This is a genomic window from Cupriavidus sp. HY129, from assembly GCF_059492215.1.
On the sequence record NZ_CP083255.1, the window covers coordinates 1,609,208 to 1,839,893 of the forward strand.

General features: G+C 64.1%; 197 protein-coding genes and 1 pseudogene (2 of these 198 cut by a window edge). 89 read left to right on the forward strand and 109 right to left on the reverse strand.

From position 1 onward, the window contains the following. Together K6G35_RS23560 and K6G35_RS23565 are read right to left on the reverse strand one after the other, a co-directional pair. Positions 1-2,535, reverse strand: partial view of an autotransporter outer membrane beta-barrel domain-containing protein gene (locus tag K6G35_RS23560; protein WP_234707060.1) — the 5' portion only. Its footprint begins 627 nt before the window's first position; the window shows 2,535 of its 3,162 coding nt (coding positions 1-2,535); the start codon lies at positions 2,533-2,535; the stop codon falls past the left edge of the window. Between the two features lie 563 nt (positions 2,536-3,098). Next, positions 3,099-3,989, reverse strand: coding sequence for a LysR family transcriptional regulator (locus K6G35_RS23565; protein ID WP_008645272.1), 891 nt, complete (start codon positions 3,987-3,989; stop codon positions 3,099-3,101). A 108-nt stretch (positions 3,990-4,097) separates the two neighbouring features. On the opposite strand from K6G35_RS23565, the gene K6G35_RS23570 reads away from it, so the two are divergent. The 7 genes from K6G35_RS23570 (at position 4,098) to exaC (ending at position 12,384) form a co-directional block, all read left to right on the forward strand. Further along, entirely contained in the window at positions 4,098-5,651 is a 1,554-nt protein-coding gene (locus K6G35_RS23570) for an AMP-binding protein (RefSeq protein WP_495676410.1), read from the forward strand. A 10-nt stretch (positions 5,652-5,661) separates the two neighbouring features. Next, on the forward strand, positions 5,662-6,837 hold the full coding sequence (locus tag K6G35_RS23575; RefSeq protein ID WP_495676411.1) for an acyl-CoA dehydrogenase family protein: 1,176 nt from the start codon (positions 5,662-5,664) through the stop codon (positions 6,835-6,837). A gap of 100 nt (positions 6,838-6,937) precedes the next feature. Then, positions 6,938-7,936, forward strand: a complete 999-nt coding sequence (locus tag K6G35_RS23580) for a tripartite tricarboxylate transporter substrate-binding protein (RefSeq protein WP_035883977.1) — start codon at positions 6,938-6,940, stop codon at positions 7,934-7,936. Between the two features lie 314 nt (positions 7,937-8,250). Continuing rightward, entirely contained in the window at positions 8,251-8,604 is a 354-nt protein-coding gene (locus K6G35_RS23585) for a PepSY domain-containing protein (protein WP_008645267.1), read from the forward strand. Between the two features lie 5 nt (positions 8,605-8,609). Continuing rightward, positions 8,610-9,281 carry a response regulator transcription factor gene (locus tag K6G35_RS23590; protein ID WP_035883974.1) on the forward strand — a complete coding sequence of 224 codons (672 nt, stop codon included), beginning with the start codon at positions 8,610-8,612 and terminating at the stop codon, positions 9,279-9,281. Then, on the forward strand, positions 9,278-10,624 hold the full coding sequence (locus tag K6G35_RS23595; RefSeq protein WP_495676412.1) for a sensor histidine kinase: 1,347 nt from the start codon (positions 9,278-9,280) through the stop codon (positions 10,622-10,624). Before K6G35_RS23590 ends, K6G35_RS23595 begins: the two co-directional genes overlap by 4 nt. Positions 10,625-10,863: 239 nt before the next feature. Continuing rightward, entirely contained in the window at positions 10,864-12,384 is a 1,521-nt protein-coding gene (gene exaC, locus K6G35_RS23600; RefSeq protein ID WP_008642488.1) for an acetaldehyde dehydrogenase ExaC, read from the forward strand. A 58-nt stretch (positions 12,385-12,442) separates the two neighbouring features. Here exaC and K6G35_RS23605 read toward each other — a convergent pair whose 3' ends face one another. Beyond that, a complete protein-coding gene (locus K6G35_RS23605; protein ID WP_495676413.1) occupies positions 12,443-14,407 on the reverse strand; it encodes a sigma-54-dependent Fis family transcriptional regulator in 1,965 nt (654 codons plus the stop codon). 287 nt (positions 14,408-14,694) lie between these two features. Here K6G35_RS23605 and K6G35_RS23610 point away from each other — a divergent pair, with 287 nt between their 5' ends. Further along, a complete protein-coding gene (locus K6G35_RS23610; RefSeq protein WP_234707059.1) occupies positions 14,695-15,570 on the forward strand; it encodes a lysozyme inhibitor LprI family protein in 876 nt (291 codons plus the stop codon). Positions 15,571-15,601: 31 nt separating this feature from the next. On the opposite strand, the gene K6G35_RS23615 is transcribed toward K6G35_RS23610, so the two are convergent. Then, positions 15,602-17,095 (reverse strand): bifunctional aminoglycoside phosphotransferase/ATP-binding protein, encoded by a 1,494-nt coding sequence (locus K6G35_RS23615; protein ID WP_495676414.1) that lies wholly within the window; start codon positions 17,093-17,095, stop codon positions 15,602-15,604. A 457-nt stretch (positions 17,096-17,552) separates the two neighbouring features. On the opposite strand from K6G35_RS23615, the gene K6G35_RS23620 reads away from it, so the two are divergent. From K6G35_RS23620 to K6G35_RS23630, 3 genes are read left to right on the forward strand one after another with little or no spacing between them, the layout of a single operon-like run. After that, positions 17,553-18,107: a hypothetical protein gene (locus K6G35_RS23620; protein WP_008642494.1), complete on the forward strand. Its 555-nt coding sequence runs from the start codon at positions 17,553-17,555 to the stop codon at positions 18,105-18,107. Further along, positions 18,104-18,850: an acetoacetyl-CoA reductase gene (gene phbB / locus K6G35_RS23625; protein WP_008642495.1), complete on the forward strand. Its 747-nt coding sequence runs from the start codon at positions 18,104-18,106 to the stop codon at positions 18,848-18,850. The genes K6G35_RS23620 and phbB overlap by 4 nt, the downstream gene beginning before the upstream one ends. Positions 18,851-18,853: 3 nt before the next feature. Continuing rightward, a complete protein-coding gene (locus K6G35_RS23630; protein WP_008642497.1) occupies positions 18,854-20,764 on the forward strand; it encodes a PHA/PHB synthase family protein in 1,911 nt (636 codons plus the stop codon). A 121-nt stretch (positions 20,765-20,885) separates the two neighbouring features. Here the strand turns inward: K6G35_RS23630 and K6G35_RS23635 are convergent, their stop codons facing one another. From K6G35_RS23635 to K6G35_RS23655, 5 genes are all read right to left on the reverse strand, one after another. Further along, complete coding sequence (locus K6G35_RS23635) at positions 20,886-21,314, reverse strand: TOBE domain-containing protein (RefSeq protein ID WP_008642498.1); 429 nt, start codon at positions 21,312-21,314, stop codon at positions 20,886-20,888. A 212-nt stretch (positions 21,315-21,526) separates the two neighbouring features. Next, entirely contained in the window at positions 21,527-22,588 is a 1,062-nt protein-coding gene (locus K6G35_RS23640; protein ID WP_008642499.1) for a beta-keto acid cleavage family enzyme, read from the reverse strand. A 24-nt stretch (positions 22,589-22,612) separates the two neighbouring features. After that, positions 22,613-23,512: a TauD/TfdA dioxygenase family protein gene (locus tag K6G35_RS23645; protein ID WP_008642500.1), complete on the reverse strand. Its 900-nt coding sequence runs from the start codon at positions 23,510-23,512 to the stop codon at positions 22,613-22,615. A 420-nt stretch (positions 23,513-23,932) separates the two neighbouring features. Next, on the reverse strand, positions 23,933-25,000 hold the full coding sequence (locus tag K6G35_RS23650) for a porin (protein ID WP_495676415.1): 1,068 nt from the start codon (positions 24,998-25,000) through the stop codon (positions 23,933-23,935). A gap of 169 nt (positions 25,001-25,169) precedes the next feature. Then, positions 25,170-25,613 carry a thioesterase family protein gene (locus K6G35_RS23655; RefSeq protein WP_008642504.1) on the reverse strand — a complete coding sequence of 148 codons (444 nt, stop codon included), beginning with the start codon at positions 25,611-25,613 and terminating at the stop codon, positions 25,170-25,172. Between the two features lie 162 nt (positions 25,614-25,775). Between K6G35_RS23655 and K6G35_RS23660 the strand changes: the two genes are divergently transcribed. After that, positions 25,776-26,846: a fimbrial protein gene (locus K6G35_RS23660; protein ID WP_495676416.1), complete on the forward strand. Its 1,071-nt coding sequence runs from the start codon at positions 25,776-25,778 to the stop codon at positions 26,844-26,846. A 93-nt stretch (positions 26,847-26,939) separates the two neighbouring features. Here K6G35_RS23660 and K6G35_RS23665 read toward each other — a convergent pair whose 3' ends face one another. Both K6G35_RS23665 and gdhA read right to left on the reverse strand, forming a co-directional pair. Next, positions 26,940-27,551 carry a LysE family translocator gene (locus K6G35_RS23665; protein WP_035883962.1) on the reverse strand — a complete coding sequence of 204 codons (612 nt, stop codon included), beginning with the start codon at positions 27,549-27,551 and terminating at the stop codon, positions 26,940-26,942. 189 nt (positions 27,552-27,740) lie between these two features. Continuing rightward, positions 27,741-29,084: an NADP-specific glutamate dehydrogenase gene (gene gdhA / locus K6G35_RS23670; protein ID WP_035883960.1), complete on the reverse strand. Its 1,344-nt coding sequence runs from the start codon at positions 29,082-29,084 to the stop codon at positions 27,741-27,743. A gap of 513 nt (positions 29,085-29,597) precedes the next feature. On the opposite strand from gdhA, the gene K6G35_RS23675 reads away from it, so the two are divergent. Genes K6G35_RS23675 through K6G35_RS23705 form a run of 7 tightly spaced genes read left to right on the forward strand, consistent with a single transcriptional unit; the run spans position 29,598 to position 37,407 of the window. Then, positions 29,598-30,590: a tripartite tricarboxylate transporter substrate binding protein gene (locus K6G35_RS23675; RefSeq protein WP_035883959.1), complete on the forward strand. Its 993-nt coding sequence runs from the start codon at positions 29,598-29,600 to the stop codon at positions 30,588-30,590. Between the two features lie 7 nt (positions 30,591-30,597). Beyond that, positions 30,598-30,996: a Zn-ribbon domain-containing OB-fold protein gene (locus K6G35_RS23680; protein WP_008642509.1), complete on the forward strand. Its 399-nt coding sequence runs from the start codon at positions 30,598-30,600 to the stop codon at positions 30,994-30,996. Beyond that, complete coding sequence (locus K6G35_RS23685) at positions 30,993-32,165, forward strand: thiolase family protein (protein WP_008642511.1); 1,173 nt, start codon at positions 30,993-30,995, stop codon at positions 32,163-32,165. The genes K6G35_RS23680 and K6G35_RS23685 overlap by 4 nt, the downstream gene beginning before the upstream one ends. A gap of 44 nt (positions 32,166-32,209) precedes the next feature. Continuing rightward, positions 32,210-34,357, forward strand: coding sequence for a 3-hydroxyacyl-CoA dehydrogenase NAD-binding domain-containing protein (locus tag K6G35_RS23690; RefSeq protein WP_008642514.1), 2,148 nt, complete (start codon positions 32,210-32,212; stop codon positions 34,355-34,357). A 49-nt stretch (positions 34,358-34,406) separates the two neighbouring features. Further along, positions 34,407-35,591, forward strand: a complete 1,185-nt coding sequence (locus K6G35_RS23695; protein ID WP_495676417.1) for a CaiB/BaiF CoA transferase family protein — start codon at positions 34,407-34,409, stop codon at positions 35,589-35,591. A 54-nt stretch (positions 35,592-35,645) separates the two neighbouring features. Next, positions 35,646-36,617, forward strand: a complete 972-nt coding sequence (locus K6G35_RS23700) for a Bug family tripartite tricarboxylate transporter substrate binding protein (protein ID WP_035884140.1) — start codon at positions 35,646-35,648, stop codon at positions 36,615-36,617. Positions 36,618-36,630: 13 nt separating this feature from the next. After that, positions 36,631-37,407, forward strand: coding sequence for an enoyl-CoA hydratase (locus tag K6G35_RS23705; RefSeq protein WP_008642517.1), 777 nt, complete (start codon positions 36,631-36,633; stop codon positions 37,405-37,407). Positions 37,408-37,413: 6 nt separating this feature from the next. Here K6G35_RS23705 and K6G35_RS23710 read toward each other — a convergent pair whose 3' ends face one another. The 4 genes from K6G35_RS23710 to K6G35_RS23725 form a co-directional block, all read right to left on the reverse strand. Then, the gene (locus K6G35_RS23710; RefSeq protein WP_495676418.1) at positions 37,414-38,361 is read right to left on the reverse strand and encodes a LysR family transcriptional regulator; all 948 of its coding nucleotides are present in this window, start codon (positions 38,359-38,361) and stop codon (positions 37,414-37,416) included. Positions 38,362-38,565: 204 nt separating this feature from the next. Continuing rightward, positions 38,566-39,147, reverse strand: a complete 582-nt coding sequence (locus K6G35_RS23715) for an amino acid synthesis family protein (protein WP_035883955.1) — start codon at positions 39,145-39,147, stop codon at positions 38,566-38,568. A gap of 48 nt (positions 39,148-39,195) precedes the next feature. Beyond that, a complete protein-coding gene (locus tag K6G35_RS23720) occupies positions 39,196-40,155 on the reverse strand; it encodes a Bug family tripartite tricarboxylate transporter substrate binding protein (protein WP_035883954.1) in 960 nt (319 codons plus the stop codon). Between the two features lie 79 nt (positions 40,156-40,234). Next, positions 40,235-41,152: an NAD(P)-dependent oxidoreductase gene (locus K6G35_RS23725; RefSeq protein WP_035883953.1), complete on the reverse strand. Its 918-nt coding sequence runs from the start codon at positions 41,150-41,152 to the stop codon at positions 40,235-40,237. A 137-nt stretch (positions 41,153-41,289) separates the two neighbouring features. Between K6G35_RS23725 and K6G35_RS23730 the strand changes: the two genes are divergently transcribed. Continuing rightward, positions 41,290-42,177: a LysR substrate-binding domain-containing protein gene (locus tag K6G35_RS23730; RefSeq protein ID WP_035883952.1), complete on the forward strand. Its 888-nt coding sequence runs from the start codon at positions 41,290-41,292 to the stop codon at positions 42,175-42,177. A 251-nt stretch (positions 42,178-42,428) separates the two neighbouring features. Then, positions 42,429-42,962: a dihydrofolate reductase family protein gene (locus K6G35_RS23735; protein WP_495676419.1), complete on the forward strand. Its 534-nt coding sequence runs from the start codon at positions 42,429-42,431 to the stop codon at positions 42,960-42,962. Between the two features lie 76 nt (positions 42,963-43,038). Here the strand turns inward: K6G35_RS23735 and K6G35_RS23740 are convergent, their stop codons facing one another. Then, a complete protein-coding gene (locus tag K6G35_RS23740; RefSeq protein ID WP_495676420.1) occupies positions 43,039-44,118 on the reverse strand; it encodes a zinc-binding dehydrogenase in 1,080 nt (359 codons plus the stop codon). Positions 44,119-44,195: 77 nt separating this feature from the next. Between K6G35_RS23740 and K6G35_RS23745 the strand changes: the two genes are divergently transcribed. From K6G35_RS23745 to K6G35_RS23755, 3 genes are all read left to right on the forward strand, one after another. Beyond that, positions 44,196-45,143, forward strand: a complete 948-nt coding sequence (locus K6G35_RS23745; protein ID WP_035883949.1) for a LysR family transcriptional regulator — start codon at positions 44,196-44,198, stop codon at positions 45,141-45,143. Between the two features lie 110 nt (positions 45,144-45,253). Then, positions 45,254-45,934: a GntR family transcriptional regulator gene (locus tag K6G35_RS23750; RefSeq protein WP_495676421.1), complete on the forward strand. Its 681-nt coding sequence runs from the start codon at positions 45,254-45,256 to the stop codon at positions 45,932-45,934. Positions 45,935-46,006: 72 nt separating this feature from the next. Then, positions 46,007-46,690, forward strand: coding sequence for a GntR family transcriptional regulator (locus K6G35_RS23755; protein ID WP_495677126.1), 684 nt, complete (start codon positions 46,007-46,009; stop codon positions 46,688-46,690). 84 nt (positions 46,691-46,774) lie between these two features. Here the strand turns inward: K6G35_RS23755 and abaF are convergent, their stop codons facing one another. Beyond that, positions 46,775-48,151, reverse strand: coding sequence for a fosfomycin efflux MFS transporter AbaF (abaF, locus tag K6G35_RS23760; RefSeq protein WP_029306550.1), 1,377 nt, complete (start codon positions 48,149-48,151; stop codon positions 46,775-46,777). A gap of 401 nt (positions 48,152-48,552) precedes the next feature. Between abaF and K6G35_RS23765 the strand changes: the two genes are divergently transcribed. The 3 genes from K6G35_RS23765 (at position 48,553) to K6G35_RS23775 (ending at position 52,120) form a co-directional block, all read left to right on the forward strand. Further along, positions 48,553-49,497 (forward strand): dihydrodipicolinate synthase family protein, encoded by a 945-nt coding sequence (locus K6G35_RS23765; RefSeq protein ID WP_008642530.1) that lies wholly within the window; start codon positions 48,553-48,555, stop codon positions 49,495-49,497. A gap of 150 nt (positions 49,498-49,647) precedes the next feature. Beyond that, positions 49,648-51,072 carry an aldehyde dehydrogenase (NADP(+)) gene (locus K6G35_RS23770; protein WP_008642532.1) on the forward strand — a complete coding sequence of 475 codons (1,425 nt, stop codon included), beginning with the start codon at positions 49,648-49,650 and terminating at the stop codon, positions 51,070-51,072. Positions 51,073-51,109: 37 nt separating this feature from the next. After that, positions 51,110-52,120: an Ldh family oxidoreductase gene (locus K6G35_RS23775; protein WP_495676422.1), complete on the forward strand. Its 1,011-nt coding sequence runs from the start codon at positions 51,110-51,112 to the stop codon at positions 52,118-52,120. 65 nt (positions 52,121-52,185) lie between these two features. On the opposite strand, the gene K6G35_RS23780 is transcribed toward K6G35_RS23775, so the two are convergent. Then, the gene (locus K6G35_RS23780) at positions 52,186-53,058 is read right to left on the reverse strand and encodes a crotonase/enoyl-CoA hydratase family protein (RefSeq protein ID WP_008642536.1); all 873 of its coding nucleotides are present in this window, start codon (positions 53,056-53,058) and stop codon (positions 52,186-52,188) included. A 236-nt stretch (positions 53,059-53,294) separates the two neighbouring features. On the opposite strand from K6G35_RS23780, the gene K6G35_RS23785 reads away from it, so the two are divergent. The 7 genes from K6G35_RS23785 to K6G35_RS23815 all read left to right on the forward strand — a co-directional run bounded on the left by K6G35_RS23785 (position 53,295) and on the right by K6G35_RS23815 (position 61,160). Next, positions 53,295-54,548: a CaiB/BaiF CoA transferase family protein gene (locus K6G35_RS23785; RefSeq protein ID WP_495676423.1), complete on the forward strand. Its 1,254-nt coding sequence runs from the start codon at positions 53,295-53,297 to the stop codon at positions 54,546-54,548. Beyond that, positions 54,541-55,308, forward strand: coding sequence for an enoyl-CoA hydratase/isomerase family protein (locus K6G35_RS23790; RefSeq protein WP_186426170.1), 768 nt, complete (start codon positions 54,541-54,543; stop codon positions 55,306-55,308). The genes K6G35_RS23785 and K6G35_RS23790 overlap by 8 nt, the downstream gene beginning before the upstream one ends. A gap of 10 nt (positions 55,309-55,318) precedes the next feature. Continuing rightward, positions 55,319-57,112, forward strand: a complete 1,794-nt coding sequence (locus K6G35_RS23795; RefSeq protein WP_495676424.1) for an acyclic terpene utilization AtuA family protein — start codon at positions 55,319-55,321, stop codon at positions 57,110-57,112. Beyond that, entirely contained in the window at positions 57,109-57,924 is an 816-nt protein-coding gene (locus tag K6G35_RS23800; RefSeq protein WP_008642541.1) for a GntR family transcriptional regulator, read from the forward strand. The genes K6G35_RS23795 and K6G35_RS23800 overlap by 4 nt, the downstream gene beginning before the upstream one ends. A gap of 32 nt (positions 57,925-57,956) precedes the next feature. Further along, entirely contained in the window at positions 57,957-58,718 is a 762-nt protein-coding gene (locus tag K6G35_RS23805) for a cupin domain-containing protein (RefSeq protein WP_008642542.1), read from the forward strand. Between the two features lie 49 nt (positions 58,719-58,767). Continuing rightward, complete coding sequence (locus tag K6G35_RS23810) at positions 58,768-59,760, forward strand: Bug family tripartite tricarboxylate transporter substrate binding protein (protein ID WP_186426168.1); 993 nt, start codon at positions 58,768-58,770, stop codon at positions 59,758-59,760. Positions 59,761-60,050: 290 nt separating this feature from the next. Beyond that, entirely contained in the window at positions 60,051-61,160 is a 1,110-nt protein-coding gene (locus K6G35_RS23815) for a porin (RefSeq protein WP_008642545.1), read from the forward strand. A gap of 66 nt (positions 61,161-61,226) precedes the next feature. Here the strand turns inward: K6G35_RS23815 and K6G35_RS23820 are convergent, their stop codons facing one another. The 8 genes from K6G35_RS23820 to K6G35_RS23855 form a co-directional block, all read right to left on the reverse strand. Further along, positions 61,227-62,687, reverse strand: a complete 1,461-nt coding sequence (locus tag K6G35_RS23820) for an N-acyl-D-amino-acid deacylase family protein (RefSeq protein WP_495676425.1) — start codon at positions 62,685-62,687, stop codon at positions 61,227-61,229. 35 nt (positions 62,688-62,722) lie between these two features. Beyond that, the gene (locus K6G35_RS23825; protein ID WP_495676426.1) at positions 62,723-63,736 is read right to left on the reverse strand and encodes an ABC transporter ATP-binding protein; all 1,014 of its coding nucleotides are present in this window, start codon (positions 63,734-63,736) and stop codon (positions 62,723-62,725) included. Continuing rightward, complete coding sequence (locus K6G35_RS23830; protein ID WP_495676427.1) at positions 63,733-64,791, reverse strand: ABC transporter ATP-binding protein; 1,059 nt, start codon at positions 64,789-64,791, stop codon at positions 63,733-63,735. The genes K6G35_RS23825 and K6G35_RS23830 overlap by 4 nt, the downstream gene beginning before the upstream one ends. A 1-nt stretch (position 64,792) precedes the next feature. Next, positions 64,793-65,692: an ABC transporter permease gene (locus K6G35_RS23835; RefSeq protein ID WP_286881909.1), complete on the reverse strand. Its 900-nt coding sequence runs from the start codon at positions 65,690-65,692 to the stop codon at positions 64,793-64,795. 6 nt (positions 65,693-65,698) lie between these two features. Beyond that, a complete protein-coding gene (locus K6G35_RS23840) occupies positions 65,699-66,634 on the reverse strand; it encodes an ABC transporter permease (RefSeq protein WP_008642556.1) in 936 nt (311 codons plus the stop codon). Positions 66,635-66,645: 11 nt separating this feature from the next. Next, positions 66,646-68,235 carry an ABC transporter substrate-binding protein gene (locus K6G35_RS23845; protein ID WP_495676428.1) on the reverse strand — a complete coding sequence of 530 codons (1,590 nt, stop codon included), beginning with the start codon at positions 68,233-68,235 and terminating at the stop codon, positions 66,646-66,648. A 77-nt stretch (positions 68,236-68,312) separates the two neighbouring features. Next, entirely contained in the window at positions 68,313-69,761 is a 1,449-nt protein-coding gene (locus tag K6G35_RS23850; RefSeq protein ID WP_495676429.1) for a M81 family metallopeptidase, read from the reverse strand. Between the two features lie 82 nt (positions 69,762-69,843). Further along, positions 69,844-71,001, reverse strand: coding sequence for an NAD(P)/FAD-dependent oxidoreductase (locus tag K6G35_RS23855; RefSeq protein WP_035883938.1), 1,158 nt, complete (start codon positions 70,999-71,001; stop codon positions 69,844-69,846). Positions 71,002-71,200: 199 nt separating this feature from the next. Between K6G35_RS23855 and K6G35_RS23860 the strand changes: the two genes are divergently transcribed. Continuing rightward, entirely contained in the window at positions 71,201-71,956 is a 756-nt protein-coding gene (locus K6G35_RS23860; protein WP_035883936.1) for a helix-turn-helix domain-containing protein, read from the forward strand. A gap of 46 nt (positions 71,957-72,002) precedes the next feature. On the opposite strand, the gene K6G35_RS23865 is transcribed toward K6G35_RS23860, so the two are convergent. From K6G35_RS23865 to K6G35_RS23925, 13 genes are all read right to left on the reverse strand, one after another. Beyond that, on the reverse strand, positions 72,003-72,446 hold the full coding sequence (locus K6G35_RS23865; protein WP_286881911.1) for a cupin domain-containing protein: 444 nt from the start codon (positions 72,444-72,446) through the stop codon (positions 72,003-72,005). Between the two features lie 149 nt (positions 72,447-72,595). Then, positions 72,596-73,276 carry a DUF2894 domain-containing protein gene (locus K6G35_RS23870; protein ID WP_495676430.1) on the reverse strand — a complete coding sequence of 227 codons (681 nt, stop codon included), beginning with the start codon at positions 73,274-73,276 and terminating at the stop codon, positions 72,596-72,598. Continuing rightward, positions 73,269-73,934, reverse strand: coding sequence for an OmpA family protein (locus tag K6G35_RS23875; protein WP_017514636.1), 666 nt, complete (start codon positions 73,932-73,934; stop codon positions 73,269-73,271). The genes K6G35_RS23870 and K6G35_RS23875 overlap by 8 nt, the downstream gene beginning before the upstream one ends. After that, positions 73,931-76,786 carry a DUF802 domain-containing protein gene (locus tag K6G35_RS23880; RefSeq protein WP_495676431.1) on the reverse strand — a complete coding sequence of 952 codons (2,856 nt, stop codon included), beginning with the start codon at positions 76,784-76,786 and terminating at the stop codon, positions 73,931-73,933. The genes K6G35_RS23875 and K6G35_RS23880 overlap by 4 nt, the downstream gene beginning before the upstream one ends. A gap of 9 nt (positions 76,787-76,795) precedes the next feature. Next, positions 76,796-77,488: a DUF3348 domain-containing protein gene (locus K6G35_RS23885; protein ID WP_495676432.1), complete on the reverse strand. Its 693-nt coding sequence runs from the start codon at positions 77,486-77,488 to the stop codon at positions 76,796-76,798. Between the two features lie 627 nt (positions 77,489-78,115). After that, a complete protein-coding gene (locus K6G35_RS23890) occupies positions 78,116-79,174 on the reverse strand; it encodes a beta-keto acid cleavage family enzyme (RefSeq protein WP_008652041.1) in 1,059 nt (352 codons plus the stop codon). A gap of 980 nt (positions 79,175-80,154) precedes the next feature. Next, positions 80,155-80,583: a hypothetical protein gene (locus tag K6G35_RS23895; protein ID WP_495676433.1), complete on the reverse strand. Its 429-nt coding sequence runs from the start codon at positions 80,581-80,583 to the stop codon at positions 80,155-80,157. Between the two features lie 358 nt (positions 80,584-80,941). Next, complete coding sequence (locus K6G35_RS23900; RefSeq protein WP_495676434.1) at positions 80,942-81,241, reverse strand: putative quinol monooxygenase; 300 nt, start codon at positions 81,239-81,241, stop codon at positions 80,942-80,944. Between the two features lie 135 nt (positions 81,242-81,376). Further along, positions 81,377-82,903 (reverse strand): argininosuccinate lyase, encoded by a 1,527-nt coding sequence (locus tag K6G35_RS23905; RefSeq protein WP_495676435.1) that lies wholly within the window; start codon positions 82,901-82,903, stop codon positions 81,377-81,379. Between the two features lie 289 nt (positions 82,904-83,192). Continuing rightward, on the reverse strand, positions 83,193-84,893 hold the full coding sequence (locus K6G35_RS23910) for a sensor domain-containing diguanylate cyclase (protein ID WP_081596877.1): 1,701 nt from the start codon (positions 84,891-84,893) through the stop codon (positions 83,193-83,195). 683 nt (positions 84,894-85,576) lie between these two features. After that, the gene (locus K6G35_RS23915; RefSeq protein WP_495676436.1) at positions 85,577-86,413 is read right to left on the reverse strand and encodes an undecaprenyl-diphosphate phosphatase; all 837 of its coding nucleotides are present in this window, start codon (positions 86,411-86,413) and stop codon (positions 85,577-85,579) included. A 163-nt stretch (positions 86,414-86,576) separates the two neighbouring features. Further along, positions 86,577-87,368 (reverse strand): MotA/TolQ/ExbB proton channel family protein, encoded by a 792-nt coding sequence (locus K6G35_RS23920; RefSeq protein WP_008652034.1) that lies wholly within the window; start codon positions 87,366-87,368, stop codon positions 86,577-86,579. Positions 87,369-87,409: 41 nt separating this feature from the next. Further along, the gene (locus K6G35_RS23925) at positions 87,410-89,596 is read right to left on the reverse strand and encodes a TonB-dependent receptor (RefSeq protein WP_008652033.1); all 2,187 of its coding nucleotides are present in this window, start codon (positions 89,594-89,596) and stop codon (positions 87,410-87,412) included. A 755-nt stretch (positions 89,597-90,351) separates the two neighbouring features. Here K6G35_RS23925 and K6G35_RS23930 point away from each other — a divergent pair. Continuing rightward, entirely contained in the window at positions 90,352-90,705 is a 354-nt protein-coding gene (locus K6G35_RS23930; protein ID WP_080709836.1) for a hypothetical protein, read from the forward strand. A 195-nt stretch (positions 90,706-90,900) separates the two neighbouring features. On the opposite strand, the gene K6G35_RS23935 is transcribed toward K6G35_RS23930, so the two are convergent. The 7 genes from K6G35_RS23935 to K6G35_RS23965 form a co-directional block, all read right to left on the reverse strand. After that, positions 90,901-91,104 carry a hypothetical protein gene (locus K6G35_RS23935; RefSeq protein WP_152415105.1) on the reverse strand — a complete coding sequence of 68 codons (204 nt, stop codon included), beginning with the start codon at positions 91,102-91,104 and terminating at the stop codon, positions 90,901-90,903. Between the two features lie 502 nt (positions 91,105-91,606). After that, positions 91,607-92,107 carry a hypothetical protein gene (locus K6G35_RS23940; RefSeq protein WP_008652030.1) on the reverse strand — a complete coding sequence of 167 codons (501 nt, stop codon included), beginning with the start codon at positions 92,105-92,107 and terminating at the stop codon, positions 91,607-91,609. A 703-nt stretch (positions 92,108-92,810) separates the two neighbouring features. Next, entirely contained in the window at positions 92,811-93,839 is a 1,029-nt protein-coding gene (locus tag K6G35_RS23945) for a methionine synthase (protein ID WP_286881933.1), read from the reverse strand. 29 nt (positions 93,840-93,868) lie between these two features. Further along, positions 93,869-94,849, reverse strand: coding sequence for a DUF1852 domain-containing protein (locus K6G35_RS23950; protein WP_008652028.1), 981 nt, complete (start codon positions 94,847-94,849; stop codon positions 93,869-93,871). 66 nt (positions 94,850-94,915) lie between these two features. Beyond that, positions 94,916-95,497 (reverse strand): FMN reductase, encoded by a 582-nt coding sequence (msuE, locus tag K6G35_RS23955; RefSeq protein WP_008652026.1) that lies wholly within the window; start codon positions 95,495-95,497, stop codon positions 94,916-94,918. 8 nt (positions 95,498-95,505) lie between these two features. Beyond that, positions 95,506-95,910 carry a hypothetical protein gene (locus K6G35_RS23960; RefSeq protein ID WP_495676437.1) on the reverse strand — a complete coding sequence of 135 codons (405 nt, stop codon included), beginning with the start codon at positions 95,908-95,910 and terminating at the stop codon, positions 95,506-95,508. A gap of 361 nt (positions 95,911-96,271) precedes the next feature. Next, a complete protein-coding gene (locus K6G35_RS23965; RefSeq protein WP_495676438.1) occupies positions 96,272-97,723 on the reverse strand; it encodes a short-chain fatty acyl-CoA regulator family protein in 1,452 nt (483 codons plus the stop codon). 146 nt (positions 97,724-97,869) lie between these two features. Between K6G35_RS23965 and K6G35_RS23970 the strand changes: the two genes are divergently transcribed. The 4 genes from K6G35_RS23970 to mmsB all read left to right on the forward strand — a co-directional run bounded on the left by K6G35_RS23970 (position 97,870) and on the right by mmsB (position 102,617). After that, positions 97,870-99,375 carry a CoA-acylating methylmalonate-semialdehyde dehydrogenase gene (locus tag K6G35_RS23970; RefSeq protein WP_495676439.1) on the forward strand — a complete coding sequence of 502 codons (1,506 nt, stop codon included), beginning with the start codon at positions 97,870-97,872 and terminating at the stop codon, positions 99,373-99,375. A gap of 14 nt (positions 99,376-99,389) precedes the next feature. Further along, positions 99,390-100,550, forward strand: a complete 1,161-nt coding sequence (locus K6G35_RS23975; RefSeq protein ID WP_495676440.1) for an acyl-CoA dehydrogenase family protein — start codon at positions 99,390-99,392, stop codon at positions 100,548-100,550. A gap of 8 nt (positions 100,551-100,558) precedes the next feature. Beyond that, positions 100,559-101,683: an enoyl-CoA hydratase/isomerase family protein gene (locus K6G35_RS23980; protein WP_495676441.1), complete on the forward strand. Its 1,125-nt coding sequence runs from the start codon at positions 100,559-100,561 to the stop codon at positions 101,681-101,683. Between the two features lie 70 nt (positions 101,684-101,753). After that, positions 101,754-102,617, forward strand: a complete 864-nt coding sequence (gene mmsB, locus K6G35_RS23985) for a 3-hydroxyisobutyrate dehydrogenase (protein WP_495677127.1) — start codon at positions 101,754-101,756, stop codon at positions 102,615-102,617. Between the two features lie 222 nt (positions 102,618-102,839). On the opposite strand, the gene K6G35_RS23990 is transcribed toward mmsB, so the two are convergent. Further along, on the reverse strand, positions 102,840-103,739 hold the full coding sequence (locus K6G35_RS23990; protein ID WP_008652016.1) for a LysR family transcriptional regulator: 900 nt from the start codon (positions 103,737-103,739) through the stop codon (positions 102,840-102,842). Between the two features lie 92 nt (positions 103,740-103,831). Between K6G35_RS23990 and metE the strand changes: the two genes are divergently transcribed. Both metE and K6G35_RS24000 read left to right on the forward strand, forming a co-directional pair. Next, positions 103,832-106,129 (forward strand): 5-methyltetrahydropteroyltriglutamate--homocysteine S-methyltransferase, encoded by a 2,298-nt coding sequence (metE, locus tag K6G35_RS23995; protein ID WP_495676442.1) that lies wholly within the window; start codon positions 103,832-103,834, stop codon positions 106,127-106,129. A gap of 34 nt (positions 106,130-106,163) precedes the next feature. After that, entirely contained in the window at positions 106,164-106,349 is a 186-nt protein-coding gene (locus K6G35_RS24000) for a hypothetical protein (protein WP_160172206.1), read from the forward strand. 50 nt (positions 106,350-106,399) lie between these two features. Here K6G35_RS24000 and K6G35_RS24005 read toward each other — a convergent pair. From K6G35_RS24005 to K6G35_RS24025, 5 genes and pseudogenes are all read right to left on the reverse strand, one after another. Continuing rightward, positions 106,400-106,750: pseudogene (locus tag K6G35_RS24005) on the reverse strand (hypothetical protein); the annotation flags it as partial. 166 nt (positions 106,751-106,916) lie between these two features. Beyond that, entirely contained in the window at positions 106,917-108,272 is a 1,356-nt protein-coding gene (locus K6G35_RS24010) for an MFS transporter (protein WP_495676443.1), read from the reverse strand. A gap of 51 nt (positions 108,273-108,323) precedes the next feature. Further along, positions 108,324-109,064 (reverse strand): carboxymuconolactone decarboxylase family protein, encoded by a 741-nt coding sequence (locus tag K6G35_RS24015; RefSeq protein WP_186426677.1) that lies wholly within the window; start codon positions 109,062-109,064, stop codon positions 108,324-108,326. A gap of 24 nt (positions 109,065-109,088) precedes the next feature. Then, a complete protein-coding gene (locus tag K6G35_RS24020) occupies positions 109,089-109,913 on the reverse strand; it encodes an SDR family NAD(P)-dependent oxidoreductase (protein WP_495676444.1) in 825 nt (274 codons plus the stop codon). Positions 109,914-110,006: 93 nt separating this feature from the next. Next, entirely contained in the window at positions 110,007-111,062 is a 1,056-nt protein-coding gene (locus tag K6G35_RS24025) for a beta-keto acid cleavage family enzyme (RefSeq protein WP_495676445.1), read from the reverse strand. A 116-nt stretch (positions 111,063-111,178) separates the two neighbouring features. On the opposite strand from K6G35_RS24025, the gene K6G35_RS24030 reads away from it, so the two are divergent. Beyond that, on the forward strand, positions 111,179-112,237 hold the full coding sequence (locus tag K6G35_RS24030; RefSeq protein WP_495676446.1) for an AraC family transcriptional regulator: 1,059 nt from the start codon (positions 111,179-111,181) through the stop codon (positions 112,235-112,237). Positions 112,238-112,324: 87 nt separating this feature from the next. On the opposite strand, the gene K6G35_RS24035 is transcribed toward K6G35_RS24030, so the two are convergent. Next, positions 112,325-113,434: a methyltransferase gene (locus K6G35_RS24035; RefSeq protein ID WP_454040392.1), complete on the reverse strand. Its 1,110-nt coding sequence runs from the start codon at positions 113,432-113,434 to the stop codon at positions 112,325-112,327. Next, positions 113,352-113,564 carry a hypothetical protein gene (locus K6G35_RS24040; RefSeq protein WP_286881944.1) on the reverse strand — a complete coding sequence of 71 codons (213 nt, stop codon included), beginning with the start codon at positions 113,562-113,564 and terminating at the stop codon, positions 113,352-113,354. Before K6G35_RS24040 ends, K6G35_RS24035 begins: the two co-directional genes overlap by 83 nt. Positions 113,565-113,864: 300 nt before the next feature. Here K6G35_RS24040 and K6G35_RS24045 point away from each other — a divergent pair, with 300 nt between their 5' ends. The 7 genes from K6G35_RS24045 to K6G35_RS24075 all read left to right on the forward strand — a co-directional run bounded on the left by K6G35_RS24045 (position 113,865) and on the right by K6G35_RS24075 (position 120,192). Next, positions 113,865-114,398 carry a GNAT family N-acetyltransferase gene (locus K6G35_RS24045; protein WP_008652002.1) on the forward strand — a complete coding sequence of 178 codons (534 nt, stop codon included), beginning with the start codon at positions 113,865-113,867 and terminating at the stop codon, positions 114,396-114,398. Positions 114,399-114,425: 27 nt separating this feature from the next. Further along, entirely contained in the window at positions 114,426-115,613 is a 1,188-nt protein-coding gene (locus tag K6G35_RS24050) for an MFS transporter (RefSeq protein ID WP_495676447.1), read from the forward strand. 191 nt (positions 115,614-115,804) lie between these two features. Beyond that, complete coding sequence (locus tag K6G35_RS24055) at positions 115,805-117,109, forward strand: MFS transporter (protein WP_495676448.1); 1,305 nt, start codon at positions 115,805-115,807, stop codon at positions 117,107-117,109. Then, complete coding sequence (locus tag K6G35_RS24060) at positions 117,106-117,510, forward strand: SRPBCC family protein (RefSeq protein WP_008651999.1); 405 nt, start codon at positions 117,106-117,108, stop codon at positions 117,508-117,510. The genes K6G35_RS24055 and K6G35_RS24060 overlap by 4 nt, the downstream gene beginning before the upstream one ends. 198 nt (positions 117,511-117,708) lie before the next feature. Further along, on the forward strand, positions 117,709-118,080 hold the full coding sequence (locus K6G35_RS24065; RefSeq protein ID WP_008651998.1) for an META domain-containing protein: 372 nt from the start codon (positions 117,709-117,711) through the stop codon (positions 118,078-118,080). A gap of 112 nt (positions 118,081-118,192) precedes the next feature. Further along, entirely contained in the window at positions 118,193-119,260 is a 1,068-nt protein-coding gene (locus K6G35_RS24070) for a maleylacetate reductase (protein ID WP_286881946.1), read from the forward strand. Positions 119,261-119,301: 41 nt separating this feature from the next. Then, positions 119,302-120,192 (forward strand): intradiol ring-cleavage dioxygenase, encoded by an 891-nt coding sequence (locus tag K6G35_RS24075; RefSeq protein ID WP_008651996.1) that lies wholly within the window; start codon positions 119,302-119,304, stop codon positions 120,190-120,192. A 46-nt stretch (positions 120,193-120,238) separates the two neighbouring features. On the opposite strand, the gene K6G35_RS24080 is transcribed toward K6G35_RS24075, so the two are convergent. The 4 genes from K6G35_RS24080 to K6G35_RS24095 form a co-directional block, all read right to left on the reverse strand. Continuing rightward, on the reverse strand, positions 120,239-121,237 hold the full coding sequence (locus K6G35_RS24080) for a Bug family tripartite tricarboxylate transporter substrate binding protein (RefSeq protein ID WP_411860112.1): 999 nt from the start codon (positions 121,235-121,237) through the stop codon (positions 120,239-120,241). Between the two features lie 61 nt (positions 121,238-121,298). Continuing rightward, positions 121,299-122,000, reverse strand: coding sequence for a 3-oxoacid CoA-transferase subunit B (locus K6G35_RS24085; RefSeq protein WP_495676449.1), 702 nt, complete (start codon positions 121,998-122,000; stop codon positions 121,299-121,301). Beyond that, positions 121,993-122,673: a 3-oxoacid CoA-transferase subunit A gene (locus tag K6G35_RS24090; protein WP_008651993.1), complete on the reverse strand. Its 681-nt coding sequence runs from the start codon at positions 122,671-122,673 to the stop codon at positions 121,993-121,995. The genes K6G35_RS24085 and K6G35_RS24090 overlap by 8 nt, the downstream gene beginning before the upstream one ends. Before the next feature lie 41 nt (positions 122,674-122,714). Beyond that, positions 122,715-123,701 (reverse strand): Bug family tripartite tricarboxylate transporter substrate binding protein, encoded by a 987-nt coding sequence (locus K6G35_RS24095; RefSeq protein ID WP_051705480.1) that lies wholly within the window; start codon positions 123,699-123,701, stop codon positions 122,715-122,717. A gap of 280 nt (positions 123,702-123,981) precedes the next feature. Between K6G35_RS24095 and K6G35_RS24100 the strand changes: the two genes are divergently transcribed. Then, a complete protein-coding gene (locus K6G35_RS24100) occupies positions 123,982-124,593 on the forward strand; it encodes a TetR/AcrR family transcriptional regulator (RefSeq protein ID WP_008651991.1) in 612 nt (203 codons plus the stop codon). 98 nt (positions 124,594-124,691) lie between these two features. On the opposite strand, the gene K6G35_RS24105 is transcribed toward K6G35_RS24100, so the two are convergent. The 3 genes from K6G35_RS24105 to K6G35_RS24115 are packed head-to-tail and all read right to left on the reverse strand — an operon-like array spanning position 124,692 to position 128,633. After that, positions 124,692-127,025, reverse strand: a complete 2,334-nt coding sequence (locus K6G35_RS24105) for an FAD-dependent oxidoreductase (RefSeq protein WP_495676450.1) — start codon at positions 127,023-127,025, stop codon at positions 124,692-124,694. A 21-nt stretch (positions 127,026-127,046) separates the two neighbouring features. Beyond that, positions 127,047-127,832 carry a 3-hydroxybutyrate dehydrogenase gene (locus K6G35_RS24110; protein WP_008651989.1) on the reverse strand — a complete coding sequence of 262 codons (786 nt, stop codon included), beginning with the start codon at positions 127,830-127,832 and terminating at the stop codon, positions 127,047-127,049. Positions 127,833-127,892: 60 nt separating this feature from the next. Then, positions 127,893-128,633 carry an acetoacetate decarboxylase gene (locus tag K6G35_RS24115; protein WP_008651987.1) on the reverse strand — a complete coding sequence of 247 codons (741 nt, stop codon included), beginning with the start codon at positions 128,631-128,633 and terminating at the stop codon, positions 127,893-127,895. 791 nt (positions 128,634-129,424) lie between these two features. On the opposite strand from K6G35_RS24115, the gene K6G35_RS24120 reads away from it, so the two are divergent. Together K6G35_RS24120 and K6G35_RS24125 are read left to right on the forward strand one after the other, a co-directional pair. After that, positions 129,425-130,393, forward strand: coding sequence for a Bug family tripartite tricarboxylate transporter substrate binding protein (locus K6G35_RS24120; RefSeq protein ID WP_035883896.1), 969 nt, complete (start codon positions 129,425-129,427; stop codon positions 130,391-130,393). Between the two features lie 28 nt (positions 130,394-130,421). Next, positions 130,422-131,615, forward strand: coding sequence for a M24 family metallopeptidase (locus K6G35_RS24125; protein WP_008651983.1), 1,194 nt, complete (start codon positions 130,422-130,424; stop codon positions 131,613-131,615). 50 nt (positions 131,616-131,665) lie between these two features. Here K6G35_RS24125 and K6G35_RS24130 read toward each other — a convergent pair whose 3' ends face one another. After that, positions 131,666-132,718: an alpha/beta fold hydrolase gene (locus tag K6G35_RS24130; RefSeq protein ID WP_008651982.1), complete on the reverse strand. Its 1,053-nt coding sequence runs from the start codon at positions 132,716-132,718 to the stop codon at positions 131,666-131,668. 284 nt (positions 132,719-133,002) lie between these two features. Between K6G35_RS24130 and K6G35_RS24135 the strand changes: the two genes are divergently transcribed. The 8 genes from K6G35_RS24135 to K6G35_RS24170 all read left to right on the forward strand — a co-directional run bounded on the left by K6G35_RS24135 (position 133,003) and on the right by K6G35_RS24170 (position 144,243). Then, positions 133,003-133,851, forward strand: a complete 849-nt coding sequence (locus tag K6G35_RS24135) for a hypothetical protein (protein WP_035883894.1) — start codon at positions 133,003-133,005, stop codon at positions 133,849-133,851. A 48-nt stretch (positions 133,852-133,899) separates the two neighbouring features. Next, complete coding sequence (locus K6G35_RS24140; protein ID WP_495676451.1) at positions 133,900-135,999, forward strand: hypothetical protein; 2,100 nt, start codon at positions 133,900-133,902, stop codon at positions 135,997-135,999. Between the two features lie 304 nt (positions 136,000-136,303). Further along, positions 136,304-137,059 carry a histidine utilization transcriptional repressor HutC gene (hutC, locus tag K6G35_RS24145; RefSeq protein ID WP_008651975.1) on the forward strand — a complete coding sequence of 252 codons (756 nt, stop codon included), beginning with the start codon at positions 136,304-136,306 and terminating at the stop codon, positions 137,057-137,059. A gap of 241 nt (positions 137,060-137,300) precedes the next feature. Further along, the gene (gene hutU, locus K6G35_RS24150) at positions 137,301-138,980 is read left to right on the forward strand and encodes a urocanate hydratase (protein WP_035883892.1); all 1,680 of its coding nucleotides are present in this window, start codon (positions 137,301-137,303) and stop codon (positions 138,978-138,980) included. Between the two features lie 15 nt (positions 138,981-138,995). Beyond that, a complete protein-coding gene (gene hutH, locus K6G35_RS24155) occupies positions 138,996-140,552 on the forward strand; it encodes a histidine ammonia-lyase (RefSeq protein ID WP_035883891.1) in 1,557 nt (518 codons plus the stop codon). Positions 140,553-140,637: 85 nt separating this feature from the next. Then, complete coding sequence (locus K6G35_RS24160) at positions 140,638-142,020, forward strand: amino acid permease (protein ID WP_017514162.1); 1,383 nt, start codon at positions 140,638-140,640, stop codon at positions 142,018-142,020. A 16-nt stretch (positions 142,021-142,036) separates the two neighbouring features. Further along, a complete protein-coding gene (gene hutG / locus K6G35_RS24165) occupies positions 142,037-142,999 on the forward strand; it encodes a formimidoylglutamase (protein WP_286881953.1) in 963 nt (320 codons plus the stop codon). Positions 143,000-143,169: 170 nt separating this feature from the next. Then, positions 143,170-144,243: a mechanosensitive ion channel family protein gene (locus tag K6G35_RS24170; RefSeq protein WP_035883888.1), complete on the forward strand. Its 1,074-nt coding sequence runs from the start codon at positions 143,170-143,172 to the stop codon at positions 144,241-144,243. Positions 144,244-144,356: 113 nt separating this feature from the next. On the opposite strand, the gene K6G35_RS24175 is transcribed toward K6G35_RS24170, so the two are convergent. Next, a complete protein-coding gene (locus tag K6G35_RS24175) occupies positions 144,357-144,782 on the reverse strand; it encodes a phasin family protein (RefSeq protein ID WP_008651961.1) in 426 nt (141 codons plus the stop codon). Between the two features lie 275 nt (positions 144,783-145,057). Here K6G35_RS24175 and K6G35_RS24180 point away from each other — a divergent pair, with 275 nt between their 5' ends. Together K6G35_RS24180 and K6G35_RS24185 are read left to right on the forward strand one after the other, a co-directional pair. Next, a complete protein-coding gene (locus K6G35_RS24180) occupies positions 145,058-145,315 on the forward strand; it encodes a hypothetical protein (protein ID WP_008651960.1) in 258 nt (85 codons plus the stop codon). 142 nt (positions 145,316-145,457) lie between these two features. Continuing rightward, positions 145,458-146,639, forward strand: coding sequence for a GGDEF domain-containing protein (locus K6G35_RS24185; RefSeq protein WP_495676452.1), 1,182 nt, complete (start codon positions 145,458-145,460; stop codon positions 146,637-146,639). Between the two features lie 46 nt (positions 146,640-146,685). Here K6G35_RS24185 and K6G35_RS24190 read toward each other — a convergent pair whose 3' ends face one another. Continuing rightward, a complete protein-coding gene (locus K6G35_RS24190; protein ID WP_035883887.1) occupies positions 146,686-147,375 on the reverse strand; it encodes a GntR family transcriptional regulator in 690 nt (229 codons plus the stop codon). Positions 147,376-147,575: 200 nt separating this feature from the next. Between K6G35_RS24190 and K6G35_RS24195 the strand changes: the two genes are divergently transcribed. The 5 genes from K6G35_RS24195 to K6G35_RS24215 all read left to right on the forward strand — a co-directional run bounded on the left by K6G35_RS24195 (position 147,576) and on the right by K6G35_RS24215 (position 151,583). After that, the gene (locus K6G35_RS24195; protein WP_286881955.1) at positions 147,576-149,270 is read left to right on the forward strand and encodes a thiamine pyrophosphate-binding protein; all 1,695 of its coding nucleotides are present in this window, start codon (positions 147,576-147,578) and stop codon (positions 149,268-149,270) included. Between the two features lie 42 nt (positions 149,271-149,312). After that, the gene (locus tag K6G35_RS24200) at positions 149,313-150,359 is read left to right on the forward strand and encodes a tripartite tricarboxylate transporter substrate binding protein (protein WP_008647370.1); all 1,047 of its coding nucleotides are present in this window, start codon (positions 149,313-149,315) and stop codon (positions 150,357-150,359) included. Positions 150,360-150,513: 154 nt separating this feature from the next. Continuing rightward, positions 150,514-150,891 (forward strand): PaaI family thioesterase, encoded by a 378-nt coding sequence (locus K6G35_RS24205; protein WP_495677128.1) that lies wholly within the window; start codon positions 150,514-150,516, stop codon positions 150,889-150,891. A gap of 212 nt (positions 150,892-151,103) precedes the next feature. Further along, positions 151,104-151,337: a hypothetical protein gene (locus K6G35_RS24210; RefSeq protein ID WP_008647360.1), complete on the forward strand. Its 234-nt coding sequence runs from the start codon at positions 151,104-151,106 to the stop codon at positions 151,335-151,337. 27 nt (positions 151,338-151,364) lie between these two features. Further along, positions 151,365-151,583 (forward strand): DUF2188 domain-containing protein, encoded by a 219-nt coding sequence (locus K6G35_RS24215; protein WP_008647358.1) that lies wholly within the window; start codon positions 151,365-151,367, stop codon positions 151,581-151,583. Between the two features lie 122 nt (positions 151,584-151,705). Here K6G35_RS24215 and K6G35_RS24220 read toward each other — a convergent pair whose 3' ends face one another. The 6 genes from K6G35_RS24220 to K6G35_RS24245 all read right to left on the reverse strand — a co-directional run bounded on the left by K6G35_RS24220 (position 151,706) and on the right by K6G35_RS24245 (position 159,879). After that, positions 151,706-152,086, reverse strand: coding sequence for a copper-binding protein (locus K6G35_RS24220; protein WP_495676453.1), 381 nt, complete (start codon positions 152,084-152,086; stop codon positions 151,706-151,708). After that, entirely contained in the window at positions 152,083-155,250 is a 3,168-nt protein-coding gene (locus K6G35_RS24225; protein WP_495676454.1) for an efflux RND transporter permease subunit, read from the reverse strand. The genes K6G35_RS24220 and K6G35_RS24225 overlap by 4 nt, the downstream gene beginning before the upstream one ends. Continuing rightward, positions 155,247-156,782 carry an efflux RND transporter periplasmic adaptor subunit gene (locus tag K6G35_RS24230; protein ID WP_495676455.1) on the reverse strand — a complete coding sequence of 512 codons (1,536 nt, stop codon included), beginning with the start codon at positions 156,780-156,782 and terminating at the stop codon, positions 155,247-155,249. Before K6G35_RS24230 ends, K6G35_RS24225 begins: the two co-directional genes overlap by 4 nt. After that, positions 156,779-158,080, reverse strand: a complete 1,302-nt coding sequence (locus K6G35_RS24235) for a TolC family protein (protein ID WP_495676456.1) — start codon at positions 158,078-158,080, stop codon at positions 156,779-156,781. The genes K6G35_RS24230 and K6G35_RS24235 overlap by 4 nt, the downstream gene beginning before the upstream one ends. Positions 158,081-158,152: 72 nt before the next feature. Further along, complete coding sequence (locus K6G35_RS24240; protein WP_495676457.1) at positions 158,153-158,554, reverse strand: copper resistance protein; 402 nt, start codon at positions 158,552-158,554, stop codon at positions 158,153-158,155. 320 nt (positions 158,555-158,874) lie between these two features. After that, positions 158,875-159,879, reverse strand: a complete 1,005-nt coding sequence (locus K6G35_RS24245) for a phosphotransferase enzyme family protein (RefSeq protein ID WP_495676458.1) — start codon at positions 159,877-159,879, stop codon at positions 158,875-158,877. A 288-nt stretch (positions 159,880-160,167) separates the two neighbouring features. On the opposite strand from K6G35_RS24245, the gene K6G35_RS24250 reads away from it, so the two are divergent. Continuing rightward, positions 160,168-161,493 carry an SGNH/GDSL hydrolase family protein gene (locus K6G35_RS24250; RefSeq protein ID WP_008647337.1) on the forward strand — a complete coding sequence of 442 codons (1,326 nt, stop codon included), beginning with the start codon at positions 160,168-160,170 and terminating at the stop codon, positions 161,491-161,493. Positions 161,494-161,623: 130 nt separating this feature from the next. Here the strand turns inward: K6G35_RS24250 and K6G35_RS24255 are convergent, their stop codons facing one another. The 7 genes from K6G35_RS24255 to K6G35_RS24285 form a co-directional block, all read right to left on the reverse strand. Continuing rightward, positions 161,624-162,448 carry an SDR family NAD(P)-dependent oxidoreductase gene (locus K6G35_RS24255; RefSeq protein ID WP_008647335.1) on the reverse strand — a complete coding sequence of 275 codons (825 nt, stop codon included), beginning with the start codon at positions 162,446-162,448 and terminating at the stop codon, positions 161,624-161,626. A 42-nt stretch (positions 162,449-162,490) separates the two neighbouring features. Beyond that, positions 162,491-162,907, reverse strand: a complete 417-nt coding sequence (locus K6G35_RS24260) for a MaoC family dehydratase (protein ID WP_008647333.1) — start codon at positions 162,905-162,907, stop codon at positions 162,491-162,493. A gap of 13 nt (positions 162,908-162,920) precedes the next feature. Beyond that, positions 162,921-163,361, reverse strand: a complete 441-nt coding sequence (locus tag K6G35_RS24265) for a MaoC family dehydratase N-terminal domain-containing protein (protein ID WP_186426692.1) — start codon at positions 163,359-163,361, stop codon at positions 162,921-162,923. A gap of 11 nt (positions 163,362-163,372) precedes the next feature. Next, entirely contained in the window at positions 163,373-164,560 is a 1,188-nt protein-coding gene (locus K6G35_RS24270; protein ID WP_008647329.1) for a lipid-transfer protein, read from the reverse strand. 52 nt (positions 164,561-164,612) lie between these two features. Beyond that, complete coding sequence (locus K6G35_RS24275) at positions 164,613-165,752, reverse strand: acyl-CoA dehydrogenase family protein (protein ID WP_008647327.1); 1,140 nt, start codon at positions 165,750-165,752, stop codon at positions 164,613-164,615. Between the two features lie 37 nt (positions 165,753-165,789). Next, positions 165,790-167,685 carry a feruloyl-CoA synthase gene (locus tag K6G35_RS24280; RefSeq protein ID WP_186426693.1) on the reverse strand — a complete coding sequence of 632 codons (1,896 nt, stop codon included), beginning with the start codon at positions 167,683-167,685 and terminating at the stop codon, positions 165,790-165,792. A gap of 188 nt (positions 167,686-167,873) precedes the next feature. Continuing rightward, a complete protein-coding gene (locus K6G35_RS24285; protein WP_495676459.1) occupies positions 167,874-170,705 on the reverse strand; it encodes a winged helix-turn-helix domain-containing protein in 2,832 nt (943 codons plus the stop codon). Between the two features lie 261 nt (positions 170,706-170,966). On the opposite strand from K6G35_RS24285, the gene K6G35_RS24290 reads away from it, so the two are divergent. Continuing rightward, complete coding sequence (locus tag K6G35_RS24290; protein WP_495676460.1) at positions 170,967-173,540, forward strand: winged helix-turn-helix domain-containing protein; 2,574 nt, start codon at positions 170,967-170,969, stop codon at positions 173,538-173,540. Between the two features lie 55 nt (positions 173,541-173,595). Here the strand turns inward: K6G35_RS24290 and K6G35_RS24295 are convergent, their stop codons facing one another. Beyond that, positions 173,596-174,027, reverse strand: a complete 432-nt coding sequence (locus K6G35_RS24295) for a PaaI family thioesterase (RefSeq protein ID WP_495676461.1) — start codon at positions 174,025-174,027, stop codon at positions 173,596-173,598. Then, positions 174,024-175,190: a CaiB/BaiF CoA transferase family protein gene (locus tag K6G35_RS24300; protein WP_495676462.1), complete on the reverse strand. Its 1,167-nt coding sequence runs from the start codon at positions 175,188-175,190 to the stop codon at positions 174,024-174,026. The genes K6G35_RS24295 and K6G35_RS24300 overlap by 4 nt, the downstream gene beginning before the upstream one ends. A 150-nt stretch (positions 175,191-175,340) precedes the next feature. On the opposite strand from K6G35_RS24300, the gene K6G35_RS24305 reads away from it, so the two are divergent. Then, on the forward strand, positions 175,341-175,976 hold the full coding sequence (locus tag K6G35_RS24305) for a hypothetical protein (RefSeq protein WP_035883875.1): 636 nt from the start codon (positions 175,341-175,343) through the stop codon (positions 175,974-175,976). Positions 175,977-176,041: 65 nt separating this feature from the next. On the opposite strand, the gene K6G35_RS24310 is transcribed toward K6G35_RS24305, so the two are convergent. The 6 genes from K6G35_RS24310 to K6G35_RS24335 all read right to left on the reverse strand — a co-directional run bounded on the left by K6G35_RS24310 (position 176,042) and on the right by K6G35_RS24335 (position 184,545). Then, a complete protein-coding gene (locus K6G35_RS24310) occupies positions 176,042-177,463 on the reverse strand; it encodes an aldehyde dehydrogenase family protein (RefSeq protein ID WP_495676463.1) in 1,422 nt (473 codons plus the stop codon). 31 nt (positions 177,464-177,494) lie between these two features. After that, on the reverse strand, positions 177,495-179,261 hold the full coding sequence (locus tag K6G35_RS24315; protein ID WP_495676464.1) for a hypothetical protein: 1,767 nt from the start codon (positions 179,259-179,261) through the stop codon (positions 177,495-177,497). A 32-nt stretch (positions 179,262-179,293) separates the two neighbouring features. Then, a complete protein-coding gene (locus tag K6G35_RS24320; RefSeq protein WP_186426698.1) occupies positions 179,294-180,967 on the reverse strand; it encodes a GMC family oxidoreductase in 1,674 nt (557 codons plus the stop codon). 331 nt (positions 180,968-181,298) lie between these two features. Next, the gene (locus K6G35_RS24325; protein WP_008649216.1) at positions 181,299-182,306 is read right to left on the reverse strand and encodes an aldo/keto reductase; all 1,008 of its coding nucleotides are present in this window, start codon (positions 182,304-182,306) and stop codon (positions 181,299-181,301) included. Positions 182,307-182,364: 58 nt separating this feature from the next. Further along, complete coding sequence (locus K6G35_RS24330) at positions 182,365-183,939, reverse strand: FAD-dependent oxidoreductase (protein WP_495676465.1); 1,575 nt, start codon at positions 183,937-183,939, stop codon at positions 182,365-182,367. Positions 183,940-184,077: 138 nt separating this feature from the next. Continuing rightward, complete coding sequence (locus K6G35_RS24335; RefSeq protein ID WP_008649220.1) at positions 184,078-184,545, reverse strand: cupin domain-containing protein; 468 nt, start codon at positions 184,543-184,545, stop codon at positions 184,078-184,080. A gap of 303 nt (positions 184,546-184,848) precedes the next feature. On the opposite strand from K6G35_RS24335, the gene K6G35_RS24340 reads away from it, so the two are divergent. Continuing rightward, on the forward strand, positions 184,849-186,228 hold the full coding sequence (locus K6G35_RS24340) for an FAD-containing oxidoreductase (RefSeq protein ID WP_008649221.1): 1,380 nt from the start codon (positions 184,849-184,851) through the stop codon (positions 186,226-186,228). Positions 186,229-186,242: 14 nt separating this feature from the next. Here K6G35_RS24340 and K6G35_RS24345 read toward each other — a convergent pair whose 3' ends face one another. Beyond that, on the reverse strand, positions 186,243-186,812 hold the full coding sequence (locus tag K6G35_RS24345; protein WP_008649222.1) for a YdeI/OmpD-associated family protein: 570 nt from the start codon (positions 186,810-186,812) through the stop codon (positions 186,243-186,245). A 137-nt stretch (positions 186,813-186,949) separates the two neighbouring features. Between K6G35_RS24345 and K6G35_RS24350 the strand changes: the two genes are divergently transcribed. Further along, positions 186,950-188,215, forward strand: a complete 1,266-nt coding sequence (locus K6G35_RS24350; protein ID WP_495676466.1) for a TIGR03862 family flavoprotein — start codon at positions 186,950-186,952, stop codon at positions 188,213-188,215. Between the two features lie 166 nt (positions 188,216-188,381). Here the strand turns inward: K6G35_RS24350 and K6G35_RS24355 are convergent, their stop codons facing one another. The 3 genes from K6G35_RS24355 to K6G35_RS24365 form a co-directional block, all read right to left on the reverse strand. After that, positions 188,382-188,528: a DUF3096 domain-containing protein gene (locus K6G35_RS24355; protein WP_008649224.1), complete on the reverse strand. Its 147-nt coding sequence runs from the start codon at positions 188,526-188,528 to the stop codon at positions 188,382-188,384. Positions 188,529-188,588: 60 nt separating this feature from the next. Continuing rightward, a complete protein-coding gene (locus K6G35_RS24360; protein WP_008649225.1) occupies positions 188,589-188,792 on the reverse strand; it encodes a CsbD family protein in 204 nt (67 codons plus the stop codon). 93 nt (positions 188,793-188,885) lie between these two features. After that, positions 188,886-189,464, reverse strand: a complete 579-nt coding sequence (locus K6G35_RS24365) for a V-type ATP synthase subunit E family protein (protein WP_035883865.1) — start codon at positions 189,462-189,464, stop codon at positions 188,886-188,888. A 536-nt stretch (positions 189,465-190,000) separates the two neighbouring features. Between K6G35_RS24365 and K6G35_RS24370 the strand changes: the two genes are divergently transcribed. Then, complete coding sequence (locus tag K6G35_RS24370; protein WP_035884129.1) at positions 190,001-190,600, forward strand: cysteine hydrolase family protein; 600 nt, start codon at positions 190,001-190,003, stop codon at positions 190,598-190,600. Between the two features lie 17 nt (positions 190,601-190,617). Here the strand turns inward: K6G35_RS24370 and K6G35_RS24375 are convergent, their stop codons facing one another. Together K6G35_RS24375 and K6G35_RS24380 are read right to left on the reverse strand one after the other, a co-directional pair. Further along, entirely contained in the window at positions 190,618-190,770 is a 153-nt protein-coding gene (locus K6G35_RS24375; RefSeq protein ID WP_017511327.1) for a hypothetical protein, read from the reverse strand. Positions 190,771-190,897: 127 nt separating this feature from the next. Then, positions 190,898-191,179 (reverse strand): putative quinol monooxygenase, encoded by a 282-nt coding sequence (locus K6G35_RS24380; protein WP_008649234.1) that lies wholly within the window; start codon positions 191,177-191,179, stop codon positions 190,898-190,900. Positions 191,180-191,418: 239 nt separating this feature from the next. Here K6G35_RS24380 and K6G35_RS24385 point away from each other — a divergent pair, with 239 nt between their 5' ends. Beyond that, positions 191,419-191,871 carry a MarR family winged helix-turn-helix transcriptional regulator gene (locus K6G35_RS24385; RefSeq protein ID WP_011519415.1) on the forward strand — a complete coding sequence of 151 codons (453 nt, stop codon included), beginning with the start codon at positions 191,419-191,421 and terminating at the stop codon, positions 191,869-191,871. 33 nt (positions 191,872-191,904) lie between these two features. After that, a complete protein-coding gene (locus K6G35_RS24390) occupies positions 191,905-193,230 on the forward strand; it encodes an MFS transporter (RefSeq protein ID WP_035883864.1) in 1,326 nt (441 codons plus the stop codon). A 791-nt stretch (positions 193,231-194,021) separates the two neighbouring features. On the opposite strand, the gene K6G35_RS24395 is transcribed toward K6G35_RS24390, so the two are convergent. Continuing rightward, positions 194,022-195,419, reverse strand: coding sequence for a hypothetical protein (locus K6G35_RS24395; protein ID WP_008652478.1), 1,398 nt, complete (start codon positions 195,417-195,419; stop codon positions 194,022-194,024). A 126-nt stretch (positions 195,420-195,545) separates the two neighbouring features. Here K6G35_RS24395 and K6G35_RS24400 point away from each other — a divergent pair, with 126 nt between their 5' ends. Further along, a complete protein-coding gene (locus K6G35_RS24400; protein ID WP_495676467.1) occupies positions 195,546-196,316 on the forward strand; it encodes a Crp/Fnr family transcriptional regulator in 771 nt (256 codons plus the stop codon). A 361-nt stretch (positions 196,317-196,677) separates the two neighbouring features. Here the strand turns inward: K6G35_RS24400 and K6G35_RS24405 are convergent, their stop codons facing one another. Further along, a complete protein-coding gene (locus K6G35_RS24405) occupies positions 196,678-198,210 on the reverse strand; it encodes an arylsulfatase (RefSeq protein WP_187192372.1) in 1,533 nt (510 codons plus the stop codon). Between the two features lie 659 nt (positions 198,211-198,869). Continuing rightward, on the reverse strand, positions 198,870-200,252 hold the full coding sequence (locus K6G35_RS24410) for an MATE family efflux transporter (protein WP_495676468.1): 1,383 nt from the start codon (positions 200,250-200,252) through the stop codon (positions 198,870-198,872). Between the two features lie 1,058 nt (positions 200,253-201,310). On the opposite strand from K6G35_RS24410, the gene K6G35_RS24415 reads away from it, so the two are divergent. The 6 genes from K6G35_RS24415 to K6G35_RS24440 all read left to right on the forward strand — a co-directional run bounded on the left by K6G35_RS24415 (position 201,311) and on the right by K6G35_RS24440 (position 206,571). Next, the gene (locus tag K6G35_RS24415) at positions 201,311-202,234 is read left to right on the forward strand and encodes a LysR family transcriptional regulator (protein ID WP_495676469.1); all 924 of its coding nucleotides are present in this window, start codon (positions 201,311-201,313) and stop codon (positions 202,232-202,234) included. A 138-nt stretch (positions 202,235-202,372) separates the two neighbouring features. After that, a complete protein-coding gene (locus K6G35_RS24420) occupies positions 202,373-203,113 on the forward strand; it encodes an SDR family NAD(P)-dependent oxidoreductase (protein ID WP_008649243.1) in 741 nt (246 codons plus the stop codon). Between the two features lie 313 nt (positions 203,114-203,426). Continuing rightward, positions 203,427-203,840, forward strand: a complete 414-nt coding sequence (locus tag K6G35_RS24425; RefSeq protein ID WP_008649245.1) for a VOC family protein — start codon at positions 203,427-203,429, stop codon at positions 203,838-203,840. 60 nt (positions 203,841-203,900) lie between these two features. Then, on the forward strand, positions 203,901-204,392 hold the full coding sequence (locus K6G35_RS24430; protein ID WP_186425852.1) for an alpha/beta hydrolase: 492 nt from the start codon (positions 203,901-203,903) through the stop codon (positions 204,390-204,392). 596 nt (positions 204,393-204,988) lie between these two features. Continuing rightward, entirely contained in the window at positions 204,989-205,969 is a 981-nt protein-coding gene (locus K6G35_RS24435) for a bifunctional helix-turn-helix transcriptional regulator/GNAT family N-acetyltransferase (protein WP_186425853.1), read from the forward strand. 221 nt (positions 205,970-206,190) lie between these two features. Then, the gene (locus K6G35_RS24440; protein WP_035883858.1) at positions 206,191-206,571 is read left to right on the forward strand and encodes a DUF1090 domain-containing protein; all 381 of its coding nucleotides are present in this window, start codon (positions 206,191-206,193) and stop codon (positions 206,569-206,571) included. Positions 206,572-206,782: 211 nt separating this feature from the next. Here the strand turns inward: K6G35_RS24440 and K6G35_RS24445 are convergent, their stop codons facing one another. Together K6G35_RS24445 and K6G35_RS24450 are read right to left on the reverse strand one after the other, a co-directional pair. Next, positions 206,783-207,928: a porin gene (locus K6G35_RS24445; protein ID WP_008649256.1), complete on the reverse strand. Its 1,146-nt coding sequence runs from the start codon at positions 207,926-207,928 to the stop codon at positions 206,783-206,785. Positions 207,929-208,250: 322 nt separating this feature from the next. Next, positions 208,251-209,642 carry an MFS transporter gene (locus K6G35_RS24450; RefSeq protein ID WP_495676470.1) on the reverse strand — a complete coding sequence of 464 codons (1,392 nt, stop codon included), beginning with the start codon at positions 209,640-209,642 and terminating at the stop codon, positions 208,251-208,253. Positions 209,643-209,830: 188 nt separating this feature from the next. Between K6G35_RS24450 and K6G35_RS24455 the strand changes: the two genes are divergently transcribed. Continuing rightward, on the forward strand, positions 209,831-211,345 hold the full coding sequence (locus K6G35_RS24455) for an MFS transporter (protein WP_186425855.1): 1,515 nt from the start codon (positions 209,831-209,833) through the stop codon (positions 211,343-211,345). A gap of 198 nt (positions 211,346-211,543) precedes the next feature. Beyond that, positions 211,544-212,725 carry a porin gene (locus tag K6G35_RS24460; protein ID WP_008649262.1) on the forward strand — a complete coding sequence of 394 codons (1,182 nt, stop codon included), beginning with the start codon at positions 211,544-211,546 and terminating at the stop codon, positions 212,723-212,725. Here the strand turns inward: K6G35_RS24460 and rrtA are convergent. From rrtA to K6G35_RS24485, 5 genes are all read right to left on the reverse strand, one after another. Next, a complete protein-coding gene (rrtA, locus tag K6G35_RS24465) occupies positions 212,684-213,403 on the reverse strand; it encodes a rhombosortase (RefSeq protein WP_234707055.1) in 720 nt (239 codons plus the stop codon). The genes K6G35_RS24460 and rrtA overlap by 42 nt on opposite strands. Then, positions 213,334-215,856, reverse strand: a complete 2,523-nt coding sequence (locus K6G35_RS24470) for an ExeM/NucH family extracellular endonuclease (protein WP_286881981.1) — start codon at positions 215,854-215,856, stop codon at positions 213,334-213,336. The genes rrtA and K6G35_RS24470 overlap by 70 nt, the downstream gene beginning before the upstream one ends. Before the next feature lie 528 nt (positions 215,857-216,384). Further along, positions 216,385-217,197 carry a MetQ/NlpA family ABC transporter substrate-binding protein gene (locus K6G35_RS24475; RefSeq protein ID WP_008642460.1) on the reverse strand — a complete coding sequence of 271 codons (813 nt, stop codon included), beginning with the start codon at positions 217,195-217,197 and terminating at the stop codon, positions 216,385-216,387. A gap of 199 nt (positions 217,198-217,396) precedes the next feature. Then, the gene (locus K6G35_RS24480; RefSeq protein WP_495676471.1) at positions 217,397-219,415 is read right to left on the reverse strand and encodes a sensor histidine kinase; all 2,019 of its coding nucleotides are present in this window, start codon (positions 219,413-219,415) and stop codon (positions 217,397-217,399) included. Beyond that, positions 219,412-220,125 (reverse strand): response regulator transcription factor, encoded by a 714-nt coding sequence (locus tag K6G35_RS24485; protein WP_008642462.1) that lies wholly within the window; start codon positions 220,123-220,125, stop codon positions 219,412-219,414. Before K6G35_RS24485 ends, K6G35_RS24480 begins: the two co-directional genes overlap by 4 nt. Positions 220,126-220,484: 359 nt before the next feature. Here K6G35_RS24485 and K6G35_RS24490 point away from each other — a divergent pair, with 359 nt between their 5' ends. After that, a complete protein-coding gene (locus K6G35_RS24490; protein ID WP_495676472.1) occupies positions 220,485-221,792 on the forward strand; it encodes a cation:proton antiporter in 1,308 nt (435 codons plus the stop codon). A gap of 6 nt (positions 221,793-221,798) precedes the next feature. On the opposite strand, the gene K6G35_RS24495 is transcribed toward K6G35_RS24490, so the two are convergent. Continuing rightward, a complete protein-coding gene (locus K6G35_RS24495; protein WP_017513544.1) occupies positions 221,799-222,704 on the reverse strand; it encodes a DMT family transporter in 906 nt (301 codons plus the stop codon). 142 nt (positions 222,705-222,846) lie between these two features. Between K6G35_RS24495 and K6G35_RS24500 the strand changes: the two genes are divergently transcribed. Both K6G35_RS24500 and K6G35_RS24505 read left to right on the forward strand, forming a co-directional pair. Continuing rightward, complete coding sequence (locus K6G35_RS24500) at positions 222,847-223,284, forward strand: Lrp/AsnC family transcriptional regulator (protein ID WP_008642468.1); 438 nt, start codon at positions 222,847-222,849, stop codon at positions 223,282-223,284. 28 nt (positions 223,285-223,312) lie between these two features. Then, a complete protein-coding gene (locus tag K6G35_RS24505) occupies positions 223,313-223,612 on the forward strand; it encodes a DUF1330 domain-containing protein (RefSeq protein WP_008642472.1) in 300 nt (99 codons plus the stop codon). Positions 223,613-223,924: 312 nt separating this feature from the next. Here the strand turns inward: K6G35_RS24505 and K6G35_RS24510 are convergent, their stop codons facing one another. The 5 genes from K6G35_RS24510 to K6G35_RS24530 all read right to left on the reverse strand — a co-directional run bounded on the left by K6G35_RS24510 (position 223,925) and on the right by K6G35_RS24530 (position 227,669). Beyond that, a complete protein-coding gene (locus K6G35_RS24510; RefSeq protein WP_186425859.1) occupies positions 223,925-224,212 on the reverse strand; it encodes a DUF4148 domain-containing protein in 288 nt (95 codons plus the stop codon). A gap of 160 nt (positions 224,213-224,372) precedes the next feature. Continuing rightward, positions 224,373-225,227: a methionyl-tRNA formyltransferase gene (locus K6G35_RS24515; protein WP_008642476.1), complete on the reverse strand. Its 855-nt coding sequence runs from the start codon at positions 225,225-225,227 to the stop codon at positions 224,373-224,375. A 186-nt stretch (positions 225,228-225,413) separates the two neighbouring features. Continuing rightward, positions 225,414-226,223 carry an ABC transporter permease gene (locus tag K6G35_RS24520; RefSeq protein WP_008642477.1) on the reverse strand — a complete coding sequence of 270 codons (810 nt, stop codon included), beginning with the start codon at positions 226,221-226,223 and terminating at the stop codon, positions 225,414-225,416. Further along, positions 226,220-226,912, reverse strand: a complete 693-nt coding sequence (locus K6G35_RS24525; protein ID WP_008642478.1) for an ABC transporter ATP-binding protein — start codon at positions 226,910-226,912, stop codon at positions 226,220-226,222. Before K6G35_RS24525 ends, K6G35_RS24520 begins: the two co-directional genes overlap by 4 nt. Before the next feature lie 4 nt (positions 226,913-226,916). Continuing rightward, positions 226,917-227,669: an SDR family NAD(P)-dependent oxidoreductase gene (locus K6G35_RS24530; protein WP_008642479.1), complete on the reverse strand. Its 753-nt coding sequence runs from the start codon at positions 227,667-227,669 to the stop codon at positions 226,917-226,919. Between the two features lie 252 nt (positions 227,670-227,921). Here K6G35_RS24530 and K6G35_RS24535 point away from each other — a divergent pair, with 252 nt between their 5' ends. Continuing rightward, positions 227,922-228,827, forward strand: coding sequence for an EamA family transporter (locus tag K6G35_RS24535; protein ID WP_080709861.1), 906 nt, complete (start codon positions 227,922-227,924; stop codon positions 228,825-228,827). Here the strand turns inward: K6G35_RS24535 and K6G35_RS24540 are convergent. Both K6G35_RS24540 and hpaI read right to left on the reverse strand, forming a co-directional pair. Beyond that, positions 228,751-230,202, reverse strand: a complete 1,452-nt coding sequence (locus tag K6G35_RS24540; protein ID WP_495676473.1) for an FAD-binding oxidoreductase — start codon at positions 230,200-230,202, stop codon at positions 228,751-228,753. The two genes, K6G35_RS24535 and K6G35_RS24540, sit on opposite strands and share 77 nt — an antisense overlap. Positions 230,203-230,210: 8 nt before the next feature. Then, a protein-coding gene (hpaI, locus tag K6G35_RS24545) for a 4-hydroxy-2-oxoheptanedioate aldolase (protein ID WP_495676474.1) crosses the window boundary here: on the reverse strand, positions 230,211-230,686 show its 3' portion. 328 nt of this gene lie beyond the right edge of the window; the window shows 476 of its 804 coding nt (coding positions 329-804); the start codon falls outside the window, past its right edge — the gene reads right to left on this strand; it ends in the stop codon at positions 230,211-230,213.

Below are 230,686 nucleotides of genomic sequence, written 5' to 3' on the forward strand. Positions count from 1 at the left end.
GGCGTTCGCATCGGTGCTGGCAAAGCCGTAGCTACCCATCACGCCAAGGTGCCCGCGATCGTTGCCGTCGTCGCGGAACAGCTTCCACTTGGCCAGTTCGGCGCCGCCGTGCAGCAGGAAGGAATCGGTGCTGGTCTTGAAGACGCCGTCGGCGCTATGGCTGCCCTCCCATTTGCCGACCATGCGCAACCAGCCGGAGCGGGGTTTGTCGTCGGCACGGTCGAAGCCTTGTTCCTCGACATACTGCGGCTCGCCCAGGCGGTCGTGCAGGCTGTGGACGAACATCTGGCCGGCCAGGCGCTGATTGGCCAGATAGGCGGCCACTTCGGGGCGGTACAGTGGATCCGGCGTTGGTGGCGCGGGGGGAGAGGGCGGTTCCGGTGGCGCGGGCGGCGTGGGCGTCTGATCGGAACGCAGGTACCACGAATTCGCATCCGTGCCGTCGTTGGCGCCACGGAACAGGCGATACTCGTAGGCACCCGCGACGGCACGGCCATCAAGCGCGAACGCTCCGGCGGCGGTGGTGCCGCCATTGGTCGCGTTCACTACCTGAATGCCGTTCGCCACGGTCAGCGCGCCGGCGCCTCCGGCATTGTTGATGCGCAGTTTCGAACTGCCGGTTGCCGTGCCGCCATCGACAACGAGCTTGTCCGACGGCGCGCCGTCGCTTGCCAGTACCGTGTTGAGCGCGATGGTGCCGTTACCGCTGTAGTTCTGCACCGTCAACGTCTTGAACGTATTGTTGACCGGCGCAGCGAAGATGATCTGGCTCGGGTCATTGACCAGCGTGGACAGATTAGAGTTGTCGGTGAGGTTCCAGGTGCTGTCCTTGAGCGTCAGGTTGAACGTGGATCCGTCCTTGCGCGTGGTGGCTCCGGTGAACACGGAGCCGGGCGTCATTGTGAGGTTGATCTGTGCGTTGTTCTGCGATTGCAGATTGGCGATCACATTGAACAGGCCCGTACCTGAAATGCTGGAGTTCGCGCTGCCCAACACACCGAAGGCACTCTGGTCGGCCAGGCGGATCGTGGCGCCGTTGAGGACAACGGTACCGGCCTGATCGGCGAACACGGCGTGGGCGCCGCTGCCATTAGTCGTGATCGAGGTCGGACCGGAGAGCTGGATAGTGCCGTTGTAGGTAGCGGGCGAGGTCTTGCCAGAGGCATAGACGCCGTACGCATTCGCGCCGCTGGTAGTGATGGTTGCGCCGTTCTGAATGTCAACCAGGCCACCAATGCTGCGGACACCGCCCGAGGTCGCCTGCGTCGTGTTGACAGTCAGCAGCCCCTTGAAGGTGGTGGTCCCGCTCAGCGCGCTGTTGACGCCCCAGGCGCCAACGGTTTCGTTGGAACCGGCGGCGGACCCTGGCCTGTACCACGTCACGCTTCCGCTGCCTCCAGTCGTGTTGACGTTGACCGGCCCTTGAAACGTCATGGTCCCGCTATTGCTGTCGTTGTAGATGCCATGGGCGGCAGGGCCGCTGGTGGTGATCGTGACCGGACCGCCAAAGGTCATTGCAGATCCACCACCGGCGATCCGGCTGGCGCTGGTATTCCAGATGCCGTACGCGGATTCATAGGTGTACGAGAGGAAACTGCTTCCGACCGGCGTGATGCCGCCCACCGTGTTGATCGTAGTGGCGCCCGTGACGTTCAACGTCCCCAGAATCCCGCGAATCCCCGCAGAGCCGACTCCCGAAGCGCCGGCAACCGGATTCACGCCGGTTTCAATCGACAGGTCGCCGTTGAGTTGTACGGTTCCCGCATCGAGTCGTATCCCGAATCCCTGGTCTCCATATGTATGAATGGCGGAGTTCCCGTTCGCGGTAATGGTGCCGCCGCCGACGCCGGTCCACATCCCGTATCCGCGCCCCTGGCTTGCTGCCAGCTGCGAGTTGCCCGTGATGGTGACGGCTCCGGAATCGGCCCGCAGGGCGGCCGCTTCATTGACGTTGTTGATGCCTGAGTTCTGGCCGTTGATCAGTGAAATCTGTATCGGCTGCCCCTGGCTGTTAACGTTTGCAATGGCGTTTGCGGCGGCCGCGTAAATCCCGGAGCCTGCCACGCTATCCACATTGATCGTTAGCGCGTTGTTGGCGTTGAAGGTGCCGCCGCTGTTCACGCGAACGCCGTTGTAGAACGTGTTGGCAGTGCCGCCCGGCAGCGCGTTGATGACCGTGCTGCCATTCGTCGTGACGGTGCCGCCATCGACGAAGATTGCACCCGCGTTGCCGGTGGCGACCGTACTACTGATGTTTGCCGCCCCAACTGTTACCGAGCCGGCCGATGACGTATGAATTCCACCCTGACCGCCGGTCAGGGTGACGGTGTCGGCCGAGATGCTGGAGCCGCTTCCGGAAGCATCGAACACGTACCCACTGCTGCCGTTGATGCCGAAAGTGGACGTGCCTGTGAACGCGACGCTGCCACCGCCGGTAGCCTGTACCGTGGGAGTGCTCGACCCGGCGGGGATCGTGCCGGAGATGCTACTGCCGGTATAGGTCACGCCAGGTCCTGTGGCGCGGATGATCGCCACGCTACTGGCAGAGGTTCCGTAAGCGTGATTCGGCGTATCAACGAAGGTATTTCCCTGGCCAACACCCTGAATAAAAACCTGGGCGATGGCGGGCTCGTATTGCATCAGCAAAAGCACTGCCACCGCCGCAGACGTTGCCTTCAGTCTCGGCCTTCTATGTCGGGAGGAAATTGGGATCGATCTGATCGTCATGCTCTCTCCAGTTAGTCGACTTGCTGATGGTCCGAAAGCGAGCCCGTGCGAGACGGGGAGACTATTGCCGGGGTCTGAAGGCTCCGGAGAGGCGGGTCCCGCGACACGTGGCAAAGATCGTGTTGATGGAGCGCCTCATGCAGATTAGTGTCGTAAAGGAATATTTTTGTGTGAAACTTTTAATATCTTGATATTAATATTTTATTTTAATTTATGATTATTGATCCTGGTGAGGGCGGGGTGTCAAATCCAGCAATCAAGCCGAATCTCTGCCGTGCAATCCGATCGTGGGCGACGGATTAAATGCCGGAATTACGAAAATCTGATTTTTGAGATTTAGTTATTCGACATGGTTTTCGCGTGGCGATCGCTCATTGCATCCGCGCCTCGAAAATGCCGATCATGCGCAGGGCCAGCGGCGAGAGATAGGCACCCGCCCGCGACATCACGCCCACCCGTCGGCCCAGGTCTAGGGCATCAGGCCGCAGTGCGATGGGGCGCAGGCCCGCCTGGGCGCCATTGCTGGTTGATCCCGCGATGCAGAGCATTTCGGTGCCGCGCACCAGATCGAAGAGGGCCGTGCTGCCGAAGTCGGTCTCCACGCGCAGGATCGGCGCGGGCAAGCCCAGTTCCGTAAAGGCGGCGTCGATCTGCTGGCGGATCAGCACGTGCGCGCTAGGCAGCAGCCACTGCTGGTCGGTCAGGTCCGCCAGCGTCAGGTTGCGTCGTCGTAGCAACGGATGATTCTCGTCGGCCACCACCGCCAGGCGATCGGTGAACAGCTCACGCGATACCAGGGCCGGGTTTGCCTGACGCGGCAACGGGGCGATGGCCAGGTCGAGTTCGCCGGCCTGCAGCAGGTCCATCAACTCGCGCGCCACACGCATCGTCAGGCGCAGCCGTGCCACTGGCCGCTCGCGAATCAGTTGCCGGCACGCGCCCAGCACCAGCGCATTGGGCATCGACGGGGAATAGCCGAGGCGCAGCATCCCTTGTTCGCCGGTCTGGATGCCGCGCATTTCCTTGATCGCGTCTTCATATTCCAGCCGGATCCGGCGTGCCCGTTCCAGAAAGACCGCTCCCGCCTGCGTGACGCGCATACCCAGCGTCGTGCGTTCGAATAGCGGTACGCCCAGTTGCGCCTCCACGCGCTGCACGGCCTTGGTAAGTGCCGGCTGGGTCATGTCCAGCGCCTCGGCGGCACGCCCGATGCCACCGTGGGCTTCTACAGCCAGCACGTATTCCAGATCGCGAGTCTCCATCGTACATTCCTGATGTTTATGACTTTATTCCAGTCAATGCATTGTAGTGATGCCCGTCATCTTACAGACTGGGCGCACAAACACCAGACAAGTTGCAAGGAGACATGCATGACGTTCGCCTACTTCCTCAGGCGCGCCGCTCGTTACTGGGGCGATAGTCCGGCCGTGCTGTACCGGGATCGCGTGCTGACCTATCGCCAGCTCGACGAGCGTTCCACGCGGCTGGCGAACGCGCTGCTGGCACTGGGCCTGACCCGTGGCGACCGCGTGGCGATCCAGGCGCGAAACTGTCCGGAGATCGTGGAGATCGAATGCGCGCTGTACAAGGCCGGGCTGGTCAAGGCCGCGCTGAATCCCCGCTTCACTGCCGAAGAGGCGTCGGATGTCGTGGAAAACTGCACGCCACGCGTGATGATCGTCGGCCCCGGCTACACGCGATACCAGCGGGAATCGCGCGGGTTCGGCTGCGTGGAGCATTTCTTTGCGATTGCCGGGGCGGAGGGCCAGTACGGTGCCTATGAAGCACTGATCGATGGCGGCGCCACCACCGCCATCGACTATGTGCCGCAGCCAGACGACATCGCCGTGCTGCATTTCTCGTCGGGCTCCACCGGCAAGATCAAGGCAGCGATGCAGAGCTATGGCAACCGGCTGGCGTCGATGCGCAAGATGATCCTGGGCATGGATCGCCCTGCACGCCCGGGCGATCGCCTGGCGTTGATCGGGCCGATTACCCATGCGTCTGGCATGTTGATGCAGCCGTATCTGTTCCTTGGCGCCACGCTGGTCCTGTTCGAGAAGTTCGAGCCCGCGCACTTCCTAGCCGAGGTGCCGCGTCTGAACCTGACGCACGTGTTCATGGTGCCGGCGATGATCAACCTGCTGCTGGCCGAGCCCACACTGGCCACGGCAGACCTGAGTTGCCTGAAGACGCTGGCCTACGGCGCCGCGCCCATGGCGCCCGCACGCATTCGCGAGGCGTGGGAACGCATCGGTCCAATCCTGTCGCAAGGCTACGGCGCCAGCGAATCGACGTCCGGCGTTACCCGGCTATCCACGGCGGATCATGCCGAGGCACTCGCGCGGCATCCAGAGCGGCTGGCATCGTGCGGTCGCGCCATGGGGGAAACCGAAGTGCGGGTCGTCAACGAACGCGGTGAGGAGGTCAGCGACGACGAGATCGGCGAACTCGTGATTCGTGGCGAGGATGTGTTCCAGGGCTACTGGGGCGAGCCCGGTCTCACCAGCGAAGTACTGATCGACGGCTGGCTGCACACCGGCGACCTGGCGCGTGTGGATGCCGATGGCTACCTGTACCTCGTCGATCGCAAGAAGGACATGATTATCTCCGGCGGCTTCAATGTGTACCCGACCGAGGTGGAGGCGACGCTGTACCAGCATCCGGACGTCATGGAAGCCTGCGTGATCAGTGTGCCCGACGAAACCTGGGGCGAAAGCGTCAAGGCCGTGGTGGCGCTGTGGCCGGGCCGGCAAGCCAGCGCATCGGAGTTGATCCGCCATTGCCGCGCGCGCATTGCCGACTACAAGTCGCCGCGCACGGTCGATTTCGTGGCCGAACTGCCCAAGAACGCAAGCGGAAAGCTGGCGCGCAAAGTCGTGCGGGAACAGTACTGGGTGGGCGCCAGCCGCCGCGTCAATTAAGGGACACATCATGTTCGATCACCTGACCAACCCCGTGCTGCTGGAAACGCGCGCGGCGATCCAGCGCTTCATCGACGAGGAACTGCGGCCGCTGGAGCGCGAGCTGGATCTGGGCGCGGAAGACGCGTGGCCGCGCGAGGTGCTGCGCAACGTCTGGCGCCGTTCCAGCGAACTCGGGCTCTACGCGGCCTGCCTGCCCGTGGAACTGGGCGGCAAGGGTCTCAATATCGCGGAGCAGTGCGCGCTCAAGGCCGATCTGGCTGCCAGCGGGGCGGTGCTGGCGCCGCACGTGCTGGGTGATCTCGGCGGGCCGCCGCGCGTGGGCAACATGCTCAAGTACGCGACGCCCGACCAGATCGAGCGCTACTTCCAGCCGGTAATTCGCGGACAGAAGTCCACGTGCTTCGCGCTGACGGAGACGCATTCTGGTTCGGATGCGCAGAGCATTCGCACCAGTGCCGTCATAGATGGAGAGGATCTCGTCATCAACGGAGAGAAGCACTACATCAGCGGCGCGCCGTTCGCGGACTTTGCCATCGTGATGTGCGTGACCGATGCCGCCACCGCGCCACCGGCGATCACGGCGGTCCTCGTCGACCTTGATCTGCCGGGCGTGACCGTCAGTACCGAGTACGTACCGATGTCGGGTCAGCATATTGACGGCGATATCCGCTTCGAGAACGTGCGTGTGTCGCGTGCGAACATCTTCGGTGGCGAAGGGCGTGGCTTCAAGCTCGGCATGTCGCGTATCAACGTCAACCGGCTGTTGCATTGTCCGTCGATGCTGGGGCTGGCCACGAGTGCCTACAAGGCGTCAGTACAGTACGCGGGCACGCGCCGCCAGTTTGGTGGCCCGATCGCGCGTTTCCAGGCCATCCAGCACATGCTGGCCGATATGGCCGCCGCGCTGTGGGCGTGCGAGAGCATGATCGCGCAGACTGCGATGCTTGCCGATGCCGGCGCTGACCTGCGGATGAAGGCGGCGGCGTGCAAGCTGTTTGTGTCAGAGCGCTGCTTCGAGGTGGCCGACAAGGCGGTGCAGATTCACGGCAACGTGGGCGTGACGCGCGGCCATCCGGTGGAGCAGACCTGGCGCAAGCTGCGCATGTTCCGCATCTTCACGGGCACCAGCGAGATCCAGCGGAATACGGTCGCCAAGGCGATTCTGGATCCCACTGGGGCATGACCAACTGGCCTGATCGGGTCTGACCTGACCGACGGGCCTCAACGCATTTGCGTGGCGACATTGCGATACAAGACAATGCGCCGCATGACAGGAGACAAGCATGAATCGTCGTCAGTGGTTTGCCACAGCAGGCGCCGTGGCCGGTGCCACGGCCTTGAGCGGCATGATGAGCCGCGTGGCCAGCGCAGCCGCGCCCTATCCATCGCGCCCGATCCGGCTGATCGTGCCGTTCATCGCGGGAACCGCGCCCGACTCGATGGCCCGCACGATCTCCGCCGAACTGGCACCCGTGCTGGGCCAGCCGCTGGTGGTGGAAAACATCGGTGGCGCAGGCGGCATCATCGGCGCTCGGGCGCTGAAGCGTGCCGAGCCGGATGGCTACACGCTCGGTGTGCTGGCCAACCAGCACGTGATCAACGTCCACCTGTATCGTGACCAGCCGTATGACGCGACCAGGGACTTCACCGCGATTTCGGCGCTGTCCGGCGGCCCGGTAGTGTTGGCCGTGCCGGCCTCGTCGCCATACAAGACAGCGCGTGACCTGATTGACGCAATGCGCCGGCAGCCAGATGGCTTGAACTATGGATCGGGCGGAAAGGGCAGTGTGTCGCACCTGGCAGTGGAGTCGCTGCTCCACCAGACGCGAACCAAGGCGGTTCACATCCCCTACAAGGGTGCCAGCGAAATTGTCACCGCGATGATGAGTGGGCAGACGCAGTTCGGCATGCCCGTTCTATCGACAGCGGCACCGTTCCTGCGTAACGGACAACTTCGTTCGCTGGCGGTGTCGTCAGCCGCGCGGTCGATCTATTTTCCCGACGTGCCGACGCTGGCGGAATCGTTGCCGCCAGGCTTCGTGCTCGACAACTGGAGCGGCCTGTTTGCCCCGGCTGGCCTGCCAGCGCCGCTGACGAAGAAGTTGTTCGATGCCATGGCCGCGTTGCAGGCCAGTGGGAAACTCGATGCGTCGATGAAGGCAAACGCGGGGGAGATTCGCAGGAGCGCATCGCCCGCCGAATTCGCGCAGATGGTAGCCGCGGATAACGCCCGCTACGACAAGCTCATCGGCGAGATCGGGATGCGGGGGGAGGTGGGCTGAGACATCCGGCAGTCCGCACGGGCGGGCACCGATGGCACGCGACATCATTGCCACGCTCGGCGCTTGAACCGGGGTGACCGGATCTCCGGTCAGCGGGAAAGCGTGCTGTACCAGAAGGGCAGTGCCGCGGCGGCCATCGCCACGGCCAGCGGGGCGAGTTGAGCCAGGCCGGAGAGCACTGCGTGTAGGGCGGATCGTTGTGACATGGCGGCGACGGAGTGAGAATGTCGTGGCATCATGCGCTGTCGAACCTGAACCGCACCTGAGCGCGGCGTTCAGCTTCTGTTCAGGCTTGCCCCCGCAACATGCGCCCCATGAATGCCTTGACACGCTGGCTGCGCCCCGCAGCGCACATCCTGATCCTCGTTGCCGCGCTCGGCCCTTTTGGCACCGCCGGCATCGCCCATGCCGATACCGATGCCGACCGCGCCCGCGAGGCTCTGCGCTCGGGCGAGATCCTGCCCCTGTCCCATATCCTCGAGACCGTTTCGAACCAGTACACGGGCGATGTCATCGACGTCAAGCTGGACCGCGATGACGGGATATGGACCTATGAAGTCAAGCTGCTGCTGCCGAACAGCGCGGTGGCCAAGCTCAAGTACGATGCCCGCAACGCGCGCCTGTTGAAGGCAAAGGGGCATGACCTCGACAAAGCCCGCAAGCCCTGACGACGATGCGCATCCTGCTGATCGAGGACGAAGCCACACTGGCGCGCCAGCTTGCCGATACGCTGTCTCAGGCAGGGTATGTGGTGGACCACGCGTCAGATGGCATCGACGCCGAGCATCTCGGTACCGAGAATCCCTATGATGCGGTCATTCTTGACCTGGGCCTGCCCAAGCTTGATGGCCTGACCGTGCTCAAGCGTTGGCGCCAGGCCGGCAACGGCGTGCCGGTGCTGATTCTGACCGCGCGCGACAGTTGGGTGGAAAAGGTGGAAGGCATCGACGCGGGCGCGGATGACTATCTCACCAAGCCGTTCCGTGCCGAGGAACTGCTGGCCCGTATTCGGGCGCTGATCCGTCGCTCCACCGGGCATACCTCGCCGGTTCTCGCCTGCGGCCCGGTCACGCTGGCGCCCGCCACTGGTCAGGTCAGTGTGGACGGATCGCCCATCGTCCTTACCGCCCACGAGTACAAGGTGCTCGATTACCTGATGCACCACCAGGGTGTGATCGTCAGCAAGACCACGCTGACCGAGCATATCTACGCGCAGGACCATGACCGCGATAGCAATACCATCGAGGTATTCGTCGGTCGCCTGCGACGCAAGCTGGGTGTCGACGTCATCGAAACGGTGCGTGGCCTCGGATACCGGCTGCGTCCGCCGGAACACGGCGCATGAAGCGGCCCACCATCGCGGGCAGGTTGCTGCTGATTGCCACGCTGTGGGTGGTCGGCACGCTATGCGCCACGGGCTGGGTGCTCGATACGCTGTTCGGGCGCCACGTCGACAAGACTTACGTGACCGAGCTGGACCGGGACCTGACCAGCCTTGCCGCCGCGCTCGAATGGAATGGCCATGGTCAGCTGGAACTGACGCGCCAGCCCGCCGATCCGCGCTTTGAACGGCCGTACTCGGGCGCCTACTGGCAGGCCGCGTCGGGCACGCAATCGCTACGGTCGCGGTCGCTGTGGGACATCGATATCCCCACGACGATCGAGCGCAAGATTCCGGCGGGAGACGCCGATATCCGGAACGGCCCAGAAGGCCAGTCGCTGCTGGTGAAGTCCCGCAGGCTCCAATTGACCGGGGATGACGCGTACGTCCAGATCACGGTGGCACTGGATCGCACCGAACTGCGGGACGCCAAACGCTCGTTCCGGCATCTGTTGTGGCTGTCACTCGGCATCCTTGGTGTGGGCATTCTCGGCGCCGTCTGGGCGCAGATCCGCTTTGGGCTGGCGCCGCTGAGCCGCCTGCGTGCGGCGGTGGCAAAGCTGCACGGCGGTGGCGACCCCACGTTGCAGGGAGTATGGCCGGCCGAAGTGAAGCCTCTCGTCGATGAGATCAACGCGCTTCTCAAACGCAATCACGATGCCGTGGAGCGGTCGCGCAGGCAGGCGGCGGATCTGGCCCACGCGGTCAAGACGCCGCTGGCGATCCTGGCCAACAGCGCCACGGCCTTGCCCGGTCCGCTCTCCCAGAGCGTGCTGCAGCAGGTGGACGCGATGCGCCAGCAGGTGGATCGGCATCTGTCCCGGGCCCGCGCGGTGGGTGCCGCCGGCGCGGGCGGGCGGAGCGTTGCGATCCGCCCGGCGGTCGAGGAACTGGCCCGCGCGCTTGTGCGGCTTCATGCGGGCAAGCCGATTGACGTGAGCGTGGAAGGCAATGCCGACTTCTTTGGTGACAGGCAGGATCTTGTCGAGATGCTCGGCAACCTGCTGGACAACGCCTGGAAATGGGCGAACACGCATATCCGCGTGACGCTGGTATCGCAGGAATCGGAGATCGAGATCTGCGTCGACGACGATGGCCCGGGTATGCCCGCAAGCTCCATGCATCAGGCCATGCAACCCTTCTCCCGGCTGGACGAATCCGTCGAGGGCAGTGGGCTGGGCCTGTCTATCGTGCGCGATATCTGCGCGATGTACGACGGGGTGTTCGAACTGAAGCGCTCCTCGCTGGGCGGTCTGGCCGCGCGGATGCGATTCCCGGCCGCAGGTGCGACGCCGTCGCAGCGCTGAGCCGCTAAGCCGCCGAGCCGCTGAGCGGTGAGGGCGGTAGCCACCGACTGTTGATCCCTGGAACAGCCGGTGTTCCATTCTTGAACAGTCTCTCTCGTTGCCACCGCGGTGTATCGACCGGATTCCGGCTTGAGCGGGCCACGACGGAAGGTGGCCCGGGTTTTGCAGATAACGCATGGACGCCACGCAGAATCAGACCAGAACGCTGGCGTCGTCACTCATCCATCAGGAGACAGTCCATGCGTTACGCCCATCCCGGCACCCCCGGCGCCATCGTTTCGTTCAAGCCGCGCTACGGCAACTTCATCGGCGGCGAGTTCGTGCCGCCTGTCAAGGGCCAGTACTTCACCAACACCACGCCGGTGACCGGTGAGGCGATCGCCGAATTTCCGCGCTCGACCGCCGAGGACATCAACCTTGCGCTCGATGCCGCCCACGCCGCGGCGGGCGCCTGGGGTCGCACCGCTGTACAGGACCGCTCGCTGATCCTGCTGAAGATTGCCGACCGCATCGAACAAAACCTCGAACTGCTGGCCGTCACCGAGACGTGGGACAACGGCAAGCCAGTGCGCGAGACGCTCAATGCCGATATTCCGCTGGCCGTGGACCATTTCCGCTACTTCGCCGGCTGCATCCGCGCGCAGGAAGGCTCGGCGGCCGAGCTGAACGAGCACACCGTGGCGTACCACATCCACGAACCGCTGGGCGTGGTGGGCCAGATCATCCCGTGGAACTTTCCCTTGCTGATGGCGGCATGGAAGCTGGCGCCCGCGCTGGCTGCTGGCAACTGCATCGTGCTCAAGCCGGCCGAGCAGACCCCGCTGGGGATCAACGTGCTGATGGAGCTGATTGGCGACCTGCTGCCGCCGGGCGTGCTGAACGTGGTGCACGGCTTTGGCAAGGAGGCCGGAGAGGCACTGGCAACCAGCAAGCGCATTGCCAAGATCGCTTTCACCGGGTCGACCCCCGTCGGTTCGCACATTCTCAAATGCGCGGCCGAGAACATCATCCCTTCGACCGTGGAGCTGGGAGGCAAATCACCCAACATCTACTTCGAGGACATCATGCAGGCGGAGCCGAGCTTCATCGAGAAGGCGGCCGAGGGGCTGGTGCTGGGGTTCTTCAACCAGGGCGAGGTGTGCACGTGCCCGTCGCGCGCGCTGGTGCAGGAATCCATCTACAACCGCTTCATGGATGCCGTGATGACCAAGGTGGCCGCCATCAAACGCGGCGATCCGCTCGACACCGAGACCATGGTCGGCGCGCAGGCGTCCGAGCAGCAGTACAACAAGATTCGCGGCTATCTGGACATCGCCCGGGAAGAGGGCGCCGAATGCCTGGTCGGTGGCGATGTGGAGGTCATGCCCGGCAGCCTTGCCAAGGGCTACTACATCAAGCCGACGCTGCTCAAGGGCCGCAACGACATGCGCGTGTTCCAGGAGGAAATCTTCGGGCCGGTCATCGCCGTGACCACATTCAAGGATGAGGCGGAGGCCGTTCGGATCGCTAACGACACCGAGTACGGATTGGGCGCGGGGCTGTGGACGCGCGACATCAACCGCGCCTACCGTGTGGGCCGCGCCATCCAGGCGGGGCGTGTGTGGACCAACTGCTACCACCTGTATCCCGCTCACGCTGCTTTCGGCGGGTACAAGAAGTCGGGCGTGGGCCGCGAGACCCACAAGATGATGCTCGACCACTACCAGCAGACCAAGAACCTGCTGGTCAGCTACGACACGCAGCCGCTGGGCTTCTTCTGATCTCCTTCCGATGGCTGACGGGGGCGGATGCTTCCGCTCCCGTCATCGGGAAGGGTGGTCAGTCGCTTTGCGGCGGTAGGCCGCCCGCTTCCTCGATTCTGCGGTAGACGGTATTGCGTGAAACGCCGAGCGCCTTGGCCGTCGCCGAGATATTGCCGTCGTGGGCCTTCAGCGCAGTCAGGATGGCCATGCTTTCGATGTCGGCGAGGCGACTGGGGCGGGTATCGTCTCCGTTCGGCTCCGCCGCGTGTCGCGCGCGCCAGTCTTCGAGGAAGTCGTCAGGCAGATGGTCTTCCGTGATTTCAGGCGATCCCTCGGCCATCAGTTGCGCGGTGCGCAGCAGGTTGGCGAGCTGGCGGATATTGCCGGGCCAGTGATAGCCGCGCAGCATCCGTGCCACTGGTTCGCTGAGCGGCAGCGCATTCGCATGGTCCTGTTGCAGCAGCCTCTGCGCCACGGCATCCAGGTCGTCACGCTCGCGCAACGCCGGCAGACGCACCACGAATCCATTCAGGCGGTAGTACAGGTCCTCGCGGAACTGGCCGCTGGCCATCATCTCGCGCATGTTACGGTGCGTGGCGCAAACCACGGCGACGTCGACCTGAACCAGCTTGTTGCTGCCCAGCGGCGACACCGTACGCTCCTGTAGCGCGCGCAGCAGCCGCGCCTGCAGATGCAGTGGCATATCGCCGATCTCGTCGAGGAACAGTGTGCCGCCATTGGCCAGCACCATCTTGCCAATGCCGCCCTTTTTCCTGGCGCCCGTGAATGCCCCCTCTTCGTAGCCAAACAGTTCGGACTCGATCAATGCCTCGGGAATCGACGCGCAGTTGACGGCGACGAATGGCCCGGCGCGACGCGGGCTGTCGGCATGGATGGCACGGGCCAGCAACTCCTTGCCGGTGCCGGTCTCGCCCAGCACCATGATCGGAATGTCCTTGCCGATGACCTTGCGCAGCTTGCCGATGACGCTCTTGATCTGGGTGTCGCCAGTATCGAGGGCATCCAGACCGTCTGGCTGCGACGTCCCGTTGCCCTGTTTGCGTGCCGGCGTCGTGTCGCGCTCGCGGGTCGCGTCGCGGTTTATGGTGGCGCGTGCGATCGGGCTGGCGGGACGTTTCCACTCGACGCGCGCGTACACTTTCACGCCGCTCGGCAGTTGCAATTGGACAGTGCCGGCGGGCGCGCCGCGTTCCGAGTCGATCAACTGGGGCATCGACATGCCGAACAGCGATGAGAAGGTATGCGCCTGCAATGCGCCGATCGACAATTCCAGCTGGAAGACGCCGCTCCGGTTGGCGGAGAGAAAGCGCCCGGCAGGCGTGAAAGCGGCGATGCCTTCGACCAGCGTGCCGATGAACTCTGGCCGCGAGTGGAAGTGCACGCACACCACATCCTGGAAAGCATTGGCGAACAACTGGTTCTCGATCATCTGCGCCGACATGCGCACCAGGGCCATGGTGTGCTTGTGAAAGCCGCGATGATCGCCGGTGACATCGAGCGCGCCGACGGTTCTGCCGTACGGGTCGAGGATCGGCGCGCAGGAGCAGGTGAGGAACCGGTTGGCTTCCAGGTAGTGCTCGGCGGCGTGGACCAGCGTGGGCCGGCCCTCGGCCAGCGCCGTGCCGATGGCGTTGGTGCCCCGGCTTTCCTCGGACCACAGCGCGCCCGGCTGCAAGGCCACCTTGCTGGCCTTGGCCAGGAAGTCATCATCGCCAAGCGAATGCAGGATCAATCCAGCCGAGTCGGTCAGGATCACCATGCTTTGCGTGTTGACGATCTGGTTGTGGAGCGTCTCCATGACAGGCAGCGCGTGGGTGAACAGCGACTGGCTGCGCTCGATCTGCGTTTTCAGCTCGCTTGGCCGCGCGGGGAAGAATTCGGGCGATTCATGAGGCCGCAGGCCATACGATTTCGAACGCTCGTGCGCTTGGGCGATCAGTCCGGGCTGATCGGTCTCCGGGGCCTCACTGGACGTGCCGCCTCGCGAAGCGCGCCCGGCGGCGGCCACGTGGGAAATCATGGATGTCTCCTTTAAGTCGCCCCGTGTCCGCGCGCGTCTGGCCGGGGGATCGCCCGCAACCGCGCAAGCGAAGTGACGCCGCAGGCTGTGGACACGCACACATTACCCTAACTCGGCGCCGAATGGCGTCCGGATAATCCATGGCGGGCTGGCGGCAACCGCGGCGAGGCGCCGCGAAGCCGCATGCGCTCGGGAGACGGATTCGAGGCTATGCTGTCCGCTTTCCAGGGAGATGGCGAATGCGAGGCATCGTGAGCCAGGCAAGCAATAACAGTGCGGCGCGATCCGTGCTGCAGCGGCTGCTGCCGTGGCTTTGTTTGGTCGCGGTGCTGGCTGCTCCCGGCGTGGCTGCGGCAATGGGCTTCAGGATCTACTACCAGCCACAGCTCAACATGAAAATGGTGGTCGGGGAAGGACGGATCGACGACGGTGATGCAAAGCGGTTTCAGTCAGCAGTGAAACGGGCCGATCGCGACGACGAAGGGCTCGTCGTGTTCATCCTGGACAGTCCGGGTGGCAATGTCGAGGCCGCCTTCCGCATGGTCGACGTCATGGACAAGGCGCGCATCTATACCGTGGTCCCCAATGGCGCGAAATGCGCGTCCGCCTGCGCGTCGATCCTGTTCGCCTCGGGGGCGCGTCGAAGCGTTGTCGGGAGCGGCATGCTGGGCTTCCATAGCTGCTACCGTCACGAGGGCAATACCTATGCAGAGGACTCGCTCTGCAATGAGATCATCGCGGCAAACGCAATGCTGAGAGGCGTCAGCCACGCGGCCATCAATCGCTTCGTTGACAAGTATGGCGCTACCGAAATGGCCTGGGTCGGCCCGAACATCGCTTGCAAGTCGCTGCAGGGGCTATGCAAGCCAGGGCGATTGGAAGGGCGGAGCGGCGCGAAGGATGCGCTTGCCCGGAGCTTTGGCTGCAGCAAGCTGACATCCGTCGCGGGGCAGCTCATATGCGGAGATGCGGAGTTGACCCGCGCCGACGACCAGCTGGCGCGGATCTACGATCAGAAGATGAAGACATCGAGCAACAGGGCGCGGCTGCGGGCGGACCAACGGACGTGGCTCCGCGATTCACGCAACGTGTGTGTGGACAAGGCCTGCCTGATGCGGAGCTATCAACGCCGCATTGACGAACTGCAGCGAGTGCGGTCGTAGGGACGGCAGGGCGATGCCAATGCCGATGGCACTAGCCCGGGTGATCGGCGGGCACCACGTGGGTGCGTTCTTCCGTGGTCAGCGGGTCATGCGCGCGCAGTTGCAGGGCAAGCACGGCCAGATCCGCGTCCGACGGGTCTTGGCGTGCCAGGGCCCGGGCGACGATGCGCGCGCGCAAGGTTTCGACTGGCGCTTTGCAATCGACGATGAAGAACCGTACTCCCAATCGACGTGCCTGATTTGCGAAGCGGGCGCGCTGGTCATGCGAGAGGAATGTCGCATCGGCGATCATCGGAAAGCCTGCCGTGCAGCCCAGCCTGCAAATGGCCAGCACGCGATGATACGTGCGTGCCGTCACACTGTCCGAATACCTGGCTTCCTGCTGCGCATTTGCGTTGCGCAACCGCTTGCGTTCCACGTCGGAGCGGACGCGCACCATGGCGCGTGTTTCGCTCATGGTTGCCGCGACGGTCGATTTCCCGCTACCGGAGAGGCCGTGCATCACCCACAGGGGGGCGGCGGGCAACGTCAGAAACTGGAACGCCAGATTCAGCAGGGCGCGGCATTCGACGTGTACGAGATCAAGCGCAGTGCTTTCGACGTGGCGTTGCCGGGCACGCTCCAGTCGCACGCGCGCGCGTACGAGCGCCCGCATGGCGACGTAGAACGGCAGCACTGCCAGCCCGGCATAGTCGCCATGGCGCTCCAGATAGCCGTTGAGCAACCGATAGGCAAGGTCCGGCCGGCCGTGGTGCAGTAGATCCATGAACGGGAATGCGATATCGCTGGCCGTGTCGATCCAGCGCAGGCGCGGTTCGAACTCGAGGCAGTCAAAGGGCGTCGGATTGCCGTCGAGCAGGACGATGTTGCCCAGGTGCAGGTCGCCATGACACTCGCGAACATGGCCGTGGTGCAGTCTCGCCTGAAATGCGTCTTGTAGTGCCGCAACCCGTGCGCGCGCGGCGTTCGCGACGCGGTCTGTCATGTTTCGGTCGAAGGTCAGCCGCGCCAGGCCGTCCAGGCATTCTTCAAGCGTGGCGTCGATACTGGCCGGCGTGCCGAAGCCTTCGTGTGGGGCAGCGCGCGGTTGCGCACCATGAAAGATCGCGATGTCCCTGGCGAGCGCGTCGATGTGATCCGGCCCCAGGCGGCCTGCGCCGATCATGTCGATGAGTAGATCGTGCTGTGCGAACCGTCGCATCCTGACCGCGTACTCCAGCGGTGTGCCCCTGCCACCGACGACGACGGCGCCCGGGGTTTCGCCCGCGACGATTGGCAGAACATCAAGGTAAAGCGCCGGGGCGAAGCGGCGGTTCAGGCGCAGTTCTGCCTCGCAGTCAGCGTGCCGGGCTTGCGGGGTCGAGAAATCCACGAAATCGAATTTGACGGGCTTGCGGACCTTGTAGGCGAATGGCCCCGCCAGGAACACCCGCGAGATATGCGTTTCGATGACCTGAACGTCCTGAACCGGCGGGGGATATGCACTGGGTTGCAGTAAGGCGTAGGTCAATGCTGCGTCATCCATGCGCGCTTCCTTATTCAATGCCCTTGCGTTCTCGTATCTCAGCGTAGTGGGAAGAGGGTCAGCAAGATTGATTCGCATCAATTTAAGGGGGCGTAGGTGGATGCGGTTGGATCAGACGATCCCCAGACTTTCCGGTAGCACGGCAGGTTGCATGTGCATAGCGTCCCCACTTCCATACGAGGCCGGAATGGAGGCCTGCGCGCTCCACAAGCCGGAGATCGAATCGGCGGCGCGGGAGCTATTCGACTTGACCGGCGCGTTCGATACAGGAATCGGCCAAGTTTAGTGCATTCAAGTGCAACCCTTTGGGTAAAAGGGTGTCGGACTTTCTGCAATGTTCGATGGATTTCTACATTCCCATCAAACTTGACATACGTCAATTGGTGGCCTAGCCCTATGCCTAGACTCGATCGAATGACGGATCGTCACCCCATCACGTCAACTCAAGGAGATAGCAATGGCAATGCTCCGTTCTGCGACCACCGATCCGATGCTGGATGCGGCCCGTGCGTTTCTCGAGAACAGTTACAAGTTCGCGGCGCTTGCGGCTGAAACCCGCCGCAACCTGATCGAGACCCATCTGAAGAGCCTGGAGCATCGCCTGACCGCGATGCATAGTGCGCAAAGCCGTATGGCGGGGGTGGCCGATTGGGCCTCGTTGCAAGCCGCGCAGGCACAGACACTGACAGATCAGGCAGAGGCCCAGGCCGCGCTGGCACGGGCCTACGGCAAGGTCCTGGTCGAAGCGACGTCGGCGTGGCTTGAGCAGTGCCGGGAATGTGGCAGTGACTGGGTGAAGCGAGTCGAGACCACCAGCGAGACGGCAAGGGGCAACGGCAACGTCAATGGCGCTGCTGCTGCGGTGCTCGATCCGCTGTCAGCATCCCTGGCCGAGTTCTACGAGCGACTCGGAAAGATGACGCCGTTTGGGGTGGTACCGCCCAGCGAGTCCACCACGACTGCGACCAGCGCCGCCCGCTCGCGCTCCGCCAAGGGCGGTGCGGCATCATGAGCTCCGGACGCATTGCGGTAGTGACGGGCGGCATGGGCGGTCTGGGCGAGGCCATCGCTGAAAGGCTGCTGAGCGACGGTTTCCGCGTGGTCGTCACGCATTCGCTTGGCAACGATCATGTCGCGACCTGGCTGCGCGAACACAGTACGCAGCAACGCGAGTTCGTGGCCTACCCGGTGGATGTGGCCGACTTCGAATCCTGCCAGCAATGCGCGGCCAGGATTCTGGCCGAGGTGGGCCCGGTGGACGTCCTGATCAACAATGCCGGCATCACGCGCGATTCCACCTTGCGCAAGATGACGCACGAAGCCTGGCGCGCCGTGATGTCCACGGACCTCGATTCGGTGTTCAACATGAGCAAGCCTTTCTGTGAAGGCATGGTGGAGCGTCGCTGGGGCCGGATCGTGAATATCTCGTCGATCAACGGCTCGAAGGGCGCGTTTGGCCAGACTAACTATGCCGCGGCCAAGGCAGGCATCCACGGATTCAGCAAATCGCTGGCGCTGGAGCTGGCCAGCAAGGGCGTGACGGTCAACACCGTTTCTCCCGGCTATCTCGATACGAAGATGGTGAGGGCAGTGCCGCAGGACGTGCTCGATCAGCACGTGATTCCTCAGATTCCGGTCGGCCGCCTGGGCCAGCCGAAAGAAGTGGCCGCGCTGATCAGCTACCTCTGCTCGGACGATGGCGCGTACGTGACCGGCGCCAACCTTGCCATCAATGGTGGCCAACATATGGATTGAACCATGCGCCCCAAGAAGCCAGTCGCCCTCGAACACGCCACGGATACGCTGATCGAACAGGCCCCGCCCGCCAAACGGGCGAAGGCCACCTCACCCAAGCCATCGACATCAACCCCTTCGGTTCCGGCTGCACGGAAGGCTGCCGTATCGGCACCGGCAAAATTGGCGCCGGCGGCTTCCCCTGCTCCGGCGGCTGCTACCTGCCCGGAACCCCAGCCGCTGCGGCCCGACGTCGCCTATGACGAACAGGTCAGGGCATTGCTCGCCTCGATGACCGGTGGTGTTTCCTTCGGGTCGCTGGCGCTAGCCTGGACCGACTGGGCCATGCATCTGGCAGCTTCGCCAGGCAAGCGCTGGCGGGCCGCGCTGCAATGGCAGGCCACGGCCGCCGCCGAGTATTCGCTGGCGCCGCCGTTCATGCCGCGTCCGCCGGTCGTCACCGATCAGCGCTTTTCCGCGCCGGGCTGGGAAAACTGGCCGTACTGCGTCTTGCGCGATGGCTTCCTGCGGCTTGAGTCCTTGTGGATGGCGCTGACCAGCGACATCGACGGGCTCTCTCCGCATCATCAGCGGATCGCGGCGTTCTGCGCGCGCCAATGGCTCGACATGATGTCTCCCAGCAATGTCTGGTGGATGAACCCGACGGTTCTGGATGCCACGATGCAGACGCGGGGCGCCAACTTCGTTCGCGGCGCCGGGAACTTCGTCGAGGATCTCTATGACGCGGTCGGCGAGCGGCTGCATCTGCCGATCGGGCGGCTGCCGCACGCGTATGTGGTGGGTCGCGATGTGGGGCTCACGCCGGGGAAGGTCGTCTACTGCAATGATCTGTTCGAGCTGATCCAGTACAGTCCGACTACCGATTCCGTGTATCGCGAGCCGGTCATGATCGTGCCGTCGTGGATCATGAAGTACTACATCCTCGATCTTCAGCCTCAGAACTCGATGGTGAAGTACCTCGTGGACCAGGGTCACACGGTGTTCATGCTGTCATGGCGCAACCCGGGCGCCGAGGCACGTGATACCAGCCTCGATGACTACCTCAAGCAGGGCCTGCTCACCGCGCTGACCACCGTGCGCGAGCGCTGCGGCCAGGAACAGGTACACGCCGTGGGGTATTGCCTGGGCGGCACGCTGCTGGCGATTGCCGCCGCGAAGCTGGCGCGCGACAAGGACGACAGCCTGCGCAGCGTGACGCTATTTGCAACGGAAACCGACTTCGACGAACCCGGTGAGCTTGGCCTGTTCATCGATGACAGCGCGTTGTCGACGCTCGATGCGCTGATGCGCAAGCAGGGGTACCTCGATGGCTTTCAGATGGCGCAGGCCTTCTCGATGCTGCGTGCCAGGGATCTGGTCTGGTCTCGGGTGCTGCGGGAGTACCTGCTGGGCGAGCGCGATCGCCCCAATGACCTGATGTCCTGGAACCGCGATACGACACGCCTGCCGTATCGCATGCATAGCGAAGTGCTGTCACGGCTCTTCCTCCGCAATGAACTGGCCGAAGGCCGGTTCTGCGTGGATGGTTACCCCGTGGCCATGGCCGATGTCGAGGCGCCGATGTTCGTGGTTGGCACCGAGCACGATCACGTGGCGCCGTGGAAATCCGCCTACAAGCTGCATCTGCTGACGCACAACGCGCTGACCTTCGTGCTGACGTCTGGCGGTCACAACGCGGGTGTTGTTTCGGAGCCGGGCCACAAGGGTCGCCGCTACCGTGTGGCCACCCGGGCGCCGAACGGTGAATACAAGGATCCAGATCGTTATGCCGAAGAGGCCACCAGATATGACGGTTCATGGTGGCCGTGCTGGCACGAGTGGCTGGCCGAGCAGTCCTCGGGCCGCTGCGCGCTACGCGACTCCGCGCCGGGTTCGCTCCGGGATGCGCCCGGCGAGTACGTCATGCAGGGCTGATTGCCGATTGCCGATTGCCGATTGCTGATCGCTATGGCAAGGCCCATGCTCCGGTGGACGGCATCGTCACCGGAGCTTTTTTCATGTTTCCGCTGACCGTTCTGGTCGCGCGGAAGTCGGCTCAGTTGTCCACGCCAACGATCACGCTCGATGCCTTGAACATGGCTGCTGCCGGCTTGCCGACAGCCAGGCCCAGCCGGTCGACGCTTGCGTTAGTAATGATTGCGGCGACGGCCATGCCGTTGTCACCTGTGATTGTCACGTCGGCATTGACGGCGCCCTTGGTCAGATTCGTGACCTTGCCTTGCACGAAGTTGCGGGCCGAAACCTTGGTGGCATCCGCATCGACCATCACGATGACGGACGTTGCCTTGACCAGCGCGACGACCTTGGCACCGGTCTTCAGGCCCAGGCGGGCGGCGCTGTCGTGTGTGACGGTGGCGACGATCTGCTGGCCACCGTTGATGGCAATGATGATCTCGTCGTTGACGGCGCCAGCCGTGGCTTGTGCAACGACACCGGAAAACTGATTGCGCGCGCTGGTCTGCATACCCGTTACCCCAGGAAGGAAAGCTGTCGATCTGGGGAAGTTTGCGCGGATCGGTAGGTCGTGACAAGGTGCCGGTGCGTATGACACCTATCACCCAGTGGGAATTACCGCGTTGCCGGAGTCACTTGCAATCCGTGGGACGACCAATGCCCCGACTGCCAGGTCGGCTGTCGGGGCATTGGCGAGCAGGATGGCCCTAGGGTCTTAGGGCCTTAGCGGCGTGCGTGCTGTGTAAAGCCTACCTGGCCGGGTTTGCGGTTCGGCGCGAAGCCGTTCTCCGCCAACGTCTCGTTGGCACTGTCGTAGAACGTCCCGATCTTGTAGATCTCGCGCGCTTCCTTCGCGTTGGCGACATCCCGGCCGAACTCGCGCGAGATGCGCACGAGCTGCTCGATCTGCTCGACTGTGCCGATCTTGCGGTCGCGTCGCTGCGCCCAGAGGTTGTCCTCGATGCCGCAGCGCACATGCAGTCCCATGGCAATCGCCATCATGTTCAGCGGCAGCACGTTCAGCATCGACGTTTCCAGCGTCAGCACCGAGCCGTTCGGGCAAGCGCGCACGAAGTTGGCGAGGTTGTAGAGGTTAGGCGCCTCGAAGCCGCCGCCAATCGCCACCCAGGTCAGGATCAGGGGCACATTGCAGCTGCCCCGGCGCATCATCCGTTCCACCGTTTCCAGTTGCGCGATGTTGGCAAGCTGGAAGTGGGTCTGGATGCCGTTGATGCTGAGCCGGCGGATATGCTCCTCCACCCACTCCGGGCCGGCCGGAATCGTCATTTCGCGATAGGCGCGGTAGTTGGCCGGTTCGGCCAGCGACGTGCCCGCCACGTCGGCCGCGCACATCTGTTCCACCACGTTCATCTGGTTGGTGTTGATCGCGATGGTCACCTGGTCCGGCGTCGGCTTCAGCTCGGCCAGCATGTGGCGCGTATCGTCCGACAGCCACTTGGCCACGTCGCCCTCGGTCTCCGGCGCGAACGAGATCGATCCGCCCACCTGCAGGATCATGTCCGGCACGCGGGCACGGATGCCGGCCAGCAGTTCGTTGAACTTGGACAGCCGCTTGGAACCTTTGCCGTCCACTTCACGCACGTGAACGTGCAGCACGGTGGCACCGGCGTTATAGCAGTCCACCGCCTTCTGGATCTGCTGCTCCATCGTCACCGGGATGTCTTCCGGAAAATCGGAAGGTATCCACTCGGGCCCATACGGCGCGGCGGTAATGACGAGCTTCTGCTGGTTTTCCGGGAACATCGAACCGTCGATGAAATCCATGTCTCTCTCCGTGGAATTGAACGTTCAGGCCGTGGCCGGCTGCGCCGACTCTGCCTTGACTTCGCCTTCGCCGATGCCGAAGGGCTTGTCGCCGATGATGCCGGCGCGCTCCATCTTGCGATGGCACGGTGCGTAGTCCATCACCGCGTAGTGCTGGGTGCTCCGGTTGTCCCAGATCGCCATGCTGTTGGCCTTCCAGCGCCAGCGCACCTGGTACTCGGGAATGAATGCCTGGCTGATCAGGTAGCGCAGCAGTTCGCCCGCGCCCGGGTTGTAGTCCTGTCCGTAGCGCACGTGCGCGGGCGTATGAAAGTTGGAGAAGTGCGTGGTGAACGCATTGACGAAGAGGACCTTCTCGCCAGTCTCGGGATGGACCCGCACGACGGGATGTTCGGGGTCGGGGTACTGCGCCTTCAGCGCCAGGCGCTTCTCGATCGGCATGGCAGCACCGAAGCTCGCCTCGATGCTGTGCCGCGCGCGCAGGCCGGCAATCTGCGTCTTGATATGAGCGGGCAGGTTCTCGTAGGCGAGCACCATGTTGGTCCACATTGTGTCGCCGCCGATCTCGGGTGATTCCACGCAGCGCAGCACGCAACCCAGAGGTGGCGCCTCACGCCACGTGGCATCGGTATGCCAGGCGTTCTCGTAGCGATCCATCGGCTGGTCCGGCCGCTTGTAGATCTGCACGAGCCCCGGATGATCGGGATGGCTGCCGGCGACCGGGTGATCCTCGAGCTTGCCGAAGCGCTCGGCGAATGCCACATGTTCGGCGCGGGAGATGTCCTGGTCGCGCAGGAACAGCACCTTGTGTCGCAGCAGCGCGGCACGAATTTCGTCGAACAGGCCATCGTCATGAATCGCATCGGAAAGCCTGACGCCCACGAGTTCGGCGCCGATGCTGGCGGTCATTGGTTCGATGCGCATCAGCGTGCCTCCTCGAAGGTCACGGGTGCGCACTGGGTGGCGCGAGGGGGAACGCAAAGGATATTGCGAAGGAAAATGCGAAAGGGAATGCCGGACGTTGCCAAGATCTGTCTCCTATCGTTTTGATGTGGTGATTCAACGCGCGTGGCGTTGGCATGAAGGTAGGAGTTGCGTGCACGCCAGACTTTGCATTTCATGCCATAAGCATTGCGTCTGATGACAGTGGCGAGGCTTGGTAATCCTCCGTTTGATACCGATCAAGGAAAACGGCGCCGCGGCAGGTCGCCATGTGCGTTGGCTGGTGGATCGCGCGCACGTCCTTCCCGGGCGATGGCAAACAAAAAAGGCCTCCGGAAGCCGGAGGCCAAGAACCCTCTTGCCCTCGCAAGAAAGTGTCGATGCTGCCGATCGTTCGGCGCTTCAGAACTTGTGGCGCACGCCGACCACCAGGCCAGTCTGGTCCTTGCCGGGAACGACGTTGGTCGGGCTGCCGCTCGGCGCGTTGAATCCGTTCATGCCGAGCTGGGAGTTGCCGCGATTCAGCGCGTAGCCGGCATTCATGTACACGTCCGTGCGCTTGGAGAATGCATAGTCCGCCGAGGCGACGAACATGATCGGGTCGGCCCCGGAGTTGCGCATGTTCGTGTAGTACGCCGCGCCGGTCAGCTTCAGCGCGGGCGTCACGCTGTAGCGCAGACCCGCCCAGTACAGATCCGAGCGGTCGGTCGGCATGGCGCCGACATTGCCGTTGTACCAGCGATAGCCGATGAAGGCCTTCGCCGGTCCGAAGGCGTAGCTCGCGCCGACCAGCATGCGCCGGTCCTTGCGTTCGGCGGTTGCAAGTGTGGAGCCCTGGTACTCGTCATATACCGCGCCGATCGCGAAGGAACTCACCTCATAGGACAGCGAGATACCGAGATTGCGGTCGACGGTGTAGTTGCCAGGGACTTCTCCGCCGCCGGTTCGGCTGAAACTGTACAGGCCGCTGGCCGTCAGGCCGTTGAACGTGCCACGGTACTTGATCGAGTTGTCCGCGCGGCCGGCCAGCACGTCGTCACTCTTGTAGAGCGAGTACCGCGGCGCAAAGCCCATCGGGTCGAGCTGGATCGCGGTGTCATACAGCGGGGTGGTCTGGCGGCCCAGCGTGACGGTTCCGTACTTGCTGCTCAGACCTACGATAGAGGTACGATCGAACAGCCGGGTCCGGTTGTTCTGCGCACCGGTATCAACTGAAATACCGCTTTCGAGATCGAAGACCGCCTTCAGGCCGCCGCCGAGGTCCTCGACACCACGAATGCCCCAGCGGGATGTGGACATGTTGCCGGACGCCATTCGTACCTGGCTGGCGCCGCCGTTGGCGGAAGGCACGTTGCTGAGGTACTCGATGCCAACGTCGGCGACCCCATAAAGCGTGACGCTGGATTGCGCGGATGCGGTGCCTGCAATCATCCCCAGGGTTGCCATCGCAACGCCGTGACGAACATTCATGAACTCTCTCTCCAGTTATTGAATTGGAGCGGCGAGTATAGAAATGCAGACATTTCGCTTCGATTGCGGCGAGATTACAGCCGCATCGTTCCGGGCGCTGGCAGGCAAAAAGGGGGGGGCAGGACTACCCCACGCCTTTGGGCGCGGGGCTTGTGTTGATTCGGTCGGCTCAATCGACCCAGTTCACCTTTGGGAAGCGCGCGGCGAAGCCATCGGGCATCGGCACCACGCGCGTGGTGGCGTAATCGAAGAAGACGAAGCCGGATTTGGCCATGGCGATCAGCGCGCCATCCTGCGGGCGCGTGATGCGGAAGATGATGTCGCCGCCGTACTTGTTGAAATCCATCACGCCCACTTCGAACAGAAGTTGGTCGCGTGCGTGGGCTTCCTTGCGATACATCGTGGCCAGGTCGGTGACTATGATGCCCGCACCGTCCACGCGGTCGCCCTCGCTGCCGTATTCGAAGAGAAAGCGGGCCCGTGCCTCCGAGATCATCGAAATCATCGAGTCGTTGGCCAGGTGATTGGCCGAGTTGATGTCGGTAACGCGAACGGTCAGGTGAGTGGAATAGCAGAACTGCTCGGCGGGCAGGTCGAGTTTGAGGCGGGCCATGATAGGGCTGGCAGGGCAGCGTGGATCGATAGAGGCCGCCATCTTAGTCGATTCTCTCCGTGTGCTCGCATTGCCGCACCTCATTGTGAACCTGACCGCTGGGCGGCAATTTAGGGATTCTACGATTTCACGTCGGAAGCCATTGCATCAGGATTGCAACAAATGGTCGTAGCCGGTGGTGGCTGTGAGGATGGCGTGAACTGGGGGAGCGTGATGATTCGACGAGTATGGATTGAGACACTCAAGAAGATGCTGTGTGTACTGGCCTTCGTGGCTGTTCCTGGCGCTGCCCATGCACTGGGAGCCTGCTCGTCATCGACTTCCATGCCGTACTTGCAGGCCATGAACAATATGGCTGTGGCGGTTAACCTTGCGGTCGGCGCGGAGATCCCGGGTACGAGGCGAAACTACACGTTCAGCGGTCGATGTGTCGCGGATGGCAATCAATCGATCTATGCGGGGGCGCCGATCATTGCGTGCTATTACGGCAGCGGTAGAGAAATCACCCCAGGCGTGTATTCGACAGGTGTCGCCGGCATTGGCATTCGGCTACGGAACGCCGTGGGACAGCCTATGATCAATGCTATCGGTGTTGCCTGCGATACAAGAGCGGCTGCTCTGGGAGCGCTGGCGGCTGACCTTTCGTATGCGGTGTCCGTTTCCATCGAATTCGTGAAAACGGGAGCGATCGGTCAAGGCAGCCTGGACCCCGCACAAACGCTTTTTGGTTTTGGCGTTTATCGTTCAGCAGTCGGCCTGGGCCGTGGGGGGAACCACATCGGCTTCACCGGCAGCGCCACGCCACGTCAGATTACCTGCACCAGGCGTGCTCCGACGACCGTTACCCTTCCGGATGCCACGGCATCGAGTCTCTCCGGGAACGGTTTGACGACGGGCTTTGCGCCATTCTCCATCGGGCTTACATGCGATGGCGCGGCAGTTGTGGGCATATCCTTCGATGGCGCCGGCGGGACGCCTGTCAGGTCCGCTTCCATGGGCGTGCTGGGCATCCAGAACGAAGGCGCGGCCGACATGGCCAGCGGGGTCGGCGTGCAATTGATCGATGGCAGCACTTATTCCCCCGTACCCCTGCAAGCGCGCAATCCTCTTGGCAACATTCCAGCCAACGGCATGTCCTCGTATCGCTATGCGTTCCGGTACCACAGTCTTTCGGCCAGACCCAGTCCGGGCACCGTGAGGGGTACGATGGTTTTTACGTTCGACTATCAGTAGGCCGATGGTGGCCGATGGTGGCCGATGGTGGCCGATGGCGATTTTCTCCCGTCCCCGTCGCATTCCCGGTGAATTGGCGGGGAAGGCATGGCTTTAGCGCGCCGCCAGCATCCGTCCGCCAAGTACTATCAGCAGTCCTCCAACCACGGAATCCAGCACGGCCTTGCGCCGCATCAGTAACCGGTGAACCGCAGGGTGCGAAGCGAGCAGCGCCATGCCGCAGTACCACGCGGACGATACCGCGACAGCAATGGCGATGACAGCGACGTGGAACCATGCCGGCGCGTGCGCGGGAACCATCAACGCGAAGATGCTGCCGTAGAACGCCACGGCCTTGGGGTTGGTCATGCTGACGACATACCCCTTCTTCGCGGCGGTCCAGCCGGATGGCGCAATGAGGGTCGGCGCGTTTAGCGGGTGGCGCGCGGTCAGGATCATCTTCGCCCCGAGCCAGATCAGGTAGGCGGCGCCTGCGATCCGGAGCGCCGTGCCGATCCATGCCACGTGTGTGACGATCAGGCCGAGTCCGGCGATCGCGATCAGGGCCCAGGTGCCCGAGGCTGCGCCAAGCGCGAGGCCGGTGATCACCCCTGCACGCCGAGACGCGACCGCCGTCGATGTGACGATCATGAAATTCGGTCCCGGGCTGGCGACGCTCAGCATCATGACGCCGGTCAGTGCCAGCAGGGTGTTGATGTATTCCATCTTGTGTTCTCCGCTGCACACGGAGCGCGTGGAGCCGACCGACGCGATCAGGGTGAGCGCCAATCCTACCTGACGATGCGTGGCGGCGCAGCGGACAAAGAAAATGCGACGAGGCAAGCCTCGTCGCATTCCTCCCCCGGCTGGCAATCGGGGTGTCTGGTTAGACCAGCTGCCCGACCGACCGCGGGATCAGATCACGCCCTGCGCCAGCATGGCATCCGCCACCTTGACGAAGCCGGCGATGTTGGCGCCTTCCACATAGTTGATGTAGCCGTCTTCCTTCTGGCCGTAGTGGATGCAGTTGCCGTGGATGTCCTTCATGATGGCGTGGAGCTTCTCGTCGATCTCGGCGTGATGCCAGGCCATGCGCATTGCGTTCTGCGACATCTCCAGACCCGAGGTTGCCACGCCGCCAGCGTTGCTGGCCTTGCCCGGTGCGTACAGGATGCGCGCGGCCACGAAGCGGTCCACGGCGTCCAGCGTCGACGGCATGTTGGCGCCTTCGGCCACGCAGAACACGCCGTTCGACAGCAGGCGCTCGGCATCGTGACCGTTCAGTTCGTTCTGGGTGGCGCACGGCAGCGCTACGTCGGCGGGCACGTGCCACGGCGTCTTGCCGGATTCGAAGCGCAGGCCATGCTGCTCGGCGAAGTCGGACAGGCGGCCACGGGTGTCGTTCTTGAACGTCATCAGCGCGTCCAGTTGCTCGCGATTCATGCCCTCGGGGAAGTGCAACACGCCGCCGGAGTCCGACACCGTCAGCACCTTGGCACCCAGTTCGATCGCCTTTTCGGCGGCGTATTGCGCCACGTTGCCCGAGCCGGACAGCAGCACGCGCAGCCCGTCGAACTCACGGCCGCGACGATGCAGCATCTCCTGCGCGAAGTACACCGTGCCGTAGCCAGTGGCCTCGGGACGCATCAGGCTGCCGCCGAAGGCCAGACCCTTGCCAGTGAACACGCAGGCTGACTGGTTCGACAGCTTCTTCATCATGCCGGCCATAAAGCCGACTTCCCGCGCGCCCACGCCGATGTCACCGGCCGGCACGTCCGTGTCCGGTCCCAGGTGACGATACAGCTCGGTGATCAGCGCCTGGCAGAAGCGCATGACTTCGGCGTCGGACTTGCCCTTCGGGTCGAAGTCCGAACCGCCCTTGCCGCCGCCCATGGGCAGGGTGGTCAGCGCATTCTTGAAAGTCTGCTCGAAGCCCAGGAACTTCAGCACCGACAGGTTCACGGTCGGGTGGAAGCGCATCCCGCCCTTGTACGGGCCGATCGCGGAGCTGTGCTGCACGCGGAAGGCGCGGTTGACCTGCACCTGGCCGCGGTCGTCGGTCCATGCCACGCGGAACTGGATCACGCGTTCCGGTTCCACCAGCCGTTCCAGCAGGGCCTGATCGCCATAGCGCGGGTTGCGCTCGACGAACGGCCACAAGGTCATCATGACCTCCTTCACGGCCTGGAAGAATTCGGGCTGGTTGGGGTCACGCCGGGAGACCCCGGCCAGGAAGGAATCGAGGGTGCGAGAAGTCACGATGTCTCTGAATTTTCTTGATGCGATGTGCGGCGCCTGCGCCACGCAGTGGGTGTGGCGGAAGGGTCGCTCCGAATGGCGTGTCTGGTGGGCGCCGCGGCATGGAAACCCGGGAAATCCCGATGGGGACCCCGCGTCAGGCGGCGGGACTGGGAGGCAAGCCGAAATGTCCTAACAATTGAGCTTGTGGCTGGATGTTTCGAACAGGCACGAAGCTTAGCACCAGAGTGGGGCACCCCACATCGAAAACATCAAAGTGGAGGGAAAAACAGTTCGCTGTTCGGTGGGGTGGCACGGTCTGCCAGACCGGCTGAGGCGCCCCCGAATGCGGCTCCCGATCCCTGTGCAGCATTGTGCACCCTGCGCCGGACATGCAAGCCTTGAAAATCCACGAACGCGCGCTTCGAAACTTTCGGATAGTGGTTTCCTGTCCTCAAAAATAAACTGGCGCCCGGCATTCCCAACGCACGGGCGGCACAGCCCTGGCGAATAACGACAAGGCAGGAGACATCGATGCAACACGGCTTTCGGCGCCGTCGCCTCATGGCGGCCATTGGCTTTTCATTCGCACTAGGCGGTACTTCCCTGGCTCCGGCACATGCCGATACGTGGCCGACCAAGCCGGTCACGATCGTGGTGGCGTTCGCGCCCGGCGGCATGACCGATATCGTCGGCCGGATGCTCGCGGCCGAGCTGAGCCAGACATTCAAGCAGAGCTTCGTGGTGGAGAACCGCCCCGGCGCTGCCGGACAACTCGCCACGGAATACGTCGCCCGCAAGCCGAATGACGGCTACACGCTGCTGCTCAGCGCCACCGGGCACGTGATTGGCCCGGCCGTGCAGAAGACCGTGCGGTATCGCCCGGTCCTGGACTTCGAGCCGATTGCCCTGATTGCCAAGGCGCCGAACATGCTCGTGGTGAACCCGTCGGTACCGGCGCATACCGTGCCCGAGTTCGTGGCATGGGCCAAGGCCCAGGGCAGCGTGCCCTACGGTTCCGCGGGCGTGGGAGGCTCCACCCATCTCGCGGGCGAGCTGTTCCGCCATATGACCGGTGCGCCGCTGGTGCACGTGCCATACAAGGGTGCGTCGCCATCCACCAGTGATGCCGTGGCCGGCCAGATTCCGGTGGTATTCCAGGATTCGATGAGCGTCTCCGCGTTCATCGCCGCCGGCAAGCTGCGCCCGATCGCCGTGACCAGCCTGGAGCGCAGCAAGCTGTTCCCCGATGTGCCGACGATTGCCGAGGCCGGGTACAAGAACTTCGACGCCTATACCTGGCTGGGGCTGTACGCACCGGCCGGAACGCCGGCCGCTATCGTCACGCGCCTGAATACCGAGGTGAACCGGATCATGTCGTCGCCGGACATGGTGGCGAAACTCAGGAAGCAGAACGCCGAGGCGGCGGGCAATCTGAATCCGGTCGAATTCCGCAAGTACGTCGAGACCGAAGTGGCCAAGTGGCAGAACATGGTCAAGATCACCGGCGTGCAGATCGAGCAATAAGGGCCCCATGACGATTGCACATCCATCCGGCGACCCGGCAGCCACGTCTGCCGACGCTCACTATTTCCAGTGCCTCTCCGAAGGCGTGTTCGAAATCCCCCAGTGCCGCGACTGCGGCCGTCATCACTTCTTTCCGCGCGTTGTTTGCCCCCATTGCGGCTCCGTAGCGTTGCAGTGGGTCGCGCCGAGCGGTCTTGGCACCGTGTATTCGACCACGGTCGTGCGCAAGAAGGAGGGGGACTACAACGTGTGCCTGGTCGATCTCGATGAGGGGCCGCGCATGATGAGCCGCGTGATCGGCGTGGATCCCGGCGCGGTGAGGATCGGGCACCGCGTCAGGGCGCAGGTGCTGCGCACGGGCGAGGACGCATTGCTGGTGTTCGCGCCGGCCGGGGAGCGACAATGAGCGCGGCATTGAAGGCCACCGATCGTGGTGGCGTGGCGATTCTGGGCACTGGGCTGGCAGGGCTCGGTCATGCGGGTGGCCGCACGGAGCAGGAGATCATCGCCCAGGCCGCGTACCGCGCGGTGGCGGCAAGCGGGCTGCGCATGGCCGATATCGACGGCATTATCACGTCGAGCCTGACATCGCCATGGTGGGTGATGCGCATGTCAGAGTACCTCGGCATCCGGCCCCGGTTCTCCGATAGCACGATGTTCGGCGGCTCGTCGTTCATCGCGGATATCCGCATCGCTGCCATGGCGATCGAGGCGGGCGAATGCGACAACGTGCTGATCTGCTACGGCAGCAATCCTCGCAGCATTCCCAGTAGTTCGCGCGTCAACGCGATGCGCGCCGAACTCGACCCGCAGCCGTACGAGCATCCATACAAGCCGTTCAATCCCGTCACCAGCTATGCGCTGGCCGCGGCCCGGCATATGCACGAGTTCGGCACCACGCGCAAGCAACTGGCCGAAGTGGCGGTGGCAGCGCGGCAGTGGGCGCAGCGCAATCCCGACGCCTTCATGCGCGACCCATTGACGATCGACGACGTGATCAACGCCAAGATGGTGTCTGACCCGCTGACGGTGCGCGATTGCTGTCTGGTGACCGATGGCGCCGGCGCTTTCGTCGTCACGCGCGCGGACCGTGCGCGGGGTCTTCATGCGAAGCCAATCTATGTGCTCGGTGTCGGACACGCACACTGGCATCGGCAGATTTCCTGCATGGACGATCTGACGCGCACGCCGGCCATCGACTCGGGCCGCAAGGCATTCGCGCAGGCGGGTCTGACGCCCGCCGATATCGACGTCGTGGAGCTTTATGACGCCTTCACGATCAACCCGATCCTGTTTCTGGAAGACCTGGGCTTCTGCGCGAAAGGCGAGGGCGGTGCATTCATCTCGGGCGGCCGCATCGCGCCGGGCGGCGATTTGCCGATGAATACCAATGGTGGCGGGCTGTCGTGCATTCACCCAGGCATGTACAGCATCTTTCTTGTGATCGAAGCCGTCAGCCAGTTGCGCGGCGAGGCCGGCGAGCGGCAGGTCAGCAAGGTGGAAACGGCGTTGGTGCACGGCAATGGTGGTGTGCTGTCAAGCCAGGCCACCGCCATCCTGGCATCCAGCCAGTAAAGGCCAAACCAGCCTTACAAAGAAACGTAGTCGAGATCGCAGCAATGTCCCACGCAATCGAATCCATTCCTCTTTCCTCCACTGTGAGCTGGCAACAGCAGGGCGATGTCGCCGTGCTGTGGCTCGACAACCCGCCGGTGAACGGCCTGGGCGATACCACGCGCGCCGGGCTGCACGCCGGCATCACGCGCGCGCTGCAGGATGCCACCGTGGCCGGGGTTGTGCTGGCAGGCGCCGGCAAGGCGTTTTGCGGCGGCGCAGACATCCGGCAGTTCAACACGCCTGCCGCGACCGCCCGGCCGCTGTCGCGCGATGTGCTGGCGCTGATCGAATCGGCAAGCAAGCCCGTGGTGGCTGCGATTCACGGCGTGGCGCTCGGCGGTGGCCTGGAACTGGCCATGGGTTGCCACTATCGCGTGGTGGCATCCGACGCCAGCCTGGGTCTGCCAGAGGTCAACCTCGGGCTCGTGCCCGGTGGTGGCGGTACCCAGCGGCTGCCACGGCTCGTTGGTGTGGAACAAGCGCTGGACATGATTCAGCAAGGGGTGCCCGTCAGCGGCGAGACCGCCGCGCGTATCGGTCTCGCCGATGCGGTGGCAGACGCGAGCCCGAGCGGCACGCGGGATGCCGGACCTGTTGTCGCACTGGCGGTCGACTTTTGCCGGCGTGCTGCCGCCCGTGCGGTGGCGCATCCGGTTGCCAGTGCGTTGGCCGTCAAGGCGGGCGGCGATGTCGATTTCGGGACGCGGATCGCTGCAATCAACGGCAAGGCACGCAACGCGATCGCGCAGAATGCGTGCATTCGGTGCGTCGAAGCCGCGACGCAGCTGCCGATTGCCGACGGGCTGGCATTCGAGCGCGCCCAGTTCGAGGCGCTTGTCGCGGGCAACGAGTCGAAGGCGCTGCGCCATATCTTCTTCGCCGAGCGCGAGGCGCCGAAGTTTGCCGAAGGGAAGGGACAGGCGCTGCGGCCGATCGAACGTGTTGCCGTCATCGGTTCTGGGACGATGGGCGTCGGTATCGCGATGTCGTTCGTCAACGCCGGCATTCCGGTCATGCTGATCGAACGCGAGCAGGCCGCGCTGGACCGCGGCGTGGCACTGATCCGCCGCAACTACGAGATTACCGCCGCGAAAGGCAAGCTGGCGCCGCAGCAGATTGACGCGCGCATGGGGCGCATCACGCCGACGCTGGCGTTCGAGGCCGTCGCAGATGCCGATCTGGTGGTCGAAGCCGTGTTCGAAGACATGGCCGTGAAACAGGCCATCTTCGAGCGTCTGGACGCGCTGTGCAAGCCGTCGGCGATCCTGGCGACGAATACGTCGCGGTTGAACATCGACACGATCGCCGCGTCGACCAAACGCCCGGGCGATGTGATCGGCCTGCATTTCTTCAGCCCGGCGAACGTGATGAAGCTGCTGGAAGTCGTGCGCGGACAGGCGACCCACGCCGACGTCATCGCCTCGTGCATGGCGATGGCGCAGCGCATCCGCAAGATACCGGTGCTGGTGCGGGTGTGTGAAGGTTTTGTCGGCAACCGGATGCTGACGCCTTACTGGCGCGAGGCCGGCTTCCTGTTGGAAGAGGGCGCGTCGCCACTGCAGGTCGATCGGGCATTGACGCAGTTCGGCATGGCGATGGGCCCGCTGACAATGGCGGATCTGGCCGGCATGGACATCAACTGGGCCACGCGAAAGCGGCTGGCGCCGACGCGGCCGGCGCACCTGCGGTACTCGGCGGTGGCCGATCGAATCTGCGAACTGGGCCGGTTCGGGCAGAAGACCAACGGCGGCTACTACCGCTACGAACCTGGCAGCCGTACGCCGATCCCCGACCCGCAGATCGACGCGTTGATCGAAGACTGCGCGCGCGAGGCGGGCATTGCGCGGCGCCCGGTTGCCGACGAGGAGATCGTCGAGCGTTGCATGCTGGCATTGATCAATGAAGGCGCGCGCATCCTGGATGAGGGCATCGCACAGCGCGCTTCCGATATCGACGTGGTGTACGTGCATGGCTACGGCTTTCCGGCGTGGCGTGGCGGCCCCATGTTCTACGCGGAAACACTCGGTCTGGCGCACGTGCTGACCCGCATCCGCGCGTTGCAGGATGTGCACGGCGCCCATTGGGAGCCTGCGCCACTGCTCGAACGGTTGGTCGCTGAAGGTAGGCGGACCTTCGACGGTCCACGCTGAGTCCGCGCCGCATCTACCCTGAATCTGAACCCGAAAATCTGGAGTCACAATGTTGCATCGCGCATTGGAAGGCATTCGCGTGCTGGACCTGTCGCGCATCCTGGCTGGGCCGTGGTGTACGCAGAACCTCGCCGATCTGGGCGCCGAAGTCGTCAAGGTCGAACATCCGCAGCGTGGCGATGACACGCGTGGTTGGGGGCCACCCTATCTGGATGCCGCGGATGGCAGCGACGCGCGCGTTTCCGCGTACTTCATCAGCTGCAATCGCGGCAAGCAGTCGGTCTGCATCGACTATGGCCAGCCTGAAGGTGTCGCGCAATTGCTGGAGCTGGCCCGCCACGCCGACGTGCTGGTGGAGAACTACAAGGTGGGGACGCTCAAACGCTACGGGCTCGACTATGCGTCGCTCAAGGCGATCAATTCGCGTCTGATCTATCTGTCGATCACGGGGTTCGGCCAGGACGGCCCGATGGCCGACAAGCCCGGCTATGACTACGTGTTCCAGGGTATGGGTGGGCTAATGAGCTACACCGGCCAGCCCGATGGTAGCCCCGGCGCGGGGCCGTTGCGCACGGGCGTGGCAGTGGTCGATGTCAGCACGGGCATGTATGCGACGAGCGCCGTGCTGGCGGCACTGTTCCAGCGTCAGCAGACCGGCGAAGGCCAGCATCTCGATATCGCACTGCTCGACGTGGCCGTGGCACTGAATGCGAATCAGGGCGCCAACTACCTGGTATCGGGCAAGAACCCGCAACGCACTGGCAACGCGCATCCAAACTGCGCGCCGTATGAGGTCTTCCGATGCGCCGATGGTTATCTGATTCTGGCGATCGGCAACGACACGCAGTTCGCACGCTTCTGTGATGTGGCGGGGCGTCCGGATCTCGCGCAAGACCCGCGATACGTCACGAACTCGGGCCGCATCGAACATCTCACCGAACTGCGCAAGGTACTGACGGCGTTGTTCCCGACGCGCTCGCGTGCCGACTGGACGGCGGCGTTCGACGTCGCCGGTGTGCCCTGGGGCCCGATTCATACGATGGAAGAGGTCTTCGCGCATCCGCAGGTCCAGCATCGGCAATTGCGTCAGGTGGCCACGCACCCGGTGATGGGCGAGGTGCCAATGGTGCGCAATCCGATGCTGCCGGCCAATCCTCAGCCGCTCAAGCCGCCGCCGCTGCTCGGCGAACACACGGGCGCCACAGCAGTGGCCGCCATCGCTGCCGCGCAATAGATGCGGGCGGCCCGACTCGAATTTCGACAAATCGTACGGAGACACATGATGAATATGAAGCCAACCTTCCTGGCACTGGCCGCGCTGGCCTGTGTGGGCCCGGCAGGCCTTGCCCACGCCGCCGACTGGCCGGACAAGCCGATCAAGCTCGTGGTGCCCTACGCGGCCGGTGGTACTACCGACATCATCGCGCGCGTGGTCGGCACGCGGCTTGGCGCAGTGCTGAAGCAGCCTGTTGTGGTCGAGAACCGTCCCGGTGCCGGTGGCGCGGTAGGCAGTGCCTACGCGGCCAAGCAGCCGGCCGATGGTTATACGCTCGTGATGGAAGTGGAAAGCTCCCACGCGGTCAACCCGAACGTCTATCAGAAGACGGCCTATGACCCGGTCAAGGACTTCGATCCGATCAGCAATCTGGCGGACGTGCCCAACGTGCTGGTGGTCAATCCGTCGTTCCCCGCCCAGGATATGGCGGCCTTTATCAAGCTGCTGAAGGCGTCGCCGGGCAAGTATTCGTTCGGGTCGTCGGGCAACGGCGGCCTGAGCCATATGAATGGAGAGCTGTTCATGAGCGTCACGGGCACGAAGATGCTGCACGTGCCGTACAAGGGTCTGGGGCCGGCGCTGAACGATGCGATGGCTGGACAGATTCAGGTGGTGTTCGACAATATCCCGTCGTCGTCCGGCCTGATCCAGGGCGGCAAGCTGCGGCCCCTGGCCGTGGCGGCCAAGCATCGACTCAAGATGCTGCCCAATGTGCCAACCTACGCGGAAGCCGGACTGCCCGCGATGAACAATCCGTCGTGGTTTGGCCTTGGCGCGCCGGCTGGCACGCCGCCGGCGATCCTCGACAAGATCAATGTGGCGGTCAAGCAGGTGCTGACCGAGCCAGAGGTGGTCGACGCCATCGAGAAGCAGGGCGCGCTGCCTGCCTATACCACCCGCAAGGCCTTCGCCGACTTGATCCGGGAGCAGAATCAGCACTGGAAGAAGGTAGTCGAGGACATCCATTTCGCAAAGCTGCAGTAAGGAGCAGAACACGATGAGCGCATCGCTTTCCAATCACCACGCCGCCGTAGAGGTCGACGAGCAGGGCGTAGCCACCGTCACCATCCGCGAAGCGAAATCGCTGAATATCCTGGGCACGCCGGTCATTGCGGATCTGACCCAGGCCGTGCGTGCCCTGGCCGAGCGCGACGACGTGCGCGTGCTGGTGGTTCGCGGCACGGGGGACAAGGGCTTTATCGGGGGCGCCGATATCAACGAGATGGCTGCGCTGACCCGCGAGCGCGCGGAAGTGTTTATCAGCGCATTGCGCGACTTGTGCAATGCGCTGCGTCACTTCCCGGTACCCGTGATTGCACGGATGCCGGGCTGGTGCCTCGGCGGCGGCCTGGAGCTGGCGCTGGCATGCGATATCCGCATCGCCGCCGACAACGCCCAGCTGGGTATGCCCGAGGTCAAGGTAGGCATCCCGTCGGTCATTCATGCGGCGCTGATGCCGCGCCTGATTGGCAACGCGCGCGCCGCGTGGTTGTTGCTGACGGGCGAGATCGCCGACGCGGCAGAGTCGCTGGCTGCGGGGCTGGTGAGTCGCGTGGTGCCGTTGGCCGATCTCGACGTCGAGGTGGGTCGTGTGGCATCACTGCTGGCCAGCTTCGGCCCGCAGGTGGTGCGTCAGCAGAAGCGGCTGCTGCGCGAGTGGGAAGAAGCGCCACTCGACGTGTCGATCGACAACAGCGTTGCGGAGTTCGGCAGCGCCTTTGACACTGGCGAGCCGCAGCATCACATGGCCACCTTCCTGAACCGCAAGCGGTAACAGGACTCAGGGCGCGGCGTCAGGGGCCGCGCCTGTCTCGCGTGTGATGGCCACGCGCGGGTCGTTGAGCAGGAATTGCACGAACGCCGCGGCAAAGCCGGGCAGTTTTCCGTCGGCGCGCGTGACGAGCGTCAGTTCCCGTACCGCCCAGGGCTCGTCGAGCGCGACCCCGACCACGCGCCCCTCGTGCATCGATGCGGCCGCCACGCTACGCGGCACCAGCGCCACCCCGACGCCGGCAGCCGCCAGCGCCAGCACCGCCTCGAAGCTGTGTGCGTGCAGGCGGACATTCGGTTGCTTGCCGGCGCGTTGCGCGGTATCGCGCAGAAACAGGAAGTTGCTGCTGGTGCGGCTCATGCAGACGAAGTCGAACCCGAGCGCGGCGCCAAACCGGACGCGCCCCTGCCGCGCCAATGGATGATCGGGGGCTACCGCCAGCACCAGTTCATCGACCGCGTACCGCACCGCGTGAACGCCGGCGGTGTCGGCGGCCATGGTCATATCGCTGGCAAATATGCCGATGTCCGCCTCATGCGCGGCCACTGCCGCCGTAATCGCCTGGCTGGCCCGCTCTTCCAGATCGATGTTGACCGCCGGGTGCGCGGCCAGGAACCGGCTCACGCTCGGGATGATGAATCCGTTCAGCGAGCTGCTGTTTGCCAGCAGGCGGATGTGCCCCTTGAGCCCGCTGGCAAAGCGGCCAACTTCTCCGTGCATCCGTTCGATGCCTTGCAGCAGCTCGCGCACATGCGCCAGCATCATCTCGCCCGCAGGCGTCAGATCCATGCCGCGCGCGTTGCGAACGAAGAGCGGTGTGCCCAGCGCATGCTCCAGGTTCTTCAGACGGTAACTGGCCGCCGAGGCCGTGATATGCGCGGCGCTAGCGCCGCCCGCCAGGCTGTGGGCCTCCGCAATGGCCTGGAAAAGGCGGAGATCGGTAAGTTCGTACCGCAAGAGAGGGACTCCGGAATAGGTCACCCGCTTTTGCAGCCACCGGCGAATGCCGATGGCGCGGGCGTGCAGCAAGACGGGTTGGTCTCGCCATGCTGCATCAATCGGGTCTGGGAATCAATGGAAGGGAGCGACGAGCCGTGCCCAGGCGCGTGCAGCCGCTTGGAGGCGGCTATCTGCTCGCTGGAGATCTAGTGCAGGCGGCGCTTAACGCTGACCGTCGTTGCCGACGACGTTCTCCTTCAGCAGCCCGCCAAGGCGGGAGTGCACGCGCCCGCCGGTACCCATTACCAGCGCGAACAGGATCTCATCGGGCCGGGGAGAGTCCTGGATGCCGACCTCAATGCTGTTGAAATGGCTGCGCACATAGGAGGCATGGATGTAGTGCACCGGCACCATCATGCGATAGCCGGCCGACGCCACGGCCTTTACGGCTGGCACCATTGCCTTGGGTTCTCCCAGCACGCTGCGCATGGCCCACCCGCCGGCCTCATGCCAGACGGCACCGTGTTCCATCTCGCCGTTGATGCCGACGATGGCGGCCTTGCTATAGACCTCGATCTTCTCCTTCCCGCCCAAGACCTCCACCAGTTCAGTGGCCAGGAGTATGCCGAGTGCGCGGAGTTCGGCCATGAATGGCAGCAGATCCGGTTCATAGCGACCGGCGTACGGATTGTGAATGACGGCGCTGGCCGCCGCCAGCCTGAGGGGTTGCATCGGCGGTGGACCGCCTTCATGGAAGGTGGTTTCAATGACTAGCTGGCGTTTGCGGATTTCGATCAGGGACACGGTGATTGACTCCAGGCGAAAGGGAAGTACAAGGGGGGGCGTGCGTACTTACTCGGGGGTGATTCCGACCTCCTTGACGATAGTCGCCCACTTGCCAATCTCAGATTTGACGAAGGTGCCGAACTGCGCGGATGACTGGCGTTTCGGTGAGAGGCCCTGGGCCGCAAAGCGACGGGTCAGTTCATCATTGGAGAGTGCCTTGTCGAGCGCGGCCGACAGTTTTCGCGCGACGTCATCGGGCAGACCGCTTGGCGCCATCAGGCCAAACCAGACAGTCAGGTCGAACCCCGGTGCTCCCGTCTCGTCGAGCGTGGGGATATCGGCGGCGAGCGGGAAGCGGTCGCGCGTGCTTACGCCATAGATCTTGACCTTTCCCGCTCGTGCCTGCTGCAGCCCATTGGAAAAATCGGTGAAGGTCAGCGAGATGATGCCGCCCATCACGTCAGTCAACGCTTGTGGGCCGCCCTTGTACGGGACCTGGGTGATGTTGGACTTGCCCATGTACGCGAGCTTGGCGCCGAAAACCTGTGCGCTGCCCGAACCATAACCATATGTCAGCTTGCCGGGATTCTGGCGCGCGTACGCAAAGACATCTCCGACGTTCTTGCCCGGAGCTTCGGGGGAACCCACCAGCAGGTATGGCGTTTCGGCTACGCCGCCAAGAGGTTGAAGGTCTTTCACCGGGTCATAGGGGAGTTTCTTGAACAGGCTGACGTTGCTCGCCGCGGTCGTCACGCCAACGATTACGATCGTGTATCCGTCCGGCCTGCTCTGGGCTGCCTGCTGCGTGCCGATGATGCCGTTGGCCCCGGGCTTGTTGTCGATGACGAACGGCTGCCCCAGGTCGTGTGACATTGGCTCCGCCAGCGCACGCGCGACGACGTCAGTGATGCTGCCTGCGGGGAATGGCACGACCATGCGGATAGGCCGCTCCGGATAGCCTGCGGCGCAGGCAGCGGCGCTGAAACCCAGCGCAATTGCGGCGATCATGCCTCGGTAGAAAACCATGATGCTGTCTCCAGATTCTTATAGGTGTGAGTACTGAGGAAATGCCGGCATCTCGTCTTTTCGTCGCTTATGCCGTTGGTCAAGTCGGCGTCGAGGAATCCCGGGACGACTCCAGGTAGCGAATGATCTCCGTGTTGTCCGCCTGAGCATCCAATGTCTCGAGCGCCTGCTGCCAGATCGCCGCACACAGCGTCAGTTGTGGCGCGTCGATATCCACCAGTGTTTGCAGGTTTGCTGCCGTAGCCAGATCCTTGGCCTGGAGCCGCATGGCGAATCCGGCATTGAAGGTGCGCGGAATGATGAACTGGTTGAGCTTGGTCTCGGTAGCGACGTTGCGGCCACTGGATGCATTGAGCACTTCTGCGAAGACGCTGGCGTCAAGCCCCATGCGCTGGGCAATCAGTATGGCTTCGGATGCGGCCAGCAGACCGGCCGCGTAGACATAGTTGTTAAGCGCTTTCATGGCATGAGCAGACCCCACGTCGCCGGTAAGGATCAAGGTTTTACCCATGTGATCGAGCAACGGCCGAACGCTTGCCACTGACGCGGTCTCGCCGCCTGCCATGATTGCGAGCGTGCCTGCGCGGGCCTTGGCCACCGCGCCTGAGACGGGGGCATCCACCAGCGCGATCTGACGAGCCGCCAGTATGTTGGCCAGCTTGCGGGTGTCGCCGGGATTCGACGAGCCCATATCGACAACGATGGCGCCGCTGCGCAGGATGTCCACAAGGCCGCGCTGTTCCGACTCTCCGGCAATCACGCAATTGGTGATCGGGCTGTTCGGGAGCATCGTAATGACGACGGCGCGGTCGGCGAATGCATCGAGCGTGGCGGCACGACGCAAGGTACGCCCCCAGGCTGCGTGCGTGGTCAGCGCGGCAAATGGGGCATCGGCGGTGTCAAATGCCAGGATGTCCAGACCGGGGGCCGTGGCGAGGTTTTCGAGCATTGGCAAGCCCATCATTCCCAGCCCGATGAAGCCGATCTTGTGAGGCATTTGGTCTCCTGAAGATGCTATGTCTTTTAATATGGGTTTTCCCCTGAATCAGCTTGGAATGCTAGGGGTTCTTGCTGGCTCTGTCGTATGCTTAAGTGGTTGCGGGTTATAACATTCAGTTATTGGATGAGGTTGCGATGAGGTTCAAGCTGCGTCAGATGGAGGTATTTCGAGCGGTGATGCTGACTGGGTCGATGAATGGCGCGGCAAGCCTGCTCTGCATTTCGCAGCCGGCCGTTAGCCGGTTGATCGCCTACACAGAGCAGAGTCTTGGACTGAAGCTATTCGAGCGGGTCAAAGGAAAGCTGCATCCCACTCCCGAGGCGCAGCTCCTGTATGAGGAGGTGGGGTCGCTGTTCGAGGAAGCGTCGCGCATCGATGAATTTGCTCGTGACCTGGCAACCAATCCGCAGGGCACACTCAAGCTTTGCTCAAGCCCGAGCCTGGCACTGAACTTCCTGCCGCCGGTCGCGGCCGCGTTTCTTAAGGCCCATCCACAGATCCGTCTGACGATGCGTACCACACTGCTGGCCGACATGGCGCTTGAACTGCTTGGGCGGAAAGCGGAACTGGCGGTGTCTGTACTGCCGATCGAGCATCCGAACCTGGTGGTGGAGCCTTTCGCGCAAGGCCGCATGGTCTGCATCGTGCCTGATGGGCATCCGCTGGCAGCGAGTTCGGTCATTGGTCTGGCAGAGGCCGCCGCCTATCCTCTGGTGCTCTACGCACGTCAGATTCCTTTTGGCCAGTTGCTGGCGGCCGCGTTCGAACAGGCAGGCGTGGAGTGGCGGGCCAGGGCCGATATCGAGCGCGCCGAACTGGCCTGCGCATTGGTCCGTGCAGGCGTCGGGGTGGCCATCGTCGATCAATTTTCCGTTGGAAGCGCCGGCTGGCCCGGTACTGTAGTGAGGCCGCTGCGGGAGAATATTCCTTTGACGCTCAGTCTGGTCCGGTCCCGCTTTGACATGCCTAGCCGGCAGGCACAGGCGTTCGTCGCGATGCTCAAGTCCCATGCGGCACGCTGAGTGGCACTGCCAACTTTGCCGTGCCACGCTCCGATACTGAGCGGCCTCGGCGCGTGGTACGACATCGGAATGTTCCCTTTTCGAGTGCGTCTTCCCATTCGCCCTTGATGCGGCGCGCATCCCAGGCGAGCGGGAGCGTGACGGTTTGATAGTCGCCGGTCCGGAGATTGCGCGGAAGTGTCAGGCGGCCTTGCTTGTGTCGGTGTCCTGTCCAGTGAAGAATATGCAGCTTGTTCGCTCCGGAGCCAGCCATGACCACCGCACACGTCTTCATCGCCACCAGCCTCGACGGCTTCATCGCCCGACCCGACGGCGATATCGGCTGGTTGCTCCAGCGCGATGATCCGGCCGAAGACCACGGCTATATGGATTTCATCGCCGACAAGGATGCGATCGTGATGGGCCGGGGCACCTACGAGAAGGTCCTGACCCTTGGCGACTGGGCCTATGACCAGCCTGTCCTGGTCCTGTCCCGGCAACTGGCGGGCACGCCGGTGCCGGCGGTGTTGGAAGGGAAAGTCCGATTCGCGAGCCTTTCGCCGAGGGATACGCTGGAACGCCTGGCGGCTGAGGGCGTACGCCGGGTCTATGTCGATGGCGGGCAGGTTGTGCAATCGTTCCTGCGCGATGGGTTGATCGCCGATCTGGTGGTCACCACGGTTCCTGTGTTGATCGGCGCCGGGCGGCCGTTGTTCGGGGCGCTGCCGCGCGACGTCGATCTGGCCCTGGTCTCGAGCCGCAGCTTCCCCTCGGGATTGGTGCAGTCGACGTACCGGGTGGTCTGACGCGTGAACGGGTGACGGGGGCGCCCGGCCATCCTCCGCCAGGTTTGTCGTGGCGAATCCTCCGTCGCGCTGCGTCTCAGTCGTGTGGGAACGTCACAACCGCCGCCTCTAGCCCGGCCAGCGTGCCCGCCGCATCGATTGCCTGCTCTATGGCTTCGAACGGGAAGCGCTTCACGTGGATTGCATCGAGTGAAAGCTGGCCGGCGCGAACCATTGCCACCAGCGCGCGGTAGTCGGCGGATGCGTACATGAAGTGGCCGATCAGCTCCCAGCCATTGCGCAGCATGGCGCCGTAGGGCAGTGGCAGCGGCACGGTCATGCTGCCCATCAGCACCATGCGACCGCGCCGCTTCAGGCTGAGCAGCGCCGCGAGCGTACTGTTTGGCGAGGTAGCCTGACCAACCATGTCGAATGCCAGGTCGACACCACCGCCGGATACCGCATTGCGGATGGCGGCGCTGTCGACACCCTCATCGCCGGTCATTACTACTGGCACCACCCGGCCGTCGCCCATCCGGGCCAGGGATTCGAGCGGGCCTGCGCGGCGTCCCAGCGCGAGTACGGTCGATGCGCCCATCGCCAGCGCGGCAAGCACGGCGGCTGACCCGAACGCGCCCGTTGCGCCGTTGATCGCGACTGTCTCGCCCGCAACCAGCCGACCGCGGCGCAGGCCGCCGAAAGGTATGGCGAACTTCGACAGGGTGGCCAGCCGGTCGGACGAAAAGCGATCCAGCCCGTCGAGGGGGATAAGCGTCGCAGCGGGGAACTCGGCAATCTCTCGTAGCGTTCCGTGTGGGAAGTCCTGAAGCAGGGGGCCGCTGTCCGCGCTGATGCCGGTCAGGCCAATCAGGATTTCGGCCGGCGCATCGACGCTTTCCGTGCTGGTCAGGTATGGGTTGACGGCCACGCGTTGTCCGACCCGGAAGTGATGGACACCCGCTCCGGTTTCGATGATCGTGCCAACGCCGTTTGTACCGGGGGTAAAAGGACCGGGCGGGTAGGCGTAAGGCAGCGCGCCGTTCAGGTAGTCGCGCGTGTAACTGAGCAGCGGCACCGCTTCCATGCGTACCAGCACCGCGCCGGGGCGGGCATGGGGCGTGTCGATGTCACGCAGGACAAGCGGCCGGCCGGGTTGGTCGAGCATCCAGGCTTTCATATCGGGGCTCCTTGATTGGGGTGTCTGCGGGTTGTCTGGCTTGAACTGTAGAGGCCCGCGACCTATCTTTGAAATCGATGACAGATATAAGAGGTATAAGCGTGGTTGATTTCAAGGGCGTGGATCTGAACCTTCTGGTGACCCTGGATGCCTTGCTGGACGAACGTAACGTCACGCATACGGCGGAGCGCCTCGGGCTGACGCAGCCAGCCGTTTCGGCCCAACTGGCGCGGCTGCGGCGTATCTTCGACGATCCATTGCTGATGCCGGCGGATACGGGGCGCGGCATGATCGCAAGCGCGCGGGCCCTGGCGTTGCTGGAGCCACTGCACGTCGCGCTCAAGGACCTGGCGTCGGTCGTGCATCGGCGGCCAGAGTTCGATCCGTTCGTCGATACGCGCCAGTTCGTTATCGCCGCGAGCGATAACGCCACGTCGACACTTGGCATGTCCTTGCTGGAGCGGCTATCGGTTGTCGCGGGGACCGGGGTGCGCGTGGCGTTCGTGCATGGACGGCAGGCCGAGATCGCCGCACAGCTCGAATCGGGTGAAGTCGATCTGCTGATCGGGTCCGAGCGTATGGTTCCGCCAACCATGCGGGCACGCAAGCTTGTCGATGAGACCTTCGTGATGGCACAGCGGAAATCCCATCCCCGGGGAGCGCGCCGACTTACGCTGGATGCGTACTGCAAATTGCGCCACGTGCTGGTTTCCACGAGTGGTGGCAGCTTCTTCGGTTTCGTTGACGAGCAGCTTCAGTTGCTGGGTCGATCGCGTGATGTCGCGGTATCGGTTCAGGCATTCACTGTGGTCCCCGATTTGCTGCGCCGTAGCGACTACGTCTGCACCATGCCGGCTCGGCTGGCGGCACGCTATGCCGATTGGCTGGACGCCTTCGCTCTGCCGTTCGATGTGCCGGGATTCTCGCTCAGCGCGGCATGGCACCCGCGCAACCACGCGGACCCCGCGATTGCCTGGCTGCGGAGCACGCTGGCCGAGGTGGCCGGTCAGTTGCGGGAGGGTTGAGCCCGGCGGCAAGTCAGGTGCCGGTCCCGCACGCGAGCGCAGTAGAATGCAACATGGCAGAGACGCACCCCGAAGCGTCCATCTAGCCCAGGGGCATCCACGAGACAGATATGAACGGAAGATCCACGTCTGCGCTAGGCGCGGCGACACGCGCCGAAGCGGCAACGGAAGAACTCAGGCGGCGAATCCTGGAAGGTGAGCTCGTGGAGGGCTTTCAGCTCAAGCAGGATCTTCTCGCGGAAGAATTCGGCATCAGCCGTATCCCGGTGCGGGAAGCGCTAGTCCAGCTAGAGAACGAAGGACTGGTGAAGATCGTCCCCCACAAGGGGGCGATTGTTGCGGAGCTGTCGACGAAGGACATTGAAGAGCTGTTTTCGTTGCGCGCGCTGCTCGAATCCCATCTGCTCCGGCATTCGATTCCCCGTCTCACAACGGATGACTTCGACCGCCTCGATGAAATCCTGAAGCGCTATGCCATCGAGCTTGCCGAGGGACACTCGCACCGGTGGGGCGAACTCAACACCGAGCTGCACGACATCCTGCTGGGGCGTGCCAACCGGCCCAGGTCCCTGGAGCTGGTGCAGTCGCTATTGCGGCAGACCGATCGCTATACACGGGTGCAGCTCTCCATCAGCGATGCCGCCGTGCAGCGCGCCAAGGCGGAACACGAGGAACTCGTCCGCCTTTGCCGGCTGGGCGAATCGAGGGAGGCGTGCGCGTTGCTCAAGCGGCATATCGAGCATGCCGGCGAGGAGTTGATTCTGTTTCTGCGGGAGCGCCGGAGGCCGTAAGGCGCGATGGCCCTGCTGTAGAATGTAGAAAATATGCAAAACGGCGCCAGGTGGCGCCGTTGTCAACTTCCAATGGTCATCAATAAACCTGGTCTTCGGCATGTGACGCGAGCAGAGGCCGCCGCCGATGAAATTCGTCGCCGCATCCTCTCCGGCCAGTACGTGGATGGCTATCAACTCCGGCAGGACGCGCTCGCCAATGAACTCGGGATCAGCCGCATCCCGCTGCGCGAAGCGCTGGTGCAGCTCGAAAGCGAAGGGCTGGTGAAGATACTCCCTCACAAGGGAGCCATCGTGTCGGAGCTTTCCATTGAAGAGCTCACCGAGCTGTTCGAATTGCGGGCGTTGCTGGAGCCAACGCTGGTCCGCAAGTCCGTGAAGAAGCTCTCCGCCGACGATTTCAAGGAACTCGACGCGATTCTGGCCGAGTTCAGCGGCGAACTGAAGGCGCAGGCGCAGGATCGCTGGGGCGACCTGAATACCATGCTGCATCAGTTGCTGCTGTCGAAGGCCGATCAGCCGAAGACAGCGAGCATCGTCGCGTCCCTGCTCCAGCAGACGGACCGCTACACGCGCCTGCAGCTTTCCTTGTCCACGGCCAGCCGGGAGATTGCCGAAGCCGAGCACCGGCAACTCGTCGATCTCTGTCGCAAGGGGGATGGGCGCGGCGCGGCCGCGCTGTTGAAGCGGCATATCGAACATGCCGGCGAGGAACTGCGGAATTTTCTGCTCTCCCGTCGGCGCGGCACCAGCTAAGCAGCCCGGATCAAGCCGATAGCCAGGCCCGAAAACAAAAAGCCGCCCGGAAAGGGCGGCTTTTTTGTTGCTCGGAGACTTCGATCAGCCATTCACACGGGCTTTCGCCTCGGCGTCGACGTCACGCAATGACTTGCCGCGCGTTTCCTTCGCGGCGGCAACGCTGATGATAGAGATCACCGCGGCGGCCACCAGGTAGAGGGCGATCGGCGTGGAGGAGTGGTACTTCTCCAGCAGCGACAGCGCGATCAGCGGTGCCAGCGATCCGGCCATCAGCGGTGCGATCTGGTAGCACAGCGAGAGCGCGGTGTATCGGACGTTCGTCGGGAACATCTCGGTCATGAGCGCGGAGTAGGGCGAGTAGGTCATCGACTCGATTGCCAGGCCCAGCACGATGGCAGCCATGATGATCCAGTCGTTCCCGGTGTCCATCATCGGGAAGCCAATGAAGCCCCAGGCCGCCGTCAGGACCGCGCCGGTCAGGTACACCGGCTTGCGACCGATGATGTCCGACAGGTAGCCCATGAACGGAATGATCATGAAGTGCAGGGCATTGGCAAAGAACATCAGCTTGAGAATGCGCGTGGTGTCCGCGCCAACCACGAGCTTCAGGTACGTGATGGAGAACGTCACCACCATGTAGTAGAGGATGTTCTCCGCGAAGCGCGCGCCAATGCCGATCAGCACTTCCTTCCAGTGATAGCGCAGAACGTAGCGGACACCTTGCTGGGTCGCATGTTCCTTTTCGCGCCGTTCCTGGGATTCCTTGAAAATCGGCGCATCATCGACCTTGCGACGGATCCAGAAGCCGATCAGCACCACCACGGCGGAGAACCAGAAGGCGACTCGCCAGCCCCAGGACAGGAAGTCCTGTTCCGGCAGCGTGCTCGAGAGCGCGAGCAGGATGAGTGTGGCGACGAGGTTGCCAGCCGGCACGCCTGCCTGCGGCCAGCTTGCCCAGTAGCCGCGCCGGTCGTCAGGGCTGTGCTCGCTCACCAGAAGGACGGCGCCGCCCCATTCGCCACCGAAGGCAAAGCCCTGGATAAGGCGCAGCGTGACGAGCAGGGCGGGGGCCCAGTACCCGATCACGTCGAACGTGGGAAGGCAGCCCATCAGGAACGTCGTGATCCCCACGGCTACCAGACTGACCTGGAGAAGGTACTTGCGGCCGAACTTGTCGCCGTAGTAACCGAAGACGATCCCGCCGATTGGCCGTGCGGCGAACCCGACGGCATAGAGCGCGAAGGCCGCGATCAGGCCATCGACCGGATTCCCTGTTTTCTTGAAGAAGTGCGTCCCGAATACCAGTGCGGATGCCGTTCCATACAGGAAGAACTCATACCATTCCGCTACGGACCCAACCATCGCAGCCGCGACAACGCGGCGCAGATCTTTTGTTGTCGTGCCGCGTTGTCGTCCCACACTCGCTTCGGGGACAGCCTCGCTGAGTTGATTCGCCATCTTTGCTCGTCCTTTTGTCTCTGCTGACCAGCGGGTGGATTCCCGCCTCGCCACACCGGCGTCAGTGGTGAGATTTTATACAACATGCAATATACGGGAATGAGGGGTTTACCCTTTGGCCGGGAACCACTGGGGCCGGAAAGCCGTCATCAATCTCCCGGAAAGGGCCTCTGCAAGCCAGAAAATGGTGCATCTGTGGAGTCGGAGGGGGATGGTGGATGACCCAGGCTGGTGCGCTCTGGCGGGTAAACCCTGACGAAATCTCGTAGCACGTTTCTCAACAGATTTTATACAATATGCATGAAGCAGGGATCGTTGTCCTGATAAAGCAGTCTCGCGGAGGCTGTTTCCGGGAGCCCCGATTCCGCTCTTATCGAAACTTTCTGACTCAGGACCGCGTGATGTCTTCCAAGATTTTTGAGGGTACTATCCCCGCACTCATGACCCCTTGCACTCCGGATCGCAAGCCGGACTTCGACGCGCTCGTCGCCAAGGGCAAGGAACTGATCGAACTCGGCATGAGCGCGGTCGTCTACTGCGGGTCGATGGGAGATTGGCCGCTGCTGACGGAGCAACAACGCCAGGAAGGCGTGTCCCGCCTCGTGGCAGCGGGCGTGCCGACCATCGTCGGCACCGGCGCCGTCAATTCGAAGGAAGCCGTTTCCCACGCCGCGCACGCCGCGAAGGTTGGCGCGCACGGCCTGATGGTTATTCCGCGCGTGCTGTCGCGTGGCGCGTCCCCGGCCGCGCAGAAGGCGCATTTCTCCGCCATCCTTGCTGCCGCGCCGAGCCTGCCCGCGGTGATCTACAACAGCCCGTACTATGGCTTCGCCACCCGGGCGGACCTGTTCTTCGAACTCCGCCGCCAGTTCCCGAACCTGATTGGCTTCAAGGAGTTTGGCGGCGCGGCGGACATGCGCTATGCCGCGGAGAACATCACCTCGCAGGACGAGAACGTGATCCTGATGGCCGGTGTCGACACGCAAGTGTTCCACGGGTTTGTGAACTGCGGCGCCACCGGTGCCATCACCGGTATCGGCAACGCGCTGCCGCGTGAAGTGCTGCAACTGGTCAAGCTGAGCAAGCAGGCGGCTGCTGGCGACGTCAAGGCGCGTCGCCTGGCCAGGGAACTGGAGGCGGCGCTGCATGTCCTGTCCTCGTTCGACGAAGGCACCGATCTGGTTCTGTTCTACAAGCACCTGATGGTGCTGAACGGCGACAAGGAATACACGCTGCATTTCAATGAGACGGACGCGCTGAGCGACGCGCAGCGCAACTACGCGGAACAGCAGTACGCACTCTTCCGTGACTGGTATCGCGAGTGGTCCAAAGGTGTGGACGCCTGATTCTGTCTGAATCCGCATGACCATCCCAAGGTGGCAAAGTCCGCTGCCTTGGGCGCCTGTTCTACCCATCTGTACTCCTTCTCCGTGATGCGGCGCTTCCGCGCTCCGCTCGGCTCTCCGCTTTTCCGTCAGATTCCCTCGTATCCATTCATGCACGTTTCCGAACAGAACCCAGCCTTCGCAATCATCGACCAGCACGCCGCGCGCGCCCACGAGGCCAGCGCGGTATGGGCGCATTCGAGTCCCACGGTCCGCAGTGGCGTGCTGCATGCGCTGGCTGACGCCCTCGACGCGCGCGCGGATGAACTCGCGGTGATGGCCGACGAGGAAACCGGCCTCGGCATCCCACGGCTGACGGGGGAGATCGCCCGCACATCGTTCCAGTTGCGGGGCTTCGCGGCTGAAGTCGTGGCGGGCGTCCCCTATGTCCAGGTGGATGACGAAGCCATTTCCGGCCCGCCTCCGTCGGGCCGTCCGCGTCTGACCCGTGTCATGGTGCCGATTGGTCCGGTTGCCGTATTTGCAGCCAGCAACTTCCCGTTCGCGTTCTCGGTCCTGGGCGGAGACACCGCATCGGCATTGGCTGCGGGCTGTCCGGTCATCGTGAAGCCGCATGGCGGACATCCGCGCCTGTCGATCGAGGTGGCGAAGATTGCCGCAGAGGTCCTGCGCGCGCAAGGCGTGGGAGAGGGCGTGTTCTCAATGCTCGACTGCGACATGTCGCGCGACGCCAATATCTATCTGGTCAAGCAACCGATGATCGCGGGCGTCGCCTTCACGGGCTCCTATCAGGGTGGCGTGGCCTTGTGGCGCGCCGCCAATGAGCGAGAGATCCCGATTCCATTCTTCGGCGAACTCGGTTCGATCAATCCGGTGGTGGTGCTCCCCGCGGCACTGCATGACGACCCGGTTGCGCCGGCCAAGGTGCTGGCTGCGTCGATGCTGCAAGGCTGCGGCCAGTTCTGTACCAGCCCGGGCGTTATCGTGGTGGTCGATGACCAGCGCGGCCGCGAATTCGTATCGGCGCTGGGCGATTCGCTGGCGGGCCAGGCCACCCATCGGATGCTGAGCGAAGGCATCCGCAACGGGTTTGAAGATGCCGCCGCGCGTATCAAGGCGAATGCCAATATCGAGGTCGTGCAGGAAGGGAATGAAGTTGGGGCCGGCCCGGCTCCCCGGCTGTTCCGGACGACCAGCGCCGCCTTTATCGCGGATGCCGGCCTCCACGAGGAAATGTTCGGTCCGGCGGCCGTGGTGGTCACGGTACCATCCGTCGATGCGATTCCCGATGTACTTTCCGCCGTCAAGGGATCGCTCACCGTCACGATCTGGGGGGCCGGCCGGGACAACCGCGAGAATCGCGAGATCGTGCGCGTGGCCCAGAACATTGGAGGCCGCGTGCTGTTCTCTGGTGTGCCTACCGGCGTCGCCGTAACACGCGCTCAGCAACATGGCGGCCCCTGGCCGGCGTCCACCGATCCGAAGACCACGTCGGTCGGGTATGCTGCCTTGCAGCGTTTTCTTCGGCCCGTGGCGCTTCAGGATGCGCCCGAGTGGCTGCTCCAGCGCGCGTGACATCCCCCAGGCAACGATAAGGAGGCATCGCAGATCAATGTCGGAAACCATCCAGCTCTCGCTCGCGGAGGTACGCGAGCTTTCGCTCAACGTTCTGCAAACGAACGGCTATTCCGAGGCGCACAGCAAGGCGATCACTGACGTGATTGTCGCGGGCCAGCGAGACGAGTGCCAGTCTCATGGCCTGTATCGCCTGCTGGTCTGCGTTCATACCATTCGCAACGGGAAGGTGGATGGCCACGCGGTGCCGGAAGTCGTCGATCAGGCGAAAGCGATCGTTCGGGTCGATGCCCGCTTCGGCAACTCGCTGCTGGCGTTTCAGACCGGCCTGCCGCATTTCATCCGGAAAGCCCGGGAATGCGGTCTGGCGGCCATGGCCATCAATCGCTGCTTTCACTTCTCCGCGCTCTGGCCCGAGGTGGAAACGCTGGCGAGTGAAGGACTGGTCGCGATGGCCATGACGCCCAGCCACGCGTGGGTGGCCCCTGCCGGCGGAACCAAACCGGTATTCGGAACGAATCCCCTGGCGTTCGCCTGGCCGCGTCCGGGCAGAACGCCATTTGTCTTCGACTTTGCGACCAGCGCGATCGCCAGAGGCGATATCGAGCTTCATCGCCGGCAAGGCAAGGTGCTGCCGGAAGGGTGGGCCATCGATGCGGACGGGAACCCGACGACCGACCCACTGGCGGCGCTGAAAGGCGCCATGCTGACGTTCGGTGGGCACAAGGGGTCTGCGTTGTCCGCGATGATCGAACTGATGGCCGGCCCGCTGATCGGCGACATGACAAGTGCCGAATCGATGGCGTTCGATGCGGGCGCGGGGGCCACGCCATGTCATGGCGAACTGCTGCTGGCATTCGATCCGACCGTCTTTCTGGGCGATCGGGCCAGCGAGTATCTGGAGAAAGCCGAGAGCCTGTTCGAGGCAATCACGAGTCAGGGCGCGCGCTTGCCGTCGCAACGTCGCTACGCCGCGCGAGCCAGGAGCGATGAGGCGGGCGTGACGGTGCCACGCACGCTGTATGAGGATCTGCTCAAGCTGCGATAGCCGAGCCATCCTCTGACGACGACTCGCGAACCGCCTCGGCTCGCGAATCGCCGGCGATTGGCGGCTTACTCGAAGTCTGGCTCGCCCTGCCAGTCGAAGAAGTCCGGCATCTGGCTCGATACGCGGTTCGGGAACTGTGCCGGACGCTTCTCGAGGAAGCTCGCAATCCCCTCCTTCGCATCGTCCGACTGACCGCGCGACTGGATCGCGCGACTATCCACCTTGTGGGCGTCCATGGGATGAGCGGCTCCTGCCATGCGCCAGATCATCTGGCGCGCCATGGCGACCGAAACCGGGGCGGCGTTGTCCGCGATCTCCCTGGCGATGGCATAGGCCGCCGGCAGCAGATCCTCGGGCGCATGGAGCGAACGCACAAGTCCGCGCTCGTGCGCTTCCTGCGCGCTGAACACGCGACCCGAAAAACACCATTCCAGTGCCGTCGAAATCCCCACGACGCGCGACAGGAACCATGACGAAGCCGCTTCCGGCGTAATTCCCCGCCGTGCGAACACCAGGCCGAACTTTGCGTCGGTCGAGGCGATGCGGATGTCCATCGGCAACTGCATGGTGACGCCGACACCAACCGCGGCGCCGTTCACGGCAGCGATGACCGGCTTGAGGCTGCGGAAAATGCGCAGCACGACCCGGCCGCCGCCGTCACGTTTCACGCCGGTCGATCCATAACGCTTCTCGTAGTCGAAGGTGGCGCCCCCGCTGGACAGGTCGGCACCCGCGCAGAACGCGCGGCCGCTGCCGGTCACGACCACGGCGCGCACATTGTCGTCGGCATCCGTCGCGTCAAATGCCGCGATCAGGTCTTCACACATCTGGTGTGTGAACGCGTTCATCTTCTCGGGGCGGTGAAGCGAGATCGTGGCAATGCCGTTCTGCACGGCGTACTGAAGCGTCTCGAAAGCCGGGGGCGTCGTGGTGGTCATGGTCGCGTGTCTGTTGGGAAGTGGATGCAGCGTAGCACCTGTGGCGCCATCGTGGTGCGGGGCTTCCGCTGCGCGGAACAGGCCAGGGCCGTCGAGTCGTCAAGCCGCAGCTGGGGTAAACGCGGACTTTGATCCGTGATGGCGTTTCATCTATAGTTCTATTTATAGAACTAATTGACGCTGGCCCATGGGAGGCTTCGCCAATGGGTCGACGTAGCCAAACTGCGGACAAAAGTATGAAGAAACAGGAGACAACCGGCCCATTGGCCGGCGTGAAAGTGGTGGACATCACGTCCGTATTCATGGGGCCGTCAGCCACCCAGATGCTGGCCGACCTGGGCGCCGACGTGATCAAGGTGGAGTCGCCAGAGGGCGACAGCACACGCCGCATCGGCCCCTGCGGCGACGAGAAACTGGGGCCGCTGTTCCTTGGTCTCAACCGCAACAAGCGCAGCCTCGTGCTGGATCTGAAGACCGACGCGGGCAAGGACGCGCTGCTGCGATTGGTCAAGGATGCCGACGTCCTGGCCTACAACGTGCGCCCACAGGCGATGCAGCGGCTTGGGCTGGACTACGAGTCGATCGCAGCAATCAATCCTCGCATCGTCTATGTGGGCATGTTCGGTTTCTCGCAGCGCGGACGCTACGCGCCACAGGCCGCATTCGACGATCTGATCCAGGCGGCCACCGGCCTGCCGCTGGCCGTATCGCTCGGCTCCGGCGATATCCCGCGCTACCTGCCAATCACCATTGCCGACCGTTCGGTGGGCCTCTATGCCTTCGGCGTGATTTGCGCGGCGCTCTATTCGCAGGCGCGTACTGGAAAGGGGCAACGTGTCGATGTTCCTATGTTCGAGACCATGGTCCCCTATGTCATGGGCGACCATCTGTATGGGGAGACGTTCGTTCCCGCAAAGGGAGACTTCGGCTATCCGCGCCTGCTGTCACCCGAGCGGCGGCCATACAGGACCAAGGATGGCTACGTCTGCTGCCTGATCTATCACGATCATCATTGGCGCACCTTCCTCAAGGTCATTGGCAAGCCGGAGCTGTATGACACGGACCCGCGCTTTGCAAACATCACCACCCGCACCGCGTCTATTACCGAGCTCTACGGCATGGTCAGCGACGAGATGATCCGGCGCACGACAGACGAATGGCGCGCCTTGCTGAAAGAGGCCGACATACCGGTCTTTCCGATGCATACCTTCGAGTCGCTACTCGATGATCCGCATCTGGACGATATCGGCTTTTTCACGGAATCGGATCATCCGGTGGTTGGCCGTATCCGCGAGATGGCGGTGCCGAGCGAGTGGCACGGAACGCCTCCGGCGGGGCGCCGCCATGCGCCGGCCCTGGGAGAGCACAGCCGCGAAGTCTTGCGCGAAGCCGGCTACGACGATGCGGCGATTGACGCGCTCATGGCATCGGGTGCCTCCAGGCAGGCCACCAGAATGGCATCGATCGAAAAGGAAGCAGACAATGACTGAAGAACTCAGGAGCGAAGTCCGGGGAGCCGTTCTCACGTTGACCATCAACCGACCCGAACGACGCAACGCCATGAGCCCAGCAGTCGTGCAGGGACTTCGCGAGGCCATCGTCGGCGCCAATCGTGACGGCGCGATTCGGGCCATCGTCATTACCGGTGTGGGCGAACAGGCCTTTTGCGCCGGCGCGGATTTGCAGAGTGGCAAGTCCTTCGCGTTCGACTACTCGGATCCCTACCTCGGGCTGGCGGACCTCCTCCGTGTGGCCCGGCAATCCACGATTCCGCTGATCGCCCGTGTCAACGGCGCCTGCATGGCCGGTGGAATGGGGCTGATGGCGATGTGCGACATGGCCGTGGCCCGCGGAAGTGCGATCTTCGGTCTCCCCGAGGTCAAGGTTGGCCTGTTTCCGGCACAGGTGCTGAGCGTGCTGCAGTCGCTGGTGCCGCGCCGGCTGCTCAACGAGATGTGCCTGTGCGGTGAACCGATTACGGCCGCCGACGCGCTCGCGGCAGGGCTGGTCAACTATGTCGATGACGATCTGGACGGCAGGATTGACTGGTTGCTGGGGCGCTTGCTCGACAAGTCGCCGACGGCCATCCGTCGCGGCCTTTACACCCTCAAGCACGTCGAAGACATGCCTTTCGCGCAATCGATGGCGTTTACGGAAAGCCAGATCGGCCTGCTGGCCATGACCGAAGATGCCCGCGAGGGGCAGCTTGCCTTCCGTGAGAAACGCCGGCCCGGCTGGACCGGCAAATAGGAGCACACGCATGACAGGAAAAACGATCCGCATCGGCGGCGCATCCGGCTTCTGGGGTGACAGCAGCGTAGGCGCGCCGCAACTGGTGCGCCACGGGAACATTGATTATCTGGTGTTCGATTACCTGGCCGAACTGACCATGTCGATCCTGGCTTCCGCCCGGCTGCGCAAGCCGGAGCTTGGCTATGCCACGGATTTCGTGACGGTGACCATAAAGAGCCTGATCGGGGAGATCGCAGAGCGTGGCATTCGTGTCATCAGCAACGCGGGTGGGATGAATCCACACGGGTGCGCCGAGGCCATCGCCACGCTGGCGGCGGAACAGGGTCTCACGCTCCGCATTGCCGTGGTCGAAGGCGACGACGTGATGCCGCTGCTGCCGCAATTGCGCGACGCGGGCGTGCGCGACATGCAGAAGGGTCGCCCCCTGCCGGAGAAGGTCGTCAGCGCCAATGCCTATCTGGGCGCGTTGCCGATTCGCCAGGCACTGGATCATGGCGCCCAGATCGTCATTACCGGGCGCTGTGTCGACAGTGCGGTCACCCTGGGTGTGCTGATGCATGAGTTCGGCTGGCAGCCGGATGACTATGACCGGCTGGCGCAGGGCAGTCTGGCCGGCCACATCATCGAGTGTGGGTGCCAGGCAACCGGAGGGCTGCATACCGATTGGGAAAGCGTGCCGGACTGGCCGAACATCGGGTATCCCGTGGTGGAATGTCGCGACGACGGCAGTTTCGTGGTCGGCAAGCCTTCTGCCACAGGCGGCCTGGTGAGCACCGCCACCGTCGGCGAGCAGGTCCTTTACGAGATCGGCGATCCCGCGTTTTACCTGCTGCCTGACGTCACGTGTGACTTCACGCGCGTCGAACTGCGGCAGATCGGTCAGAATCTGGTCGAGGTCAGCGGGGCGCGTGGACGCGCACCCGGTGGTGCCTACAAGGTCAGCGCTACCTACATCGACGGCTTTCGCTGCAATGCCCAGCTTTCGATCATTGGTGTCGATGCGGTGGCCAAGGCGGAGCGCACCGGGGAAGCCATCCTCGCGCGCACGCGCCGGATCTTCGAGGAGAACGGCTGGGGCGACTATATCCGCACCCGCATCGAGGTGCTCGGCGCGGAATCCTGCTTCGGGCCGCGTGCGGCGACGCGCCACACGCGCGAAGTCGTCATGCGGATTGCCGTCACTCACCGGGATAAGGCCCCACTGGAACTGTTCGCCCGGGAGATCGCCGCCGCGGGAACGAGTTGGTCACCCGGCACCACGGGCTCTGGCGGAGGCGGGCGTGCCAGCCCATCGCCATCGATCCGGCAGTACGCCTTCCTGCTGGACAAGGCAGCGCTGGCGCCAGTCGTCGTGATGGACGGGGTGCGTAGCGCCGTGTCGATTCCCTTGGGCGACAGCGCGGATGCAACCGTCACCGCGCCAGCCCCCGACATCGACGTCGTTGCCCCGATGGCGGGACCTCACGACACGATCGAAGTACCCCTGATCCGCCTCGCCTACGGGCGCAGCGGCGACAAAGGCGACATCTCGAACATCGGTCTTATCGCACGCAGGCCCGAGTATCTGCCGCTGTTGCGTGCGGAGGTCACGCCGGCACGCGTGGCGGACTGGCTGGCGCATCTCGTGGAAGGGCCAGTGACGCGCTACGACCTTCCAGGCTTCGACGCAATGAACTTCGTGTGTGAGTCAGCACTGGACGGAGGCGGCATGGCATCTCTGCGCAACGACCCCCTGGGCAAGGGCATGGCCCAGATTCTGTTGACCATGCCTGTACGCGTGCCGCGAGGGCTACTGCAATGAGCCCGGTCACGGCTAACACGTCTGCCAATGACAACAGCGTGCTGGGCGAAGACGGCACCGATGGCGTAACCCGTTATCGGCAGCTCGCCAGCGTCATTCGGCACAAGATCGTCTCGGGCGAGTACCCGATTGGTCACCAGCTACCGACGGTGGACGCGATGGCGCAGTCCCACGGGATCGCCAAGGTCACGGTGAGGCAGGCCTTCGCGTTGCTGGCCGAAGAGGGGCTGATCAGCAGCCAGCGCGGGCGCGGCACTCACGTCATCAAGGCGCCATCCGGATTCGACGAGCGTCTGCGTGCCGCCATCAACGATGATGCGGTTGGCGCCGCCGATCTCGAGATCCGCATTCTCGAGAAGCGGGACGGCGTCAGCCTGCCGACAGCGCTGTCGAGATTCGGCAAGGCACACGACACCTATGCGATGGTGCGCAAGCTCCATATCCAGGACGGTGCACCGTTCTGCGCCATCGAGATGTACGTGGCGACTTCCGTATATGCCCGGTTTCCGCGCGGTGGCGAGAAACGGCACAAGCTTGTCCAGCTGCTGCGTCAGGTCGTGGGCGACCGGATGGGTGCCACGTACATGACGCTGACGGTCGAGCCCGCGGACTATGTGCTGGTGCGCGATCTCGGCTACATCTTTGGCGCGCCGGTCGCGAAGATGGCCCGGTCGATTCTCGATGTCGACGGCAATGTCCTGATGGCCGGCTTCTTCTGGTATCGCGGTGATCGCTTCGTGCTGGATGTCGCGCTCCCGGCGACACTGAGCGAACACTATCCGGACTTGACGATTCCTGAAGCGCGTCGCTAGTCCTGCATCGCAACGTGACAAGGAGACAGACGATGGCATCCCCATTTGTTTTGCGTGCAGCGGACGTGGCGACCTACTCGCCGGCGAACCATACCGGTACCGCCAATCAGCGCATCATCGGCAAGGAAACGGTAGGCGCCCGGCGGGTAGAGGTGCTGCTTGGCACCATCACGCGTGGCCATGGCGCATTGCCTCATGCACACCCGAACCTCGAACAGGCCAGTTACCTGCTGGCCGGCGAGGGCGTGGGCGTGCTGCCGGGCCACCGTCGCACGCTGAGGGCGGGCGACTGGAGCTTCAACGCGGTCGGCATGTTTCACCGCTTCGAAGTCGTGAGCGAAGAGCCGGTGCAAGTCATGGTGGTCTACGCGCCACCCTACAGCGAGAACCCGAATGCCGCCGTGGTGGCGGACGGCATCGACGATCCGCGCCTCCAGGACGGTGCCGGCGACGTACGTGACGTGCCGACCGATGCGCCGCCGATTGACTTGGACTTCTATGTGGGCGCGCGGGTCAGCCCGGCCATCTCGCATCAGACGGTGGGCGCCCGGTTCCTCGATATCTACATGGTGCAACTTGCCGCCGACGGTTATGTGGCCCCCCACGCGTTACAGGACGCGGAACAGGTGCTGTTCGTGCGCAGCGGCAAGCTGGACGGCCAGGTCGGCGATCACCCGTTCCGCGCGATCGCGGGCGATTGGGTCTTCGTGCCGGAGAACCATGTTCTACGCATCGCGGCCGGTGGTGCTCCCTCGGCATTCATCGTCATCCGCGCGCACGACGCCGTGACCTGACGCGCGACGCTGCGACGGATTACCAGAGACAAAAATAGAAGGAGACACAATGGAACAGCAGATCAACCGACGGCGCTTTCTCGGGCTGCTCCCCGCCCTGGCTGTATCGGCAACGGCGCCAGAGATGGCTTCGGCGGCCGTGACCAAGGGGTATCCGGACAAGCCGATACGCGTAGTCGTGCCGTTCCCGGCGGGAAGCGGCACCGACGAAAGCGCACGCTATGTGGCCCAAAGCATCACGATGCAGACGAGCCAGTCCGTGGTGGTCGAGAACCGCCCCGGCGCGAACGGATTCATCGCGGCAAAGGCCGTTGCCACCGCGCAGGGCGACGGCTACACCATGCTGATCACCACCAACACCACGCACGCGGCCAACGCCTCGTTGTTCAAGAAGCTGCCCTACGATCCCATCAAGGATTTTGCTCCGGTTTCGCTGATCGCCAAGAGTGGCCTGGTACTGGTGGTGCCGTCCGACAGCCCGGTGCGCACCGTGGCGGATCTGACGGCGCTGGCCCGGCAACGGCAGGGGAAGCTGACGTTCGGGAGCGGCAGTTCCTCCACCCGTATCGCCAGCGAGCTCTACAAGATCATGAGCGGAGCGCCAGCGCTGCATGTCCCCTACAAGGGGGTGCCCCAGGCGCTGACCGACCTGATGGGCCATCAGATCGACTTCATGATCTCCGACATCTCGCCGGCGCGGCCGCTGATCCAGGCCGGCAAGCTGCGCGCGATCGCGGTGACTACCGCACAGCGGCATCCGTTGTTCAAGGACGTGCCCACGATGGACGAGAGCGGATTGCCGGGCTATGAATTAACGGCGTGGGTGGCGGCATTCTTCCCCGCCGGCACACCCACGCCCGTCGTCGACCAGATGAGCAGCTTTATCCAGCAGGCCATGGGCAGCAGCGCGGCGGCGGAGCACTTCGGCAAGACGGGCGGGCAGCCGCTGTCTTCGACGCCGGAAGAGCTGGCGGCGTTTGTCCGCAGCGAAACCGCGAAGTGGGCCAAAACCATCAAGGCAGCAGGTATCGAACCGGAGTAATTGTCAGCAGGCACCCGTACCTGCACTGGAATCTAGAAAGGCATCTCCGGATGCCATGCCAATGTCAACCTCCGAGCTGAAGGCACAGCTCCAGGTTCCTCTTCACGCCCCCATATTGCGAAGGTCATGATGCCGGCGCGCTGGTAGCAGCGCGACCCCGGTCAGTCCGGCATTTGCCTTTTTTTCACCACGCCGTCCCCAGGGATTTCCGCCCTGGGGCGTTGGCTGTGCTTTGCCTTTTTTTTCGTGCAGTGCCCGTAACACCCAAGACCAACAAGGAGACATCAAACATGAAACAGGGAACCGTATTTGCTGTACTCAGTGCTGCATCCGCGCCCGTACTGGCGCAGAGTTCGATCACGCTATATGGCGTCGTCGATGCAAACATCGAGTACGTCAGCCACTATTCCTCCATCGCGCCGACCCAACCCGGCTTTCCGGGCCCTGCGCACAGCAAAATAGGCATGACGCCCGGCGGTTTGTCTGGCTCGCGTTGGGGGATTCGCGGGACCGAAGATCTCGGCCGCGGGATGAAGGCGCTGTTCGTGCTGGAAAACGGCTTTGGCAGCGACGACGGCAAGTTGCAGCAGGGTGGCCGGATCTTTGGCCGTCAGGCGTATGTGGGCTTGCAGAGCGACAGCGTTGGTGCCATCACGCTGGGCCGTCAGTACACCACGATCTTCAGCGCGCTGGCCGACTTCTCGCCTACCCGCTACGGCGTGCAGTACGAGCCGATTGCCATGCAGCTCGGCCTGAACTACCGCTCGGACAACGTCATCAAGTATGTCGGCAAGTTCGGGGGCGTCACCGCAGGTGGCTACTGGTCGTTCGGCAACGGTGTTGCCGGTGCCGGCGAGGTCGCGGGCCAGTTCCGCCGCGATACCGGATACGGTGCCTCGTTGAGCTATTCCGGCGGACCGTTCGGGGCGACGGTGGTCTACGACCAATACAACCCCACGCTGTCCGCGACAACGGGGGCAACCGGCGCATTCCGGAAAGTCGCGCTTGCGGCCAGCTATGAGACCGGGCCGGTCAAGGTGATGGGTGGATACCGCTGGGGATTGAACAAGGGGACCACCGACGCGACGCTGTTGCGCGACAACTACTACTGGATCGGCGCGAACTACCAGGCGACTGCCGCGCTTGGCCTGACACTGGCCTACTACTACGACGATATCAGGAACGTAGCGGGCTTCAACGTGAAGAACCCGTGGCAGGTCACCTTCATCGCCGACTACGCCTTCTCCAAGCGTACCGACGTCTACCTGACCACCGCCTACTCGAAGAACTCGGGGTTGAACTTCGACACGTCGGCGATCAGTTTTGCCAATGCTTACTACCTGGGTGCCGGAGCGGACAACATGATCGGCGTGGCCGTGGGGGTGCGCCACCGCTTCTAGCCGCTACGCGGAAGCATCCGAGGCCGGGGCTCACGGCACTCGGCCTCGGTGCTTCCCGCCAGGTCATCAGGCGGCGTGACGACGCCTGATGACCTGGCCGTTTCTGGCGCCGGTATGCTGCCCGCCGTGCCAGGTGATGGCGCCGTTGACGATAACGGTGTCGATGCCCTCGGCCGGGCGCGTGGGCGTGTCGTAGTCGGCGGCGTCGCGGATGGTGCCGGCGTCGAAGACCACGATGTCGGCATGATTGCCGACCGCCAGCGTGCCGCGCCCGTGCAGGCCGAAGTTGCGCGCGGTCAGGCCGGTCATCTTCCAGACCCCGGTTTCCAGCGGGAACAGGCCGACCTCGCGGCAGTAATGCCCCAGCACACGCGGGAAAGTGCCCCACAGGCGCGGGTGCGGATTCTCGCCGACCGGGATGCCGTCCGATCCGATCATCGTTTCGTCGAAAGCCAGGATGCGTTGCACGTCGGCTTCGTCCATCAGAAAATAGATGGCCGTGCCGGGCTGCAGCCGCCGTGCGGCTTCCTGCTTGGCGACGCCCCATTCGCGGGCGATGTCATCCAGGTCGCGGCCCGTGCATTCCGGGTGCGGCACGCTGGAGGCGATGCGCACGCGACCCTCGAGCATGGCGGGTTCGGTGCGGATCATGGTGGAGCCGGCGGTGTAGGGATAGCAGTCGAGCGACACGCACTGGTGCTGCATCGTCTCCTGGATAAAGGGCAGGGTGACGCGGCTGCGGCCGAAGTTTGGCGTGTTCTGCACCTTGTGGTGCGACACCACCACGGGTACGTCCAGCGCGCGGCCGATCTGGAAGGTCTCCTCGAGCGCTTCCATGACCTGATCGGACTCGTTGCGCATGTGCGTGACATAGAGCGCCTTGCGCGCGCTCAGCGGGCGGCAGACTTCGATGATCTCCTCGGTGGTGGCCTTGATCGCCGGCGGGTAAAAGGTACCAGTCGACAGCCCGATGGCACCCGCCTGCATCGCTTCCTCGACCAGCGCCTGCATGGCTGCGATCTCGTCGTCGTTCGCGGGGCGATCCAGCGCGGACATGGTGACCGCACGCAGCGTGGAGTGACCCACCATCGCTGCCACGTTCACCGAGCTGGGGGTGGCGCGCAGGGCGTCCAGATAGGCGGCGAAGGTTGTGAAGCGGCCTTCAGGCGGTGCATCGATCAGGCCCAGCGGCATCGGCAGGTCCATGTCGGCGCGTAGCGGCGCAGCGCTGATGCCGCAGTTGCCGGCCACCACCGTGGTCACGCCCTGGGAGATCTTGAACGGCATTGCCGCCTGCGACAGCACCGCCTGGTCGTCGTGGGTATGCGAGTCGATGAAGCCTGGGGCGACGATGCGGCCAGCGGCGTCCAGCGTGCGCTCGGCAGTGTGACCGGCAAGGTTGCCGATAGCGGCGATGCGGCCATCGCGCACGGCAATGTCGGCGGTGAATCGCGGTGCCTTGCTACCGTCGATCACGGTGCCGCCCCGGATCAGCAGATCATGATGGTTCGAAGCCTGCTCAGCCATGCTACGGGTCTCCTGAGATGAAATGGGTGTGTCCTTCAACGGAAGTGACAGGCGACCTGGTGGCCGCCCGGCGCGTCCGACGGGCGGGCCGTCAGCGCCGGTGCCTGCTCGCGGCAAATGGGCTGCGCAAGCGGGCAACGCGTATGAAAGTGGCAGCCAGAGGGTGGGTTGGCCGGGCTGGGCGGATCGCCTTGCAGCAGAATTCGCCGTGCCGGTGCGCGCGGGTTTGGCACCGGCACGGCCGACAGCAGAATCTCGGTATAGGGGTGGCGCGGCGTCGAGAACAGCGCATCGCGATCGGCCAGTTCGACGATGCGACCCAGGTACATCACGGCCACGCGGTGGCTGATATGGCGCACCACGGCCAGATCATGGGCAACAAAGAGATAGGCGATGCCGAACTCCTGCTGCAGGTCCATCAGCAGGTTGACGACCTGGGCCTGCACCGATACGTCGAGCGCGGAGACCGGCTCGTCGCACACGATCAGCTTGGGCTGCATGGCCAGTGCGCGGGCAATGCCGAGCCGCTGGCGTTGCCCGCCCGAGAACTCATGCGGATACTTCGCGGCGGCCTCGGGGCGCAGGCCGACCTTGCCGAACAGCCATTGCACGCGCGCCTCGCGCTCCGCGCGGGAGCGCATCCCAAAGTTGCGCAGTGGCTCCGCGACGATTTCTTCCGCAGTCAGACGGGGGCTCAGCGAAGCGTACGGGTCCTGGAAGATGATCTGTAGTTCGCGCCGGCGGCGGCGCATCTCCGCAGGCGACAGGGTCAGCAGTTCCTCGCCGTCCAGCCTGACCGAGCCTGCGGTGGGCTCTACCAGACGCAGCACGGACTTTGCGGTGGTGGTCTTGCCGCAGCCGGATTCGCCCACCAGAGACAGTGTTTCGCCGCGAGCGACCGTGAAGGAGACGTTATCAACCGCCTGGATCGGCCGGGGCGGTGGCGAGGGCCAGCGGCGCGGCGCAGTGTAGTGCTTGCGCAGCCCGTCCACCTGCAGCAGCGGCGCGGCCTGCGCAGTCGCCACGATGGGTTCCTGAGAGGGGTTCATGCAAGGGTCTCCGGGGTACTGTCGGCAGGCGCGACGCGATCGGGTTGACTTGCCTCGACGGCGAAGCAGGCCACGAAGTGGTCGGCGCCCTGTGCCGAAAGCCGGGGCATTTCCGTGTGGCAGCGAGCCTGCGCCTGGGCACAGCGGGGCGCGAAGGCGCAGCCGCGCTGCGGCTGCTGGGGCGACGGCACCAGCCCGGGGATCTCGGTCAGGCGGCGGCTGCCGGTGTTCATCGACGGCATGGACGCCATCAGGGCGCGTGTGTAGGGATGCAGCGGACGGTCGAACAAATCGGCCACGTTCGCTTCTTCGACCTTGCGCCCGGCGTACATCACCACCACGCGATGACAGCTCTCCGCCACCACGCCGAGGTCGTGCGTGATCATCACCACGCCGGTGCCCAGCTCCTGCTGCAGGCGTCGGATCAGGTCGAGGATCTGCGCCTGGATGGTCACGTCCAGCGCCGTGGTGGGCTCGTCGGCGATCAGCACCTCGGGGTTGCAGGCCAGCGCGAGCGCGATCATCACGCGCTGGCGCATGCCGCCAGAGAGCTGATGCGGATACTCGTTCGCGCGCCGCTCGGGCTCGGGGATCTGCACGAGGCGCAGCATGTCGGTCGCGCGCGCAAGCGCTTCGGCATGGCTCGCCCCCTGGTGCAGGCGCACGGTTTCCGCGATCTGGCGGCCGATGGTCAAGACCGGATTGAGCGAGGTCATCGGCTCCTGGAAGATCATGGAGATGCGGTTGCCACGGATGCGGCGCATCTCCCGCTCGCTAAGCGTGAGCAGATCGGTCCCGTCGAGCAGGACGGCACCTGTCACGTGCGCGGGTGGCGTGGACAGCAGCCGCATGATGGAGAGCGCGGTCACGCTCTTGCCGCAGCCGGATTCACCGACCACACCCAGTGTCTGGCCGGCGCGCACCGTGTAGGAGACACCGTTGACCGATCGCGCGGGGCCGGTCAGGGTGTCGAAGCGCACGTGCAGGTCCTGCACTTCCAGCAGTGGGGTGCCGGCGGGGAGCGCCTTGCGGGTGGACGTCATGGCAGTTCCCATCTCAGAGTTGACGCGCCAGGCGCGGATCGAGCGCATCGCGCAGGCCGTCGCCCAGTAGGTTGATAGCGAGCACGGTGGCGGCCAGCAGCAGGCCGGGATACAGCAGGATGTGGAAAGCCACGGCAACGAAGTTGCGACCCTCGGCCATGATGTTGCCCCAGCTTGGCGTCTGCGCCGGCACGCCCACCCCAAGGAAGGACAGCGCCGCCTCGGTCAGCACGGCCGCCGCCGCGACGAAGGTGGCCTGCACGATCAGCGGCGCGACCATATTGGGCAGCACGTGGCGCAGCAGGATCACCGGCAGCCGCGTGCCCACCGCGTGTGCGGCTTCGACATAGAGTTGCTCGCGCAGGGTCAGCGCCATCGAGCGAACCAGCCGCACCACACGCGGCACCTCGGGGATGGTGATGGCGACGATCACCGCGCCCAGGCTGGCCTGGGTCAGTGCCATCAGCGCGATCGCCAGCAGGATGCCCGGGATGGCCATCAGCCCGTCCATCACGCGCATGAGAAAGCCATCGGTCCAGCGCACGAAGCCGGCGGTCAGGCCGATGGCGACGCCCAGCACGGTGGATAGCAGGCCGACCGAGAGGGCGACGATCATCGACACGCGGCCGCCCCAGACCGCGCGGCTGAACACGTCGCGGCCCAGCGCATCGGTGCCGAACCAGTGTTCGGCGGAAGGCGGCTGCATACGCGCCAGCGGGTCGATGTCCTGCGGGTCGAACGGCGAGATCCACGGCGCGGCGATCGCCAGCGCGGCGACGGCCAGCAGGAGCACGGCGCCAATGAGGAGGGTGGGATGCTTGCGCGCCCAGTACCAGCGCGGCAGCACGAACGGCGCGTCGTCGTCTGCCGGCCGTGCGGCGGCGTCCTGGCTCGAGGGCAGGGTAGCGGTCATGGCGGCTCAGTATTTGATGCGGGGATCGAACAGCCGGTAGCTGAGGTCGATCATCAGGTTGATCAGCACGTAGGCACCTGCCGAGAGCAGCAGCACGCTCTGGATGACCGGGTAGTCGTGGCGTTGCACCGAATCCACTACCAACCGGCCAACGCCGGGAATCGCGAATACGGTCTCGGTCACCACCACGCCACCGATCAGCAGCGCGATGCCGGTGCCGACCGTGGTCGCAATCGGAATGGCCGCGTTGCGTAGCGCATGGCCGAGTACCGGCAGCACACCGAGCCCCTTGGCGCGGGCGGTGCGGATGTAGTCTTCGTGCAGCACTTCCAGCACCGTGGCGCGCGTCATGCGGGTAATCAGGGCGATGTACACCAGCGCCAGATTGACGCACGGCAGCACCAGGCTACGCAGCCAACCCCCGGCGCCATCGGCCAGCCGGGCATAGCCCTGCACCGGAAACCACGGCAACTGGATTGCGAACGCATAGACCAGCAGGTAGCCCACCAGGAATACCGGGAGCGAGAACGCCAGCACGGCGAACAGCATCACCAGCCGGTCGATCCAGCTGCCCGCCCGATAGGCCGCCAGCGTGCCCAGCGGTACCGATACCAGCAGCGTCAGCAGCATGGTCAGCGCGGCGATCGACAGCGTCGGCTCCAGCCGCTGCGCCAGCAGCTCGGTCACCGGCATCTGCGTGAAGATGGAAGTGCCCAGGTCTCCGCTGGCGAGCCGGCCGGCCCAGAGCCCGAACTGTTGCCACAGCGGCTGGTCGAGGCCCAGGGTGGCACGCAGGCGCGCGATGTCCTCGACGGTGGCAAGGTCGCCTGCGATCAGTGCCGCCGGGTCGCCCGGCGACAGGTGAATCAGCAGGAAGACCACGATGGCCACCACGGCCATCACCGGCAGCGTGGCCAGCAGGCGGCGGATCAGGTAACCCATGGCAGACTCGCTCAGCGATCAAGCGCCCAGACCGTGGGCACGCCGCCCCACAGCTTGTCCAGGCCCTTCAGATTGGCCCGCGCGGCGAACGCGGACGAGTACTGCCCGGCGTTCACGTACGGCACCGTTTCATAGGCGCGCTTCTGGAAGGCATCGAGCAGATCGCGCCGCTTGGCCGGCACCATCTCGCGCACCCATGCGCTGCGCAACTCGTCCAGCGGCTTGTCGCACGGCCAGCCGGGCAGGCTGTTGCCGCAGGCAGCGCTGAGGTAGGCGTTGGTGACCGGGGTGTTGACGTCGAACTCGCCGGCCACGGTCACGTACATGTTCCAGCCACCGGCATCCGGCGCGTCACGCTTGGCACGTCGCGCGCCGATCGAGGCCCAGTCCATGTTCTGCATGTCGACGTTGATGCCGATGCTGCGCATGGTTTGCGCGGCCATCAGCGCCTCGGCGTTCAGCGCGGTGATGTCGGTGGGCACCAGCAACACTACTTTTTCGCCCTTGTAGCCCGAGGCCGCCAGCATCTGCTTGGCCTTGGCGACATCCGGCTTGCGGAAGGGTTCGGCGCCGGCGGCCGTGTCGTTGGGGCTGCCGCAAATGAAGAACGTGGCGCAGTAGTTCATGCGCATGTCCAGCGGGAAACCCATGGCCGCGGTGAAGCGCTCCTGGCTGACCGCCTGCAGCAGGGCCTGGCGTACCTTCGGATTGTTGAAGGGCGGGTGCAACTGGTTCATCACCAGCATTCCCTGGTAGGTGCCGCCAGAGCCGACCTTGAGGCTGTTATCGGCACGCAGCGGCGTGATGTAGTCCGGCGGCAACTGCTCGATCAGGTCCACCTCGCCGCGCTTGAGGGCGGCGACGGCGCTGTTGGCGTCGGGGAGGTACAGCCATTCGATGCGATCGAAGTGGCTGGTCTTGTTGCCAGCCAGACCGCTTGGTGCTTCGCGGCGGCCCGTGTAGTTGGGATTGCGCACGAACACGGCCTTGTTGCCCGGTACCCATTCGTCACGCTTGAACAGATAGGGGCCGGAACCCACCACTTCGGTCAGCGGGGCGGTGGCCGGTTGCTTGGCCAGGCGTTCGGGCAGGATCACCGGCGGAAAGCCGGAGGGCTTGGCCAGCGCTTCCAGCACCAGCCCAAAGGGCTGCTGCAGCGTCAGCGTGAAGGTGCGCGCGTCGACGACCTTCCACTCGGCGCCGGCCTCGCCCATCGAGCGTCCCAGGCTGTCGCGCGCGCCCCAGCGCTGCAACGATGCCACGGCGTCCGCGGCGGTCACGGCGTTGCCATCGGAGAACTTCAGGCCGGGACGCAGCGTAAAGCTCCACTGCTTGCCGTCCTTGCTGCTGGTGTACTTCTCCACCATCTGCGGCTGCGGCTTGCCGGTCGCGTCCTGCGCGAACAGCGTGTCGTAGACCATATAGCCGAAGTTGCGCGTGATGTAGGCCGTGGTGAAGGTCGGGTCGAGGATCTTCAGGTCGGCGTGCGGCACGATCTTCAGCGTCCTGGCGGGGGCCTGTGCCTGTGCCTGCGCCGGCAGGCTGGTGCCGGCCAGCAACAGGGCGCCAATGACGAGCGTGGCGAGCGGTCGGTGTTGCATGTCTTGTCTCCTCCTTGTCTTGCTTTGTCCTGATGCTTGTCAGGTGTCTTGGTATTGGAGTCTCAGCGTCCCGTGAATCAGGCGGGATCGAGCGGCCACTTCGGGCGGTGAACTTTGCGGTAGGGCAGGGTGCGCAGGTCCAGCGTCACCGCGCCCGGCGCTCCGGCATAGATCACGTGGCGCGCGATCTTCGCGAAGGACGCGTAGAAGTGTTGCGACGACTTGACCACGATGATCTTTTTTGCGGCGAGGTCGCAGCCAAGCTGGGTAAAGAGATCGGTTCCCATGGCCTGGTTGCGCAGCGTGATCAGAACGATGTCGATGCCGTTGGCCTCCACGAGCGCGCTGTCGCCCATCTGCATGGGAGCGTTGGCCAGGCCGGTCATCACCATGTCGGGCATCAGCGCCTTGACCGTGCAATCCAGATCCAGCGGCTCGCCGGAGAGCGGGCTGATCTTGCCGCCGATGCGTAGCGGCAGGCGCGCGCCCACGCCGGCCTCGAACGCGATGCGTGCCGCGATCGGGTCCCACATTGGGCCGATGGCCGCATTGCCGATGCCGCGTTCGATCATGCGGCGCAGGATGAAGGTGGAGTCGCCCGCCGCGCCACCGCCCGGATTGTCCGCGCCATCCGCCAGCACCACCGGGCCACCGTCAAAGGCCAGTGCCTCGTCCAGTGCGGCGTCGATGCCGGGGTAGGGCACGTCGAGCGCCTCGCGCATGTCGATCAGTTCATCGGCCAGACGGCGTGCGAGCGTCTGGGCCGAGGTGGCGTCGCCGTCCGTGTAGACGAGCACCCTGGTGCCCATCTCGGGCACGTCGCCCCAGGAGAATCCGTGCGCGATCGAGATCGACAGCACGCCGTTGTGGCCTTCCAGTGCCTGGATGCGGTCGACGAAACCACGCGCAGGCTGGCGCGACGTATGCACCGTGACAATCATGCCGCAGTCGACCACCGCCGGTACCGGACGGATCTTGCCCTCCACCTTGGCCGCGCACAGATCGACCAGTTCGATCGCGCGTTCGAGCACATCGGTGTGCGGGTACTCCTTGAAGGCGATCAGAAGATCGGCATGTGTGGTCATGGCGGGCGACAGGTGACAGTGCGGATCGAGTTCCGCGCCGATCACCACATCGGGTCCGACAATGGCGCGCACCCGTTGCAGCAGGTCGCCCTCGCAGTCGTCGTAGCCATCGGCGACCATGGCGCCGTGCAGGCCAAGCAGCACCATGTCCACCGGCAGCGCCGCCTGCAGATCGGCCAGCAGTTCCTCGCGCAGCGTTTCATAGGCGTGCCGCGTGGTGGTGCCGCTGGGCTGGGCGCCGGCAACCATGCCTTCCAGCAACGTCCAGCCGCGCTCCTTGCCGCGCAGGCGTGCGGCCCACAGCGGCCCGGAGAAGAAGGTCATCTGGTCCGGATGCTGGCCGGCCGGGAAGTAACCACGGTCGCGGAACGATGCGAGCCCGGTCGGCATCGGCGCGAAAGTATTGGTCTCGGTTGCTAGGGAAGCGCTGAACACACGCACGGCTGTCTCCTGGAGTCGTTGTTGTACCTGTCGTTGTGCTTTCGTTTCGTCTGCGTGTGGCCCGTGGATACCGGGCCCGCTGCTATGAGGCCACGGCGCGGCGCAACCGCGCGGGCCCCAGCATTTCCGCGGTCAGCCCGAAGGACGCGGCGTGCGCGGGCACAGGCAGGCCACGCGCAAGCGCGGCGCAGGTCTCGCCCATGGCCGCGGACGTCTGGATGCCGTAGCCACCTTGCGCAGCCACCCAGAAGAAGCCTGACGCGCGATCGTCGAAGCCACCGACCAGGTCGCCGTCCGCCACGAAGGAGCGCAGGCCGGCCCAGGTACGGGCGGGATGGCGGATCGTCAGCGTGGTGGCTTCCTCGATGCGGTGGATCGCCATTGCGATATCCAGTTCCTCGGGTTGCACGTCCTGCGGCTCGACCGGGTCGGCATTGGCCGGAGAGCCGAGCAACATGCCAGCGTCGGGCTTGATGTACCAGGATTCGTCGGCGCTATGCACCATGGGCCAGCCATGGCTGTCGATGCCGGCGGGCGGCTGGAAGACAAAGGCCGAGCGCCGGCAGGGCTGCAGGCCAAGCGGGGAGACGCCGGCCTGGCGCGCGATCACGTCGGCCCACGCACCGGCGGCATTTAGCACGACCGGCGCTTCGTAGACGGCATGTCCTGCTTCCACGCGCCAGACATCGCCATGACGCGTGATGGCGCGGACCTCAGCGTCGCAGACCAGCTTGCCACCCGCCTGACGCATGCCGCGCAGGTAGCCTTGATGGATCGCATGGACATCCATGTCGGCCGCGCCGGGCTCGTAGACCGCGCCGATCACCATCTCCGGGCGCAGCACGGGCACGCGTTCGCAAGCTTGCTGGGCGGTCAGCAGTTCGGCCTCGGGCGCCATCGCGCGCAGGATTTCCCAGTGCTCGTCGAGCAGGGCCTGCTGCCCGGGCGCGGCAACCATCAGCGCGCCGCGCGGCGTCAGCAGCGGATGCGTGGCAAAGCCCTGCGGCGGATTTGCGAGAAAGGCATGGCTGGCCATCGTCAGCGCGCGCACCTGAGGCGTGCCGTAGCTTTCCATGAACAGCGCGGCGGATCGGCCGGTGGAGTGATAGCCCGGCTGGCTTTCCCGCTCCAGCACGGTGACGCTGCCGTGCGGCGCGAGCCAGTACGCGACGGAGGCGCCGGCGATACCTGCGCCGATTACCAGAAAGTCAGAGCGGAGTGGGGCCGTGGTTGCAGTCATTGGCAAGGGGTGCTTGGGGACGTTGCACGCCGGCGCGAGGCGAGGCGCAGGCTCATGGGTCCAGCGAGTGTATTCAACAATTTGCGAATACGCAAATTGCGGATACGCAAATTATCGGATAAATTGCGGATGCCAAGGGCATACCCCTACGCGGGGGGGTGCCGGGCTCAACAACACGTCATCACGAAAGGATCCTGGCTTGAAAGAGACTAATGCCTCGGCGCACGTGGACCCGTCGCGCACGCTGGACCGGGAGACCTTCGGCAAGCGCCTGCGCGGCGCGCGCAAGGCGCTCGGCTGGACGCTGGCCCACCTTGCGGAGCTGTCCGGCGTATCCATCACCACTATCTCGCGCGCGGAGCGTGGCCAGCTTGCGCTCGGCTACGACAACTTCGCGGCTATTGGCAAAGCGCTGCAAATGGACATGGGCGAGATGTTCGCCGGAGCGGGGGAGACTGCGGCGCCGTTCCAGGGGCCCATCGTCACGCGTGCCAATCAGGGCGTGGTCTATACCGGCCAGTCGATTGCCTATGAGTTTCTCTGTACCGAGGCGGCCGGGAAACAGATGAGCCCGACGGTGGCCACCGTCCACGCGCGGCACATCACGGGGCCGGAGGTCTTTGCCAGCCACCCCGGCGAGGAGTTCATCTATGTGCTGAGCGGCGAAGTCGAGGTGCACTTCGCGAATGGCGAGTTCGTGCGAATGGCACGCGGGGATTCCTTGTACTTCGATGCCAGGCTGGGGCACGCCTATATCAGCGTCAGTCGGCAACTGGCACGTACCATTGGCGTGACCACCAGCGAGAGCCAGCAGATGCGCTCCGCTCAGGCGCTGCCGGCAGCGGCATCAGGCAAGGTAAAGGAGCGGACAGCGGTGGCCGCTCCGGGCGCGAAGGCCGTCAGCGGCAAACGTGCAGGCACCGCCGCGAAACGGGCGGTGAAGATCAAGCGTTGATCCATCCATTCGGGCGGCTGCCGCGCGATCACGCGGCCTCGGCCTGTCATCCCGGAATCGTCACGCCGCACTCCTGCGCCACCGCATGGAGCTTTTCCAGATCGGGCGGGCCCGGAGGGACCGTCTCGTCAATGCGCGAGAAGAGATGCGAGGCATTGCCGCCGTGGCTGGTGACGGAGATCATCTCGCCCCCGCCGGTACCGAAGCGGAACGAGTGCGTCGTCCCGGCTGGAATATGGACGAACGTGCCGACCGGTGCCGCGAAGACCTGATCGCCATAGCCGATCTCGACACTGCCCCTGGTGACGTAGAACGATTCGTCCCAGTCATGGCTATGTGGCGGCGGCCCACTGCCTTCCTCGCCATGCTGCAGGAACACCTCGTAGCCCTGCGTGGCGGCACTCGAGGCCAGCACCGTGATTTTCTCGCCCACGACGTTGAGCGGGCGTGCGTACGCGTCCGGGGTCACTACAAAGGGCTCTGGTTTCATGGCTCGCTACCCAGTCGGTCAGGAATCGGATGACTCGGTACTGCGAGAGTGACTATGCGCGTGTCGCGGTGCTGCTCTGTGCGGTTGCGCACAGACGGAGCAATGGTGATTGCCGGTACGACAAGCCGACGCCTTGCGCGCCGGCCCTTTCAGACGTTGCCGCTTCCCGTCTTGCCCGATTTGGCGCGTGCCCTGCGGTCGGGCACCAGCGAGATGGGGTGCATCCCCTCGAGCCACGACAGTGCATCGACATACGACAGGAACTGTTCCAGATACCCGGGCGACACCTCGCGCATCAGTGACAGTGACCGATGCACCAGATGGTTCGTATTCAGCGGCCCGGCGTTCTCGGGCACACCCGCCTGCGACTGGCGCATTTGCCGGTCGACACTGACGCGAGCCCAGGTGTCGCGGAAGTAGTCGGCCAGTTCTGGCTCGACGGGGGCGGCGCGCTGCGGGATGAGGGCGTTTGGTGTGTGAGTGTGAACGCGAGCGTGGGTGGTGGTGGCCGCGGCGGCTGGCTGCGTATGCTGGCCGAGGCGCTCCCTGAGCGCCGCGAGTTCCGCGAGGGCGTCGAGCCGTTGCGACTGTGCCTCTGGCTGCGCTACCTCGTCCGACGCGCTCGCATTGCCTGCCAGCATCTGCCCGTATTCCGCCACCAGCCTGGCTACCCGCGCATCGAGCAGACGGCCAGCTTCGCCGCTATAGCCGGACGCGCGTTGCGCCATCGTCTCGATAAAGCGAAAGCGGACGGGGTCTGCACGGTCTGCGCCGTTGTCGCGCCAGCCGTCGAGCAGGGTAAGGGGATCGAGCGGGCCGTCGTTATGCATGGGGTTTCGTGGTCCCGGCACCGGCTCCGGCCCCGGCAGATACCCTCGGCACTGGCGCGATTTCCACGCGCCGGTTCTTCGCCCGGCTTTCCTCTGTGGCATTCGACGCGACCGGCTGCTGCGAGCCGAATGCCGCCGAGAAGATCGAAGCCGGGGGGAGGCCCGCTTCGATCAGCGCGCGGGTGACGGTCAGCGCCCGCTGGGCCGACAGTTCCAGGTTGTCGGCAAATCGCCGGTTGCCTTCCCTGACCTGCTGGTCGTCGGTGAAACCGCTGACCATCAGGATTTCGTCGCGCGCGCCCAGATAGGCCGACAGCGGCGCGGCAAGGCTTTTGAGCAGCGCGCGGCCTTCCGGCTGCAACTGGTCGGAATTCAGCGCGAACAGCACATTGCCGCTGATGCCGATGCGCCCGTCCTTGAGCGTGACCCGGCCAGCCGCCAGCGGCCCGGCGAGCGCTTCCTCCAGCGTCTGGCGTCGCTTCAGTTCCTCTTGCCGCTGCTTGACCTCGTTCTCGAGCCGTGCCGACAGTTCCATCTGCACGCCAATCACGCCCAGCAGCACCAGCACGAAGGCGCCCAGCATGACCGACATCAGGTCACCGAACACCGCCCAGGCCGGGACGGTGGGCTCCGCGCCGGCGTCGAAATCGTCCGTCATGCCGCCTCGGCTCCTGCCTGCTGCGCGGAGAACTGCTGCAGGTTCTCAAGGATCTGCTTCTGCGACAGCATGCTCAGGTCCACCACCTCGCGGGCCTGCGCCACGTAGTAGGCCAACTGCTCGTCGCTACGCGTCATCGACTTGTCGAGCGCGGCCTCGATGCGGGTGAGGTGCTCCGCCAGCTTGTCATTCGATGCGCTGAACACCTGTACCGCCATACCGAAGGCTTCGCCCAGGCTCGCCACTTCGACGGCACCGCCCGTGACCTGTGCCGCGATGCCATCGAGCTTGCCGGTCTCCTGCGCCACCTGCTCGGTGAAGCGCGTGCCGACGCGCTCCAGCAGGTCCGCCGTAGTCGTGACGAGCCCATCCACGGCCGCACGTTGCTCGGTGGAGGCGTGATTCACGGCATCGAGCAGCGTGCCGAGCGTTTCGAGCAGACGCCCACGCTCCTCGAGCATTGCGTTGTCGCGCGCCATGCCGTCGGTGAGCTTCTGGCGCAGTTCGGCGATGACGTCGGCGGCGGCCTTGGGTGCTTCAGTTGCGATCTGCGCCAGGCGGGCCACTTCGGCGATGGTGCCGTTGGCCTGCTCCTGCGTGTGCGTGGCGATATCGCTGGCAGTCCGGGCGAGGGCGTCACGGATCTCGCGCTGATGCTCGGCCGATTGCGTGCTCGCTTGTTGCCATTCATCGCGCATGGTGGCGGCCATGGTGGCCAGCGTGTCACGCCACGCGGCAAGGCGCTGTTCGTCGCGCGAGGCCAGTTCCGATTGCAGCGTGGATGCGGCCTGCAACAGGCGGTCGATTTCAGCAACCGTGCCGGTGGCGTGCGTCTGCGCGTGAGCGGCGATATCGCGCGCGCTTTGCGTCAGGGCATCGCGGACATCCTGCTGATGGGCAGCCGATTGCGAGCTGGCCTGTTGCCATTCGTCGCGCATCGTGGCGGCCATGGCTGCCAGCGTGTCGCGCCATGTGGCGAGTCGCTGTTCGTCACGTGCGGCCAGTTCCGATTGCTGCGTGGTCGTGGTCTGCAGCAGGCGGTCGATTTCGGCAAGCGTGCCGGTTGCGTGAGCCTCGGCGTGCGTGGCGATGTCGCGCGCGCTTTGCGCCAGGGCGTCGCGGACGGCCTGTTGATGGGTCGCAGATTGCGAGCTGGCCTGTTGCCATTCGTCGCGCATCGTGGCGGCCATGGTCGCCAGCGTGTCGCGCCATGTGGCGAGTCGCTGTTCGTCACGTGCGGCCAGTTCCGATTGCTGCGTGGTCGTGGTCTGCAGTAGGCGGTCGATCTCAGCAAGCGTGCCGGTCGCGTGAGCCTCGGCGTGCGTGGCGATGTCGCGCGCGCTTTGCGCCAGGGCGTCGCGAACGGCCTGCTGGTCGGCGGCCGATTGCGTGCTGGCCCGTTGCCATTCGTCGCGCATGGTGGTGGTCATGCTGGCCAGCGTGTCGCGCCACGCGGAAAGCCGCGTTTCATCGCGTTCGGCTAGCGCCGTCTGCCGCTCCGTTTCCTGTGCCGCCAATTGCGATTGCAAGTTGGCGTGCGACTGGCTGACCGTCCCGGCGATGGCGGCGGCGTGTTGCGCGAAGGCGGCCGAAGCGTCGGCCATCGCCTGGTGGTTGGCGCTGGCGAGCGATTCGCCCGTATGTTCGAGGCGCGACAGCGCGGTATCCCATGTTCTGGCGGCGTCGGCGGCGGCTGTGTCGAGGCGCGTGCTGATGCCGTCAACCAGTGCCGTTGAACGCTGCGCGAAGGTTTCGCCGAAGCCGTCGAGCGATGCGCGCAGGTCCGACGTCAGGGAGGCGTTCACCTGCTGGTGTTCGGCGAGCGCCTGACGCCAGGTGTCGGCCACGGCGGTAGTGGTGGCGTCGAAGCGGGTGGAGAGGTCGTCCAGATGCTGTCGCACGGTCTGCGTGACGGTGTCGCGCATGGTGGCGGCTTCGCGGGCGAGGCCGGTCATGGTGGTGTCGACGGCTGGCTGGATCGCCGCGCTGGCGGCCCGGGCGCTGTCCGCGATGCCTTCCTTCAGCGACTGCCCCACGGTATCGGCCAGCCGCGCGTAGGCCGCTTCGGTCCGCGTGTGGAAGGCATCCTGGCTGGCAGACAGGCGCTCGCCGAGGGCTTCATTCTGGCGGGCCATCGTCGCGGCCATGGTTTCCAGTCGATCTACCAGCGTGGGCATCAGTTCGGCCTGGCGTTGCAGCAGGGCGAATACCGTATCGTGCTGGTGATGGCGCGAATGCGCGCGCAGCGTGGTGGCGATGCGCTCGTCCAGCATCTGCGCCGCTTGCACGCGCTCGCGGCGGGCAAGCGTCGAAAGCAACCCGAGCATGGCCGAGGTGGCTACGCCAGCCACAGACGTCCCGAAGGCGAAGCCAAGACCCTTGACCGGGGCCGCCAGCGAGGCGCGGATCGCTTGCAGGTCGGCCGCGCTTTCCAGCGCCACGCCGGTGCTGCGTAGCGTGCCGACCATGCCGAGGAAGGTGCCGAGCATCCCCAGCAGCACCAGCAGGCCGACCAGATACGGCGTCATCGACGGTCCAGGAAGCGCAACGCGCTCGCCCTCCACGCGCAGGCGTACCGCATTGCGCAGGCTGGGATGCAGGCTGTCGAGCCACGCGCCGAGGCTGGTCGGCGGCGCGGCCAGATTGGCAAGCGCGACGGGCAGGGTGGCCGTGGCCTGGCGGTAGCGGCGCAGTTCGAACGCGCCGCCTACGTAAAACCCGCCAATGAGCAGTGTGACGGCCAGCGCCAGCGCATTCGTGCCCGCGTAGCCGGCGCCGACCCAGCCGACGACGGCGAGGCCAGCCAGGAAGACAACGAGTGGCGCGACGAGCGGTGTGAGGTGTCTGTTCATATAGTTCGATCAGATGTCGCGCAGGGCGGCGAGCAGGGCGTCCACGGGCTGGAATCGGATTTCCAGCTCGGCCAGCAGTACGCTCTGCATGTCCCTGCGAAATACGTTTAGCCACGCGCCCTCGGCGTCGCGAAGCCGTGTGAAATGCGGTTCCAGCATTCCCGGCACTGCGGCAAGCACTGCCTGCTCGCGCGCGCCAAGTACCTGTTCCATGACGGCATCCAGCATGGCCAGCCGGGCTGCCTGCGGCGTGCGCGACGTCAGTGCAGCCCGCAGCCGCCCGCGCAGACCGGCGATTTCGCGTTCCATCTGCTGCTGCAACGCGATATAGCGCTGGCGATGGACGGCGAAGTCGGCCTCGGCAGGATCGGGCGCCGCCGTCCGCGTCGGCATCCGGCGGCGGCTGTCGGACGACATGCCTTGCCCGGTAATCGCGGCGGTCAGCATGGCGCGCACATGGGTGCCAGCGGCGTCGCCGATGCCCCGTTCGCTACCCGCACGCGCCGGTGCGCCGGACGGCATTTCCGGCGGACTGCCGTTGAGCGCGGCCGACAGCGCGATGGCGTCGGTCCAGCCAAGCCACCGGCTCATCACGGCGGACAGCGACGGCACGGCGCCGGCGGCGTCGGTCTCGGTCAGGCGCGCCAGCACGCGCAGCAGTTTCGGGCCGCTGAAACCCGTGCGCTGTGGCACTTGCGTCATGTCGGCAGGATGGGAAAAAGGGGGGAGTTTACACGGTCGCGGCTATGGCGGACGCGGCGCCGGGAGGCGGGTTGCCATTTATCACAGCGCAGTGGCTGGGGTGATGGGCGATTTGGTGATTGACGGGGCAGCGCCGGGAGGGGGGGCATTGAGGGCGATGGCCTGAGTGAGTGCTTGGGGAGGGGAGAAGGGTGTTTTCCAGCGTGTGTGGATCCCTTGCCACCACTTACGGCCGGGCAAGGTGGAGACGGGTCCTTGTTGCGCTTGGGATTAGTCCATTGTTGGCCATTCCGCTACCAATGCTCATGGGCAAGGTGTCGCCAAGCAAACAAGCGTTTAGAAGCAGGCGCAATATATAGGGCACAGGAGACCGGCAACGCTGTTTGTCCGTCTGTGGATCAGTACAGAGTCCCGTTGAGTGGCCACGGCTAGTGGCGGAAGCCGGTCGCAACTCCGCCATTGGAACGCGAACTATCGAACAACAGTATCTTGGCAGACTCAGCCGCCGGCCATTAACCCTCCGCGGAATTCGGCGATGAACCAAGAAAAACGCCCTCTCAAATTGAGAGGGCGGCGCAGACATCGACGTTCGAAGGGGCGCTAAGGCCCCCAAGAGCGGAAGCCTGATCAGGCAGCCTTCTGCAGGAAGCCTTGGCGTCCACCGTTTCGATTGGGTGCGAACCCGTTGGCCTCCAGCGATTCTTCTACCGTGTCGTAGAACACGCCGATCTTGCACATTTCGCGCGCTTCCTTGGCGGTAGCGATCGGGCGGCTCAGCTCGCGAGAGATGCGCACCAGTTGCTCGATCTGTGCTGCGGTGCCAATCTTCTTCGTCCGCGTCTGGTTCCAGAGATTGTCTTCCGTGCCGCAGCGAACATGCAGCCCCATCGCAATACCGATGGTGTTGACTGGCAGCACGTTGAGTACCGAGCTTTCCACCGTCACGACTGCGCCATCCGGCACACCGCGCATGAAGTTGGCAAGGCTGTAGACGGTCGGCGAGTCCATGCCGCCGCCAATTGCCACCCAGTTCATGACCAGCGGGCCTTTGTAGATCCCGCGGCGCATCAGCCGTTCCACGGACTCGAAGCTGTTGACGTTGTAGCACTGGAAGGCGCTCTGGATCCCCGCAGCGGTCAGGCGGCGGACGTGCTCCTCCACCCAGCCAGGCTGCGCCGGCACCGTCATCTCTTTGTACGCATTGAAGACCGCGGGATCTTCCATCGAGCTGCCCACGATATCGCGGTGGTCGAACTGCTCGAGAACGTTCATCTGCGACGTATTGACCGTGACCGTCACTTGGTCGGGCTTGGGGTCGAGTTCGGCCAGCATGTGGCGCGTGTCGTCCGAGAGCCACTTCGCTGCCGCGCCTTCGGTTTCAGGAGCGAAACTGATGGATCCGCCGACCTGGATAATCATCTCCGGCACGCGGGCGCGGACGCCGGCGATAAGCTCATTGAACTTGGACAGACGCTTGGAGCCCTTACCGTCGAGTTCGCGCACATGCAGGTGCAGCACGGTGGCGCCGGCGTTGTAGCAATCCACCGCTTTCTGGATTTGCTCCTCCATGGTGACCGGGATCTCCTCGGGAAAGTCCGACGGAACCCACGAGGGCGCATAGGGCGCAGCGGTGATGATCAGCGGTTGCTGGTTTTCGGGGAACAGGTGTCCGTCAAGAAAGTTCATGGCAGGTCCGGGAAGAGAGATTGTGGAGCTTGGCTTTTGGCGCTACCACTTCCCGCAAATATGAAGTACGGGAAGTGCCGGCTTGGTGCTCCTGTAGATCAAGAACTGCCACAGGCTCGGGGTAGCGCTGCCGGGTTTAATCGAGACCGATACCGACTGGCCCCAACCCAGCCATTATTTGCGAAGATCGGCCAGTTCATTTGTCATATGGGGACATAGATTTAACGAACCGGGACACCCCCTCGGAACCCCTAAGTAAAGACGCGAGGCCAAATGCACTCCCGCGAGCAGGCGGGATAGAAGCGGCCGTCAGAATAGGGCGGCGAGCATCGCGCCTGGCCTGGAGTCGAAAGGCTATTCGCAAGATTCCGGGAAACCAGACGGTGGGCGAAGCGCAAATGGATGCCACGGTGGGTGGCCGCTTCAGCATCGACACGTTTGTTTGGCATTGGCGAGGATACGGGCCAACCAGTGACTCCCGACTACAAACCGCCGTTCAAGTTCACGGGCGACATCCGGCCAGTCGCCATCCGGATACGGAAGCCCAACTGGCAGTGAACGGGTCCACGAGCATTCAGGGTTCGAGCTCGGTCGAGAGGAGCCCAGTGGTCGGCGGGTCGACGAGCGTTTTCGAAAAAAGCCTTCGCTGATGACTGTTGCCTATGCCACAGCAGTCATACAGGACCGGGCACACACGAATTCGAGAATGGCCGATCGCCGACCTCGACGAAGCCAGTGGGGATAACTGCTCACAGGCTCACGGCACGAGCATGTTCCACGCACTGAGATCCGCCATGCGTGGTGACAGTCCTTGTTCGATCAAAGCGCAGGCATTACGTCCTGATACGCCACGGTTTCCTACATTGGGCGTCACTGGTAGATTCCGTGCAGACTCCCCTTGTAGGAACAGCCGTCACGCACGCGACCGTGCGCAAAACGCCCCGTGATGCCGTGCCTTTTCTTGGAGTGCCCAGCAGCTGTCAGGCCATTTCACTGACAGCTTCGTCAGCTGGCGCGACCTCGGTCTTATCGGTCACCGTGCTTGCCGCTATCTCGCTGTCGACTTCGGAAACCAGGTCGCCCAGACCGATGGCGACCGTGATATTCGGCGTCCAGTTCTTGCGGTCGGTGCTGACCTCGGCAAACGTGGTCACCGTTGCGGTGTAGCCCTGCGCTCTGAGGTCGTCGGCCAGCCGTTGCGCGCGCGGTTCCAGCGCTGCTTGCGGGTTGTCTTCGTTGATGTCGAGTACCAGTGTGGTCTCGAATTCTTCCTTGCCCTTCTGGATTGCCGTTTGCATTGCCTTCAGTTGCTTGTTCGCGAGTGCGACGAGCTTGCTGTACCTGGATTCTTCCTGGCTGGCGCGAAGTGCCTTGGCGGCGTTGATGATTTCGGTGCGGTCCACGAACATGATTGCCTTTCGATGTGGAGGGGAGAAAGCGCAGGCGCCGCACGGGCTTGGCTGCAGGAGCCAGCTTTTCCGGGGTGCGGCGAGTACTGTATAAATATACAGTACTCGCCAGCGAACCGGCAAGGAGTAAAGGGTGAAATTGTCTGACAGCGGAAGCTCTGGTGAATCGCGCTTTGGTGAATCACGCTTCGGTTGGTACGTCCAGACTAAAAGCGACACTGCTCGGAACTGATCGAGTCCCGCGCTGGTGGGAGCGCGCGAGACCTCTCCTGGGTCGGGCTGAGGTTGGGTAGCTTGTACTGCCCGATGCAGGCCGTTGCGCAAAGCCGCTGCACGATTCGTTCCGAAGCGGTTGCCTCTAGTGAACGGCTAACCCCTGGCCGCCAATCGGCGTTGTCTCGAACCGTTCGCCGAAACCCGCGATGAGTGGTTTGCCGCGCGCGATGGCTTGTTGCACTGACGGCAAAGACAGGGAGGCCCGATGGCTATCTTGGCTGTCCCAGACCTCCGTGATCCAGATCGCATCAGCATCATCAGGATCATGCGCAACGATGTAGCTCAAGCAGCCAGGCATTCCGCTAACGCCCTCAAGGAGGATGGAGACTAGTGCCTCGCGTTGTCCAGAAATGACCTTCATCTTTCCAATCAGTCCGTACATCCTTGCTTCCTCACCATAAGAAACCCAACTTACGTCATCTTGAGCCAATGATGGCCGAGCGTGGTGTCTCAGTCGATCACTGGCTGGCTTCACCTCGCGCCGCTATCGAGACAGAACCGCAGTGGGCATTGGCGCCTACTTCAGCAACTTTTCGAAATCCCGGTCGAGTCGGCCCAGCGAACCAGCGATCGCCGACCGCCGCTCGCGGATCCACGCATCCTGTTGTGCCAGTTGTCCCTCGGACGCCTTCAGCATGCGATCCATCTCTGCTGGTTGCGGTCCGCCCACCGTCACGCGATGTTTGACGATGGCCACCGGATCGAGCGCCGCGCGAAACTCCGCCTCGCTCATCGGAAACGCCCCACCACCGTAGTCGCGCACGGCTTCGGCATAGATGCGCTTCGCCTCGGCATAGGGGAAGGCGCTTGGCTTGATGTCGTGCGCCTTCGCATAGTCCACCAGGTTCGACGCAAAGTGATGGCCGACGCGGAACGGCAGCTTGTACTTGCGCATCAATTCGTCGGCCAGTTCCTGCGACGCCGTCCAGTCGCTGTCCAGTTCATCCAGCGCGCGCTGCCGATCGATCACCAGGGACGTCATGATGCGGTCCAGCCCCTTCAATGTCGTGATTGCGCTCTGCACCATCTGGCCATTGGTAACGGCATCCTTGGCATCGGACATGCCCGGCGGCAGGTTGTGCGCGCGGATCACCGGCCCCATGGCCAGCGTAATCGCTGTGGAGGCCTTCTCGCGCGTGGAATTGAGCAGCCCTGGATTGCGTTTCTGCGGCATCGCGCTGGACACATAGGTATTGCCGCCGCCCTCCTGCAGCAGGATCCAGGGGCGCGGCTGCGCATACTGCGTCATCACGTCCTCGATGAAGCTCCCTGTGTGCAGGGCGATGCTGGTCACGATCGAGCCCACTTCCACCGGCAGGTCCACGGCGCTGATCTGCGACGCATCATAGGCGTTATCCACCAGCGCGGAAAAACCGAGGTAGCTCGCCATCCGCGTGCGGTTCAGCGGCCAGCCCGTGCCGTTCAGCACCGTCGTTCCCATCGGCGAGCGATCGATACGCTGATAGGCTTCCCGCAGGCGCTGGGCATCGCGTTCCAGACCCGCATTGATGCCGAGCAGGTAGTGGCCATAACTGTTGGGCTGTGCGGCAACGCCGTTCGTGTAGTTCGGCACGATGGTTTCGGCGTGCTGCCGCGCCAGCTTGACGATGGTGGCGGAGGTCTTGTTAAGCTGGTCGGCCAGCGACAAGACTTCCTCGCGCAACATCGCCGCGCGCACCGTGGCAAGCATGTCCTGGCTCGAGCGGCCGGCATGGATCAACGTGACTTCCTGACCTGCGGCCTGAATCATCAGTGGCTCGAAAGTAATCACCGTCGACGGTCGCTGGCCGCCGGGCTTGTCGCCATTGGCCAGCACCGTGGCAATGCCGCCTGCCACGCGCGGTGCCAGCGAGCGATCCAGCAATCCTTCGTCGGTATTGATGACCGTCGACGCCTTGTTGATCTCCCCTAGCCAGAAAAAGGCATCGTGGTCAGCGCCGCCCGCCGCGAATGCGGCTTGGGGGCCGACCGACATCATCAGCATGGCTAGTGCGGTCAGCCTGGCCAGCGATTTGACTCGGCTGTGCAGTCGGGGGGTAGGCATGTAGTCTCCAGAGGTGTTTGCTTGTTCGGACAGAATTCCGGATTCTAGGGTGAAATCGCTGAGCCGTGGAGCACGTGACATTCTGCCTGTGGTGCGCGTTGCTGCTGTGCTCCGGTGATAGGAAGGCAACGCCGGATATATCGAAATGGTGTCTCGATGCTCGAACGCTTGGCCAGGGGTGCCTTGGGCCTTGCAGCGTCGGGCGACGGGCTTGGAGGCCCGCGCCCGCCCGTTGCTGAGGCGGAACCCGACCGCAGACCCCCTCATGACTGATTGGTTCTTGATAAAGCTAGCAGTTATGAGTCACTGCCATTGGGCTGGCCACAGAGACACGGTTGCGTCCATTCTTCTTGGACTGGTACAACGCGTGGTCGGCGCGCGCAAGCGCCGCAGCCATGCTGTCGCTCGCGGCCAATTCTTCCGACGTAATCTGGGCGACTCCGACGCTGATGGTGATCGCGATGGACTGGCCATTGAACGTCACCGGTTCGGCGGCAATCCTCGCGCGAATGCGCTCGGCCGTTTCCACCGCTCCCTCCAGGGAAGCATGGGTCAGGGCTGCGACGAATTCCTCGCCGCCGAAACGGGCGGCGATGTCACCTTCACGCAGGGCGCTCCGCAACAGGCGGGCCACGTGCCTAAGTACGGCATCGCCGCCGTCATGTCCGTAGGTGTCGTTGACCCGCTTGAAGAAGTCCAGGTCGAAGGACATCACGCTCAGGGGCTGTCCATGGCGCCGCGCCTGGCTGCGCGCGACCCGGGCCCACTCGTCGAAGCGCCGACGGTTCGCCAGTTCGGTCAGGGGATCGTACTGGGCCTGCCGGGCCAGGCGTTCGCGTTGCAGGAACTTGTCATTCGCATAGTGCAATAGCATCCACTGCAGGACGGCCATGGCAAGAAACGCACCGGCGCCCAGCCACGCGCGCATGTGCCAGCCATGCAGGAAGGCCTTGTCGGATGCGGCCACCACCATCACCCATCTTCCCTGGTTGATGTTCAGAAACACACCGTACCGGCGCACGCCGTCGATGAGCGAGACGAAGCGGTGGACCTGCAGCGCTGTATCGCCGGCCAGAACCATCTGACGTGCGACGGACGCGTCCGCATAACCGGGGAGCGGCGGGTATCCACCCATCCGGGCTAGTACGTGGCCGCTGTCGCGGTCGACCACGGTCACGACACCTCCTGCGCCGAGGTCAAAGCCCCGTATCTCGATCTGCAGGTACCGCCGCTTCAAGGTGGCATTGGCGAGGTAGCCAATGATGCTGCCCAGGTAGCGCCCCTCTGCGTCGTACACGGCGCGATAGACGAGGAAGCCTTGGGAGTCCGAATGGCTCGTATTGCCACGCCAGAAGAAAAGCCTCTCGTTCACGCCCGGCTGGCGAAGGTCCCTGGACACGGGGCCTTCCCGAAAACTGTCGAGCAGGGCCTGGTCGACTGGAAAGATGCTGCTTCTGCCGATGATGTCGCCGTTTGCATTAGTGATGAACACGGCGTCCAGCCAGCCCTGGGCCAGTTCACGTTCGAGGAACGGCTCGGCGTCAGCGATGGGGACATCGCGGTTAAGCAATACGGCGTCGCCAACGACACGCAGTTGATAGCGCATGGCCTGGAGGCTGGTGTCGAATTGCTCCGCCTTCAGCAAGGCCGTGTTGCGCAGGACGCGTACCGTGTCGTTCTCGATACGTGCCCGTTCGAACATCAGGTAGGCACCGATGGATGCTGCCTGGATGAGCAGGAAGAGCAACAGGAGACCGCGCCGGACATTCAGACTCAGGTGACGCTGGCTGTACTCGATGGATCGGCTCAGCGCCATGCTCGCTGCAGCCATTTTGATGCTCCTGTGGTCTCGGAGGATTCCGGGCACCGACTTACTGGAGAGTTCAAGGTACGGCTTGCGAGCAGATCGATCTTTACTTGTCGCGCCAAGGCCATTGCCTTCGATGACAGTGGAAGCACCGAGGCTGCACAATCTGCGCGCGATCAACATCGGTCTGCCCGGCCGCCTTTGGGGTGATAGACGCCGTGGATGCCAGCACAGGCTCGCTACCTTGCCGGGCACAACGCGAAGTATCGTCAGGGGGGCTCTTTGCCAAATCGATGCCTATTGGCGATCTCCTCGCGCACTTGCAGCGCGAGGGTTCCGATAAGGAGCGGCCGAACGTCACCGCAAGGCCGAGCAGTCGGCGTCAAAAAGGGAACGGCTTGAAAGTGGCCGTGTCGCTGCAGGCCATGAGGCATGGGTGGCCAAGCTAAAGTCCGATAGCTCTGCTGATCCGCATTCATTGATCTCAAAAAAAGGCACCCCCGTAGCCGGGGGACTAGCGGGGGCGATCAAGGGATCGCAGGCTGGCTCAACGCGGGCCTGCCCCAGGAGTGTGCATAGGCGATTCGTGGCCGTGTGTTCGACTTCGCACGCAACGCAGTGATCGAGCAAGAACTTCGGGGCGGTGGCAGGCTGCGGATTCCCGACATCAACTTCCCGTGGATCGGACTCTCTGCGCGTGCAAATCTTGATTCACAAAATGCCCGGGCCGATCCACCCATCCGCGATGGCTCTGCACGCGTGAATGAAGGGCGCACTTTTCGGCGCGCCATCAGGGAGTGACGTCGGGTGCGGCGCAGTCATCTGGGCTGGTAAGAATGGCAGGCACGGCTCGAGCAGGCGCAGCTTTACCCGGCGAACGTCCACACGACAACCGACGCGACCAGGCAGTAGCAGCCGAACAGGTACCAGCGCCCCTGCTCCAGCCAGCGCGACAGCCAGCGCAGGGCCACCAAGCCGGCGATGAAGCTGAACACCATGCCTAGCAGGCTCGGTGCCAGCAGGTGCAGCAGGCCGTCAGTTGCGCCCGCATGCGCCTTGAAGAAGCGATAGCCTTCCTTGGCGATGACGGCTGGCGTCAGCACTACGGCCAGCGCGAAGCTGAACTCCTCGGCGCGGCGGCGCTCCACACCCAGCAGCATCCCACAGGAGATCGTCGCGCCCGAACGCGACAGTCCGCGGAACGGCAGGCACAGCCCCTGCACGGCCCCAACCCAAAGGGCTCGCCGGCCAGTCAGGTCTTCGGTGGCTGTACTGGAGCGCCTGGAGGACACGATGATCAGAACGCCAGCCACAGCCAGACTGACCGCCATCAGCCTGGTATTGCCAAAGAGGTGTTCCACCTCGAAGCTGTCGGCGCCGCCCATCACGGCATGCTTGATGATGTACAGCAGGGCCAGCCCGACGACGCCCGTGGCTGCCGTGGCCACCGCCAGCAGGACACCGTTGTTCCACAGTGCCTTGGTCGATGAGAAATACGTCTGCTGCCACGAGCGCCAGAAATAGGCGATGACCGCGAACATCGTGCCCGTATGCAACATCACAAGCATCAGAGTCATGTCGGGCGAGGTCGGGTCCAGCCCCAGCCATTTCTCGGCCAGGATGACGTGCGCCGAACTGGAAACCGGCAGCAACTCGGCAAGGCCTTGGACACAGGCCAGGATGATGATTTGAAGCGTGGTCATGTGATGCTGTGTATCTGCATAGCGCCATGGATGGCTACGCTAATGTTGGGGCCGAATATTGCTTTGCGCATTTTCCGACATCCTTCCGAAGGGCGGCCGCTTTCTGCGTGCGTTGGGCAACATAGGAAACCAGTCGACGGTCATGCTGCGATGGCCAGACGCACTAGGCGAAGGGTTCGTCCGAGCGCCATGCAGCTCTCCTTCCTGCGTCTGCTGAGGAGACTTTATTCTTGACGGCCAGTCGCACCGACGCGTCATTGGCGCGTGTGCCACCAGTGGTCGGACGCACGCGCGCGCCGGTCACGAAATAAGCGTGCAGGTCGTGCGCGAAGCGGTTCAGCTTGCTGATGACGCCCTTGTTTCCACGGCTCAGCGCGTTGTAGCCGAGCACGGCCGGGATCGCCACGGCCAGGCCGAAGGCGGTCATGATCAGTGCCTCGCCGACAGGGCCGGCAACCTTGTCGATGGTCGGTACGCCCGAGGCGCCGATGCCGATCAGCGCGTGGTAGATGCCCCACACGGTACCGAACAGGCCGACGAACGGTGCGGTCGAGCCTACCGACGCCAGCACGGCCAGGCCCGATTGCATGCGTCCCACAGCCTCATCGATCGCGCTCTTGAGCGAACGGGTCAGCCAGTCGGAAATGTCGAGCACGTCGCGGAGTTGTGGCTGGCTGGCATGGTGGTGCTGCGTGGCCTCGCGGCCAGTGATGGCCAGCGTCCGGAATGGATTGGCTCCGTTGGCGCCGAGTGTATCGAGCGCGTGGTCGAAATCGTCGGCGTGCCAGAAATGCTTCTCCGCGCCATGCGCCATCTTCTTGATGCGAACCAGATCCCACGCCTTGGTGAGAATCACGATCCAAGACAGTACCGACATGATCAGCAGAATGATGGCGGTCGCGCGTATGACGAGATCGCCTTGCGACCAGAGATGGGAAAGTCCGAGGTCTTGCATGGTAGTTCCTGAAAAGAGTCAGTGTTGAGATCAAGGGCCACTCAGAACGGTTTGGACACAGCCAGATAGAAGCTGCGGCGCGGGGCATACTGCGGTGCGCCGACACCGATACCGGTGCCGTCTCGTAACTCATAGGAGCGATCGAACAGGTTGACCACGGTAAACCGGGTCTTGAGCTTGCCGATGGCGGGCAGATCAAAGGTGTGCGCGATACCGACGTTGACCTGAAAGTAGGCCGCCAGGTGCGAGGTATTGGCAAAGCCGTTGCGCAGCCCACTGCCGTAGATGGCATCGGCGGTCAGCAGGTTGCCTTTCCACAGATATGAGGTGCCCATCGATGCCGCCACAGTCTGGTCGTGATCGAGGTGGACCCAGTTGTTGGCGATATAGGCCTGTTCTTCCGGCGAGAAATTGAACTGGCCGGTCTCGATGCCCTTGCCCATCGCCCGCGACACGCCAACATTCAGGTAAGCGCCAAAGTTGCCCTGATGATAATTTGCCGTGCCCTCCAGTCCGTAGATCTTGCCCTGGTCATAGTTGAACGTGGAGAAGATCAACGCATTGCCGAACTGGCCCTCATCCTGGAGGTGGCGCACTTTCCGATAGTAGGCATCCAGGCCCACGGTCAGATTGCGGGTCGCCTGATGCGAAACGCCGAGGTCAAAATAGTCGGAGCGTTCTGAGCGTACGGCCGTGTTGGCGTCGGAGGGGAGTGCATTCGTGGTGTCGATGAACTTCGTGACCGTGGTGGTATCGATCTTCTCCGTGGCTGGCGGCGTGAAGTACCGGGCGTAGCCGGCATGGACCCGTGTCGTGTTGGACACGTCATAGGTCAGCCCGAGCCGCGGGCTGAGTTGCTGCTCGCTCACTACCGTGTTGACGTGGTCATAGCGAGCGCCGTAGTTGACGGTCAGCTTGTCCGTGGCCTTCCACTCGTCTTGCAGGTAGAAGCCAAGCGTCGTGCCCGAGAGACTGCTGTTATCCACGATCGTGAATGGCACGCCGCTGGTCTGGTTACCGTTGGCATCGGCCGGGAATACCGTGGAGGTATTGTCCACGCCGAAGTTCTCGCGCTGCACGAATAGCCCGGTGCGAAGTGTGTGCCGCGGGTTCAGTACGTAACTGGCATCGGCCTGCACGCCATACGCCTCGTTGCGCCGCGTGATGTCCGCGGCTACGCCGTTGTAGACAAGGTCGCCGACAGGATCCGGGGAGTAGTCGATGCGGCTGGTGCGGTGGAACAGCGAGACCTGGTAATCCAGCGCCGCCGACACCTTGCTCTGGTACGACAGGATCTGGAAGTCGGTTTTCTCGCGCTGGTTGGCGTTCAGGTTTTCCGAGGCAGGAGGCGTCACGCCGTCCAGCGTGAACTGGGGTGTCAATCCGGGGCGGTTGGGAATCTCAAAGCGGTTGTTGGCCGTGCCGAACAGGAAGCTGACCCGATTGTCCGCATCGAGCAGATAGGACAGCATGCCGAAGCCCTTGCTCTGGTCGGTGTGGTCGTGGATAGCATTCGGGCTGCTGGTCGGATTCTCGATGCCCAGATTGTTCTCCACGAAGGAGCCGCTCAGGTAGTAACTGAATGGCCCCTTGGTGCCTTGAATCTGGGCGTTGACCTCATGATCTGCATGGCTGCCGATCACCGTACCGATTTCGCCACCGAAGGCTTTTGGTTCGCCGTTTTCGTCGGTGGGCGCGCCCTTGGTGGTGATATCCACGATGCCGGCGGTACGGTAGCCATACTGTGCCGGCAGGGCTCCCGTGATGAGTTTGATTTCATCGGCAAAGCGCGTGTCGAGCATTTGTCCGAAGCCGCTGATCGGCTCCGGAACAATGACGCCGTTGATGCGGTACTGGAGATTGGAGTGGTCACCGCGTACATGCAACTGACCGAAAGAATCCTGCACGACACCAGGCGCCTGCAGCAGCACCTGGTTCAGGGGCGTGTTTTCGCCTAACGGCAGTGTTTGGATATCGGTGCTGTCGAAGCGATAGACGGAACTGCCAGTCTCCGGCGAGAGCGCGTTGCGGGCCTCGTCCAATCGCTTGGCGGAAACAACGACCGTGTTCAGGGTTTTATCGCCGCCTGCGTTGGTGGCAGGCTGTTCCGTTGCGGAAGGCGAGGATGGTGACGCTGGCGGATTGGACTCTGCCGATTGGGCTTGTGCGGCAACGACGAACGTCGACGTGACGCCGGCCGCAACGGCTCGTAGCGGAAAACGGGTCATGGAACACCTTTGCAGGGCAGGAATGATCGGGCTGCGGGACTAGCGCCTCGCCCGCGCGAACTAGCGGTACATTCCGATCAGCAGAGGTGGCCCGCGACTACGGGCAGGGGGTGAAAATGCCAGCGCCAGATGGCGGCTGAAGCGTGCAGGGAAGTGCCAGCGGCGCTCGCACGCGGCCACCATCCAGCAGGCAATCACGGGAATGGCGACAGCAATGGCGGCAAGCGCAAGGCATGTCGGGCAAACGTCGTGTGCAGGTCCGCATTGCTCTATGTCGACAGGTACCGCACAGGAGCTCGTTTGGTGGTGAGCCTGCAAGTGACCGACCGCATGGACGACCGCTGCCGACTGCCCGAATAGCAGGAACAGGACCAGCAGGATCGATAACCAGCGCTGCCGCATGGAGGGCGTTGAAGAGGATCGAATCGAAGGTGCCAGGTAGCCAGACGTTCTTTGCAACTTTGTTGCAAGTCTGCCATCGATAAGCCGGACGAGCAAACACTCAGTAGAGAGGCCGTGTTGCGCAGGATTGACCAGAATTGTCAGCTTGTCAGTTGGATCGCCAGACAGGTGAGCAAGGCTCCACATCGTCGCAAGTGCCCATCGATCGATGCTGATACGCAGGTCTTGAGTGTGGCTTCGGCGGCGGCTCAAGGGCGTCGGGATGGCAGGCCATTCGCTCGTCTATTATGGTTGGCAGGCAAGCCAGTTGCCGCTGAACCGCGCGGCAACCTTTTATCGGAAGGGAGTCAGGCATGAGCACTTGCGACCTGCCGCACCATGCCCATCATCATCACCGGCATGGCATGAACTGTGGCCATACGGCAATCCGGCACAACGGGCACGTCGATTTTCTGCATGACGGCCATCTGCACCATCCACATGCGGGCCATGTCGACGAGCACCGACTTGAAGTCAGTGCGAAGAATCCCGACCGATGCACGCCGGACCACAACTGTGGGGGGCACGAGCCCGGGCATGTTCACGGCCCCGGATGCGGGCACGAAGCGGTGCCACACGGCGATCACATTGACTACCTGGTCAATGGTCATCTTCACCATCCACACGGCGACCATTGCGACGATCACGGCGCGGTAGACCTGTTGTAGCGTGCCGGAACGATAATCGCCGTTCTCCTCGCGGAGCCGCTTCATCAGCGCCACTGCGACCGTCTCTCACTGAATGCCTAACGTCCGAGCCCCACTGGCTTTGAGCGACCCGTCTGACCCCTTGGGCAACCCTATGGCAGAGACCGGTCCATAACCAAAATCGGACATTTGAGTGGCGGGGCAGAGCCAGAAGTCCTACTTGCGCGCCGCCAGATAGCTGCGCCAGCACAGCACGCAGCAGTAAATGGCAAGAAGCGTCGCAAAGACCGGCCAGAAGTGGAGCCACCAAAGCCAGCCGTAGCCCGGTGCAACCTGCTTCAACTTGACGGGTGCGCCGACGATCACCGTAATGCTCTCCCCGACTAGTGTTTGGCCAACGTCGACAACCGAGATAGTCAAGTCCGAGACTCCACTAGGTAATGCTCCTCCAGGTACTGTCACAGATTCTGGTGGCCATACCAAGCGGTGGGTGGAGTTGTAGTTTTCGGTGGGGACCAGAGCACGACCCATGGTCGTTCCGTTGTGGGAATTTACGGGTAGTGCATCAAATTCTCTATCCAATCCCGCGGTCGATGTCACACGAACCGTGATTGGTTCCCCAGGTTGCTTGAACTCTAGGTAGCCACGTTCCCTGAAGTCTGCATTGTGTTGGTACGAGTCCAACTCTGGTCTCTTGTCCTGCCACCCGCGCCGATTGAACATCAAATTAATCTCGAGCGGGGCCTTCAAAACCCGATATACCCGGAAGCTGACCGCCACCTAAACAGGCGGTCATCGACCTGACTACAGGCATCCGTCCGTTACCCGCCTGCCTCGCAGTTCACGGACGCGCATCCGCAGCCTGTGGCCGGCAATGTCGTCGAATGGCCGGCGGTCGGCTTTGGGCGGCTCTGGTTACCCATCAATGCCGGATCTGACCAAATCCGCCATCCGCCCATCTTGTTGCGCTTTCCGTCGTCAAACGAAAGTCCGGTTGCACATTGACGCTTGCGAGAACGTCCCCGAATGCATCAATGGCGGTCAGTGTGCCGAATGGCTCGAATTCGTCTGGCGTGATCGCTAACCTGACATTCACGAGCTGCGAGGCGATCTCGATGGAGACTTGCTTGTTGAGCTGCGCGTGCAATTGCTGCTCGTGCCGGCGGATGACCTCGGATGCCGTCTTCACCAATGTCTGGTGCGCGGTAGCGTCGAGCGGTTTCGGATCGACCTTGTTTCTGCCCATTGTCCATGGGCCAACGAGGGCAGGTTCCGCGCTGCCGTCGCGGAACATCTCGACGGCCCACCCCTCGCCGTCCTCGTTCTTCACCACCTTCGCCGTCCAGCCTTTGTCTCGCCAAAGCCGGGGCTCATGGATTTGAGAAGTGTCGTCGTCCAAAAGGGCGGAGTCGTCTTGGGACATGGAAATGGTCGTCACGGAATTGGGGGAGCCGGTTCGTCGTTGCGGGCCGGGGTGCGTAATCAAAATACTGTATAAATATACAGTGTATGACGCATTGACTGCAAGGGGGGTAGAGATCGTGTAGCAACTACCTTGGAGGGCGGGCAGCACATCAGTGCGCTGTCTTCGCTCTCAATCCGAATTCCGTAGCGTAGTGAAGGCGTTGACCGGCTGAATCCGCGACCCCTCTCGGTCATTGAGAGTTGTGGCGGGAGCGACGAGAGGTATCGCAAGGTGCCTCAAGATGAGGCCGCATACGGAGGTATGTTGCTTCCCGCCTGGTGAGAACAGAAGCTGGCGGCATCCCCTTTTGTGCGCAAACACGGGATCAAGGTTCAGCTATTCTGAGGAACGGGCTCGGCATACGGCGGCAGCTTCAGTCATCCCTGGAGGAACCGGTCGCGCCGTGTGACCGGCGCCTTTGTAGCCATCGCGCAAATTGCACGATACCGGCGCACCGACGTCGGGATATCTGACCACTGAGCCAGATCAGCAGGCGCAGGCGATGGGATTGTCGTGGAGGGAGGGGCGGAACTCACTGTGAACGAGTCAGTTCCGCGCGATGAAACATTGGGCGGTGTCCATTGGACTGGCCGCAGCCCAATTCACGGCCGTCAAACTACGGCTTCAATGCCTCCGCACCATTTACGACCTTAGCTCAGCACTAGCTCGAGAGTTCTCCTCGGATGATATCTGCGCCTGCACTGAGAGCATTCAGTTTGCCTCTTGCTACTCGACGAGGTAAGGGCGCCATACCACAGTTGGTGCAAGGATACAGCTTGTCTGCATCTACAAATTGAAGCGCCTTCCGTAGGGTATTTGCTACTTCTTCCGGCGTTTCAATGGTATTGGTCGCGACATCGATGGCTCCAACCATCACTTTCTTGCCACGAATGAGTTCAATCAGATCAATCGGAACGTGAGAGTTGTGGCACTCCAGCGAGACAATATCGATATTGGACTTCTGCAGCTTGGGGAAAGATTCTTCATATTGGCGCCACTCGGACCCCAGCGTCTGCTTCCAATCGGTATTGGCCTTGATGCCGTAGCCGTAGCAAATATGTACGGCCGTTTCACACTTGAGGCCTTCGATTGCTCGCTCCAAGGTGGCGATTCCCCAGTCATTCACCTCGTCAAAGAAGACGTTGAACGCGGGCTCATCAAACTGGATGATGTCGACGCCGGCAGCCTCCAACTCCTTGGCTTCCTGATTGAGGATCTTGGCGAATTCCCAGGCTAGCTTCTCGCGGCTCTTGTAGTGGCTATCGTAGAGCGTATCGATCATGGTCATGGGTCCCGGCAGGGCCCATTTGATGGGCTGCCTGGTTTGCTGACGCAGGAACTTGGCGTCTTCAACAAACACAGGCCTTGGGCGACTCACGGCGCCAACCACGGTCGGCACACTCGCGTCATAGCGATCGCGAATTCTGACGGTCTCACGTTTCTCAAAATCGACCCCGCTAAGGTGCTCGATAAACGTGGTGACGAAATGCTGGCGCGTTTGCTCGCCATCACTAACGATATCAATGCCCGCGTGCTGTTGTTCTTGCAGCGACAAACGCAACGCATCTTGTTTGCCTTCGACCAATTCCTCGTCTTGTAGCTTCCAGGGCGACCAGAGCTTTTCAGGTTGAGCAAGCCAGGAAGGTTTGGGCAAGCTGCCAGCAGTTGAGGTAGGCAATAGCTTTTTCATAACAGATGATCTCGTATTTTTTTGGTTGGTCAGAGAGCGTAATTGTTAGCCCATTGTTCAAGAACTCTTCTGTACGGCTTGATGAAGTGTTCTTCCGTGAATTTTCCCTGCTTGACAGCTAGTTCGCTACGTTCTACCCGATCGTAGACAATCTGCGTCAGGGAATAATCCTTGTTCTTCAGGCTCGGCTGATAGAGTTTTCCCGCTGCAGAATTGGCGTTGTAAATCTCCGGCCGATAAATTCTCTGAAACGTCTCCATCGTGCTGATGGTGCCGATAAGCTCAAGATTGGTGTAGTCACCGAGCAGATCGCCGAGGAAGTAAAAAGCCAAAGGCGCAACACTGTTCGGCGGCATAAAGAAGCGAACCTGCATCCCCATCTTCTCGAAATATTGATCGGTCGAGGATAATTCGCTCTGCTGATATTCGACGCCCAGTATGGGGTGATGATTTTCAGTTCGATGGTAAATCTTGCTGCTGGAAGCGCTGATACAGATAACCGGCGGCTTACCGAAGCGATTTTTGTAAACGCTTGAGTTCACAAAGTGCTTGAATAGCTTTCCATGCAAATCACCGAAGTTGTCCGGGATGCTAAACGTGGATTTGTCATGATTGTGCTCGGGCAGCAAAACGCTGAAGTCGTAATCTCGCACGTAAGAGGAGAAGTTATTTCCCGCAATACCATCGATGCGTTCGTTGGTTTGCTTGTCGATGATGTTTGTTTTCAGTATCTCGATCAACGGAAATACATCGCCGCCGGCGGCATCAATATTCATCTCCACAGAAACGATTTCGAGCTCGACAGAATATCGATCACCTGTCGGATTATCCCAATGCGCCAGGTTATTGAAGCGATTGTCAATCATCCTCAGGGTGTTGCGCAGATTCTCTTGGCGACTCTGTCCTCGGGCCAGATTGGCAAAGTTGGTTGTTATGCGCGTATTGTCAGATGGTTGGTAATCTTCATCGAAACGAATACTCTTGATGCCAAATGTGAAATCTTTGCTCATAGCGATCTGATGCCCTGGTTTCCGAGAGAATATTTGAATTTGTTTCGTGCCCGTTACGCCCTTGTTTCAGGCCGCGACCATTTCCTCGGCGTTGGCGGATCTTGTCTGGCGCGTCAATTCGACCAACGGCAATGCCCGCTGGACCGCGAGTCTGGCCCGCTGGATAAGGGCCTCGTTCTGCAGGCGGTAGTCGACGAAATCCTTGTCGGTGGCGTAGACACCCAACGGCAAGGTACGTGCCTGGAAGAAGCTGAACAGTGGCCGCAACTGGTGGTCGATCATCAGGGCATGGCGCTCGCTGCCGCCGGTGGCAGCCAACAAGACCGGCTTGTCGATCAAGGCGTCCTGATCAATGAAGTCGAAGAAATGCTTGAACAGGCCCGAGTAAGAGCCGCGGAAGACCGGTGTTGCCACCACCAGGACGTCGGCTTGCTCGACCGCCGCAAGCTCTCGCTCCACCGTGTCGGACATTTGAGAGCGCCAGACCGCGCCAGCAAGCTGCGGCGCGAGTTGACCCAACTCGACCAGCCGTTGCTCGCACGGGACTTCTTCAGCGATCAGGTCCAGCAGGTGCTCTGTCAGAGCCGCAGACTTGGAGGGGCGTTGCAGCCCACCGGAGACCGCTACTACGCGGAGTGGAAGTGTCATCTTTGTTTTCATATGGATGGATCTGCGCGGTGCCGGGAGACGCGATGCGTACCGATGCAAGCGCATTGACCAAGCCGAGAGCGCGCATTCACAGCGGGCCGCCGCCGTTGCTCGCTGTTTGCCGCCATCCCGTTAAGGACGGTGCAAACCAACTGCTGCAATGGCATACGCTCGGTCCATGCGCCATGTCGGCCACGGGGCAGTCTCATGCGCTGAGCCAGCTCGGGCACAGCCTGGTCGGCATCCGCCCAGCCCTCGCCAACGTCAACCGCATCACGCGCGCGACCACTGGTGTAGCGCTGCAGCACCAACTCGGCCTGGGAGAATGCAAACAAACAATAGGAGCGGATGCTATCGACAGATAACCATGAAGTAAAATGGTTAAAACTCACATATTCATGAATTTGGATCATGTGAGTGCTTCAGCGATATCCCTGTCGGCGTCGCTCAGCTGGTCAGTCAGCAGGGCGTTGACAGCCCACGTCGGCGTGCTGAACCTGACCTACTCGGCTGTGAGCCTCAGGCTGTTCGGAGGTCGAAGCCTGCGCCTGAAGCAATCTGACCTGACGCCTCGCAGCACACACCAGGAACTGATGGCGCGCAGACTGGCCTTGCACTGCTATATCCAGACACACTGGAGAACGGGCCGGCGCTTCGGATGGCGCGGCACTAGCAAGCGTCTGGCGGGGACCCTGACTAACGCTCCGTCAGAGCGCGCCGATCGGAATCGACTTTTTTGGGGCCGTGGCGGCGGAATTCTGCGCCGGCTTCGGGTCAATCCTTCGCAAACCGATAGGACACCAGCGATTCCGTGTTGCTGTCGATCACGATGGATTTGCCCGCAGGCGGAAATGCGCGCTGCACGCAATCCTGCCTGGGGCAGACGCGGCAACCGGGACCAATCGGTGCAACGTCCGACGGATGATCGATGTCGATATGATCGGCGTAGACGAGCTCGCGTGCGTGCGCGAGCTCGCATCCAAGACCCACGGCGAAAAGCTTGCGCCTGGCCCGAAAGCCGCCGCCGCCCCGTTCGATCGTCCTGGCGATGCCGAAGTAGCGGATGCCGTCCGGCATTTCGGCGACCTGAGTCAGGATGCGGCCGGGCTGGGCAAACGCTTCGTGGACATGCCAGAGCGGACATGCGCCGCCGTGGCGGGCGAAGTGGAACGAGGTCGCGCTCTGGCGCTTCGAGATATTGCCGGCCTGGTCCAGCCGGACAAAGTAGAACGGTACGCCGCGCGCATGGGGCCGCTGCAGCGTGGAAAGCCGATGGCAAACCGTTTCGATGCTGACCTGGAACTGTTGCTGCAGGAGTTCGATGTCATAGCGCACCCGTCGTGCCGCATCGAGAAAGTCGGCATATGGCAGCAGCATCGCGCCCGCGAAATAGTGCGATAGCCCCTGGCGCACCAGTTCCTGCGTGGACGCATCCGCAAACGCGGCCTGGCGGATTTCCGTATCGATGATGTCGCCATGCCTGAGCGGGGCGTATTGGGTGGCGAGCTGGAACGCCTGCTGGGCGTCGCTGAGCCCGGCCCGGATGGTCATCCGCTTACGGGTGGGGTCGAAGCGGCGCAGCCAAGCCTCGCCATCGGACTGCTCCACCACGGTGACGCCGAAATCCTGTCGCAGCAAGCGCTGCAGCGGCCCGCTGCGTGCGCCCGGTACCAAGGCCGCCGAACCCGCCAGATCCTCGGCCAATACATCGAGGGCGTCCAGATAGTTGTTCTGCCGGTTGAAATGATCCCGGACCTCCTCATGCGGTAACGGTGCTCCCATGCGGCGTACCGCCTCGGATGTCGTGCCGGGATCGAGATCGCCATAGAAACGATCGACCGTCTGGGCGTATTCGTCCTGCAAGCGGCCATGCCTGGCGTAAAGGCTCAGGAACGCGTCGACAAGATCCGGCGCGTGCTCGCTCATGCGCTGTAAAGCGGCGGGGCCGATGGCGCCTGACCAGACCGTGCGGTCCTTCAGCGCGGCATCCAGCTCCGCCAGTTGCCGCTGATCCTTGTCTTCCGAGAACTGGGCGACGTCGCCGCCAAACACTTCGGCCAGTTTGAGCAGTACCGCAGCGGTCACGGGGCGCTGGTTGTTCTCGATCTGGCTGACATAGCTAAGTGATAGCGATAGCCGTCCGGCCAACGCCATCTGGCTCCACTCGCGCTGTTCGCGGAGCCTTCGCACGCGCGCGCCGACAAAGATCTTCCGGGATTTCGTCATTTCACAATCTTCACAAATTTAATCGAGGAGATGCGAAGCAATTCACAGATTTTCTCTTTTACTTCAGTAGCTTGTGTGAATCTGTGAAGGTTGCGGGTAGATTCTGCTTGAGATTTTCGATCATGTCGAGTGACCTTGGAGACGCTATGGCTGCCGCTGACATTCCCCGTATTCCCTTGTTGATCAATGGTGAGTTCGTCCAGTCCCGGACATCCGAATGGCGGGACGTTGTGAATCCTGCAAACCAGCAGGTATTGGCTCGTGTGCCGATGGCCACGGCGGACGAAATAGCCGCTGCCGTTGGAGCAGCGCAGGCAGCGTTCCCCGCATGGAAGAAAACGCCGATCGGCGCCCGCGCGCGCATCTTCCTGAAGTACCAGGAACTGATTCGCGCCAATATGAAATCCCTGGCTGCCACGCTCACAGCCGAGCAAGGCAAGACGCTGGCGGACGCGGAGGGCGATGTGTTCCGCGGCCTGGAAGTGGTGGAGCACGCCGCCGCCATCGGCAACCTGCAACTGGGCGAACTGGCCAACAACGTGGCCGCGGGCGTCGACACCTACACGCGCCTGCAACCGCTGGGTGTCTGTGCGGGCATCACGCCGTTCAATTTCCCGGCGATGATTCCGCTGTGGATGTTCCCCATGGCAATTGCCTGCGGCAATACGTTCGTGCTGAAGCCCTCGGAGCAGGACCCGATGGTGACGATGCAACTGGTGGAACTGGCGCTGGAGGCGGGCGTCCCGAAGGGGGTGCTCAACGTCGTGCATGGCGCCGCCGATGTTGTGAACGCCATCTGCGATCACCCGGACATCAAGGCAATCTCGTTCGTTGGCTCGACCAGGGTTGGCACACATGTGTATGAGCGCGCATCGCTGGCGGGCAAACGCGTGCAATGCATGATGGGGGCGAAGAACCACGCCATCGTGCTGCCCGACGCTCACAAGGAGCAGACGCTCAACGCGCTGGCTGGCGCCGCATTCGGTGCGGCAGGGCAGCGTTGCATGGCGGTGTCTGTCGTCGTGCTGGTCGGTGAGGCCAATCGCTGGTTGCCGGACCTGGCAGCCAAGGCCCGGTCGCTCAAGGTGGGCCCCGGGCAAAACAATCCCGATGTCGGGCCCGTTATCTCCCGCAGTGCCAAGGCGCGTATCGAAGGGCTCATCGCCCAGGGGGTGGCGGAAGGCGCGACGCTGGAACTCGACGGACGCATGCCGGAGCTTCCTGGCGGCCTGGCCGAGGGCAATTACATCGCGCCGACCATCTTTTCGGGTGTCCGCCCCGGTATGGAGATCTACGACCAGGAAGTGTTTGGTCCCGTGTTGTCCTTGGTAAGTGTCGAGTCGCTAGACGACGCCATCGCGCTGGTCAACGCCAATCCCAACGGCAATGGCGTGGCGATCTTCACGCAATCCGGCGCGGCGGCGCGCAAGTTCGAGGAAGAGATCGATGTGGGCCAAGTGGGCGTCAATGTGCCGATCCCGGTCCCGGTGCCGCTGTTCTCGTTCACCGGGTCCCGCGCGTCCAAGCTGGGCGACCTCGGGCCCTACGGCAAGCAGGTGGTGCTGTTCTACACGCAGACCAAGACCATTACGTCGCGCTGGTTCGAGGATGACGTGACCACCGGCGTCAACACGACGATCCGCCTGCAATAGGCCAGGAGCGAGCGATGGATTTCGATCTCAACGAGGACCAGCTCGCCTTCCAGCACACGGCGCGTCAGTTTGCGGACCAGGAGTTCGCACCTTACGCCGGCGAGTGGGACGAAATGCGGCACTTTCCGCGCGACACGATCCGCAAGTCTGGCGAGCTTGGCTTCTGCGGACTCTACACGCCTGTCGAGCACGGTGGGGTCGGCCTGTCCAGGCTCGATGCGACGATTGTCTTCGAGGAACTGGCCAGCGTCTGTCCATCCACTGCCGGCTTTGTCACGATCCACAACATGGCGACGTGGATGGTGACGACGTTTGGTTCCCGGGAGCTTGCCTCGCAGTGGGGCCCCAGGCTCGCCAGCGGCCAGGCGCTGGCGTCGTACTGCCTGACCGAGCCAGGCTCGGGTTCGGACGCGGCGTCGTTGCGGACCACCGCGCGTATGGACGCGGAAGGTCTCGTCGTCAACGGCAGCAAGGCGTTCATCTCGGGCGCGGGCGAAACCGACGTATTGGTGCTGATGGCCAGAACGGGTGGCTCCGGGGCAGCGGGCATCTCGGCATTGCTGGTGCCGGCGGACAGTCCTGGTATTCACTATGGCAAGAAGGAAGCGAAGATGGGCTGGAACAGCCAGCCCACCCGAACCATCAGCTTCGACAACGTGCGGGTGCCGGCTGCCAACCTGCTGGGCGAAATCGGCAGCGGTTTCAAGATCGCCATGAAGGGGCTGGATGGTGGTCGCATCAACATCGCCACCTGTTCGATCGGCGCCGCACAAGGCGCGCTGCGCGCCGCGCATCGGTACATGCATGAACGACAGCAGTTCGGCAAGCCGCTGGCGGATTTTCAGGTACTGCAGTTCAAGCTGGCAGACATGGCCACCGAACTGGTAGCGGCCCGTCAGATCGTGCGTCTGGCCGCGTCGAAGCTTGATGCGGGCGATGCCGAGGCATCGGTGTACTGCGCGATGGCGAAGCGGCTTGCCACGGACGTCGGCTTCAATGTCTGCAACGAGGCGCTGCAGATCCACGGCGGATATGGCTACATCCGCGAGTATCCGCTGGAACGCTTGCTGCGCGACGCGCGCGTGCACCAGATACTGGAAGGCACGAACGAGATCATGCGCGTGATCGTCGCCCGACGCCTGCTTCAGGACAACGCGACGGAGGTGATCCGGTGACGGAAAAAATGCATCACGACGTACCGGTGCGCATCGGCACGCTGTGGACCGCAAGTGGCCATCTGTTCGGCCGCGTCACGCTCGATGCGCCGGACAGCCTGAACGCACTGACCATGGCCATGGTCGAGCACATCGATCCGCAACTGGAGCGCTGGGCGGTGGATCCGAAGGTGGTGGGCGTCATCATCGACGCGGCAGGCGACAAGGCCTTCTGCGCCGGTGGCGATATCGTCGGGCTATACCGGTCGATGCAGAACGCCGGGGCGGGCAACGTGCCCGCCGATGCGGCCGCGTTCTTCGCCCGCGAATACCGAATGGACTATCGCATCCACCGCTATCCGAAGCCAGTGATCTGCTGGGCAACGGGCATCGTTATGGGAGGCGGCATTGGGCTGCTTGCCGGCGCCTCCCACCGCGTGGCGACTCCGACTTCGCGCATGGCGATGCCCGAGGTTGGAATTGGCCTCTATCCCGATGTCGGTGGTAGCTGGGTGCTGTCCAGGATGCCCGGCCATATTGGGATGTTCCTGGGACTGACGGGGGCATCGCTGAATGCCGGCGATGCGCGCTACGTAGGCCTTGCCACGCACGCTGTGCATGCCGGGCAACGCGGCATGCTGCTGGAGTCGATCGCGCAGGCATGCTGGCACGGGGATGCGCAAGCCGATGCCAACCGTATCGACGGGCTGCTTGCCATGCTCGGGGACGGTCAGGAATTGCCGCCGTCGCCGTTGCGCGAGCATGCAGCACGGATTGCCGGTCTGGTTGACGGTGACGATCTGGTGCAGATCGTCACGCGCCTGCGGGCTCTTGCCGAAGACCCGGATCCCTGGCTGGCCAAGGCTGGTCGCGCGGTCGCCGGTGCGTCGCCCACCTCGCTTGCGCTGACATTCGCCACGCAGCAACGCGCGCGGCGCATGACCCTGGCCGAGGTCTTTCGCATGGAATGGCAGGCGTCGATAGGCTGTTGTGTGCACCAGGATTTTCCAGAAGGCATCCGCGCCCTGTTGATCGACAAGGACAAGCAACCGCGCTGGCAGCCGGCCACGCTGGATGCCGTCACGGCCGAGCTTGTCGACGCGCACCTTGCGCCGCGCCATGGCGGCGTGCATCCACTGGCTGATCTGAGCTGATTCAGGAGACAACGACATGACCCGCAGCACACGTATCGCATTCATCGGGCTGGGCAACATGGGCGCCCCCATGGCGCTGAATTTGCATCGCGCCGGCTTCTCAGTGACCGCCTTCGACCTGAGCACGGAAGCGCTGGCGCGCGTGCGCAGCGAAGGGGTGGCCACTACCGACACTGTCCGGGCGGCGGTGGACGGTGCCGGGATCGTGATCTCGATGCTGCCAAACAGTCGCCACGTTGAGTCGCTTTTTCTCGGCACAGAGGGGCTGCTGACGCAACTGCCGCAGGGCGCGCTGATCATCGACTGCAGCACGATCGCGCCGGCGTCGGCGCGCAGGGTGGCGGATGTCGCGCGCGAGAAAGGCATCGACATGATCGACGCTCCGGTTTCGGGCGGAACGGCTGGTGCGGCCGCCGGGACGCTGACGTTCATCGTGGGCGGTAGCGAGGCGGCGTTGGCAAAGGGCCGGCCGGCGCTCGATGCCATGGGCAAGAACATCTTCCATATGGGCGAATCGGGCGCGGGCCAGGTGGCCAAGCTCTGCAACAACATGGCGCTTGGCGTGATCATGGCCGTTACCGGCGAAGCGTTGGCACTTGGCGTCTCGCAGGGCCTGGACCCGGCCAGGCTGTCGCAGATGATCGCCGTCAGCACCGGGCGGAGTTGGGCCACCGAGGTCTGCAATCCCTGGCCCGGCGTACTTGACAATGCGCCATCTTCACGTGGTTACAGCGGCGGGTTCGGCAATGACCTGATGCTGAAGGATCTGGGGCTCGCCGTGGACGCCGCAATGTCGGCTGGCGCGACTGTGCCGCTTGGAGAGCTTGCGCGCAATCTGTACTCGCTGAATCAGCGCGCGGGACGCGGTGGCCTGGATTTTTCGAGCGTGATCCAGCTCTTCACAGCGGAGATTGCGTCCGGCAAGGGAACTTGACAGGCCGGCACGACAGGGCGAGCCATTCAGCGCGAAAACTCGCTTGGCACGCCAAGCATGCGATGTCCGAGCGACGCCGTGTGTTGACGTGCCTGTTCGGGGACAAAGAGATAGAAGCGCCAGAGGTCGGCCTAGCTGGACTCCTGGGCATGGATCTCGTCGTAGGCGTCGCTGGCCGTCGGGCAGGGGAATTGGCTGGCGTGTGTCTGATATGGCGATGGTTCAGTTCGGGGCGACGTCCGCGGAGCGGCGGGCCAGTTCGATAAAGGCCTTCACGTAGTCGATGTCGATGTCGCCCTCGCGTGCGCCCAGGAAGATCTGTTTGGCGACCCCGTCGGCGCCCAGGCGAACGGCCGTGACGTCCATTTTCTGCGCGTATTCGGCCACTAGCCAGCGCGGCAGTGCGGCAATGCCGCGTCCGCTGGCCACCATCTGCATCATGATGTCGGTCGTCTCGATGGTCTTGTGGCGCTTGGGCGTGACGCCCGCCGGCTGCAGGAACATGTTGTAGATATCGAGCCGATCGATTGCAACCGGGTAGGTGATCAGCACTTCATCGGTCAGTGCATCAGCATCCACATACGGCAGGCCAGCAAGGCGATGGTCCTTGCCGACGACGAGCACCTGCTCGTAATCGAACACGGGCTCGAAATGCAGGCCCGGCTTGTAGAGCGGGTCGGGCGTAACGAGCATGTCAATCTCATACCCGAACAACGCGCCAATGCCGCCGAACTGGAATTTTTGCTTCACATCGACATCCACGTCGGGCCATTTGGCCAGATAGGGCGACACGATCTTGAGCAGCCACTGGTAGCACGGGTGGCATTCCATGCCGATGCGCAGCGTGCCACGTTCACCCTGCGCGAACTGTCGGACGCGTTCTTCGGCCAGGTCGAGCTGGGGTAGCACGCGGTTCGCCACCGCCAGCAGATAGGACCCTGCCTGCGTCAGCCGCAACGTACGACCCTCCCGTAGCCAGATGTCGGTGCCAAGCTGCAGTTCCAGCTTCTTCATGGCATGGCTAAGCGCCGACTGCGTCAGGCAGAGCACGGAAGCGGCGGCAGTCAGGGAACCCTGGCGGTCCACTTCCCGGAGGATCGATAGATGAATGCGCTCAAGCATGAGTGATATTCATTGAATTCTGAATAACGATCATTTTACTTCATGTGATGCCGTTCCTACAATCCGGCTTCGACTTGAATACGGATGACGCCATGACCACGATCCACAACCTCGGCTTTCCGCGTATCGGCGCGAAGCGCGAACTGAAATTCGCACTGGAGTCCTATTGGAAGGGTGAAACATCGCGCGACGAACTGAAGCGGCTAGCCGCCGAGTTGCGTCAACGACACTGGAATAGTCAGAAAGGTCTGGATCTGGTGCCGGTAGGCGACTTTGCTTTCTACGACCAGGTGCTGGACATGAGCTTCACGCTCGGCAACCTGCCCGAGCGCGTGCAAGGCTTCCATGGCGATGCGCTGGACAACTACTTCCGCGTGGCCCGTGGCCGCTCGGCCAAGTCGGCCAAGTCGGCCGAAGAGCATGCAGCGTGCTGCGGTGGCGTGGCCGCCGGCGAGATGACCAAGTGGTTCGACACCAACTACCATTACATCGTCCCGGAATTCTCGGCCAGCACCGAGTTCAAGCTGGACCCATCGCGCCTGCTGGACCAGCTTGGCGAAGCGCGCGCACTGGGTGTCACCGCCAAGCCGGTGATCGTGGGCCCGGTGACCTACCTGGCGCTTGGCAAGGCCAAGGACGATTCCGACAAGCTGGCGCTGCTGCCGCGCCTGTTGCCCGCTTATGTGGAACTGCTGGTCGCCCTGGCCGCGCAGGGCGTGGAGTGGGTGCAAATCGACGAGCCGGTGCTGGTGACCGAGCTGTCGAACGCCTGGCGCGACGCCTTCCGTACGGCTTACCTGGCGCTGGCCAAGTCGCCGGCCAAGCTGCTGCTGGCCACGTACTTCGGCCAGTTGCAGGAAAACCTGCCACTGGTGGCCGAACTGCCGGTGGCCGGCGTGCACCTGGATGCCATCAACGCACGTGCCGAAGTCGAGGCGCTCATCGCGAAGTTGCCAGCCGACCGCGTGGTTTCGCTGGGCGTTATCAACGGCCGTAACATCTGGAAGACCGACCTGGGCCGCGTGTTGGACTGGCTGGAGCCGCTGGCGAAGCAGCTTGGCCAACGCCTGTGGGTGGCGCCGTCGTGCTCGCTGCTACACGTTCCGGTGGATCTGGGTAGCGAGCAGAAGCTCAATGCCGACGTGAAGTCGTGGCTGGCGTTTGCGCTGCAAAAGCTCGACGAACTGCAAGTGCTGGCCAGCGCCCTGCGCAACGGCCGGGACAGCGTCAAGGACGCGCTGGCCGCCAACAAGGTCGCCGTCGACGCACGTCGCGCTTCGCCGCGTGTGAACAACCCCGCCGTCAAGGCGGCCGTGGCTGGTATCAACGCCGCGCTAGGTCAGCGTCAGAATGTCTATAGCGAACGCGCGCCGAAACAAGCTGCGCACCTGAAGCTGCCGGTATTTCCGACTACGACGATTGGCTCGTTCCCGCAAACGACCGAGATCCGCCACGCGCGCAGCCAGTACAAGGCCGGCGCACTGGATGAAGCCGGCTACAAGACCGCCATGGAGGCGGAGATCGCCCGCAGCGTACGCGAGCAGGAAGCGCTAGGTCTTGACGTGCTGGTCCACGGCGAAGCCGAGCGCAACGACATGGTCGAGTACTTCGGCGAGCAGCTCGAAGGCTACGCATTCAGTCAGTTTGGCTGGGTGCAGTCGTACGGCTCGCGCTGCGTGAAGCCGCCTATTCTGTTCGGCGACATCAGCCGTCCGAAGGCCATGACCGTCGAATGGATCAAGTACGCGCAATCGCTGACCAGCAAGCCGATGAAGGGCATGCTGACCGGCCCCGTGACGATCCTGAACTGGTCATTCGTGCGTGACGACCAGCCGCGTTCCGTGTCGTGCTACCAGCTCGCACTGGCGATCCGCGAGGAAGTGCTGGACTTGGAGCGTGCTGGCATCAATGTGATCCAGATCGACGAGGCCGCGCTGCGCGAAGGCCTGCCGCTGCGTCGCGCGCAGTGGAAGGAATACCTGGACTGGGCCGTCGGATCGTTCCGCGTCACGGCCAATGGCGTGCGCGACGAAACGCAGATCCACACCCACATGTGCTATTCGGAGTTCAACGACATCATCGCGTCGATCGCCGACATGGATGCCGACGTGATCACGATCGAGACGTCGCGCTCAGATATGGAGCTGCTCGACGCGTTCGACAACTTCAAGTATCCGAACGAGATTGGCCCGGGCGTGTACGACATCCACTCGCCGAACATCCCGACGCAGGAGCACATCGTGCAACTGATGCGCAAGGCGGCAGAGCGCGTGCCTGCCGAACGACTGTGGGTGAACCCGGACTGCGGCCTGAAGACGCGCCAGTGGGCGGAGGTTATCCCGGCACTGACGAACATGGTTGCCGCTGCCAGGGCGCTGCGCGCCCAGTAACGCCGGAAGCGCTCTTCGTCGTCGAGTCCGCATCGTGTCGCGTTCGGCAGGTGAAGGGCGTGCTGCGGCGTTCGTGCCGATTAAGCGGCTCTGGGTCAATCCGGATTGCGGTCTCAAGACCCGTACCTGGCCAGAGGTGGAGGCTGCGCTGTCGAATATGGTCACGGTAGCGCGAACGGTGCCAGAGCAGGTGGGGCGGCGGACCCAAGTCCAGCGTTGAAGGGGACGATAGCCGGGGCCGGTCAGCTTTGGGCCACGCTGGCTATCCCGTCAATGCCGGATCTGACCAAATCCGCCACCCGCCCATCTTGTAGCGCTTTCCGTTGTCAAACGAAAGTCCGGTTGTACATTGACGCTTGCGAGAACGTCCCCGAATGCATCAATGGCCGTCAGTGTGCCGAATGGCTCGAATTCGTCTGGCGTGATCGCCAGCCTGACGTTCACGAGCTGCGAGGCGATCTCGATCGAGACTTGCTTGTTGAGCTGTGCGTGCAGTTGCTGCTCGTGCCGGCGGATGACCTCGGATGCGGTCTTCACCAGCGGCTTCGGATCGACCTTGTTTCTGCCCATTGTCCAGGGGCCAACGAGAGCAGGTTCCGCGCTGCCGTCGCGAAACATCTCGAATCGGTGAAGGCGTTGACCAGTTGAATCCGCGACTCCTCGCGGGCATTTGGCCGTCTCCGGCTGAACGGCCGAACCGCAGCCCGCTTCTGCCCACCGCGATGAGGCGCTGGGCGGCACCTCCCAGCTCCTCAATCAGCGGACTATGTGTGTTGGGCTGCATTGGCTAGGCTTGGCCGGCCCCGTCGCCAGGCTGGCGGCTGCGCCCCAGCAGCCGGGCCGGCAACGCAAGCAACAGAACGACCGCTCCCACTGCCAGCAGTACAGCAAGCAGGTCGAACGCGAGATAAAGGTCTCCGGTGCGGGTCTTGATCGCGCCCACCGCGATTGGGCTCAGCAGGGCCGCCACGCCCCCAAGGCTGCTGACAAAGGCGATGCCGGCAGGCGCCTGCGTGCCGCCGAGATATGCCGGCGGGATCGTCCAGAACACCGGCAGCGCCGCCAGGCATGCAGCGGCGCCGATTGTCATGCATAGCACCGAAGGCACCAGTTGATCGCGCACGATGCCCATCAGCAGGAAGCTGGCTGCTGCCACCAGGAGACAGCCCGCGACGTGCCAGCGCCGTTCCAGATGGCGATCCGAGCTGCGTGCCAGCAGGTACATCGTCACCAGTCCGAGTACATAGGGCAGCGTGGAGATCCAGCCGATGCGTGTCACCTGGGTCTCACCAAAGCCCTGGATCAGCGTGGGCATCCAGTACGCGATGGTATTGGTGCTGGCATAGATCGAAAGAAAGGTCAGGCCGATCATGTAGATGCGTGGATCCTTGAGCAGGGCTTTGATACCGCCGTGTTGTTGTGCGTGGACCTCTTTGCCAAGATCGCTGGCGAGCAGCGCCTTTTCTGTCGGACTGAGCCAAGTCGCCTGTGTCGGACCGTCGTCGAGGAAGCGATACGCGACGAGGGCGAGCAGCATCGCGGGGATGCCTTCCACCACAAACAGCGCCTGCCAGTCGCGCAGTCCCATCCATCCGTCCAGGTGGAGCATGATCGCCGCGGCCAGCGGGCCGCTGATCATTCCGGCGAAGGTGCCAGACATCAGGAACAGTGAGGTGATCCGTCCGCGGCGCTGCGCCGGGAACCAGTAGGTCAGGTAGAGGATGACGCCCGGAAAGAAGCCTGCCTCGGCCACGCCGAGCAGGAAGCGCGCGACGTAAAGCGCATCCGGCGAGCTGACCTGGCTGGTGGCGATCGTCACGAGGCCCCACAGCAGCATGATGCGTGTGATGGTCAGGCGCGCGCCGATCTTCTGCATATACAGGTTGCTTGGCACCTCGAACAGGATGTACCCGGCGAAAAAGGCCGCCGCGCCGATGCCATAGGCGGCGTCCGATAGTCCAAGGTCGCTGGCCATGCGTAGCTTGGCGAACGAGATGTTGATGCGGTCGATCGTGTTCAGCACGTAGGCAACGAACAGGAACGGCAGCAGCCGCCACATGATCTTGCGATAGATGGCGGCAAGCGTGTCGGCATCCTGATGGAGCGATGCGGTATTGCCTGCAGTGGGGGCGAAGGGATGCACGGCGTACTCCTGGACTTTGCGGGAAGAGGCCGGCAGATCCGGCCCCGGGGGTCAAGCCGCGGTTTCCCGCATGGCGCGGTCGAGCATCGGTACCGCGAGTTCGCAGGCTTCGATGCCTTGCAGGCTGACGATCTTCAGTACCGCCAGGATCTGCGCGCGCGTGGCGCCGAGCCGCAGCGCGGCTTCGATATGCCGCTGGGTGCCGTGGCCGTACATGTGGGTGATCGCGGCATCGCCGGCGATGCAGAGAAACTCGATCCACAGCGGCGGCAGGATGTTGTCCTTCCACAGGCCGAAGCCCATTGCCAGGAATTTTTCAAGGTACTGTGGATCCCAGCGATAGAGCGTCTCCCACAGCGGATTGAACATGCCGTTGGCACGCACCGCGTCGCACACCGGCGTGGCGCCGGGCGCCACGGGGTCATCGGGAATGCCGGCGCGCGCCAGCTCCTCGGCCAGCGCCGGCACGCCAACCGCGCAGGCGTGGATGCCGACCACGCTGGCCAGCTTGAACACTTCCAGGATCTCGGCGCGGGTGGCGCCCAGGCGGATGGCCTCGCGCACGTGGCGGGACACACCCGGCTTGTACAGGTGGGTGGCGGTGACATCGAGATTCAGGCGGATTAGCGCGACCAGCTTGGGGTCAAGCACATCGTCAGCTTGCGCATCGCGCGCCAGTGCGACCCAGCCAGCGATCCAGTTGGGATCCCAGTCAGTCAGCGGATCGAGCTCGCTGCCGAGCACGCCGGTATCGCGCAGCGCCTTGTAGTGTGGAAATAGATTGAGTTGCATGGTTTTCTAAGTCTGAGGGCGGCCTCAGATCACCGAGCCGCCATTTGGGCTGATGACCTGGCCTACGAGGTAGTGCTCGTCACTGGCGAGGTGCAGCACGGTTGCGGCGTACTCCTCCACGGTGCCGAAGCGGCCCGCCGGGCAGCCTTGCCAGAGCCGGTTGCGGCCGTCCTCGCCGATCCTTTCCAGATACTCGTTGAAGGCCGGTGTCGCGACGCCGCCAGGTGCCATCGCGTTGACATAGATGTTCGCCCCGGCCACTTCCAGCGCCACGGAGCGCGTGAAGGCCACCACGGCGCCCTTGGTGGCGCTGTAGTGCGGGCTGTGCGCGCTCTTTGACGAGATCCCGGCGATCGAGGCGATATTGACGATGCGGCCGTAGCGTTGCGGCTGCATCAGCCGGAGTGCTTCTCGGGTGCAATAGAAGGTCCCATGCACGTTTACGCCCCAATATCGCAGCCATTCTTCGTCGGTGATCTCGCTGGTGAAGCCGAGCGATGCGCGTGGCACCGGCGTTTGCAGGTACGCATAGAGCTGGTTGCGGCGCTCGGTATCCACCGGGCGGTTGGGGGTCAGCGCGGCATTGTTGACAAGGATATGTACCGTGCCAAAGGCCTCGCGCGCCTGCGCAAACATGTCGGCCACTTGCTGGCTCGACGACACGTCGCAAGCGACGGAAAGGCAGCGGCGGCCCTCGGCGAGGACCGCCTCGCGTGCGGCGGCCAGCGACGCCGGGTTGATGTCGCAAATCACCAGGTCGGCGCCTGCGCGTGCCAGTGCCACCGCGATGCCCTGGCCCAGGCCCGGGCCAACGCCCGTCACCAAGGCGATCTTGTTGCTCAGCTTCATGATTGGTCTCTGCCGGAAACTGTATTCGGAGGTCAACACCAGAACATCACGCGCAGCCGGGGCGCCGCGCGTGACGTGGCGGCATGGCTGTGCTCAGACGCTGCCCGGCACCGTGAAGCCGCGCTGGCCCGGTTTGCGGTTCGGCGCCATGCCCAGCTGGCGGATGGTCTCGTCGGCGCTGTCGTACCACTCGTCGATCTTGTAGATGCGGCGCGCTTCCGTACCGTTGGCTACGTCGCGGCCCAGCTCGCGCGCCAGGCGCACGGTCTGCTCGATCTGCTGCACCGAGGTCATGCGTTCGCCTTTGCGGCCCCACAGGTTGTCCTCGATGCCCACGCGCACATGCAGCCCCAGCGCGATCGCCATGGCGTTCATCGGCAGCACCGCGCGCATGGCGCTCTCGATCGTCAGCACGGCGCCGTCCGGCGTGCGGCGCGCGAACTCGATCATGTCAGCAGGGTGCAGGCCGGCCGCGCCGCCGCCGATGGCGACATAGTTCAGGATCAGCGGGCCGCGATACAGGCCCTTGCGGATCAGGCGCTCAACGGTCTCCAATTGGGCCACGTGACCGAGCATGAAGTGCGGCTGGATTCCGGCCCGGCTCAGGCGCTCCAGGTGCTCGATGAAGAACGACGGCTTGGCGTCGACCACCATCTCGCTGTATGCCTTGAAGTATTCAGACTTCTCGAGGATGGTGCCTTTGACGTCGTCGGCGGTCAGCATCTCGCAGATATTCATCTGGCTGGTGTTGATCGCAATGGTCACCTGGTCCGGCCTGGGGTCCAGTTCGGCCAGCATATGGCGACTGTCATAGTCCAGCCACTCGGCGGCCTTGCCTTCGCCCTCCGGCGCAAACGAGATCGAGCCGCCGACCTGCAGCACCATGTCCGGAACGGCGTCACGCAGACGGGCCAGCATCTCGTTGAACATCGACAGGCGCTTGGAGCCCTTGCCGTCTGCCTCGCGCACATGCACATGAAGCACTGTGGCGCCGGCGTTATAGCAATCGATGGCCTTCTGAATCTGAGCATCCATGCTCACCGGAATGTCGTCCGAGTCGGATGGCAGAAACTGGGGGCCGTAGGGCGCGACCTGGATCACCAGCTTTTCCTGGTTCTCGGGAAGCAGGCTGTCGTCGAGAAAATGCATGAATAGTCTCCTGAAGGTGAAGCCCTTTGCAGTGGGGGCGGTGCAGGTATTCTGGACAGCTGTCCGATCCTGCGTTTATCCTTCCGTCACTATTTTTTATCTGACGATCACATCTGGTGAAAACCCGAACCTTGAAGCCCGAGAGCCGCTCCGTGCCAGTTGGCACGCTTGCGCGGGTGGTCGAAGTACTTCAGGCGCAGGGCGACGATCCCTGGCCGATCCTGGAGCGTCATGGGATCAGGCTCGCGTCGCTGCATGAACCCATGGCACCCCTGGCGCTACAGGTATGCGGCCGCATCCTGGCAGATGCGGCCGACGCGACCGGCCGGCCCCATCTCGCAGTGCAGGTCGGCGCGCGCGCCAATATGGAAAACGCGGGCCCGCTGCGCCTGCTGCTGCTGTCCTCGCGGAGCGTGCGCGATGCCGCGGAGGGCCTGCTGCGCTATGGTCGGATCTGGTACCGGGGCATCAACACGGCGCTGACCGTGCGCGATGGCTACGCCGTCTTCTCGATTGAAATCGACGGCGCCTTTGCTGGCCGTGAAGCGCTGCTGACGGCCTACCTGGCGGCCAACCTCCAGTTGTTCCGTCTGGTTCTCGGCAAGCTCTGGATGCCGGCGGCTGTGTCCTTGTCGCGGCCGCCGCCGTTGGAGCTTGGCCCGTATGCGGCACACTTCGGTTCCGATGTCCGCTTCGGCCAGCCGCGCGACGAATTCGTGTTTCCGGCCGCCACGCTCGAGCAACGATGCGGCGTCGGGGGTGTGGCAGGCGAGGCGGTGGAGTCCTCAGTGGTGCGCTACCTGGGCGAACTGGAGTCGCATGTCGCGCCGGATTTCCTTGGGCAGGTTCGGCATGCAATCCGCGATCTGATGCTGCTGGGCGAATGCACTGCACCGCGGCTGGCCGCGCTGTTCGCGGTTCACCGCTTTACGTTGCATCGCCACTTGCAGGATCACGGCACCTCGTTTGCCCAACTGCTGGACGAGGAGCGCGATACGCTGGCGCGACGGCTGCTGGCCAATACGGACATGCCGCTTGGAGATGTCGCGCGGGCATTGGGGTTCAAGACACAGGCCGGCTTTAACAAGGCCTTCATGCGGTGGCAGGGCGTCGCGCCCGGCACCTTGCGCGCCGGTCAGCGGCGCCGGCCCCGGCTCACCTTGCAGCGTGATTGATCTGGGCCAGTAGCCCTTGCTTGTCGCTTCACGACCCAAAGGCACCAACTCAACGCTCTTTCAACGTTCTCAACGCAACCGTCCACTTCACCCCGCACGCAACACCAGAATGCTCCCGAGCGACCGGAGACGCACGACCTCTTCAAGCGCCAGGCCGCCGGCTTGAATGATTGCCTTCCATTCGGTCAAGGTGCGTTCGCGCCCCCGGCTGCCGACGAACATCTGCATGTCGAACGATGCGCTGGAGATGTCGGCGTTTTTTTCAGGCACAACGATCTCCAGGATTGCCGCGCGGGCGCCGCTGTTGCCGATGGCTTCGCGGAGCCGTAGCAATGCCTGCACGCAGGCAGGGTCGTCAAAGCCATGCAGGACGGCCGAGTACAGGTAGACATCCTTCGGACCAGCCGCAGGCAGGCTTTCAAACAGGTTCGCAGCCTGAAATTGCAGGCGTTCGAGGCCATCCGCATGGTGCTCTGCCCAGTAGCGTCGGGCTTCCTCGATGACCTGGGGCCGATCCACGATCAGTGCCGCCAACCTTGGATGGCGTCGCAGGATCGCCAGCGACTTGGTGCCCCGTGATCCGCCAACGTCGATGATGCGGTCGAACCGGCCCCAATCCAGATCCGTGGCGAAGCCGTCGCCAGCCAGTGCCTCGACGCTGTTCATGGCTTCCGAGAAAAGCTGGTCGAACTCGGCATGATGATCCAGGTAATCGAACAGGTCCTCGCCGTGGCTGAGTTGAAACGGTGGCGTGCCGCTGCGGATGCCGGCCTCCAGTTGCTCGAACCATGGGCGGCTCATGGTTTCCGAGTTGTGCATCAGGATCATGGCCCGGACGCTTTTGGGATCGTCGCGCGTCAGGCACCGGGAGAGCTTGTTGTTGCGGAAGACCATCGGGGCCGTTTCCTCGAAGATGCCCATGGCTGCAAGCAGTCGCATCAGGCGTCCGAGCGCATCTTCATTGGCGTCGACCCGGCTGGCCAGCGCAGATGCCGTCAGGGTTGCCGTTCCCAGGACAGTCGCCAGGTCCAGCTTCGCCGCCACGTAGAGCGCTTTCGATTGCCAGTAGGCCGAGCCGATCTGCACCAGCCGGAAAGGGGCTGGCGTCATCCTGTCAGTGATCGATTGAAGCCAGGCGCCGAACCTCATGGCCTTGGCGAATCGGCGCACGGCACCTGCGTTCATCTGGAACGTCATGCTCATTCTCCTTGGCGAATTGGGCAATGCGGCGGGTCGTGACGTAGTGATAGTCGTCGGCGAGGAAGCCATCCAGCGCCGCCTTGATCAAGCGGATGCGGACGGATTCTGTAGCGTTCTGATCGTTCACGACCGGCTCTGGCGATTCTGACAAAGGTAGGCTATCAGTCGCAAGGGTGCGAGCAGAAGCGCTTTCGTCAATCATTTCCGGAGAGATGGTCGATATCGCGGTGGGCACGAACCTCGGGGGGCTGACGTGACATCCACGTTGATCGGGGCTTCCAGATGCGCGATGTCAAGCCGGCGGGCGGTCACGTCGGTGGCTACCAGTTGGGCAGGGCTTGCGATGTGCCCGATTGCAAAGGTCGAAGAGGTAGCGGATGCTTGCGTCTGCGCCTGAAAAGGTGGAACAGAAAACAAGGGGTAAACAATGTCAGAAATCACGATTCGCGATGCCACGCCGGACGACATGGAAGCGGTTTGCGCGATCTATAACGATGCGGTGGCGAACACCACGGCGATCTGGAACGAAGTGCTGGTCGACGTGGACAATCGCAAGGACTGGCTGGCCGCGCGCCGCAAGGCGGGCTTTCCGGTGCTGGTCGCGCAGGACGAGGCGGGGGCCGTGGTGGGCTATGCGTCGTTCGGCGACTGGCGTGCTTTCGACGGCTATCGCCATACGGTGGAGCATTCGGTCTATATCCGGAACGACCAGCGGGGCCGGGGCATTGCCGGGCTGATGATGCAGGCGCTCATCGAGCGCGCGCGCGACCTGAACAAGCACATCATGGTGGGCGCCATCGAGGCTGGAAATGCCAGTTCGATCCGCCTGCACGAGAAGCTTGGCTTCGAGCAGGTCGGCCTGATGAAGGAGGTTGGCATGAAGTTCGGCAAGTGGCTCGACCTGGTATTCATGCAGCTCAATATCGATCATCGCAGCACCCCGGACGTCGCCCAGCGGTAATCCGGCAGGCTCGGATCGAACACAACCGTGAAACGGGGATCCGCTCAATTCTCGCCGGTGCTGACGATTGCCATCGCGCAGCTGTTTGGCACGTCACTCTGGTTCAGCGCCAACAGCGCCGCTGACGACCTCGTCCGGACGTGGGGGCTGACGGCAGCCAATATCGGCACGCTGACGGCGGCGGTCCAGGCCGGGTTCATTCTCGGCACCATGGCTTTTGCCTTGCTGGGGCTCGCCGACAGGTTCTCCGCGAGCCGGATCTTCGGTCTGGCGGCCCTGCTCGGGGCAGGGTTCAACGCGTGGTTCGCCTGCCTGTCCGGTGATTTCTCTGCCGCCATCGCGCTTCGGTTCGCGGTAGGGGTGTGCCTGGCGGGCATCTATCCGATCGGCATGAAGCTGATCATCAGTTGGGCGCCGGACAGGGCGGGCGCGGCGCTGGCATTGCTGGTAGGAATGCTGACGCTGGGGACCGCGCTGCCACACGGCTTGCGTATCGCCGCAGCCCAGTGGCCCTGGCAGTACGTCATGGCGGGCTCGTCGGTGCTGGCCTGCGCGGCGGCGGTGCTGGTGCTCTGCCTGGGCAATGGGCCGCATCTGCCGGTGCGCCGGCATGGCGCGCCAAGTCCCGGCAATCCGCTGCGTGCCTTTCGCGATCGCCGGTTCAGAGCCGTGGCGGTGGGCTACTTCGGGCATATGTGGGAGCTCTACGCGTTCTGGACGGTATTGCCGATGCTCGTCGCCCGTTCGTCGCTGCCGTCCGGTTTCGGTGGACTCAGTATTTCCGCGCTGGCATTCGCGATCATCGGCATCGGCGCCCTTGGCTGCATTGCAGGTGGCCTGCTGACCCACTGGGTGGATAGCGCCGGCGTGGCGCTGGGCGCGTTGGCGATCTCCGGCACCTGCTGCCTGCTCTTGCCATTCGCCGCCGATGCGCTCTCGCCGGGTTGGCTGCTGTGCTTCTTCCTGGTCTGGGGGGCGACCGTCATCGCGGACTCGCCACAGTTCTCGGCCCTGGCGGCCAGGGCCTGCCCGCCAACATTGGTTGGGGGCGCGCTTGCCATTCAGAACTCGATCGGCTTCGCGCTGACCGTGGTGTCCATTGCGCTGGCGTCCACTTACCTCGGCGAACTGGGGTTGAAGACGTCCTGGATTCTGCTGCCGGGCCCGATACTGGGCATTCTGGGCTTCCTGCTGCTTCGTCGCCGCCCGGCGTGAATGGAAACCCACCCATGCGGCGGGATCAAGGGCGGACACCTGAGCGCGGTGCGACCACGTTTTCTTACCTACACTTATTTCGAGCAGCCGCTGTGTGCTGTCACGGGCACTCCAAGGGGCCGTGCTGCTAGCCGTTCCGGTCCCAGGACCAGAGCGAATCACCATCGCAGTCTTGCCGCGTGGATACGACGATGCTGGCCGCTTCAGGTCATCAGGGCTCCGAGGGCAACGACCGAACCTTGCTGTACTTTGGTTGGCTGACCCTGTTCATCTATCTGGCGACGCCGGCCGGTGCGCTCGTCGATATCCAGACGTCGTACGTCCTCAAGAACGAGTTGCACGCGACGGCAACGCAGATTTCCACGTTTCGGCTGGTGACGGGCATCCCCGTCTATGTAGCGTTCGTTTTCGGACTGGCGCGGGACCAATGGAACCCGCTCGGGTTACGGGATCGCGGCTACTTCCTGATATTCGCGCCGATGACCGCGCTGGCCTGCGTCTGGATGGCGTATTCGGGGTTCTCGTACACCGGGCTTCTGGCCGGGACACTGATGGCCATGCTGGCATTCCGGTTCGTCGCGGCCGCCTATCAGGGGCTGATCGCCCTGGTCGGCCAGGAAAAGCTCATGTCCGGCCGCCTGAGCGCGCTGTGGAACGTGATCGGGTCCGTTCCGGTCGTGGCGGGCGCCTTTGCTTCTGGCTATGTCTCCGACCATCTGGCGGCGGCGGAAGCGTTCTTCCTGGTGGCGATCGTCAATCTGCTGATCGTCGCGCTGGCGCTCTGGAAACCCCCGTCGGTCTTCGGCCAGATCTATGACAGGCCCCTGGCCCGCGCCACCGATTTCGTCGGGAACGTCAGGCGGCTGGTCAGACACAAGGCCGTCTATCCGGCAGTGCTGATCTGCTTTCTGTGGAACTTCGCCCCGGGCTCCGCCACGCCGCTGCAGTTCTACCTGACCAACGAACTGCACGCGTCGGACTCCGTCTACTCGTACTACAACGGCATCTTCGCTGCCGCATTTGTGCCGACGTTCCTGCTTTATGGCTATCTGTGCAAGCGGGTGGCCCTGAACAGGCTGCTGTGGTGGGGCACGATCATCGCCGTGCCGCAGATGGTCCCGCTGGCGTTCATCCATTCCGCCGACCTTGCGCTGGTGCTGGCCGCGCCAATCGGGCTGATGGGCGGCATCGCCACGGCAGCCTATCTCGACCTCGCGATGCGGTCGTGCCCGCCGGGCCTGCAAGGCACCCTGATGATGCTGGTGGATGGGGTCCTCGCGCTCTCGGGGCGCGCTGGCGATCTGCTGGGCTCCTGGATCTACAATAGCGTGCCCTCGCACGGATTCACCTATTGCGTGATTGCCACCACCGCAGTGTATGGGCTGATCCTGGCCGTGATCCCGCTGGCGCCGAAGGCGCTGATTGCCACCCGGGATGGCGAGCCAGCCTTGACGGCGCAAGCCGAGGCCTTGAACGAGATTCGGGAGAGTCTATGAACGTTACCGTTGAAACCACTGTTGCAGCGCCTGTCGGAAAGGTGTGGCGCGCCTATACGACGCCGGAAGACATCAAGCAATGGAATGCCGCGTCCGACGACTGGCACACCACGGCCGCCACGGTTGACTTGCGGGAGGGGGGTGCCTTCTCTTCGCGGATGGAGGCCAAGGACGGCAGTATGGGTTTCGATTTCGCCGGTACCTACACGAAGATCGTGGAAAACAAGCTGATCGAATACGCGTTCGGGGACCGGACTGCCAAGGTCGAGTTCCTCGAGGCACCGCAGGGGGTCACCGTGCGGGTGAGCTTCGTCGCCGAGACGGAGTACCCGGTCGAGCAGCAGCAACAAGGCTGGCAGGCCATCCTGAACAACTTCAAGCGCTACGTGGAATCGCATTGAGAGGCGTCCGCAACGCCGTTGGCGTTGCTCCACGGACCTGGCCCCTGCATTGACGCCCGCTTTCGCGGGCGTTTTTCCTGGGCCTCGGAAGTTCTATGCTTGAGGCAGGGGATGGACTGGGCGTATTGCCCGGCCAGACTCGGGCCACGACGACCAGCACGTCTGCAGTCACGGCCCAGGAAGCAGGGCGGTGACGATATGAACCGGTTCTACGCAATGGTTGCGGTGTGCGGCCTCATGGCCGCCTGCGTATCGACTGGTATCGATGTCAAGCCCGAGCAGATGCAGAGTTTCATTCTGGGCTTCTCCACGCTCGATGACGTGACCGGACAGCTTGGCAATCCAACCTCGCAGGCGACGACTAGCGACGGGGCGATCGTGCTGGTCTACGCGTATGCGACCTCGAAGCCGCATCCGGAGAGCTTTCTTCCCTTTATCGGTCCGCTGTTCGCCGGCGGCGACATCCTGTCGTCGACGGTGCTGTTCGAGTTCGATCAGAACGGCGTACTCCGGAGCGAGCGCAGGACGACTTCCAGCGGCGCCACGGGCCTGACCGTCCTGCCGCATTGATTGAGTCAGGCGCGAGCCGGGCGATTCGGTCGCCCGCTCGCCCAACATGTGCGTCATGCGAAGCGGGACTACACTGAAGCGCATTCGGTGGGTCGATGCCTTGGGAGAGGGGATGGAATCGTTCGTTTATCAAGCCACGCCGTCGCGGGTGGTCTTCGGCGCGGGCCGGTTGGCGGCGTTGCCCGAGGAGGTGCTGCGGCTAGGCGCGCGGCGGGCTCTGGTACTGACCACGCCCGGGCATCGGGCACTTGGCGAGCGGGTGGCCGCGTTGCTGGGCGAGTGCTCCGCAGGCGTCTACAGCGAGGCCGTGATGCATGTGCCGGTGGAGGTGGCCCACGCCGCACGCGACGAGGCCGCGCGGCTGGGTGCTGACTGCTACGTGGCGGTTGGCGGTGGGTCCACCATCGGGCTTGGCAAGGCCATCGCGCTCGTTTCGGGGCAACCCATCATCGCGGTACCCACCACCTACGCAGGATCGGAAGTAACACCGATCTACGGCCTGACCGAAGGACGCCTGAAACAGACCGGCCGCGACCCGCGCGTGCTGCCGCGTACGGTCCTCTACGATCCCGAACTGACGCTGACGTTGCCGGTGGAGATCTCCGCCGCCTCCGGCATGAATGCGATGGCGCACGCGGTGGAGGCGCTATACGCCGAGGACGCCAACCCGATCATCAGCCTGATGGCCGAGGCGTCGATTCGCGCGCTGGCCGGGGCCTTGCCCACCGTGGTGCGGCGGCCGGACGATATCGACGCCCGTGGTGACGCGCTGTACGGCGCGTGGCTGGCGGGTGCCTGCCTTGGCTCGGTTGGCATGGCGATCCATCACAAGCTTTGCCACACGCTGGGCGGGACTTTCAACCTGCCCCATGCGCAGACCCATGCCATCTTGCTACCGCATACCGCGCACTACAACCACGCCGCCGCGCCGCTTGCGCTGGCACGCGTGGCGCGGGCGCTGGGTGGCGAACGCGCGCAGGATGCCGGCCCGTTGCTGTTCCGGCTGAACCAGTCGCTGGGTATCGCCACGGCGTTGTCGGCCATCGGTATGCCCGAGGATGGGTTGGACGAGGCCGCCACGCTGGCCTGCGCCAATCCCTACTACAACCCGAGGCCGGTCGAGCGCGAGCCGATCCGGGCGTTGCTGGAACGCGCCTGGCGCGGCGAGAGCCCGGCCTGAGACGGATCGGCGCACGGAAACCAACACAAAGGAGAGACACCATGGAGGCAACGCCCCACGCAGCCGCCGAAGCCGCGCTGACCGAGCAGGTCGTCGCGCGCTTCGCCGATACGCCCGATCCTCGCCTGCGCGCGCTGATGCAAGGGCTGGTGCGCCACCTTCACGCCTATGTGCGCGAGTGCGAGCCGACGGAAGCGGAGTGGTTCGCCGCCATCCAGTTCCTGACCGATACCGGCAAGATGTGCGACGGGCTGGTCCGGCAGGAATTCATCCTGTTGTCGGACACGCTGGGGGTGTCGATGCTGGTCGATGCGATCAACCACCGGCAGTCCACGGGCGCTACCGAGACCACCGTATTTGGCCCGTTCTACATTGCCGGGATGCCCGACCGCTCGGCAGGAGAGAACATGGCCCTTACGCGGGGCACGCCGGCGCTGGTTCATGGTCGCGTGTTCTCCGCCGATGGCACGCCGCTGCGTGGCGCGGTGCTCGACATCTGGCAGACCGCGGAGAACGGCATGTATTCGGGCCAGGACACTGCGCAGCCTACGGGCAACCTGCGCGGCCGTTATCGCACCGACGACGAGGGCTACTACGCCATCCGCACCATCGTGCCGGTGAGCTATCCGATTCCGACCGACGGGCCGGTCGGCCACATGCTCACGTCTACCAGACGGCATCCGTGGCGGCCGGCGCACCTGCATTTCATGATCGACGCGCCGGGCCATCGCCGGCTGGTCACACACCTGTTCAACCGGGGCGATCCGTACCTGGACTCGGACGCGGTGTTCGGCGTCAAGCCATCGCTGCAGGTGGCTTACGAGGAGCGGCCCGCCGACCATCCGCTGGCGCGGCGCTTCGGCTTCGATGGGCCGTTTCGTGAAGCACGCTACGACTTCGTGCTCGATCCGGTCCCCAAGGCAGAGGGCTGACGGCAGAGGGCAGGGGACTGAGGGCTGAGGGCCGAGGCTGGCGTCCTTACTCCAGCTTCACGCCCGCGTCGCGCACCACCTTGTTCCATCGCGCCAGCTCGGCGTCGATATGCGCGCCCAAGGCGGCCGGCGTGGACCCTACCGGCTCGTAGCCATTGGCGGCGAGTTGCGAACGGAGTTCCGGCTGGGTCAGCACGGTGGCAATCTCGCTGCTGAGTTTGTCGACGACGGCGCGCGGGGTGCCGGCCGGGGCCAGGATGGCATACCAGCCATTGATGTCGAAGCCGGGCACGCCAGCTTCGGCCAGCGTCGGCACATCGGGCGCCATCGCGGCGCGTTTGGCGCTGGTCACGGCCAGCGCGGTCATGCGGCCGGCGCGGATCTGCGGCATCGAGGTCGAGATGCTGTCGAACGTAAGCTGAATATCGCCGGCGAGCATGGCGTTGACCACCTGGGCGCTACCCTTGTACGGCACGTGGGTCATCTTGACGCCCGCCATCGAATCGAACAGTTCGCCAGCCAGATGCCCGGTGTTGCCGTTGCCGGCGGAGCCGAAGGTAATGGTGCCGGGCGCGGCCTTGGCGGCGGCGATCAGATCGGGCACGTTGCGCGCCTTGAGCGACGGGCTGCCGGCCAGGATCAACGGCAGGTTGGCCACCAGCGAGACCGGCGCGAAGTCCTTGCGCGTGTCGTACGGCAGCTTGGGATACAGGCTCGGATTGATCGCGTGAGCGGCCAGCACCATGATCAGCGTGTAGCCGTCGGGTTTGCTGCGGGCCAGCGCCTGCGTGGCGATCGTGCCACCGGCGCCGGGTCGATAGTCAAGGACGATGGGCTGGCCCAGCCGCTCCTGAAGCTTGGCGCCGAGCGGGCGGGCAAGCAGGTCGGCGCTGCCGCCGGGCGGGTAGGGAATGAGCAACTGAATCGGGCGGGATGGCCACGCATCCGCCGCGTGGGCGCCAAGCGGCAGGGCGGCGATGGCGGTGGTGGCCAGCAGCACGCGTAGCGCGATGCTGGCGGTCAGGCTCATCTTTCCGGTTGTCATCCTGGTCATGCTTGTCCCCTCTCTTGTTCTAGTGGTGGTCCTGCTCGATCCGTCGATGCTTTCAGCGCCCTGGCCTTAGCACGCGGCAGTCGGCCGCCAGCGTGAGTGGTGCGGCCGATAGCGCCTGCACCGTTTCGAATGACACACCCTCGACCAAGCCGGTTACCAGCAATGGCTTGCCGGGCCGAACGTCGATCACGGCCAGGTCGGTATAGATGCGGTCAACCACGCCGATGCCTGTCAACGGGTAGCTGCAGCGTTCGACGATCTTCGGCTGTCCGTCGCGCGTCACGTGTTCCATCATCACGAACAGCCTGGCCGCGCCCACCACCAGGTCCATCGCGCCGCCTACCGCGGGAATCGCATCGGACTCGCCGGTCGACCAGTTGGCCAGATCGCCGTTGGCCGCGACCTGGAATCCGCCCAGCACCGTGATATCGATATGCCCGCCGCGCATCATGGTGAACGACACCGCGTGGTCCGAGATCGACGCGCCGGCGATCAGGCTGATCGGCTCCTTGCTGGCGTTGATCAGGTCCGGGTCGGTCTCGCCTTCGCGGATGACCGGACCCATGCCGAGGATGCCGTTCTCGCTGTGCAGCACGATCTCGCGGTCGTCGGGCAACTGGTCGGAAACGAGCGTGGGCATCCCGATGCCGAGATTGACGACGCTGCCATCGGGAATGTCATGGGCGACGATGCGCGCCATCTGGGCGCGGCTCAGTCGCGGCAGCGTGCCGAGGCGGGGCAGGGTGTCATGCATGGCTGTCTCCCGATGTTGCCAGGACCACTGTCTGGACGAAGATTCCCGGCGTCATCACGTGTTGCGGCGTCATCTCGCCCAGCGGGACGATCTCGTCGACCTGCACGATGGTGTGTCGCGCGGCGGTGCACATCACCGGCCCGAAGTTGCGGCCCGCGTAGCGGTAGGTCAGATTGCCCCAGCGATCGGCACGGTGTGCCTTGATCAGCGCGAAGTCGCCGTGCAGCGGTTGTTCCAGCACATAGCCGGTGCCATTGATAACGCGGCTTTCCTTGCCTTCGGCCAGCGCGGTGCCATACGCCGTGGGCGTGAAGAACGGCCCGAGCCCGGCGCCTGCGGCGCGCATCCGCTCCACCAGCGTGCCCTGCGGCACGCACTCGAGCGCGACCTTGCCGGCGCGATACGCATCAATGAACGCCTCGGCATTGTTCGAACGCGGGTGCGAGCAGATGACCTTGCGCACGCGGCCCGCGCGTATCAGCGCGGCAATGCCAGCATCGCCGTTGCCGGCGTTGTTGTTGACGATGGTGAGGTCGCGCGCGCTGTGCGCCAGCAAGGCATCGAGCAGTTCGTCGGGAATGCCCGAACCGCCGAAGCCGCTGACCAACACCGTGGCGCCGTCGCCAATGCCCGAAACCGCGGCGGCGAGCGAGGGCGCGATCTTGTCGATCATGAGAACTCCTTTGCCGATGAAACTGCGATACGGTGATGCGGCTACTGCTGCGGAATGCCCGTGTCCTTGACGACCCGCGCCCAGCGCAGGCGCTCCTGTTCGATGAACTGGCCGAAGTGCTCGGGCGTGTCGCCGCCCGCCTGTCCGCCAAGTTCAGCCAGCCGCGACTTGATCTGCGGCTCGGCCAGCGCCGTTGCCGCGGCCTTGTGCAGTTGCGCGATTACCGCCGGCGGTGTGCCGGCGCGTGCCACCAGGCCGAACCACGCCGTCACCTGGAAATCGTCGAAGCCGGCTTCCTTCATCGTCGGCACGTCGGGTAGTTCGGCCACGCGCGTCCCGCTGGTCACGGCCAGCGCGCGCAGCTTGCCAGCCTGGATCTGCGGCAGCGAACTGGGCAGGTTGTCGACCATCATCGTCACCTGGCCCGCCACCAGATCGGCCACGGCAGGCGCCGCGCCCTTGTAGGGCACGTGGATGATGTCGATGCCGGCGCGCTTCTTGAAGAGTTCGCCCGACAGGTGCACAGACTGGCCCGAGCCCGACGACCCGAACGACAGCTTGCCCGGCTCGGACTTCGCCAGCGCCACCAGTTCCGCCACGTTGCGCGCGGGCACCTTGGCATTGACCACCAGCACGTTTGGCACGGAGACCACCATCGTGATCGGCGCGAAATCCTGGGGTTTGTAGGGCAGCTGGCGATACAGCGCGTAGTTGATCGCGTTCGGCCCAATGTTGCCCATCATCAACGTGTAGCCGTCGGCCGGCGCCAGGAGCAGCGCTTGCGAGCCGATGATGCCGGCGCCACCGGCACGGTTGTCCACCACCACCGGCTGGCCCAGGATCTCGCTCATGCGCTTGCCTACCAGGCGGGCCGCGATATCAGTGGTACCGCCTGCGGCGGCCGGCACGATCAACCGGATCGGCCGCTCTGGCCAGGCGGCCTGCGCGGTACCGGCCATGCCAAATGACAATGCGGATGCCGCAACCCATGCGGCGGCCAGACGCGCCCCGCCCATCTTGATGGTCATGCCTGTCTCCTTGTCCGGCGCTCGCGCACATGGCTGGGCTGACGGTGCCGTTCTGTTTCTTGTCGTTCTGTGTCGATACGCGGAAGCGCGGATCGCGACCTAAGATAGGCCGCTGCCCGGAGCAATGGAATTCACGATTCACAAATCGGGCCTTCGGGATCGCGGAAGGGGCGCCGTCCCGCGTGTCTCCAGGGGACGTCTGCTGATGTACTGCGTGGTACATTGACGCGCTGCGGTACGGCGTTCCATGCCGGGGCCGCGCCAACCAAGAGCCCAGTGAATGCCGAAAGCCAAAACCACCGCCGCGGACCGCTCATCCAGCGAGCAAGCCGTTCAACTGCTGGATGCCGCCACAGAACACGTGCTGGCTCACGGTCTGGGAGACCTGTCGCTGCGCAATGTCGCGGATGCGCTGGGCACCAGCCATCGAATGCTGATCTACTACTTCGGATCTGCCGATGGCTTCTGGCAGGCGTTGCTGTTTCGCGTGCGACATACCGAGCAGCAGGCGCGTCTGCGCGCGTTCTCGGGCGGTATGGATAGCGGCGCGGCGATGGAAGCCGCCTGGGACCGCTATTCCGCGCCGGGCTATCTGCCCGTGATGCAGTTGCTGTTCGAGATCTACGGCAGGGCAATCCGCGATCGCGATCGTTTCAGCGGCTTCCTGGAGGACGTCGTGGGTAGCTGGACTTCGATGCTGGCTGAGCGTCTGCAGCAAAGCATGAACATCAGCGAAGAAGAAGCCCGGCTCTACGCGCGTGTTGAAGTCGCCACGATGCGAGGGCTGCTACTGGACCTGATCACGACTGGGGACCGCAAGGGCACCACCGCCGCGCTCAAGTACTTCGCGAGCAAGATGGCGACGCCTGGCAAGGGGCGGAAGGGCGCATAGCGGGCGCCCATCGGAGAGTCCCGAGGCGGGCGCCTGTTCAATCCCGGTGTCACCAGAGTTCCGCCGCGGCGTGGCTCAATGCCCATCGCTGCGAGTGCTTACGGCATGACACCGTCTGACACATCCCCCGTGACACTTTCATCCGAATCGCCCAGCTTTAGCACCAGGCCATCGCTTGCGTTTGGAATCGGTCCCAACACCACCGTGACCTCCGCATACCCCTGGGCCATATTCGCCTGAATTGCCGTCTTGGAGAAGTCGTAGTCACGCGACGATGGCTCGTCGGATGGTCCCTCGCGCACGAATCGCGAGATACTCGTGCGCGCGCCGTCCCCCATGAGCTGGATGTACTGCGGACGGCTTTTGATTTTCTCGCGCCTGACAGGCTCGATTTCCTGAAGGATGTAGTCCACAAGCTCGCGATACGCGTCTCTCAGTTCGCGTGCGCGCTGATCGCTACGGATGCGCTCCGAGTACACGATCTCGTCGCGGCGCGCGAGGATTTCCATCATGCCGGACGGCAACGGTTTTTCGCCGGAGAAAAGATCGACAATGAAGACGCGCTTCCCATCCGGGCCGCAGCGTTCGGTCACCATGTCGAGGGGAGAGTTGGACACGATCCCGCCATCCCAGTAGGGCACCCCGTCGACGAATGTCCACGAGAAGCCCGGCGGCAAGCTGCCGCTGGCGAGGATATGATCCGGCGTCAGGTCGTCAACGTAACTGTCGAAGATCTCGAACTTCGAAGTCAGGACATTGACGGCGCCGACCAGCAATCGCACCGGGCTGTTGCGTAGCCCGCCGAAATCCACGTACTTCTCCAGCAGCGCTTTCATGGGGGAGGTATCGTAGAAGCTCGTCCAGTCCCATGGCGCGACCCAAGGCTGGTCGAAAGCGGGCATCCAGCGGGGCCGAAAGAAGTTGGGCACGCCAAGCTGCAGTATCTGCATGGCCGTCGTGGCGCGTCGCAAGGGTTCCGAATGAAAGTGAGGGGTGCAAACCGAAAGATCGGACCAGAACGACTCGAGCGCTTCAGTCGCGTTGCCGGGGTTGCTGGCAATGATCGCGCCGTTGAGTGCGCCAATCGATATCCCGGCCACGATGTCAGGAAAGATCTTGCGTTCCTCGAGACCCTTGACGACCCCACACTCGAACGCGCCAAGCGCGCCGCCACCCTGCAGGATCAGCACGGTCTGCACCGGCAACTGATCGAGCGCGAAGTCGGGGTCGCCCAACTCCGCTTTCTGCGGCAGCACATTGGTGCGGTACCGTATCAGCCCTTCGGCAAGGCGCAACTCGGTGGCTGGTCGTCCAATGGAGAACACGGCGCGCACCACATCGTCCTTCAGGTAGAAGAGCGCAAAGGAGCGGTCCTCCAGCGAGCCCCGGGCGATGCATTCGTCGGCCCCCTCGGGAGCGCCGAGCATGTTGAAGCCAATATCACCTACGTCGCAGAAGAAGTATGAGACGAGGTCATAGCGCATCCGGCGGCCAAGCATGTTCATTGCCGCAAGGCGGCCCTGCTTGGCGGCGTTGTCCCAGTGCTCGATATGACGCCGGCGGGCGAAGACGGGATCGTGGAAGCTCGTGACATCGCCTGCTGCCCAGACGTTTGGCACGTTCGTCTGCAGCAACTCGTCTACGGCAACGTAGCCTTTCTCGAGCGCGATCCCGCTACCCTCGAGGAAGCGCGTTGCCGGATCCACTCCCGCGCACACGACAACAACGTCACACGGCAGCCTCCTGCCTGAGCGTGTTTCGACTTCCGCCACCTTGCGCTGCCCATGCAGGGCCACCACCGCGTCTTCGAGGACGATGGATGCGCCGCGCTCCTGCGCGTGCAGGCGGAAGAACTCCGACAGCATCCTGGATTCGAGATGACGCAGCAGTCGGTCACTCTCCTCGATCACCGTCACATCGAGGCCCATTTCGCTCAGGGTCATGGCGGTTTCCATGCCGAGGAAGCTGCCACCGATCACCACGACGCGCTTGCCCTTCGATGCGGCATCGCGAATGGCATCGCAATCCTGCCTGGACCTTAGGGTGTGGATGCCATGGAGCGACATCCCCGGGACATCGAGCAGCCTCGGTGTCGCGCCGGTTGCGATCAGGAGGTTTCCGTAGTGGATGCGCGCGCCCACCGAGGTCTCTACTATCTGACGGACGGGATCGACGGATGCAACTGTCGTGTCCAGCGCGATATCTATCGCCTGCTCCCGGTAGAACTGCTCGGAGTGCAGCAGGAACTGGGAGTCCTCTGACGGCTCCTGCAGATACTGTTTCGAGAGTCTCGTCCGCAGATACGGCAGGGTCGACTCTGTCGAAAGCATGAGGATGGAGCCTGTCGCGCCTTCTCTGCGCAGCGTTTCCGCTGCGCGCGCGCTCGCAAGCCCACCGCCGATCAAAAGGAAATCAACCTGCTTGTGCGTCATATCGCTCCCTGGGGCGTTCGATTACTGCATGAACCAGCCGTGGCTGACAACAAACGATTGTCCGGTCAGTGCCGCGCTCGGGAACGTGCAAAGGAACAGGACGGTCTGCGCGACATCCTCCACAGTGGTGAAGACGCCATCGACAGTACCGCCAAGCATGACGTTTCGCACCACTTCGGCCTCGCTGATGCCCAGTTCCTTGGCCTGCTGTGGAATCTGTTTCTCCATCAGCGGCGTCTTTACGAAGCCAGGACAGATGACATGCGAGCGCACATTATGAGCCGCGCCTTCCTTGGCCAGCACCTTGGCCAGCCCCAGCAATCCATGTTTCGCGGTCACGTACGCCGACTTCAGCGGCGACGCTTCGTGGGAGTGCACGGATCCCATGTAGATCACTACACCGCCACGGTCGTCCTTGTACATGTGCTTGAGCGCGGCCTTCGTCGTCAGGAATGCGCCGTCCACATGGATGGCTTGCATCTTCTTCCAGTCCGAGAACGCATAGCTCTCGATGGGATTGACGATCTGGATGCCCGCGTTCGAGACCAGGATATCGATTGAGCCAAACTCCGCCGCGACCTTGTCGATGCCTTGATTGACTGCGTCCTCGTTGGTGACGTCCATGGCCACGCCGATGGCCTTGCCGCCAGATTTCCGGATTTCATCGGCGACGCCATTCGCGCCATCGAGATTCATGTCGGCGATGGCAACCGCGGCCCCGCCTTTCGCCAGTTCCAACGCAATTTCCTTGCCGATGCCGCTTGCCGCACCGGTGACGACTGCAACCTTGCCGTTCAGATTAGTCATGATCAACTCCTGGATACGTTGAGTACGTTGAGTAAGTTGGATACGCGAGAACAAGAACTGCTACTTCGCCAGATAGTCGTGCACGACCTCGCCGAGACCCAGCGTCAGGTCGGCGATCAGGTGGCGTGCTTCGACGATTTCAAGAACCGGAAGATCGGCAACCGGTGCGAGGGCATGGGGAGACAACTGCAGTGACGCGGGACCGGTCCAGGCCCCTTTCATCGTGATGTTTTCGAGGTAGTAGCGCACCAGTTCGCAGACGCGAGGGGAGCCGTCCACGTGAGGCACCACTTTCAGCAGGAAGTTCGGCATGGCAAGCCGCCTGGCCTGTTCCGCAAGATCGAGCTCGCGGTGCTTGTAGCCCATCGTGCCGGTGGCAATCCGGACCGGGCCGTAATCGAGTGTGCCAACGAGCGTGTCGATATGCGTTTCGAGGGCTGGCGAAGCCAGCTTCTTGGGAAACCCCCAGAGTTCCCGGCCGCCCGCAATCGGCGGATGATCATTCAGGTACATCGCATGGGTGTAACTGCCTGCCACGCCTTCGTACTCGACGGGGATGACCTGGCCACTTTCCGTGTAGTTGCCAAAGCCGGTCGAATCCGGCATCCGGATGAACTCGTAGCTCACCAGGGGCGAGGTGACTTTCAAGGGTTCGGGGACAGCCTCGCGCAACCGATCCATGTCCGTGCGATAGGTCACGATAAAGAACTCCCGATTCACGAAGCGATACGGCCCCATCGGGAACGCTGGGCTCGTGATTGGCATGGCAAACGCACGCGAAGCTACGGAGTCTATTTTCATGACATTCCTGTGTTTAGATCCCATCGGGATGATTTGGATGATCAGGCCACCACGCACCATCACGGCAAACGGTGAATGCACTGTCAGGCTGCGAGCCGGAAGGTTTTGAGTCGTCGCCGAACCGCGTGGCAGTACGCAAGGGGGAGCGGTGTTAGCGGTCACGCGCGCGGCGCAGAGCAGGGGATTGAAGCAAGCGAGCCACAGTCAAGGCGGACAGGCCAATGGCGCAGAGGAGGGGGAGGGTGAAAGTAAAAGCAGAAAGGAGGAATTCCATTGCTGTGCCGTTCTCTGAAACCTGGCAAGAACTTGCGGTGGGTTGCGCATGGCTTCCAGTGTAGGTTTCAAGATGCATCGTAAAAAGGGAGAGGTCGCCGACATACTGTTCAGTAATACGAACAGTTGTTTGGAAACTTTCCTGTCTGGTGTCCGACGACACGTATGCCGATCTGACAACGGGCCTCTGGTTTGATTCATTTTTTTCTTAAAAAGAAGGCGCGGAACTCTTATGCAAATCTGCGCTTGATCAATGAAGCTTTCGTGAAACCGTGGCGAAGGCTGCCTGGCCTTGTGTCACTGGTCTGCCTTTCCACCGCGCGTCAGAAAGCGCACAAGAATGCTCTTGGGTTCAAGTAGCACTACACAGCGATACGCAGAATCCAGATCCACGCGCCAACCAGATTCCATTCCCACGTTTTCACGTAAACCCCAATTTTCGATGTTGATGTACCACATGGTACATTTCACGTCATCGCGGCCGATGGTGGCGGCGAGAGAACTCATCGGGAAGCAACATGGATTTGCGAAAGCTATTGGGAAGGATGGCCAGCATGGCCGTGGCGATGGCGCTGCCACTGATCGGACAGGCGCAGACATTTCCGACGAAACCAGTCCGGCTGGTGGTGCCGCAGGCCGGCGGCACGGGGAATGACGTACTGGCGCGCGCGCTGGCTGAAAAGCTCAGCCAGGCGTGGAAGCAGCCAGTAGTCGTGGAGAACAAGCCGGGCGCGAATGGGACGCTGGCGATTTCCTACGTACTGGGGCAGCCGGCCGATGGATACACGCTGTTCTTCGCGGGTGTTTCCAACCTCAGCTTCAACCCGTACCTCTATCCCAAGCTGCCCTATCAGCCGGCCAAGGACCTGACCGGCGTGGCAATGCTGGCGAACTCGCCATTCGTGTTCGTCGCATCGCCGTCACTGCATGTGCAGACCTTGCAGGACTTCGTGCGCCTTGCCAAGGCGCGACCCGGCGAGATCAGCTTCGCGTCGGGCGGTATCGGCAATTCCACGCATCTGGCGATGGAACTGGTGGCGGAGCGCACTGGCATCACGATGCAGCATGTGCCGTTCAATGGCACGGGTGGCTCGACAAGCCTGATGAACGGGCAGACGCCGGTGATGATGAACGTGGTGGCCGGCGTGCAACCGTTTATCGCGGGCAAGAAGCTGGTGCCGCTGGCGGTCACTGGCGATCGGCGACTGGCGGCATTGCCCTCGGTGCCTACCTTCAAGGAACTCGGTTACGACGTCCAAGTGCCGGGTTGGTATGCCATCGTCGCCCGCGCGGGCACGCCGCCAGCCGTGGTGCAGCAGATCAATGCCGATATCAACCATATCCAGGACGATCCGCAGTTCAAGGAGAAGCTGGGCTTCCAGTTCCTTGATGCGATCAAGGGCCCGCCTTCGGAGGTGGAGCGCTACATGAAGCGCGACGCCGACGCCTGGGGCCCCGTCATCCGCCGTCTCAACATTTCTCTCTGACTACCCTGACCGCTCTGATAAGAAAACCATGCCACATCTGACCAAAGCCGTGCATGACTATCGCCTGGCCGCGATGCATCGCCTGATGGACCGCCTGCGCGTGGATGCGCTGGTATTCGGCTCGCCGGACTTTTTCCAGTACGCGACCAATTTCCAGCTCGACGTGTGGCCATGGGAGCGCCCCGTGTTCGTCGTCGTGCCGCGCAACGGCGAGACGTTCGCCGTGATGAACGAGCTATCGACCAACCACATGCGGTTTGCCGCGGAGAAGGGCACGGTGTGGCTCTCGGACGTGACGTACTACGCCGAGCATCCCCGCGTGGCCAACCGGTTGGCCCTGCCGTCGCAACTGCCCGAAGTCGTGGCCGCATTGCTGGCCGCGAAGGGCCTCGGGATGTCGCGCATCGCCGTCGACGTTCAGCATCCGATCTTGACCGGCGCGCAGCGCTATCTTCCCGAGATGACGTTGCGTCCGGCGATGGCCGAGATGCGCAGCCTGCGCTGGGTCAAGCACGCCGAGGAGCTGCAGACCATGCGTGACCTCGCGGCCTTGACGGACTGGGTTCAGGACCGCTACCGAGAGAACATTCGTCCCGGCCGGCTAGTGCAGGAGCTCGATCACGCCATGGCGGCGCTGATGGTGGAAGAGGCTGCGCGACGTTTCGCGGGAGAGGACTTCGAGATCATGAAATGCTGGACGCTCACCGGCCCTGCCTCGGCGTCCCCGCATGGCGACGGCGCGGCGTGCGGCTCGCGCATCGCGAAGGGCGACACCATCGTCAACCTTGTATTGCCGAGATTGAACGGCCTCTACGTGGAGAACGAGCGCACATGGTTCTGCGGTCAGCCCAGCGATGAGCAGGCCAGGTTCTACAGCGTTGCGGCGCTGGCCACGGACGCTGCCGTGGCTGCGGCAGTGGTGGGCCGGCGTGTCTGCGACATGGACGCCGCCGCGCAGGCGGTGATCGAAAGCGCGGGGTGTGGCGATTACGTGTTCCACCGGACGGGCCATGCCGTGGGTCTGATGCTGCACGAGTATCCCGAGGATATGGCGTTCAACACCCGGCCGCTGCTCGCCGGCGAAGTCTATTCGTCCGAGCCGGGACTGTATGTGTACGGCCTGGGTGGCTTCCGCCTGGACGATACCGTCGTCGTTGGCGAGGTGCCGGAAGTCATGGTCAAGACGCCGAAGACGCTGAGCTACGCCACCGTGAGCCTGTAATGGGCGCTGGCCGGGCGGCCATGACGACTGCCCATCGCCTGCATGGTGCCTTAGCGCCGGTCCACGTCGAGCACCGCCTGCGCGAACGCGGCGGGCGCTTCCTGCGGCAGGTTATGGCCGATCCCGCCGGTCACGTTGCGGTGTTCGTACCGGCCCGTGAACTTGCTGGCATAAGCGCTTGGCTCGGGGTGAGGCGCGCCGTTGGCGTCGCCTTCCATGGTGATGGTGGGCACGCTGATGGTGGGCGCGGTGGCGAGCCGTTTCTCGATATCGTCGAACCGGGCTTCTCCGGTGGCCAGCCCTTGCCGCCAGCGATAGTTGTGCACCGTGATGTCGACGTGATCGGGGTTGTCGAACGCGGCGGCACTACGTTCGAACGTGGCGTCATCGAAATCCCACTTCGGTGATGCCAGTTTCCAGATGAGCCTGGCGAACTGGTGGGTGTACTTCTGATAGCCGGCGCGGCCACGGTCCGTGGCGAAGTAGAACTGGTACCACCACTGCAGCTCGGCCTCGGGCGGCAGGGGGACCTTGCCGCCGGCCTGGCTGCCGATCAGGTAGCCGCTGACCGAGACCAGCCCCCGGCAGCGGTCTGGCCACAGTGCGGCCATGATGTCGGCGGTGCGCGCGCCCCAGTCGAAGCCGGCCACCACGGCGTTCTGGATGCCGAGCGCATCCAGCAGCGCGATCATGTCGGCGGCAATCGCCGAGGGCTGACCATTTCGCATGGTGTCGGAAGACAGAAAGCTGGTGGATCCGTAGCCGCGCAGGTAGGGAATGATCACGCGATAGCCGCGCGCCGCCAGTAGCGGCGCTACGTCGACGAAGCTGTAGATGTCATACGGCCAGCCGTGCAGCAGCAGCGCGACGGGCCCGTTGGTCGGGCCGGCCTCCGCGTAGCCGACGTTCAGCACGCCGGCCTTGATCTGCTTGATCGGCGCAAAGCTCGTATGAGTGCCTGGCCGGGGTGAGGGCAGTGGCGTTGCGTGCGGCTGGCTGGTCTGGGCCCGGGCCGTCTGTGCCCCCCCGAATTGCGCCGCGGCCAGCGTCGCCGCAACAACTCCCATAAAGCCCCGTCGAGGCAAATTGACGATCTCCGGCATCTCTCGCTCCTGTGTGTGATCAACCTGTGCATGACTTTAGGTGGCGCAAGTAACCGGCATGTAGCGGCGGGCGGGGGGATTTGTATCGCAATGTATATGCCCCGGGGATTCCGGACAGGCCGATACACGCCTGCACCAGCTACGGCGTCCACGGCGGGCCGACCGGGGGAGATGGGCAAAACGGTCGCACTTGTCATCGTCAATCTTGGTGATGCGCCCCCGGCCGTTGCCACGTACGCTCGCCGGCACAAAACAAGACAACAGCCGGAAGGGAAGATCGAGCCATGACAAAGACCAGGAGATTCGCCGCAGCCACGCTATTCGGCATCCTTGCCGTGACCATCGCCGCGTGCGGGGGCGGCGGCGACGCAGCGGGGACGGGCAGCGCCACCGACGCCACGCCCGCCGCATCGTGCACGGTTGCCAAGCCGCAGTGCACGGTGTCGAGTTCGCCCGCGACATCGGCGGACAACCCGGTGCCGGCGGGGACGAACGTTGTGTTGACCGCGAAATGCGATACGTCCGTGACGCAGGCGGACTGGTTCACGAATGCCAAGACCTTCGCGAGTGGCATGAACGTCACGGTGAATCCCAGCGCGACCACCAGCTATGGCTTCGCCTACAAGAATTGCGCCGGTGGCGACGCGACGGGTCTGTGGGTGTATGTCGGCAGTGGGTCGAGCAGCGGAGGCAGCTCGGGAACGTCAACCGGCACGGGCGGAAGCGCCACGGTCGACAGCGGCGCGTCCGGGTCTGGCGGCCTCAAGTCCGGCGTCAGTGCCATGAACTGCGTGCGGATGGGCCACAACGCATCGGGTAGCACGACGATCACCAATACGTGCGGCGGGACGATTTCCTATACGTTCTGCAACCTCTACGCCGCTCCGGCCGGCGACACGGGCACGCTGTTCGTTTGCAAGGGCCAGCGCGCCACCTACAGCCCGAGCGGCTACGTCTATGAGCAGGGCTCCGATGGCCTGGGCGCCGGCAACACCCAGGTCATCCTGGGGACCCGCGTCAACAATCAGGTCACGTGGGTCATCGCCTGCGCAACCGGGCTGCCCCACATCACGAATTTCGACACGAGCACCATCGGCCCGAACTCGAAGGCCACTGGGATCTGCCTGCTCTGAGTCGGATCGAGAGTATTTTTTCAATACAGACAGCACGGAAGGGGAAATATGAAGCTCACGCCCATTGCGCTTTGCATCGCAGTGCTTGCCCTGTCGGCATGCGGTGGTGGTGGCGATTCTTCAACGGGGGGGACTACGACCACGACCACGCCACCGGGCACCACTGCGCCCACCAAGCAGGTCGTCAGCGGCGTTGCGGCGACCGGCGCGGCGATGCAAGGTGCCACGGTGACGCTGACGGACGCCTCGGGCAAGTCGGCAAGCTGTCCTGCCGATGCCACCACTGGTTCGTTCCAGTGCGACGTGACCGGTCTGACTGCGCCGTTCGTGCTGGCCGCCACGGGCAATGTAGCCGACTCGCAGGCCACGCTGATCAGCCTGAGCGCGACAGCTGGTACTCAGACGATCAACATCACGCCGCTCACCAACGCGATTGCAGCGACGATCATTGGCGACAACCCGACCAAGTTGCTGGCCGATACCGGTCTCCTGCAGTCCAAGGTCACGGCATCGTCGATCAGCACCACGGTGAAAGCGTACTCGGACGCGCTGGCCGCTCTGCTGGCCGCCACCGGCAACACCGGCGTGGATCTGATCTCCGGTCCGTTGACGGCCGGTGCGCCCGGGCTGGACCGTCTGCTCGATCAGGTAAAGGTCAACGTGCTGCCCAATGGCGGCGTGCAACTGACATCGGTGGCGGGCGCATCGAGCGATACGCCGACAATGCTCCAGCTTGCGCCCGGTGTTGCGCCGACGGCGGCCGACACCGCAAGCCTGCCAAGCGTGGCGACGATCGGCGGCCAACCGGTTTCCAGCTTGCCCAGCGCCAGCGATCTTGCCGGGCTGCAGGCGGCATTCAATCAGTGCTTCGCGGCGTCGACAACCGCTTCCGCCCGGTTGAGCGGAAGCGTGGCCGCCTGTGAGCAGATCATCGTCGATGATGTCGCGCCGGGCGCGCTGATGGCGGGTGTGCCCAGCAGCTACCTTAGCAACGGCGCGAATGCCGAGCAGGATCTGGGCTCCAGCATCGTCGGCGACGACGGCATGACTGGCGCGGTCTTCAGCCTGCCGGAGATCATTCGGGTCCAGGCGACCGACAAGGTCTGGATCAAGGTGTCCTGGACACGCGCCGATGGCATCCGCGATGGCATGCAGCAGATCGCGCAGATCGCGTTGCAGCCGTCGGCTCGGACGACCAGCGACAATGGCTGGCGTCTGGTCGGCAACCAGCGTCACGTGCTGAGCAAGGTCACGGGCAATGCGCAGCGCTGGGACTGGCTGAACGCCCCCAAAGCGACCACCGGCACCAATGCCTTCGTCAGTTCGCTGAGTTTGCAGGTAGGTATCACGGACGACCAGAACGTGCCGGTCGATTTCGCCGTGGTGACAGGCCCGGGGCTGCGTGCAGGGGTGCTGCTCAAGCCGAGCACCGGTGCGTGCGACACGCTCAATATCCACGCGCAGCTTGCGCCGGGTGACATGCAAGGTGTGGACGCCAGCGCGATTCCGGGCAAGTACTCGAGCAAGCTGAACAGCTGCCGCAATAGCTACCGTCTGGCCGGTGTTGCCCAGGATCCGGCCGCGCAGGCGCAGTTCAAATGGCCGGGCAGCAACGCCGCGTTCTCGAATCCGCAGTTGAGCGCCACGGAACTCGCGAACGTGACGCCGTTCGGTGTCTACACTTTCGCGATCTACCAGAAAGACAATGCGGCAGCCCCGGCCTACAGCTACGCGGTGCGTTTGCGCACACCGCCGCCGTCGCCAGATACGCTGCGCCAGTATGCGTGGCAGGAAGTCAGCAAGACCGCGCGTGATGCCCTGACGCCGGGTTCGGGCTCGGAGTTCGCTGGTGGGGCCACATTCCCGATGAGCTGGACCTCTGCATCGGGCGTGCCGTTCGTGAAGAAGACCAACGTGCAGATCCGATCGACCATCGGTGGCGCCCCGCAGGTATTCGTGAGCGGCAATGCGCGTGCCAGGCCGGCGGCCGCTAATACGGTGGTCAACGTGTCGGTGCCGGGCGATCAGGGGGCGGCGTTCCCGGCAGTTGCCGGGGCGACTGGCACAAGCGATATGTCGTTCGCGAACCTTAGCTGGTCTGATACGTTCGATCTGAGTTTCAGTACCAGCGTGGAGTACGACCACTAAAGTACGACCACTAAAGTACGACGACTAAAGTACGACGACTAAAGTACGACGACTAAAGTACGACCACCAGGCCAATCCCGGCGCGCCAGCCGCCGGCCACGGACCCCGCGTCTCGCAGTCGAGGCGCGGGGTTTCTTGCGTTGGTAGCCCGGGTATTTCCATGCCCGGCTTCACCCCACGCCAGGAGCGAATACCAATAGCCCGGCATTTGCGATAATGCTGGCAATTGTCTAATCATGTATAGGTGCGCGAATCGGTCAACGCGTCGCGCTTTATCCTTGCCCGGAGCTGGAGAACCCCAAGAATGCCGCGTCAAACGCCTGAGCTGACGATGGACAGCAGTGCCGAGGACGCGCCAATGCCGCTCTATCTGCGCCTGAAGCAGATGATCACCCGACAGATCGATACGGGCGCGTGGCCGGCGCATCATCGTGTGCCGTCCGAAAACGAACTGGTGGAACAGTTCGGCGCCAGCCGGATGACGATCAACCGCGCATTGCGCGAACTCACCGCCGAAGGCCGGCTCGTGCGAATGCAGGGCGTGGGCACGTTCGTGGCGGAGCCGAAGATGCAGTCTTCGCTGCTCGAGGTCAACAACATCGCGGACGAGATCGCGGAGCGTGGACATCGCCATCATTCCGAGGTGATCCTGGTGCGCGAGGAGCCCGCCGGCCCCGAGCGCGCGGTGGCGATGGATCTGCGCGAAGGCGAGAAGATCTTCCATTCCATCATCGTTCACTACCAGGACAACGTGCCGGTGCAGATCGAGGACCGCTACGTCAATCCGGGCCTGGCTCCCGACTACCTGAAGCAGGACTTCAGCGTCGACACGCCGAATGCCTATCTGCAAAGCCTTGCTCCCCTGACGGCGGGCGAGCATATCGTCGAGGCCGTAGTCGCCACCGCCGACGAGGCAAAACTCCTGCAGATCCCGCGCGCCGAACCGTGCCTGCTGATCCGGCGCCGCACATGGTCGGGCAAGCGCGTCGTGACGTTCGCCCGCCTGCTGCATCCGGGGTCGCGTCACCGCCTGGAAGGGCGGTTCGGCCCCGGCGCCTGACGCCCCCCCTTCGCTATTTCCTTGCTCCGCTGAGCCCCTGACCTTGCCGTGCCACTGTGCGGCAAGGTCCACTCCCGTTCCCTCCCGTTCCCTCCCGTCCCCTTTGCCGCGCTATCTGCTCGCCCTGAAAACGGGGTAAACCCCAGTACAAATCAACTTGTCTATACAATACTGTACAACCCCATCGGATGGCGCTGTGGCGTCATCGCCGTCGTGAACAAACCGTGGATGAGGAACAACCGTGAGCACCCCCAATCGTTACCGTGACGTAGAGATCCGCGCGCGGCGCGGCAATCAGCTTCAGGCCAGGAGCTGGCTGACCGAGGCGCCGCTGCGCATGCTGATGAACAACCTCGACCCGGAAGTGGCGGAGAACCCCAAGGAACTGGTGGTCTATGGTGGCATCGGCCGCGCCGCGCGCAACTGGGAGTGCTACGACAAGATCGTCGAGTCGCTTGTAACGCTGGGCGACGACGAGACACTGCTGGTGCAGTCGGGCAAGCCGGTGGGCGTGTTCAAGACGCATGCCGATGCGCCGCGCGTGCTGATCGCCAACTCCAACCTGGTGCCGCATTGGGCTAGCTGGGAGCACTTCAACGAGCTGGATGCCAAGGGTCTGGCGATGTACGGTCAGATGACGGCAGGTTCCTGGATCTATATCGGCAGCCAGGGCATCGTGCAGGGCACCTACGAGACCTTCGTCGAGGCAGGCCGCCAGCACTATGACGGCAACCTGACCGGACGCTGGGTGCTGACCGCGGGCCTGGGCGGCATGGGCGGCGCCCAGCCGCTGGCCGCGACGCTGGCCGGCGCATGTTCGCTGAACATCGAATGCCAGCAAAGCCGTATCGACTTCCGTCTGCGTACGCGCTACGTCGACGAGCAAGCCACGGATCTGGATGACGCGCTGGCCCGTATCGCGAAGTACACCGGGGAAGGCAAGGCCATCTCCATCGCGCTGTGCGGCAATGCGGCCGAGATCCTGCCGGAACTCGTGCGTCGCGGCGTGCGCCCGGACATGGTGACCGACCAGACCAGCGCCCACGATCCGCTCAATGGTTACCTGCCGATCGGCTGGACCTGGGACAAGTACCGCGACCTCGCGCAGACGAAGCCGGCCGAGGTGGTGAAGGCCGCCAAGCAGTCGATGGCCAAGCACGTCGAGGCGATGCTGGCCTTCCAGAAGATGGGCGTGCCCACCTTCGACTACGGCAACAACATCCGCCAGATGGCCAAGGAAGAGGGCGTGTCGAACGCCTTCGATTTCCCGGGCTTCGTGCCGGCCTATATCCGTCCGCTGTTTTGCCGCGGCATTGGCCCGTTCCGCTGGGCCGCGTTGTCCGGTGATCCGCAGGACATCTACAAGACCGATGCCAAGGTCAAGGAACTGATCCCCGACGACGCGCACCTGCACCGCTGGCTGGACATGGCGAAGGAGCGCATCAGCTTCCAGGGCCTGCCGGCGCGGATCTGCTGGGTTGGCCTGGGCCTGCGTGCCAAGCTGGGCCTGGCCTTCAACGAAATGGTGCGTTCGGGCGAACTGTCCGCGCCCGTGGTGATCGGCCGTGACCATCTGGACTCGGGCTCGGTGTCGAGCCCGAACCGCGAAACCGAATCCATGAAGGACGGCTCGGACGCCGTGTCTGACTGGCCGCTGCTCAACGCGCTGCTGAATACCGCCAGTGGCGCCACCTGGGTGTCGCTGCACCACGGCGGCGGCGTTGGCATGGGCTTCTCCCAGCACTCTGGCGTGGTGATTGTCTGCGATGGCACCGATGCCGCCGCCGCCCGTATCGCCCGCGTGCTGAACAACGATCCGGCGACCGGCGTGATGCGCCACGCCGATGCCGGCTACGAGATTGCCATCGATTGCGCCCGCGAAAACGGCCTGAACCTGCCGATGCTCGGCACCTCCAAGTAACTCCGGATTTGAACCATGTCGTACCAAGAAAATCAGCCAGTCTTCGCCCTGCATCTGCAACCCGGTGAGCTCACGCTCGCGCAACTGCGTGCCGTGCATCAGCAGCCCGTCAAGATCACGCTCGACGAGCGCGCCTTCCCCGCCATCGACCGCAGCGTGGCGTGCGTCGAAAACATCATCGCCGAGGGCCGTACGGCCTACGGCATCAACACCGGATTCGGCCTGCTGGCGCAGACCCGCATTGCCCGCGCGGACCTGGAGGACCTGCAGCGTTCGCTGGTGCTTTCCCACGCGGCAGGCGTGGGCGAGCCGATCGACGACGCGCTGGTGCGCCTGATCATGGTGCTCAAGATCAACAGCCTGGCGCGTGGCCTGTCCGGCATCCGCCGCAAGGTGATCAACGCGCTGATCGCGCTGGTGAACGCCGAGGTGTACCCGTGCATCCCGTTGAAGGGCTCCGTTGGCGCGTCGGGCGATCTGGCGCCGCTGGCCCATATGTCGTTGCTGCTGCTGGGCGAAGGCCGGGCACGACATCGCGGCGAATGGCTGTCCGCTCGCGAAGCGCTGGCCATTGCCGATTTGCAGCCGCTTACGCTCGCCGCCAAGGAAGGGCTGGCGCTGCTGAACGGCACGCAGGTTTCCACCGCGTATGCGCTGCAGGGTTTGTTCCAGGCGGAAGACCTGTACGCGGCGGCCAGCGTGTGCGGCGCGCTGACCGTCGAGGCAACGCTTGGCTCGCGCGCTCCGTTCGATCCGCGCATTCACGCTGCCCGTGGCCAGCGCGGCCAGATCGACGCGGCGGCGGTCTATCGTCACCTGCTGGGGGAGACCAGCCAGCTCGGCCAATCGCACGCGCATTGCGACAAGGTGCAGGACCCGTACTCGCTGCGCTGCCAACCCCAGGTCATGGGCGCCTGCCTGACGCAGATCCGCAATGCGGCGGATGTGCTGGGTGTCGAGGCGAACTCGGTTTCCGACAATCCGCTGGTATTCGCGCAGGAAGGCGATATCATCTCGGGCGGCAATTTCCACGCGGAACCGGTGGCAATGGCCGCGGACAACCTCGCGCTGGCCCTGGCCGAGATCGGCTCGCTCTCCGAGCGGCGTGTGTCGCTGATGATGGACCAGCACCTGTCGCAGTTGCCGCCGTTCCTGGTCGCCAATGGCGGCGTGAACTCCGGCTTCATGATCGCGCAGGTCACGGCCGCCGCGCTGGCATCGGATAACAAGGCGCTCGCGCATCCGGCCAGTGTCGACAGCCTGCCTACGTCGGCGAACCAGGAAGACCATGTGTCGATGGCGCCCAACGCTGGCAAACGTCTCTGGGAGATGGCCAGCAACGTCAAGGGCATCGTGGCGATCGAATGGCTGGCGGCCTGCCAGGGCATGGACTTCCGTGAAGGCGGCAAGACCACCGAAGCGCTGGAGCGCGCGCGCGGCCTGCTGCGTCAGTCGGTGCCGTTCTACGACAAGGACCGGTACTTCGCGCCGGATATCGAAGACGCCAGCGTGCTGATCGCCGAGCGTCACCTTACGGCCTTGCTGCCTGCAGGCATCCTGCCGAGCGTCTGACGGACGCTCGCGCCGGCGCCAAGCGGGCAAAGATCCGCGCGCCATGGGCCTTCGGTCCCAATCTAGACATCCTTCTGGAGACAGCTTGAAAAACCTGCAACGCAATCTGAGCGCGCGGCATATCCGCTTTCTCGCGCTCGGCTCGGCCATCGGCACGGGCCTGTTCTACGGTTCGGCATCGGCGATCCAGCTGGCCGGCCCGGCCGTTATCCTGGCGTACATCGTGGGCGGCGCGGCGGTCTACATGGTCATGCGCGCGCTGGGCGAGATGGCCGTGCGCGAGCCGGTGACCGGCTCGTTCGGCCGCTACGCCAGCGAGTACCTGGGGCCGCTCGCGGGCTTTCTTACCGGATGGACCTACATCCTCGAGATGATCATCGTCTGTCTGGCGGACGTGACCGCATTCGGTATCTATATGGGATTCTGGTTCCCCGAAGTGCCGCAATGGATATGGGTGCTCGGCATCGTCATGCTGATCTGCGGGCTGAACCTGTGCAATGTGAAGGTGTTCGGCGAGCTCGAGTTCTGGCTGGCGCTGGTGAAGATCCTGGCCATCGCGGCGATGATCATCGGCGGCACGCTGATCCTGTTCCTCGGCGTGAAGATGAATGGCGAGCATTCGCCGGGCCTGACCAATCTGTGGGCGCATGGCGGCTTCCTGCCGCACGGCGCGGGCGGGTTGATCGCGTCTCTGGCGGTGGTGATGTTTGCTTACGGCGGCATCGAGATCATCGGCATCACCGGCGGTGAAGCCCAGAATCCGGAGAAGGTGATTCCGCGCGCGATCAACGCCGTGCCGGCCCGCATCCTGCTGTTCTACGTGCTGACGATGACCGTGCTGATGGCCATCTTCCCGTGGACCGGCATCGGTAGCCAGGGCAGCCCGTTCGTGCAGATCTTCTCCGGGCTGGGGATCAAGTCGGCAGCGGCGGTGCTTAACCTGATCGTCATCTCGGCCGCCATCTCGGCAATCAACAGCAATATTTTTGGCGCTGGCCGCATGATGTACGGCATGGCGGAGCAGGGCCAGGCGCCGCGCCTGTTCGCCACTACCTCGCGTCATGGCGTGCCCTGGGTGACGGTGCTGGCGATGGCTGCTGCCTTGCTCGGCGGTGTGGTGCTGAACTACCTGATCCCCGAACAGGTGTTCGTGATCATTGCGTCGATTGCGACCTTCGCCACCGTGTGGGTCTGGCTGATGATCCTGCTGTCGCAGGTTGCCATGCGACGCCGCCTGTCGGCCGAAGAGGTCCGCGCCCTCAAGTTCAAGGTACCGCTGTGGCCGGTCGGTCCGGCGCTGGCGATCGCCTTCATGCTGTTCGTGATCGGCGTGCTGGGGTATGTCGAGGACACGCGCGTGGCACTGTACGTTGGCGCGGGCTGGGTCGTGCTGCTGTCGTTGGCCTGGTTCCTGCGGGCCAAGCCGAAGGCGGACGCGCTGCTCGCCCGGGAAACCCGTGTTTCGTGAAACGGACGCACGGCAAATGACGGCATTGACGCAAGCCGAGGCCCCTGATGCGGTCTGGCAGGGGCGCGCCGATACCGGCGAGCGCGGGGATACGCGGCGGCTGTTCAATATCGTCCAGCCGCTGGCCGTAGCGGCTACCGACGATCTGGCCGGCGCTGCCGTGCTGGTTGGCTTCGCGTGCGACGCAGGCGTCAGGCGTAACCAGGGCCGTGTTGGTGCGGCCGATGGCCCGCGCGGCATTCGACGCGCCCTGGCCAGCCTGCCGGTTCATGACGTGGCCGCGCTCTACGATGCAGGCGACGTGCGCTGCGAGGGCGATGCGCTCGAAGATGCGCAGCGGGCGCTCGGTGAAGTCGTCAGGGCGCAACTGGACCGTGGCGCGCTGCCCATCGTGCTCGGTGGCGGGCACGAAGTGGCCTGGGGCACCTGGCAGGGCCTCAGGGCGCATCTGGATGCGGCGGGCGACGCGGGCCGCGTCCTGATCCTCAATCTCGATGCGCATTTCGATTTGCGGACTGCGCGGCCCGGCAGTTCCGGCACGCCGTTCGACCAAATTGCGGAGGCGTGCCGTGCCGCAGGCCAGCCGTTCGACTATGTGTGTCTCGGCGTCAGCCGGCTCGGCAACACTGCATCGCTATTTGCCCACGCGCAGGCGCTGGGAGTGCGCTACGTTGAAGACACCGAGATGCAGGAGCGCCATCTCGACCACAGACTGGCCGAGGTCGACGCGATGCTGGCGCAGGCCGCGCATGTCTACCTGACGATCGATCTCGACGTGCTTCCGGCAGCCGTCATGCCCGGTGTCTCCGCGCCTGCGGCGTATGGCGTGCCGATCAGCGTGATCGAGGCCATCGTCACGCACGTGCGCGGTAGCGGCAAGCTGCGCGCGGCAGACCTTGCGGAGTTCAATCCGCAGTTCGACCGTGATGGTCAGAGCGCCCGCGTTGCCGCGCGGCTGGCGTATCGACTGATCCGCTGATCCGTTGATCGGTTGCATGGCCGGCGTGTGCCGCGCCGAGTAACCAGGCGTGGTGCGATGCTTGCGTCGCAAAGTCTGTGGAGCGCAGACAACATCGGTGAAACTTCTGTCCCTTCGTCGTGTCGGTTACTTGGTAACCGGCATCACGCCTCCCCTGATGAAGGACGCCGATGAATCTTCCTCTTCTTCTCGATCACCCCTGGTTTGGCACGTGGACGGCGGCCCTGGTTGCGGTCGTTATCGTGCTGCTGGCACATCGCATCGGCAGCCTGCTGCTACTGCGGATCACGCGTTCCGCCCAGGTACTCCATCCCATGGTCGTCAAGGCGCGGGTCCCGTCGAAGGTGGTTCTGCTGCTGCTCGCGTTGCAGACCGTCTGGCAGGCCGCTCCGGACGAACTGCGCTGGATCGACAATGTGCGGCATGTCAATGGCCTGCTGTTGATCGCCGCCATGACATGGCTCGTGGCGCGGGTCATTGCCGGCTTCGCGCAGGGCGTGCTGGACCGGCACCCCGTGGATGTCGAGGACAACATGAATGCCCGCCGCATCCATACCCAGACACGCGTGCTCTCGCGCATTGCGATGGCGTTGGTGGTGGTGATCGGGGCGGCGATGTTGCTGATGACGTTTCCCGGCGCGCGGCAGGTCGGCGCCAGCCTGCTGGCCTCGGCAGGTGTGGTCGGGCTGGTCGCCGGCCTGGCTGGCAAGACGGTGTTCAGCAATATGATCGCGGGGTTGCAGCTTGCCTTGACGCAGCCGATCCGGCTCGACGATGTGCTGATCGTCGAAGGCGAGTGGGGCCGAGTCGAGGAAATCACGGCGACGTACGTGGTGCTGCGGATCTGGGACGAGCGCCGCCTGATCATCCCGCTGCAGTACTTCATCGAGAAGCCATTTCAGAACTGGACTCGCAACAACTCCCAGCTATTGGGCTCGGTGTTCTTCCATGTCGACTACGGGATGCCGCTGGCGCCGCTGCGCAAGGAGCTGGAGCGCATCGTGAACAACGCGCCCCAGTGGGATCGGCGGTTTTTCAACCTGGTGGTCACCGACGCAACGGAACGCACGATGCAGATTCGCGTGCTGTGCACCGCCGCATCCTCGGGTCTGGCGTGGGATCTTCGCTGCGTCGTGCGCGAGGGGCTGATCGACTTCATGCAGCGCGAGTATCCGCAGTTTCTGCCGCGGATGCGCATTGATGGCGAGGCGGGACGAACGGGAGGCAATGGCGCGCAGGACTAGGTGCCTGCCACCAGTCGGTTCTCCGTATAGATGCCGTATTCCAGATCGATCAGACGTTGACGCTTCCAGGCCTGCGGACCCGGCCGGTCAGGCCGGGTTTCGCCGCCAGGAGGTTACTTGCCGCCTGGCTTCATCAGGCTTTTCGCTTCCGCGATACTCTGCTCGGCACGTTTGGTGATCACGGCCAGTGCCTCGGCTTGCGATTTCTGCGCCATTTCCGCCAGTTCGCGCATGTTGTTGAAGGCTGTCTGCAAGCCTTGCTGCACGAGTTCGCCCTGTCTGGTCATGGCCTCTGCGGGATTGCCGCTCGTGGCCATCTTCTGGGCCGTGGCCTGAATCTCCTGCATGCTCTTGCTCAGGATTTCGGTCTGCTTCTGCACGAGTGCCTGCATGCCCTCGTAGGCGATCCTGTTGGCCTCCGCGAGGGCTTCAATATCCTTGCGCCGCGCTTCGATGATCGAAGTCATGTCGACGCCGGGGAGCTTGTACTGTTCCAGCAGTTTGGTGATGTCGGTGAACGGATTGGGCGCGGTAGCCATGACGGATCTCCTTGTTGGGATAGAGCAAGCAGAAGTCGAGCGGCGCTGGCACACGGGTGAAGTCGCCCGATCGCCACGCGGCAGGCTAAGTGTAATGCGTGCCGCAAGGGAACTGGGGAATGAATAGGGGGGGTATCGCCTGGGCGCGCCGAGCGGCTGACACGGCACTTGGGTCCGCGTGTCGTCCAGGCCGGGCAAGCGGCCTGATAGCCGGGCCCGATCCCGTTGCATAATGCCCTCCGGCGCGAACGCCGCCAACACTATGGAAATACGACATGACGATGAAGACCGAAGAGCAGGTGCAAGCCGAGATTGCTGCCCTGAAGGCGCTGCAGCCGCAACTGCCGGAGCGCGCCCGCAAGGCCGTTGACGCCGCGTTGATGGTGTTGGAGAAGGGGCTGTCGCACGACAACGTCTACGACATGTTCGAGGAAGGTACCGAGGAATTCGAGGACGCCTTTGCGGCGCGCATGTGGCGCGAAGGCGCTCCCGGTAGCGAATCGCTGTCAGTGCTGTATCGCGAGCTGATCTGACAGGCAGGAGGTTTCTGCTAGGCAGATCAAGGATTGAGGATTCTTGCCGGCTGCCAGGCCGTAATAGGAGACAATGGCGCACATTCAATGACCGCCGGGCCGACTGGTCGCCCACGCGCTTATGTCCGAAGCAGACGTCGAAATGAGTTTCGCTGTTGATCCGGTTCGGGTCGAGTTCTCGGATCCGGGGCTCGAGCGGGAGTTTCAGCAACACCATCTGCGGACCACGCGCGCGTCGTTGCGCGTCACCTTGGTGTTCTGTTCGCTGTTTTATCTGGCCTTTTCCCTGACTGATCTCGCCGCGCTGGGCTTTGGGACGTCGTTGCTCGTGCTGTTGCTGGGGAGAATCGCCGTCGCGCTGACTGCCTGCGGCGGTCTGTATCTGATTCGCCGGAAAACCGAGTCGGTGCTGGCCCACCGGGCGGTGGCCAGCGCGGCGGAGGTCGTCGGGATGGCGATCTTCATGCTGGTCGTCTGGTTCCGTCCCGGCGAGTTGCCCTGGCACGCGATGTCGCTCTGCATCATGCTGATCGTCATCTACGTCTTCATCCCGAATCGGCTCATTACCGCAATCGGCATCGCCCTTGGCGCGACGGCGGCCTTCATCGCGCTGGCCGTGATGAGGGGGGAGTCGAGATTCTCCGACGAGGTCACGATGGCGATGCTTCTGCTGCTGACCAACAGCTTCGGCATCATCGCGGCGCGCCGCTATCACCGGCTGTGGCGCGACGAGTATCGGGCGCTCAGTACATTGAAGGCGCTATCCATCCGCGACCATCTCACAGCCTGCTTCAATCGCCGCCATCTGCACACGACGCTGCTGCCGCAGGTGCTGGAGCGGGCTCGCGCCGAGCGTCGCTGGCTGACGCTGATGGTTTGCGATATCGACCATTTCAAGCGCGTCAACGACAACCACGGCCACCAGGGTGGCGATGCCGTGCTGATGCACGTCGCCATGCTGCTGCAGGACCGCATCCACGAGCCACGGGACAGCGTCGTTCGCTACGGCGGGGAAGAGTTTCTGCTCGTCATGCCGCAGATGGACTTCGAGTCGGCCGCCAGTCTGGCCGAGGACATGCGCGCCGCAGTGGCGGACAGCGAGGTGCCGGGCCCCGATCGCAAGCGCATGCGCGCCACGGTCAGCATCGGGGTGCTCTCCGTCGATTTCTCGGCCAGCGATACCGAGGTCACCGAAAGCGCGTTGATTGCCGCTGCCGATATGCTGCTCTATGAAGCCAAACGGGCCGGACGGAACAGCATCCGGACCCGGCTTTGGGCGGATATGGTGTCCACCCACGCTGTCTTGAGTATGCGAACGGCCTGATTGAGCGCCGAACGCATGGGCCGGCATCCATCCGCTTCAATCGGCTTCAGTCCGCTTCACCCTCCAGATAGACGCGCGCCAGGCCCTTCTTGATGGCGTCGACGATCTGCTCGCGGCGTAGCGCGATATGCGAGGTCAGGTGGGCCTCCGCGCGTTGCCAGTCGTGCGCCTTCAACGCGTCGACAATATCGGCGTGCTCGCTCTGGGTGGAATCGCGCCCCACGTTCTCCATGTCGATCCAGCGGATGAAGCGAATGCGCTCATTCAGGCTGGCCAGCATCCGGCGCAACTCCGCATTGCCGGACAACTCCGCGATACGCAAATGAAAGCCCTCGTCCAGTTCAACGAGTTGCTGTGCTGGCGTATCGGGCGAGACCGAACGGCTGTGTTCCAGGTATCGGGCCAATTCCTCGACCCCCTCCGCTGACGCACGCTCGAACGCAAGCCGCAGGCATTCGCGTTCGACGGCGACGCGCGCCTCATACAGGTCCTGCATCTCGCGGATGTCGAGCGGCCGGCGGACGTAGCCACGGCTCGACTCCTCCAGGAAGCCATGCGTGGCCAGCCGCGCCAGTGCCTCGCGCACCGGCGTGCGGCTCACGCCAAGTTGCTCCGCCAGTTCGATTTCGTTGAGACGCTCGCCCGGTTTCAGCGCGTAGGAGATGGCCATGTCGCGCAGCGTCTGGAACACGTCGGAACCGCGCTTGCGCCGAGTCGTGGAAATAGGCGAATTCATGCTTGTTTCTGCCCGATGGGATTCTTGAATCGCACGGATCATACCGCGCGCGCTACCAGATGCCCTTGTCAGCACCCGGCATCGGCAATTGCTGTCCGGATTCTTGCATACGTTTCAGTATACTTAAAAGTATTCTTTCGAGTATGCTCCATCGGACGCCGGCGCTCCCTTCACCCGGCCGATCAATGGAGATCAAGCGGATGACCAAGATGAACGGCGCCGAAGCGATGGTGCGTATGCTCCAGCTCAACGGTGTGAAGCACATTTTTGGCTTGTGTGGCGATACCAGCCTGCCTTTTTACGATGCTCTGGCCCGCCTGGACCACGGCATGGATCACGTGCTGGCGCGCGACGAGCGCAGCGCCGCCTACATGGCGGATGCCTACGCCCGCGTCACGGGCAAGGTCGGCGTGTGCGAGGGTCCGAGTGGCGGTGGTGCCACATATCTGTTGCCGGGCCTGGTGGAGGCCAACGAATCGTCGGTGCCGGTGCTGGGCATTACGTCCGATGTATCCGTCAACTCGCGCGGCAAATACCCCCTGACCGAGCTGGACCAGGAAGCTCTGTATCGGCCACTGACCAAGTGGAACACCACGATCGACCGTGCCGATCAGATTCCGGACGCCGTGCGCGCCGCCTTCCGCGCCATGACGACCGGCAAGCCGGGCTCGGCGCATCTGTGCCTCCCCTACGACGTTCAGAAGCATGATGTGGACCCGGCCGGGATCTGGGCCCAGGCCGGTCACGATCGTTTCCCGGCGCTGCGCTACGCGCCGGACCCCGACGAGGTGGATCGCGCCGCGCGCCGTCTGACCGAAGCGCGCGCGCCGCTGATCATCTGCGGCGGTGGCGTGGTGATTTCGGGCGCCTGCGGTGAGTTGGACACGCTCGCGACTTCGCTCAACGCGCCGGTGTGCACTACGGTCAGCGGCCAGGGCAGTCTGGCCGATACGCACCCGCTCAACGCCGGCGTGGTAGGCGCCAATGGCGGCATCCTGGCCACCCGCGATCTGGTGGCCAATGCCGATGTCGTGCTGTTCATCGGTTGCCGCGCCGGCTCCACCACTACCGAGCACTGGCGCTTCCCCGGCCGCAACGTGCCGATCCTGCATATCGACATCGATCCAATGGTGATCGCGGCCAACTACAACACCGACGTCGGCATGGTGGGCGATGCCTTGCTGGCCCTGCGCATGTTGAACGCCGCGGTGCGTGACCGACTGCCGACGCGCCGCGCCGACACCGCCGACGGGCGCGCGCTGGTGGAAGTCGCGCGCGCGGCCAAGCGTGCGGGCTTCGCACCGCTGGCGGCCTCGCTGGAGCGGCCGATCAAGCCCGAGCGCGTGGTCGACACGCTCAACCGCCTCTTGCCCGAGGACGCCATCGTGGTGGCGGACCCCGGCACGCCTTGCCCGTATTTCTCCGCCTATCACGAGAGCCGACACGCCGGCAGGCAGTTCATCACCAATCGCGCGCATGGCGCGCTGGGCTTCTCGCTGGCGGCCGGTATTGGCGCATCGCTGGGTCGCCCCGGCACCACGGTTGTCTCCGTGATGGGGGATGGCAGTTTCGGCTTTACCTGCGGCGAGATGGAAACGCTGGTACGCCGCCGCATCCCGCTGAAGATGATCGTGTTCTCGAACTCGGTGTTCGGCTGGATCAAGGCGAGCCAGAAGGCCGGCTACGACCGCCGCTACTTCTCGGTGGATTTCAGCCGCACCGATCACGCGCGCGTGGCCGAGGCCTTTGGCGTGCGCGCGTGGCGCGTGGAAGATCCCGCGATGCTCGACGCGGCCATTCGCGCCGCGCTGGAGCATGACGGTCCCGCGTTGGTGGACGTCATCACGCAGGAGTTGCAGGACGCCGCGGCACCGGTCAGCCAGTGGATGGGCTGAGTCGATATCTGCTTTGCATCTGGATGACAGGAGGGCCGTACCATGCTGTTCCCTTGTTTTTCCTCGCGCCGGCAAACCACGCCGGCCGCTTCTGGCGGGATGCCGCGCGCGCAATGCGGCAGGCTTGCCGTCATCGCCGCGCTGTCCGCGCTGTGTCTGCCCGGTGGCATGTTGCCGACTTCCGCCTGGGCGGATAGTGGAACGCCATTGAAGCTCGTCGTCACCTTCCCGCCCGGGGGCAGCACGGATATCGCCGCGCGCATCGTGCAGCCCAAGCTGGCGGAGGTGTTGGGGCGTCCCGTGGTGGTGGAGAACCGTCCCGGCGCCGCGAGTCAGGTCGCGACGCAGTACGTGGCGCGCTCCGCGCCGGACGGCAACACCTTGCTGATCAGCTTCGATACCCATGCGATCAATCCCATCGCGAAATCCCGGCTGCCGTATGACACCTTCAAGGATTTCTCCGGTGTCACGCTGGCGCTGCGTTTCCCACTGGTGATCGGTGCCAATCCGTCGGTGCCCGGCAAGGACCTGCGCGGATTCCTGGATGCCGCGCGGCGCGCGCCCAATCAGTACAGCTACGCGTCCACGGGTCTTGGTTCGATGAACCATCTTGTCGCCGAGGACTTGAAGCGTCAGGCCGGGGTGGAACTGCTACACGTGCCTTACGCCGGCGGGGGGCCGGCTGTGCAGGCCGTGCTGGGGAACGTGTCGAGCCTGACGCTGCTGAGCTACGCCGCGCTCAAGGGCCAGATCGCAGCGGGGCGCATCAAGCCCCTCGCTGTCACCGGCGCCACGCGACTGCCTGATCTGCCCGATGTGCCGACGGTGGCGGAGTCCGGATTCCCGGGCTTCGAGGCGTACTCGTGGATTGGCGTGTTCGCACCGTCCGGCACACCGCCGGCCGTGGCGCGTAAGCTGACCAGCGACTTCCAGGCTGCCCTCAATGATCCGGAGACCCACCGCAAGCTGACGCAGGCAGGGTTCGAGGTGATGGCCACCGACGGCCCGGCGCTTGATCGTTACGCGCGCGAGCAGTATGAGCGCTGGAAAGCCTTCGTCGCGAAGACGGGGCTGAAGCTGGAGGAGTAGGAGAGTAGGGGAGCGGGGACGCTCCGGCTCGCCAGGCGGTTTCCATGCCACAATCCTGCGCACACGACAACGCACAAAAGGAGACGGCACGGTGACACCCGCCAACGCAAACTTCGTGGAAGCTGTCCAGGCGAGCTTTCAATCCCAGAACGTCATGCATCTGATCCGCGCCACGCTGCCCGTGGTGGAGGCGGGCAGAACCGAGATTCATGTGCCGCACTGGGACGGCATCGAACAGCAGCATGGTTACGTTCACGGTGGCGTGGTCGGTACCATCGCCGACTCGGCAGGCGGTTACGCCGCGATGTCGCTTGTGCCGGCGGGCGCGTCGGTCCTGACGGTCGAGTACAAGCTGAATCTTCTGGCGCCCGCCAATGGCGACAAGCTGATTGCCCGGGGCAGCGTCGTCCGCGCGGGACGCACGCTGATCGTGACGCAGGCCGAAGTGTTTGCCGTTGAAGGATCGAAGGAGACGCTTTGCGCGCTGATGCAGCAGACCATCATGGTCATGCATGGCAAGGCGGAAAAATAGCGCCTGTATCCATACTCGACATTGCCTGATTGCATCCCTGATCGAAGCCGATAGTGGTCTGCGACAGTGGCCCGTTTTCGTGCTGAAGTTCCAGTCGGTTCGCATGGCGCCGTGACGGACGCACCCCTTCTCGCAGAATAGGAAAACGTCCTACATCGCTGCCCGCGGATACCGAGTAGAACTTATTCATACCCACTTCTACCGGATCATGCATGTCGACATCTATCGTGAAGGTGCTGGTCACCCAGGACAACCACTGGGCCGTGGAATCCGAAGGCCAGCTGAATGCATACGCGTCTCGTGGCGCCGCGATTGCCGCGGGGGTACACAAGGCCATTAAAGAACGTGCAATGTTGATGATCTATGAGCGCGAAGCCCACGCAAGCGAGTCGATCGAACCAATCGAGTCAAGCGACGTGGGTGTGCTTGCCAGGGTGCCGGCATAGCGCCATCGAAGTCAACGGAGACGCAGCATGTCAGGCGACATTCATGTGCTCCCTCACGGCAGTGAGTGGGCCATCGCAATCGAAGGGACGGGAACCCGCACGCGATATCAGACACGAGAGGCGGCCATCGACATTGCCACGCAACTGGCGAAGCGAACAAGGGCTGAGTTGCTGATACACGGGCGCGACGGCCAGATCCATGAACGGAGCACGTTCGGTCACGGATCGCCTGACACCAGGGGATAACGAAAGTCCGAGGACTCCTTCTTTCGAACATGCCCCCTTTTCGGCCGCGACCGCGATGGTCGCGGCGACTTTTTTTTGCCGGGATGGCAAGCCATCCCGGTCGTCGGCGCGGCTCGATCGCGCTATTTGCGCAAGTCGGTGACCGTGATTTTTCCGTCCACGTTGTCGAACGTTGCCGACACCTTGTCGCCTTCCTTCAGGTTCGCCAGCATCGCCGGGTCCTTGACCGGGAATGCCATCGTCATCGGCGGCATGCCCAGGTTCATGATCGGGCCGTGCTTGAGCGTGACCTTGCCGGCTGCGGGATCGACTTTCCGGACTTCGGCAGAGACGGGCTGTGGCGTCTTCATTGCCTTGGCGGCGGGCTTCATGTCCATGCCGGCACCGCCGTCCATCCCGGCCGCGAACGTCGGAGGCATCAGGCCAACGGCGAGCGCGAAGACGGCTGCATGGAGAGAGGCGCGGGAGGCGCGAGAGGTCAGAGAGGTGAGTGAGGTTTTCATGCTTGCTCCTTGATGGGCGTGTGAGTGAATGATGGGGAAGTCTTCGTTTCGCGACGGCGGATCAACAGGTACACGGCGGGCACCACGAACAGCGACAGCAGAGGCGCCGTGACCATGCCGCCAACCATCGGCGCGGCAATGCGCTGCATGACTTCGGAGCCGGTGCCGTGTGACCACATGATCGGGATCAGGCCTGCCAGGATGACGGCGACGGTCATCGCCTTGGGCCGCACGCGCTGCACGGCGCCTTCCTGGATGGCGGCGAGCAGGGCATTGATGTCGGTGATGCCGCGTGCCTGGCTATCCTCCCAGGCGTGCTTGAGATAAAGCAGCATGATCACGCCGAACTCCGCGGCCACACCGGCCAGCGCGATGAAACCGACCACGCCGGCTACCGACAGGTTGTAGCCGAGCAGATAAAGCAGCCAGAAGCCGCCGATCAGCGCCAGCGGAAGCGTGCCCATGATCAGCAGTGCCTCGTCGAGCCGACCGAAGACCAGATAGAGCAGCACGAAGATGATCAGCAGCGTGAACGGCACCACTACCTTCATCTTCGCGGTGGCACGTTCCAGATACTCGAACTGACCGGACCAGCTCAGCGAATAGCCTGCAGGCATCGGCACTGCCTTGCTCACGGCCGCCTGCATATCGTGCACCGCGGAGCGCAGGTCGCGCCCACGGATGTCGACGTAGATCCACCCCGACAGCCGCGCGTTCTCGCTGCGCAGCATCGACGGGCCCTGTTCCACTCGGATGCGGGCGACGTCGGAAAGCACGATCTGCTGGCCGCGGTCGGTCACGATGGGCAGGCTCCGCAGCTGTTCGACCGAATCGCGATAGTCGCGCGGGTAGCGCAGGTTGATGGGATAGCGGGCCAGCCCGTCGACCACTTCGCCGATGTTGTCGCCACCAATCGCCGAGGAGACGATGGCCTGCACATCGCCGATATTGAGCCCGTATCGGCCAGCGGCCGCGCGGTCGATGTCAACGTCGATATAGCGCCCGCCGGTCAGGCGTTCCGCCAGCGCCGACGTGACACCGGGAACGGTCTTCACGGTTTCTTCGATGCGGGTGGCTAGCCGGTCGATCTCCTTCAGGTCGGTGCCCGCCACCTTGATGCCAACCGGGCTCTTGATCCCGGTGGCCAGCATGTCGATGCGGTTGCGGATCGGTGGCACCCAGATGTTGGAAAGTCCCGGAACCTTCACCACGCGATCAAGCTCCTCGACGAGCTTGTCGGGTGTCATGCCCGGGCGCCACTGGTCGCGTGGCTTGAACTGGATCGTGGTTTCGAACATCTCCAGCGGGGCCGGGTCGGTGGCCGAATCGGCACGGCCGGCCTTGCCCTGCACCGTGGCGACTTCCGGCACCGACTTGATCAGCCGATCGGTCTGCTGCAGCAATTGCGCCGCCTTGCCAGCGGAAAGGCCGGGCAAAGCCGAGGGCATGTAGAGCAGATCGCCTTCGTCGAGCGGGGGCATGAACTCGCCGCCAATCCGCATGATCGGCCAGGCAGTGGCCACCAGCGCGACAACCGCCAGTGCGATGGTAGCGCGCGGATAGGCCAGCACGCGGGTCAGGATTGGCTGGTAGGCGCGAATGAGCCAGCGGTTCAGCGGGTTGGCCTGCTCGGCGGGAATGCGGCCGCGAATCAGGTAACCCATCAGCACCGGCACCAGTGTCACCGAGAGGCCTGCCGCAGCCGCCATCGAGTAGGTCTTCGTGAAGGCCAGCGGCGAGAACATCTTGCCTTCCTGTGCTTCCAGCGTGAACACCGGGATGAAAGACAGCGTGATGATCAACAGCGAGAAAAACAGCGCGGGACCGACTTCGGCTGCGGATGCGCCAATCACGCGCCAGCGGTCTTCGCCGGAGAGTGGCCGCCCGGGGTGATCGACATGCCAGCGTTCCAGGTGCTTGTGCGCGTTCTCGATCATTACCACTGCGGCGTCGACCATGGCGCCGACTGCAATGGCGATGCCGCCGAGCGACATGATGTTGGCGTTGACGCCCTGATACCGCATGACGAGGAAGGCAGCCAGCACGCCTAGCGGCAGCGATACGATGGCCACCAGCGCGGAGCGCAGGTGGAACAGGAAGATCAGGCAGACCAGCGCGACGACCACGAACTCTTCGGCCAGCTTGTACGAAAGGTTGTTCACCGCGCGATGAATCAGCGCGGAGCGGTCGTAGGTCGTGACAATCTCGACGCCGGCGGGCAGGCTCTTTTTCAGCACTGCAAGCTTGGCCTTGACGGCGTCGATCGTCTCCAGCGCATTCTTGCCCAAGCGCATTACGATGACGCCGCCCGTCACTTCGCCTTCGCCATTGAGATCGGAGATGCCACGTCGCATCTCGGGCCCGAGCTGGATCGTCGCGACGTCGCCAAGGCGCACCGGAACACCGGCCGCGCTGGTCTCGATTGGAATCTGCCGGAAATCCTCGAGTGTCTTCAGGTAGCCCGATGCCCTGACCATATACTCGGCTTCGCCTAGCTCCAGCACCGAGCCGCCTGCCTCCTGGTTGGCGCCTCGAATCGCGGCGATCACCTTCGATTGCGGGAGGTTGTAGGCGCGCAGGCGGTCAGGCTTCAGCACCACCTGGTATTGCCGCACCATGCCGCCCAGCGAGGCCACCTCGGAGACGTTCGGCAGCGACTTCAGCTCGAAGCGCAGGAACCAGTCCTGCAACGCGCGCAACTGGCTCAGGTCATGCTTGCCGGTGCGATCGACCAGCGCGTACTCATAGACCCATCCCACACCGGCGGCGTCGGGCCCCAGTGCGGGCCTGGCGGCCGCCGGCAGACGCGACTGCACCTGATTCAGGTACTCCAGCACGCGGGAGCGGGCCCAGTATGGGTCGGTCCCGTCCTCGAACAGCACGTAGACAAAGGAATCGCCGAAGAAGGAATAGCCGCGCACGGTCTTGGCCCCCGGCACGGACAACATCGTCGTGGTGAGCGGGTAGGTGACCTGGTTCTCGACGATCTGCGGCGCCTGGCCCGGGAACGGGGTGCGGATGATGACCTGCGTATCGGAAAGATCCGGCAACGCGTCGAGCGGCGTGGTGCGGACTGCCCACAGCCCCCAGGCCGTCAGCATGACCGTGGCCAGCAGCACCAGGAAGCGGTTGCGGATCGACGCGAGGATGATGCGTGCAATCATCGCTGACCTCCTTCGACGCCTGCGGGCTGCACCGACGACAGCATGGCCGTGCCGTCTTCGGCCAGATGAAAGCGGAAGCGGATGCGGTCGCCCGGTTTCAGTCCCTTGAGCTGGGCGGCATCATGTGCGGCGAAATCCATCGTCATGGCGCCCCACTGCGCCGAGGGCACTGCGCTATGGGAGATCGTCAGGCTGTCGGCGTTCACGGCTTCGATGCGACCCGTGGCTTCGTGTTCCTGTGTGGTCGCCGATGGTGCCGATGGTGCCGATGGTGCAGATGTTGCCGACGGCGCAGAAGCTGCCACCGGGGTTTCCAGCCGCTTCGACGTGCCGCGCAGGCTGGCTTCGGAATCGATCAGGAACTGGCCGGACGTTACGACGCGCTGTCCGGCGCGCAGTCCGGCGGTCACCTCGGTCATGCCGTCGACCTCGCGTCCGGTGCGGATCTCGGTAGAGGCATAGCCCCGCTGGCCGGCATCGACCATGACGAGAGTCCGTTGCCCCGTGCGGATCACCGCCTCGGTCGGGATCTGCAGCACGTCTTGCCGGTCGCCGCTCTCGAAGCGGACGCTGGCGAACATGCCGGGCACAAGGCGACGCTGCTTGTTCGGCAGCACGATGCGGACCTTGATGGTGCGCGTGGCAGGGTCAACGTCGGGCAGAATCGCGTCGACCTTGCCTTGCACGGGATCCGGCGCGGCGGTGGCAGACACCGTCACGGTCTGGCCCGGTGCGATGCTGCGCGCCTGGGCTTCCGGCACTTCGGCAATCACCCAGACCTGAGCGAGATCGGCCAGGCGGAACAGCGTCATGCCCGGGCTGATCGTCATCCCTTCGCGTACCGCGATTTCGGTGACCAGGCCATCCAGCGGACTGCCGATGCTCTGCGCCGATTGCAGCTTGCCGGTGCGGATGACCGCATCGGCCTGGCCCTGCGTCATGCCCGACTGGAGCATCCGCGCTTTGGCGGCGCTCGCCAGATCGTTCTGAAGGCTGGCGGGCAAGCGCATCACCGCCAGGTACTCTTCTTGCGCGGCGACCCAGTCTGGCGCGTAGAAAGTGACCAGCGTCTGGCCCTGCCGTACCGGATCTAGGGTGGCGCGCACACCAACGTGCTGCACGAAGGCGGTGGTGCGAGCCTGGATCACGCGGATGCTGCGCTCGTCGATCGCCACGTTGCCGGGTGCCTCAACCACTGCGCCCATATGGGCGGATTTCACTTCCGCCGTGCGGATGCCAAGGTTCTGTGCGACGCGGCTGTCGATGCTGACGCCGCCCTTATTCACGCCATTCCCTGCGTCATCGCCGTCGGCATAGACCGGCACCAGCGGCATATCCATGAAGGGTGACTTGCCGGGTTTGTCGAATCGCTGGCCGGGGACCATGGGATCGTGCCAGTAGAGAATGTTCCTGTCGCCTTGCGTGGCGGACGTTGCCGGCATGGTGTGCGATGCGCCAAGGCGATAGCCGCTGTAGCCGGCCACACCAATCAGGACCAGGCAAGTCGCTGTGATGGTCAGTCGTGCCTTCATGGAAGATCCTTGTTGGCGGGTTCGGTTTGCGCGGTAGGCAGCGGCGTCAGGAAGGTGAGTTCGGCCCAGAGTCGGGTCGTGCGTTGTTCCAGCGATAGCCGCTCCAACGAGGTATCGATGACACGGTGATTGGCATCGGCCACGGCTTGCAGGGACCCGGCATTGGCGCGATAGGCCGTCAACGCGGCCTCCGCCTGGGCATTGGTAAGCGGCAGCGTGGCGTCGTCGTAGCGTTTCAGGCGTTCCAGGTTGCGGCGCAACTCGGCGAGCCTGGCGCCGACCACAGCATCGGTGTCGCGCCGGATCATCTCCGCTTTCGCACGTGCCGCCGTGGCCTGCGCGAGCCGGGCAGCGACTTCGCGGTCCTGCCGGTTGGCGCGATCCCAGGGCAAGGGGATGCTCACATTGATCGAGGCGAGGTTTGAATAGGCCGAGCCGCGCTGGCTATACATCAGTTCCAGGGAGACGTCAGGCTTGCGGGCCTCGTCCGCCACGCGGATCTCGGACTCCGCGAGTGCGACGTCGCGCTGGGCCGCAGCAACCTCGGGGACACCGTCGAAATGGTTCTGGGCAAGTTGCGCGACGCGATCTGGAACCGCCAGCGTGGGGGGATCACCCAGGGGACGGCTCGCATCGGTGCCGATCCAGCGGGTGAGATTCACGTTGGCGGTGTCGAGGGCTGCCTGGTTTTCGTTCTCGCGGTCGCGCAGCTTTTGTACTTCGAGTTGCGCGGACAACACGTCGGCGCGGGTGCCGCGGCCGCTGCGGTAGGCGGCGTTGGCCGCTTCCAGCGTCAGGCTCAGGGGTTGCTCATGACTGGCAAGGAGTGCCGCCGCCCGTTCGGCGTACCAGCGGTCGATCCATGCCGCCACGGCGCTGCGCTGGACATTGGTCATGCCGACCATGCGTTGGGCGTCGGCCGAGGCGGCCTCGGCCTCGAAGCGTGCCGAACGGGCCCGGCGTTTGTCCGAGCGCGTGAACTCCTGCATCACGCTGATCGACCGCATGGTCATGCTCTCGCGGGTCAGCGAGAACTTGTCGGGGCCATCGGTTGGGACATTGTTCAGTCCAACTTTCAGGACGGGATCGGGCAACTGCCCGGCCGCCACGGCCATCTGCACGGCAGCGTCTACGGCGCCGCGCGTGTTTTCTGCGTCGTGCGCATGTGTCGTGGCAAGAGCAGCGGCCTCTTCAAGCGACAGGGAAGGGGCGGCGTGTGGTGACGCGGCGTGCGACACCGACATGCCGAGGGCGGACGCGCAAAGGAGCGCCAGCCTCAGGCGAAGCGGGAATGACATAAAGCCTCCGGAAACAACGGCCACCGCGCCCGAGGTTTCGGGGGCGGAACGGATTTGGCGTTGCTTCGGAGGCTACGTACGGAAACAGCAGTGAAGAATGGCGTGCGGCGGAGGCGGGGCGCGTGGCTGGCTCTGCGCGCGCTCGGCAAGCCTTGGTGCGTCGTCCAGTACGGCGGGCTCGACGACGATGCTGACGAGGAACGGGACAAATGCCGGAATCTGCGGCGTGGCGTGGTCGGCGTGCTTCGCGTTGGCCTGGCAATGGCTCATGCAAAGCGCCTTCTGGCCGTCGTTCTGCGCGGCATCCTGCTCGGCCATGTCGGCGCAGGACATTGTCGCTTCCATCGACGGATGTTCATCCGTCGAGTTCATCCCCATCGTGCAGGCATAGGCTGCGGTCGCCAGTTGCACCGACAGGAACAAGATCAGAAGGAATCCGGCAATCCATGAATGCCGGCGGGCCAGATGACGCACGATCTACGAGGATGTCAAAACAGCGCCAAGCATAACGGCTTTTTCATTGAAAGCAATAGCGGGATTTGATTGGCATTCAGGATGCTTGAACGTTCCCACGGCAGGAACGTTCAAACGGCATGTGACTGGAGCATGTGTTGCATCAACGCTTGTGCCGGCAACTCGTGTAAAGGGCGGCCGCCGCGGCGTTTCGCCGCAGCGGGATCTCACGCCTCGCGGGCTGCGCATCACTCGAATGCTGTTGTCATGCCTGCATTCGCCGCGCGCAGGGCGACGTGGTCAAGGACTGAGGGGCAGTGGCACGGAGGGATCGCTCCCGGTCACTGCGGTACCTCCATTTCCTCCCACTCTGCCAGCAACTTCACGTACTTGAGCAAGCTGGCTTTCGGCAACGTCTGGGTTCCCCAGACATCGCTACGGCCCGCGTATTCGCCCATCAGCCAAAACTGCCGTACCGCGACAAAGAGCCCAATGGCGGCAAAGTCTGCTGGCCCGATTGGCCGAACGCTGCGATAGCCTGCGATGTAGTGCTCCCATCGTTCCCGGGACTGGGCATCCAGTCCCGCACCTTCCGTTCGCGGCAGCATGGCCCAGAGGCAGACCGCCAGTTCATAGGCAAGCCAGCCGGGTCCAGCGTCGTCGAAGTCGAAGAACGAGGCGATACGAGTGTCTGCGGGGCCATCGGTCACGAAGTTGTTGGCACCATGGCAGTCGCCGTGGCAGTACACGCGGGTCATGCCGGTGATTGCAGCGATGCGGTCGTCCAGTCTGCGGGCGATGGCGGAGAACGTCGCGCGTAGTGCATCGTCCAATGTCGGCGCGGAGCACAGGCGGTCCAGCGATGCGTGCAGCAATTGCGGAAGCTCCAGCGTGTAGCGGCTGGGTGGGCCATCGTAGCCATGAGCGGCGTCGTGCAGCAGTGCCAGGCCGCGTCCGGTTGCCTCGAAGTCGGGCAGTGAATCCGGCAGGTTTCCATCGAGATGTTCGAACAGCATCAGTGTGCGACTGCCTTCGGGCAGTGCCATTTCCGTCGCCACTTCACCGTTAGCGGTCGGCAGCGACGCGGCGACCTGCGCGCCGGCCGCCTTCAGGTGACCGAGCAGCGCGGCCTCATACATGCTGTTCGGTGCGCCGCGCGGGCGGTCCGCGCACAGTCGTGCCACAGCCCGTCGCCCATCGAGGAAGCGGAGGCCATAGACGTGATTGAACCCGCGTCGCAGCAACTCGCATTGCGTGACGTCGCCAAGCGCGTACGCCTGGCGGATTCTGTTTGCGATGGCATGACTGGTGGGGGTGGTTTGGGCGATGTCGGTGCCGCGGATCATGGCTGGAAGGTGTCTCCCGTTACGTCACGCCGGCCCCGTACCGGAATGACTGTCGTGAGAATAGCGCAGTGCCGCTGCCAGCCGCTGTTCCTCGGCACCGGATCGCAGAGGAGTCAATTACTGCGATAACAGATTGTCGGGTGGAGATTCATGGGCCGAAAGTCTGAGTTCCGGATCCGATATCCGCGACAGAGGTAATTCAAAAGATGGATGCGAAATTAGGCCCTCTGGCGGAGTGCCGCCGTGCTCACTTCATGCAAATAATTAAAAAAAAGAAAGGAGAACGGGATGAAATCAAAACTTGCTGCTTTGTCGATGGCCCTGGCGGTCGGACTCGTATCTGGCTGCGGAGGTGGTGGTGGGGATGGAACAACGCAGGCGTCGGGCGGCAGCTCCGGCACCGCGAGCCCGGCAGCACCGGTCACCACGCCATCGACGCCGGTAACGCCACCGACCACTACCAATCCGCCGGCGACGGTGACGGAGTTGCAGACCACCAAGGCGCTGCTCAAATCGGCCCTGGCGGATGGCGGGGCGCCAACCACCATGACGTCGCCACCGATCATTACGGCTGGCACGGCCAACATGCCGTCGACGATCACGGATAGCACGCTGGTGCCACCAAACGATCCGTCGCTGCGATACATCGGCGCCATGGAAACGGCCGGCACCGCTTTCCCGGACAATCTGCTCGTCAAGAATACGGCAGTGAACTATGGCGGATTGGGCCGTGATTCCAACGTCTACTACATCGAGTTCGTCACCGATGCGCCAACGTTCGAGATCCTGGTGAAGGGCAACTACCAGATATCGGCGCACCGGATTCTGGTGGATGGGCAGTATGCCTCCACCACACCGGTTGCGTACCCGGACGACGGCAACCTGTACCTCACGCGCGTCGATTTCCAGGGGGTGAGGAAGTCCAGAAAGATCCGTATCGAGACGCCTAACATGCGATTTGGCGGACTGCGGATCGCCCCCGGGGATTCCGTCACGGCGCCACCGGTGGTGCCGAAGGTGCGGGCTGTGATACTGGGCGACTCCATCACGGAGGGGATGTCCGGACTAGGTTACAGCTTCGACAATTACGCGGCCAAGCTTGGCTATCTGGTGGGCTGGAACGACATGTATCAGTCCGGTGTAGGCGCCACCGGCTATCTGGCCGCGCCAGCGCCGAAACTCAAGTTCCGCGACCGTGTCGCCACCGATATCTATCCGTTCAAGCCGCACGTGGTCGTCATCGCCGGCGGGGTCAATGATGCCTGCTCACCGACGGACGAGTTCCAGGCGGAAGCCACCGCCCTGTTCGATGATGTGCAGAAGAACCTGCCCAACACCGTGGTGTTCGTTGTGGGGCCGTGGACACCCGGTTGCGAGCTTCAGGCGCATCAGGACGCCATCAAGGCGGCCGTTGGCACCCGGCCCAACTTCTACTTCATCGACAACATGGCGGAGCAGTGGCAGACCGGCACGGGGACCGTTGCCAACCCGAAGGGGGATGGCAATAGCGATATCTACATGTCCGCCGATGGGGTGCATCCGACTCCCGCGGGCCATATCTACCTGGCGGGCAAGATGGCAGACGCGGTGAGGAAGGTGGTGGAGACGTTCTGACGTTTGTCACGCTCACGAAAAAAGCCCCGGCCGCAAACGAACGGCCGGGGCTTTTTCATTGGTGCCGACGCCTGCGCACGACGATTAGTCATGACTGGTGCCGGCACGCTTCAGATCAACAGCGTGCCTATTACTGCAGGTTACCGGCCACGGCGATGGTCTGGCCCGTGATGTAGTTCGAATCCGGCGAGCAAAACAGGTAGACGCCGCCAGCGGCTTCTTCCGGCGTGCCGCCCCGGCCGAGCGGATTGCGCTGGGCGTGCGACTTGAGCATCTCCGGATTCAGACCAACGCGAATTTCGCGGCCTTCGATGTTCACGGTGGCGCCTGCATTCGCATCGGCCGAGGTCATACGCGTATGGATCAGGCCGAATGCCACGGCGTTCACGTTGACGTTGAAGCGGCCCCACTCGCGTGCCATAGCGCGCGTCATGCCAATCACGCCGGCCTTGGCGCCCGAGTAGTTGATCTGCCCGGCATTGCCGTTCAGCGCCGATGTCGACGAGATGTTGACGATCTTGCGATAGACCTCGCGGCCCGCTTCCTTGTCAGCGGCGTGCAGCGCCTTGAGGTGCGGATACGCGGCCCGCAGGATGCGGAACGGGGCCGTCATGTGGCAGTCGAGAATCGCATACCACTGCTCGTCGCTCATCTTCTGCACCACGTCGTCCCAGGTGAACCCGGCGTTGTTGACGATGATGTCGATGCCCTTGAACTCGGACATTGCCGTACCGATAAAGCGGTCGGCGAAGTCGGGCGCCGTCACGTTGCCTACGCAGGCCACCGCTTCCACGCCCATCTTGCGCAACGCTTCCACGGTGGCGTGGGCGGGCTCCGCGTCCAGATCATTGATGACCAGGCGAGCGCCTTCGCGCGCCAGGCGTTGTGCGATGGCGTTGCCGATGCCGCGGCCGGAACCGGTGACCAGTGCCACCTTGCCTTCGAGTGCTCCCATGTCTTGACTCCTTTGGTGATGATGAGTGGCTTGAACAGCTTGTTACAGGGCGACGACGGCGTCGCCCAGGATCCTCGTTTCGTCGTACTGGTTCGCGGTGCGCAGTTCGACCTTCACGCGGCGCTCGCCGTCGGCTTCGAACTTCTCGACCACGTGGCCCGTGCAGGTGATGCGATGGCCCAGATGGGTGATGCCGACGAAGCGCACGCCAAAATTGCGGATCTGGCGCTGGTCAACCCAAAGGGTCAGCAACCGGCCCAGGTACGCCATCGACAGCATCCCGTGAGCGAACACGTCCGGCATGCCTGCCTTGCGGGCGTAGTCGATGTCGATATGGATCGCGTTGTGGTCGTTCGACGCGCCGGCGAACAACGCCAGCGTGGTGCGGTTGATCGGCTCCAGCGTCAGGGGCGGCAGCGTGTCGCCCACCTGGATCTGTTCAAAATTCGGAATACTCATGGAACCCCTCCGCTTATCCGTTGCGCTGTACCAGCACGCCGCGCAGGTCCGCCACGTGCTCGTTGTCCTGGTTGGTGACACGGGTCTCGCGCACCACGAAGTCCAGGGCGCCATTCCGCTTGTCGTAGATGTCGGTGATGGTGGTGCGGAAGTGCAGCACATCGCCGGCGTAGGCCATGCGGTGATACGTGAACGATTGCTCGCCGTGCAGGATGCGCTCGGTGCGAATGCCCAGTTCCTCGCGCCAGCCGCTCGGCGGGTTCACCAGTTCCAGCGAGAACAGGAACGTCGGCGGCAACGGCAGGCCGCGATGGCCGGCGTCGCGTGCGGCTGCCTCGTCCGTGTAGATCGCGCGCGTCTCGCCGGTGGCCTTGGCGAAGAAGCGCAACTGGCTCGCGGGCGCCGACGTGCGGAAGTCCGCGATGACCTTGCCGATATGCTTCTTGTCGATCATGGGGGGCTCCTTCAGTCGTGTTTCTGGTAGAGCGTCACCACGCAGGCGCCGCCCAGGCCAAGGTTGTGCGTGAGCGCGTTGCGTGCGCCGGCCACCTGGCGCTGATCGGCATTGCCGCGCAGCTGCTGGACCATCTCGTAGCATTGCGCCAGACCCGTGGCGCCAAGCGGATGGCCCTTGGAGAGCAGGCCGCCGGACGGGTTGACCACCCACTTGCCGCCGTAGGTGTTGTCGCCGTCATTGACCAGCTTCTCAGCGCCGCCTTCGTCGCACAGGCCGAGACCTTCGTAGGTCAGCAGTTCGTTCTGCGCAAAGCAGTCGTGCAGCTCGATCACGTCGACGTCCTGCGGACCGATGCCGGCTTGCTCGTAGACCTGGCGCGCGCCTTCACGCGTCATGTCGAAGCCCACCAGACGGATCATGTCGCTCTCGAAGCTGCTGGCGCGATCGGTCGTCAGCGACTGGGCGGCGATCAGCACATCAGTGCGCAGCCCATGCTTGCGGGCGAAGTCTTCTGATACGACGATGGCAGCGGCCGCGCCACAGGTCGGCGGACAGGCCATCAGGCGGGTCAGCACGCCATCCCAAAGCATCGGGGCGTTCATCACGTCTTCGGTGCTGACCACAGTGCGGAATACCGCCAGCGGGTTGTTCGCGGCATGGCGGCTGGCCTTGGCGCGGATCTTCGCGAACGTTTCCAGTTTGGTGCCGTACTTGCGCATGTGCGTCTGGCCGGCGCCGGCGAACTGGCGGATGGCATTGCTCATGCCTTCGGTCTTGCCGACCAGCTTGTCGGTCAGATTGAGCGCGCGCTCGAGCGCGCTGGCTCGGTCGGTCCAGACCGACTTCAGCGCGCCGGGGCCCATGTACTCGAAGCCGAGCGCCAGCGCGCATTCCACGGCACCGCTTGCCACGGCCTGGCGGGCCAGGAACAGTGCCGACGAACCCGTGGCGCAGTTGTTATTGACGTTGATCACCGGAATACCGCTCATGCCAACGTCGTAAAGCGCCTTCTGGCCGCAGGTGGAATCGCCGTAGACGTAGCCGACGTAGGCCTGCTGCACGAGGTTGTAGTCGACGCCGGCATCGGCCAGCGCCTGGCGCGTGGCGGTGGCGCCCATCACGTCATAGGTGTCGCTGGTGCCCGGCTTCTTGAACGGGATCATGCCGGCGCCGGCAACAAAAACCTTGCGAGTCATGGAGAGTCTCCTGTCAGGTGTATGGCTTTAGGGTTGTCTTGGGGGGAGGGGTTCAGAGCTTGCGGGAGATGAGGTCGCGCATCACTTCGCTGGTGCCGCCGTAGATGCGGGTGACACGCGAATCGGCGAACGCGCGCGCCACCGGGTACTCGAGCATGTAGCCGTAGCCGCCGTGCAGCTGCACCATTTCGTCGAGCGCCTTGCCCAGCGCTTCGGTTGCGTAGAGCTTCGCAATGGCGGCTTCTTCAAGGGAGAGGCGGCGGCGGATATGCTCGCTGAGGTAGTAATCCACCATCACGCGCACGGCAACGGCCTGTGCCTTGATGTCGGCGAGCTTGAACTTGGTGTTCTGGAAATCCCACACGGTCTGGTTGAAGGCCTTGCGCTCCTTCACGTAGGCGATCGTGTGTTCGAGGCACGCCTCGAGCTTGGCGGCGGCGCTGACGGCGATCGACAGACGTTCCTGCGGCAGTTCGCCCATCAGATAGGCGAAGCCCTTGCCTTCCTCGCCCAGCAGGTTCGCCACCGGCACGCGCACGTTGTCGAAGAACAGCTCGGCCGTATCCTGGGCGTGCTGGCCCACTTTCTCCAGCTTGCGGCCACGGCGGAAACCCTCTCGGTCGGCTTCCACCATGATCAGGCTCACGCCGCGCGAGCCGGCCGCCGGATCGGTCTTGCAGACCATGATGATCAGGTCGCAGGTCAGGCCGTTCGAGATGAAGGTCTTGCTGCCGTTGATCACGTACTCGTCGCCGTCGCGAATGGCCGTGGTGCGTACGGCCTTCAGATCGCTGCCGGTGCCCGGTTCGGTCATGCCGATGGCGAGAATGGCCTCGCCCGAGCACACCTTGGGCAGCCAGCGTTGCTTCTGCTCTTCGTTGGCGATGCGTGCGATGTACGGGGCGATGATGTCCGAATGCACGCCGAAGCCCAGGCCGCTGACACCGACGCGCGCCAGTTCTTCATTGAACACAGCCGAGTGGCCGAAGTCACCGCCACCACCACCGTACTCCGTGGGCAGCGTCACGCACAGCAGACCTTCGCGACCGGCCTTGAGCCAGGTTTCGCGATCCACCTTGCCAGCCTTGTCCCAGGCGGCCTGCTTGGGCAGGCACTCGCGCTCCAGGAAGCGGCGGGCGGTTTCGCGGAACATCTCGTGATCTTCACGGTAAACGTTACGTTGGACTTGCATGACAGTCTCCTCTTGAGTTGTTGTCGTGTGTGCGGACTTACCGCGCGCAGGCAATGTGGCTTTCGGGTTCGGGATGGAACAGGGCTTCGACCAGATGGGCGCGGCGCGCCCGCGTGGCGGCCTGATTCACGTAGCCCTTGTCGGCGATTTCGTTCGCGTCCATCGACGGTGGTTCCGCCATCAGCATCACGCGACGCACGGACAAACTTGCGCCGTTGCCGCCCGCCGGTGCTTGCAGCCGCGCGCGAATGGCCTCGACGACGACGGGGTGCCGGACCAGCGCTTCGGCATCGAGCGCCGCCAGTTCGGGCGCAAGGCTCCGGCAGGCTGCGACATTGGGCCAGGCCAGCGCCGCCAGGTAGTCGTGGTCGTGGCCGCAGATCACCGCGTCATTGAGCAGCGGCGCGCATCGTTCGACCAGCGTAAGGCGCACCGCGCCGGTACGGACCCAGGTGCCGTTGGTAAGCTTGAAGTCCTCGGCCACACGGCCGGCGAACGACAGGCCGCGTGCGGGATCGGATGGGTCCTGCAGGCGCACCGCGTCTCCCATCTTGAAGAAGCCTTCTTCATCGAACGCGGCAGCAGTCAAGTCGGGGCGCTGCACGTAACCCTTGAACACGCTGGGGCCTTTGATGCGGATCTCGTAGCGGCCATCGCCGCCTTCGAGCGGGACGAGCTTCGCGGAAACGCCGGGCATGGGCACACCGATGTTCCCTGTGGTCTCGCTCGGCCACGTGCAGTAGAGGCCCACACCGCTCGACTCGGTGCAAGCGAGGCCCGAGCAGAACGCCACGCGCTCGCCGATCGTGCGTTCGGACAGCGCGTGGATGCGGTCCCAGACATCGCGCGGCAGGCTGGCGCCGCCGTAGGAGAAGTTCACCGCCTCGGAAAACAGGTTGCGCGCGACTTCCGGATCGCGCTCGGCCGCAGTCACCAACATCGTCCAGGCGGCTGGCACGGCGGTGAACACGGTCGAAGCGACATCGCGCATATTGCGCACGGTGCGCTCGAACTGACCCGGCAGCGGGCGTCCATCGTCGATATAGTGGCTGCCGCCCAGCGTGACCACGCGCGTCATGTTCAGCACGCCACCCAGGCCGTGGTGCCATGGCAGCCAGTCGAGGTAGCGGGACGGGCGTTCCAGCAGCGGCCGATAGCTCTCCAGGTAGTAAGCGGCCACGGCGCGGAGATTGCCGTGTGACAGCGCCACGCCCTTGGGCACACCGGTGGATCCGGACGTGAACAGCACGCGGCCCAGGTCGTCTTCGCGGATGGCATCGTGCGCGGCCTGCACCGCCGCGCGGCGTGCAGGCGTCACGGTGGTGGCGACCAGCGAGGCCCAGTCGTGCTGGCCGTCGCGCGCGCCGTGTACCGCGATGACGGGCACATTGGGCTTGCCGATGACGTCGAGGGCGCGGGCGAAGGCGGCGGCATCCTGCGCGAAGATCGCACCCGGTGGCACCAGGCTTACCACGTCGCGGAGTCGCGCGAAATCCTTGCTCACCAGCGAATAAGCGGGCGATACCGGCGCCATGGGCACGCCGACGTGCTCGGCTGCCAGGGCCAGCACGGCGTGTTCGATCGAGTTGCCGGAGAGGATCAGCAGCGGACGGTCGGTGCCCAGGCCCATCTCGAGCAGGGCGGCGCCCACGGCCTGGATCTGCTGCCACATCTCGGCCCAGGTGATCATGCGCCACGGGGCGTCCGGACTGGTCGATTCGCGCTCGGCGAACGCGCAGGTGTCGCCGCGTTGAACCGCCCAGTGGGCGGCAAACTCGCCGAGTCCGCGCTGTGCGGGGTCGGCCGGCGGGGTGGCGCAGCGCAGGAGGATGGTGCCGTCGGCGCGCTGTTCGACGAGCGTAGGGCGCGGCGGGAATACCGTTGGCCGGAACTTGGGCACGGTGTCGCTGCGGACAGCGGACGTAGCGGTCATGGAACGCGTCTCCTCGGTCAGCGGCACACGGGTGCCGCAGGGCGTTTGTCGCCTGCCGATCCAGCGGGATCGGACGTGCGATCGAATGACGCTAAGTTACGCCGGGGGAGGGGGCGGCCACTACCACCCATGTCAGGTGGCGCGGCCGCTTGTAGTGGTCAACTCTTGCGAGGGAGCGAGCGCCGGGATCAGCTCGGGCGGGAGAGGTCGCGCACACGCGCGACCGCTTCGTCGCGCGATGTTACGCCAAGCTTGCGGAAGATGTTGCGGAGGTGCCACTTCACGGTCTCGGGCGAGAGGCCGAGCGTGCGGGCGATCTTCTTGTTGGGCAGGGCCTGTCCGAGCAATTCGACCACATCGGCTTCGCGTTCGCTCAGTGGCTCTGCAAGCGTGCGCAGCGTGGCTGGCGCCGCAGCGCCGGCTGATGCCACCGGGTTGGCAGCACCGGTCGCGCGCAGGCGGCTGATGTAGAACGCGAGCAGCGGATCGGGCGCTTCACCGGGCTGCTGCGCTAGTGCAGCAATCTCGTCGAACGCGCCCGGGTCGACATCGAGCAGGCTGCGCACCAGGCCGAGCCGGTGGCTCGCGCGCAACGCAGCCAGCACGCGCTCGCGCACGGACGCAGCGTTGCCGAGTCGATGGTCGGCCAGTGCCGCCATCCACTGTATTTGCGCGAGATGGCGTTGCCATCCGCGTCGTTGACACTGGTCGATCAGCGGGCCGACGGCAGCGGCCGCCTTCGCGGGATCACCGTCCAGCAGGTATCCCATGACGCGCGCGCGGCCTGCCACCAGAAGGATCTCGTCCACGGTGCCAGGGCCCGCGCCGCGGTGGCGTTCGGCGATGGCCTCGAGCCGCGACCGGCAGGCATCCGCTGCGGCACGGTCGCCGGCTCGCCGATGCAGCCGGACCTGGCCGGCAAGGCTGTGCGCGAGCAAACGATCGAGCTTGCGTCGCGCGGCATGTTCTTCCAGCCGTTCGAGGTAGGCAAAGGCATCCAGATGGTGACCACGGACGGCATGGCACTTCGCGAGCGTCATGATGACGCGCAAAACCGAATCGGGAATCGAGATGCGCTCCAGCACGTCCACCCGGGGTTCCAGCATGGCCAGCGCGGCTTCGATCTGGTTTTGCTCGTAGAGCACCTCGCCAAGCATGGCTGCCGCAAAGTACTCGGGCTCGGTCCCGAATGCGCCGACCTGTTCGGTTTCGCGTAGCACGTCACGGCAAATGCGCTCCACCTGCGTGATCTTGCCTTCGATCGCGTAGCTGAAGGCGGCCATGCATCGGCCGTTGAGCATGCCGGCCGCGCTGCCGAGCAGCGGCGCGCCCTCGACGATCAGTGGCGCGTTGTCAGACTGGATGGCGCGGGCGCGCTCGTAGTTGCCCTGATGCATGTAGAGCCACGTCAACAGGTTGTTACGCGCGCCCACCAGCAAGCCGCCGACGTCGCCCGGCATGGATTCGAGCAGCGGCTGCAGCCGCTGCGCACTCTCGGCGTCGTCGGTCAGCACCATTCGCATCATCTGGAGTTGCCTGAGGCGCTGGCGCAGCTCCCCTTCGGCTGGCAGTTCGCCATCGAGCGCGTCGAGCTCGGCCCGCGCGGCATCGACTTCGTGCGCATAGAGTTGCATCTGCACCGTGAGCAGGCGCAACGCCAGCCGGGCACGGACCTCGGGTTTGGGAAGCTGCTGCAGCAGACCCGCCACCTTGCGTACCTCGCCACGTCCGATCAGGGTCGATGCGTAGCGTTCGACCAGATCGGCGGCGGTACCGGATTCGCCGGCCAGCACCGCGTGCCTGACCGCTTCGACGAGCAGCCGGTGATCGCGGAACCACTGCCAGGCCGCCATATGGACCTGATGCCGCACCGATTCGCTGCGCTGGCGGAACCGCTCCGCCAGCGTTTCGCGCAGGAGCGGATGCAGCCGGTACCACGGTGCCCGGTCGGGCCCCTGTACCGGTTCGATAAACAGGTTCTCGTTGTCGAGCCGCGCCAGCAGCGCCGAAACCACGGGTTCCGAATCGGCGCGCCCCCCGGTCAGGGCGACACAGAGCGATGCGCAGAAGCGCTCGCAGGCGGCCGCGTGCACCAGCAACTCGGCTTCGTCCGGGGACAGGCGTGACAGCACCTCGCGCTCGAAATAGGCCGAGAAGGCGCCCGCATTCAGCACATTGGCCCGCACGAAGTCGTTGGCGAACGACAGGCTGTTGGCGTCCTGCTTCTTGCGCTTCCAGTGCGTGGCGAACAGTTGCAGGCCGGCCACCCATCCGTCGGTCAGCTCGTGTAGTACCCGCGCATCGCGCGCGTCAATCCCGGTCAACTGCGTGGCCAGAAAGCGCCGCGATTCGTCGGCGGTCAGCCGCAGGTCGCGCTGGTCGAGTTCAAGCACGAGGTCCTGGTCGCGCAGGCGTCCCAGCGAGAGCGGCACCTGGCTGCGCGAGGCCAGCACCACGTGCAGGTTTGGCGGCGCGTAGTCCAGCAGCCACTGCATGGCTTCCAGCACGCGGGGGTTGGTCAGGCGATGCAGTTCGTCGATCACCAGCACGATCTCGCGCGGGCACGCCGCGATGCCGCCCACCAGCGCGATCACGGTGCGCTCGATTGCCTCGCTTTCCATGTCGCCCAGACCGCCGAGCAGGGCGGCCTCGCGCGTGATGGCGGGGCTGACCTGCGCCAGGCTCGACAGCACGTGGTCGAGCCAGTGGGTCATGTCGTTGTCGTCGTCGGCCAGCGTCACCCAGGCCATGTCGAAGCCCAGGGCGCGCAGGTCTAGCCGCCAGGCCACCAGCACGGCCGTTTTGCCGAAGCCGGCGGGTCCCTGGATCACGATGCAGCGGCGGCGGCGAGCCTCGGTGAGTTGGGCCAGCAGCCGTTCGCGCGCCACCACGCGCGCCGTGCCGCGCGGATGCGCGCGCGCAGCCGATAGCGGCGAAACGTCAGGAGAAACGTCGGGAGAGATATCCGCGAAGACGTCGGTCGATGCGGATTCAGCCGGCGCGGGAAAAGGCTGGGACATGGGTTTGACCAGCGCCGGATGCGGCGGCGCGCAGGAGGGGCAAGGCCCGATGCCAAGCGATTCTACTCGCCCCCCCGGTGGCGCGGGACGACCAAAAGCGCACGACCGTGCGCTTTGCGTCGTTCCCACCCGCTTCAGGTGGGCCAGGGTGGCTGTCGGCCGCAACGCGCGCGTGCGGGCATATCCTGCTGGTCATACGGTCTGCGAGCGGTCTGCGAGTGTGGGCCGGCAGGTACGGAGCGGATGTCCATGGATTGCAGTGTGCCTTCCCACAAGCTCATGCCGCCCAGGCTGGGCGGCGGCATCGCCATGCGCGATGCGCTGCTGGCGCGGCTGCATGAGGCGCGCCATGCGGCGCTGGTGGTGCTGGCCGCCAGCCCGGGGTATGGCAAGACCACGCTGTTGGCGCAGTGGCGCCAGCAACTCGTGGGCGCGCGCGCGCGGGTGGGCTGGCTCTCGCTCGGCCCGGAGCTTGACGCGCCGGCCCGGCTTTGCGCGGCCATCGAGGCAAGCGTGGCCAGCGTGGCCAGCGTGGTCAGTGTTATACAGGGCGACGTGTCGCCATCACCCCGGCACGACTCGACCGAAGCCCTGATCGCGGCGCTGGCCGCCGTGCCCGACGAACTCTATCTGATGCTCGATGGCGCGGAGTACCTGCGCGACACGGGCGCATGGGCCGTGTTGCAGGCCTTGATCGACGCGCGCCTGCCGCGCCTGCATCTGGCGCTGGCCACGCGCTGCCGTCCGGCCCTGCGTCTTGGCCAGCTTGGGGCGGAGGGCGTGGTGGTCGAACTCGACGACGAATCGCTGGCCTTTACCCTGGCCGAAACCCGCGCGTGCCTGCCGCCCGAATCGGGCCAAGCCGCGAGCGTGCGGTTGCTGGAGGCTACGCGCGGCTGGCCGGCGGGTGTGCGAATGCTGGCTGGGGGGCGCGCGGCGGACGAATCGCGCGCGGCGCTCGACGCGTACTGGACCGAAGTGGTCGCGCCAGGGCTGAGCGCGGGACAGGCGCGGCTATTGCGCTGGCTCGCATGGCTCGACCGCTGGACGCCGGAACTTGCCGCCGATGTCACGGGTGTGCCGCGCGCCGCCGAATGCGCGCGGAGTCTGGTCGGGCAGGGCATCTTCATCGGCCCAGCCCGGGCGCACGCTGGCTGGTATACGCTCCATCCGCTGTTTGCCGACTGGCTGCGGCGGTCGATGCCGCTCGCCGGTGCCGACCGGCTGGCGCTGCACCGGCGAGCCGTCGCCGCATGGCTGCGGGTGGGTAGCAGCGGCGAGGCGCTGGACCACGCCATGCGTGCCGACGATGCCGGGCTCGTGGCGCACGTCGTGCGCGAAGCCATGCCGGCGATGCCGGCGCTGAGTCAACTTCGCGCGTTACCGGTCTGGATCGATCAGGCTGGCATCGAACGTGTGGTCGACGAGCCCGCCATGCTGCTGGCGGCGGCCTGGGCTTGCACCGTTGCGGCACGCCTGGACGAGGCGGAGCGCTGGTTGGCCATGCTCGCCGGGCGCGACGATGTTGCCGCGCAGGTCGTGCTGATCCGCGCGAGCATCGCATTCCAGAAGGATGACCCTGCCGCCATGGATGTGTGGCTGGCCCGGCTCGGCGGCCATGCACTGCCGCATCCGTCGCTGGAGCACATTCGCGCCGCGCTGGCGGTGCGATGCGGGGCCATGCTGCATCGGCCCGAGTTCCCGTCGGTGCCAAGGCTGGAAGCGGCACCTCATGATGAACTGGTGGCGATGGCGCATGGCGCGGCCGCGCTGACCATGCTGATGCGCGGGGATGCGCGCAGGGCTCAGGCTGTCGGGATGCCGGCGGCACGCATGGCGCAGCAGATTCACGGCAGGCGTTCGGTGAGCGCTTGCGTATGTGCGGTGCCGGTCGCGGCCGCCCTGCTCGAACAGGACCGCGCCGAAGAAGCCGCCGAGATGCTGGCCTGCTGGCTAGACCTGGCCCATCACTCCTCGCCGGACGTGATGATCGTGGCCACGCTGTGCCAGGCGCGGCTGCAGTGGCTGGCCGGCGACCAGCATGGCGCTCGCGCGACCCTGATAGAAGCGCAGGCCCGAGCGGCTGGGCGGGGGCTGATACGGGTGCAGGTGCGTTTGCTGGCGCAGCGGGTGTTATTCGCCATTCAGGCCGGGGACTTGCGGCATGCTGGCCTGCTGCAGGACGAGCTTGACGCGCTGGCCGCCACGCTGGATGCATCGGACATGCGCGCCCGGGAGGTCGGCACGATCGCGGCGTTGTCGCGCGTGCGCGTGGCGCTGAGTGCCGGTAATCCGGTCGGGGCGCTGGCCGCGCTGGAGCCGGTTCGCTCCGACAACGCCGGCGCGCTAGTGCTGATCGATCTGCTGTTCGCGCGTGTGAATGCCGCCCTGGACCGGCCACACCTCGTGGTGCGCCATCTTGAATCGGCACTGGCTGCGGGGCTGCGGCTTGGCCTGTTGCGCATGTTGCGCGATGAGCCGGGCATTCCGGCGCTGCTCGACTGCGTGCAGCCATCGGGCGACGCGGTGCGCGACAACTGGCTGGGCCGTGTGCGCGCCGCGAAAGATCAGCTCCAGCAGCCCGCCACGTGCCTGCCAATGGTTCGGCGGCGCAGGCGTGACGGCGATCCGGAGCATCTGACCCCGCGCGAGCGCGATATCGTCGCGCTGCTCGAGCAGTCGATGTCGAACAAGCGCATCGCGCTGGTATTGAACCTGAGTGTCGATACGGTCAAGTGGAACCTGCGCCAGATCTACGCCAAGCTGGGCGTCTCCACGCGCTACGAAGTCATACTGGCCGTGCGCAACCGGGCGCTGCGCACGGGTACCGCCTGACGATGGAAGGCCGTGACGGCCGGGTCCAGACTGGAGCGGACCAGACCGGGCTGGACTAAGCAGCGACTACAGAGAACACCGCTGTCGTCTGCAGCACCATCCGGTCCCCCACATACACATCGCAACTGCCATTCATGAGCCGCTTGCCGATCTTGTGCAGCGTGACGCGTGCTTCCACGAATTCACCCTCGCGCACGGCGCCAAGGTAGCTGACGCTCAGTTGCGCCGTGCGGGGGATCAGTTCGGGGTTGGTGCGCCGCAGGACCACGCCGTACGCGGAATCGGCGAGCGTGGCCAGAAAGCCGCCGTGGACGATGTCCTGCGCGTTCATGTGGGCAGTCGTGATGCGGGTGGCCAGGATTGGCTCGCTCTCGTGGACATAGAACTCGCCGCAGGTCGTCATAAAGCCCGGGCTGGACCGCACGCGTCTGAAGCCGTGCGGCGTGTCCGAGGTGGCTGGCAACAGGACCAGCATCGGCGCGCTCATGGCTGCTCCTCGACAAAGCCGAGGCCTTGCGCGCGCAACTGGGCAATCGCGGCGTCGTCGAACCCCCATTCGCGCAGCGCGGCGCCGCCATGCTGGCCACGTGCCGGGGCTGCGCGGCGGACTTCGGACGGGGTGCCGAGAAAACGCGGCGCCGGGCCGGGCTGCACCACGCCGTCCACTTCGATGAAGCTGCCGCGCGCGCGGTGCTGCGGGTGGTCCGGCGCTTCGGAAAAGCCCAGCACCGGGGCCACGCATGCATCGCTGCCGTCGAAGATCGCGCACCATTCATCGCGCGTGCGGGTCAGGAATACTTCGGTGAAGCGGCGGCGCAGGATGGGCCAGCCGGCGCGGTCGTGCTGGCCGGGCAGGGTCTCGCCGGCCAGGCCAAGCTTCTCGATCAGTTCCGCGTAGAAGCGCGACTCCACGGCGCCCACCGACATGTACTGGCCATCCTGGGTGCAATAGCTGTCGTACCAGGGAGTGCCGCCATCGAGGAAGTTGCTGCCACGCGACTCGCGCCAGTTGCCCGAGGCAATCAGGCCCCAGATCACCGCGCCGAGCTGCGCGGCGCCTTCGATCATCGCCGCATCCACCACCTGGCCCTTGCCGCCGCGATGCACGTTGAGCAAGGCGGATACCACGCCAAGCGCCAGCAACATGCCGCCGCCACCGTAATCGCCCACCAGGTTCAGCGGCGGAACCGGGGCCTCGCCGGCACGGCCGATGCCCGACAGCACGCCCGACAGCGCAACGTAGTTGAGGTCGTGTCCCGCGCGTTCGGCCAGCGGACCGGTCTGGCCCCAGCCGGTCATGCGGCCGTAGATCAGGCGTGGATTGCGCGCCAGTGCGATGGCGGGGCCCAGCCCAAGGCGCTCCATGGTGCCGGGGCGGAATCCCTCGATGACCACATCGGCCTTGGCGATCAGTTCCAGCGCGGCCTGCTGGCCTTCCGGCTGCTTGAGGTCGATGGTGACCGAGCGGCGGCCGCGCCCCGTGACGTCGATGCGCTTGCCGGGGCCGCGCTTCGGGCCCAGGTCCGTGGGGGCCACGGGCCGGTCGATGCGGAGCACGTCGGCGCCCATGTCGGCCAGAAGCATGGCGCCGAACGGCCCGGGGCCGATGGCTTCGAATTCGATGACGCGGATACCGCTGAGGACGCCCATGGTTGTCTCCCGAAGTTGGTTTTGTCTGCCTGCCAGTAGACCAAAATCCGGCATGGAGCGAAGCCACCCGTATCAGGTTGGACGTGTCGGGTTTGCGCGGTGGCGGCGAATCGCGTTCCTATAATCGGCTGACTATATCGAGGAGACATCATGCCCGGCGCGCAGCGTATTGCCCAAACCACCCCCGACGCCGGCGATCTTCGCCGCGAGGTACGCGCCCTGACGCAACGCGCGCATCGCATGGCCCTGGCGCAGGCAAGTGCCACGGAAGCCTACGAGGACCGACTGGCTGCACTGTTCGACGCATGGATGGCAACCGGCGATGGGCGGCAGCGCGTGGTCTGCTTTGCCACGGCGGCGCAGTTCGGTCTGGATGTGAGGCGGTACGCCGAGTCATGTCGTCAGGCCGCCACCTGCGACGGTGGCGAGGCCGTGCGGATGCTTTACCTGGCCGCCGCGCGCCGATTGCGTAGCCGCTGGGGCGAGGCCGCGCGCCGGCTCGATATCGGCGATGCCACGGTGGCCGCCGCGCGCGTCCGCGCCATGCCGGCCACAGGCGAATCCCCGCTGTGTACGCACTGCGAGCGGCTACGTCACGACAGCCGTCGCGCGGGCGGCCACGGGGCGTTGCGTCCCGCGGGCGATCTGCAGTGGCGCAGCCTGGGCGGTAGCGCCATGTGCGAAACGCGCGCGCATCAGTGCATGTTGTGCCGGACGGACTGGATGCGGCATCGCACTGGCGCGGACCCGTTCGTGGGATGGACGATCAGCCGGCGTCCTCGATGACCCAGGAACGAAAAAGGGAGCGGCGCCGTCGCTCCCTTTTTCGTTGCCTTCCTTATCGGGTCCGGTCAGACCGTCACGGCCTTGACTTCGAGATACTCGGCCAGCCCGTGCGCGCCGTTCTCACGGCCATTGCCGGATGCGCGGTACCCACCGAACGGCATCGACAGGTCGACCTGGCCGCCGTTGATGCGGACCGAACCGGCACGCAGACGCGCCGCTACGCGCCGCGCGCGGGCAGGGTCGCCCGATGCCACATACGCGGCGAGCCCGTATGGCGTGTCATTGGCGATGTCGATCCCCTGTGCTTCGTCGTCGTACGGAATCATGACCAGCACCGGTCCGAAGATCTCCTCGCGCGCGATCGTCATGCTGTTGTCGACGTCGGCGAAGATGGTCGGCCGCGCATAGAAACCACGGGTCAACCCGTCCGGCCGGCCCGGTCCACCCGCCACGACCCGGGCGCCTTCCTCGATGCCGGTGCCGATCATGCGCTGGACCTTTTCGTACTGCGCCTTGTTGGAGATGGGGCCGATACGCGTGCCCGGCTCGGCGGGGTCGCCCACCTGCAATGCATTGCAGGTGGCGGCCGCCACGCGCACGGCTTCGTCATAGCGATCGCGCGGCACCAGCATCCGGGTGGGCGCGATGCAGGTCTGCCCGGAGTTCAGCATCACGTGCCCCACGCCCTGGGCAACGGCGGCCTGCAGGTCGGCGTCGTCCAGAATCAGCAGCGGCGACTTGCCGCCAAGCTCCTGGTGCACGCGCTTGACCGTGGCGGCTGCGGCCTGCGCCACGGCAATGCCCGCGCGGGTGGAGCCAGTGATCGAGATCACATCCACGTCGGGGTGGGCGGCAAGCCGCGCGCCCACTTCCTGACCATCGCCGAACACCATGTTGAATACGCCGGCAGGGGTGCCTGCCTCGTGCATCACGTCGGCGAACAGGGCCGCGTCGAGCGGCGCGATTTCCGATGGCTTGAGGACGATGGTGCAGCCGGCAGCCAGCGCGGCGGCCACCTTGGCGCAGATCAGGCTCAGCGGCCAGTTCCAGGCCGTGATCAGCGCGGCCACACCGATCGGTTCATGGCGCACGTAGTTGTTGCCGTGGGCGGTTTCGAACTGGAAGGCGCGCAGCGTTTCGGTGGCGGCGCCCAGATGGGCGAGTCCGATCGGGGCCTGCAGCGTATTGCAGAGGCTGACCGGCGCGCCGATTTCGGTACGCACTGCCTCTGCGAAATCGCCCAAGCGTGCCTTGTACAACGCGGTGATCCGTTCCAGTAACGCCAGACGTTCTTCACGGCTGGTCTCGGACCATGCGGGGAACGCGGCACGCGCCGCGGCCACGGCGCGGTCGACATCCTCCGCGCTGCCAAGCGTGACGTGACCGGCAACCTCTTCCGTGGCCGGATTGACGATGGGCATGCTGCGGGCTGCGGCGGCTGGCGGAACCCATTGGCCGTCGATGTAGAACCTGTCGAGTGTCTTCATGCATGTCTCCTTGTCGTTGTCGGGTGTTGGATCACTGGCGTTGCGCCGTGGTCACGGCATCCCCGGTCACGCGCTTCATCCGGGACGTGTCCAGCCGCATCAGCCCAAACGCGCCGCTATAGAAGATGTGGCCCTCGGCATCGACCTTGATGGGAGAGTACAACCCGTTGAAGGTCGGATCGGTGCCGGTGCGGATCGTCATCACGGTCTTGCCGGTGTCCAGATCCATGCCGATGTGATAGCGGTCGTTCCAGCGGTTCGTGAAGTAGCCGTCGACAATCGCCATGCGGCCGCCGCCGCTGATCATCGGCACCACCGAGATCGACGACACATCCGTGCGCACCCATTGCATCTTCCAGTTGTGGGTGCGCTGCTGCCACTTGAGCATGGCCACGCCGGTCGGGCCCGGGCGTGTGGCGCCGTTGATCAGGCTCGTGAAGCCGCCGCCGCGCTCGATCTGGGGCGAATCGTTGGTCGGGATGTTGTTGACCACGAACGCGTAGTCGCCAAAAGCCGCCACGGACTGCTCGGACTGGACTGATTCGAGCTTGGGACCCATGTCCACCACCAACTGGTCCGCGATACGCGGCGATTGCGTGCCGGGTTTGGCCTTCCAGCCGGCGGGGATGTTGTCGCGCCAGAAGGCCACCATGCGCATCTTGCGCGCGCCGTCGGTGATGACCACGAGCTTGTCCTCGTCCGGGCCAAAACCCATCAGCGTCGGCGTGGAGCCGGTGCCGTCGGCGATCTTGGGCGCGGGCATCACCACGCCACGGTCGTACGCGGCGCGCCACGCGCCACTGGCCTCGTCGTCGTGGATCTTGCCGTGGATGTCCACCACCAGACGGTACATCGTCGTGTTGGACGCCACGTAGACCGCGCCGCCACCCGCCTCGGGGCCCGTGGCGAAGCTGTTCATGAACATCTCGTCGGCGCCGGATACGGTGTAGCTGTCGATGACCTGTAGCGAATCGCGGTCGAGCGTGACGACCTTGCCACCGAGCGTATTGACGACCAGGTAACCGTTGTAGGTCATGCCCATGCCGAAGAGGATATCGGCGGGCAGGCGGGTCTTGCCGCGCTTGATCTTCTCGTTGTCGAACAGGCTGGCCGGGAGCGTGGCCGCGCGCAGCGGCGTCATGCCCGACGCGGGCGATTTCGGGTCGAGCTGGTCGATACGGAAGATCTGGCGGCCGCTGCAGCCGTAGAACGCATCGTCGCGGCCCAGCACCGCATAGACCGCGCCGTTGGCGGCCTGGTCTTCGGCGAACGACACCATCCGGTTCGGCTGCGACTTCATGTAGGCGAGCAGGCCAGCCTCGTCGCGGGCCGCCAGGAACGCCTTGACCTTCTCGGCCTGTGCCTGGCGCTCCGTCGGCGTCACGGGGGTGTAGTTCGGCAGGCGCACGGGGATTTCGGTACGCGCGATCTCGGTCAGCTTGCCGTTCTCGACCGTTACCTTGCGCAGCGAGAAGCCGGCCCACCACCAGTAGATGTCCTTGCCGCCCACGTGGTCCATGACCAGCGGGAGACTGACGGACTCGTTGGGAATGACCTGGACCGATTCCGGCGTCATTTCGAAGTTGCCACGCGGCACGGTGAATCCGACGCTGTCCGTGGCGGCGTCATTCCAGTGGGTCTGGTTGTTGTACGACTGGGCCAGGAACGGATTCGACACCGGCCCGGAGGCGGCGACAGGGCCGACAGCGGGGCCAACAGCGGGGCCATTAGCGCAGGCGGTCGTGGCAATCAGGCTGGCCGCGATGGCGGTCAGTGCGAAGCGGGTGGAACAGCGCATCAAATGCTCCAGGTGGGAAGAGGTAGTGGTCATCAGGCGCCCGAGCGGATCAGGTCGGCGGCCTTCTCGCCGATCATCATGGCGGGTGCATTGGTGTTGCCGCCGATCAGCGTCGGCATGATCGAGGCATCGACTACGCGCAGGCCTTCCACGCCGTGCACGCGCAGGGAGGGGTCGACCACGGCCATCGCATCCACGCCCATCTTGCAGGTGCCGATCGGGTGGAAGACTGAATCCGCATGACGGCGCACATACGCGCGGATGGCGGCTTCGTCGCCGTCGCCGGGGCCGATCTCCTCGGTGAGCAGTTCACGGCCTTGCGCGGAAGCCAGCGCCGGCTGCGCGAAGATGCGGCGCATCAGGCGGAAGCAGGCGACCATGCCCGCCATGTCCGATTCGGCGGAAAGGAAGCGCGGATCGATCAGCGGCGCATCGCGGGTATCGGCACTGTTCAGCCGCACGTGGCCGCGGCTTTCGGGGCGCAGCAGGCAGGCCAGGCCGGTGAAGCCATGCTTGAGATCGCGGCGTCGCATGCCGGTGTGCGTCGGGGAAAGCCCCGGCACGAAGTGGAACTGCAGGTCGGGCTCGGCCAGGTCCCGCCGGCTGCGCAGGAAGGCGCCTGCTTCGGCAAGGTTGGAACTGAACATGCCGGTGCGGTCGCGTCGATACTGGCGCCACTGGCCCAGCATCCTGGCCGCGCCGCGCAGCGAGTATCCGAAAAGCTGCGGCGATGACACCTGACGGCAAACGGCGATGTCGAGGTGGTCTTGCAGGTTTTCGCCCACGCCGGGCAGGTCGTGCACGACGTCGATGCCGAGATCGCGCAGATGGGCAGCCGGGCCGATACCGGATGCGAGAAGAAGCTGCGGCGAATTGAAGGCGCCGCCGCTGACGATCACTTCGCGGCGCGCGCGCAGCACCTGCGTGACGCCGGCGCGCGTGATGCTGACACCGACCGCGCGGCGACCCTCGAACACGATGCGCTGCACCTGCGTGTCCGGCCAGACCGTCAGGTTGCGGCGGCCGCCGCTGAAGGTGCCATCGTTGGCATCGCCATGGTGCAGGTAGGCGCGCGCGCTGTTCCAGCGCTCGCCGTTGCGCTGCGTGACCTGGTAATAGCCGGCGCCGTCCTGTTCCGCGCCGTTGAAGTCGCGGTTGAACGGGATGCCGGCCTGCATCGCGGCCTCGATAAAGCGCGCGGAAAACGGGTTGGGCGTGCGCAGCTCGTTGACGTGCAGCGGGCCGTCCTTGCCGTGGTGCCGGTCATCGAGCGCGTGGTTGGTTTCGCTGCGACGGAAGTAGGGGAGCACATCGTCATAGCCCCAGCCCTGGCAGCCCAGTTGCGCCCAGGTGTCGTAGTCCTTGCGGTGGCCACGGATATAGACCATGCCATTGATCGACGAACTGCCGCCCAGGCCGCGCCCGCGCGGCTGGTAGGACTGCCGGCCGTCGAGTCCCGGCTGCGGCACGGTGCGATAGGCGTAGTTGCGCGGACCGGCTTTCGGGACGATCGTCGCAACGGCCACCGGCGTCCAGACGCTGAAGTGATGATCGGTCGGGCCAGCTTCGAGCAGGGCCACGGTTACGCCGGCATCCTCGGCCAGCCGCGCCGCAACGGCGCACCCGGCCGATCCTGCGCCGACGATGATGTAGTCGAAGGCCGCCACCGCCGGCGTGTCGCCGGCGAGCTTTTCATTTTGGGTCACATCTGTCTCCTGTATGCGGCTTGTTGGGTCGCCGAGCCGGCGCGCACGCGCGAAAAGCTCATGGCCGGTGCGCAGTACATCAAATTGCGGTCAAGAGAACAGCCACCCATATGGGGTTGGGTGGGTGGGGAAATGGAGTGGGTGTCACAAGTGGCAAAGCAGGCACTGGGGCCGCCAGCCTTGTTGTGGTGGTGGGAGCAGTGGCGGGGGGTGATGAAACCGGGCCGGCGAGCGAGGCGTGGACCCTAGGGGAATGACCTGGCTCGGGATCAGCGAGCCAATCTGGGAGCGGATTGGGGGATCAAGATGGGATCAGGACGGGATCAGGTGCCTAGGCGGGGACAGGTGGACGCTCCCGCTGGAATAGCGCGTGAAGCCGGCGTGCCGGTTGGTCCAGTGACGTGTCCTCGGCTGCGTCGATATTCGCCAGGATGTGTTCCGGCCGCCTCGACGAGAACAGGATCACGCTGGCCGGGTTCATGACCAGCGCGGCCTTGAGCATGAGTTGCGCCAGCACGCGGGCATTGGCGAGATCGGCGCCGACCTCGGTGGACCAGCGCAGGCAGGTGGCCGGGCTGGCCTGCAGCCACGCCACAAGCAACGGCAGGTGCTGGTTCAGCGCCCGGTGATGGATACGCGGATAGGGGGTATCGGGAATGGCCGGATCGAATACCGACCATTCGAACTGCGCCACGCGGCAGAAGGCGGGTTGGGTGCGGACCAGTTCGGGAATCTGGTCGCGATGGGAGCCAGCGCCGAACGTGCCGATCTTGCCGTCGCGCACGGCGTCTTCCATAACACGCAGGAGCTCGTGGTTGCCGTCGCGCGCCGTCAGGTCTTGGGCGGTGACTTCATGCAGCAGCCACAGGTCGATATGGTCGGTGCCGAGGGTGGCGAGGCTGGCTTCCAGCGATTCACGCGCCTGGCGTGCGGTGAAGATGGGATTCGGTTCGGAGGGGGTGACCGGAGAGAAGGATGTGCCAGGTATCGGTATCACGGTCTTGCGCAGCATCTGCTTGAGGCCGGGAAACGTCTGCAGCACCGGCCGCGCTACCACGCGCGCCAGGCGCGTGACGGCGTTGCTGTCCGGAGGCGGGATGCCGAACTTGGTCGTGATGGTCACCTGGCCGCGTACCTCCCGCAGGAACTCGCCGAGGCAGCTTTCTGCCTCGCCATAGCCATACATCGGCGCCGTATCGAAATGGCGGACACCGGCGTCGTAGGCCGCCCGGAGCATGGACAGCGACTGGCGGCGGTCCAGCGCGCCCATGATGCCTGAGCCGCCAAAGCCGAGCCGGGTGGTCTGGCGGCCGGTGTTGGCGAACGGGATGATTTCCATCGACAAGTCCTTGGAGGTTGATCGGTTGCGGTGGCGTGATGGAGACGCCAGATCCATGTCAGCGACGCCCGATATGCTCGGCCAGCCGTACGGCCAGTGCCAGTACGGTGTGCGTCGGATTGGAGAAACTCGAGGTCGGGAATACCGCGCCGGAGCATACATAGCCGTTGTCCATGCCATGCAGCTTGAGGTCGAGGTCGACGATGCCGTCACTGGCGCTGGCCGACATGCGCATCCCGCCCATGTGATGGTTCATGTCGTCGCAGGTGGCCCGGATACTGTCATCGGGGGCCTCTGACAGACTCGGGTCGGACACGCGCGCGATGCCCGCCAGCGAGTCCTGCGCGACCTTCGCGAAGGCCCGGATCGTATCCACCTCGTGATTGGAGATGCGCCAGTCGAGCCTTGTGCGGCAGAGGCCCAGGCTGTCGCGCGAGTTCGACAGGCGGATCGCGCTGTCCGTGCGTGGCGACTGCTCGCACTGGATCTGCAGCCCGATGCGGGCGTCCGGCGGCACATACGCGCGGCGCGCCACCGCGTAGGTCCAGCTCTGACGCGCCAGCAGTGGCGCATGGCGGACGAGCCGGCCAATCTCGCCGCCCGTGACTTCGCCAACGCGGCCGCGCAACAGCTTCTTGGCCGTTGTCTTGATCTGTGCCTGGATCTCGCCGGACTCGCTTTCGAAGGAGATCTGCGCGGCGACGTTGAGCGTGCGATAGCGCTGCTGCAGCGAGCGCGAAAGCCGGATCTTGGGCTGGTACTTGTAGCCCCGACTGAACACGTTGCCGAACACGTCCAGGAACTTGCGCCGGTTCGTCACGTCGAGCCATGTATGCCAGACCACGTGGTCCTGGAAATGCCTGCCCAGCAGTGCGTTGCGTTGCCACGGCATCTGCGCCAGCTCCGGCTGCAGAAAGAACCGCGAACTCTCGATGCCACCCATGCACCAGACGAAACGGTCCGCGCGGAACGTGCTTTCCTTGCCATCCAGCGTCCTGCATCGGACGCTGCGAACATGGGTGCCTTCCACGATGGGGGATACGGCATTGGCATGTAGCCACACGGTCACCAGTGGATGGTTGCGCAGGGTACTGGCGTGGAGGTTCGAGAAGTTCGTTTCCGGGCACCAGCGGGTCAGGAACGTGTCGAGATTCGAGAACACCGGTTGCGGCAGTCCCAGTTCGCGCCAGACGGTCGCGTCCTCAAGCGACGCGCTGGCGAGTCCTTCCAGTTCGATCGCGCGCTGATAGTACGGGGCCAGTTCCCGCTTGGAGATGGGCCAGCCGCTCCCTTCCACCCAGGGGCGCTGTTCGAAGTCGATGGCATCGAACTCCAGAATCTGGCCGCCCCATCGCGTGGTGGAGCCGCCGATGGCGCGAAAGCGGCCATCGTGGATGCCATGGTGGCGAAGGCCGGCGATCTCGCTGCGATAGGTGTCCTGCGAGGCCTGCTCGATGTCTTCGCCGCCGCCTTCCAGCATCACCACGCGCCGGCCATGGCGGGCCAGTTCCACGGCAAGCAGGATGCCGGCCGCGCCGGCGCCGACGATGCATACGTCGGCACGATCGCCCGGGGCGGGGGTGGACTCGATCAGGTCGCGAATCATGTGCTGGCGGCTCCAGGAAAGCGGCATAGGTCTCCTCCGGGAATTTATGGGGAGTTGCCTTGCCGGACAATGGCCTGGAGGGCCAGATATGAGCGGCGCCGCACATGCGGCGCCGGCAGGTTGCGGGGTCAGGGCCGCCAGGCGGCCGCGGATTCAAGTCAGCATTCAGGGCAGCAGATGGGTATCGCCGGCGGCCTGAGGCGGCAGCTTGATGGCCAAGGCCTTGAACTCGCCGCTGGATGCGATCGAGCCCGCATGCGCGGTGCCCTTGGGAATCACGATCAGGTCACCGGGGCCGACCTCGCGCTTTTCATCGCCCAGCCAGAAGACGCCCTTGCCAGAGATGATGTACTGAATCTCGTCGGCGCTGTTGTGGTAGTGCTTGGGGACATTGCCCGACTGCACGGCGATGGTTCCGGAAGGCGTGTTGACCAGCCCCTTGGTGCGCAGTGTGCCCATGTTGGGCACTTGCGGGCCGATGGCCTCGTCGCTCATGGCCGCCAGGTTGACGATCAGGGGCGCCAGCGCGGCCGGCGGGGTTTGGGCGTGGGCATGCGGCAGGTCGATGTGGGCGACAAGATAGCCGCAAGCAAAAGCGACCGGGACGGCGGAAAAAACGGCAAGACGACGCATATTCTTCTCCCTTGGGTTGGCCTGCGATCATTGCCTCGCCGCGACGCCTGCTTCGGGCGATCAGGCTGGATTGTCGCACCGCGCTTCATACCCAAGATTGAGGGGAAACCCGGAAGCGGACGGCACTTGGCCGCTGCAACGCGGCCGGCGAACGTCTGGATCGTCCACTATGCTCGGATCTGGCTTCCGGGAATCATCGGGGCACGCGCGGTCCTGGCGCTGGCGGCCCGGGTGATGTCGCGGAGGCGCCCATTTTCGTGGTTCGCCCGGTGGCGAGCACGGTACCCGGCAAGGAGAATCGTGATGGCTCAGAGATTGGACGCGATCATCATTGGCACCGGACAGGCCGGCCCCGCACTCGCGGCGCGGCTGGCCGGCGCGGGCAAGAAGCTGGCGGTTATCGAGCGCGGGCGGTTTGGCGGTACCTGCGTGAACACCGGTTGCATCCCTACCAAGGCGCTGATCGCCAGTGCGTACGCCGCGCAACTGGCGCGGCGGGCTGCCGAGTACGGCGTGACCATCGGTGGGCCGGTCGCGGTCGACATGAGGCAGGTAAAGGCACGCAAGGACGAAATCTCGGGCAGGTCCAGCCAGGGCGTGGAGCAGTGGATGCGCGGGCTGGACAACGTCACCGTCCATCAGGGGCACGCCCGCTTCGAGCACGCGCGCGGCGTGCGGGTCAATGGGGAGTTGCTGGAGGCCGACCAGATCTTCATCAACGTCGGCGGCCGGGCGCTGATTCCACCGATGCCAGGGCTGGATCAGGTGTCATACCTGACCAACTCAAGCATGATGGAAGTCGACTTCCTGCCGGAGCATCTGATCATCGTTGGCGGCAGCTACATCGGCCTTGAATTCGGCCAGATGTACCGGCGGTTCGGGGCCAGGGTGACCATCGTCGAGAAAGGCCCGAGACTGATTCAGCGGGAAGACGAGGACGTGTCGCAAGCCGTGCGGGAGATCCTCGAACGCGAGGGCATCGAGGTCCGGCTCGACGCCAACTGCCTGAGCGCGCGCAAGGACGGTGACCATATTGCCGTCGGGCTTGATTGCGCGGGCGGGGCGCCTGAAGTTCACGGCTCGCACCTGTTGATGGCCGTCGGGCGCGTGCCCAATACGGACGATCTGGGGCTCGACAAGGCAGGTATCGAGACGGATGCCCGGGGCTACATCAAGGTGGACGATCAACTGCGCACCAGCGTCCCCGGCATCTGGGCGCTTGGCGACTGCAACGGCCGGGGCGCTTTCACGCATACGTCCTACAACGACTACGAGATCGTCGCGGCCGATCTGCTCGATAACGATCCGCGCGCGGTGACGGATCGCATTCCGGCCTATGCCTTGTTTACCGACCCGCCGTTGGGCCGCATCGGCATGACGGAGCGGGAAGCGCGGCAGTCAGGGCGCAAGGTGCTGGTGGGCACGCGGCCCATGAGCCGTGTCGGGCGGGCCGTGGAGAAGGGCGAAAGCCAGGGCTTCATGAAGATACTCGTCGACGCCGACACGCGGCTGTTGCTGGGCGCTGCGATCCTCGGCCTGAACGGCGACGAGGTGGTGCACTCACTGCTCGACGTGATGTACGCCGGGGCTCCCTACACGACCATCAGTCGCGCGGTGCATATCCACCCCACGGTGTCCGAACTGGTGCCGACGGTGTTGCAGGGTTTGCGGGCGCTGACCTAGCGTCGGCGTCGGGATTAGGGATGGATCTTCTCCCCCTTGTTCAACATCTCGATGAACTGGGCAATCTTTCTGGCGCGCGTTTCGGCTTTCTTCACGTTCTGGATTCTGAACAGAATGGCGAAGCGGTTCTGGCTGTTCAGGGTGGCGAAGAATTTCCTGGCCTTGGGGTTGGCGTCGAGGGCCTGCTGCAGATCGTCGGGCACGGTCGCCTTGCTCGGGGATGCATAGGCGGCCTCCCAGCGTCCGTCGCGTCTGGCCTGTTCGACGGCATGAAGCCCGGCTGGGCGCATTCGCCGGGCGGCGATCAGCGCTTCGGCCTTTTCCTTGTTGATCCTGGACCAGATACTCCTTGCAGTCCTCGGCGTGAAGCGCTGGAGCCAATAGTGTTCGCTCTCGGCCTGCTTCTGCCCGTCGATCCACCCGTGGCAAAGGGCGCTTTCAATCGCCTGCGCATAGGACACCGTGGCTTCCCCGGCCGATCGCTTGGCGATGCGGAGCCAGACGCCGGATGCGGTGCCTCCATTGGCTTCGAGCCAGACTTCCCATGCTTGCTGATCGGCGAACGTGAGTGTTGGACTGTCCATGTGATGCCTGACGGAATTGTGCGGCGGACGAAGGGAATCGACGGTACCACAGCCCGGGAGCAGGCGGCGAGCGTGGACGGATCGCCGCTGGCGTGGCTACGCTTATAATTCGCCAGCCCTCCGTCATCCACGATTCCATGCCCGCTGTTCCTGCCCAAGAACCCATCCGCCACGATGGCGCCATTGTCATTGGCGGGGGACCTGCCGGTCTCATGGCCGCCGAGATGCTGGCCGGGCAAGGCCTGCCGGTGGACGTCTACGACGCCATGCCATCGGTCGGTCGCAAGTTCCTGATGGCCGGCAAGGGCGGGATGAACATCACCCACTCCGAGGCGGCGGATGCCTTCCTGCGCCGCTATGGCGCACGCGCGGACCGGATCGGGCCGATGCTCGACAGCTTCGACGCCGACAAACTGCGTGCCTGGGTGCACGGGCTGGGCATCGACACCTTTGTCGGTAGTTCGGGGCGCGTATTTCCCACTGACATGAAAGCCGCGCCGCTGTTGCGGGCATGGCTCCATCGCTTGCGCGAATCCGGGGTGCGCATTCACGTGCGGCACCGCTGGATCGGTTTTGGCGCGCCCATCGACGGCTGGCATGTGCTGCGCTTTGCCACGCGGGACGGCGAGATCGAGGTGGCGGCACGTGCGGTTGTGCTCGCGCTCGGCGGCGGTAGCTGGGCGCGTCTTGGTTCCGATGGCGCATGGCTGCCGATGCTGGCGGCGCGTGGCGTTGACGTGGCGCCGCTGCGGCCCGCCAACTGCGGCTTCGATATCGCCTGGAGCGAAGTGTTCCGCGCGCAACATGCGGGTGAGCCAGTGAAGTCGGTGGCCATCGGCGTCACGACGGTCGATGGCACGGCATTGCAGCGGCAGGGCGAGTTCGTCATCAGCGAGACCGGCATCGAAGGCAGTCTGGTATACGCGCTGTCCGCGCCGATTCGCGATCTGATCGACACGCACGGGTTCGCAATTATCACGGTGGACCTGGCGCCGGGGCGCTCCCCGGAGGATGTCGCGGCCGAAGTAAGCCGGCCGCGCGGCTCGCGTTCGGTATCGAGCCATCTGCAGAGCCGGCTGGGTATTACCGGCGTCAAGGCGCGCATGTTGCGTGAGGTCCTGACGAAGGAGGCGATGCACGACCCCGAGGCGCTGGCGGCAGCCATCAAGGCATTGCCGCTGCGGCTCGTTCGCGCGCGGCCGATCGACGAAGTCATCAGCACGGCGGGCGGTGTCCGCTTCGAGGCGATGGATGACCGACTGATGCTGACCGCATTGCCGGGCGTGTTTTGCGCGGGGGAGATGCTGGACTGGGAAGCGCCGACCGGCGGCTATCTGCTGACGGCCTGTTTTGCGAGCGGGCGCGTGGCCGGGTCGGGGGCCGTGGCGTATTTGCGCGGCTGACGTGACCGGCCATCTCTTGCTCCGGGACGGCCAACCTTCACTACGGCGCCGTTAGAGGCGCTATCAAAATGAAGCGAAGCGGTTCTGGCTAGGCGCGGGGCCGCAGACAGTACAAGTGGTACGGCAAGGCCGCGCAACGACGCCAGAATCATTTTGATAGTGCCTCTTAGCGTAGATGTCCGCCGAACAACCCGAGCAGACCGATCACGATGAGGTAGATGGCGACGATGTAGTTGAGCAGTCGCGGCATGATCAGAATGAGGATGCCAGCGATCAACGATATGAGGGGTCCCGCACTGGTAACCATGGTCATGGTGACTCCCGGAAACAGGCGTGCCCGGGTGGCACGCCCTTCTTTCTTGCAAGCGATGGGTTACCAGTGGACGTCACGCTCCCATGCCTTCAGCTCATCCTCGGCCTTTTCCTTGGTGCAGCCATAACGTTCCTGGATGCGGCCGAGAAGCTGGTCCCGCTTACCGCGGATCTGCGTGATATCGCTGTCAGTGAGCTTGCCCCACTGTTCCTTGACCTTGCCCTTGGCCTGTTCCCACTTACCTTCGATCTGATCCCAGTTCATATCTGACTCCTTGAGTGAAGTTCCTGGTGCGGACATACGGACGCCGCCCCGGGAACACGCCAGCAATTGGCGGAGGTGATGATTGACGGTTGATTACTTGCCGAACTTGGCGGCGACATCGGCCTGGCACTGGCTCCTGGCGTCGCCGGACATCGCATCGCAACGTTCCTTGCGAGCCTCGTATGCCGCGTCAAGGTTGTCCTTCTGGGCAGCACGGCGCGCTTGCGCGACTTCCTCGGGGCTGCCGGTGACTGCGGCCTTCTCGATCTTCGCGCTGCCCACGGCCCGCTCATGCGCGGCCTTGGCATCCTTCACGCAGACGTCCTTCTCGTTGCCCTTCTTGTCGTCACACATTTCCTTCGCCACGTCGTAGTCTCGATCGGCCTTGGTTTTCATGGCCTTGGCGTGGGCCTTTTCGGTACCTTCGTGGCGCGCATCCGCGTCAGCCCTGGCCACGTCACGATCTCGCTTGGCCTCCAGCTTGCACACGTCCTTCGCGTTGTCCTTCATGCCGTCACATCTCGCGGATGCTGCCTTGTAGTCGGCATCCGCCTGCTTGATTGCAGCTTCGTGATCGGCCTTCGATCCTGCCGGGGCTTGCGCCAGTGCCATGCCTGCGGGCGTGGCAACCAGCATCGAACACACTACTGCTGAGAGCCATTTACTCATCACGTTCGAGCTCCTGTTCAAAGTGGATTCAATCGGATCCGCCGGGCCCTCCCGTTGCTGCCCGGCGGCGGGGGCAGGGCTGTGCGCCCATGCATCAAGGTTAGGTTCGCGGTGGGGGAGGGAAGCAGAAGGGCGGCTCCGAAAGGTGCGTCAGACGATTCCGACGATGGATCGAAGGAAGTGCCACTGACGCACGGCAGGCGCACGGCAGGCGCACAGCAGGCGCACGGCAGGCGCACGGCAGGCGCACGGCGCACATCGTTGCGCGGCCTTGATGGGATACAGTACGCAGAATTTCGCGAAGGCCCAGACGCTTCAGGAGCGCCAATGTTTGATCACGTCAAATTCGGCGTCAGCGATGAATCGCGCGGCATAGGGCGCTGGCAGCAAGGACAACGGTGCCCTTGGTCCACGCCCGCGCTACCATGCGAACCACTACGCGAACTACCACGCGAACTAACAAGCGGCGTTCGTCATTGGTCCCGACGGGCGCAGCATCGAAGCGGTTTGCCATCAACCCGAGGCCAGAAAGGATGATCATGCAGATTCCGGTAATCGAGCCTGCGCGAACCGCGCTGGTGGTCATGCATTACCAGACCGATATTCTGGAGTTGTTCCCGTCCGTCGCGCCGGCTCTGCTGTCGAATACACGCAGGCTGTGCGATGCCGCACGAGCGGTGGGCGTCGGCGTCTACTTCGCCAAGATTCATTTCAGCGCGGGGTATCCGGAAGTGAGCCCGTTGAACCGGAACGGGCAGGTCATCAAGCAGCTTGGCCTGTTCGTCAATGACCAGATCTCGCCGGAACTCAGCCAGCGGGCCGACGAACCGCTGATCCTCGCGCATCGCGCCAGCGTGTTCTTCGGCACTGACCTGGAGGTGCGGCTTTCCGCCCGGGGGATCGACACGCTGATCATGGTTGGCATCGCGTCGACGGGGGTGGTGCTGTCGTCGGTGGCGCATGCGAGCGATGCGGACTTCCGGCTGTTCACGGTGAAGGACTGCTGCTACGACCCGGATCCGGTCGTCCACGATCATCTATTTGCCACGGCATTCGAATCGCGTACGACGGTGCTCTCACTCACCGATGCCTTGGCGTTACTGGCTCAGCCTTCCTTGGAAACTGAGGGGTGTGCCTGATTCGGCACGTGCAGGGGTCACTTGTCGCGCGTCACGCTCACGCCGGCATCCACGGTGCCGTACACGGTGACGCTTGATTCCCGGCCTCCCGGGGCGCTTGACGACGCGCATCCCTGAATGGCGCCAAGCAGAAGTACCAGTCCAATTGCGCTGAAAACTACCCGATGCATGATGATTGTCCGATGTCTTCCAAAAAGCATTGGACGGCGCGGGGCTTCAGGAGTTTCATCCGGGATGGCGACGACCCTGGAATCGGGTCGTCGACGCAATCATGGACGTTCGCCGGATCGTAGTCGATCAGATTGAGGACAGGCGCAGTACGTTGGGCGGGCCATCCATGAACGCGCCCATTGCTTTGCCGATGGAGCGGAAGTGCTCCGATTTCCGATGCGCGTCGACCGCATCGGCATCGCGATATTTCTCGGTGAATGCGTAAAGCCCGGTTTCAGCGGTCCGCCAGAGCGTGTACTCAAGGCATCCTTCCTCCTGCCGGGATGCCGCCACCAGTTCGGCTGCGACCTTTTCGAACTCAGCCTCGGCACCGGGTTTCACTTTGATCTGCGCAACAACAGCCAGCATCGTCTCCTCCTCTTCAAGTGGGTAATGTTTCGAAAATCCTAGCCTGACCGGACCGCTCAGTCTAGGTGCATGGGCCCAACAAAACGTTCGGTATTCGCCCTTGCTGGTCTTTCCGGGGCATTGCGCGCGCTGGCGTTCTGCATGGCAGTTGACGTCCCATTGCTGGCAGCCTGAGGCGCGATTTGACCTGTCCCAGTTAGGAAGGTAACCTTGCAAGGTAACCTTTCTAGTTGCATGCCATGAGCAAGAGTCCTCCTTCAGCAAGTGACGCTTTGGCGCACGCCACGGCCGAAGACCTGCGCGCCCTGATTGGCACGCTGCGCCGTAGATTGCGCGAAGAGGCGAGGGCCGGTGATTTCACGCCTTCGCAGATCCAGGTGCTGCATCTGCTCGAGCGCGACGGCCCGGCAACGGTTGCCGGACTCGCCCGCGCCCTGGATGTGCGTCCGCAATCCATGGGCGAGACGCTGACAGTCCTGAAGGCGGCGGGTGCCGTCAGCGGCGCGCCCGATCCAAACGACGGTCGGCAAACTGTTCTCTCGCTGACCCCGGCCTTCCGCCAGAAAGTCAAAGCCAGCCGCGCGGCGCGCGAGGACTGGCTCTACCGCGCCATCCAGAGTCGTTTCACCGCTGCCGAACAGCAGCAACTCGCAACCGGCGTCGAGCTTCTCAAGCGGCTGGTCGCGCCGTGACGTCAACACGATAGATTCATAGGGAACACGTCCGTGGCTCGTACATTCCGTTCGCTGCGCAACTTCAACTACCGGGTGTGGGCGAGTGGCGCGATCGTGTCCAACATCGGCACGTGGATGCAGCGCACGGCGCAGGACTGGCTCGTGCTCACCGAACTCACGCATCACAACGCGACTGCCGTCGGGATCGTGATGTCGCTGCAGTTTGGCCCCCAGATGCTGCTGTTGCCGCTTACCGGCTATGCGGCCGATCACTTCAACCGCCGCAAACTGCTGTTCATCACGCAGACAGCCATGGGTTTGCTGGCGCTTGGGCTGGGCCTGATGACCGTCACTGGCCTGGTGCGACTGTGGCATGTCTATGTGTTCGCATTGCTGCTCGGATGCGTCACCGCGTTCGACGCCCCAGCGCGGCAGACCTTTGTCTCCGATCTGGTCGGCGAGGAGGACCTGCCCAATGCCGTTGCGCTGAACTCCACTTCGTTCAATGGGGCGCGGATGATTGGCCCTGCGATCACGGGTCTGCTCATTGCATCGATTGGCACGGGATGGGTATTCCTGATCAATGCGCTGTCGTTTGTCCCGGTGATCGGCGCGCTGCGCATGTTGCGTCAGCACGAGCTGCACCTGAAGCCGCCCGCGCAGCGCTCACGCGGCAGCTTTCTGGAAGGCTTCAGGTACGTGTGGAAACGCCCCGACCTGAAGGCGGCGCTGTTCATGCTGTTCCTGATCGGCACCTTCGGCCTGAACTTCCCGATCTTCATTTCGACGATGTCGGTCAGTGCATTTCATGCCGGTGCGGGACAGTACGGCTTGCTGAGTTCGACCATGGCGATAGGGTCCGTTACCGGCACGCTGCTGGCCGCGCGCCGGGCACGCCCGCGCATGGCGATCCTGGTCGGTGCCGCAACCATCTTTGGCGTGGGCTGCATGTTTGGCGCATTGATGCCGAATGCGGTGTTGTTCGGCCTGACGCTGGCGGTGATCGGTGCATCGACACAGACGTTCACCACGTCCACCAATAGCCTCGTGCAGATCTCGACCGAGCCGGCGATGCGTGGCCGGGTAATCGCCATCCTGCTGGCCATTGCACTGGGCACCACGCCGCTTGGCGCGCCGGTGGTGGGGTGGGTGGCGGACCGCTTTGGTCCGCGCTGGGCGCTGGGTGTTGGAGCGGCTTCGGGTTTTGCCGCGGCGCTCGTCGGCCTGTTCTATCTGATGAAAAATCGCAACCTGCGCTTCTATATCGAGACGGGGCGCCTGCGCTACAGCATCGACAAGCCGCGCCAGGCGGCGTTCGTGACTGCTCCCGCCGCGGCAGTGCCAAATGTGGTGATGAGCAAGGCGGAAGACGAGTGAGCGGCAGCGTCGGCATCGCGCCGGCGTGCGGACAGACTCCTGTCCATGGCATTGGCCTTGCCATCCGCGCGAGGTAACGGCCCCTCAAGGATTTCGCGGCGGACCACGTGACTCACGTGCTGCACTATCCGCCGAAGATCCTGGATAGCATGAAACTGCCGGACTTCGAATGAGTGGACCCTGGATAGGGCGAGGGCCGGTAAGGGGCGTCAGAAAGAAGGCTTATCGCCAACTTCCGGGGAGGGCAGAGTTCGGCCATTTTGAGTCATTGGCCTTTTCAATCTCGATGGCCGGTTTAGTTGTGACTCCGGTCGTCTGCTAAACGAAGTTCAACCGGCAGAGATGGGGCGGTAGAAGCCTCTAGCGCCTGGAAGCCTAGGCGCGGATAGGCTGAGGGCGGAAACCGGCCCAAAGCTGCCATCTGAATAGTCAGGCTGAGTTTCCCCTCCAGACAGTAGCCGGCCAACGACGGCGTTTTGAGCGGGCGCCCCTTGGTCGGTAGCAACGTTGGCTCTTACGCGTGTGACGACCAATCTGTCGGTAAAACGCCCCATACGTCGACGACGACGTTGCGGCGATCTAGCCAACTGATTGCGGCATCGAACGAAAAGCGGCTGGCCGTTGCCGAGCGAAAGCGATGTGGCGTAGGCGTTTGCCAGCGCATCCGCATATGCGCGTCGCCATGCCGTACTGTTTCTGCTTTGAAGTAGTAGCGGGCTCGCCGGCCGCTGGCTCCGCGATGTCGCCAGCGACCGACTGCTCCGAAAGAACTCCGCCAGCACGGCAGCTGATTAGTGCTTGTCCTGCATGCAAGGCACCGCGATCTCGAAGGCCGAGGTCGACATGTAGCGGCCCGCCGGGTAATAGTCGCCCATGACTTTGCGTTCATCGCCCGGCTTCGAAATGGCCTGTACCGCGTGGGGAAAGTCTGTCGTCCCAAGCATGTGCCGCAGTTGCACCACCGTGACATCAGCGTCTTCGGCGCCATCTCCGTCATCCGCCATCGGCAGCCAGGCAATGCCGCACTGTGTCGTTGCGTTGCGTGGACGGTCTTCCTTCCGGCTCACTACTATCGTGTAGAAGCCATCCGGACCAACCGGAACCTGCTCGTCGTAGACGCAGCCATTGACGCGGGTATTGGCAAAGCCCTGATTTGAGCACATGGACCAGTACCTAAGCTCGCCCGTGCCCATCACGGCATCACCGTTGGCTGTGCGAGGCGTTGTCGGCGCCTTGGCGCGGATGACGAACACCTTGCCAAGCTTGCGGTTGACAATAGTGCGGATGTACTGGTTGTCGAGGTTCGGATAGAAGCCCCCGGTGCTCTTCTTCGGGCTGGTCAGTGGCTTCCCGGTGTATAGGCTGTACAGATATTCTCGGTCGTACTGGATAAACCAAGTAGGGGGGCTGGTTGCCGGAAACGCAGGCTGGTGCTTCTCCTTGCCTACCTCGCGGGCGGTGGCAACAAGCTCGTGGTACTTCTCCATCGGGACCGCGAGCGCTGCCGGATCGATCTGCAGCGGCTGCCGGGTGCGCAATGCGGGACACGCCGCATCCCCCCTGAGTACCCGGCCATCTGCGAGTGTTAGCACGGGAACAGGCAGTCCGACGCCTCCTGTCTCGTCCACTCCTTTGTCTCGCGCATAGATGCGATAGAGAACCTGCTGTTGGCCGGGTCCGTACTTCGGAGCATGCAATATCGAGCGCTGCTGCCCAAGCAAGTTCATGCCCACAGGCTGGTCGGCCGGAGGCGCTGCGTCGAGGACATCCAGCGAGTAGCCTCGCGCCTTTGCGTTGCGATTTGCCCCGGGCAGGAAAGGATTCACCGCACCCGTTGCGGGCTTGATCAGATAGTCGGCGACGGATTCGACGGGAACGCCGGCGCCGTCATAGCTGATCAGCGACATATACCGCGAGTGCGGAAAATTGCCTTCCATGGAAAGCCTCGCGCCCTCAGGAATCGAGAACGTCGCGCCCCAGTAAAACGTGCCGGCATCGGGATATGCGATATTGATGTACGGATCGGCACTGACCGGGCCACGCGACCAGAAGCAATTGCGCGGGCCGGGAATCGGGTCCCTGATAGCATCGACGACTGCAGTCCCGCCAGACTTCGATTGCTGCGACTGCGGCGACTGCGCGGCTGCCGTGCCAACTGTGCCACACGCAGCGGCGAACGCCAGTGCCATCGCGATTCGGCGGCGGAATGGATGGCACGCGGTCGACCTGACCGATCCCGAACCAGAATGTTGCTTCACGACTCGTCTCCTTGCTGTAGTAGAGCGTCCCGGCCCGCACGGCCAGCATGCGAGGGCATGCTACATTTGAAGCGCCCTGGCACTTGTCGCCCGGACGACAACTCATCTCGTTTTTCCATGCCCGCTACCGGTGACGCCACTGATCAGGAACTCCGACGCATCCTTGTGAGCAATGCGTGGTTTGCGAGTCTACCCGCAGCCTTGCAGGACAAGATCATTTCCCGCGGTACGGTGCGCACCTTCCCAAGGAAGGCGGTGGTTTCCGCACAGGGAAGTACACCCAAAGCGATGAGTGCAGTATTGGAGGGCCACGTCCGCGTTACGCGCGTGCTGGTCGGCGGCGAGGAGAACCTCTATCACGTAGGAGACCCCGGCTTCTGGTTTGGCCCATTGGCCCTAGTCACCAACGAGAAGACCACCGTGGCAGTGATCGCCGACACGGACGTCCGGATATTCACGCTTTCCAAGGCGCAATTCGAGCGAATCGCAAAGGAAGATCCGAGTTTCTACCGCTACCTTGCACTGTTCATCGCGGAGCGATATGCCGGCTTGCTGCGCCACGTCTCGGATTCAAGACTGATTTCTCCGGAAGAGCGTGTTTGTGCAAAGCTGGCGGCATTGCTGCGGATACAGCGTCCGGACCAGCAACATGCCGGTCCTGTCACGGTCAAGGTGTCCCAGGTGGACCTGGCTGCCATGGTCGGTGTCTCGCGCCAGACATTGAACGAGCTTCTGAAGAAACTGGAGAGACGCGGCTTGATCGAGATTGCGTTTCGAAGCATCCGGGTGGTGAATCCGGCGCTGTTGCGGGACAACGGCGACCACTGATGTCCGCGTGTCCATCCCGCCCTTCACGGGGAGACTGAGACTGACTTGAAAAGCAGATGCCAGGCCGCAAGTCGGTGTTGGCCGATGTGCGGCCGGCCATTGGTCTGGTCGACGATGGCCGCTCTGGAGTCGGGAACGGCCCTCGATCCTATGAAACCGAACAGCAGAAAACTGGCCGACTCGGCCTTTCGGCGCTGTGAAGCTGACTGGCCGAGAAGGGGCGGTAGCCGCCGTCGGCGCCAGTAACCCCTTTCCTGGATAGACGGAAGGCCGAGACGGGCCAGAAGCCGACCTTCGACGCTCCGTGGACGGCGTCCCAAAAGCCGACTTTTACGACTCAATGTCAAACGGCCGCTTTAGGCTAATTCTCCATGGAAGCCATCCCTATCCCGCCGGCGCCCTTCTGTGAAGGCGGGTAGTCTTTCATGCTCTTCTGAAACGCTTCGATATACGGTGCCATGATTGGAATGATCCAGCTCCGCTGCTGTTGCCAGCGGAAATGGTCGCCGGTTTCGGGAGAGCGCTCGTACGGGTCGACCTTGATGTCGATCACGAGCCCGCCGGGGATCTCCTTGGCTGCCTCCATCCACTTGTCCTTGATGGCCGTGTGTATCTTCCATTGGTCCACGCGAACCGCGTTCATGCTGGTTTCGGCGAAGTAGAAGAATTCATGCCGTTGGGACTTGCCATCGGGCTTTGTCAGCATATCGAGCTGATTGTAGCCATCGAGGTGATTCTTGAATGTCCTGCCGCCGACGGAAAGGCCAGTTAGTAGCTGGGATTTCACGTCCGGTTTGCCGACGGCAGCCATCAGAGTGGGTAGCCAGTCTTCGGATGTCATGAACTCTCCGGTCCAGGTATCAGGCTTGATGTGATCGGGCCAGCGGACCAGCATTGGCACACGGAAGCCGCCATCCCAGGTCAGCCCCTTCTCGCCGCGAAACGACGCAGCGCCAGAGTCCGGCCAATGCGAGAGGTTCACGCCATTGTCGGAGGTGAACAGGACGATAGTGTTCTTGCTTAACCCCTCCTGATCGAGTGAATCCAGCAATTTGCCAACCAGCGAGTCGAGCTGCATCACGGCATCGGTGTACTCGGTGTGCCCGCTCTTGCCCAACCACTGATTGCTGACGTGAATCTTCTGGTGCATGCGCGAAGGGTTGAACCACAGGAAGAACGGCTTGTTGGCTGCCTTCTGCTTCTTGATCCAGTCGATCGACATGTCGGTGAAGGTGTCGTCGATGGTCTTCATCCGTTCGATCGTGAGCGGTCCTTCGTCCGTGATCTTCTGCTTGCCCACACGCCCCCAGCGCGGGTCGTCAGTGGTGTCATTCGAGCTGGTAGCGACCGCGTGAATCATGTTGCGGGGAATGCCGGGGAACTTCGGGTCTTTCGGGAAGTTAGTCATTTCAGCGATCTCCATCACGTTGAGGTGATAGAGAAAGCCGTAGAACTCATCGAACCCGTGTACTGTCGGCAGGTACTCATTGCGGTCGCCGACGTGCGATTTGCCAAACATGCCGGTCGCGTACCCCTCGGCCTTCAACAATTGGGCCATGGTGACGTCGGAGTCCTGCAGGCCGACTTTCGCGCCAGGCTGCCCGACTGCCGTGAGTCCGGTACGGATCGGATATTGTCCAGTGATGAGCGCCGCGCGGCCCGCAGTACAGCTCGGTTGGGCGTAATAATCGGAGATCATTAGCCCCTCTTTTGCGATGCGGTCGATATTCGGCGTGGTAACGGCGCCGAGCCCGCGGTTGTAGGCTGACACGTCCATCGGTGCCATGTCATCGACCATGATGACCACGATGTTGGGTCTCTCCGCCGCTTCCGCCAACCCAATGGATACCGAGCCCAAGACAAGGCTTAACAACAGGCTTCTCACAGTGAGCATGACCCTACCTATATCGGTGAAAAAGCTACTTTATGAAATCTAAACGTGTCGCAGACAAGCACTACGGCAATTCCGAGGAGCTGCCTATCCTCCGGCTACTACCGCTCGCGGAAAGCATGGTGCCGCAATCGTCGCAGTTTGGAGCGTTCCATCAAAGTATTCATGCCATCGTTTAAATATTTAAAGACTCCGTGTTTTCGTCTGGTCCTCCTACCGTGACGAATTGGAAGAAAAGTCCCTCACCCTCGTGCCAGCAGCTTTGGACGTCGAGGCTGCAGGTACCACGCACCGAGAAGTAAGCGGCACTTGTGCCACCAACGGCGGGAGTGCAGATACTGCGAGTTCAACAAGTCCGGCCGTGCATCGAGATTTTGGCGGCCTGCAGACTCCTCGGTTCGGCCAGAAGCTACTGCGCGGTTCAGCGTCCGTTTTTGCTCGAATAGGGGACGCAGACTTCGAACGGATAAAGGACCGCTCCGGGTCGGCAGTTGCCTCTGGCGCCAGCCCGCCTGTGGGCGGGCGGACCGACATCAGAGTTCGTCGGAGACGGACGCTCGGCATCGACAATGCAAATGTCCGCCGAGGTTCCCAACGGTCATGCCGGAGGCTGCCAGGGCGAAGCCGTCAGGTTTTACCACCGTCACGAGCGAATTCGCCCGCTACACGAGCTGCTCGATGCGCTGACGACGCCAGCCCCATCGGAAGTACATCGACTGGAGCAGCAGCATGGCCCCGAATCCCACGGTGTAAGCCCACCATATCCCGGAAATTCCGATGCGACTGTGCAGCCAATAGGCGAACGGAACCTCCACTCCCAGGATCGATACCATGCCAAGCATCGCGGGCCACAAAACCGTACCGCTAGCGCGCATCGCGCCGACAACGACGTTGGCTGCACCCAGTATCACGACACTCCAGGCAACTGTGCGCAGCAAATCCTGAGCGAGGGAGGCAGTGGGGCCATCCGTCAAGAACAGCGAAATGACCGCGGGAGCCATGAAGTACACGATGGAAACTACGGCACCTGTGACCACGATGTTCAGCCAGAGGCCGGCCCGCACAATGTCGAGGACACGCTGGTTGCGACCTGCGCCGATTGCATGCGCCGACAGAACCGTAGCAGTGATGCCCAGGGACATCGCGGGCAACTGAATCCAGCTCATGACCTGGTTCACGGCACCATAGGCCGCAGTTGCGTTGTAGCCATGGCCATTGACGAGGCCAAGCAGCACGATCTCGGCCAATGCCGCCGTGAACATTTGAAGCGACGACGGAATGCCGATACGCAACATGCGCTGTACCGTGGGCAAGTCGAAGCGGATCTGGCAAAGCAGTTCGACATTTGGTGCCAGTGGATGCGAAGCGCGAAGCCAGCGGCGAGCCATCCACGCTAGCGCCAGCGCAAACGCGACCAGCGTCGAGACGGCCGCACTGGCCACCCCCAATCGAGGCATGCCACCCCAGCCGCAAATCAGGGCTGGTGTACATATCATGGTGATGATGGTTGCCACGGCCAATGTCCACAATGGCGAGACGGCATCACCAACTCCCCGACTCATCGAAGTCATCAGCCACAGCAGAATGATGAGTGGTGAGCCAACAAACATGATGCGTGCATACAGCGTGGCCTCGGGCAGGATGTCTGGCGACGTTCCCAGCCGCTGCAGCAACGATGAAGCGAACACGCCGCCCGCGACGCTGACGACAATGCCTGTGGTCAGTGCCAATGCAATGGCGGTTCCTGCAATGGAGCGCACCTTCTCCGGGTTGCGTGCCCCCCATGCCTGGCCGATCAGCACCGTGGCACCCGTACTCAATCCTATGATGATCGCCAGGAGCATGAAGAACGCCGGAAAGAAGGCCGAGACGGCCGCTATGGCCTTAACGCCGAGCATCTGCCCCAGGTAGATGCCATCTATGGTTCCGGCTGCAACCTGCAGCGTGTTTGTCAGAATCATTGGTAGCAGGATGGCCAGGTATGTACGCCACAGCGGGCGGGAGGTCGCTGGAGCAGCGGGTGCGATTGACGAACTGGAGGTCATTTTCTCTTTCTGGACAAAGGGCTCCCCGCCCGGATTGACAGCAGACCGTCCGAGAAAGGGCACTAGCGGGTTTTTGGAGTGACGCGGTGTCTATGCCGAAGGGCTGTCCCCGACTCCCGAAAACGGCAGCAGCCGCGAGTCGTCGATCGCCGCCGGGCGGTGGCCTGTACCCCGCGAGACAACCCTTGCGAGACACAAAGGCGAGGTCGACTCTACGATGCTCGGACGAACAGGCCTGGTGGTAACACGGCGGTTGCCACCGGAACACGTGAGGGAGTTGGACTTGTCTGGTGACATGGTGGCGAGGTGAGATTTGATGATCCGAATTATACCCGGATAAAAATCGCCGTCAATATTACCCGGGTAAAAAATATTGGGAAAAGGTGGACCTGGTTTGGGGCCCCTTCCTGCGGAGCCTCCCCACGACGTTCCTCTACGGCTCATCGTCCCGTGCTCAGTAGTCCCAGCCGTTCTTCGATCACCGGCTTTCAAGGCACCGTCAGCTCCCCAAGCTCTAATCAGAGCTAGCGCGAAGCTGACAGCATCGGCAGCAATCGAGCCAATCGCAGTCGCTCAGCCTCGCGTCCCAAGCCCTTGCGTGGGCGGGCCGAAGGCTGAGACCGGCCAAAAGGGGACATTCGCAGCGGCCACCCAATGTTCCGGGCATTTGCTGGGCCTACCCGCTCATGGCAAGAACACCGGGACCGTCTTGGCCCCGGTGTTCTTGCTGCCCATGTACTCCGTCTGGTCCAGAAGCATGTCCGGCAACGCAGCAGGAACGAGACCGCCGTGCGCTCCGGACAACGGGAGCCCGAGCAAAGGCGAGGGCGCCCACGCTCCAGCCGTTGCAGCCGCCGGCTGCTCAGTCCCGTGGCTGTGGAGCGCTTAAGGCGCAGGTCGGGCGGCGACCCGAGCGCCGGCAGATCGGCGGCCACGGCCTTCCCAGGCGCCTGTCAGGGTCGTAGCATCTACCTTTCCCGCAATCTCGCGGCCCCGCGCCTTCGCCTCCTATGCCAGATCCCCGAGCGGCCTCCGCCGCCCACAGAGAATCCGCCCCCATGCCGCAGAGCATCGGCGCACATCTCGACGACCTGCTTCTCTTCATCCACGTGGTCGATGCCGGCGGATTCAGCGCCGCCGAGCGGCAGACCGGCATCGCCAAGTCGCGGCTGTCCCGCCGGGTGGCGACACTTGAGCGTGCGCTCGGCGTGCGACTGCTGCACCGGGCGGGGCAGGTCTTCGGCCTCACGCCGGTTGGTGAGGCGGTGCTCGCGCACGCACTGGAGGCGGCCGCGCACGTCGACAAGATCGGCGCCCTCACGCGCAGCGCCGTGGCGGAGCCATCGGGCGTGATCCACCTCCATACCTCCGTGCTGATCGCCGAGACCACGCTCCCTCCGATCCTGGCCGAGTTTGCGCGCGCCCACCCGGGCGTGCAGGTGCAACTGACGCTCTCGAATCGCTTTGTCGACCTGGCCGAAGAGCGACTGGACCTTGTCATCCGCGCGGCAGTTGTGCCGCTCGCCTCGGAGGACGTGATCGCCACGCCGGTGGCGACGTCGGCGTCGATCGTCGTGGCCCATCCGTCGTTGCTGGAAGCCGACGGCCCGCCCGCGCGCCTCGACGAGTTGGCTGACTACCCCTGCCTCGCGCAGGGCACACTGGCAAATCCGCGGCCATGGCAGTTCGTCGACGCAGACGACAAGCCGATCAATATCGCTGTCACGCCGGGCATTGCCGTGGATAACCTGCTGGCCATCCGCGAACTCGCGCTGCGCGGCGCCGGTATGGCGCAGTTGCCGGCCTATCTTTGCCAGGACGCCATCGATGCCGGTACGCTGGTGCCCGTGCTGCAAGCCGTGCGCTCGCGCCCAGCCACGCTGTACGCGATGTACCCGAGCCGGCGCGGCATGACGTCCGCCGTGCGTGTGTTCCTCGAGTTGGTGCGCGCAAGGTGGCCGTCCGATCAGGCCATCGCCTGATCCCTCCTGTCCGGCGGGCCCGTTCCAGTTCCGCAACGCCCCGTTGCAATCTGCCAGCTTCCTTCCAACGGGGCGAGCCGATAACGTTCTCCGTATCGACGGGCCTCATTCTCGCCCGCACCTTACCGGAGCACTTTCGTGTCCCTGAAAGACAAAGTCGCCGTCGTATCCGGCGCCTCCCGCGGCATCGGCCGCGCCACCGCAATCGCGCTCGCCGCTCGCGGTGCCAGCGTCGCTGTCGTCTACCGCGAGCAGCGCGAGACGGCGCAGACCGTGATCGATGAGATCCGGGGCGCCGGCGGCCGCGCTCATGCGTTCCAGGCGGACGTCAGCCGCGCCGACTCTGTCCACGCACTGGCCGACGCCATCGCGAACGAGCGTGGCCGCATAGACATCCTCGTCAACAACGCGGGCGTGTACGGCGCGCGGCCGATCGGCGAGTTGGATGCCGCATTCTTCGACGAACAGTTCCACCACAACGCACTCAGCGTGATGCTGATGACGCAGGCGTTCGCACCGCTGTTCGGCGCGGCGGGCGGCAGCATTGTCAATGTGTCGAGCAATCTTGCCCGTGCACCCACGGCCGAGGCCGGCGTCTACTCGGCCAGCAAGGCGGCGGTGGACGCGCTCACCCGCGCATTTGCGCTCGAACTCGGGCCGCGGAGGATCCGCGTCAATGCCGTGGCGCCCTTCATCACGCGCACCGATATGACCGCCGGCATTCCCCAAGCGCATCTGGATCAGGCGCGCGAAAGGACGCCGCTGGGCCGGCTGGCCGATCCCGAAGATATTGCCAATGTCATCGCGGCGCTGGTCTCGCCAGATATGGCCTGGGTCACCGGCCGTTCGCTGTTGACGGATGGTGGCTTCACCGACTGAGCGAGGCGGCCCGCCCATGCTCCTGCCTATCCTGCTGCTGACCTCGCCCGCTTTACGGGTGCCACGGCCGCGGTCATCGCGATGCTCTCCTGCGCGCCGGTGATCTGGCTGATGGCGCCGCGCCGGCCGGCCGTCCGTGCGGCAGTGATGTGCGATGGAAGTACAGCACGCTTGTCCGGTCGCGCCGCAGGCCGAAAGAGGTCCAGTCGAATACCTTCTTTCACTGTTTGCCCGAAAGATGCCATGGCAATCGCTTCATGGCTTACATCAACAACCGAAGTTCAAATATCGCTCAAATACAGGACTCCAGATCATGAACAAGCAGATTTTCATCAACCTGCCGGTGACAGACCTGCCGCGATCCAAGGCCTTCTACGAAGCCATTGGCGCGGTCAACAATCCCGCGTTCACTGATGAAACCGCGGCATGCATGGTGATCTCCGAGACGATCTACGCCATGCTGCTTACGCACGACAAATGGCGGCAGTTCACGGGGAAGCGAATCGTCGACGCGCACGCGGAGGCGCAGGTATTGCTGTGTCTGTCAGCGGGCGGACGAGTAGAGGTGTCTGACCTCGTGCAGAAGGCGACTGACGCCGGCGGCAAGGCGGACCCCACGCCTGTCCAGGATTTCGGCTTCATGTACGGACGCAGCTTCGAGGATCCGGACGGCCATATCTGGGAGGTGATGTGGATGGACCCGGAAGCCGTTCCGCCCCACGGTTAAAGGGCTGACGGCCCGCCCGCCGAACCCTCACGCGGGCGCGTCTTCCAGCGTCGTCTGGTATTGCTCCAGACAAGCCATCCCATTCATCCGGCGCTCGACATCAGAGCCACGCGTCAAGACGCGGCGGAGATTCTGGTAGGCACGGTCGCCTACCCGGATGCCTACAACCTGGACAAGAACCTCTTTACCGACGACGGCCAGAAGCTTCTGGCAGCTTCGCATCAGAACTGCGTGGTTACCCTGTTTGGCGCAGTAGCAGCAGCCGGTCCTGCTGTGACATCCAACGTCACAGATAATCCGGGGTGGATAGATGCACTACGTCGAAACAATGCTGGGCTCAAGCGTTCCGAAACGCCGGTCTTGGTCATACAAGGACTTAAGGACACGATTGTGGCTCCGGCAAGCTCAAAGGCGTACGCAGAACGCGCAACCGCAGTTGGCACAGACGTCACTGTCGAATGGGTGGAGGACGCTGGGCATCGCGAACTCTTTGCCAAGAAGGCCGACATTGTCGCCAGGGTAGTAGCTGGCTTCGAGGCCAGCGGAAAGTAAGCCGCTCAAGCGGACGACGACGAGCTCGCGCTGAAGGTGGTGGCACCGGCAGCATTACGCGTCTCGTTGGTAGCGGCCACTATGAGAATGGGTCTAAAGCATTGCTGAACCCAGAGACCATGATCTGCCGCTGGGCGTGGCCGATCTCCATCGGCACTACGACTGCGGCGGCCGCAAGTGGCCTGCCCAGGGGAAATTCGAGTATCGAGGCCGTCGCGTGACGGTCTCTATTTCTGTGGGCGGCCAATGTCATGGTTCAACGGGCGACGCTGCGTTCGAACGGTGAATTTGCCCATCGGGATGTCCGCTCTGGAGCAATGTCAGGGACCGCCAAGGGTCGGCCACAGCCCGTCGTCGCCGACAGGTCGGCCGCCGACTCGATCGGGCTCTTCCCGGCCAGGCTGCGACGTTCCGCCGGCTTGCGTGTACGTCCGCTGCACCATGACAAAAGAACCTTCAGCGGCCAATGTCTTACGCCTGTAGGGTTTAGGCGAGCAATAGCGCGCCACAACTCAACACCACTATAAAGCGGACCTTGACATGGTTGCGTATCGCAACTATGTTGGTTGCGATGCGCAACTTATTTGAGCCCGCACATGGACCTTGTCGATCTTCCAGCCAAATCCCGAGAGACAACGATTCTCGAGCTCCGGGACTTTTCCCGAAAACTGGTTCGCGAATTAGGCTTCATGCGAACGACCTTGGCTGACAGTGATCTTGCACCTTCGGCTGTTCACGCGATCATCGAAATCGGGGCAACGCCAGGGATCAGTGCAAAGGACTTAGGCAACATCTTGCGCCTCGACAAATCAAATACAAGTCGACAGGTTGCAAAACTGGAGGCTGGCGGACTCGTGAACCGCAAGGTTGCAAACGAGGATGCGCGCTCGTCTGAGCTGTATTTAACAGAGGCAGGGCAGAAGCTCCGGAGAAAAATTGACCGATTCGCGACAGATCAGGTGTCCAGTGCGCTTCGACGAATGGTTCCTGCCGACCAGCAAGTCCTGGTTCGTTCTCTCGCGCTGTACGCCGACGCGCTCGCGCAAGACCACTCAACTGAAGCGGCCCCCGGACGCGTCCTGGCCACGCAGATTCAGGAGGGCTATCAACCCGGCTGCATCGGTGACATAGCAAGCTTGCACGCCCGGTTCTACGCAGAGCACTGGGGCTTCGGCGCGTTCTTCGAGCAGAAGGTGGCGAGAGAGCTTGCCGAGTTCGCTGGCACATTGCCAGCCGATGGCAAGGCGCTATGGCTCTACGCCGAAAATGGTCGCTCTCTCGCTTCTGTGGCAATCGATGGAGATGATGAAACGGGTATCGCTCATTTGCGATGGTTCATCGTGGACGATTCGTTGCGTGGTTCCGGTGTCGGGCGGCAATTGATGTCACGCGCGATGAGATTTGTCGATGAGCGATTTAGTGAGACGTACCTTTGGACGTTCAAGGGCCTGGATGCAGCGCGCCACCTATATGAATCATTTGGTTTTCAATTGACCAGCGAATCAGAGGGGATGCAGTGGGGGACCAACGTTGTCGAACAACGGTTTAGTCGCTGCTCTGTCCGAACTCAGCCGTGATCTTATATAGGCCTTAGCGAGCGGCGATTGAGAGCGACCCGTTGCGCTTATGCTTAGAGGTAGTCTGTTCACGAAACGTAACCAGATGAATCCGGGCCGTCGGCAATTCAGGGGACTGTTCGTCTGGAACGGTATCCGACAGGGCAGCCAATTGCGAGCGCTCTATAATCTCTGCCGAATGCACAGTCGACGATCAACGCGCCACTACTACGAGGCCTCTCATGAATATCGTGATCAAAGCATTTTTGCTCGGCGTGGTCCTTTCCCCGATGGTATGCGCCGCTCAAACTGACGGTTGTGATGCGAAGCGCCAGTCGATAGAGCGAGAAATCACTTACGCGAAAGCACACGGTAATGCGAAGCGCGTAGATGGCCTCGAAGCAGCGCTTGCTCAAATGAATGCCAATTGCACCGATGCTGTGCTGCGCAGCGACGCACAACGCAAGGTGGTCGCGGCGCAAAAGAAACTGGCTGAACGCGAGCGTGACCTGCAGGAAGCAAAGGCCAACGGCAAGAGCGCGAAGAAAATCGCCGATCGTCAACGCAAAGTCGACGAAGCGCATGTCGAGCTTGAAAATGCACAGATGGACGTACCGCAGTAACTGAGCATGGCCGAAAGCGACTACGAATATGGCCAGGCATCGTCGGATATTTGCACCGTTGGCGAATGGCCGCCTTGGAGAATTGCGACCGTCCCTTGTGGGTCGTTCTGAGTCCATTCCCACATCCCGCAAATCGACGAAGAGCCCCAAAAAAAGAACGGTGGCCGCCGTCGGCCACCGCAAGGGCTGAGACAAGGAATAGGGTTCCAGGTCAGAAGATCTGCCGGATGCCTACCGTCACCCCGACCATGTTCTGCTGTCCGGTCATGGTCGGGTACTTGAAGGCATAGGCCGTGGCGGCGCCGTCGAAGCTGAGACCACCGTTGTGCGCCCAGCCGGCCGACAGATAGACGTCCGTGCGCTTGCTGAAGTTGTAGTCGGCGATGAAGCTGACCTGATGCATGTTGGGCGGATTGCTTGTCGGGGTGTTCGCCGCCGCGCTGGCCTGTTTGACGTTGGCGAAGTAGTAGGCCAGGGACAGTCCCAGTGCCGGCGTGGCCTGATAGTTCACGCCTGCCCACCAGTAGTCGTCGCGCAGCAGCGTGCCGCCGTTCGAGAATTCTCCCTTGTTGTAGCGATAGCCGGCCGTGAACTTGAGCGGCCCGGTGTTGTAGAGAGCCGCCGCACCGAGCTTGGTCATCTTGCCCGGCTGGCCGGTGACTGCTGCCGGACGCCATTCATCCGCCGCGAGGGAGAATCCCAGGCCGTTGCTCAGGTACATCAGCGAGCCGCCGTAGCCGGTGTTGTCGGAGAAGTGCCCCGGCACTTCGCCGGCGCCGCCATTGGCCAGCAGGATGGTGGCGTTCTGCACGGCCACGCCGGTGCCGAACGAGAAGTGCGCCACGGCCTGGAACGGTCCGAACTGGCCCGTGTACTTGACCATGTTGTCTTCGCGGTAGTTCAGGCCCATCCACCAGATGCCCGGCTCATAGGTGGCCGCAAAGCGAAGCGGGGCGAAGTTGGCCATGCCGTCGAAGAACGACGTGTACTGACGGCCGAACGAGAACTTGCCGACGGTGGCGTTCTGGATGCCGAGGTACGACTGGCGGTTGAACAAGGGGGCGCTTTGCAGCGCGCCGGTGTCCCATTGAAAGCCGGACTCCAGCACGAACAGCGCCTGGTTGCCGCCGCCCAGATCCTCGACGCCGCGCAGGCCCCAGCGCGACGCCGACAGGCCGCCCACGCTGGGCATGCCGAAGCGGCTGCCACCCTGGTTGGGCGTGGCGGCGGACGACGCCACGCGATTGACGTATTCGATCGACCCGTCGATGACTCCGTAAAGCGTGACGCTCGATTGCGCGTGTGCTGTGACACTGGCCGCGGCGAGAGCCGCCAGCGCGATAGCCTGCTTCCTCATGCTCTGTCTTCTCCGTATTGGTCTTGTGTTGTGATCGCCCACCGTTTGCCGGTGCCTGGGAGGACATGGAGGTGGGCTGATGCGCATTAGATCGCGCAGTCCGGGGCGGAACCCCCTCCGGGAGGGGTGGGGCGTCCTGCCAATGTGGAGCAAGAGGGGGGAGGATTTATCCCTATGGCGAAGGGCGCCGTCGCGGTCAGCGGCGACGGCGTGCCATGGGAGGCCGTCGGTCAGGCCGGCAAGTAGACCGACTTCAATGCAGGGGTAGATTGGCCGAGGAAGGGGCTGTCCGGTCCAGTCGGAGACCCGCCTTGGGCCCTGCTCAATCGAGCGCGCGGTCCTTCGATTCCACGTTGACGATGCCGATGGCGAAGGCGCCGGCCAGCAACATGCTGGAGATCAACGCGAGGGCCAGGGTGAAATGCGTGGCCATCACTGGCGCGATGATCGCGGGTGCGAACAGGCCGCCGAAACGTGCCACCGCACCGGCCGCGCCCATTCCAGTGGCTCTCAGGTCGGTCGGGTAGACCTCCGGTGTGAACGCATACAGCGCGCCCCAGGTACCCAGCAGCGCGAAGCTCATCAGCAACGTGGAGCCGACGACGACCGTGGGAGACGTGCCCAGGCTATACAGCATGCAGCCGACCGCGCTGAGCAGCAGAAATCCGATCAGCGTGGGTTTGCGGCCCCAGCGCTCGACGCCGTAAGCGGACAAGGCGAAGCCGGGGAGCTGGACGATGGCGAGGACGACCAGGAAGACCTGCCCGCGCATGAAGGCGAAGCCCTCCGCGCCGAGCTTGATCGGCAGATAGACGAACACGCCGTAGTACGCGATCGAGATCAGCGCCCACGCGGCAAATAGCGCGAAGCTGCGGCGGCGGAACGTTCCGGAGAACAGCGTGAAGACCGACTTCGGCGCGACGACTTCGGATTGCAGGGCCGGGATCTCGACGTTTCGGCCGTTTGCTTTCGCCACCCGTTCCAGTACCTTGCGGGCCTCGTCCGATCGCCCGCTACGGTTCAGGTACATCGGCGATTCCGGAATGTAGAAGCGCAGGACAACGCCAATCAGCGCGGGAATGCCCGTGACCAGGAAGATGACGCGCCAGGCCTGATCGCCATGGGACAGCGCCACGAGCGCCAGTACCGCCAGGCAGATCGTGCCAATCGCCCAGAACGATTCGAGCAGGACCAGCCAGCGGCCGCGACGGTCGCTGGGCAGGAATTCGGCCATCATGGTGTAGTCGACCGGCAGCGTGCCGCCGACACCGACGCCTGTCAGGAAACGCAGCACGAGCAGCCAGGACAGTTCTGGCGCGAAGGCCGATGCGATGCCGGAGAGCGCGTCGATGACGATGGCGATCATCAGCACGGGGCGGCGGCCAATGCGGTCGGCCAGGCGGCCGAAGACGATCGCGCCCACCAGCATCCCGACGAAGAAGAGCGTGCCGGTCTGCAGCGCCTGGGGCATCGTGATGCCAAACGTCCTGGCGATGGATGGCGCGCTGAATCCGATCGACAGCACCTGCATGGCATCGGCAAGCCAGACCAGGCCGAAGATGACGAAGAGGCGATACTGGAACCTGCCGACACCGGCCAACCGGATGCCGGTCTCGAACGGCACCTTTGCGCCGTTGCGGGAGGTGGCGCCGGCATGGCTGTCCGGCACGGGTTGCCCGCCAACGACTGCGATGGGTGGAGTGGCTGGCGTCATGGTGTCTGGTGTGCCGCAATGAACGGCCGAGGGCGTGGGATGCACGGAGTATAGCGGCACGCGGTTTTGCCCGCGTGCGGGCAGTATGCATCTGCTATGCTGATTTCGTCGCGTCCGACGCGCCCCCCGCGCGCCGTGACAGGCCAGTGCCCGCATCCGTCCAACGGTCAGAACGGTGGTCGCCCCCCATGCCAAGCAAGCCCTTGCTGAGCCAGCATCCGGAGTTGTCCGCAGTGCGGGTCTACATGATCGGCCTGGCCCTCGGCTGCTCGACGGGGGTCGACTTCTGGGCGTCCGCGATGATGGGCGTGGCCGGCACCCACATTCGCGGTGGCGTGCACGCATCCCCCGAGGACTTTCTCTGGACACTGACGTCGTACGCGGCAGCCGCGGTGGTGGCCAACCTGATGCTGCGGCGTCTCGCGCACGACATCAGCTACCGTGGCTTCACCATGGCGGGGCTGGTTATCGCCGCCGCCGGCGCGGCGCTATGCGCCCTGAGCCGCAATCCGCTCGAGCTTGCGCTGGCCCGCGCGGTGCAGGGCTTCGGCGCGGGCGGGCTGTTCGCAGCGTCGCGCATCATCATCCAGCTTGCCGCCGCGCGCGAGGAGCGCCGGCCATTGTTCATCGGATTCAATATCGGCAGCATGGGTTTGCCGGCGGCGGCACCGTGGATCACGGCGCAACTGGTCGAGAACGCCGAATGGCAGATGGTGTTCGTGCTCCAGGCGGGGATCGCGCTGGCCACGCTGCTGTTTGTCGTGCTCACCTATCCCCCCCGGCTGACGGTCACGGTGGCGCCGTGGGACGTCGACTATCACGCGATGGACTGGGTGACGGTGATCCTGTTCGGGGCGGGCGCGCTGACGCTGCTGCATGGCCTGGGAGACCTGCGGTTCTACGAGCTGGCGAACTCGCCCTCGGTGGCGTTCACGCCGATGGCCGGCATCGCGCTCTTCGCAGCGGGCATGGTGTATCTGCGCCGGCATCCGGACCCGTGGCTCAACCCGAAGCTGCTGCTGGGGCGGCGCTTCCTGATCGGGCTGTCGTTCTACGCCATCTATTACCTGCTGAACGGGCTGTGGACCTATGTCATCTCCACGATGCTGCAGAACGGCATGGGGTTCACCTTCCAGACCACCGGCACGGTGCTCACCACCACGTCGTTGCTGGGCTTCGCAGCGGCGGCCGCGTTCACGTTCTGGGGCACATCGCTGCCCGGCTCGCGGCGGTATATCGCGCTGGGCTATCTGATTTTCGCCATGGCCGCGTGGCTGCTCTCGCAACGGATGATGCCCGGCGCCTCGCTCGAAGTCATCCTGCCGGTGCTTGTGCTGCAGAACCTGACGCTGCCTTTCGTGCTGATGCTGGTGGCTGGCCTGACGTGGGCGGAGTTCAGCGTGGACGACTTCGCTCATGGCTATCAGTTCAAGAACATCGTGCGCCAGATCGCATCGGCGGCGGGGACTGGGCTGGCCAGCCTGTGGCTGCAATATGACGAGGCGATCGCGCGTACGCAACTGGTTGCGCATGTGACGCCGTTTGAATTCCAGCAGGGTATCGACCCGGCCGAACTGGCACGCCTGTCACGGTTGATCGACCAGCAGGCGACGCTGATCGGCACCGCCAATCTGCTGATGTTGCTGGCGGGCGCGTGTTGTGTCATTGCGATCGTCGCGGTTTCGCAACGTGCGTTGAAGTAGTTCGGCAAAACGTGGCAAAACGCGCGTTCAACACATACGCTTGGTTCAGGCAGGCACGTCGGTGGCCTGGCGAACATCCGCAGTGTGGGCAGTACCGGAAGATTGTCTGGAGAGATTCCATCATGGCTGGGAGCGCCATCGGTGGAGGGGGGCGTTTGCTGTCCGGATAAAGAAGAACAACAAGCGGAGGGGCTCAAGATGCAGCGGAAGTATCTTGCAGTGGCAATCCTATGCACCGGCGCCAGTGTCGGGCACGCCCAGTCGACCGTGACGCTCTACGGCGTCGTCGATGCGAACCTCGAATTCGCCAACCATCTGGGCGCCGTGCCGGTTGCCGCGAATGGCTTCAACCCTGGCCCGTCGAACAACGTCTTCCGCATGGATTCCGGCGGTGTGTCGGGTTCGCGCTGGGGCCTGCGCGGCTCGGAAGGGTTGGGGGGCGGCCTGAAGGCCGTCTTCGTGCTGGAGAGCGGCTTCAACCTTGATACCGGCACCTCGCAGCAGAGCGGCCGCCTGTTTGGCCGGCAGGCATTCGTGGGCTTGCAGAGCGATTATGGCCAGCTTTCGCTGGGCCGGCAGTACACCTCCATGTTCGAAGCGCTGGCGAACTTCGCGCCAGCCGCGTACGCGACGCAGTACGAGCCCGTCGTGGTCATGGCGGGCGCGAATTTCCGTGAGGACAACACGATCAAGTACACGGGAAGCTTTGGGCCGATCACGGCGCTGGGGCACTTTTCGTTCGGTACGGGCCTGGCCTTGCCGCCCACGGTGGGCGCCCCGTTCATCCTCGGCGGCAACGGCGAGGTACCGGGACAGTTCCGGCGTGATACGGCCTACGGCGCGGCACTGGTATATGCCACCGGACCACTTGGCGTGGTGGTGGGCTACGACCAGTTCAATCCGACTATCGCGCCCACCGCGCAGCCGACCAATGCTGGTACCGGCACCTTCAAGAAGGCCACGGTCGGCGCCAGCTACGCGATTGGGCCGGCGAAGGTCATGGCGGGATACCGGTGGGGCCAGAACAAGAACCAGCAGGGCGCCGAGTTCCTGCGCGATGACTTCTACTGGATCGGCGGGACGTACCAGATCACGACGGCCATCGGGCTGACGCTCGAGTACAACTACGACAACGTCAAGAATCAGTTCGGCGATGCGCACCTGGCCAACCCGTGGCAGATCTCGGCTATCTCCAACTATGCGTTCTCCAAGCGGACTGACGTCTACGTGACGGCGGCCTACACCAAGAACGCCGGTCTGGCGATGGAGTCCGCCGCGATTTTCTATGCCAACAGCCTGTCGCTTGGCAACAGCTATGCCCTGGCCAACGGGCAGAGCTCAATGTTCGGCATCGCGGTGGGGCTGCGTCACAAGTTCTGAGCGTTTGACGGGTCCGACAGGCAGACGGTCCAGACGCATCAGGGGCAGGAAGAGGATTGCCGCCCCACTTGCCAGCCCGGCGAGATGGGCGGCGGCCAGCGGTGGCGCGCCCAGCCATGCGGCATCCGCCGCGCCCCCACCGCCCAGCCACTGCCAGAGCGCACGGACAATCAGCACGCCGAGCACCAGCGCGGCGGTTGCTTCCGCGCGGGCACGCGGCAGCAGTGCCAGCGCGGCCAGGCCGTAGTTGACGCCCGAGAACCCGGCATAGTGCTGCAGACCGGGCAAGGTGGCGAACAGAGCCAGACCAATGATCGTGGCCAGCAGCAGGCAACAGCGCCACGCACACAGCGGCGCGGGCAGGATTGCCGCCAGCGCCACCACGCCCCCGACGTTAAGCAGGCAGTGCGTCCAGCCCAGATGCACGAAGTGGCCGGACACCAGTCGCCAGACTTCTCCGCTGGCGATGGCCGACCGTTCGTACCGTAACGCATCGGCCATCGTGGCGCCGCCCGCCTGCAGCGCGAGCATCAGCAGGGCGACGGCGAGGAAGCCCGGATGGACCGGGCTTCGCCACCGCCAGTCAGGCCTGCGGCGCGCCAGGGCGTTCAGACTGCCCACGAGCGCCACGAGCGGCGGCGTGCCAGCGCTGCCACGCCAGCGGCCAGCGTCAGCCACGTGAACGGGTCCATCGAGCCGGCGCCGGAGTTGCCGGAATCGGCCGATCCGCTGGAGCCACCGGAACCCGCCGTACCGCTGGTACCACCAGTGCCACCTGTGCCCGAGGTGCCGCCAGACGAGCCACCATTGCCGCCTGTGCCACCACCGGTCGACTGCGTGTTCAGGGCCAGATCGACCAGCACCGGATCATGGTCCGACGAACGGTAAGGGTCGGCCGCATAGAACGTCTGTTGCTGCTCGGCGCTCTTGTACGCGAACGAGTATTCAAGCGCGATCGGTTCGTCTGCGTTGATGTGCCATTCATGCACGGCACGCACGCGGTCTGCCAGTGCGGAAGTGGCCAGTGCGTGGTCGATGTAGCCTGATTCACCGCCGAACACGTAGCTGTACGCATCCTTGCCTACGAACTTTGCCACCATGTCGGCGTAACCCTTTTCGGCGAACAGCAGTACCGGATCTTCCTTGGCGTAGCTGTTGAGGTCACCGATCAGCAGCTTGCCCACGTCGGCCACGCCGGTCGGGGAGGTAGCCAGCCAGTCTGCGATCAGGCCCGCCGCGCGCAGGCGGGTGGGGTTCCAGCAGCTCTGGCCGTCGCCCTGGTCGGCGTCCTTGCCGGTGGCGCCGGTGCAGCCCTTGGACTTCAGGTGGTTCACCACCACCGTGAAGTTCTGCGTGCCGCCCAGGCGGCGGAACGTGCGGGCCAGCGGCTGGCGGTTCTTGTCGTCGATGGCCAGCGTGGCGGGCACGCCCACCGGTTCCACGTTGCGGCTGTTGTAGATGATCGCCACGGTGATCGCGTCGCCGCCCAGCTTGGGCAGGCCTGGATCGACGTAGCGCCAGTCGGCGCCGAGCTGGCTCGTCAGGCGGCGAATGGCGCTCAGGTCGCCGTAGCCGTCGTTCTCGATTTCCATCAGGCCGACCACATCGGCGTCGATCGCGCGGATGGCGGCAACGATCTTGGCTTCCTGCCGTTCGAACTCGGCTTGCGACTTGGCGCCACGGTTGTTCGGGTCGTCGAAGCCAGCGCCCTTGCCGTCGCCGTTGAAGTAGTTCAGCACGTTGAACGAGGCCACGCGCACGTCAGCCTGGGCATGGCGCGTGGGCGCGCCCGTGCGCGGATTGCTGGCGGCGTTGAACGCGGGGGCGGCGGCACCCGGTACCGGCTGCAGGCGCCAGGCGTTGTAGCGGATCTCGAGCACACCCTGCACGCCGCTGACCGTGTAGCCGGCACGCACCGGATTGGCCGCGGACAGGCCCGGGGCGGGGTAGGGCACAGTGGCGGGGTTCTGCAGATTCGAGCCGTCGTCCAGCACCAGGCGATTGAGCGCGTTGGCGGCAGCTTGCGCAGCGGCGCCGTTCGCGGCCGGGGCCACGTTGGTCGGCAGTGGCAGGCGGCCGTTGCTGAGCAGCACGCTGCCATAGCGGCCAAGCTCGTAGGTTTCGCTGACCGTCAGCGTCTGGGGCAGGCGCACCAGCATCCCTTCATAGGCCGACAGCGACTTGGCGTCAGCCAGCGGCAGCGTGACATCGACTGCCGTCACCTTGTTGCCGCTGGAGCAGCTGGCCAGGCCGTTCGCAGCCAGCGTCAGTTGCGTCTGGCCGTACTTCTCCTCGACCTTGCCCACCAGGTGGACCAGGTCGCCGGCGCGCGCGGTTACGCCGGGCGCATAGACGAAGATACCTTCGGAGACACCGGGCAGCTTGCGGCGCTGTGCGTCGGGCTGCTGCACGAAGAATCCGCTGAAACCGCCGGTGCCGCTGTAGTCGGCGGTGACCACGGCCTCGATCTCGACGTTCTGGCCGGCCAGCGGCGAGGTCGATGTCGCGCCCTGGACGTCCGCGAGGTGTGTCGCCGGCGCGCCACACACTGCTGCGACCGGCGGCGGCGTGACGGTGCCCGCGCCGTTGTACAGGCCCAGGTCCGAGAAGTCGTCGACGTTGAACGAATCCCACTGCACAGCCGGATCAAAGGCCGCGGTGATATCCGTGTCGCCCTGCGTCACCGAAGCCTTGCGGCGTAGCGTGTGGTCCTTGGTGCCGGCAGTGGCCGTACCCCAGAAACCTGACGGGGGCTGGAAGCCGACCTGTCCGATATGGTCCACCACGGTACCTGAGCGCGTGAGCGTGAGGGCGTCGTCGCCATTGAACGTGAACGTCGCGGTCTGGTTGACCTTGGAGCCGAGCACCGCGGCCAGCGTGCTGTGCGCCAGGACGTAGACCGACCCCGGCGCGAGCTTGCCGGTGAGCTGGAATGTGGCATTCGGCGCGGTGACGCCGTTGTTGTACTGCTCGATCTTGTAGAGCGACAGGTCGGCCTCGGTGGCATCGGGGTTGTAGATCTCGATGGCCTTGTTGTTCGAGGTACCCTCGACGTACTCACTGATGATCAGCTCGGCATGGGCGGGTAGCGCCATGAGGAGCACGGCTGGAAGTGTGTAATGCAAACGCATGGATTGGCTCGGATGGAATCGCGCGACTTGGGCACGGGGTGTTGTGGGGACTGCGAAGCGCGAGATGCTATGCGGCGTCGATGACGCGCCAATGACTGGCTGGCATACATTTGACCGGTGCTATGCCGGGTCGCGCTTGTTTCCATCCGCAGGCTCGCCTTCTGGTGGCGAGGGCCTGATCCTCCGGGACGTTTTACCTGTGTTGCGTGACGCGAAGATGGCTACGTGCCTGGCGGACACGGGCCGTTGGCAAGAAGGCGGCGTTACTTCTGCCCATCCGTGGCGACGATGCCGGGCGCGGTTCGCAGTGCCTCGTCCTTGAACCTTGGCATGTCATGGGGCAGGTCCGAAAACGCTTCCAGAATATGGCGGTACGAGCCCCGCCCGGCTGACCCCGAAGGTAACGACAAAGGGAAAAACATCCGGGTCATCGTCTCTGGATGCCGAAAGCGGCAGGTCATCCCTGACGATCGGCCTCCAGGCATCCCTGAAGAGCCGGGCTGGCTGACCAGCCCGACACGTGCCACATCAACGTTGATATGCCGGCGCAACGAATCCCGCGAAACGTTGCTGCGTGACCTGCTTGAATGCCTGTGAACGATAGGCATCGCGGATGTCCGCGACATAAGGCCGGTTCAGATCGCTGGTCCTGACGGCGACCAGGTTCATGTAGTAGTCAGGAATCTTTTCAAGCGCCAGCGCGGTGGTGAGTTTCAGGCCGGCAGCCAGCGCGAAATTTCCGTTCACGAAGGCATAGTCCACATCGTCCAGCGAACGCGGCAACTGCGCTGCCTCCAGTTGAATCAGCTTGAGCTTGTGCGGGTTGCCGTCGATGTCGCGCTCGGAGGCGCGCACGGCATCAGTGCCGGGTTTGAGCGTGACCCAGCCGATCTGCTGCAGGATCGCGATGGCCCGCGCCAGGTTGGTGGGGTCATTGGGCAGCGATACGGTGGCGCCGGTCTTCACCTCGGCCAGCGACTTGTGCTTGCGGCTATAGATGCCGATCGGCGCGGTGGGAACCTGGACGATTTCGGAGAGCGCCAGCTTGCGGTCGCTCGAGAATTTCTTCAGATAGACCACATGCTGGAACGCATTGGCGTCGATGGCGCCGTCGGCCAGCGCCAGATTCGGTTGGACGTAGTCGCTGAACTCGATGATGGTGACCTTGTAGCCCTGCTGTTCGAGGATTGGCTTGACCCCGTAGCGGATCTGGTCGGCATAGGGGCCGGCGGTGGCGCCGAAGCGGATCTCCTTCTTGTCGGGGTCCGCTGCTCCTGCAGCCTGCATCACCGTTACCGCAAGCAGCGCGGTGAACAGACGTAGTCCCTTGCCCAGCTTCATCGTCTTCTCCCTTCTGGCCCTGTTGTTCTTGATGGATGTCGTCGTGGCATGTGCCATGGCGTTGGGCCATTGTATGGCCGACCCGCCGCGGGGAGAACGATCAAGCAGACATACGCTTATGCGTCAGGCGTATATGGACGGCGGTGTGGGTGTCGGTGTGGGTGTCGGTGCGTGCGATAGCGTGCGCCGCAGGTACCATTCAGGCCGGGTCTGTCTCGGGCCGCGGCATGGCGGTATCCGTCCAGCGATCCGGACGCAGCAGCAGGCGCACGGCCGTGCCGTGGGGCGACGATTCGATCTGCAGTTCGCCGCCGATGCTGGCCGCGCGGCTGCGCATGTTGGCCAATCCATGACCTTGCGACGCAGCCGTGGTATCGAACCCCGGTCCGCTGTCGCGAATCTCGATGACGATCGCGTCGGCATCGTCGGCATCGTCGGCATCGTCGGGCAGGCTGCGCGCGATGACCCGGATCACGCCGCCCGCCGCGTATTGCATGGCGTTCGAGAACGCTTCGAGCAGCAGGTACTGCAACTCACGCACGATCTGGGGCGTGAGTCCTTTCAGTTCTGGCAGGCGGTCCACCTGCCAGTCCACTGTCATGCCCGCCGCTTCGAGCCGTTCACGCAGGCGGTAGCGCAGCGTGCCGAGCACGGCTGCCAGGTCTCCACCGGTGTCCTGCATCGCGTCGACCGAGAGCTTCAGCGCGTCGAGGGCCTGCTGCAGGTGCTTCTGCATGACCGGCGACGAGGTCTGACCCGAGCGCACCAGACTGAGGGCGCCAACCAGCGTGCTGCCGAGCCCATCGTGCATGTCGCGCATGATGCGGCCACGTTCCTTTATCGCGGCCTGTTCGCGTTCGATCTCGCGCGATCGGGCGTAGAGCTGCCGCAGTTCGTCTTCCTTCTGCGCCACCTTCCGATCCAGATCGCGGTTGAGGTCCGCCAGCATCCGGCTGGTACCGGTGAAGCGTTCCACCAGCAGCCATGCCATCGCCAGACTGAACAGCAACGACACGTACTTCGTCAGGGCGGTTTCCCAGTAGAAGTCGCCGATCATGGTGATCCGGATAAAGTCCGCCAGCGTGAGTGCCGTGGCAAGCCCGAGCGCGCCGGCCAGCACGATGCGCTCGCGATTGGGGCGACGCCATGCCGACCACACCAGCGCGCCGCCGACGCAGCAGGCCATCACCACGTTGACCGCCCAGTCGGCCAGCTTCAGGTAGGGCATGCTGAGTACGCTGGCCATCAGCAGGATCAATGGCAGCTTGAGCCACAGATACCCGTTGACCAGCCAGCCCGGCCAGCGCGCGCGCACGTCGATGACGATGAATGCGAACTTCGCGGTGGCCAGCATGAAGACAGCGCGGCCGGAGAGGATGATGACCTGCCAGAGACCACGCGGCAGCGGCGCGTCGGTCAGGAAGAACTCGGCCAGGCTGATGGCCCAGGCGATCTCCGCCAGCGCATAGAGCCCGAACAGCGGATCGCGCTGGCGCCACCAGATCATCAGCGAGATGCCGGCCAGCACCAGGCTGACAGCCGCAATCACCAGCGGGCCGATCACGCGGAACCAGAGCGCGCGGTCATAGTGCGCGCGCGTCACGCTGTCGGGCCCGAACTCGATCGCCGACAGGCCGCCACGCGCGTCCGCCCGGGCGGAGATCGTGACCAACAGTTCGTTGTCGGGCTGCAGCATGGCCTGCGGCACGGGCACATGGAGCGGACGCTGTCCGCCATACAGGGCCGGCGCGCAAAGGTCGCCGGCAGTGGCCAGCAGCTTGCCGTTCAGACGCATCTCGAAGCTGTTGGCCGCGCGTGCGAGGTAGAACCCCAGACCTTCGCGGTCGCCAGCCTCATGGGGAAAGCGGATACGGAAAGTGGCCGTGCCACTCTGGCGCGGCAATTCGCGGTCCCAGTAGTACGGCAGCGAGACCGGTGCGGATGGCGAGCCAGTGCTGCCAGCGGCGTTGTCGTGTGCGTGTGCGTGTGCGTTTGCGCCGCCGCTGCAGTGGATCGCGCCGAATGTGGCATCGGCTTGCCTGAAGATCTGTGTGGAGGCGTTGGTGGCGTCTTCGCGCTTGTCTTCGTGCTTGTCGTCGCCGACGGACGAGCACGCGGCCAGCATCAGCGCGGCCAGGGTGACGAACCCGAACAGCAAGGCGATCCATCGCGAGGAGCGCGGGGCGGAAGCGAGGCGCGCGATCACCGTGCGGCTCACATGGATTTCAGCAGACCAAGCTTGTGGGCTTCGAAAACCGCCTCGGAGCGCGAGTTCACGGCCAGCTTGCCGTAGATGTTGCGAATGTGGGCCGCCACCGTATTCACGCTGATCGACAGGTGCCGGGCGATTTCCGCATAGGTGTAGCCGCGCGCGACGAGGTCGAGAATCTCGGACTCGCGCGCGGAGAGCGCAACGGCGGCTTCTGGTAACAACGGCGTAGCCGGTTCCGCACGGACGGCGCGCGGGGCAGGGATGTTCGCATCGCGCAACCGGTTGATGACGCGGCGGGCGATCACGGGACTCATCGGAGAGCCGCCCGCGCGAAGTTCGCGCACGGAAGCGCGCAGGTCTTCGTCGGAAGCGTCCTTGAGCAGATAGCCGGTGGCCCCGGCCGAGATGCTGGCCAGCACATTGGCCTCGTCACCGAACATGGTGATGACCATGCACTCGCAGTGTGGGTGCCGGTGCCGGGCAAAGCGGATCACATCAATGCCGGAGCCATCGGGCAGGCCCAGGTCGCACAGCACCACATCGGGCGTATTGACGGTCAGCCACTCGCAGGCGCTGACGCGGTTGTGGCAGGTTGCCATCACATGGATGCCGGGCACGCTGGCAAGCGCGGAAGTCAGGCGGGCACTGGTGGCCGGGTCGTCTTCTACAAGCATCACGCGGATATCCGCGTCCATCGCCGGGGGCTGGTGGGTCATGGTCTGGTCGATCGGCCACTTCGGTTGCGCAGTCCGGCCTGCGGCGCCGTTTGCCGCGCCGGCCAGGCAGGGGCTGGCGCCGGCCTATCCTAGCGACGGCGACCCGCACGGTCAATGCCACGCAGGGGTTGTGGCGGATCGCATACGGTCACCGGTGGGAGGCAATACCCCGCCCCGCCTTGCAGCGCGGGGCTCCGCACGGCTCCGCCGTCACTCTGCAATGCGGAATTGCGCGAATCGGCAGAATCTTGGCCGCCAGCCGTGCATCTAACCGGTCTACTCAATGCTCGTCCCGCAATAGTGCCGGAAGAGCCGCCAGCGCCCTCAGCCAACTCCCCATCCGCATCAGGAGCCCAACCTTGGACGTTGCCATTGAACTGACTACGCGAGTCGGCGTGCTGCTGTTCTTCATCGCCATTTGCCATGTCATCGCACAACGCGTGCGGTTGCCCGACCCGATCATCCTGACGGCCGCCGGCGTCACTATCGGCTTCGGCTATGTGGCGCTAGAGCATGTCGCGCCCGCATTCGCAGCCAACACCATCGCGCCGTTCCTGTCGCCGGCCATGCCGCCCGAGGCCTATCTCTGGATCTTCCTGCCGCCAATCCTGTTTCAGGCGGCAATCGAGGTCGATAGTTCAGGGTTCGTCGCCGACCTCGGCCCAATCCTGCTGCTGGCCATCGGCGCCGTGGTCGCGGCAACGCTGAGCGTCGGCGCGGTGGCTTACCTGACCAGCGGGCAGGGACTGATCGCCTGCCTCTTGCTCGGTGCGATCGTCAGCACCACCGATCCGTCCACCGTCATCGGCCTGTTCCAGAGCAGTGGCGCGCCGGCGCGGCTGATTCGGCTGGTCGAAGGCGAGAGCCTGTTCAACGATGCCGCCGCGATTGCGATCACAACCTTGCTGACGGGCGTGATTTCGGTCATGCCGACACACGATGCCGCGCATTTTCCGCTGGCCCAGTTTCTTCTCTCGCTGCTTGGCGGTTGCGCGGTCGGCTGGCTCGTGGGCGTGGTGTTGGTGTTCGTGTCGGGCGCGATGCGCAGCCCGCCGTTCGCCGAGTACTCGCTATCGCTCGCGTTGCCTAACCTGATCTATCCGTTCGCGGAGCGCGTGCTGCATGTGTCGGGCGTGGCGGCGGTGGTGTGCGCGGGGCTCGTGGTCGGGCGGATCATGCTTTCGCGGCGCCCTGCATCGCACGTCAAGCTGTTTCGCCAGTTGTGGCTCTATCAGGCCACCATTGCTAGCGCCAGCGTGTTGCTGCTGGCGACAGCACACGTGCCGTCGCTGCTCGACGACCTGCGCATGATCGACGTCGTCATCCTGCTGCTCGTGCTGGTCGCGGCGGTGGCGAGCCGGTTCGGCATCTTGTCCGTGAGCATGCCGATGATGAGCCGGATTGGCATCTGCAAACCGTTGCCGGTCTCGCACCAGTTGCTGATTGCCTGGGGTGGCGTGCGTGGTCCCGTGACGCTGACACTGGCCATCTGCCTGGCCCGGAATCAGGATCTGGCGCCAGACACCCGCCATTTCGCGGCGGCCATGGCGGCGGGCTTCGTGCTGCTGAACCTGTTCTTCAACGGGCTGACGCTCAAGCTCTTCGCCCGTTGGCTCGGTGTCACGACGCCGGGTGGACGAAGGCCGGCCGTCATTGAAGTCGATTGACCGCTGTCAGGCGGACGGCTTGCGCGCGGCCGACGGCAGGCGCTTGCGCCACGACCATCCCATCGTCATGCCCGCGGCGGCCAGCAGGATCAGCGTGGCGCCGGCGATCTGCGACGGGTGCAGGTGATGGCCGAACGCGAGCCGGTCCACCAGGATGGCCACGATCGGATAGATGAACGACAACGCGCCAGTCAGCGAGGTGGAGAGTTTCTGGATGGCGCCATACAGCAGGATGTACATCACGCCGGTATGCACGAAGCCGAGGGTGACCAGCGTCGTCCATGTCGCCGCACCGGTGGGCCAGTCCGCTTGCAGGCTCATCGGGAGCAGCGTCACCGTGCCGACGATCACGTGAATCAGCGCGATCAGATGTGGCGGAACATCCTTGAGCTTCTTGGCGATCAGCGCGGCCAGCGCGTAGCAGAACGCGGCGCCCAGTGCCAGCAGGATCCCCACGAGATAGCGCCCATCCATGGCGCCGGCATCGGGCCCTGCGCGCACGATCAGCAGCATGCCGCCGAACGCCAGCACGAGCCATCCGAACCTGGCGAGCGTCAGGCGCTCGCCAAGGAACAACGCGCCAAGGCCAACGAGCATGAACGGCTGCGTGTTGTAGACCGCCGTGGCGATGGAAATGGACGCGCCGGAGTAGGCCGAGAACAGCAACAGCCAGTTGGCGACGATGGCCAGGCCGCCAGCGACGGCCAGCGCCAGTTGCCGCCGGCTGATTCTGCCGGGACGGAGATAGCCTTTGGCCGCGCAGACCGGCAACAGCACGAGCGCGCCGAACGCGCAGCGCCAGAACACCACCTGGGTGACCGGTCGCCCGGATATCACCACCAGCCAGCCGATGGTGCCCGAGATCACCATCGCCGCAACCATCTCCATCATTCCGCGTGTCTTGTTGTCCACCGCGTTCCCTCCACAAGTCTCTTTGGCCTCTCTGGCATTCAGGGCTTGAATTCTAGGGGGTAAGACGGCGCTCGGGGATATCGGATTGCAGGCGAATGGACTATATTTCCGTCGTTTCCAAAGCTAAGACGGGAAATTCCTTATGTCCCTCGATGACATCGACCGTCGCATCCTGACACTGCTGCAGCAGGACGCGCGAATGCCGGTCAAGGCGCTGGCCGAGCAGATCGGGCTGTCGGCGCCGGGCGCGTCGGAGCGCCTGCGCAGGTTGGAGGACCGGGGCGTCATCCGGGGCTTCACAGTCGATGTCGAGCCCCGCACACTGGGCTTCTCGATGCAGGCCATCGTGCGGATCAAGCCACTGCCGGGCAAGCTGCAGGCGGTGCAACGATTGATCGAAGGTATTCCGGAATTCGCCGAGTGTGACAAGGTGACGGGCGACGACTGCTTCATCGGCCGGCTCTACCTGCGCTCGATCGAACATCTCGATCACATACTCGAAAGAATCACGGACCTGGCCGAAACGAGTTCGGCCATCGTGAAGTCACAGCCCGTCAAGCGCCGGTTGCCGCCGCTATAGTCGGGTTGCCGGATTACTCGGAGACATCATGCGCAAGGGATACTGGATTGCCGCAGTTGATATCGCCAACATGGATGGCTATCGCGGGTACATCACCGCCAACAAGGCCGTGTTCGACAAGTACGGCGCGCGCTTCCTGGTAAGGGGTGGCGAGCGGACCGTGGTCGAGGGTCATTGCCGGGACCGCATCGTCGTGATCGAGTTCGAGAGCTATCAGCGCGCACTGGAGTGCTACCGTTCGCCCGAATATCAGGCGCTGGTGGCGGTTCGATCGCCGCACTCGCAGGCGGACATCGTGGTGATCGAAGGTTACGGCGAAGAGGGCTGAGCACGCCGGGTGCGTATACGCAATGCGGCCTCGCTGGGTTTGAAACGAGGCCGGATGTGTGGTGGGTATGCGTGCGTATACGTGCGCAAACGTGGTGGGTAAACGGTGGTGAGTAAACGGTGGTGAGTAAACGCGGCCGAATGGCCTCCGGCCTTATCCACAGAAACTGTGGATAACATCGACATCGCCGCGCCAGGCCGCCTGCAATCAGGCGTTCGAGCTGGGCTGCTCAAGAAATGGGCAACCCGCGCCATCATCGACGGTTGCATTCCTGCCTGCCACTTCGCACGCAGGCATGCAACCTGCAACGGGCTACTTCATGTCGTGCGCATCCGGCTTCGTTGGCTTGCCTTCGTTCGGATGCTTGGCCGCGGCATGCTCCTCCTTGTGTCGCTTGACAGTTTGCTCGCTGGGCGGAAACTCCGCGTTGCCCCGCGCATAGGTGCCATCATGCTTCGCCTCGATCAGTTCCTGTCTCACCTGCGCGGTGGTGCGCTTGCTGCCGGTATCGCTCGTGCCCTGTGTGCCCTGTGTGCCTTGGGCGAATGCAGTGGCTGACGCGAGCGCCGGAATCAGCATCAACAGATAAGCGGTTTGCATCGTCTTGCCCTCCTTGTCATCAATGGCCCGTGCTGCTGCGCGGGCGGGTTGTTGTCAGGGACAAGAATGCTTCCGCGCCATGGTCACAGGCATGACGCAGGGGTGACATGTGCGCAATGTGCGGGGTGGCGCTGCCTGCGCCTCATGTGCGTCATGTGCTTCAGCGCCCGTTGAGCGCGCGGGTCGGCGGTGGCAATGCGCTCCAGTCGAGCAGTGCGATGAAGCCGTCGCGTGCCGCTACCACGAGGCTGCGCCGATAGTGGTGCACGACAGTGCCCGGCAGGTAGTCGTGTGTCTCGGGCCATCCCGCCGCATGACGAACATACAGCGCGATGGCGCCGACGTGCGCGATGCACTCGTGCTGTCCGAATGCCCGACAGAGGCGCAGAATCTCGGCCACCGGACCCGTGAAATCGAGCGTGCGGTCCGCATCGGTCAGCTTCGGCCAGTAGCTGCCGCCGGATTGTGGCTGGCTGGTATTCCACATTGAGCGGAAGTCGCTGGCCACGCGTGTGGCCAGCTTGCGTGCGGCAAGCTGCAGCTTCAACTGCAACGTCTCATGGCACTCGTCCGTCGTCAGCAAGACAGGTTCCGCGGCGAGGATATCGCCTGCGTCGAATGCGGGCGACACGCGATGACATGTCACCGCCCAGTCGCGGCGATCTTCCATGACTGCGCGGAACAGCGGGTAAGGCCCGCGCCCTTCCGGCAGCGGTGATGGATGAAAGTTGATCGCGTGATGCAGGTCGTGCGTCCAGTCGGGAATTTTCCAGCCGTGCCCGGCCACGACCAGTACCTCGCACTGCTGGTCGCGCAGCGCGCGCAGGTCCTCGGTGCGGATCGGCGACATGTGCACCGGAATGCCGAGCGATTGCGCCCGCGATACCACCTGCTCGTTGAAGTCATGCTGGTTGTCCACGGGCATCGTGAACAACGCCAGCGGCTGCCAGCCTTGCGCGACGAAGGCATCGAACACACCGCACCAAAGGTCGAACCCGGCAAAGGCAAAACGCATTCGGGTCTCCTGCTTACTTGATGGCCAAGGCCCGAATGCTAGTTGCCGCATCGGGCCTGCATCCGCGAAGCAGGAACCGGTTTACCCCGCATTTAACGGGCCGTAATCATTGGTATGCGCCCGGAATCACAAGATTACCGCAGGTATCCGCGAACCCGGGCTTGGCGTACATGGCGGATACAAGACTCAGTGGTCGGACCCGCGCGCGTCCAGGCGATCGAGCCGCAGGCGGTGTCGTTCGTCGGTCAGCCGCCATACCGCGAGCCATGCGGCAAGGAACGCGGCCAGCAGACAGCCGCCCGCCAGCAGGAACATCAGCAGGATCTGGTAACGGGCGGCGTCGATCGGGTCCATGCCAGCCAGGATCTGGCCGGTCATGATGCCCGGCAGCGTGATGATGCCGGCCGCGCCCATGACGTTCAGCGTCGGCAGCATCCCGCTGCGCACGGCCTGGCGCAGGATCGGGCCCAGTGCCGTGCGACGGTCGTCACCCAGGGCGATCCGTGCCTCGATGGCGCCGCGCTGGAGCCAGGCCGCATTGAATGCCGTGTGCAACGTCAGGCTGGCCGAACTCATGGCGTTACCGAGGATGATGCCGGCCAGCGGGATCGCGTGGCGCGCGTCGTACCACGGCGAGGGACGCAGCGCCGTGGTCAGCGCCAGCACGGTGATCGTCAGCGTCGGCACGCTGACCGTGGTCAGGCCGATCATCCACTGCCACGGGCCCCGCAGGCGCCGTTGCTGTCGGCTGCCAACTTCGCGCGCGGCCGCCACGACCATCAGCAGCAACACCAGCAGCGTGATCCACGGCGATGACAGCGCGAACACGGTTCGCAGCACCAGGCCCACGAGCAAGAGCTGCACGACCATGCGGAGCGCCATCCACAGCAAGGTGCGGTGGATGTTCAGTGACGTCGCCACCGACAGCCCCGCGCCCAGGATGATTAGCAGGCTGGCCAGCGCCAGGTCGCCAGTGGTCAGGATGATCGGACTCATGCGGAATGCATCTCCAGCGTCTTCAGCCCCGACGGGCTCATGACGTACTGCGCGTCACGCAGGCGTGCGGCTTGCGCCGGGTTGTGCGACACCATGAGCAGGCCGACACCGCCAGCCATGACCCGGCGCAGGACCGCCTCCACGGCAAGGGTGGTGTCCTGGTCCAGCGCGGAGGTCGGTTCGTCGAGCAGCAGGAATCGGGGGTGACGTGCCAGCGCGCGCATCAGCGTCAGCCGTTGCCGCTCGCCAGTCGAAAGCTGGCTGACCTGTGCCGACAGGATGTCCGGGCGCAGGCCAAGCTGATGCGCCAACCGATCGAGTTCGGGCCGGTTGTGCGCGAAATCGTCGAAATGGGCGCTCACGTCATCGGCCCACCATCCTGCGTCGGCGGCCACGTAGATGACCTGTCGCCGCCATGCCGGGCCGCTTATCGCGTTGCGTGAGGCGGCACCGAGGCGGACATCGCCGGTATTCGGATCGAGATCGGCGATCATGCGCAGCAGCAGGCTTTTGCCGCTGCCGGACGGGCCCGACAGGATCGTGCACTTGCCGGCGGGAATCACCAGCGAGTAAGGTCCACCACCATGGCCGCGATCATGGCCGCGCAGGTTTTCCACGTGGAGCGCGTCGTCTCCGGATGGCCGCCCGTCATGCGGAAGCGCGGCCGCCGGCCCGGCCATATTGGCCATGCGATCAGCCCTCTCGGTGAATCGTGAGCGGACCGAAGGTCTGGGTCACCGGCATCAGTTCCACGAAGTTGATGTTGACGCGCGCGGGCAGCGTGCCGGCCCAGAACACGGTCTCGGCGATATCGTCGGGTGTCAGCGCATCGGCGCCTTCATACACCTTCTGCACGCGGTTCTCGTCGCCGCCGAAACGCACCGACGAGAACTCGGTGCCACCTACCAGGCCCGGCGCCACGTCGGTGACGCGCACGCGCGTGCCCTGCAGGTCCGCGCGCAGGTTCAGCGAGAACTGGCGCACAAATGCCTTGGTCGCGCCATAGACGTTGCCGCCCGGATAGGCGTACGCCCCGGCCGTCGAGCCGATGTTGATCACATGACCGCGATTGCGCGCGACCATGCCGGGCAGCACCGCGCGCGTCACATACATCAGGCCCTTGATGTTGGTGTCGACCATGTTGTCCCAGTTGTCGAGGTCGGCAGCCTGAGCGGCTTCCAGACCCAGCGCCAGGCCCGCGTTGTTGACCAGCAGGTCGATCTCCGCGAAATCGGCCGGCAGGCTTGCGATGGCCTTGGCCACGGCCTCGCGGTCGCGCACGTCCAGGATCAGGGGCAGGACCTTGTCACGGCCGATTTCGTCGGCCAGCGCCTCGAGCCGGTCTGCGCGGCGGCCGGCGGCGATGATGTGGTGGCCCGCGGCGGCAAAGCGTCGTGCGATGGCGGCACCGAACCCGGCACTGGCACCGGTGACAAGTACGTTCATGGTGTTTCTCCAACGAGTAGAAGCAAATCTGGCAACGGATACTACACCGTCGGCTCGGGCGGTGTCTCCACCAGAAAGCGGACCCGCGATGGGCAGATGGAGGCGTGTCCCGTTGCGGACGCGCCCCGATTGATTACGAATGGTCAATAGTGTGTTGAACGCACGCCGATACCCGACGACCGGTTTGTCCAGTACGCTTCGAGCCATATGCGCCACGTGCCGCGCGCCACGCCAGAATCCCTGCCGGAAACCATGACCCATACCCGCACGACGGACCTGCTGCTGACCGCGCTTGCCCCCGCAATCTGGGGCAGCACCTATCTGGTGACCACGAACTGGCTGCCGCAGGGCTATCCGCTGACGGTGGCGATGCTGCGTGCCTTGCCGGCGGGCATCCTGCTGTGGCTGCTTGGCCGCCAATGGCCGGGCCGGGGCTGGTGGCCGCGTCTGCTGGTGCTTGGCGCGCTCAATTTCTCGTTCTTCTGGGCCATGTTGTTCGTCTCGGCGTATCGCCTGCCGGGCGGCGTGGCCGCGACGCTTGGCGCCATCCAGCCGTTGATCGTGCTGGGGCTGTCGCGCGTATTGCTTGGGTCGGCAATCCGCGTGGCCGCGATCGTGGCGGCCCTGGCCGGTCTTGCAGGCGTGGCGCTGCTGGTATTGACGCCGAAGGCGACGCTCGATGCGGTGGGCGTGGTGGCGGGGCTGGCCGGCGCGGTGTCGATGGCGCTTGGCACGGTGCTGACGCGCCGCTGGCAGCCACCCGTGCCGGCGTTGACGTTCACGGCCTGGCAACTGACGGCGGGCGGCCTGCTGCTGGTACCGTTCGCGTGGTGGCTGGAGCCGCCGCTGCCGGCGCTGACCCTGCCGAACGTGCTTGGCATGGCATGGCTCAGCCTGATCGGGGCGGCGCTGACCTACGTGCTGTGGTTCCGCGGCATTGCCCGGTTGGGGCCGGGCGCCGTAGCCACGCTGGGGTTCCTGAGTCCGCTGACGGCGGTGGTGCTCGGCTGGATCGCGCTGGGTCAGACGCTGAGCACGGCACAGCTCGCAGGCATGGTGCTCGTGCTCGGCGGGGTCTGGCTCAGTCAGCGGGCCCAGCGATCCGTGGCAGCACCCGTCCCGGGTTCAGCAGGTTCTTCGGATCGAGCGCGCGTTTGACCTGCCACATCAGCTCCAGCTCCACCGTGGACTTGTAGCGCGTCAGGTCGTCGCGCTTGGCCACACCAATGCCGTGCTCGGCCGAGATCGAGCCGTTCTCCGCGTGCGCGAGACCATCGACCAGATCGGATACGGGCTTGTACCACTGGGCCAGGAAGTCCCTGGCCGGGCGATCCTTCGGCCGCAGCGGGTTGAAGTGCACGTTGCCATCGCCCATGTGCCCGTAGATCACCATCCGCGTGGCCGGCTCCAGTGCCAGCACGCCTGCGGAAGCCTTGCCGATGAAGTCCGCGATACGCGATACCGGTACCGAGATATCGCACTTGATGCTGCCGCCGGTGCGCGTCTGGGCGTCGGAGATCTCCTCGCGGATGCGCCAGAATTTCTGCGCGTCGGTCAGGCTCGACGCCACGGCCGCATCCACCACCCATCCCTGGCCGAGGCCGGCTTCCAGGATCTCCATCAGCGTCGTGTTCAGGCTTTCCTCGTCGGCGCCCGATGTCAGTTCGATCAGCACCATCCAGTCATGCCGGCCTTCTAGCGGCGACGGTTCGTTGCCGAGATATTCGAGCACGAGGTCCAGCGCCGGCGCCGAGATCAGTTCGAAGGCCGTCACGGCCTGGCCGGACAGCGCCCGCGCTTCGCCCAGCAGCTTCACGGCTGCCTCGGGGCTTTGCACGGCCACGAATGCCACGGCCGACGAGCGCGGCTGCGGCATCAGCTTGAGTACCGCACCCGTGATGATGCCGAGCGTGCCTTCCGCGCCGATGAACAGGTGCTTGAGGTCGTAGCCGGTGTTGTCCTTGCGCAGGCCGCGCAGCGACGAGAACACGCGACCATCGGGCAGCACCGCTTCGATGCCAAGCACCAGATCGCGCATGTTGCCGTAGCGCAGCACCGCCGTGCCGCCCGCATTGGTGGACAGGTTGCCGCCGATCTGGCACGAGCCCTCGGAGCCGATGCGCAGCGGAAACAGGCGCTTGCTGTCCTCGGCGGCCTGCCGCGCGGCGGAGAGCGTGACGCCGGCTTCGACGGTCATCGTATCGTTGACGGTGTCGATCGCCAGCACGCGATGCATCTTGCGCAGGCTGATGACTACGGCCGTGCCGCTGTCGTCGGGCACCGCACCGCCCATCAGCGACGTGTTGCCGCCTTGCGGCACCACCGGCACGTCGTGCTGGTAGCACCAGGCCATCACCTGGCTGACCTGTTCGGTGGTCGACGGCATGACCACGACGGGCGACTTGCCGACGTAGATGCGCCGGTAGTCGGTGACAAACGGTTCGGTATCGGCTGCGGCGGTCAGGCAGCCATGCGGGCCGACAATGGCCTGCATGGCCTGAAGCAGAACGTCTTGGGAGGGCAGGGCGGTCATCGTGTGAATCAGTAGGCGGCGCCCGGCGCGCTGATCTGGCCGGCGCGGTCGGGCAGGAATTCGGCGGCCAGTTTGCGGGCCGCGTTGGCGTACACCAGCACGTCCACGCCGGTGGCGACGAACGTGCAGCCGAGTTCGAGATATCGGCGTGCCAGGGCAGGGTCTGAAGTCAGCGTGCCGGCGGCCTTGCCGCTGGCGACGATGGTGCGCATGGCGCTCTCGATCTGGGCCTGCACGTCCGGGTGGCCGGGTTTGCCGCGATGGCCCATCGATGCCGCCAGATCGGCCGGGCCGATGAACACACCGTCGACGCCATCGACGGCGCAGATCGCTTCCAGGTTCTGCATGGCGGTCACGGTCTCTGCCTGCACCAGCAGGCAGACCTCGTCGTCGGCCACGTCAAGGTAGTCGGTGCGCGCGCTCCATTGCGACACGCGGGCCACCGCGCTGCCCACGCCGCGCACGCCGAACGGCGGGTAGCGCG

Excerpts from the sequence above, each read along its gene's own strand:
- K6G35_RS23565 (WP_008645272.1), bottom strand. The coding sequence starts at position 3,989 with ATGGAGACTCGCGATCTGGAATACGTGCTGGCTGTAGAAGCCCACGGT.
- K6G35_RS23570 (WP_495676410.1), top strand. The coding sequence starts at position 4,098 with ATGACGTTCGCCTACTTCCTCAGGCGCGCCGCTCGTTACTGGGGCGAT.
- K6G35_RS23575 (WP_495676411.1), top strand. The coding sequence starts at position 5,662 with ATGTTCGATCACCTGACCAACCCCGTGCTGCTGGAAACGCGCGCGGCG.
- K6G35_RS23580 (WP_035883977.1), top strand. The coding sequence starts at position 6,938 with ATGAATCGTCGTCAGTGGTTTGCCACAGCAGGCGCCGTGGCCGGTGCC.
- K6G35_RS23585 (WP_008645267.1), top strand. The coding sequence starts at position 8,251 with ATGAATGCCTTGACACGCTGGCTGCGCCCCGCAGCGCACATCCTGATC.
- K6G35_RS23590 (WP_035883974.1), top strand. The coding sequence starts at position 8,610 with ATGCGCATCCTGCTGATCGAGGACGAAGCCACACTGGCGCGCCAGCTT.
- K6G35_RS23595 (WP_495676412.1), top strand. The coding sequence starts at position 9,278 with ATGAAGCGGCCCACCATCGCGGGCAGGTTGCTGCTGATTGCCACGCTG.
- exaC (WP_008642488.1), top strand. The coding sequence starts at position 10,864 with ATGCGTTACGCCCATCCCGGCACCCCCGGCGCCATCGTTTCGTTCAAG.
- K6G35_RS23605 (WP_495676413.1), bottom strand. The coding sequence starts at position 14,407 with ATGATTTCCCACGTGGCCGCCGCCGGGCGCGCTTCGCGAGGCGGCACG.
- K6G35_RS23615 (WP_495676414.1), bottom strand. The coding sequence starts at position 17,095 with ATGGATGACGCAGCATTGACCTACGCCTTACTGCAACCCAGTGCATAT.
- K6G35_RS23620 (WP_008642494.1), top strand. The coding sequence starts at position 17,553 with ATGGCAATGCTCCGTTCTGCGACCACCGATCCGATGCTGGATGCGGCC.
- phbB (WP_008642495.1), top strand. The coding sequence starts at position 18,104 with ATGAGCTCCGGACGCATTGCGGTAGTGACGGGCGGCATGGGCGGTCTG.
- K6G35_RS23630 (WP_008642497.1), top strand. The coding sequence starts at position 18,854 with ATGCGCCCCAAGAAGCCAGTCGCCCTCGAACACGCCACGGATACGCTG.
- K6G35_RS23635 (WP_008642498.1), bottom strand. The coding sequence starts at position 21,314 with ATGCAGACCAGCGCGCGCAATCAGTTTTCCGGTGTCGTTGCACAAGCC.
- K6G35_RS23640 (WP_008642499.1), bottom strand. The coding sequence starts at position 22,588 with ATGGATTTCATCGACGGTTCGATGTTCCCGGAAAACCAGCAGAAGCTC.
- K6G35_RS23645 (WP_008642500.1), bottom strand. The coding sequence starts at position 23,512 with ATGCGCATCGAACCAATGACCGCCAGCATCGGCGCCGAACTCGTGGGC.
- K6G35_RS23650 (WP_495676415.1), bottom strand. The coding sequence starts at position 25,000 with ATGAATGTTCGTCACGGCGTTGCGATGGCAACCCTGGGGATGATTGCA.
- K6G35_RS23655 (WP_008642504.1), bottom strand. The coding sequence starts at position 25,613 with ATGGCCCGCCTCAAACTCGACCTGCCCGCCGAGCAGTTCTGCTATTCC.
- K6G35_RS23660 (WP_495676416.1), top strand. The coding sequence starts at position 25,776 with ATGGTCGTAGCCGGTGGTGGCTGTGAGGATGGCGTGAACTGGGGGAGC.
- K6G35_RS23665 (WP_035883962.1), bottom strand. The coding sequence starts at position 27,551 with ATGGAATACATCAACACCCTGCTGGCACTGACCGGCGTCATGATGCTG.
- K6G35_RS23675 (WP_035883959.1), top strand. The coding sequence starts at position 29,598 with ATGCAACACGGCTTTCGGCGCCGTCGCCTCATGGCGGCCATTGGCTTT.
- K6G35_RS23680 (WP_008642509.1), top strand. The coding sequence starts at position 30,598 with ATGACGATTGCACATCCATCCGGCGACCCGGCAGCCACGTCTGCCGAC.
- K6G35_RS23685 (WP_008642511.1), top strand. The coding sequence starts at position 30,993 with ATGAGCGCGGCATTGAAGGCCACCGATCGTGGTGGCGTGGCGATTCTG.
- K6G35_RS23690 (WP_008642514.1), top strand. The coding sequence starts at position 32,210 with ATGTCCCACGCAATCGAATCCATTCCTCTTTCCTCCACTGTGAGCTGG.
- K6G35_RS23695 (WP_495676417.1), top strand. The coding sequence starts at position 34,407 with ATGTTGCATCGCGCATTGGAAGGCATTCGCGTGCTGGACCTGTCGCGC.
- K6G35_RS23700 (WP_035884140.1), top strand. The coding sequence starts at position 35,646 with ATGAAGCCAACCTTCCTGGCACTGGCCGCGCTGGCCTGTGTGGGCCCG.
- K6G35_RS23705 (WP_008642517.1), top strand. The coding sequence starts at position 36,631 with ATGAGCGCATCGCTTTCCAATCACCACGCCGCCGTAGAGGTCGACGAG.
- K6G35_RS23720 (WP_035883954.1), bottom strand. The coding sequence starts at position 40,155 with ATGGTTTTCTACCGAGGCATGATCGCCGCAATTGCGCTGGGTTTCAGC.
- K6G35_RS23725 (WP_035883953.1), bottom strand. The coding sequence starts at position 41,152 with ATGCCTCACAAGATCGGCTTCATCGGGCTGGGAATGATGGGCTTGCCA.
- K6G35_RS23730 (WP_035883952.1), top strand. The coding sequence starts at position 41,290 with ATGAGGTTCAAGCTGCGTCAGATGGAGGTATTTCGAGCGGTGATGCTG.
- K6G35_RS23735 (WP_495676419.1), top strand. The coding sequence starts at position 42,429 with ATGACCACCGCACACGTCTTCATCGCCACCAGCCTCGACGGCTTCATC.
- K6G35_RS23740 (WP_495676420.1), bottom strand. The coding sequence starts at position 44,118 with ATGAAAGCCTGGATGCTCGACCAACCCGGCCGGCCGCTTGTCCTGCGT.
- K6G35_RS23745 (WP_035883949.1), top strand. The coding sequence starts at position 44,196 with ATGACAGATATAAGAGGTATAAGCGTGGTTGATTTCAAGGGCGTGGAT.
- K6G35_RS23750 (WP_495676421.1), top strand. The coding sequence starts at position 45,254 with ATGAACGGAAGATCCACGTCTGCGCTAGGCGCGGCGACACGCGCCGAA.
- K6G35_RS23755 (WP_495677126.1), top strand. The coding sequence starts at position 46,007 with ATGGTCATCAATAAACCTGGTCTTCGGCATGTGACGCGAGCAGAGGCC.
- abaF (WP_029306550.1), bottom strand. The coding sequence starts at position 48,151 with ATGGCGAATCAACTCAGCGAGGCTGTCCCCGAAGCGAGTGTGGGACGA.
- K6G35_RS23765 (WP_008642530.1), top strand. The coding sequence starts at position 48,553 with ATGTCTTCCAAGATTTTTGAGGGTACTATCCCCGCACTCATGACCCCT.
- K6G35_RS23770 (WP_008642532.1), top strand. The coding sequence starts at position 49,648 with ATGCACGTTTCCGAACAGAACCCAGCCTTCGCAATCATCGACCAGCAC.
- K6G35_RS23775 (WP_495676422.1), top strand. The coding sequence starts at position 51,110 with ATGTCGGAAACCATCCAGCTCTCGCTCGCGGAGGTACGCGAGCTTTCG.
- K6G35_RS23780 (WP_008642536.1), bottom strand. The coding sequence starts at position 53,058 with ATGACCACCACGACGCCCCCGGCTTTCGAGACGCTTCAGTACGCCGTG.
- K6G35_RS23785 (WP_495676423.1), top strand. The coding sequence starts at position 53,295 with ATGAAGAAACAGGAGACAACCGGCCCATTGGCCGGCGTGAAAGTGGTG.
- K6G35_RS23790 (WP_186426170.1), top strand. The coding sequence starts at position 54,541 with ATGACTGAAGAACTCAGGAGCGAAGTCCGGGGAGCCGTTCTCACGTTG.
- K6G35_RS23795 (WP_495676424.1), top strand. The coding sequence starts at position 55,319 with ATGACAGGAAAAACGATCCGCATCGGCGGCGCATCCGGCTTCTGGGGT.
- K6G35_RS23800 (WP_008642541.1), top strand. The coding sequence starts at position 57,109 with ATGAGCCCGGTCACGGCTAACACGTCTGCCAATGACAACAGCGTGCTG.
- K6G35_RS23805 (WP_008642542.1), top strand. The coding sequence starts at position 57,957 with ATGGCATCCCCATTTGTTTTGCGTGCAGCGGACGTGGCGACCTACTCG.
- K6G35_RS23810 (WP_186426168.1), top strand. The coding sequence starts at position 58,768 with ATGGAACAGCAGATCAACCGACGGCGCTTTCTCGGGCTGCTCCCCGCC.
- K6G35_RS23815 (WP_008642545.1), top strand. The coding sequence starts at position 60,051 with ATGAAACAGGGAACCGTATTTGCTGTACTCAGTGCTGCATCCGCGCCC.
- K6G35_RS23820 (WP_495676425.1), bottom strand. The coding sequence starts at position 62,687 with ATGGCTGAGCAGGCTTCGAACCATCATGATCTGCTGATCCGGGGCGGC.
- K6G35_RS23825 (WP_495676426.1), bottom strand. The coding sequence starts at position 63,736 with ATGAACCCCTCTCAGGAACCCATCGTGGCGACTGCGCAGGCCGCGCCG.
- K6G35_RS23830 (WP_495676427.1), bottom strand. The coding sequence starts at position 64,791 with ATGGGAACTGCCATGACGTCCACCCGCAAGGCGCTCCCCGCCGGCACC.
- K6G35_RS23835 (WP_286881909.1), bottom strand. The coding sequence starts at position 65,692 with ATGACCGCTACCCTGCCCTCGAGCCAGGACGCCGCCGCACGGCCGGCA.
- K6G35_RS23840 (WP_008642556.1), bottom strand. The coding sequence starts at position 66,634 with ATGGGTTACCTGATCCGCCGCCTGCTGGCCACGCTGCCGGTGATGGCC.
- K6G35_RS23845 (WP_495676428.1), bottom strand. The coding sequence starts at position 68,235 with ATGCAACACCGACCGCTCGCCACGCTCGTCATTGGCGCCCTGTTGCTG.
- K6G35_RS23855 (WP_035883938.1), bottom strand. The coding sequence starts at position 71,001 with ATGACTGCAACCACGGCCCCACTCCGCTCTGACTTTCTGGTAATCGGC.
- K6G35_RS23865 (WP_286881911.1), bottom strand. The coding sequence starts at position 72,446 with ATGAAACCAGAGCCCTTTGTAGTGACCCCGGACGCGTACGCACGCCCG.
- K6G35_RS23870 (WP_495676430.1), bottom strand. The coding sequence starts at position 73,276 with ATGCATAACGACGGCCCGCTCGATCCCCTTACCCTGCTCGACGGCTGG.
- K6G35_RS23875 (WP_017514636.1), bottom strand. The coding sequence starts at position 73,934 with ATGACGGACGATTTCGACGCCGGCGCGGAGCCCACCGTCCCGGCCTGG.
- K6G35_RS23880 (WP_495676431.1), bottom strand. The coding sequence starts at position 76,786 with ATGAACAGACACCTCACACCGCTCGTCGCGCCACTCGTTGTCTTCCTG.
- K6G35_RS23885 (WP_495676432.1), bottom strand. The coding sequence starts at position 77,488 with ATGACGCAAGTGCCACAGCGCACGGGTTTCAGCGGCCCGAAACTGCTG.
- K6G35_RS23890 (WP_008652041.1), bottom strand. The coding sequence starts at position 79,174 with ATGAACTTTCTTGACGGACACCTGTTCCCCGAAAACCAGCAACCGCTG.
- K6G35_RS23895 (WP_495676433.1), bottom strand. The coding sequence starts at position 80,583 with ATGTTCGTGGACCGCACCGAAATCATCAACGCCGCCAAGGCACTTCGC.
- K6G35_RS23900 (WP_495676434.1), bottom strand. The coding sequence starts at position 81,241 with ATGTACGGACTGATTGGAAAGATGAAGGTCATTTCTGGACAACGCGAG.
- K6G35_RS23905 (WP_495676435.1), bottom strand. The coding sequence starts at position 82,903 with ATGCCTACCCCCCGACTGCACAGCCGAGTCAAATCGCTGGCCAGGCTG.
- K6G35_RS23910 (WP_081596877.1), bottom strand. The coding sequence starts at position 84,893 with ATGTTGATCGCGCGCAGATTGTGCAGCCTCGGTGCTTCCACTGTCATC.
- K6G35_RS23915 (WP_495676436.1), bottom strand. The coding sequence starts at position 86,413 with ATGACCACGCTTCAAATCATCATCCTGGCCTGTGTCCAAGGCCTTGCC.
- K6G35_RS23920 (WP_008652034.1), bottom strand. The coding sequence starts at position 87,368 with ATGCAAGACCTCGGACTTTCCCATCTCTGGTCGCAAGGCGATCTCGTC.
- K6G35_RS23925 (WP_008652033.1), bottom strand. The coding sequence starts at position 89,596 with ATGACCCGTTTTCCGCTACGAGCCGTTGCGGCCGGCGTCACGTCGACG.
- K6G35_RS23930 (WP_080709836.1), top strand. The coding sequence starts at position 90,352 with ATGAGCACTTGCGACCTGCCGCACCATGCCCATCATCATCACCGGCAT.
- K6G35_RS23940 (WP_008652030.1), bottom strand. The coding sequence starts at position 92,107 with ATGTCCCAAGACGACTCCGCCCTTTTGGACGACGACACTTCTCAAATC.
- K6G35_RS23945 (WP_286881933.1), bottom strand. The coding sequence starts at position 93,839 with ATGAAAAAGCTATTGCCTACCTCAACTGCTGGCAGCTTGCCCAAACCT.
- K6G35_RS23950 (WP_008652028.1), bottom strand. The coding sequence starts at position 94,849 with ATGAGCAAAGATTTCACATTTGGCATCAAGAGTATTCGTTTCGATGAA.
- msuE (WP_008652026.1), bottom strand. The coding sequence starts at position 95,497 with ATGACACTTCCACTCCGCGTAGTAGCGGTCTCCGGTGGGCTGCAACGC.
- K6G35_RS23960 (WP_495676437.1), bottom strand. The coding sequence starts at position 95,910 with ATGATCCAAATTCATGAATATGTGAGTTTTAACCATTTTACTTCATGG.
- K6G35_RS23965 (WP_495676438.1), bottom strand. The coding sequence starts at position 97,723 with ATGACGAAATCCCGGAAGATCTTTGTCGGCGCGCGCGTGCGAAGGCTC.
- K6G35_RS23970 (WP_495676439.1), top strand. The coding sequence starts at position 97,870 with ATGGCTGCCGCTGACATTCCCCGTATTCCCTTGTTGATCAATGGTGAG.
- K6G35_RS23975 (WP_495676440.1), top strand. The coding sequence starts at position 99,390 with ATGGATTTCGATCTCAACGAGGACCAGCTCGCCTTCCAGCACACGGCG.
- K6G35_RS23980 (WP_495676441.1), top strand. The coding sequence starts at position 100,559 with ATGCATCACGACGTACCGGTGCGCATCGGCACGCTGTGGACCGCAAGT.
- mmsB (WP_495677127.1), top strand. The coding sequence starts at position 101,754 with ATGGCGCTGAATTTGCATCGCGCCGGCTTCTCAGTGACCGCCTTCGAC.
- K6G35_RS23990 (WP_008652016.1), bottom strand. The coding sequence starts at position 103,739 with ATGCTTGAGCGCATTCATCTATCGATCCTCCGGGAAGTGGACCGCCAG.
- metE (WP_495676442.1), top strand. The coding sequence starts at position 103,832 with ATGACCACGATCCACAACCTCGGCTTTCCGCGTATCGGCGCGAAGCGC.
- K6G35_RS24015 (WP_186426677.1), bottom strand. The coding sequence starts at position 109,064 with ATGCAACTCAATCTATTTCCACACTACAAGGCGCTGCGCGATACCGGC.
- K6G35_RS24020 (WP_495676444.1), bottom strand. The coding sequence starts at position 109,913 with ATGAAGCTGAGCAACAAGATCGCCTTGGTGACGGGCGTTGGCCCGGGC.
- K6G35_RS24025 (WP_495676445.1), bottom strand. The coding sequence starts at position 111,062 with ATGCATTTTCTCGACGACAGCCTGCTTCCCGAGAACCAGGAAAAGCTG.
- K6G35_RS24035 (WP_454040392.1), bottom strand. The coding sequence starts at position 113,434 with ATGACGTTCCAGATGAACGCAGGTGCCGTGCGCCGATTCGCCAAGGCC.
- K6G35_RS24045 (WP_008652002.1), top strand. The coding sequence starts at position 113,865 with ATGTCAGAAATCACGATTCGCGATGCCACGCCGGACGACATGGAAGCG.
- K6G35_RS24055 (WP_495676448.1), top strand. The coding sequence starts at position 115,805 with ATGCTGGCCGCTTCAGGTCATCAGGGCTCCGAGGGCAACGACCGAACC.
- K6G35_RS24060 (WP_008651999.1), top strand. The coding sequence starts at position 117,106 with ATGAACGTTACCGTTGAAACCACTGTTGCAGCGCCTGTCGGAAAGGTG.
- K6G35_RS24065 (WP_008651998.1), top strand. The coding sequence starts at position 117,709 with ATGAACCGGTTCTACGCAATGGTTGCGGTGTGCGGCCTCATGGCCGCC.
- K6G35_RS24070 (WP_286881946.1), top strand. The coding sequence starts at position 118,193 with ATGGAATCGTTCGTTTATCAAGCCACGCCGTCGCGGGTGGTCTTCGGC.
- K6G35_RS24075 (WP_008651996.1), top strand. The coding sequence starts at position 119,302 with ATGGAGGCAACGCCCCACGCAGCCGCCGAAGCCGCGCTGACCGAGCAG.
- K6G35_RS24080 (WP_411860112.1), bottom strand. The coding sequence starts at position 121,237 with ATGACAACCGGAAAGATGAGCCTGACCGCCAGCATCGCGCTACGCGTG.
- K6G35_RS24085 (WP_495676449.1), bottom strand. The coding sequence starts at position 122,000 with ATGCATGACACCCTGCCCCGCCTCGGCACGCTGCCGCGACTGAGCCGC.
- K6G35_RS24090 (WP_008651993.1), bottom strand. The coding sequence starts at position 122,673 with ATGATCGACAAGATCGCGCCCTCGCTCGCCGCCGCGGTTTCGGGCATT.
- K6G35_RS24095 (WP_051705480.1), bottom strand. The coding sequence starts at position 123,701 with ATGACCATCAAGATGGGCGGGGCGCGTCTGGCCGCCGCATGGGTTGCG.
- K6G35_RS24100 (WP_008651991.1), top strand. The coding sequence starts at position 123,982 with ATGCCGAAAGCCAAAACCACCGCCGCGGACCGCTCATCCAGCGAGCAA.
- K6G35_RS24105 (WP_495676450.1), bottom strand. The coding sequence starts at position 127,025 with ATGACGCACAAGCAGGTTGATTTCCTTTTGATCGGCGGTGGGCTTGCG.
- K6G35_RS24110 (WP_008651989.1), bottom strand. The coding sequence starts at position 127,832 with ATGACTAATCTGAACGGCAAGGTTGCAGTCGTCACCGGTGCGGCAAGC.
- K6G35_RS24115 (WP_008651987.1), bottom strand. The coding sequence starts at position 128,633 with ATGAAAATAGACTCCGTAGCTTCGCGTGCGTTTGCCATGCCAATCACG.
- K6G35_RS24120 (WP_035883896.1), top strand. The coding sequence starts at position 129,425 with ATGGATTTGCGAAAGCTATTGGGAAGGATGGCCAGCATGGCCGTGGCG.
- K6G35_RS24125 (WP_008651983.1), top strand. The coding sequence starts at position 130,422 with ATGCCACATCTGACCAAAGCCGTGCATGACTATCGCCTGGCCGCGATG.
- K6G35_RS24130 (WP_008651982.1), bottom strand. The coding sequence starts at position 132,718 with ATGCCGGAGATCGTCAATTTGCCTCGACGGGGCTTTATGGGAGTTGTT.
- K6G35_RS24135 (WP_035883894.1), top strand. The coding sequence starts at position 133,003 with ATGACAAAGACCAGGAGATTCGCCGCAGCCACGCTATTCGGCATCCTT.
- K6G35_RS24140 (WP_495676451.1), top strand. The coding sequence starts at position 133,900 with ATGAAGCTCACGCCCATTGCGCTTTGCATCGCAGTGCTTGCCCTGTCG.
- hutC (WP_008651975.1), top strand. The coding sequence starts at position 136,304 with ATGCCGCGTCAAACGCCTGAGCTGACGATGGACAGCAGTGCCGAGGAC.
- hutH (WP_035883891.1), top strand. The coding sequence starts at position 138,996 with ATGTCGTACCAAGAAAATCAGCCAGTCTTCGCCCTGCATCTGCAACCC.
- hutG (WP_286881953.1), top strand. The coding sequence starts at position 142,037 with ATGACGGCATTGACGCAAGCCGAGGCCCCTGATGCGGTCTGGCAGGGG.
- K6G35_RS24170 (WP_035883888.1), top strand. The coding sequence starts at position 143,170 with ATGAATCTTCCTCTTCTTCTCGATCACCCCTGGTTTGGCACGTGGACG.
- K6G35_RS24175 (WP_008651961.1), bottom strand. The coding sequence starts at position 144,782 with ATGGCTACCGCGCCCAATCCGTTCACCGACATCACCAAACTGCTGGAA.
- K6G35_RS24180 (WP_008651960.1), top strand. The coding sequence starts at position 145,058 with ATGACGATGAAGACCGAAGAGCAGGTGCAAGCCGAGATTGCTGCCCTG.
- K6G35_RS24185 (WP_495676452.1), top strand. The coding sequence starts at position 145,458 with ATGAGTTTCGCTGTTGATCCGGTTCGGGTCGAGTTCTCGGATCCGGGG.
- K6G35_RS24190 (WP_035883887.1), bottom strand. The coding sequence starts at position 147,375 with ATGAATTCGCCTATTTCCACGACTCGGCGCAAGCGCGGTTCCGACGTG.
- K6G35_RS24195 (WP_286881955.1), top strand. The coding sequence starts at position 147,576 with ATGACCAAGATGAACGGCGCCGAAGCGATGGTGCGTATGCTCCAGCTC.
- K6G35_RS24200 (WP_008647370.1), top strand. The coding sequence starts at position 149,313 with ATGCTGTTCCCTTGTTTTTCCTCGCGCCGGCAAACCACGCCGGCCGCT.
- K6G35_RS24205 (WP_495677128.1), top strand. The coding sequence starts at position 150,514 with ATGCATCTGATCCGCGCCACGCTGCCCGTGGTGGAGGCGGGCAGAACC.
- K6G35_RS24210 (WP_008647360.1), top strand. The coding sequence starts at position 151,104 with ATGTCGACATCTATCGTGAAGGTGCTGGTCACCCAGGACAACCACTGG.
- K6G35_RS24215 (WP_008647358.1), top strand. The coding sequence starts at position 151,365 with ATGTCAGGCGACATTCATGTGCTCCCTCACGGCAGTGAGTGGGCCATC.
- K6G35_RS24220 (WP_495676453.1), bottom strand. The coding sequence starts at position 152,086 with ATGAAAACCTCACTCACCTCTCTGACCTCTCGCGCCTCCCGCGCCTCT.
- K6G35_RS24225 (WP_495676454.1), bottom strand. The coding sequence starts at position 155,250 with ATGATTGCACGCATCATCCTCGCGTCGATCCGCAACCGCTTCCTGGTG.
- K6G35_RS24230 (WP_495676455.1), bottom strand. The coding sequence starts at position 156,782 with ATGAAGGCACGACTGACCATCACAGCGACTTGCCTGGTCCTGATTGGT.
- K6G35_RS24235 (WP_495676456.1), bottom strand. The coding sequence starts at position 158,080 with ATGTCATTCCCGCTTCGCCTGAGGCTGGCGCTCCTTTGCGCGTCCGCC.
- K6G35_RS24245 (WP_495676458.1), bottom strand. The coding sequence starts at position 159,879 with ATGATCCGCGGCACCGACATCGCCCAAACCACCCCCACCAGTCATGCC.
- K6G35_RS24250 (WP_008647337.1), top strand. The coding sequence starts at position 160,168 with ATGAAATCAAAACTTGCTGCTTTGTCGATGGCCCTGGCGGTCGGACTC.
- K6G35_RS24255 (WP_008647335.1), bottom strand. The coding sequence starts at position 162,448 with ATGGGAGCACTCGAAGGCAAGGTGGCACTGGTCACCGGTTCCGGCCGC.
- K6G35_RS24260 (WP_008647333.1), bottom strand. The coding sequence starts at position 162,907 with ATGAGTATTCCGAATTTTGAACAGATCCAGGTGGGCGACACGCTGCCG.
- K6G35_RS24265 (WP_186426692.1), bottom strand. The coding sequence starts at position 163,361 with ATGATCGACAAGAAGCATATCGGCAAGGTCATCGCGGACTTCCGCACG.
- K6G35_RS24270 (WP_008647329.1), bottom strand. The coding sequence starts at position 164,560 with ATGACTCGCAAGGTTTTTGTTGCCGGCGCCGGCATGATCCCGTTCAAG.
- K6G35_RS24275 (WP_008647327.1), bottom strand. The coding sequence starts at position 165,752 with ATGCAAGTCCAACGTAACGTTTACCGTGAAGATCACGAGATGTTCCGC.
- K6G35_RS24280 (WP_186426693.1), bottom strand. The coding sequence starts at position 167,685 with ATGACCGCTACGTCCGCTGTCCGCAGCGACACCGTGCCCAAGTTCCGG.
- K6G35_RS24285 (WP_495676459.1), bottom strand. The coding sequence starts at position 170,705 with ATGTCCCAGCCTTTTCCCGCGCCGGCTGAATCCGCATCGACCGACGTC.
- K6G35_RS24295 (WP_495676461.1), bottom strand. The coding sequence starts at position 174,027 with ATGAGCGCGCCGATGCTGGTCCTGTTGCCAGCCACCTCGGACACGCCG.
- K6G35_RS24300 (WP_495676462.1), bottom strand. The coding sequence starts at position 175,190 with ATGGGCGTCCTCAGCGGTATCCGCGTCATCGAATTCGAAGCCATCGGC.
- K6G35_RS24305 (WP_035883875.1), top strand. The coding sequence starts at position 175,341 with ATGCCCGGCGCGCAGCGTATTGCCCAAACCACCCCCGACGCCGGCGAT.
- K6G35_RS24310 (WP_495676463.1), bottom strand. The coding sequence starts at position 177,463 with ATGAAGACACTCGACAGGTTCTACATCGACGGCCAATGGGTTCCGCCA.
- K6G35_RS24315 (WP_495676464.1), bottom strand. The coding sequence starts at position 179,261 with ATGCGCTGTTCCACCCGCTTCGCACTGACCGCCATCGCGGCCAGCCTG.
- K6G35_RS24325 (WP_008649216.1), bottom strand. The coding sequence starts at position 182,306 with ATGGAAATCATCCCGTTCGCCAACACCGGCCGCCAGACCACCCGGCTC.
- K6G35_RS24330 (WP_495676465.1), bottom strand. The coding sequence starts at position 183,939 with ATGCCGCTTTCCTGGAGCCGCCAGCACATGATTCGCGACCTGATCGAG.
- K6G35_RS24335 (WP_008649220.1), bottom strand. The coding sequence starts at position 184,545 with ATGCGTCGTCTTGCCGTTTTTTCCGCCGTCCCGGTCGCTTTTGCTTGC.
- K6G35_RS24340 (WP_008649221.1), top strand. The coding sequence starts at position 184,849 with ATGGCTCAGAGATTGGACGCGATCATCATTGGCACCGGACAGGCCGGC.
- K6G35_RS24345 (WP_008649222.1), bottom strand. The coding sequence starts at position 186,812 with ATGGACAGTCCAACACTCACGTTCGCCGATCAGCAAGCATGGGAAGTC.
- K6G35_RS24350 (WP_495676466.1), top strand. The coding sequence starts at position 186,950 with ATGCCCGCTGTTCCTGCCCAAGAACCCATCCGCCACGATGGCGCCATT.
- K6G35_RS24355 (WP_008649224.1), bottom strand. The coding sequence starts at position 188,528 with ATGACCATGGTTACCAGTGCGGGACCCCTCATATCGTTGATCGCTGGC.
- K6G35_RS24360 (WP_008649225.1), bottom strand. The coding sequence starts at position 188,792 with ATGAACTGGGATCAGATCGAAGGTAAGTGGGAACAGGCCAAGGGCAAG.
- K6G35_RS24370 (WP_035884129.1), top strand. The coding sequence starts at position 190,001 with ATGCAGATTCCGGTAATCGAGCCTGCGCGAACCGCGCTGGTGGTCATG.
- K6G35_RS24375 (WP_017511327.1), bottom strand. The coding sequence starts at position 190,770 with ATGCATCGGGTAGTTTTCAGCGCAATTGGACTGGTACTTCTGCTTGGC.
- K6G35_RS24380 (WP_008649234.1), bottom strand. The coding sequence starts at position 191,179 with ATGCTGGCTGTTGTTGCGCAGATCAAAGTGAAACCCGGTGCCGAGGCT.
- K6G35_RS24385 (WP_011519415.1), top strand. The coding sequence starts at position 191,419 with ATGAGCAAGAGTCCTCCTTCAGCAAGTGACGCTTTGGCGCACGCCACG.
- K6G35_RS24395 (WP_008652478.1), bottom strand. The coding sequence starts at position 195,419 with ATGGCACTGGCGTTCGCCGCTGCGTGTGGCACAGTTGGCACGGCAGCC.
- K6G35_RS24400 (WP_495676467.1), top strand. The coding sequence starts at position 195,546 with ATGCTACATTTGAAGCGCCCTGGCACTTGTCGCCCGGACGACAACTCA.
- K6G35_RS24405 (WP_187192372.1), bottom strand. The coding sequence starts at position 198,210 with ATGCTCACTGTGAGAAGCCTGTTGTTAAGCCTTGTCTTGGGCTCGGTA.
- K6G35_RS24410 (WP_495676468.1), bottom strand. The coding sequence starts at position 200,252 with ATGACCTCCAGTTCGTCAATCGCACCCGCTGCTCCAGCGACCTCCCGC.
- K6G35_RS24415 (WP_495676469.1), top strand. The coding sequence starts at position 201,311 with ATGCCGCAGAGCATCGGCGCACATCTCGACGACCTGCTTCTCTTCATC.
- K6G35_RS24425 (WP_008649245.1), top strand. The coding sequence starts at position 203,427 with ATGAACAAGCAGATTTTCATCAACCTGCCGGTGACAGACCTGCCGCGA.
- K6G35_RS24435 (WP_186425853.1), top strand. The coding sequence starts at position 204,989 with ATGGACCTTGTCGATCTTCCAGCCAAATCCCGAGAGACAACGATTCTC.
- K6G35_RS24440 (WP_035883858.1), top strand. The coding sequence starts at position 206,191 with ATGAATATCGTGATCAAAGCATTTTTGCTCGGCGTGGTCCTTTCCCCG.
- K6G35_RS24445 (WP_008649256.1), bottom strand. The coding sequence starts at position 207,928 with ATGAGGAAGCAGGCTATCGCGCTGGCGGCTCTCGCCGCGGCCAGTGTC.
- K6G35_RS24450 (WP_495676470.1), bottom strand. The coding sequence starts at position 209,642 with ATGACGCCAGCCACTCCACCCATCGCAGTCGTTGGCGGGCAACCCGTG.
- K6G35_RS24455 (WP_186425855.1), top strand. The coding sequence starts at position 209,831 with ATGCCAAGCAAGCCCTTGCTGAGCCAGCATCCGGAGTTGTCCGCAGTG.
- K6G35_RS24460 (WP_008649262.1), top strand. The coding sequence starts at position 211,544 with ATGCAGCGGAAGTATCTTGCAGTGGCAATCCTATGCACCGGCGCCAGT.
- K6G35_RS24470 (WP_286881981.1), bottom strand. The coding sequence starts at position 215,856 with ATGCGTTTGCATTACACACTTCCAGCCGTGCTCCTCATGGCGCTACCC.
- K6G35_RS24475 (WP_008642460.1), bottom strand. The coding sequence starts at position 217,197 with ATGAAGCTGGGCAAGGGACTACGTCTGTTCACCGCGCTGCTTGCGGTA.
- K6G35_RS24485 (WP_008642462.1), bottom strand. The coding sequence starts at position 220,125 with ATGACCCACCAGCCCCCGGCGATGGACGCGGATATCCGCGTGATGCTT.
- K6G35_RS24500 (WP_008642468.1), top strand. The coding sequence starts at position 222,847 with ATGTCCCTCGATGACATCGACCGTCGCATCCTGACACTGCTGCAGCAG.
- K6G35_RS24505 (WP_008642472.1), top strand. The coding sequence starts at position 223,313 with ATGCGCAAGGGATACTGGATTGCCGCAGTTGATATCGCCAACATGGAT.
- K6G35_RS24510 (WP_186425859.1), bottom strand. The coding sequence starts at position 224,212 with ATGCAAACCGCTTATCTGTTGATGCTGATTCCGGCGCTCGCGTCAGCC.
- K6G35_RS24515 (WP_008642476.1), bottom strand. The coding sequence starts at position 225,227 with ATGCGTTTTGCCTTTGCCGGGTTCGACCTTTGGTGCGGTGTGTTCGAT.
- K6G35_RS24520 (WP_008642477.1), bottom strand. The coding sequence starts at position 226,223 with ATGAGTCCGATCATCCTGACCACTGGCGACCTGGCGCTGGCCAGCCTG.
- K6G35_RS24525 (WP_008642478.1), bottom strand. The coding sequence starts at position 226,912 with ATGGCCAATATGGCCGGGCCGGCGGCCGCGCTTCCGCATGACGGGCGG.
- K6G35_RS24530 (WP_008642479.1), bottom strand. The coding sequence starts at position 227,669 with ATGAACGTACTTGTCACCGGTGCCAGTGCCGGGTTCGGTGCCGCCATC.
- K6G35_RS24535 (WP_080709861.1), top strand. The coding sequence starts at position 227,922 with ATGACCCATACCCGCACGACGGACCTGCTGCTGACCGCGCTTGCCCCC.
- K6G35_RS24540 (WP_495676473.1), bottom strand. The coding sequence starts at position 230,202 with ATGACCGCCCTGCCCTCCCAAGACGTTCTGCTTCAGGCCATGCAGGCC.